This is a genomic window from Mycoplasma sp. 4044 (genome assembly GCF_053851695.1).
Genome location: NZ_JBSQBD010000001.1, coordinates 1 through 230,686, shown reverse-complemented (window position 1 = coordinate 230,686; position 230,686 = coordinate 1). Strand labels below are relative to the sequence as shown.

Sequence of the window (230,686 nt, the reverse complement as noted above, 5' to 3'; positions counted from 1 at the left end):
ACAAAAGTTACAATCATTCAAAACTTAGATAGAATTCTTTACAACTTAGACAAAGATGTTACTGATGAAGTTACAAAACGTCTAAAAAATGTTAATGGTGTTGAATTTATTTTCAATGCTAAAACTAAAGCTCTTGAAGGGGATTTTGTTGTTTACGAAATCGATGGTCAAGAATACAAAGTTGAAGCAGATGTTGTTTTAAGTGCTGTTGGACGTATTCCAAATTCATCTCACTTATCAAACACAGGAGTTGAACTAGGACAAAGACAAGAAGTTCTAATCAACTCAAAATGTGAAACTAACGTTTCAAACGTTTACGCAATTGGGGACCTTGTAGGACAAAACATGTTAGCTCATGTTGCTTACAAACATGCAGTTATTGCAGTTTACGATATTCTACGTAAAGAAGGAAAATCTGACCTAAGCATTAACTACGATCCTCTAACAGTTCCAGGATGTATCTACACTGACCCTGAAGTAGCTTCGGTTGGTCTAACTGAAAATGCAGCAAAAGACAAAGGTGTTGAATATGTTGCTGCTAAATATAGCTTTGGATTTGTAGGAAAAGCTATTGCTGCACACCGTGACTATGGATTTGCAAAATTAATTGTTGAAAAATCAACAGGAAAAATTTTGGGAGCTGAATTAGTTGGAGCTAACTCAACTGACATGATTTCAGAAATTGCTATGGCAATGGATCATAAAATGACAGTTTACGACCTAGCAAATGTAATTCATCCACACCCAACATTCTCAGAAATTTTATGAGAAACAGCACGTCAAGCAGTTCACAAATTAGGAAAATAGTTAATAATAAAAGCAGCGCAGGCTGCTTTTTTGTTTTTTTGTTTTACTTAATTTTCTCAGTCATCATCATCATCATCGAAATCATCATAGTCTTCATCGTCATCATCTCAATGATTTTTAGAAAATCCAAATTTAGCATGTTTTGCTAATTTCATTATTTCATCTTGATTGTCAATAAATGACATAAGCTCTCTATCTCTTTGTTTACTAAAGACCAGATCCATGTTATCTGTATTCATTAATTTTGCTTCCACATAAAGTGCTTCCAGGTAAGAGTAATTGCTTTTAATAGAGCTCAATTGTTTATGTTTGGATGAAATAAGTTTTTGGTATGTTTGTTCGTAAATAGAAATTTCATACACTAGTATATCCATCAATTTGCAAATCTTTTGACAAACCAATTCCCTATTTTTTTCATAATCTTTTGGGTTATTATCATCATAAATATTGTCAGAAACAACCTTAAAAATACCGGTTACACCTATTGAACCAAAAACTTTCATTAATCCGTGAATAAATCCAGTTGCCTCCATATCTACAAGTTGATATTTTTTGAATTCCGGATTACTTAAAATTGGATTATCTTTAGTAACAAAACTGTCGCCAGTTAGTATTCATGAAACATAATCTATTCCTAAGTAATCAGTCATTACACTATGTTCTTCATTACGTAAAATGTCATAACTAATAGGTTCTCCAGGAATTTGACCTAAAGTGTATTTAGATGAACCTGAATCATCTTTTATTGCTGTTGCATCAACATCTCAGTACCGAGCATTACTAATTGCGTGAGTACTCAAAACAGGTACATCTTTTCGAATAGAACATGCTGAACCAATATTGTAAACTACTGAGTATGTATTTGGATATAAACGTGCAATAGTTGAAGCAAGTGATGCGTTAACTTTTCCTACTCCTGAAAATAGAACATCAAATCTATGTCCCGATAGTTTGCTTTCATACTTGTAAATAGTATAATCATCATACATATCCATTTCAGTTTCTTGAATAAAGTTGAAATATTGATTGTATGGATCAAAATCATCATAATCAGCTATAACAAATAAAATATCAGCAGCAACCGATGCTTTGTCAAATGCAGCCTCTGGATCTTTTACGATTGTGTGTGTTTTGTTAAGTACTTTTTGTATTTTTGTATCATATTCATCAACAAACTTTTTGATTTTTTCTAATTTTTTAATTACTGTTGCGTTAGCCATTATCTTCCCTTTCATTCATCTAATAATTGTGTTTCATAGATACCTTGTGATTGATTGTGGAAAGGACTTAGTCCGTGTAGATAACTGCTCATTAAACTAGCATTTTGTAAGAAAACTATAAGATGTCCAAACGATTCGAAACTTTGATCTTCTACTATAAGTTCAATGTTTCTTATTTTCCCAATTCTGTAATTCGTTTTAATAATTGATTGATAAGATTGTTTTTTAAGTGAATTAGTTGTTAACGAAGAAAGTGACTTGATGTCTTCACTTTCATCTTGACCGACTGGAATTCTGTAATCCATGTTAGTTTTGTCGATACTTAAAAATGTTTGAAATAAATTATTGAATCCTTCTTGTATAAATTGAATTCGGGTTGAAATGTCCTTCGAAAATATCGCAGTATCCAGATAAAGTGATCTTTTTTGTTTGCTATCGGCTTCGCCAAAAAGATATTGTCAAAGTTTTGCCACCGATTTTAAATCTTCATCATAAGCAACAAACAGCTCGTGATTAATGTTGTGTTTTTGTAATGCAAAACGAGCTATAGCATAACAGTATGCTGCATTTTGGCTCAATTCACTGAAACTAAAGATTTCATGTGCTTTTTTAGCGCCCTTCAGTACTTTATCGATATCAATACCAGCCATTGTCATAACAAAAAGACCAACAGGAGTAAGAGCAGAGTAACTATCTGAGACGCTATCAAGAATAACAAAGGTTTTGTAATCATTTTTTCTTGCTAAATGATTTAATCTACCTGAGTTAGCATTTGTTGTAACGATTATGAATTTATTTGCATTTCTTGTTCCGATTTGTTGCTCTAAAATATCTTTAACAATTTTGAAATTAGCCAAAACTTCAATATCATTTCCGCTTTTTGAAATCAAATTAATGGCGAATTTTTTATTTCTCAAATACTCACTCAAAGATGCTGCTTCACGTCCACTCAAAATGTGGTCGATGTAGATGATTTCAACATCACCTACATTTCCTCAGTTTTGCTTACCGAAACAAAATTCGATAGCAGCTTTTGACTGTAAGGCAAGTGAATTAGGAGCAACAACTACTAAGGCTTGCACATCTTTTTTCAATGCTTTTGCGGTCTTGATAATATCTTTTGTGTCAATGATTTTAGTTCCATCTCTTTGTAAATCTAGAAAACCAAAAAATTCATTCCCTTCTGCAGTGCGAGTCTGAATTTTGTAATCAATTTCTTTTACTAAATCTTTATAAGTAAAATAGATTGTGTCTTTAAGAGCATTTTTGATATTTATTTTAATCTTTTCCGTCATTTTTTAACTCCTTCTTGCAAAACTTCATTAATTTTTCAAATGAAGCATTTTTTTCATCAAATACAAAACTAAATGGATTTCTTAAATACCGTGGTCTAATTGACTTAAAACTAACACTATATGTCTCTTTTTTGTCATCATAATTCAAAACTTGAACATCGACCATATCGCCAATTTTGAAGATATCCTCTAAATCAGCAATAAAAAAATCACTTACTTCTTTAAGGTTCAAACGACACGTATTTTTTTGTCTTGTTTCAAGCAAAACAAATGTTCGATAAATTTTTTTTACTTTAGCACTGACGATTAATCCTGCTTGCATGTCGACTCCTTGTTGAGTTTTTTGTTTCATATTATTAAAATTATATAATTACATTAATTAAATATATTAATAAACGGAGTAAGAAAGATGCCAATAAAGCTAAAAAAAACAATACCACTTGTTTTTCTTTTGACTGGAAGCAGTCTTTTTTGTCCTATGCTTGTATCTTGTGCGCAAAACGATAATGAAATAATTATTAACGTGCCACAAGCCTGGTCAAAAAGTTTCAATTTAGAAAAAATAACTTTTTTCAAACAAATTGAACAAAAATACAATGAGTTGAAAAAATTAAATGATAAAACTAAAGACTTGCCAGACATAAAAATCAAAGTTAACATCATAAGTGACGATAGAACATTGTTCGATAGTGCTCTGGTACACAAAAACAATATAAGTATAACTACTTCTAATTTTTTACTGCAAAGAGCATCTTTAACTGACTATCAAGTTAATTTGGTCAAGCCTTTTTTGCAAACTTTAACTCTTGCTCCTAAGTACGACAGTGAAGGATTTTTTTGAGTAGACAATGCTAAAGCGTTACAACAATCAGTAATGCAAAGAAATGAACTGCTGACAAAGAAACCTTTCAATGAATGAAAAAACGATGAATATCAGTATAAAAATGGAATTTATCAGTCTTTTTACGATTTAAAAACAAAAATACCATATTATCGCGGGGATATTTTAATAGTAGGTTCACCAGAAACTAGGTCAATGATCAAGACTGCCTGAAATGAAAAGGATTGACAAACGTTTCGCTCCTTTAACATTGCGTTGGGTGAAAGTTCATCTTCCTCAAAATATAAATTTGTTGAACTTTTATTTCAAAAGCACTTCAATTTGAAAAAAAATCAATTTGACTCTTTTGCTATTCAAAAACAAAAAGCAAGTTCTAATTTTTTCACCTACCCAAAAGGAAGTGGAGCAAAAGATATGAAATCAATGCCTGAAGTACACATTTTTTTAGCAGAAGAAGGTGAATGAGCATATCACAATTCACAAAAAGAACCAACCCTTTACACACCAGCAAAAACTGATGAACAAGTTGAAATTTTAACAACAACAGATCCCATACTTTTTAATGTTGTAGTTGCTAATAAATACATGAGTGATGATGTGATTAGTTTATTACAAAATGCAATTTTGAGTTCAAAAGATGACTGAGGTTACTGAGTAGGAATTAACGGTTATGAAAAAACAAATGCTGACAAGATTACCGAGTTTTACAAGAAGGCTTTATAATGAATAATAACTTTTTTAAAAGTCGCTATTTTAAACAAAAAAGTCTAAAATGACTGATTTTTTTACTGCTAATTGTTCTTTTTGTTTTATGTCTTGTCTATATGAAATTTAGTTTTTCATTAGGTGGGTCTGAATATTTTTGAAAGGGAATTAAAAATATTTTTACTCCTTATTTTCAATCATCATATCTTCAAAATGAATCTTTAATTTGACTAAGTTTCAAATTTTTACTATTGACTATTCAAATTACATTGCTAGGAACTATTCTAGGGGCATCTCTTGCACTTTTAACAGCATTAGTAACAAACTACAAAACAAACAACAAGTACTGAAGTTTTGTTGTTAAGGTGTTTATGTTATTACTCAGAAGCGTTCCAGAAATTATTTATATTTATTTATTTGTATTTAGTTTTCACAAGCAACTAGCAACAGCACTTTTGATTAGTTGATTTACTTGAATATGACTACATAAATTTATGAGTGAAGCAATTGAAAATTTAGATGTCAAAGCATACAACATTTGACTCAAAAAAGGTTTTTCAAAAACACACGTTATTGTTCGTTTTTTGTTGCCACAATTAGTCAACAAATTTGTCATTTATATTCTTTACTCTTTCGAATCAAATATGCGTTGAACTTCAGTGTTTAGTTTTTTAGGCTTGATTGGAATAGGTGAGTTATTGAATGAAGCATCATTGACAATGTATAAAATGCATGAGTTATTGATTCCTTTGCTATTTTTGGTTTCTTTTATTTTCGGTCTTGAGTGATTAAGTCACAGCGTCGTTAACAAAAATAATAAATCACTCAAATCACACAAAACACGCGTCAATAGTTTAAAAAAATTCAATCTTTATGAGTCTTTGAAGTGAATATTTTTGATTTTGATTTTGATTTTTGTTATTTGCTCATTTGTCACAATGCCAAGTTTTGGCATTAAAAAAAGCCATACAATTCTGAATGATTTATTCAATCCAAATTGAAAAATTTTGCAAACGAATGAGAATGTGCTTAAACTTATTTTTGACTTGTTAGTGCAGGTATTCGTAACAATTATTTTTTGTATTTTGTTCAGCTATGTAAACATTTTTCTAACCAACAATAAAACAAATAAGGCATATTTTGTTTGAATTAATCGCTTTATTTTTACTTTTATACGAATTATTCCGACTTTGACAATTTTCTATATTTTTTGATACGCATTTAGTAATGTTGTGTCAGGATTTGTGTTTGCTTTTGCTTTACACTCATCGACAGTTGTTTCTAAACAAATCAATGAAGCGATTAGTAAAATCGAAACTAATAGTATTGAAATATTGAAAAAACAAGGATGAAATAAGCTAAAAATATTTAATTCATTCATTTTAGCCAGTGTTAAAGTTTCAATATACACGTTTTTGTTTTTAGAAATCGAAAAGAACATTCGTAATTTTATTAACTATGGGACTTTTGGGGCTTCTGGTTTTGGATTAGCAATAAGTTATGGCGAAAAAAATAACTATCAGGATATAGCTCCATATGTATGAATAAGTTTACTACTGTTGTTAATGCTAAATTTGGTTTCGGAAACAGTTCGTTATTTTTATCTAAACCACTCAAAACCATTCTTTCTTTTTGGACTAAAAGGAACCCGAGTCTTTAAAGTAGCCAAATCTCAAAAAATGACATGATAAAATTTTAAGTAGAGAGAGGTATTCATGGAAAACAATCAATATTTGAATGAAAGTATTAAAAAAATTAAAGGTTTAGCAATCTCGAGCATTATTCTTCACTTTGCAATATGAATCACATTCATAGTTTTCATCATAAAAATTGTAATTAATGTTTCTAAAATTGCAACAACTAGTGAATCAAGCTCAGATAGCCTATCAGAAGTATCTAAAGCATTAAGTGATCTTATTACAAGCATTAGTGCACCAATAATAGTTTTATCAATTTTAGGAATCATTAATTTTGTCTTATCAATTATATTAACTGTTAAAGTAGACGAACTACAAAATAAACTTTCGCGTTCCGATTATTATTCACAAGAGCAAACAAATGCAGATCCTGCCTTAGCAAGACAAAACATGGAGAAAAAAATGGCTGCCGATGGATTATCGAACATAAAAATCCTATTAATTATCGGTTTCTTCATTCCATTAGTTAGTTTAATTGCTAAATTTATGACTATTTCAAAATTAAAAAACTTAGATTAATTCTTAGAATGTTATAAAATATTTAAAGTTTAAATTATTATAAATTCTAAGGAGAAAAATGATTTACTCAATGGAAGATTTGAAAAATAAGTCAGCCAAAGCTTTTAAATTGATTATTACAACATTAGTAATCAGTGTCGCTTGATTTGTATTCTGAATTGTTGGTGTAGCATTAAGTAGCAATCTCAGCACTTACATAGCACTAAAAGTAGTGTCTTTAATTGTTGCAATTGTTAATCTTGTAATGACTATATTAACAATAATTGCAATTCACTCAATCAGAAAATGTGCTCAAGCAATTAATGAAGGTTCTCAACCAAACCACGATGTAAAGCAAATTGAATCACTTTCACTAGTTGCTTTCATATTTTTACTTGTAGGATTATTTATCGGTGTTCTTTCACTAGTAGGTGCAGTTATAGCGCTTATTGTTGTAATTAAAGGTAAAAAATTACAAGCAACAATGAATAATAACATTGAAGATCAAAACCACAACAATTCAGATAACGACATCAAATCAGACTTATAAGTTCTACATGCAGAAGAATACCTTCTGCATTTATTTTTACTTTTGAAATCTCTAGACTAACAAGTGTGTAAAAATTGTTTATAATACTATTTATTGCCAAAAAGGAGTTAATATGAGTTTAAAAGCAGGTATAGTAGGATTGCCAAATGTCGGAAAAAGTACATTATTTAATGCTTTAACTTTGAATGAGGCTGAGGCACAAAACTATGCATTTACCACAATTGAACCCAACACAGCAATAGTTAAATTACATGATCCAAGATTGATCAAGTTAGCAGAATTAGCTAAAACAAAAACTATAATTCCAGCAACATTTACATTTGTTGATATAGCAGGATTGGTTAAAGGTGCTTCAAAAGGAGAAGGTTTAGGGAATAAGTTTTTAGCTAACATTCGTGAAGTTGATGCAATTGTTCATGTAGTGCGTTGTTTTGAGGACTCAAATATAATGCATGTTAATGGAAAAGTTGATCCATTAGATGACATAAACACAATTAATCTGGAACTAATCTTAGCCGACTTACAAACTGTTGAAAATGTGATTGCAAGAATTGGTAAAAGAGCTCAAAATTCTGGCGATAAAGATTTAAAATTAGAATATCAAACAGCACTTGACATTCGTAGCTTTTTAGAGCAAGAGAAAAATGTCCGTGAGTTAGATTTGAGTGATGAGCAAAAAACAATAATCAAATCTTGACAGCTTTTAACTGCTAAACCAATTATTTATGTTGCCAACCTAAAACAAGATGAAATAAGTGATTTAACACAAGCCAAACACTATCAAACACTGAAAAATCATCTTGCTAAAACTGAAGATTTATTAATTCCTATTTGTGTTTCTCTTGAATATGAACTTTCAAAATTTGAAGACGAAGAAGAAAAACTTGCATTTTTAAATGAATACAATCTTTCAGAAAGTGGACTTAATAATTTAATTCGCACAAGTTTTTACATGCTAGATCAAAAAACATATTTTACTGCAGGCGAAATAGAAGCAAGAGCTTGGGTATTTAAAAATGGACAAAATGCTGCTCAGTGTGCTGGAATTATTCATACTGACTTTGAAAAGAAATTCGTAAAGGCAGAAGTGATTTCATATGATGACTACGTTTCTCTAGGTGGAGAACAAGCGGCTAAAGAAGCTGGCAAAATGCGCTTAGAAGGAAAAAGTTACATAATGCAAGACGGTGATGTTTGTTATTTCAAAATAGCCAAATAATGTCAAGGGGCTTAGTTTAACGGCAGAACTAAGGACTCCAAACCCTTCGGTGCAGGTTCGAATCCTGTAGCCCCTGCCATGAGTTTATTCACCATAAAAATGTAAAAAAGCATAGCAACAAAACAGGCAACTGATTTTTTGTTTAAATATGCTTTATTTTTTTATTCTTTCAATTTACTTACATTAAAGTCAAGTTTAAAACTTGGTTTTTTTAATTTACCTCTTATTTTGAGTGCTTTTTCAGTCTTAAAGAGACAAAAAAAACTCTGACTTTTTCAGTCAGAGCAATTTTTAGTTTATATTGATACTATAAGTTTTTTGCTAATTCAGCTAGAGTCTTGATTGCAACACCTTGTGGCATTTCTGAAAGTTCATTTGTACCAGCGATATCAAAGTGCATGAAGTCTGCTTTTTCAGCGAATTCTTTTAAGAACATAGCAGCAGAAATACTTCCACCATTTCCTGATAAGTCAGTATTTTTTAAGTCAGCAACTTTTGAAGATCTAATGTTTTTAGCAAAGTCTTCATGTAGAGGCATTCTTCACATTAGTTCATTGGCAGTTTTAGCAGATTTTTCAATTGCTTTTCAATCTTTATCATTTGAAGCTCAAACACCAGTGTAGGTAGTTCCTAGTCCAACTAAGATTGCACCTGTTAGAGTAGCAATGGTAGCAACTTTTGTAGCTTTTAGATTTCTGATTGCATATGTCATACCATCAGCAAGAACTAAACGCCCTTCAGCATCAGTGTTGTTGATTTCAACTGTTTTACCATTCATTGATGTTCATACTGAGTCTGGTAATGATGCATCTCCATTGATACGGTTATCAGTTAAAGGCATAACAGCCACAACATTAGCTTTTGGTTTGTAGTAAGAAATAAGCATCATAGCAGCAGCAACAGCAGCACTACCTGACATATCATATTTCATTCCTAGCATGTATCTAGATGGTTTTAATGAGTATCCCCCTGAGTCAAAAGCAATACCTTTTCCAACTAATCCTAAAACTTGGTCACTGTCTGGATTTCCTTTGTATTCAACTACAACTAGACGAGGTTCATAAACACTTCCTCTGTTAACACTTAAAAATAGTCCCATTTTTTGATCTTCAATTTGTTTTCTGTTTAAAACTTTAACGTGAAGGTTTTTGTATTTTGACAATTCTTCGTCATAAGCTTTTGCTAAATATTCTGATGTAGCATAGTTTGGAGCCATTTGTTGTAGGTTTCTTGCTCATCTAACTACACTTGCGACTTTTGAACTTTCTTCAAATTCAGCACTTAAATCACGTTTTGATAATAAGTAGAAATCTAATTCATCTTTTTTATCATCTTTTTTAGTTTTTAGATTGTAAATAGGTTGATTGAATTCGTAAGCCTCAACTGCCAATTTAACAACTTCGCTTGCACTTAATTTTGCACTTGTGAATGTAGCAACATCTAATTGGTATGAACGTTTTAGATTTGCTGTAAACGCTTTAATAAACGACTCAAATTTTTCTGCACTAAATTCTTCTTTTTTTCCTAAATATACGTATGAAGTGTTTTTGTTGAATAAGTCAGTTACTACATTATCTTTTTTAAGAACAACTTCAGGTAATTTGCTTTCTTCGAATGCTGCTTTTAGAACTAAAGCATCATTTTTTTCATTAATTAACTTAATCATTTTTACTCCTTTAAAATTAATTATTTGCTAATTATGTTAAGTATAACACCCGGACGGTAAATAACTTTAACAATTTGTTTATTTTCTAAGTGTCTTTTTACACTTTCAACTTTTTGAGCTTCTTGCACAACTTTTTCTTCTGTTCAATCTTCCTCTATTGCAATTTCACCACGCACTTTTCCGTTAACTTGGACTGCTATTATAGTTTGTGGTTTTATGATTTTAGCCTCATCCAATAAAGGTCAAGTTTGCTCTTTAATTTGTTTTTCATTTAGCATTTCTAAAATTTCTTCTGCTAAGTGGGGAGCAAAAGGTGAAAGTAAAATAGCAAAGTCTCTCAAGATTTTTAGATCATGAATACTTTCACATTTTGCTAAAAAGTTAATAAAGACCATCATTTTTGAAATAGCAATATTGAATTTTACTTTTTCAATATTTTCACTTACTTCACGAATCAAAATATTTATTTCTGATTCTAGTTCAACATTAACTTCTTTACTCAAAGGTTGATTAATCAAACGAGTCACTTGATTTAGAATTCTATCCAGTCATTTTCTAATTCCATTTATTGGATCAACACTTCAAGGTTTTGTGTCAGTCAAAGGCCCCATAAACATTTCGTATACACGTAATGTGTCAGCCCCTAATTCTTCAACTATATCGTCTGGGTTTATAACATTACCTAATGATTTAGACATCTTTTGTCCATCAGTTCCCAATATCATTCCTTGGTTTACTAATTTCAAGAACGGTTCTTTGGTTGGAACTATACCAATATCAAATAAGAAACGATGTCAGAAGCGAGCATATAACAAGTGCCCGGCAGCATGTTCTTGTCCACCTACATATAGATCAACAGGTAATCATTTTTTAAATCTTCTTTTAGCTTCTTCGCTATCAATAGGTTCATAAGTTCCATCACTGTTTTTCAATATATAAGCCAAGAAATATCAGCTTGAACCTGCTCATTGTGGCATGGTGTTAGTATCGTGACGATATTTTTTGCCATCGATTTCAACATACAATCAGTCTTTTAAGTTTGCTAAAGGACTCTCTCCAGTTCCTGAAGGTTTAATATTTTTTGATTTTGGTAGCTCAACAATATCATCAACTAAAAGAATATTATCGTTTTCATCGAATAGGACTGGAAATGGCTCTCCTCAGTATCTTTGGCGTGAAAACACTCAGTCTCTTAAGCGATATTTTGTTTGGATTTTTCCTATTTTGTTATTAACTAGATACTCATTAATTTTTGTAGTTGCCTGACTATTATTAAGACCATCTAGGAATTGAGAATTAATATGAACGCCATCTTCAGTGTATGCTTTTTCACTTCATGAACCTTCAATGACTGGTTTAAATAATAAATTGTGTGCTTTAGCAAATTCTCAGTCTCTTTGGTCATGACAAGGAACAGCCATGACTACTCCTGTACCATAGCTATTTAATACATAATCTGATACAAAAATTGGAATCAATTCTTGTGTAATTGGGTGAATAGCATATGAACCACTGAATACTCCTTTTTTAGGACGTGAGTCATTTGATCTTTCGATTTGATTCATTGAAATCACTGCTTGTTGTAATTGTTCAACTGCTTGGCGGTTTTCTTCAGTCACTAATTTTGAAACTAAGTTGTGTTCTGGAGCAATTGACAAGTAACTAACTCCAAAAATCGTGTCAGGACGAGTGGTAAAAACAGTAAGGCTGAAATCTTTATTGTCAACCTTGAAATCAATTTCAGTACCAACACTCTTTCCGATTCAGTTTCTTTGTAATGTTTTGATTGAGTCATTTCAGTCTAGTTCATCTAAACCTTCAAGCAATTTTTCAGCATATGCAGTAATTTTTAAAACTCATTGACGCATTGGTTTTTTAACAACAGGATAGTTTCCTCTTTCTGAAACCATTTGTCCGTTTTGTTCCAAAATTTCTTCATTTGCTAGTACAGTACCTAATTCTTCACATCAGTTTACATCAACCATTTCAATACTTGCTAAACCATGTTTGTAAAGTTGTTTGAAAATTCATTGAGTAGTGATGTAAAACTTAGGATCAGATGTATTAACTTCTTTTGAAAAGTCATAGCTAAAACCTAGCATTTTTAGTTGACGGCGAAAATTATTAATATTATGTAGAGTGAATTCAGCTGGATCATTACCAGTTTTAAGAGCATATTGTTCCGCTGGTAAACCAAAAGCGTCCCATCCAATAGGATGTAAAACATCGTAACCATTTAAACGTTTATAACGACTCACTATGTCAGTAGCAATGTAACCTTCTGGGTGTCCAACGTGCAAGCCTGCTCCTGAAGGATACGGGAACATGTCTAATATGTAGGCTTTTTTGTTGCTTTTTTCTTCAGTTTTAAATGCGTTAGTTTTTTCTCAAACTGCCTGTCATTTTTTCTCTACACTACGGTGATCGTACATAAAAATTCCTTTGCTAAATTTGTCTTAAATTTTTATTATTTTAGTGGCTTAAAATAAATATAATATTAATATTATAAACAATTGCAAAAAACATTTTGTAATCGTTAAAATGCAAATAAAAATCAAGGAGATAATTACATGGCTAAAAACAGTTACAAGATTGCTGTCCAAGCAATCGAAGAAGCTAAAAATATTTTTATTTTTCACCACATTCGTCCTGACGGAGATTGTTTAGGTTCACAGTTTGCTTTAAAAGAAATGATTAAGCTAAACTACCCTGACAAAAACGTTTATGCAATTGGTGATACTATTGGATCATTTCCATTCATGAAATTAGAACATGACAAAATTGAAAACATTCCTGCTAAAAACTTCAAAAATTCTTTAGCAATTGTTGTTGATGCTAACTCTTCAAATAGAATACAAGACGTTAATTTAATACTTGAAAAAAGATTTACTAAAACTTTACGTATTGACCACCATCCAGTTGATCCAGATATTGACTACGACTATACATGAGAAGATAATGAATACGTTGCAGCTGGAGAACAAGTGGGTTACATTGCAATGAAGGCGAAATGAAAACTAAATAAAAGAGCTGCAGAATTATGTTATCTAGCAATCAATACTGATAGTGGTCGTTTCCAATTTGAAAGTGTTGTGAAACGTACATTCGATGTTGTGAGTTATTTACATAACGCTGAAGGATTTAAAGTTTACGATGTTAACTTACCGCTTTCACGTCGTGAAGAACAAAAAGTACGTTTCATGGCTTATGTTTTATTAAATTACAAAAAAGATGGGCAAGTTCTTTACTTCCACGTTACTAAAAGAATTCAAAAGAAATTCAAACTTGACGAAAACCAAGCAAATGATGTTAATGTTCTAGCAAACATTGGAGATTGCAAAATTTGAGTATTTTTCATTGATTCAGACAATGGAGACACAAGAGTAAGAATTAGATCAAATGGTGTGTGAATTAATCAAGTAGCTAACAAATGAAGAGGTGGAGGACACGAATGTGCTGCCGGAGCTACAGTTAAAAACAAGTCAGAAATGAAAAAATTATTAGCTGACTTGCAAGAGGTTTTGAAAAACGATGCTAGATAATCGCCAAAAAATGAAAGTTTTCAAAGCAATCGAAAAGAAAATTAAGAAAGCTGAAAACGTTGTTATTTTTCACCACATTCGTCCTGACGGTGATTGCTTAGGGTCACAATTTGGATTTAAAGAATTGATTAAAACCAATTTTCCAAACAAAAATGTTTACACAATTGGAGACTCAAAAGGCTTATTCAGTTATTTAGATTTTGAATTTGATAATTTAGAGCTAAAGAAACTACCAAATTCACTAGCAATTATTGTTGATGCTAACTTTAAAGAAAGAATTGAGTGTCGTCAATTCTTAGATGAAAATGTTTTTGATGAAGTTATTAGAGTAGACCACCACCCAAATGATGATGACTTGAATGCTTCATTAGTTTGAGTTGAATCAGAAGCGCCTGCTGCTGCTCAACAAGTTGCTGAGATAGCAATAAAATTAGGTTGAAAAATTTCACCAGAAGCAGCAACATACCTATTTTTAGGAATCTATACCGATAGCGTTAGATTAACAACAAACACAACTAATTCGCGCACATTGGACATAGTTTCAAAACTGTGAGCAAGTGGTGCTAAAAAAGATTTAATTTTCGTTAATATGGCGAAAAAATCTTCACAAGATATGAAAGTGGACGCTTTTATTCAATCTAATATGCAAATAAAAGATCAAGTTGTAAGTTTCTATTTTGATTTAGAAACACAAAGAAACTTCAATATCTTAGATCCGTTAAGAGCTAATCGACCTTATACGTTAGCTAACATTGATGACAACAAGATTTGAGTTTTTTTCACTCAAGAAAAAGCAAAAGGTACTGACGGAAGCACTCAAGATCAGATTCGTTGTGAATTTCGCTCTAATGGAGCATGTGTCAGAAATGTCGCAGTCAAATGAGGTGGTGGTGGACACCATCGTGCCTCAGGAGCACAAATTAACGATGCTTCGTTAATCCCACTGATAATTGCGGATTGTGAAAAAGAAGCACTTAATTTGGAAGGATACGACAACAAAAAATAGAGCCCTTTTCAAGCTCTATTTTTTTTTGTAACTTTTATTATTTTTTAGTGTATTTGATACCAAGTTGATTTTCTAGTAAACCACGCATCGCTTCGACTTGCTCTTCAATTTCTTGTTCGCTCATTCCTTCTTTAATTAGTGAGTCTTTATGATAGTCAAGAATTTGTTCTATGATTCCAATTTTGTTTGCAATGTCTTTAGCATTGGCATCCATATTTTCATGGACTGCGTTTGGTTTGCTTGCTTCAGGATTATTCATTAAATTTACAACACTTTCTAAGGCAATACGCTCAGTTAATTCTTCGAAACGTTTTGATCCTTCTTGTGTATAAACTTGATATGGGTTTTTTTGCGAGTATTGAACTAAGTTGGATGCTTGACGTAATTTATCCATTGTATTTATATGATCTTGTCAAGCTGCATCAAAAACTTTAAGAATAGTTGTTCTTTCAGTTGAAACAAGGGCAAACACTCCATATTTTTCAATCACATTTTCACGCATCATTGCATACTCTTGAATTAAACGATCGCTAATGAATTCAACAAGTTCTGGTTTTTCAAATTTTGATAATTCTTCTTTTGAAAAACGATAGTCGCTGTTATTTTCTAATCAATTTTTGTTTAAATATTCAGTAAATTTTTCAAAATCAATAGCATTGTTTTTTAAAGCGAAAAAACGGTTATTTACTGCTTGTTTAACAGTCGAAATAATCATTTTGTTAATAATAATACTTAAATCGTCCCGTTCTAAAATTCAGTCCCTTTGTTGATAAATAAGATCTCTTTGTTGACGAATAACATCATCATAGTTTAGGACGCTTTTACGATTGTCGTAATTGAAACCTTCGATTTTCTTTTGTGCTCTTAAAAAGGCAATCTGAATAGCTTTACCATCAATTGGTCTATCTTCATAACTTGCAAACATTTCTTTTCATTTATCTTGTAAACTAAAACGTAAAATTAATTGATCGTCTAAGCTTAAAAAGAATTTTGAGTATCCGACATCTCCTTGACGTCCAGAACGTCCTTTAAGTTGGTTATCGATCCGACGAGATTCAGCCTTATCAGTACCTAAAACATATAATCCCCCAACAGCTTTTGCTTCGTCAGAAGGTTTGATGTCAGTTCCCCGACCGGCCATATTAGTAGCAATTGTTACTGCACCTAGTTGTCCTGCTTTGGCAATAATATCTGCTTCTTCAGCATTTTGTTTTGCGTTTAAGACAGTGTGAGGAATGTTTGCTTTAACCAAGTACTCATGTAATCTTTCCGAGTCTTCTACTTGTGCTGTTCCGATTAATATCGGTTGTTTACGAGCATACACTTTTTTAACTTCTTCAACAATAGCCATATATTTTGAGTGCATATCAACAAATATTAAGTCTTGATCATCATATCTTTGCAACGGTTTGTTAGTTGGAATAACGTTTACACGCATGTTGTAAATGTCAATAAATTCTTTTTCTTCGGTCTTGGCAGTACCAGTCATACCACTCAATTTTTTGAATAAACGGAAAAAGTTTTGGTAGGTAATTGTAGCAAGTGTTTTGTTTTCTGGTTCAATCTCTAGTTGTTCTTTTGCCTGTAATGCTTGTTGCAATCCTTCTGAGTAAGCACGCCCTTCCATAATACGTCCCGTAAATGAGTCAACCAACTCAATTTTGTTGTCGCGAACAATGTACTCAACATCATTTTTCATTATTTTGTGTGCTCTCAAGGCATTTTGAATTCTATGAACTAGTTCAGAATTTTCAATGTCATAAAGGTTAGCTAAACCGAAATATAAGTTAGCTTTATCAATACCTTGCTCAGTTAAATAAACAGATTTTGTTTCTTCATCAATGTAATAATCTTCTTCATCTAAATTACGAACAAACAAGTCGGCTGTGTTGTATAAGTAACTTTCACCTGTATCTCCACCAGAAATGATTAACGGTGTCTTAGCTTCATCGATCAAAATTGAGTCAACTTCATCTAGAAGGATGTAGTTAAGTCCTCTTTGAACTTTTTCTTCTTTACGCATTACCATGTTGTCTCTTAGGTAGTCAAATCCCAGCTCTGAGTGAATTGAGTATGTAATGTCACAGTTGTAAGCTTCACGTTTTAGTTCCGGAGACATTTGTGCCTTGTTAATTCCAACACTCAAACCAAGTCAATTGAATACTTCACCCATTTCAGTAGCATCACGTTCTGCAAGATACTCGTTAACAGTTGAAACGATAACATTTTCTCCACTGAGTGCATTTAAATAAACAGGAGCAATCGAAGTAATGGTTTTACCTTCTCCTGTTTTCATTTCAGCTACTGATCCTAAGTCTAAAATAACTCCACCCAACATTTGTACGTCGAATGGTCGTTTTCCTAAAACCCTTTTTGTTGCTTCCCTACTTACTGCAAACGCTTCTGCTCTAATATCTTCTAATGTTTCACCTTTTGATAAACGATTTTTGAATTCAGCTGTTTTGTTCTTTAATTCATCATCACTTAACTTTTGAATTTCATTTTCTCAATTATTAATTTGATTTAGAGTGAGGTAGGCAATTCGCATTTCAGCAGTTCTAAATTTAGGTTTGTATCATTTATTTTTTTCTTCAGGTCTGCGAGGAATAACATATTCAGTAGAATCAACCTGTTGATCTTTTGTTTTAGTAATTTTGTTCAAAATTTTACTCATAATTACAATTTTACCCTTTTAATGCCTATTTTTTACTTAAAGTAAAAAACCCTTTACGTAAAGAAAAATTCGCCAATGGCGAATTTGTAATTATTGTTGTTTAGTTTTGTTTGTAAAAATATTGGCAAAATTATTTAAAACATCTTCAAATCTCTGTTTTTCAAGTGGTGAAGATTCCAATACCTTTTGGTAGTCTGTATTAACGAAAGATGTACGTACTATTTCTTTTAGATTGCTTACTTCTTTGTCTGTTAAATTTAAATCCAATGACATGTTTTCAAATTCTTTTTTCGCTTTTTCAATGTTTTCTTGATTTGATAAGTAGTCTACTGCTTCTTTATCGAATTTTACTTTTTCAAGTTTTTCACCCAAATCACTTTCAGGATTATTGACAATGGTTTTGATCACTGGTAAAGCTAAATCTGAATTTAAAATCGTTCTAACAGTATTGATTGTTTCTGGAGTAATAGGAACTGTTTGTTTTGTTTCGTTTCCAGATTCATTTGATGAATTTGCATCGGATTTAATGTCCTCTAAAGCATTAGCAATTTGTTCCAAATCTTTAGTTAATTCTTCTCTTTTTTCAGTATTTGTTGAATATTCAATAGCTTTTGTTATGACTGGTATTTCTGATGAAATTGACTCACCTTTTCCAAGTGTAATAGCTTTAATTGCTGGTTTTATAACAAGTCTATCTCATCAAGTTTCTTCGTAGTTTTTATTGGCTAAAGCAACCACTGAACCACCCAATATTCCAATAGGAGCAGTAATTGCCATTGTTAATAATCCACCCACAATTTTTGAAGCAATGTGTTTCTTTTCACAACCTTTGCTGTAACATCTTAAAATTCTTTTGCGTCTTACAAAATAGAACGCAATTGCAAAAACAATCAAAGAAAATAGTCAAATTACCAATAAAACTGCAAGTGCAACAATGGTAATGATGTAAGGTTTTGCAACTTCTGCGTAATCTTTGTATTTTTTAAATGCCTCGATTGTTGTAACAAGGTTAAATATTGGATCACTTACCAAAATAATTGAAAAAACAATAATAGCACTAATAACAAAAGTAATTAAAGATCACAATCAACGCTTGAAAAATCCAATTAAAAATCCGATAATGGCCAGTACAACAACAAGTCCAATTGATGCTCAAATCATATTATCCTAACAGCTCCATATTTTTGTCTTCTTTTCAAGGGTTATTTTTGTCAATGCGATCTAAGAATAATTTACCTTGCAAGTGATCTAATTCATGTTGCATAACAATTGCTTCATAACCAGAAACATCGTATGTTTTTTCTTTTTTTTCAAAATATGAGTATGCTTTTACTTTTATGCGACGGTATCTTGGAACGTATCCTTCTTGATGTGGTCATGTTTCAGAAACACTTAGACACCCTTCTCCTTCAGCAAGCGATTGTTTTAATTCTGAGTGGGCAATCACGCGTGGATTAACTAGTGCATCACGAAAAATCATATTACCTTCTTCATCCTGAATCATAATGTAAAAAATATTTTTCAAAATTCCATATTGAACAGCGGCCACTCCAACACCTGCTCTAAATTTTGATCCTTCTTTTTGACTATCATCAATGTGATAAATCATTTTTTGAATCAATAGATCATCTTCTTGAGTCAGGGGAATTGGAACGTCTTTCGACTTTTCTCTTAGTACCTTATTAGGTAACTTTACTAACTTTACTTCAAACATATTTGAAATTATAACAAAAAAGGCCTTATCAAACTCTTTAACTATGTTAAAAAATACTCAAAATGACTGAAAAATGCAAGTGTATTATAATTATTTGTATGTTAAGAATAGTAGCTGGAAAATATCGAAATACACGTTTAGAACAACCAGATAAAAAAATCACTCGAGCAAGTAGTGAAAAACTTCGTGAAGCATTGTTTTCATCTTTAAGTTTTGAGCTTGAAGACAAAATCTTTTTGGATTTGTTTGCAGGCAGTGGCGCTTTTGGTTTTGAAGCAATCAGTCGAGGAGTCAAAAAAAGCATTTTGATTGAGAAAAATCGCGAAGCATATAAGGTTATTGCAAAAAACGCCGAAAAATTCAAAAAGATTGAATTTGAGTTAAAAAACACTGATGCTTTAATCTTTTTGCAAAAAACGGAACAAAAATTCGACTTTATTTTTATCGACCCGCCATATGCAAATCAAACTCTTTATACTGAATCTTTAAGATTGATAAGCGAAAGAGATTTATTGACTGAAAATGGAAAAATTATTCTTGAAACAGCTCGAGAAGACTTTTCAACACCCCTTTTCGAAATTACAAAAGTCAAGAAATATTCAATCAGCTGAGTTTATTTTTTAGAAAAGCGTTAGTTTTACTGCTTTTTAGAATATAATTCTAAAATTAAGGAGTTTTATGTCAAAAGAATTTAATAAAAAAATCATTATTTTTACAGGGCCTTCTGGAGTTGGAAAAGGAACAATAGAAAAGCAACTTTTCAGGGATGTAGCATTAAAATTAAAGCTTTCAGTTTCAGCAACAACTCGTAAACCACGTGTTGGCGAAGAAGAAGGGGTACACTACTATTTTGAAACCAAAGAAGAATTTGAACAACACATAAAAAATGGTGATCTATTGGAGTACTCACAACACTTCGATAATTACTATGGAACTTTATACAGTGATCTAGAAAGAATTTCTTCTTCAGGATATATCCCATTTTTAGAAATTGAAACTAATGGCGCATTACAAATAATTAACAAATATGCTAAGAAAAATAATCTTGACAAGATTGTTTCTATTTTCGTTATGCCACCTTCATTTCAAGAATTAAAAAGAAGAATTGAAGAACGTGGTTCAGAAACTCCTGAAACTCTTAAAAAACGGATGGAAAAAGCATACGACGAAGTTCGTTACATAAGTCAATTTAATTATGTTGTTACAAATGATACTGTTGATGGAACCTACCAAGAAGTCAAAAGAATTATTGAAAAGGAATTTAATCTTTAGTCTATGTTCGACTGATGTTTTAAGTCAGACATAGGTGTTCGCAGTAATAATGAAGACAACGGTTGTTTTTTACAAAACGACATTGTTGCAATGGGTGTAGTTTGTGATGGACTAGGCGGCCATGAAAATGGTGAAGTTGCTTCACAAGTTGCAGTGGATGAATTTAGCAAGTATTTTAATGAAACGGATTTTAATTTTCTTGATGAAAATAATCATGAGGAAGTTCGCACATGATTGAATAAAGGAATTTTAAAAGCTGAAGCAAAAATGAAAGAGCTTGTTAAATTGAAAAAAGCAAGCAGTGATATGGGAACCACTATCACTATGTTTTTGTGTTTTAAAAAGACCAAAACAGTTTACATATTAAACATTGGTGACTCACGCACATACTTATATAATGGATTTTTACATCAAGTAACCAAAGATCACAATGTTTTAAACACTATGATTGATGAGCAGAAAATACTTCCTGAGATTGCAATGCAAGATAGAAATTATGCAAAACTAGTTTCTGCTTTGGGACCAAACAAACCTTCTAAAAGTGAAGTGTTTTTACTTAAAAAAGAAAACCATCCTAAACTTTTACTTTTAACTACTGATGGAATTCATGATTTTGCAAGTAAACCTGCAATAGAGCAAATCTTGCAAAGTTCTAATTCTACTCTTTCGCAAAAATGCCAGCAATTAATCAATACGGCAATGAAAAATAAATCAAATGACAATATGACCTGTTTACTAGTGGAGATTAAATAATGAACGTAAATACTCAAAAAATGGAAGAAAAATACGAAATTGTTTCCGAGATCGGGACAGGGGGAATGGGTAGCGTTTTCCTGTGTCGCAGTAGAGAAACCTTAAAACAAGTAGCAGTCAAAGTCATAAAATCAGACCATTCGACGATCGAAAAACAACGTTTCATTTCGGAAATTGAAACAATGAAACAAATTAAATCAAATTATGTTGTTCGTTATTATGATGCAGAAATCGATGACAATGTTTCTTGAATAGTTATGGAATATGTTGAAGGAACAGTTTTAAAAGACTTAATTAAAAAAACTGGTGGTCTCGAAACAGGTCTAGCAATCACACTAGCAAAATACATTGCTTTGGGTTTAGCTGATATTCACAGCGCAGGTATAATTCATCGTGATCTTAAATCAAGTAATATTATTCAAACAAAAACAGGAAGCGCGAAAATTATTGACTTCGGTATTGCCTTAAATGAAGCGAGTCCAAGATTAACTCAAGTCAACAAAGTGGTTGGTACTCCAGAGTATATAGCACCAGAACTGATTGAAAAAACACAAGGTCCTTCAGTACAAAGCGATATTTACTCATTTGGAATTTTGTTGTATGAAATGTTAGAAGGGCACAACCCATATAGCAATGTTGAAGGAATGAAAAATCAATTGCTAAGTCATGTAAATCAAGAAATTCCCAAACTTACAAACTTAAATCGTACAATACCAATGCCAGTGCAAAACATTATCAACAAGTGTTGTGCTAAAAAACCTGAAGATCGCTACGAAAGTTGTTTCGAGTTATACAATGATCTTAACACCTGTTTAGATCCATATCGTGCTTTTGAAAGCGAAATCTCATTTTCTAAAAACAAGAAAAAGACTAGTTTTGAGTGATTCCACAATAAAAAGTTCACTGTCTCTTTAATTGTTGTAACAGCAGTTCTATTTGCTATTTTTGTGGCTATTTTGATTTATCTAGCAGTTAAAGGTTAAGAAATGGAATACGGAAAAATAATAAAATCAGTTGCTGGATTTTACGATGTGAAAACTAAAAGCGGTCAAATTTTTAGAACTAGAGGAAGTGGTAAACTACGTCTTTTAGATATTAAACCCACTGTTGGAGATTGAGTGGATTTCATTCCCGATGGTTTGATTCATAAAATCTATGAACGTAAAAACATTTTTATTCGTCCCAAGATTGCTAATGTTGATCAAGCGATTGTAGTCATGTCGCTAGTCGAACCTGAATACTCATCGCTCCTAATTGATAAATTTTTGATTATTATTGAAAACAAAAATGTTGAACCAGTTATAGTTCTGACAAAAAAAGATTTAACAAGCGACTCAAAAATTTCATACTACAAAAAACAAGGTTACAAAGTTTTTGAAATTGATTACACACAACCACAAACATTAGAAGGTCTGAGTGCTGTTTTTAAAAATAAAACTAGTTTCTTTGTAGGGCAGACTGGAGTAGGCAAAACTACTTTGATTAATTATTTAGCAAAAACGAATTTTGAGACTCAAGCAATTTCTAAAGCTTTGAACAGAGGAAAACATACAACTCGGGAAGTTAGTTTGATTGAATTCAATGGCGGAGAAATCATTGACACTCCTGGTTTTAGTTCGATTGATTTTGATTTGACAATTGATGAACTTCCAACTGCCTTTAAAGTTTTTCGCGAAAATGCAGTCAAATGCAAATTTAGTTCTTGTAGACATGATCAAGAAACTCTTGATGACTGTGAAATTAAAAAAATGGTTCAAAGTGGTGAAATTAAGCATGAAAGATATCAGAACTATTTGACTTTTTTAAGAAAAATGAAAGAGGACAACTATGCATAAGCACACAATATCACCTTCGATTTTAGATGTACCTAAAGATAAGCAAGTTGAGTATGTAAAGCAGTTAATTGACTGAGGAATTGAGTATGTTCACTATGACGTTATGGATAATAAATTTGTACCAAACATTGCTTTAAGTACTGAAATAATCAAAGAAATTTCACAAAAATGTCCTAAACATATTATGGATATTCACTTGATGGTTGAAGATGTTGAGTCATATATTGAACAATTTAATTCTTTTGCCGATGTTATAACATTCCATGTTGAAGCGGTCGATACTCAGCGCTTAAGAAAAATTTATCAAAAATATTTTGCTGACAAAAAAGTTGGTTTAGGACTGGCAGTTAAACCTAAAACTGACATATTTTCAATCGATCCTGAAATCCTAAAAAATGTAAAAAGAATTTTAATTATGAGTGTTGAACCTGGTTTTGGTGGGCAAAAATTAATGCCTGAAACTCTTGCTAAAGCTAAAGAATTTAGTAAGTACATCAAAGAAAACAACCTTGATATAGAAATTCAAATGGATGGTGGTATCAATGGTTCTACTATTGAAAATGTTTTTAGTTCAGGAGTTAAATTAGCAGTAGTCGGTTCATACTTAGTTAAAAACTTTTCAAAAGAAACAATTGATAAACTGATTGGATAAAAATGCAAAAAAAGGTTTTCATCTTTGAACATAATCAATCACTAGAGCCACTGGCTTCTTATTTACTGTCTTTAAATGTTGAAGCGATTTTGATGAATGGTGAGTTAGGTGCAGGGAAGACCACTCTAACCAAATGTATTGCAAAAATGCTGAATATTGAAAAAGAAATTGTGTCACCAACATTCAATACTATCCTTGTTTATGAAGGATTAGTACACATCGATGCTTATAAACTAACAGGTTCATTGTCTGGGTTTGAAGATTATTTTGAGGATAACTTGGTGGTTGTTGAGTGGTCTGATAATATTAGTCACAATTTTAGTCACTACGCAAAAGTCAATGCTTATCTTAAGGATAGTCAACACATTTTTGAAGTAGAGGAAGTGTAATGAATTTATTTTTAGATGGTTGTTTAGAAGATTTGGCAATTGGTTTATATAACTCGAAATTAAAACTTATAGACAAAGTTATCATTGACAAACTTAATAAAAAAGTAGATGTTTTACCACATTTGGTCGAGAAAATTCTTACTCAAAATAGTGCAAAAGTTACTGATTTGAATGCTATTTATATCAATGTAGGACCAGGTTCTTTTACAGGTAGTAGAATCGCCCTTACTTTTGCTAGAACAATTTGCCAAATACACAAAAACACTCAACTATATGTTACTTCGACAATTCAACTACTGAAAAAACAACTGAAAAATGACATTTTATTCATCAAGGCTAATAAATATACTTCATACAAAATTGACACAAACAATGATGAAAAACACGAGTTAGTGAAAAACATTGTTGTTGATGAAATTGACTACAGTGAATTACTTATAAATTTTAAAGAGTATCAAAAATGTTTCACATTAGTAGAAGACTTAGAAAGCGTTGATGTTAAGTATTTTCATGACCCACAAATTGGAGGACTAGAATAATGCTTGTATTAGGAATCGAAACTAGTCATGATGATACGTCGCTAGCAATTGTTAGCAGTCGAAAAGGTGTTTTAAAAACAGTAACAATAAGTCAAATTGAAGTACACAAAAAATATGGCGGAACTGTTCCTGAAATTGCTTCACGTTTGCATGTTAAAAACATTTATCTAGCATTAGAGGAAATTAAAAAAGATTTTGATTTAAATAAAATTGACCTGATTGCATACACAGCAAAACCAGGTTTGATTGGCGCACTTCAAATTGGTTTTTTAGCAGCAAAGGCAATCGCTATGACACTGCAAAAACCTATAGTTCCTATTGATCACATAGAAGGTCACTTTTTTTCAGCTTCAATAGGTCAAAAAATCAAATATCCAGCTTTAGGATTGGTAGTTTCTGGTGGACACACACAAATAATTCTTGTTCAAAATAGTTTTAAAATGAGTGTTATAGGCTCAACAATTGATGATGCAGTTGGAGAATGTTATGACAAGATCGGACGCAAACTAGGTTTAGAACATCCAGGAGGTCCAAAAATCGACAAAATTGCTTCAACTCATAAAAGTAATATTAAGCATCATTTTTCTATCCCACACACTGAAAATGAGTATGATTTTTCACTCAGTGGAATAAAAACTCAATTCATTAACTTCATTAATAATTATCACAACCGAAATGAGCAAGTTCCAGTCGAGGATATAGCTGCCAAATTTCAAGAAACCATTGTTGAGTATTTAAAAGAAAAAATGACGAAAGCAATCGAAACTTTTCAACCAAAATCAATAGTTTTGTGTGGTGGTGTTAGTGCTAACAATGCGATTAGAAATATGTTCCTAACTATTCATCCAAATGCTTTAGTTCCACTTAAAGAATATGCCACTGATAATGGAGCAATGATTGCAAAAGCAGCAATTGAAATTTACAAAGATAGTTTTAAGAAGGCCAAAAAATAACTCTTAACAAATACTCATTTTGTTTCTCTACAAAGTAGAGAACAAACACCAATAAGAAAAAAAAGAGTTTTTTTTGCTAAAATTTAATAAGTATTTAACGCAATGGACAGGATATAGGTGAAAGACTATACTTAGGTTGGTTTAACGCGTTAAATTAAAATCGAAAAATAGTTTTATAAATTACAAACAAATTTCAGAAAGGAAATACAATGGCAAAATTAGATTTTGACCGTTCAAAAGCTCACGTTAACATTGGAACAATCGGACACGTTGACCACGGTAAAACAACATTAACAGCTGCTATTGCTACTGTTTTATCTAAAAAAGGTCTATCAGAAGCTCGTGATTATGCTTCTATCGATAATGCACCAGAAGAAAAAGAACGTGGAATTACAATTAACACAGCTCACATCGAATACAACACAGAAAAACGTCACTATGCACACGTTGACTGTCCAGGGCACGCTGACTATGTTAAAAACATGATTACTGGAGCTGCTCAAATGGATGGAGCTATCCTAGTAGTTGCTGCAACTGATGGAGCAATGCCTCAAACACGTGAACACATCCTACTTTCAAAACAAGTTGGAGTTCCAAAAATGGTTGTTTTCCTAAATAAAGTTGACATGCTAGAAGGTGAAGAAGAAATCATCGACCTAGTTGAAATGGATATTCGTGACCTATTATCATCATACGAATTCGACGGAGACAACACACCAGTTATTCGTGGATCAGCTCTTAAAGCTCTACAAGGAGATCCAAAATATGAAGCTGCTATCATGGAATTAATGGATGCAGTTGACACATGAATCGACGAACCTCCAAGAGAAACTGACAAACCATTCCTAATGGCAGTTGAAGACGTTTTCACAATTACAGGACGTGGAACTGTTGCAACAGGTAGAGTTGAACGTGGAAAACTACAACTAAACGAAGAAGTTGAAATCGTTGGACTAAAAGACACCAAAAAAACAGTTGTTACAGGAATTGAAATGTTCCGTAAAAACCTAAAAGAAGCTATGGCTGGAGACAACGCTGGACTATTACTACGTGGAATTGACCGTGATGATGTTCAACGTGGACAAGTTTTAGCAAAACCTAAAACAATTATCCCTCACACAGAATTCAAAGCTGCTATTTATGCACTTAAAAAAGAAGAAGGGGGACGTCACACACCATTCTTCGCTAACTATAAACCACAATTCTACTTCCGTACAACAGACGTTACAGGTGGAATTAAATTCACAGATGGACGTGAAATGGTTGTTCCAGGAGAAAACGTTGACTTAACAGTTACTCTAATCGCTCCTATCGCCGTTGAAAACGGAACAAAATTCTCAATCCGTGAAGGTGGAAGAACTGTTGGAGCTGGAACAGTTACAGAAGTTCTAAAATAATTATTTTCAAAGAAGCAACTTTCAAGTTGCTTTTTCTTTTTTGCTTTTTGTTAACAAAAACACAAAAAAAGCAGCTTTTAGCTGCCTATTTTTCATCGTTGTACATTTCAAATAATTCATAACCGTCAAGAGTTTTTCTTATTTGAAAATGTCTATTATTAGCTTTAAATGTACCGTTTAGTCCTTTTTCTCTTTGTGTTAAACTACTCATAATCATTAAATTATCATTAGTAGGCAGTTCATTTTTTTTGACAGGATACAGAACATCTATTTCTCAAGAAAATTCTGAATCTGTTTTATATTCATCACGAACTATTTTTCTCCCGGCAAAATCTTCTGCTTCTTGTTTGTTTCCATATACAGCATTTCATGCTTGTAAAGCCATCATTTTTTCTTGTTCAAAATCTGCGTTAGTCATTATTCTCCTTTTAAAATCAAAATCGGTTCAAAAAGTAGGTGTTGCATTTGATTGACTTCATCTAATATTATTTTTATTTTGAATGACATTTTTTCTACTTCTAGATCAGCTAGTTGTGGATTTTGGTGTTCATAATTTTTTAAAGCAACAAAAAGAGCTTTAATTGTTATAGCTGATGTTAGTTTAAATTTCGTAGTGCTGTCTTTGATATAACCATATGTAGCAGTAAAATCAAAGTGATCGATGTAGTCTAGCAATGTTTTAAATGTTAGTTTGCTATCCTTTTTCTCTTCATCGTTTGCATATCATTCCTTGAAAATGTTTGACACATTGAACTCCAATTCATCATTGCTTTTTACATTTTCATAGGTGAAACTTTCGTTTGAAAAATGTTTATCGTCTTTATATATTTCTTTTAAGTATTTTTCATAGTTTTCTTTAACTAGAGTACCAATTAATTGTTCGTTAATCTTAAATTTAAAGACGTTATTATTTTTAACTGAAAACTCTCTAATCATAGTTCCAGAAGCAAAAGCATTGACAAAATCATATTTTTGACTCTGAAGTTCTCATTTTTTTGATTCTGAGTTTTGAACTAGCTCTACTTTTGTTTCTTGCTCTTTATTTGCTCCAACATAACCTTCAAGAAGTGGTTTTTGTGTTTCATGTTTTTTAGCTTTGGTAACAATTGGAATAATAGCTATCAAACCAATAAAACAAAGTGCAAGCCCTGAAAATATTAGTGCAGAACGCAGCTTATGTTTTTTTGCTTTTGGTTTCTGAATAATTTCTTGATTTTGATTTTCCATAATTAAAAATTATACTAAACAAGACACTAAAGCATTGAAAAAGATGGCTATGCCATCTTTTCACTAGTGTTTGTTTCAGTCGTAAATCAGATCTTTAATTCTTTTAATATTAATCCGCGAGTGAAATTCATCATCAAGTTTTACTTTATTTGCTAAATAAGCAAGAAACTGAGCTATGACGCGGTATTTAATGAAATCTTGTGGACATTTGCGTCCATAAGTCTTTCAAAAGATTGCTTCCTGGTGTTCATTCAATCCCATGTTTTCAAACAAATTAGCAATATCAACCAATGGATCTCCTTTAGCAGCTTGATCTCATTGAGTAATATAAACACTTTGATTTTTTGAAAAAAAGATATTATCAATTGAAAGTGAATTGTGACAGTTAGCATTAAGGTTTAACTGAGATACTCACTTACGCATATTATGAATAAAGATTGAGTCAAAATCTTCCTTTAATGCTTCGATACCAATTTGGTTTAGAGAATTTTTAATCTTTTTATCTAAAACTGAAGGCGGAAATTCAATTTTCGAAGTATGCAAAATCTTAATAGCACGAGCAATCGAACGAATTTTCCTGTCAGTCAAAAAACCTGTTGTGTTTGCTTCCATTCAACGTCAAATGATAATTTTGTCATCTTGATACACATAGACTGGCACAAAATAAAATTCATTTAGTAAATCAATGTTTAAACGATCTCCAAAGCCATCCTTGACTTTTTGTACTATGAAATGAGACTGGTAGTTATAGAACTTGTTTTGGTAAGGATATAATGCTCTTGCTATTTTTGGCAACGGTGTTTCAAGGTGTGAATAAAATTGGCTAAAAGTTGCTTTTTCCCTTGTCTTAACTAAATAAATAAAATCTTCTAGTTGAGTTAAGGTAATATCGAATTCATCACATAACAATTGTTTTGAAATACCTAAATTAATATACATCATAGCAGCATCAGCAGCAGGGTAATTGTAAGAACAAGCACCAAAGTCAATCAATTTAATTTTTCCCAGGCTATTAACTATGACATTCGAACGCTTTATATTGTTATGACACAATACCAAGTCGTCATTGGCATATTTTTTTAGAAGCATATCATATTTTGTGTCATCAATTTTACAACTATATCAATTAAAAATTGGAGCCTTGAATTTTGTGTTGTGTAGTTTTTTTACTTCAACAATAAGATTGCGAATAATTGTTCGATTAATCTTGATTTTTGTCAAATCTTGGCCGTTATATCATTTCTTGATTAGGTATCCATCTTTGTAAAATAAATAGTCATCAAAATTCTTAGCAATGACTTTTTCAGTCATTTTTGAGTCTTCGTCAAACTTTGGGATTCTGATTTGCACCATTTCACCACGATATTTAGCACGGTAAGTCTTGTTCTTAAAGCCTTCATAGTAAAAGTAAATATCACTTATTTTTTCACTAATAACCGAGCCAAAAACTCCTCTTAACTCTTCGATAACAAGTTTAGACTCAGTTTTATTGAGTTTGTCTTGTAGCATTTTTAATTTCTTCTAGTTGATTCATATATTCATCAACTCTTTTAATGTAAAGACTGTCATCAAAAGGTTTAACAGGATGTTTGTTTATCCATAGCACAACTAAAGCATTAACCAAAATTTTGTGAATGTGAACATAGTAAGGTTCAAAGTCATCGCCATAACCTTCATATAATCACTGAGTTTGTTCTTCGGTAAGATTTTGTGATTCAATAAAGTAAGCAAGGTCAAAGTGAACATCTCCCATTGTGGCGTATTCTCAATCAGTAATGAAGAGATTTTTGTTTTCGTCCTCAATAAAATTGAATAGTCACAAGTCATTGTGGCAAGGAGCAGAGTTGTCGATATTTTTCAAGAAGAGATTAATTTTTTTGTAGTGTTTATCTAAAACGTCAATCTTGCGTCCTAGTTCACTAACTTTTTGGCGATATACTTTGAATCTTCTTGCTAAATTGTTAGCAGGAAAACGTAATTTTGAGTTGTGAATTGTAATCAGCATTTGACCAATTTTTATTAAGTTTTCTTTGTTTAATTCCGGTTGTTTACCTTCGATAAATTCTGTTACTAAAGTTTTTTCATCATCATATAAAACTTTAGGGCTGAAATCAAATTTGTTAAGGATTTGATAATCAATTTTGTGATTGAATTCATCATATTGTTTTTCTTTAATGAATGTGTTTTGTTCATCATCAAAATAAGTTTTATTGGTAAAACCTTGATTTTTTAATAGTTGTTTCATGAATTAAAAATCGATATTCGAAGCATATTTAGCATTTTCTTGTACGAAATCACGACGTGGTTCAACTTCTTCACCCATTAGAGTGGTAAAGATTGTGTCAGCTGCAGCTACATCTTCGATTTGTACTTGTAACATACGGCGATTTTCAGGATTCATTGTGGTTTCTCACAATTGTTCTGGATCCATTTCTCCCAACCCTTTGTAACGTTGGATGTTAACTTTTGATTTGTCAATAGATGCTAAAATTTCTTCTTTTTGCTTGTCATTGTAAGCATATTGTACATTTTTACCATAACTTATTTTGTATAGTGGCGGCTGCGCCAAGTAAACAAAACCATATTCAATTAAAGGACGCATATAACGATAGAAAAAGGTTAGCAATAAGGTTGTAATGTGAGCTCCATCGACATCGGCATCAGTCATAATAACGATTTTGTGGTATCTTAGTTTGTTAATATTGAATTCATCACGAATTCCGGTTCCAAGAGCGTGAATTAAAGTTCCAATTTCTTTATTTTCTAACACTGATTGAATATTGTTCTTTTCGGCGTTGATAACTTTTCCCCGCAATGGTAGAATTGCTTGAATTGAACGGTCACGACCCATTTTGGCACTACCACCAGCAGAGTTCCCTTCGACAATATAAAGTTCAGTTAATTCAGCATTTTTAGTTGAACAGTCAGCAAGCTTTCCTGGTAGGTTTCCAAACTCAAGTCCATCTTTTTTACGCGACGCTTCACTTGCTGCTTTAGCAGCTAAACGAGCTTGTTGAGTTTTGATACATTTTTCAACAATCAAACGAGCAATAGCAGGATTTTCTAACATGTAACGTTCTAGCGATTCACTTAAAACTTTGTTAGTTGCACTACGAGCATCTTTATTTTCTAGTTTCCCCTTAGTTTGACCTTCGAAAATAGGATCTGCGTGTTTTACTGAAATAATTGCCACTAATCCTTCACGAATATCATCTCTTGATAAACGGTTTTTTTCATCTTTGATTAGCTTATTTTCCTCACCTCAGTGATTAAAAATTCTTACTAAAGCATCACTAAAACCTTGCTCATGTGTTCCACCTTCATTTGTTGAAATGTTATTGGCATATGAAACAACATTATTTGAAAATCCTTCGTTATATTGCAAAGCAACTTCAACACTAACTTCTTTTGCGTCTTCACCCATTCTTGGGTCTTTGAAGCTTCCTTCAGCATATACAATCTCTGGATTGATAACTTTTTTACCTTTCCCTAACTCACGCACGTAGTCAACTATTCCACCTTCGAAACAAAATTGTTTTTCAACACTTTTAATTTTGTCGTTGATATTTAGTTTTAATCCTTTGTTAAGGTATGCTGTTTGTTTTGCGTGGTCTGCAATGATTGAAAAGTCAAAGTCATTTTTTTCCATTATTGTGAAATCAGGTTTGAATTTAACTCTAGTTCCGCTAATTCCTTCAGGAGCTTCAGAAATAACAGCCAACTCATTTACTTTTTGCCCTCCATTAGCAAACTTTTGATAGTAAACTTTTTGATCTCTAGTAACTCATACTTCAAATTCCTGGCTTAAGGCATTAACAACACTAGCTCCTACTCCGTGTAATCCCCCACTAACTTTATAGGCATCTGAGTTAAATTTACCACCAGCATGTAAAACCGTGAAAACTGTTTCGACTGTACTTAGTCCTGTTCCTGGGTGTTTGTCAACCGGTATTCCCCGACCATTGTCGATAACCTCAACTACATTATCAGGATATAAGTTAACTGTGATCTCATTACAAAAACCTGCCAAAGCTTCGTCGACTGAGTTATCAAGAATTTCTCAAATCATGTGGTGAAGACCTTTGAAACCGATGCTTCCAATGTACATTCCCGGTCTTTTACGAACTGGGTCTAGACCTTTTAAAACTTCAATGCTGCTTGAATCGTAATTATTATGATTTTTTTGCTCCATTGCTACCTCTTTTTTAATATATAAATATATTAAAATTTTACCTTATTTTAGGCATTTTGAAGCACCATGACTAGCAAAAAGCAAGAAAAAACCGCCCTTAGAGGCGATTTAAATTCTTATAATAAGCTTGAAGTATCTACATCTTTAATTTCTTCTTCAGTTGCTGTGAAGAATGCTAGGTTGTGTAGACCCATTTTTTCAGCTAAAACGATTCAAGGGAAAACATAAATTTCTTGGTTGAAACGTCTTACTCTCATATTGTAAACTCTACGTGCTGCATAGATTTCATCTTCTTGTAAAGCAACTTCAGTATTGAATTGCAAGTATAGACTTTCTGCCTTTAAATTTGGGTATTGCTCGAAAGTTAATGAAAGTCCACGAGTAACATTTTCTAGAATTGCTTGTTTTTCTTGTAAGTTGTTTGTTTTATCAACATCAGCGATTTTTGAACGTAATTCTGTCACTCTTTCTAGTAGTCCTGCTTCGTGATTTCTGTAGCTTTTTACTCCATCCATCATTTTAATCAATGTTGCTCTTCTTTTTGCTTGTGCAGCCTGAATTTGCGAACTAGCTTCTTGTGCTTCTACTTGCATAGTATTGAAAGAATTTTTCTTTTTGTATGCAAAAATCAAGAAGATGAATAAAGATATGATAATGAAAAAGATATACATAGCTTTTTGTGCACTAGTTGCTTTAGCTGGTTGAATGTGGTTGTCAACGTTTAATTTAACTTCCACTTGTTCATTTCTTGAATCAAATAACATTTTTTCTCCTTAGAATTTATGCTCTTTTAAATTATATCTTAATTTAAAGTTTCATTGCTGCAGCAATCTGATCGATAACACTTTTTTCCAATTTGTCTGGCTTGTCAATAAAGACAAATATTCCATGCTCATTGATTTCTAATTTGTATGTATCTTTATATTTATTGAATTGACGATTAAAATTATTGATTCATCTTGTTGTTGTAAATGCTTTTTCTTCATTTTTCACAAAATGATAGTTGAAATACATTCTATTATCATCAATTAGCTGTTGATCTATCTTAGTTGCATTATTTCTTGAAAAAGTTTTTTTAACAAGTCCGGAATTAATCATTTGCCCTTTTTCTAGACGTATTTTTGAGTTAAATAGAACGATTTTAGGCTCTTTGAACATGGTGTAGTCAGTGTAAGGAACTGGAACATTAACAGTACCGCAATCGTGGTCATAAACTCTAACATATTCAACTTTTTCAATTCCGTATCAGCTTGTTGCAATGATGTTAAAAATCGAAGTGTCAGAAGATTTATGTTGAGAATCAATTTCATAAATGATGGGTCTCAATCTTTCTTTACTATACATTTCTAAGTAAGTTTCTTTGTAAATTTTTGATTTAACTATTAAAGTATCATCTAATTTAGTATCTGCTGGATTTGACACAATTTGATCATCTTTGTAATCCATTTGATAACGTTGACCTGGTTTAGTATACTTTTCAGCCGCTAAATATTTATTTTGAAAAACAAAATTTATCGAAGCCAAAAGATTTGACATATTTGTGTAAAAGAATGGTCATAAAGCCTTCTTAACTCTATCAATATCTGATTCTTCAAATCTTATATTTTCAACTGCATTGTAGTTAAGTTCAGAATAAAATTTAGCATCATTTATGTTTCAGTTGTTGATTAAGAAAGCAGTTGGTTTTTTCTCAAAATCAGGAGTGAATAGATTTAATTTTTGACTATATATTTTTCAATCTATGTATCTTTGTTGTATTAACATTTGGAAAAAGTTTACAAATGCAACATCGTTGTTGTATTCAAGATTAAAATGTTGGTAAAAATCACGATTTTCCAGTAAAACTGTGCTCTTTTTCAGTGTTTTTCTTATTTTTCTTTCACTTTCAAGAGGTTGTGAAATGAAGCTTAATTCTGGTAAGTAATTACTTGGGTATAAGAATAAAGAACGGCTTTTTAAAAAAGGTGAAGTGTGTTGATAATAGGCCACAATAGTTTTGCTATAAGTTTTGTCGCCATTTCTATAGCTAACAACAATCGAACCTGTATACTCGATTGGTTCATACGTTAAAACACGATAAAAAATGTCGTAAAAATATGTGTTCCGGATGTCATATTTTTGTACTGCGTGAATGAAAACCGGGTTAGTTGTGTCTGCGAAAACCGGTTTTAGATCGCTTCAGTCAGTTACTTCAACTTTATTGATTCCTATTTTACTAAAGGCATATGATCTTAAGTCTTCTGGACTGAAAGTGTTGAAAACTGAACACAAAACTGCTTCTTTTTTAATTCTTAAATTATCAGCTTCTTTGTATGCTTTTTGTTTCTCATTTTCAAACGATTCAATTGCTTCACAATTTTTACGGTATATTCCCATTGCTAGAAATATAAAACCTATCAGAATGAAACAACTCAAAATGATCATGATGTTTCCAAAACGTTTACCACCAATGTTTAGATGTTGATAAAGCTTCTCGATTGAAACTTTTTTGTCTAATATCTCTTTTCTTAGTGATGTAACTTTGTTGGCAGCTTCTGGATCAAATTGTTTTATTCTTTCATTGATAAAATCATCAAAAATGTCGCCCAATTTGCTTTCATTAGTTTCAAAAAAAGTCTTTGTCGGGTTTATGAAAATGTCGTTTATTGCTAAGCTATCATCAATTCTTCTTTCCATAAATTAATCCAATCCTAAATCGTCGTCATCAACCAAACTATATTTTTTAGTAGTTTTCTGGCTTGATGCTTTTTCTTCTTTCTCAAATGGCTGAATATTGTTGTCTTCAAATATATCTTCTAGATTTTTATTTGAAATTGAATCTTCAGAACTAATTTCAGTAATTTCAGGTTCACTCAGATCATCTGTTTCTTGACTTGGTTGATAAAAAATGTTATTAAAATCGTTATCTCTTTGTGTATGTGATTCAGTGTTTTCGTGTGTATTTTCAGTGAATTGTTGTTCGCTTGGCGAATCAAAATCAATGTTTATTTCTCTTGTATCAAACGGATCAACATCAAAATCAATATTGCTTTGTGTTTGTATACTTTTTTGATGAATTTCATTGTTTTGAATTATCAATTCATCAGTTTGGTGTTCATTGTTAATGTCTGATAGTTCTTCAATATTTTCGTTATAAGAAACGCGTTGATTTTGATTGTAAACAATTTTGTTATTGTCAACTCGAGGCTTGTCTTCTTGTAAATTCAAGAAAGCAAGATTGTCTTCATTTTTATCATCAAATGTTTTGATTTGTGCTTGTGTAGCTTTATTTTGAGTATATTTGGTTGTTGTAGTTTTAAGTGATTCGAGCTTTGCCTTTTCACGTTTTGATTTAGAAAAAGCAAAACGGTTTAAAACGGTAGGTGAAACAATTAATAAAACTAAGCTAGTTAGCAACAAAACGATTGATAAAACGAGTGCCAAGACTGTTGAACCCATGCTTGCAAAAGCTGCATAAAAGAATGTTGGAACAATTCCCATTGTGTACTGATTTGGTAAGGCAGTATTACCATTATAAGCTTTGCTAAATTGTGAAAATCATATATTGAATATTGGTTTGAAAGCATTTTGTGGTGCATCAATTTTTCCAGAGATTTCGCCCAAGCTTTGTTTCATAGTGTAAAGAGTGGTTGTCAAAAAAACAACACTGATTACCAAGAAAATAGATTTGTTAATTGAAATATGAAAAGCTCTTCATGAAAATTTACTTTCAAATTTAAAAAGTGATTTTAGTGCAAATAAGATAACAAATAAGTAAATGAATGTCGAAAAAGCTCCAAATAATGCCCCCATTGTGTAACTGTGAATTGTGGTTATAACTGGCACAGGCAGGAATGAAAAAACTAAGAAAAAGACACTTAAAACAATTGTTAAAATTAGTCACAATCGTTTTGATCCAAAGTGTTTTTTGGTTTTATTGGTGTTATTTTCTTTTGATAATTTTAAAAAATTCAATTTACTAGATTTCATATAAAGTCACCACCACTAATGGTTCTTTGTAAAGCACTTTAAACATTTTTTTTCTAATTGTACGTCGTAATTTTTCTTGAATATCTTTTAAATTAATTTCTTCTGCTTCTTCAAATTCTTTATTAAACATTTTTTCAATCAATTGTGTAACTTCTTCTTTATTTTCTTTGGAAATAATTCCATAACTAGCAATATTTAATTGTCCAATTGGCTGTTTAGTTTTGTAGTCAATTAAGCTTGAAACTGCTATCACACCATCTCTTGCTAGTGTTTCTCTTTCTTTAATAACTTCGTGACTAATATCCCCGATTCCAAAACCATCAATTATTACATCACCATGATGTCTTAAAGTGTGTTTTTGTGAAAATAGTTTACCATCAACAAATTGAGCAACTTTACCATTATTCAAAATAATGCAATTGTTCTGATTCATAAAAGCATGTTTAACTACTTCACTGATTGCTAATGCAAAATAACGATATAGACCTTGAATTGGGATAAAGTATTCTGGACGGAAGAATTTCACAACATCAATAATGTCTTGTTTAGCTGGATTACATGAGTAATATTCGCTTGAGCTCAGTTCAATTAAGTCTGAACATGTACGAGCAATTTCATCCAGTGTAACTGCATAATTAACTTCTAAACCATTAACTGGTGGAGCAATCATAATAACTTTATCATTTCCTCTTAGTGTCAAGTAAACGTCATTTCCTGAAGCAATTCTTAAGAAACGATTGTGTAATCTTTCAATTGCTCCAGTGACTAAAATAACAGCATTGTGAACACTATTGGCATTGCGATAATCAATAACTTCCGGCATTTTCATGTTTGGATGCATTTTTTGCAACAAATCAATCAAAATTGAATAATTTCTACCATATGTGATGACTGGCCGATTGTATTTGATAGCTAGAAGCAAGATTTCATTAGCGGTAATCATGTCTTCATCGTATAGTCCGACAATGATTCTTTGGTCTTCTTTTGCTTCCATAAATTTGTATTCAATTTGATTAGTTACTCAAAGTTTATTGATAGTATTACCTGGTTGATTTGATTTTCCTGAGTCCATAATTAACATTTTGATCGGATCAGAACCAATTTTTTGCTGAATATCTTGCAATTTAGTTTGCCCATAAGGGCCAAGGTTACCGATAACGAAATTAGTCATAAATAAAATGTTTTGATTATCGGTATTGAAATTTAAACCTAATGTTCCTGGCAATCCCCCTGCTAAAGGTAGTGGAGTTATTTTTATTTTGCCAATGTTAAAAGGTTTGTTAATTGCTATAACTTCGTAGTCATTATGTTCGATACTGTATTTTGAAATTCTGTCTAAAACAACAAACTTATTGAATGTAGATGTATAGATTTTGACGTTTTTGATTTTCATTAACATTCAAGGAATAGCACTAAAGCTTTCGTTGTGAACATCAGTAATGAAAATCCCTTCGATTTTATTGGCATGTTTTTCTAAATAATCAAAATCAGCAATTAAAGTATCAATTCCATTATGTGAATTGATTGGTACTTTAGTTCCGGCATTGATAACAAAAATTTTGGAATCAATTTCTAAAACATAACAATTTTTACCATTTTCGTCTTGTCCTCCAAGAGCAAAAAAGTTAATCTTTGACATATTAATCCTTTCATATTATTGTTTGAAACTTGCAGTAAATTAATATTATTAATTTTATAACACTTTTTATCTTGCCATAACTTAAAAATTACATTTTTAAAAGTAAAAAAGCGAGTTATGCTCGCTCTTCTACCATATCCATTGTTTGTTTTAGCGCCTTTACGAAGTCTTGATAACTAAATTGCACTTGATTATCACGTGAAGCATAAGTAGTATTAAACAATCCTTTTAGCGTTCCTCTGAATTTATCACTGTTTTTATCAGCTGGTTCTTCGAAAGGAACTTGACCATCACCTTGCTCGGTTTTTTGTACTTGCTTGATGAAAATATCCAAAAAGGCATTGGTATTTAAATTTGGACTTTGTTCGATGAAATTTTTCGACGGAAACAAGTAGCCAGCGCGATAAGCAAAATATTCGACTGGGGTTAATTCAACACCTTCTTTTAAGTCACTTCAGCTTTGTTTAAAATCATCACTATATAGTCAATTGATAAATGCTAAAGTTGAAGCATTATTTTTTTGTCCAGCATCAATCGCAACAATTGAAGGACCTTGTAGAACATATGCTCCATTGTAGTTTGGGTCTTCATCATTGTTTTTTCGTGGTGGTGTAGTGATTAATGTATTCTTTAATGAAAGTTTGTTTCCTTGTGACTTAAAATCTTTTAACAATCATCAAGAATCTACTTGCTTTGGAAGACTTTTTTCAAGCTCGCTTATTTTTTCAAGTTTGTCCTTGACTGCTAAATTAGAAGCATAAGCAGTATTGATATCATCAATTGTTTTGTATACTGAGTTGTATTGCTCTTCAGTCATTGGGTTTGATGTGTCAAACACATAAAACTTAACAAAATCGTTCAAATTATTAATGATAAATTCCTTAGCTTCTGTTGAGTTATATAACACTTTTGCATTGTTTGCGTTTTCCATAAATTTATTTATAGAAATAAGATTTTCAGTCAAAATTTGTGTCTTTGAAGCAGTAGTAGGTTTGTTGTTTGAGTCAAAGTTCAGTAAACTCACAACTTTTTGTTTTTTGTCAATGTCAGTCGGTAACATATATTTTTTTGAACCAATTGTCATTTTTGTTGTTTCTTGATCTTTGATTAAATCCCCATTAGCTCAGTATGAAATATTTTGATTTTTGTAGAAGAAAGGATCTTGAGCAAAGCGTACATAATTATATGCTAATGTTGAACCAGATCCAAAAAGAACCTTGTGTGCTGTTTGAAGACGTGAAGAGTTAAAATCTCTTGACGAGTCTCTTTGAACATAAAATCTTTTTGTGTTAATTAAGTCAACAATTTGTTTAATTCTTGAGTAAAACTCTTTAGAATTTGTGTCGTTTTGATTACCATTCAAGACTTTTCAATAATCAATTAAATAATTTTTCTTTGTTCCTGGCTGTAAATAGTAATTTTTAAAATCACCTTTTGCTGCGTTGAACATTTGTAAGTGCAAGTAATTTACAACCGAGTCAACTCCAAGAACAAAAAACTCATTAGTGTTAGTTTCTAAAGAGTTTGCTAAGAAGTTAGCAAAAGAAATTTGATTGTCATATGTGTAAATAATCGAATCATCCAGTGTAAAGTTTTGTACTTTACTGAAATCAAAATTAGCTTTGTCAAGTTTTCAAAGCTCTTGAATTAAATTTCTTTCGTTTTCACTAATAGAATCTGATTTTCAAAGATTTATCGCTTTTTGTAAGGTTTCTGAATTTGTAGCTGAAATCAAGTTAGTTTTTAAATTGACTTTTTGTTCTTGAGTAAGATTCTTTAAATAAGAGTCATACTTTGTGTTTAATGTTGTTAATATGTAACCTAATAAAGGTAAGTCAACTGTCATTACTTCACTACTTTTTCCAAAAGGAAGCAGTCCCACTTGAATATTTTTTGGTCCAATTAGGTTACTATTAGCTTTTAAAAATTCATCTTTAATATCTGAAGTGTCAACATTTTTTAAGTCTAAAAGCTTGTTGTAACTAGATAACAGAACAGCAGTTGAAGGATAAGCGAGAACTGCATTTGGGATAGTGTTGACATCTTTGGCATTAAGTTTTAATTTTAAATTCAAGTACAAGTCATTTAGTGACCCAGCAAAATATTGTAATTCCACCGGTTTCAAAAGACTTTGCTTTGGATTGCTTGATTCTTTAATCTCTTTATTGGTTTTTTCCACATATTCGTTATATTTAGTGACTAAATCAACTAGTGCACTATATCTTTTTAAATCACTTTGCGGTGTATAAGTTGTTGCTAAAACTACTCGATTTCTTTCAGGAATTTCAAAATCACTCTTAGTTTTGTTACATGAAGCAGATGTTAAGGCCACGACTGGTGTAGTAACTGCCGCAAGTGCAAATAATATCGTTTTCGTCTTTTTTAATTTAAGCATGTATTTAATTATACTTTGTTTTGAGTGTTAAAAGAGTAACAAAAAAAGAGCACAACGCTCTTTTAAGGGTCAATTTCTTGAAATGGCGCGCCCGGCAGGAGTCGAACCCGCAACCTTTTGGGCCGTAACCAAACACTCTGTCCAATTGAGCTACGGGCGCATTTTGGAGCCACCAACCGGATTCGAACCGGTAATCGAGGTGTTGCAGACCTTTGCCTTGGCCGTTTGGCTATGGTGGCAACACATAGCTTCTAATGCTATTAAGCAAATTAAATTATAATACTTTTTTTATTTTTGTGATAAAAATTAAACTCATATCAAACAATAACCTGTTGTACACAACTTTAAAAATAAGGTTAATTTAAAATTTAGATTTTGCATACTGTCACCTTATTTTGTATATTACTTAATTTTAATCTTTAAAAATTTGAGTTTGAAAGGTTACTAAATAATAAATAGGGTAAAAAAATGAACCTTTTGAAATACAAAATAATATTCTTTCTAAAAACGGCTTTGCACATAAAAAAAGAAAGAGTTGCTAAACCTAGTAAATAAACAGACAAAAGCTAGTAGTAATTCTTAAGAACTAAAAAATATTCAAAAACTTTTAGTTAGAATAGTTTTTTGTGCATAACTAAAAATTGCATCATTACTTTAAAAAAACATTTACAAAACAGAATAAATTTTGAAAAATAGACAAATTATATCTGCAAATATGTGCTTTATCTGCAAAATTAGACAAAAAATAAAATAAAGAGAAATTAAAAACACAAATACCAAATTTTTGGATCTTGTCAAAAGAAATTTTAGAAAAAACAAATTAAATGCTATTTTTGCTAATGTAACTCATCTTCGTCAATAAAAGATGTTGCGCAAAATCAATTTTCTTGTTAATAGTATTACATCACAAAAATAAAAAAGTACTTAATTTGAACTTAAGCGTTTAAATGATGTTAACCTTGTTGCCAACTATATTAGAAATATTCATTTGATGGGAGAATGAGTTATTCATTCATGGATATTCACTAACGGAATATACTAATACAATAAAAAATGGCGCAAAAGCATCGCAATGGAAAAAGCATGAACAGTCTCAGATAGTGAAGAAACTAAATACTTTTTCTCTATTTTAAAATTGGAATGTTTATATTCGCAACCAACCCATAAAATGACTTCTTGCTAATTGAAAAAATTTGGTTAAAGATTATATCCAGTGATACAACAATGAAAAATTCAATGTTGTCCTGAATGAAAAACACCCCATCATTGATGGAGTGAAAACTTCATTATTATTTGAAAGTACGACCTTTTTATCCTATACTCTAGATCTAATTGAAAACACACGACCTTCCTGAGTAAAAGATAACTAATTATAAGTAATTTATCCTACTTTAAAATAAATTTATTTCACTTTATTAAATTTAATGATTAGTCGATGATATTGCATTCTGCTGTAATAACCTTCATTGTCTTTGTAATTTGGATTTTGTGACTTGGTAAAACCATTCAAGCATAATTCTACATCTATTTTCAAAATAGATTTCTTTTCGAGTTCCTCATTCAATCACTTGATGTCATTTATCACTTTTTTTAGAATGTCACTGTCTCAAAGAACAGAAAATTCAGTCATACCCTTTTCGTTTAAAAAATTTATGAACAACTTGCTGTCATCTTTATAAATAAAACGACATTTAAATTTCCCTTTAAGTAACGACAGTTTGTGATATTCTATTTTGTCAAAATTGTTTGGCGTTATTATTTGAATTAGTTTTCTTGTTTGTTGTTGTTCTGAAGGTTTCTGAACATCATTCAAAGCTTTATCATGATGGCTACCTTCTCTTTTGGAATTTTTATTTATATAAGAAGAGAAAAACGACAAAAGTTCATTTTCTTTGTAATTTTTATCAGCATTAATTACGCTTTTATTTTGTTCTTTTAAAAAAGGGCAAGAAATCTCGTGCTTACCACTTGTTTTAATTGGATAAGATCTAATTCATAAAGTTCCGTTTTCATTCGTTGCAAGAGTAAATCTCGCTCTTTTACAACAACCACAAAATAAATTTGAACTGATTTCACTCTTAGAATATTTATTTTTCTTAATCAATTCACATATTTCATCAATATTCAAACATAGGTTAATAGTTTTGAAAAAATATAATGTTCTATTGTTATTTTTATCATTCATATTTAAATTATATATTTGTATATTACTGTATTTTGACTTTTGATATGAACAACATCATTGAATACAAAGAAAAAAAGCGATTTTTGTGATATTTGAATGAACTATCTTAACTTATTTCGTCTAATTTTATCAAGAAATACATTGTGTAAAAAAAAGAGCAAAAACACTTGTTTTGCTCGAAAAATTATTATTTTGCATTAATTAGTTTTTTTAATATTTTAGAAACTCCGGCTTTTTTATAGTGCGCACCGATTTCTGTTGCAAGGTTTTTTAGCTGTGGGCTTGAATTTTTCATCGCAATTAAAGCACCCAAATACTGTTTTGCACTGGCATCATTCATACTATCGCCTAAATGCACGGCTTTTTGTGGGTCAATATTTTTTAAAGCACAAACATAGCTGTCAGCAAAGCCTTTTGAGGCTTCAATATCATTTATTTCTAGCGCTTTATTGTTTGCAGTCATTGCGACATTAATGTTTGGAACATATTTAAGTAATTTCTTTTGCAAAAGTGCCAATTTTTTTGTTGAGAAGCTTAAAACTAAAATTTTAGTAACATCATCTTGTTTTGGCATTTTGTTGTAAGTGGCAACATATATTTTCTTTTTGAAAACAGGAATCATTTTGGCAAACAGGTTATTTGAATAAATCGTTGAACTTGAATTTACAATAAACGAGAATTTATCTTCAATCAAAATCTTAATAATTTGATTGAATTTTTCATCGTTGATAGTAATTTTTCTAATTATTGTTCCTGTTTTGTCGAAAATTATTGCTCCATTTTGAGCTATTCCGTAGTCTAAACCAAGAGTATTTGTTATTTGCAACAGGTTTTCGTTAAAAGCACGACCAGTAGAAATAAAGCAAGGTACAGACTTGTTAATTTCTTTGATAGTTTCTATGTTCTCTTGTGAAATTGTTGATTTTTTATCAACCAATGTTCCATCAAGATCTAAAAATATAGCTTTTGGCTGGAAATTCATTAGAAACCTGCAATTTTTTCTAGTTTGTCAACTGTGTTGTATCCTACTCCACCAAATTTTTGAATGTTATCTTCAAAAACAAAGTAAGCAGGAATTGAGTTGATTGATCATTGTCTTGCTAAGTCTCTATTTTCATCAACATCCACTGTTAAAACATTAACTTCTGGGTGTTTTTCAGCAAATTTTTGAACTTCTGGTTTTAACATAACACACATTCCACATCAGTCAGCTGAAAATAGAATGAATGTTTTTCCTTTTAAGTTTTTGATGTCTAAATCATTAGTATTTTCGATTTTTTTGATCATGATTTTACTCTCCTTTTTAGGGTTATAAATAATATGTTAAATTATATTACACAAAAGCAAAAAAGTTATTTTTCAGTAAAAAAACGAGTGCTTTTGCATTTTTTTGTCTTTTAATATGCTTTAGCAAAAATTACATTACGTTTTGTTTCGCTTCCAGTAACAGGACAAGTGCAATTTTTATTTGTTGGGATAGGATCTTCAAATGGTATACAGCGTGCAGTGGCTCCTGTTTCTTCTTGAATTTTGGCTTCAGCTTCTTCACAACCACAAAATGGCATCATTACCCATTTGTTTTCGGCAATAAGTTTTTTAAATTCTGCGTAGTCTTCAGTGAATACAATATTTTCAATCATTCTATTGTAGGCTGAGTTGTAAAGGTTGTTATGAACATCTTCTAAAAGAGTCTTAACTGTTTTCTTAAGATTAGAATCAAATGCAACTTCAATCTTTTGTAATGTATCACGACGAACAAGAAGCATTTTTCTTTCTTTAGCTTCGTTTGAACCGATTTCAATTCTCAAAGGAGTACCATGGATCTCACTGTTTGCAGCCTTGAAACCAAGTCCTTTCTCGCTCGAGTCCACTTTTACTCTTCAGCTTTTAGCAAGAACTGAACGAACTTGTTCTACCATTTTTTTAACCTCAGGATCTTTATGTCCGAAAATTTCTAGAATATCAATTTGAGTCGGTGCCACTTTCGGTGGGATGATAATTCCATGATCATCTCCATGCGCCATTATTAATGCGCCCAATAATCTAGTTGTTACTCCTCAGCTAGTTCCATAAGCATGTTCCCTTTTATTTTCTTTATTTTTAAAGGTTATATCAAATGCTTTAGTAAAGTTTTGAGCAAGATAATGGCTTGTTCCTGCTTGTAATGCTCTACCATCTTTCATCATTGCTTCAATTGTGTATGTAGAACATGCTCCACTAAATTTTTCACGCGGAGTTTTCTTTCCTTGAATAACCGGAATTGCAAGATAATTTTTTAAGAACTTAGCATAAACTTTTAGCATTGTACGAGTCAATTTTCTTGCTTCAATTGCATTATTGTGAACTGTGTGTCCTTCTTGTCATAAGAATTCAGTGGTTCTTAAGAAAGGGTTAGTTGTTTTTTCTCATCTCACAACATTAGCTCACTGGTTATAAACTAAAGGCAAGTCATTATAACTTTCAACTTCATTTTTGAAATACTCATTGAATAAAACTTCACTAGTGGGACGGATGTAATAGTTTTCGCTTAATTTTTTGTCTCCAACATGAGTTACTGTGGCCAATTCAGGACTAAAACCTTCGACATGTTCTTTTTCGCGATTGATTAAACTTTCTGGAATAAGTAAAGGAAAGTACACATTTTGTACTCCTAGTTTTTTAAATTCATTGTCTAGATTTCTTTGAATGTTTTCTCAAATTCCGTAAGAAAGCGGTTTGAAAATGATGCTACCTCTAACTTGAGTGTAACTTATTAGATCTCCGTTTTTAATAACATCTAAATATCATTTTGAAAAATCTTCTTTTAATGGGGTAATTTTGTCTATTTTTTTTGCCATATTTATTACTTTCTATTTAATACTATTTGTATGGTTCATTGAATTAAATTATATTAGAAATTGGTCAAAAATCAAGTCTAAATGTAGTTTTGAAATACTGGTTGAATATGATTGCTTTATTCAAAAAGTGTGTTTTTGCTTTAAAATTTAGGTATAAATGTAATTTTTTGGAGGAAGTTATGGACAAAAAGAAAAGTGGTTATGAAACTTTAGTCGAAAAAAGACCAGAATTTGTTAAAGCATTCAGTGAACTTACAAAAGTGCTTTATTCTGCTAATTACTTAGATGAAAAGACTAAAGAACTAGTTGCTGTTGGAGTAGCAGTTTCAAAAAGATGCAAACCATGCATGAAAGCACACATCAAAAAAGCCTATATAGCTGGTGCTAATTACGAAGAAATTTTGGATGCAGCATTGGTTCCTGTTGGTTTCGGTGGAGGTCCTGTTTATAGTTCGGTAGCGAACGACGTAATGGAACTTTTGGAAGAGTTAGAAAAATAATTTTGTATCGAGCAAACACTGCTCGATTTTTTTTTTTTTTTTGTCTTGAAACACTACTAAATATACTAAAAAATAACTTGGAGATTAATTTACGTTACTTTTTTGAAAAAACTTAAAAAATAAAATAGACTCAATTTGTACAAAAAAACACAGCATTGCGCCGTGTTGTAAATAATAAGTACTGTTCAAATAAGCTTTTAAGCATTATGTTTTTTTGCCTTTGTTAATTAATTTGCGTAGAAATCTTTGAGAGTATCAATAAAATTGTCAAAGTCTTCCAATCATATTGAATGTCCTGCTTTTTGAAATTCGAAAACTTGAACATCTTTGTTAACACTGTGGTAATAATTTGCAATATTAGCAAAATCAATTATTCCATCATAAGCACCAATGAAAAGACCTACTGGCATTTTTGCGTTTTTAATTCCTTCGTCAATTCTATCCATATTTTCTAAACTTGGCAAGATTCTACCAAGGGCATAGATGTTTCTTAATTCTTCCTGGTGAGTTGCAAAATATTTATCCATTTGTTTTAATTTGTTTTCATCATTTAGTAATTTTGAAGGATCATAATAGCAAAGGTTAACTAGTTTCTTTCATTCTTCAGTATTCAATGGAAAGAAGCATTCGTCAAATTCTTTTACTCTTGTTAATCCAGAACGTGACATTGGCCCCACAAGAGCAATCTTTTTGATTTTTTTACTGTTTTTCAACACAGCTGACATTGAAATTCCTCCACCCATTGAGTGTCCGAATAGATAAAGATTGTCAACATTAATTTCTTTAATTCAAGCATCAAAAATATCACAAAAAGTTAGAAACTTCATGACTTCCGGTTTGTATTGACTTTTACCACTTGCTGGCATGTTTAAGCCTCAAATGTTGTACTCATTTGCAAATGAATTAAACAAAGGTTCAAAGAAAGCAAATTCCGAACCAAAACCATGAACAAAAATTAAGTTTTTATCCTTCTTGTTATCAATGTGCAAATATTCAAGTTCTAAATCATTTCATTTAAAAGTTTTAATCATTTTTACTCCTTAATTGTTATCAACTACTCTTGCTATTTGAATGGCTAAAAATTGATTTGTTATCAAGAAAATAAATAAATATAAAGTTGGAAAGACAATTTGCCACATATTCTTAGCGCGATCAGTTCAATTTTCTTTGAATAGTGAAGCAATATTTCAATTGATTGTAAAACCTAGAAAACTTATTGTTGCTAGCAGGAAAATAATATATCCCAATCTTCTTGCGAATAAAATGAGTATTCTTCCAAAAATCGCTCACAAAATGTGAACATAAACAATTCTTAAAACCGATGCATTCATTGCTATCAAAGCTTTTACATATTCTTTATTTCATTCTTCTTCAGCATAAGAAGCAGCTCAGTAAGTTAGTCTTACCGATCCAGTTACAATGATTGCTACAATTACTCCAGTAATTGAATTTCATATTACAAGCGAAATCAAAATATACATAATGTCAGGAATAGCAACAATTGAACCAAGTGATTTTTTGATAAATGATCTTAATTGACTCTGTTTTCTTGCTAAAAATATTCCACAGCTAAAACCAAAAAACATTTCTACAACAAAGCACAACATCGCACAACCAAAAGAATAGAAAAACAATTTTAAACTATGAACTAAAACGTCATAACCATTTCTATCAGTTCCTAGTAATGCATAACGGTAGTCATGTTTAGCTTGAGAACTAAAGAATTGATCTAAATTAAAAACTAAATACTCCCTTTGCAAATTGTTAGTTATAAAGGTGTGATAAATGTGATTATCTTCTTTACTTACTATTGAGTAAATAGTTTGATAAATATTGTCAGATTCTCTTTTTTCAATTGTGTAAAGTAAAGGATTTTCTTTTGACACGGTGATATGTGCCGTTATGTTTTTATCTAAGTTCAAATTAGCAAATTCCTCATATGGAGAAGAGTTAAAAAAGATATTTATGAAACTAATAAATATCATCAAAAGTCAAATTATCAATAAAAAGACTGCTATTTTATTGCTAAAAAATCTTTTAAAGTAACTTTGCTTCTTACCAACAATATCGAGATTTTGTTTGCGTTGCGATGCAAAGCGAAAAAGTGATTTTTCCATTCTAATCCTTTGCAAATGGGTTAATTGATAATTTGATAGTTTCTGTGATTAATAGTGAGCTTAAATATGTAACTGATAAAAAGGCGACTAAATAGCAAAGTGCTTCATTGTGATAGGTGGCGATAACTGAATATAAATATTTTCAAGTTCCTGGCACAGCATAATAACTTTCTAAAAAGATACTTGCAATGAAAAGTGACAATATTTCAAAAGGAATCAGTGTCAATACTGGACTAATTGAGTTTTTAATTACAACTTTTCAGTATTTTTGTCAACCATTCATTCCTAATGTTGTGGCATGTAAATAGTAACTTGAATTAAGAACTTTAATTGTTTCACTTCTTGTCACTTGCACAATTGAAGACATCGAAATAAGACTAAGACTGAGTATTGGCAACAAATAGGTTGAAAACTTGTGTACGTCAAAATCAATAATCATTGATGTCTCTGAAAACAATAAATTGATGATTGGAATTAATATCAATAAAGAAATCGAAATGAAAATGATAACTCCAAAATTTATTAAATAGTCAGTAGCTTTGTTTCTTTTGTATGCTGCAAGCGAACCTAAGCAATAACCAATTATTAGGCTTATTAATAAACTTATTAAACCAATTGTGTAGCTGTAACGATTTTGTGTGATTCAGTAGTTACTTAGTTGCAAATTTTCTTGGTCGAAGACACCAATTGATTGATCTAGAACCTGAAAATTAAGAAAATTAAAAGTAAAGAGCCTTCCAATATATTGGAAGACTTTTTGTGCCAAAGGTTTATCCAGTTGATAGATTTCTAACAGTCTTTCATACCCTGTTTGATCCGGCGCCATTGACATTTTTTCAATGTCTAAAGGTACTGGGTGAAAGGCAGTAGTTAGGGTATAGATGATGATGTTAATAAGAAATAGAATGATTAAACTTAAGGCTATTTTAGTGACAAAATTTCAAAAATAATGTTGTCTATTTTTCCTTTGTAGTATTGATTTTCATATCTTGTACATAATCTATATCATTAAATGCGATTGGAGCAGATAAGTATTTTTGACTATATCTGTAATCTAAGTTATTTAAACTTGGAATTCATTTTTCTAAGTTAATTTCTACCCCTCTTCAGGTATTTAGTTCTCTCAGTAGTTGCACAACTTGTTCGTTAGTTACAGTTTTTAAATAATCACGAGCAAGTTTAGCAGCCTCAGTAATATTGTCGATTGAGAAAATTCCTTTCGAAGCATCATATTTATATGCAGGCCCACCTAGTCCTCTATATGAATATGCTTTTAGATCATCTATTCAAATTCCTCTTAAATATAAGTTTCTTTCTTCATATGAGTTCATTTTGTCTAGATCATTTCAAGTTAGAGGTTTAAATTGCGCTTCTAGATTTTTATCTGCAGCATTCGGTTTGTAAATTTCGTTCATTTTGAAGTTTCCGTTGTCGAATTGTTTCTTCATAAATTTAGCGAAATTGGTTAGTTCTGGGAAGTTTTGAGCAAGTGGTGATTTGTTTCCTTTATCAGCATCAGCAAATAATTGGAATAATGGGAACATACTTTGTCCAATTGCGTGAGTAATTTTATCTAGGTATGAAGCTTGAGAGTCATCTTCATAGTTAAGAACTAAATGTTGTGAAATAGTGTTAGCTCCTGTACCATTGTCAGCTCCAAAAATTCTCACAATATCTTCGTTAGTGTTTAATTTCTTGAAAACTGGATCTAAACGACTGTCTAAGTCTTTAATTATTTGAATCATGTCATTGTATGCTTTTTCTTCCGCTGTGTTAACAACTGAGCTGTTGTAGATGTATCAAGTAATTTTTTGGTCGCTTGACAATGAATTTTCTTTGTAGAAATCATCTAGTAATTTTTTCATTGCTGGTTTAATTGAGCCAAAATATATTGATTTTGTGTCATTTTTGTATGCGTTGTTAGCTGTTAATGTTAATTTATTTCCCTGTGCATCAATAGCGATTAAATCATTGATGATATCTTTCGCATCACGAGGTGTTTTGTATTGCGATGTCTCTTGGTCTGTTCCACCAATTTTGGCATCAGGCGCTGCACCATTTAATCATAGATCCACATTTGCATCAGGGTTAAGTTTTGAAACAATTTGTTGTCAGTTGATTGCTTTGTTAATCATTGTTTTAAAACTTGCTGATAATGGGCTTAGAGCACCTTTAGTAATTGAACGAGTCACGTGATTTAAGTCTGTACCAACATATCCTTTTTGAATTTCATCAATAGAAGCACCATAAACAAGTTTTGCATAATTGTTGTTAAATGCAATACTTTCGTAGTTTACCTCTGCAACTTTTGTATCATCATATGCGACTCTTGGAGCAGGAGTAAAGTTAAACACGCTCTTGATTGTGGTTTTAGTCTTTAGGAAATGTTTGAAAGGTACAACTGAGTAGTTTGAAGAGTTTTTATTCAATGCATCTTTAGTACTTTGGTCTTGAACATCATACGTCATAAATGCATTTTGACCATTTTTAAAGTTACTGTAATTTCTTGAGTTGTCTGTACTTAAAGAATTGAAAACTATTTGTTTTACTGAATTTTTGCTCTTAGCTCAGTCTTGGTCTCAGTAATTTGGATTTTGTTTTAGAATGAATTTTGAAGTCGTTGAATCTTTTGATGGAATATATGCACCAGCATAAAGGTTATTTTCTCAATCTTTTACACCATAGAAATAAATACCTGATGCATGTACAATGTCGTAACCATATGTTTTAACTGTAACATCATATTTTTCTTTAGTTTTCGGATTTTCCATTGTTACTGTAGACATAGTGTTGTACTCTGGTTTTTGAGCCAATTCCTTAATGTATTGACTTGGGGCAGCCGCAAAAATGTTTGAGTTAATAAACATTAAGTTTCAGTAATTAAAAATATCTTTTTGTTGTTTGAAATCTTCGTCTATTTCTAGAACTAAACTATTGTCTTTAACAGCATTCACTGGAGCATATGTCGTTTTGTCGTATGCTCTAAATTTTTCGCTACTAATTCCATTTATTTCCATTAGTTGATTGTGAGTGAATAGTTGTTTTCCGAAACGTTCAATTGGGCTAACTCCTGTAACAGATTGAATATTTTTATCAACTGCTTTAGCTTGATCTGGAGTTCCATTATATCCAGCTTCTTGACGTTGGAAACGTCCTTGGAAGTATGAACGTAAGTATGAGTATCAGAAGTCTTCTGCTACCACTTTGTATTGTGTTTTGTTACCATCAGCATCTGTTCAATAAACATCGTCACGAACTTGAATAGAAATTTTGTTTGCGGCACGCATGTCTTGTATAAATTGTTCTGAGTTGATTGAACGTGAATCCGAAGATTTTTGATATTCATATGGGTTGGTGTCTGATGTTGATAGTTCATAGTCGTCTTTGTCGTAAACTTTTTGACTACCATCTTCTAAAGTAATAGTAATTGATTTTGCCAATTCAAATTTGTAGGCAACTTGTCCTGATTTTTTAAGTGCTTTAGTTGTTGTATCATATTCTGGTGAAGAAATAGTAATATTTCTAAATAATTGTCCTGAAACAGCTGTTTCTAAAACTGGATTATCTTGATAGTTGATGCTTAATTTTGCACTATAGTCTAAAAAGTATGCACCTTGTCTAAGGTTGTCTTTTAAATTAAAAACAACTTCTTTTGAAACTTCTTGTTGCTTGTCATCACAAGAAGCAGCAATAAAAGCAACTGATGAAATGGGCAAAGCCATAACTCCTAGCGCTAAAAAGTAACGCTTGGCTTTAGATTTTGATTTAAAAGATTTTTTCATTTTTTGTCCTTTTCTTTATAAAAATTGCTTAAAAATTATTTTTTATCCTAGAATACTACACAAAAAATTAAAAATTTAACAAAATAGTCCACTTTTTTAGCAAAAATGCAATATTTTTGGAAATTTAGTAATTGTTAAAACAAAAAAATAAAAGGGTTAAAATAGAAGCATATTAGTTGGGAGGAGTTGTATGCAATATTTTGATCAAGGTATTATTCAAGTTATTACTGGACCAATGTTTAGTGGTAAAAGTGAAGAATTATTAAAAAGAGTAAGAACGTTGGAATATGCCGGTTATAAGATGACAATAATTAAGCCAGCAATTGATACAAGATTTGGAAAGGATAACATTGTTTCAAGATCTGGTGTAAAACACGAGACACATTCACTACAAGATATAAAGGATATTTATCAATTAATAGAGGAAGATACAAATGCCATTATTATCGATGAAGCGCAATTCTTTGGTGATGAAATTGTTGAAATTGTTGACGATTTAGCAAACAAAGGATACTTGGTGATTGTTAGTGGTTTAGACCAAGATTATCGTCGTAAACCTTTTAAAAATATGGCGATGATAATGGCGATTGCTGAAAAAGTTACAAAATTATATGCCGTTTGTGTTGTATGTAAAAATCGTGCTTCTTGTTCTTATCGGACAGTAAATAGCAAAAAAACTATTCTAATTGATGATGAGTCTTCATACGAAGCACGTTGTCGTAATTGTCACATTCTAAAAAAATAGTAAAAGAAAAAAATGAGTTGTTGTTTATAATTCACTCCTTGTGGAGTGTTTTTATTTGCTTAAAAATTAAAAAATAAGTTTTTACTGATTTGCTTGCTTTGAAAATGACATTTTTAATAAAAAAGAGACAGAGTTCATATTACTCTGCCATAAATAGTTTGACGTTCCTTATTAAGAAATATTTTGAAAAAAGGTATAAAAAAAATGGGGCGAAAGACGGGGATCGAACCCGCGAATGCTGGAGCCACAACCCAGTGCGTTAGCCACTTCGCCACTTTCGCCATTTATTAAGCTATAAAATTATAGCACAACGCAAGCAAATTAACTCACATTTTTTAAATGGGCGTATTTATTGACTTTTTCTTTTTTAACTTCAGGGATATTAAAGACTAAAACGAATTCTCCTTTTGTATTATCTTGAAGCTGTTCTAAAACTTGTTTAGGGCTCCCTTGATAACTAGCTTCGAATTTCTTAGTCATTTCTTTTATTAAATATAGCTCGATATTGTCTCCAAAAACAACATCAAAATCATTCAGTGTGGCTATTAGTTTATGTGGTGATACATATGATATGTAAGTATTAGGAGATAATGTTTTGAAATAATTTATTCTTTGCTGACTTTTATCCTTTAAAAAACCAATAAAACTGAATGTCGAGCTGAAATTAGCTTTTATGAAAGCATGAATTAAAGCAGTAGGTCCTCCAATTACTTCTACATCTACGTCATTTTGTTTGCATAAGCGAACTATTTCGAATCCTGGATCGCTGACAGCCGGCATTCCAGCATCACTAATCAAAGCAACAGATTTGTTGTCTTGAATCATTTGCAAAACTTTTGGTGCAAAAGTTTTTTCATTGAAATTATGATAGGCTGAAGTAGGTGTATAAATTTCATAATGTTTCAGCAGTGGTTTTGATGTTCGAGTGTCTTCACACAATATTAGATCTACTTCTTTTAAAATTCTTACTGCCCGATAACTAATATCTTCTAGATTACCAATTGGAGTCCCTACTATATATAGTTTATTTTCCATACAAATCACTCATTTCAAGTATAAATTGTGCTTTTTGGGCATTGAAATTTACGTTGTTTTTTGACAATAGCAATTTATATTTTTTAGTCACTTCAATAGCCTGTTTTATATCTAGATTGCTTGATAAAACTTCACGATTTATCAATAAAACTTCACGATAAAAATTATTTTGTTGTAATAAAACTTCTGAATAGTAAGTGTGTAAAAATTGTAACAATATCCAACTGTTTTCTTTTGTCAAGTTTTGCACCAAAAGATTGATTAGTTGTGAATAGTTTTGTTCGTTACATGCTTGCAATAACAGTTCTAGACTATCTTCAATCTCTTGAGTATAAAAAGACTCAATAAATTGAGCGCTATCGGTTAAGAAAGCGAAAAAATGTTTAAATTTTGAATTTTCAAACAAAGTATTATTCAAAATGTTTGTTTCGTTTTTTGAGTTAATATCTACTACAACCGAGCGTGAAAAAATTGTTTTCAAAACCTTGTTTTTGTTATTAGTAGTCATTATTACAAAAACGTTTGGCTCTAGGTTTTCCAAGAATTTTAAAAGTAAGTTTAGCGAACTGGCATTACCATTTTCAATATTTTTAATAAGAATGATTTTGCTTTCTAAACTATTCATTGATTGAGTAGTTTTGCAAATAGCTTCATTGACTGCTTCTTTGGTAAGAGTTTTATCGCTTTCTAAAATCGAAAAATTCAAATGACTTTGCATTTGCGATATTGAATCAAATTTAATATCCTGAATATGATTTATAAAGTAAAGGACATAAGGTGATAAGTCGACTTTTTGATTTGTTGAAAATAAAATTGTTTGAATTTTTTTATTGTAATGTGTTGCGTTATCAATCAGTTGAAAAATATTTTCGCCACTTGCCATTATTTAACCAAGTGATTTTCTAAAATTTCAGTTACTGTTTTTAAAACTTCTTCGATTGGCAAAGAAGCATCAACAATCTTGAATTTGTCTGGTTCCTGACTGATAAGTTTATGGTATCCATCGTAAAGTTTTTGGTAATAGTCTAATTCATGATCTTCTAAGCGATCTAAATTCTGACGATTATTAGTAATTCTTGCTAGTGATTGTTCTGGTTTTAGGTCGAAATAAATCACTAAATCTGGCATGACTTGCTTATTGCTACCTAGCGATAAAGCAATTTTGTTTAATTGACGAACATCATCAATACCTAAATTACCCAACACTCCTTGATAAATTAGAGATGAGTGAAGGTAGCGATCACTAATTACAACTTTATTTTCTTGTAGCGCAGGTCAAATGCATTTTTCTAAATTTAGACGTCGACTTGTAACGAATAGAAGAGCGTCCACAGCAGGACTAAAATTATTTTTGTTATCGAGAATCATTTGACGAATTAGTTCAGCTTCACGAGAATTGCTGCTTCCTGGTTCTCTTGTGTAAATTACTTCAATGTTTGGATGTTTTGCTTTTAAGTACTCTTTGACATGCTTTAAAGCAGTAGTTTTTCCACCTCCATCCATACCCTCAAATGTGATAAATTTTGCTCTTTTATTCATAATGACTTCCTTACATCTTTACTTTGTACTCTAATGATTGTTTTAAGGTGATCGGATCAACAATGTCAATGGTTGCCCCAAAAGGAATTCCAGTACTTAATTGAAAAACTTCAATATTATTAGCACCCAAGATAGTTTTTAGTCTTTGCATGGTTATTTGACCGTTTAGATTAGTTGGCAAGGCTAAAATAACTTCTTGTATACCAGTGCAATACTGCAAAATTTCTTCAATAAGTTTTTGGTCAAAATTTTGTTTTTTAGTGCTTAGTAAATCACTTAAAACAAAGTATTTTCCTTTGTAAGTGCCAAGTTGTTCGAAAGATTTAATGTCCTGAGCTTTTTCTACAAAAACAACTTTTTTGGAGTTTTTGCGTTCTTTACAAATTTCACAAATCTCATTTTTGCCAAAATTATGACACAATTTGCACTCAATGATAGTGCTTTTTGTGTTTTTTATTACTTCTAAAAGACTATCAATTTCCTTGCTGCTAGCTTTTAGAATTTTGAAAACAACTTTTTCTGCCATTCCCTGTGACAATCCAAAGGTTTGTTTGATTGCTAGTTTTAGCAATTCTAGTTGCTCGTTATTCATTATTAGAATGGTAGTCCTGTTGTTGGAACTTGTTTACTTAATTCTTCATATTCATTTTCGATTTTTTCAAGTGCTTCATTAATAGTAATAATGATTAAATCTTCTAGTGTTTCTGTATCTTCTGGGTCAACTAGTAATTCATTTAATTTTAAAGAGGTAATGGTTCTTGAACCTTTCATTACTAGTTTGATTCCTTGTTTTTCAACAACAAAATCTTTTTTAGCGATTTCTTTTTCTTTTAATTCCATTTCAGCTTGTAATTTTTTAGCTTGTTTTAACATTTCATTAATATTCATATTTATCTCCTAACTTCAATCTGTTTTTAAGGCATCACCAAAAATGTCTTGTAGTTTTTCATAACTATCATCTTTTTTTAGTGTTGGTAACGGTGGCAAAGGACGAACTTGTCTTGATCTTATTAATTCAAAATTAGATTTGTAAAAATTCTTTGCTCTTTCCAGCTGTTGTCCTGTAGCAGCAAAAAGGTGTAAACTTTTGCCAAAAACACTTTGTACAAATCTTCAATAATCATCTTGTTTTTTTAGTTGATTAAATTTATCAACCACACTTTGATAATTACTTTGGAAAATAATGAATTGATCAGTACTAATAACAATTTTGAAATTTTCCAAAATGTTGATAAATGGAGTAAATTCATCATATTTGTTTAAGTCTTTAGCTTGTGCTATTTTTGAATCATAAATAGTTTTAGTTGCCCGCGGATTATTAGTTTTACTTTTATACATTGCTGACAACATCATTAAATTGATTAACTCATCCATTGTTAAGTCAGTGCTTTGGTTTTCAATCACATCATCTAAACCAAAAATATCTTTTGTGGCGATTGCATAATTTTCTTCAGTTTTATTATTTGTTAGAATATCTTCTTCAATCACACTGTATTCAGCAGTGACTTGATTTTGTTCAACTGCGAATTCTTGTGTTTTTTTCAAAACGTCTTCAACACTTGCGTTTGAACGAGGATAAAAACTATCGTTTGAGATATCGTCATAACTTAGCATTTGGTTTAGACGGTCATAATTTTTCTCATGTTTTTTAGCATGTTGTTGACTATACTCACCGCCATCTAAATCACTCAACTCATTTAGTGACTCTGTCAATTTTTGTACTGGATTTAGTGTTGCTTGGCTGACAATCGGTTCAGGGACGTGTGTTGTTGTGATAGCAGTTTGTTCATCAGCCTCAATTTCTTGCAACAAATCTTCATTGTCTAGTGTTTCTTCATTTTTTAAGTCGAAAAAGTCGTTATTTTGTTCTTTTAACTCTTGTTCATAACTTCCTTTAACATTGAATTTGTCAATAGATGGATTAATGAAAACATTGTCAATTTGAATTGTTTGTTTTTCTTGTCTCTGACTTTCATTTTGTTCAAAATAATCTTCAACAACACTATTAGTTTGTGGTTTTATTTGAGCTTCATCAACAATTGAATCAATTGTTTTTCTTTCTAAATTACCATATTGTTCGTCGACAATATTTTTTTCTTTTTCCAAGAAGCTATTTTGTAAATTAGCGATTTTTTGTTCCATTAGTACTTCTGGACTTTCAATATTTTCACCAGAAGGGCTTGCAAAATCACTAGTACAAATTTTTAATAGTGCCAATTCGAAAGTTTGTTGTACTGTGTCGCTATATTTAATGTCTTTTAGTGCGTCCACTAGTTGGTTCAAAATCACATAAGCACTTGCAATGTTTAGTTTCAATTGCTGAATTTGTTCGACTGAAAGAGATTTTAAAAATTTAGCCTTGTTAGTTTTATTTCAAACAACAAAATCTTTAACCGCCTCTACCATTGCTAAAAGCATTCTTTCAATGTCGGCTCCATTTTCAATGTAACTGGTGACAAGTTCTAAAACTTCATTAATGTTTTTAGCAGCAATAAGATTAATTAGGTTGATGATATTTTGTGTTGATGTCAAACCAAACATTTTTTCAACATCTTCAACTTTTACTTCATTTTCACCAGCAAATATTGACACTTGATCCGCCATACTCAAGGCATCACGCATTGCTCCATTTGCTAAGGTAGCAATCAATTTCAAAGCCTTATCTTCAAAACCAATATTTTCATGTTTATAAACATTTACCAATTGTTGGAAGATAACTTCATTATCAATTCTCTTGAAATTAAATCTTTGTACCCGACTTAAAACAGTAACCGGAATTTTTTGTGGATCAGTTGTTGCCAAAATGAAAATTACATGTTTAGGTGGTTCTTCAATAGTTTTCAGTAACGCATTTCAAGCATTTTTTGAAAGCATGTGAACTTCATCGATAATGTAGATTTTGTAAGGTGATGAAGATGGAAGGTTATCGATATTTTCTTTTAACATTCTGATGTCATCAACTCCAGTATTTGAAGCAGCATCGATTTCTAAAATATCAAGATTACGATCGATGTTTACTAAACACTCCTGGCAAGGTGAGTTTTCACTTTTTTCAGCATGTTGGCAATTTAAAATTGAAGCAAAAATTTTGGCAACTGATGTTTTACCAGTACCACGAGGTCCACAAAATAAATAAGCATGAGAAATTTTGTGTGTTTTTATCACATTTTTAAGTGTGTTAACAATATGATCTTGCCCTTTTACTTCGTCAAATGTGTGGGGACGGTATTGACGATATAAAGCAATATAACCATTATCAGCCATAAGACTCCTTTGAATGAAATTAAATAATACTAATTTAATTTATTTTATTTTATCACAGACTAAATTGCTACAAATTTAAAGTTTTACGAGATTGATTTTTAAACAAAAAAGCGCCGCTTGCGCTTTAATGTCTAACAATTCATTTCGATTGTTTAAAATCTGCATAAACTTGTGATTTTTGCACAAAAAATCTGATTTTGTTTTCTTCGTTTCTATATAAACCAATTTTTGAACCTAGAAAACAAATACCAAGTCCGATGAAATAGAAAATAATAAAAATTCCAATGTATAAAAATAAATGGTACGGCCAGTGAGTCGGTATACCCAAACTGTCTTTTTGGCTATTAGCTTGATCAATTCCCATATAAAACCAATTAGCATGTCAACGAACATCGGGAGTTATTTTTGTAGTTAAATAATTTAAACTAAAAACTAATATGGCAATCAAAATCATGGTAATAAGTGAGTCTTTTATCACTGTCTTGGTGACCTTTTGCTTGCCTAAAATTGTTATTAATGTCGACATAATTAACAAAAAAGCATGTGCAAAAAAGAAATCTCAAAAGGCAAATGAGTCTAATCCTCAATGGATTGGTATTCCGTGATTTGCTCTTTGCCAAAATTCGTTATTTGCCAAATCAGTTAGACTAAATGCTATTAAAGCTCCAATGTAAGCAAAAATGCAATAATATTTTGAATAATCAAAGCGATTGAAGATAATTGACAGAATTACTAAAAATATAAACAAACGACAATAGTGTAAAGGTATTATTTCTCAATAATTAGGAAACCCATTGGTAAATAAAATCAATAGTCTACCAAAAAAACAAATCAAAGATATAGTTCCAAACAAAGTTCAAAAGCTTGTCTTTTTTAAACCAAGAATTTGTGTTCTTTTTTCGTAACGTTGTCTAATCAGCGAACGAAACAATCACAACAAAATGCACGTTAGTGCAACTAACGCAACTAGTGAATAATAAAGTGGCTTGGATTGCTCAAAATTTCAGTGTCCGCCGGCTCAATGAAAAAATCCTTTTTCAAAGACTTTTAGAGTCGGAAGATCTAGAGGTGCAAGGCTAGTTCTAGTCATCTTGAGTAAAATTATAAAGTAAATAATTGTTAACAAAACACGATAAAAACAAGTTTTTTGTCTTATTTTTGCATCTAAAAAAGCAAAAAAATGCTTGGTAAAAGCACTATTCATAGATTGTTAAAAAATTATTTCTTTGTTTATTTGAGTGAGTTGCTTAAAGTTTTTAAATATGTGTCTTATTGTATAATTATGAGTGAGGCATAAGCCGAATAAAAATCAAATATTTTATAAGACACATTTGAGTGTCAAAAAATCAAGGAAAAAATGAAAGACTTTGTAAATGTTATAAGTCAACAAGGTATGTGGGGTGGAGTTCTTGCCACATGTGCCTTCGTTGCTATAGGTTTTATAGTTACAAAGATGGGTTTATTTACTAAAGAAGTAAATCAAAAGATTTCTAAATTCACCCTTCAATGAGCTCTTCCTTTTCTTTGCATTGTAGCTTTTATGCAACCAGCTACCGCTAATTTGGGTAAAGAAATAGGAACAATTATTGGAATAAGTGCAGCATTCTATATTCTTGCTGCAATTGTTTCAAAATTAGTAGTTAAATGTGGACCAAGAATGGTTCCAGGTTTAGTAAAACGTAAAGCATTAGTTTTATATGAAAAACAAAATGGTTCACAAGAAGCAAGCGAGCATGAAAAAGCAGCAGCAATCGCTTCTATTGAAGCCAAATTATTAACCGTTATGATGATGGTTTCATACGGTTCACTACAATTCTTTGCTTACCCTATGGTTATAGCAATGACTGGATCAATCTTCGATAGTAGTGCATTAGCACTAGCTCAAGTATGATGTATCCCATACATGATCGGAGCGTTCTCATACGTATTGATTCAATATTCAGGACAAAAAGTCTCAGCAAAAAACATTAAACCAATTCTAAAAGCAGTGTTCAGTCCAATGATGTGCTGTTTATACTTCTCACTATTTATGTGAGCAATACAATTTGCAGTGAAAACAGAATTCACAAGTGTTGGAAAAACACCTTTCACACCATATGATCCTATTTCTGAGCAAATAAAAGCTTTATCAGCAGGATCGAATGTAAGTACTGGTGCTATTTACTACAATAGTATAATAGCCGCTCCAAAAGCTAACTTGGAAAATATTTACAATGTTACTCTTGGTTCATTATCAGAATCACAAGTTAGCTTGTTAAAAGCTGAATTGTTACAAAATTACTTGAAAACTCCAAGAACTGAAGCAGAGCTTTTAGCATTTAAAGAAGCATTGAAAACTAACATAATTGCAGGTGGAACACTTGGAAATGCTGATGTAATACAAGGAGTCTTACAAATTGTAAAAACAAAAGATATTTCAAGTTTACCTATAACAATTAAACTAGGTGAAAATATTACTGCTGACAACTTGAACTGAATCCAGACTGTAGCAAGATCATCATTAGGAAAGAAAGTTCAATTTTGAGCTTCATTTAAAACAAACTTGCCAGCATTAGGAAAAATTCTAGATGCGGGTACCGCTATCATTTCTCCATTAGCTTGATTAGTAATTGGTGGAACTCTTGCTACATCTAACTTAAAAGCAGCAGCTAAAAACCCAACAGTTTGAATAGCGACATCATTAAAACTAATTTTAATGCCACTAATCATGTTAGTGATTGCTCTTCCATTAGTACACGCTGGAGTATTATCTCCAAGTACAGGAACCTTATTAGTTCTATTTGGTGCAACTCCACCAGCTGCCGTATGTATTATCTTTGCTGTTTCTGCAAAACACCCAGAAGTAGCATTAACTGCTGAAGTATCAGCATTATCTACATTACTATGTTTAATTGCAATGCCTGTGTGAGTAATTATTGCAAGTGTTGCAACAAATGCAGTAAAACCTGTAGCTACTCTAGGAGTATAGAAATATATATGACAAACTAAGAGCTAAATCATTAATATTGTTAATGGTTGGCTCTTTTCTTTCAAAAACTAAACTTTAATATTTTTAAGGATAAAAATGAAAAAAATTATTGTAGTAGGAATGGGAAACGTAGGATTCACATTCGTTAACATCGCTGTAAGTCGTGGATTACAAGCAAACTATGTGTTTGCAGACTTAAATGAAGAAGTGTGTGTAGCACATGCACGTGACTTCGAAGACCAAGTGGCTTTAATGCCAAGAAATAACTCAACTTTTAGAAGAGGAACTCTTTTAGAAGACGCAAAAGATGCAGATGTTGTGGTTATTACAGCATCAATCCCAATGAAAAAATTAGCAGACCGTCTACAGCTAGCAGCAGACAATGCTAAATTAATGAAATCATTTGGAGATGATCTTAAAAAAGCAGGGTTCCAAGGTACAGTTATTATTGCTGCTAACCCTTGTGATGTTATGGCAGCAGCAATTCACTATGCATCAGAACTACCATACAATAAAGTTATTTCAACAGGAACACTTCTAGACTCAGCAAGATTTAGAAAATTCATTGCTCAACGTCTATCAGTTTCAGCAGATTCAGTTCAAGCTGTTACTCTAGCAGAACACGGTGCTTCATTAATGGCTCCGTGATCAATGTTAAAAGTTGGAGAAGCAAAAATTGAAGATTTAATTAAAGCTGGAAAATTCACAGAAGCTGACAAAGAACAAATTCTAAAAGACACAGTAGCAGAAGGGCTTTACATTTATGCACGTAAAGGAAACACACAATTCGGAATTGGAACATCAATTTACGAAATTACAGATGCTATTATCAACAACAAACGTCAAGTTATGACCGTAGGGGTTAAACTTCCAGAAAACTACAAAAATGCCGGAATTTATTCATCAATTCCAGTTATTGTAGGAGAAAATGGATACGAATACTTACCTACAAAACCAAACATGACAAATGATGAATGAGCAGCATTTGAAAAATCAACTTCAGCTATTGCTAAAGTACATGAAGATGTTATGAACTTAATCGGAATCAAAAAATCATTCCAATAATATTTTTCAAAGCCAACCTTCGGGTTGGTTTTTTTTTTTTTTTTTGTAACCAAAAACCCTAGCTTTCAAAAGCCAGGGTTTCTAATTTCTCCTATATTTTATTTTTTGTTTGCGTTCATTTTTTTAAGTTCAGCTAAAATTAGTTCTTCTGTTGTAGGAACAGGTGCAACTGGTGCTGGAGCAGGTTTCTTAGAGTCTCTTCAGTTTTTAATTAAAAATACTAATAGAAGAGCTAAGAAAATAACGAATGTAACAACAATGAATGTAATTAAAGCACCAACAAAGTTTTGAATGTTCATTCCGTATACATTTGTTAATCCTTTTGTAGCATCTGGAAGCTTGGACTTCACAGCGTGGTTGATAGCTCCCATGATAATGTCTGTAGCTAAAGATGATACTACAGCACCAAATACTGTACCAAGTACCATTCCAATAGCCAACATGAACATGTTACCTCTTAGAACAACTTTTTTAGCGTCGTTATATGATTTTTTAAACATAAATACAATTGTAGCTTATTTTTCAGAAAATGCTACAACTTTTTGTTTGTTAAAAGTAACAAAAAAGCGAAAAATGCTTTATTATTCAGCACTTTCCTCGCTTTTTAGATTAGTATTCGTTTCAGTATTTTTAATCTTGTATAAGTCAAAAATGTTTTTATATCCATATGGTTGTGGTTTTCTTGGCAGTCTTTTTAGATTCTTTCCATAACGGTTTTCAAGATATTCTTTGTATTCTGAAAGAACGTTAGCATCCAAACCATTTCAATGAACTGAAATTAGTTTGTTTGTAAGGTTAGTAATTCAAGTTCGTTTGTATCTTGTTTTGAAATCGTCAATAACTAAAAAACCATCATATTTACTTTCTGAAAGTTTATTTATTGCTTCACGATATGTGATTTTTTTACCAAACATTCAGTATGTTAATGGGTTTAATATTTTATCTTTGTACGCTCCAAAAAGCAGTCACTTTTTGATTCAAATGCTTGCTATGGCGACATCCTGAAAATTGGCGTGTTTTTGATAACTTTTTCTTAGCAAGTTGTAAAAAGATAGAAATTTCTTTGCCTTTTTGACTGTTGTAGGTACAATAATGTTAATTTTTATGAAGAAATTGGTTTTGTAAAGACTTTCTTTTGAAACAACAAATTTGTTTTGAAAATCATAATACTCAGAATAATTTGTATTATCCAAAACATTGTCAGGAGCAATCATTTTTAATTTGTCATATGAATCTTGTTTCATCATTACTTCAAAAAAATCTAGTGATGTAGTTAGGTCTTTATTGGTTGTTGCTGAAACCAAACTTAAACCATCCAAACTGTATCAAAGATTGTATTTTTGACACAACTCAATAAAATATTTCAATAATTCTAATTTGTTATACATATTCTCATAATTATACTATTCATTAAATTTTCAACTAGTCTTTTGCCAAGGTAATTTTTGCCTTTTTGTTAAAATACCATTGCAAATTTCATTTGTTGGTATAATTCTTAATGATTTTATATTTAAAATATAAAAAACCTAAAAGGAGTATAAATGGCAAAGAACAATAGTTGAGCTAAAAAAATCGCTCGTTTCAACACCACCAAAGCAGAACAACGCAAAAAAGAAAAACTTCAAGAAGCAAACCACAATGAAGAAATGGTTGTTAAAAAGAAATGACCTAAAGTTGTATTGGGTTTAGCAATCGTTGGAGTTTTAGTAGCTGGATTTGCTATTCCATTGTCAGTGGCAGGCGCAAAATACAAAAAAGAAAAAACAAACTACAACGATGATGATGTGGTTTACACTGTTAAAGTCCCAAATAGTGATAAAACAGTTGAACTAAAATACAAAGACTTAAAAGCTATTAATGAAAGTGCTAGTGAAAATAGCACAATCTTTAATGCTACAAGCGCTCAAATTTATAAATATTTATATCAACAAGAATACGAAGCAAGTGCCAAATACAATGCAATTTATAATGCTGACAAAACTTTAAGTGAAAAGAAAAGCCTTTCATTAAAATCGCTAAAAACAATTCGTGAAGCTAAGCAAAAAGAAATTGAAACATTAAAAGAACGTTTCCAAAAACAATTTGGTTATGGAAAATGAGAATCAAAATTTAAAGAAGAATTAGCAAAAGAAAATTATGGAAAAAGCGAAACAGAGCAAGAAGCTGTTGATTATTTAGTTTCAAAAGAAATAAAAACTGATGCTTTAAGAAGATTTTCAACTGAAATTAATACTGACTTTACAATTGACGAAATTAAAAATGGTGTTAAAGCTAATGCTGATGTAACTTATCATTACTGAGATGAAGCTGCAAATAAAGAGCAAACTGTTACTTTAGCCAAAAAAGGTGAAATAATCGACTTAAAAGACTACTTCGCGTTAAGTGGTGATTATGTTAATACAGTCTTACCTACAAATAATCTAAATGTTTTAGATGAAACTAAAGCAAAAGCATACATTTTTGTAACCAAATCATTTGTTGCAAGCGCTCGTAATGCAACTAAATACATTGAAGATTGACTAAAAACAAAACCAGTAATTTATTCACAATTTACTTTAAACATTACCCAAAACCAAAAATCATCAGATCAATTATTCACTTTTGCAAAAAATGATTTGAAAAAACTACTTTCATTCGGCAGTTATGCAAATAGTGACAAAAATGTAATTGATTTAGCAATCAATCGTTTAGATTCTTTTGCAGGAATTACAAACATTGCTAGTGGTCAAAACTTGACTGATGAAGAAGTATTGCAAGCTAAAAATGACACTACCTTATTAGAAAATCTAGGACAAAATAATGCTTCAACATATGGTTCACAAGGATTTAGATCACTAAATGAAATTTATTCGAAAGAAAAAGCTGAATTCTATGTGCCATACACATCAATAGTTCAAAATAATGCCATTTTTACTCCCCACAAACTAGATGATTTCTTTACTAATTTCAAAAAATTAATTGTTGAAAAACTATTTGCTAACTCACAAGAATTACAAACCATTTTAAATGCAGATGCAATGGAATGAAGTAGCGAAAATGCGCAAAAAGCCGCAGAATACAACAAACGTATAGGTGATTATTTAGATTCACTTTCGAATTACGAAAGTTCAATTGATGAAATTATTAAACAAGCATTGCAAGTAAATGAACTAAATCAAGTGTCATCAGTTTACCAAATTGATGAAAATAAATTCGCTTTCTTTACTTCAAGCGGTTTAGTATTCATAAACACCAAAACAGTAACTGATAAAAGCAATGCTTTGGCTTTGATTCTTTCTGATTTACAAAGAAGTGCAAATAAAAACGACAACAATGCCTTAAAACCATTGTTTAACATGACTAATATTTTCAATTCATTATTTAATGAAAACTACGAAGTCTTGAATATGCTTGCAAATCCTGATTTTGTAACTTATTTAAAAACTCAACAATATGAAAAACAAACAAGTAGCGAAAAAGCAAACTTTGATGACGATACTATTGCCAAAGCAAAACAATACGTTACTTCACAACAATATGCAAGTCTAATTTCATTGTTAGTGGCCAAAAACAGTGAAATTAAAGAGTATGTAAATAATTTAATTACTAAAAACTTAAATGCTGATTATGAAAAAGTAAATAACAAGTGAGTAGTTAAAGACCACACAGACAAAGAATATAACCAATTTATTTTCTCTGTTATTCAAAAAAATCTACAAGGAGGAAACTAGTTATGACTAAAACAAAAAAAATATTATTTAGTTCAGCGGCACTTTTAGCCACAACATCGTTAGTTTCTGCTCCTTTAGTTGCATGTAAAAATACTGAAACTTCAGATCCAAGTGCTGGCACAATTCTAACATCAACAGCAACAAAGAATAAAGTTTTAACAACTTTAGCTAGTACACAATTACAAGTTTTATATGGTTCAGATGTTTCAAAAGGCTTAGAGGACACTAGCTCAAGTTTTTATAAAGACTACAAAACCCTTTTTGACATTTATGCATTCAAGCAAATTGAGTCTAACCCAATGTTTTTCGTGAATTTAGTACAAGAATTTAACAAAAAATCAGTTGACACTTCTTCTTTTAATCCACAAGGTTGACAAGTACCAACTGATGCTGAAATGAAATTTATTTATGATAATTCAGACAAATTAGATGACAACATTAAACTAAACATTTTGCAAAAAATGGTAGCCTACAACTATTTAATAAAAAATGATACTTTGTTATCACTAAGCGTTGCTAATTCTAAAGACAAAGTATTGTCATTAACTGACACAAGCAAAATGACAACTGATGAAAAAAATTCGTTTAATGGTTACGATCAAAGTGCTAAAAATTTATACTTAATGAAATATTTAGTAGAAAACAAATTAATTGAAACTTGAGAATATAGCCGTAACAGTGATTTAAGTTTATATCGTAATAATGCTTACGTAAATGATTTGGCAAGTTTTAATGCTTTAGCAAATCCAAATGATTTAACTTTAAAAACAGCCGCTAATAATCCACTTCTAGTCGGTTCAAACGATAACATCGATTTTAGTCAGTTATTAGGTTACAAAGGTGTTTCAAAATATTCTTCAACAGCTTCCGGAGACTTGAACTTCTCACTATGAGAACTAAAAAAAGATCAAGTAATCAGTGGTTTTGTTAACCCAACAAGCAATGTAGTTTATTCCCAAGATGACTTTTTATTCAGTAACATTTTATTAAAAGCAGTAAAAAACACTCCTGTTTTCAAAATTAGATCTACTGCTAACACAACAGCTAGCGTTAACCCAACCGATATTGAAGCTGAAGGTTATACAAATTCAAATTCAGTAGACTGATCTAAGACATTTAGCTATGATTCAAAAGACTACACAGTAACATTTAAGGTTGCTTCAGTTGAAAAAAGAAGCGATAATGTTTACAAACTAAACATCAGTGTGTCAATACCTGCTTTAAAAACTCGTTTAACATACGATTTTGATACTGAATTAACAAAAGATTCACAAACCCAATCAAAAAAATTTAACCAAAACGCTTTACCAACAGCAATCAATTTCTACAATCCTACTTCAAAAACGATTGAGGCTAAATATTTAATTAAATTGGTACCAATTTTAACTTCTTCAATTGTTGATAACAAGGTTGTTTATAAATGAAGTTTAGATGTTACTCCTTGAAAAGATGAAGCAAAACAAAAACAAATTGCTTACAATATTCTTTTCTTAGATAAAGACATTTATAAAACTGCAACTAAATATCTTTCAGATTTAGGAATTTCTATTGATAAAAGTAAAACTGACACAAAAATCATTGACTACCTGAAAAGCGAAAATCTTATTTAATTTTTAGCCAGAAGTACAATTTCTGGCTTTTATTTTGCTTTCTTTTACCCGAATCCTTCACTTTTGGCAGTATAACATCGACTATGTAATGTTTAGGCTAAATGTTATAATCTTGATATGGAAACAATACACCAGGGAATAGTTATCAACAAAATTGACTATGATGAATATGATGAAATTGTTACAATCTTGACAATGAATAAACCAATTACATTTTTGGCTAAAGGAACAAGAAAAATACAATCTAAAAACAGGTCAAGATTACAGCTTTTAAATGTTGTCGAATGTGAAATTTTTCAAGCCCGTCTTGAAGGTAAAATGAGTAAACTCAAACGTGCTGATTTGATTGCCCAATTTGACATTAATACCAACATTAATGTAACCAATAAATTATTATTAATGGCACAAAACATTGACTCAAATCCTTATGAATTTGTTAGTGATTTTTTCTTTTTAGTCAATAAATTCGGTAAGGGCGATGATAATCTTTACTTGCTAATTTTGATTTTCGATTTTTTAACTTGTACTGGTTTAAAAGTCAAAACTGATGGTTGTGTGATATGCAAAACGAAAAACAATATTGTTGATTTCATACCCCATGAAGGTGGTTTCTTGTGTAATCGACATGCAAAAAATTCTAAACACGCTGACTATTTACAAACCGTGTATTTAACCACTGGTAATATTGAAAACTATATTGACAATGCCAACCGTTATGCAGTTTTGAAAATAATTGAAGATTTATGAATTTATATTAAGGAAAATACTTTCCTTTAGTAACAAAACTTAAAGAAATTAAAATCACTCCCATAAAGTTGTAGGAGTGATTTTTTGTTTTTATTTTAAGTATTGTTTTAAGGTATCTACTTTATCCAATTTTTCTCAATTGAATTCAATGTCGTCACGCCCAAAATGACCAAATGTTGCAGTTGGCTGATACTTAACATTTTTTAAATCCAAGGTTTTAAAAATTCCGTTTGTTGATAAGTCAAAATTGGCATTAATTATATCTATAAACTCTCGATCGCTTAATTTTGATGTTCCAAACGAGTTAACAAAAATTGACTGTGGATAGGGTAAACCGATAGCAAATGAAAGTTGTACTTCAAATTCGCTTGCTAAGCCAGCGGCAACAATGTTTTTTGCTACATAACGCGCCATGTAAGCAGCTGAACGATCGATTTTTGTGTAGTCTTTACCACTGAATGCCCCACCACCATGGTGTGCATGCCCACCATATGTATCAACAATAATTTTTCTTCCGGTTAAACCTGTGTCACCGATTGGTCCTCCAACAACAAAACGTCCTGTTGGATTGAATAGAAATTCAAAATCGGAATTTAAATTATATTTTTTTACAACAGGATCAACTACTTTTGTTTTAATAGTTTGTTTAAAACGATTTAAGTCTGTGCTTTCCAAGTGCTGAATTGACATAAGAATTTTGTCAATTTTAATTTTGTTATCTTCATAAACAACTGTAACTTGACTTTTCATATCACTTTTAGCATGTGGTAGCTGCTTTTTGAGTCTTAGTTCTTCAGCTTTTTTGACTAACTCATGTGCTAAAGTAATGCTTAATGGCATAAAGTCCTTAGTTTCATTGCAAGCATACCCAAAGATAATTCCTTGATCTCCTGCTCCAATTAATTCGCTATCTTTTCTGTCGACTCCCATTGCAATATCTGGACTTTGTGAATTGATAGCACTAATAATAGTAAAGTCATTTTCTTTGTATCCTAATTTTTTTACTACTTTTCAAGCAATAGAAACCAAGTCCACATAGGCAGTTGTAGTGATTTCTCCACCAATAACAATTAAACGATTTGTTGCAAATGTTTCACATGCAACTCTTGCGTTTTTATCTTTTGCTAAAATTGCGTCTAACACAGCATCAGAAATTTGGTCGCAAATTTTGTCTGGATGTCCTGCTCCAACACTTTCTGAAGTAAAATACTTTTTCATAAATAAAACCCCTTTCAAATGAAAGGAGTAGGAGGATTCTATTATCTTATATGAAATAAAGCAACATGTTAGGTTATTAACCCCTCGCTTACCACCTTACTTATTAGCAGGTTGGTGACTTCATAGCAGCTACGCTCCGTACTCCTTATGTAACGCTAAACATTATAACAAAGCAACAAAAAATTCTGTAAAAATTCATGTCAACATTTGAAAAAATAGGAATACAATTTTTGATTATGAAACATTGAAACAAGCGAAAAAATAACTCGCAACAAGGCCAAGAAAGAGCTGTTGAGCTTTTTGAAAAGACTCCTATTAAAAAAGCTATATGAATGGTAGCAATACCAGGTCTTTTAACCATGCTGATGATGGGTTTATATTCATTTTTTAATCAAGTTTTTATTTTAAATTTTGTGCCAAAAACATTAGCAATGCTAGATGGCGATATTGCCAACACTTCGGGTCTAATTTACAATTATTTAGATCCTTCTTTTGCAGCCAATCATGTCACAAGAGAGCAATTTAATACCATTTTTAACACATATAAACAAATAAGTGGAGCAAATATTAGTAACTTAACTAGTGATGTTATTGCTTCTTTGAGTGTTAACGCAACTATTTTCTTCGTTGTTTTCTGTAACGCGGTTGTTATTTTAGTACCTATGGGAACAAGTGTTTATTACACAAAATGCATCTCAAAAGGTGTTAAAATGACTGCTAAAGACTTATGAGCAACTGCTTTTTGAACAACTTCAGGATTAGCTATTTTTGCAATGTTAGTTGTTTTCATTGCCATTTGAGCAGGACTTGTAGATAAAGTAGCAAGCCGCACTCACCTTGATGTAACTAAGTTTAGTGAACTAAATGAAAAATTGTCGAATCCTAATGCTGGTGCTATATTAAGTCAATATTTTGATGCCGGTCACAAAATAGCAGTTAAATGAGCACAACAATACATTTATGTTTATGCTGCTGGAACTTTATTGCAAGGATTTTACTTATTACTTTCTTACTTAATTCGGGCAGAAGGTAAAAACTCTTATGTAATGATATGAGCTATCATTGCTAACATTGTAGGATTAATTTTTGATGCAATTTTTATTATTGTTCTAAAGTGAGGAATTTTGGGTGGAGCAGCAGCAACAATCGTAGGTTGAATTGTTAATGTGCTAGCCTACTTTGCTTATGTCATTGTTAGTGATAAGAAAAATGACACTTGAATTGATCTAAAACACTTATTTAAATTTAGATTTCGTTACCGTTTGATAGCACCAATATCTTTATTGGGATTAAGTGCTTTTGTACGTACTTTTGGAGTAGCAGTTACCAACTTAATGATCACTTTACTATTCAATTACTTACCATATAGTGATGGATTTGTCAACGTTTATAACTGAGCCAAGGCAGCCCCTTCAATTACACTATTTTTCCTAGCTCTATTTGGAATAGCAGATGGATCTAGTTCATTATTAAGTTACAACTACACAAAACGCAATGTGCAAAGGGTAAGACAAACGTACTGATATGCTCTAATGATTGCAGTCATTTATGCCGTTTTTGTTTATTCAATAGTGGCAATCTTAGCACCATATTTCATCAAAATTTTAAATGTACCAAATGAACGCCTGGAAGAAGTTTCAACATTCTTAAGAATAAACATGGTAAGAATGGTTTTCTACTCATTCGCGGTTGGGGGAATATTGTTATTTAGAGCAACTAATAACATTAAAATGGCGATTTTAGTTGTTGCTTTAGAATCATTTATCACTTTCTGATTTGTTATGGGTACTTTTGTTGGAATAGGTTTCGGTTTATACAATTCAGGACACAGCAAAGAAACTTGTTCATACATGGTTAGTGTTGGTTTTGTTGTTAACGCCCTGGTTGTTGGTATTATCATTACCATCTTTTCAGTACACTGACTGTATAAACGTTTACCACACATTGATAAACAAAAACAAACTTGAAGTTTGAAGATTGAAAATGCCTTTTTCAATCGTGCCATTGAATATGAAAAAACACACCAATATAAATAGTAAGAAGCATGTTGTCAATTGAAGGTAAAACTTTTGACAACTATGCTTTTTTTTATATAATTAGAGTGTAAAAGATTAAGTATGAAAACACAAAATGAAGTAACAAGAAAACTGAGAAAAGTGCGGGTTTAAGTACCCGCTTGATATGTTTTCTTGTTTTTTCTTATAAAGAACAATTTAGGAGAAAGAAAATGACAAAAAAAGCTAAATTTTTAACAGCTTTAGCTGCTATTGCAGTTCCAATAGCAGGGGTAGCAGGATTAGTTTCTTGTGGTAATAATACAACAAAAGACGAAAGGGGTCCTGCTTCATTTGAACAAAATAATGATGGATTGCTAAGAATTTACTCGCCTTGATCTGCAACTAACTACCAAGGACTTGCTTTACAAGCGCTTGTAGATTTTTACAATAAATCACACTTTTCTGAATTAGAAATTGAAAACAACAGTAAGGTGAAAAAAGCAGTATTGAAAGAAGATTACAAAGGTAAAGATATTCTACCAGTTGTAATTGTTATTGCGCCTTCAGGATATTCAGATAGTTCATACATTAGCAAACTAAAAGTAAAAGCTAAAAATGACTTCTACAACTTGATTATTCAATACCCTACTGTTGCTTCAGTATTGCAACAATACCAAATGGGGTTAAATTTCGATTCTCTTAAAACAGAAATCAACAATTTATACTCAAGTTCTTTCTTGGAAGTAAATAAATTAATAGCAGGAAATAAAAACAATAGTATCCTTACAATTCCTGCTTCAAAATCTGGTGAAATGCTATCAATCAACAAACCAGTAACAGGTATGCTAATTTCAGAATTAGTTGCTGCCGGAGCAAAAATCGATACTCAAAACTCAAAAGTTGTAAATGAATTGAAAACATACTGAGAAGGTCTTTCAGATGATGAAAAATCTGACAAGAAAGCAGTAAAAGCAGCTTGAGACAGTGGAAAATACACTAGTGCACAAAAAGATGAATTACAAAAGGCTTTAGCAAATTACACAATGAATGATAATATCTTCACAGATTACGAAGACTTATTAAAATTCACCGCCTTGGCTAAAAGAGTTTTCCCTAACAACAGAAACTATGTTTTAGGAATGGACTCATACCCTAATGCTGTTTACACAATTGCGGCATCACTAGCAGGACAAAATGAAGATTCATTAATCAACAAAGATGCTTCACAAGTAAGAGATGGAGGATTCAACTATAAGAATCTTCTTAATCAAAACACTCCACAAGGTAAACGTTTAAAAGCTGCATATGATTTAATGCAAGATGCTTTCCAATATAAAGGTTTATGAATTGGTGGAGAAGGAGCATATGGTTCAAATGAACTAGTTATCCACAACCTTGCTATTTCTCTAGGTTCAACAGCAGGTTGAAGTAAAACATTTGCTGAAGGATCTTCAAAACTTCTTGTATTTGGATCTAAAGCAGGCTCATTGTTGCAAGGTTCTTCAGCTGAAGGACTTGTAAATAAACTTTCTGCCTCAACAGATGAATCAAAAAGTATAGTTAACTTTGGTAAATATAAAAATAAAATTTTACCTACAGTAGCAGAAGATGTGTCGAAAAATGGATATGACTATTCTCCTAAGACAGCTGAAGATGCAGCTAAATTGAAAGAAGCTGTTAAAGATTTAACTAATGGTTACTTGATATTTAGCAGCACAGATCCTGAATTAAAAGTGCTTTCTGTTCAAAGTGACGGAGAAATCAAATTTTCAAGAAATGGAAGAGAAGGAACACTAGAAGGTGCTAAATTCTTAAATGGAACTGTTGTTGATAAAAATGGAAAATATTTTGAAGTATATTGAGTTCCAAGTGATTTATTTGAAGAAAAATCAGGTTCTGCAAACTCAGCACAAAAAGAAGATATTATGTGATTAGGTGCTCCATCTAAAGCAAAAGCTTCTTCACAAAAAACCTTCACATTATTACAAGGTCCTTCAATTATCGGAGTACACTCAAACGATACAGAAGATAAAGCAACATTAGAATTTGTTAAATGAATGTTAACAGTGAACCCAGATTCAGATAAAATAACATTCAAAACCAAATCTGGACTAAAAATCTCAGCTAAAGATCAAGCTCCAGTTGAATCACTAGCTGAATTGGCTGACTACTTAGCTCCAACAAAATCTAAATTAAGCATGTCAATTGAACAAGTAAATAGCTCTAATGCAAATGAGGCTATCAAAATAATTTCAAAAGAGTTAATTGAAATTGAACATGACTCAAAAGATAATAAGATCGTAGAAGACGTTGCTGCCCCTAAATCACAACGTTTAAGAAGTGCCATAACAGGTGCAGGAAAAGGTTTAGCAAACAAAGCAGCAAATGGAAGTGCAATTGATTTTAATACATATGTTAATGCAATTAAAGAATCATTGAGCTTAGAATAATTTCATGCGAAAAAACAAAAAAATTTTGTTAAGCACATTAGCAGTTACATCGTTAACTGCTTTTGCTTGCCTTCCAGTTGTTTCTTGTGTGAATGTTAATGGTGGTAGTGATAACAGAGGCGGATCAAATCGTGGCAACAATGAAGAAGCATCTAAAGTTGATAACTGAAAAAAATCATCGCAAACAGTTTATGATGCTATTGAAAATTTAGTCAATGTTGATTTTTCAAAGCTTCTATCGATAAAGAAAGAAGAGAAAAACTTTGATTCAAGTACAGGAGAAATCACTACTTCTTACAAAACTTATTGAGATAAATTTGTTGTATATGATGCAACTGTTGTAAGAGTAAGCGACGGAGATACTTATACTGTTAAATATATAAAAGATGGCAAAGAAATGCAAGCAAGAATCCGTTCTTGAGCACTAGACACTCCTGAGGCACCAGGACCGACAACATATGTTGATGGTGATCCAAAACACACTGAAGAACAATTTGCTAGCGATCAAGATACAAAATTTGCTAAATCAATTTTGACCCCAGGAAGAAAAATAAAAATACTTGTAAGTAGTATGTCATATGATCGTTTTGTAGGAATATCACTATATTCAGACAAACCAAATCCAACAGAGTTATCAGATTTCACTAAATGTTACGAATTTGAAGTTCTGAAAAATGGTTTTTCCACTCCAAGGGTAGGAGAATCTGAATTGCTACAATTCATTTCACAAGTATCTGATCATTTTCTTTCTTTCCAAACTCTATTCATGCCTTACTTCTGGGCCGCTACAAATTACGGAATAATTCACAAGCAAGGTTTTTATAAATTGTTCAGTGCTAATAAACCTTATGATTTTGTTCCAAGAGTATATGTGACACACGGAGATCCAACGACTCAATTTATGTTACTACCCGAATTTACTCCGGGTGGCTGAATAACTACTGAAAGAGATAACAATTTTTCTAGATTCTTGAGTGAAAGAGAAGGCGGATTTGAACAATTTTTAGTCAATTCCGACGGTAGTCTAAAGTCTGAAACACAAAATAATAAATAACAAAGAAAGGAGTGCAAATGAGTGAACTAAATATTGAAAAAGAACAAGAAAAAGTTTATCAATATGCTAAAGAAAGATATGAACTAAAAAAACAAATTCCAGCTATTGAAATTAAAAATTTAGTTATTGACTTCGGTGATGCAGTTGCTGTAAACAATGTTACTTTTGATATTCACGAAGGTGAACTTGTTACTCTATTAGGTCCATCAGGAAGTGGTAAATCAACAACTCTGAATGCCATTTCAGGATTACTAAAACCTACAAGCGGAAAAATTTTCTTCCGTGGTATAGATGTAACTAAATATTCACCACAACAACGTGAATTAGGGTTAGTTTTCCAAAACTATGCTCTTTATCCACACATGACTGTGTATGACAATATTGCCTTCCCATTAAGTAATGATCAACACTGAAAAGAAGAAACAATTGAAAATTCGCGTAGCGCACAACACAAAATTTACGAATTGATTCTAAAAGAAAATAATGTTTCTGAAGACGAAATTAAAGAACTAAGAAAAACTTTCTACATGACAATCGACAACCCTAAAGAAAGTAGAAAATACATTTTAGGGCTAAAATCAGAAAAAAACAATATTTATGAACATTCTTCAAATGAAGTAGGTCGTTTAGAATCTAAATCAGTTGCTGAATTAAATAAATTAACAAAAGATGTTTTGAAAAAATCAAAAGATCTACACCAAAATGTACGTGAAACTAAAAACGCACTTAACTTAAAAATCGATTCGAGATATGTAGATATTCAACCTAAAATTCAAAAAGAAGCACAAAAATTGGTTGCTTCAATTACACAATTCAAGCAAATTGAAAAAAAATTACGTTCAGAAGAAAGAAAACAATTGCACTACATTGCTCCTGAACTAATGGAAGCTAAAACAGTTAATACTAAAGCCGAAATGGATTCAGTAAAACCTGTTTTAATTCATCAAAATAACAAACTAGTAAACAAAATCTTAGAATGTAAGCTTGAAAAAGCTACTTTTGATCAATTGAAATCAGTGTCAAAACTAAGAATTCTTGATGATCAAGTACGTAGAATCAATGATTACAAACGAACTGTTGAAAACTTTGAAAAATGACGTGCTGACGTTGTTAAAAACGCATTTGCTGGTGAAAATAAAATTGATCCACAAGATATCATCGAAAAATCAATTGCTAAAATCATCATTAATGCTTACTCACAAATTTATAAATTTGAGTATAAAACAACAAAAGTAAGAAATGCTATCCTATACAGACAAGCAAAAAGAATTTTCAAAAAAGATAAAGCAATTGCAAACCACCACATTATCAATGTAAAAATTAAAGAAAATGTTGCAAAAGCTAAAAAATTAAGAAACGAAATCAACAAAAAATACAAACAAGACTTGTATACAATTTTCGACCCAATTTTTGAAAAACAAGGTCAAGGTTGAAAATATAACAGAAAACTTTACTCACTAAACGAAAAAGTTCATGCTTTAGTTGAACAATCAAGACCTGAAGTAAGAGCTCAAATTGTTGAGCTGTCAAAAGATGTTTTAACAATCAGTGAAGCAATTAACCGTGATGTTATGGAAGTTGCTAACAAAGTTGAAATTACTAAAAACTTATGAAAAAGACCTACACAACTAAGTGGGGGGCAACAACAACGGGTAGCTATTGCTCGGGCAATTGTTAAAAAACCAAAAATTCTTCTATTGGACGAACCACTATCAAACTTGGATGCTAAATTACGTATCTCAACACGTAAATGAATTAGAAAATTGCAACAAGAAAGTGGAATCACAACAGTCTTTGTTACTCATGACCAGGAAGAAGCTATGTCAATTAGTGACAGAGTTGTATGTATGTCAACTGCTTTAGTACAACAAATGGGTTCTCCAATGGAACTATATGAAAAACCAGCTAACGAATTCGTTGCTAAATTCCTTGGAATGCCTGAAATGACTATTATTAATGCCGACGTTGTTGATAATTACGTTGTTGTTAACAATCACAGACTTGTTAAAGTAGATAACTACAACAAAAACAAAATTCGTGTAGGATTCAGAGCGGAATCACTAACCGAATCAGCAAATGGATTTATTGATGCTGATATTAAAGTTGTTGAGTATCTAGGAAAAGAAATTCAATCACAAGTTTACTTACAAAACATTGACACCATTGCTAACGTTTACTTGACTGCAAAAGATCGTTATGAAGTTGGTGACACAATTAAATTAGGTGTAAAAAACATTGATAAATTACACTTATTCGACATAGAAACTGGTGAAAGAGTAAACAAATAATGTTTTCTTTTAAATCTTTCTTCTTGAAGAAATTTCGCATTAAAAAACATTTAACCAGTTTAAGCATTTTAAACAGAAAAGAGAAATTTTACAAACCTCTTATTCTGATTTTGCCTTCATTATTACTTATTACTTTATTTATTATTATTCCTTTCATAATAACAATTACTGACGCCTTCAAAGTGCAAACAGGTTTTCTAGTTTCAGACGTAAGTCCTGGTATTGATAACTTTAAAACTCTATTAAGAAGTCAACAATTCCAAATCGGACTAAGAAACTCAATTATTTATTCTTTGATGGCCTTGCCATTATCTCTAACTTGCTCTATTTTAATTTCTAGTGCAATCGCCCACGTGGTTAAAAAATGAGCAAGAGGATTTTGACAAACACTATTCTTCTTACCATATGTAACCAGCTCAATTGCTGTTGCTGTTACATTTTCATACTTATTCGCATCAGATGCCGGAATTTTAAATGCCATTATTGGTAAAAGGGTTCCTTGATTAACATCAGCGTCTACCAATTCTTGAACAGCATTCTTTGCTATTCTAATCAACGGAATTTGAGGAAGCTTAGCATTCCAAATTCTTATCTTGACAACTGCTATGTTATCAGTTAGTCCAGTATTATACAAATCAGCTTCAATCGATGGAGCCTACAAATTAAAACAATTCTTCTCAGTTACATTACCTTCTATTCGTAAAACTATTTCATTCTTAATTACAATCGGAATAATTGGGGGAATTAAAGTTTTTCCACTTGCTTTATTCAACAACAGCCCAACAGATGCTGTTAATAATGGTGGAGCAACCATTATGTTATTCGTTTATAAAGCAGTAGCAGAAGGAAACTTCTACTTAGCTGGAGCAGCATCACTTATCTTGTTTGTTCTGGGAGTATTTGTTTCATTCTCAGTACGTAAATTAGTAGCCGTATCATTTAGATTGAGTACAACATTAGGAGTAAAACGTGTATCACGTAAAATTAATAGCAAGACACCATTTACAAAAAAAGTCTTTAAATTCTAAAGTTGAGAATTTAACTAAAGGAGTTGAAAACAATAAAGTTGTTGGACAACTTCTTGCCTTCATCTTTAAATTCTTAATTCTGACATTTTTTGGTCTACTAATTTTATTCCCTTTCTACTTCATGATTTCTCAATCACTGATTTCATCAGATGCTGCTAACCGTAAAGACATAATCATTTGATATCCACGTAATGGAGAATCAGCACAATTCAAAGCTCATTGAGATAACTTCGCTAAAGCATACCAAGAAGGATACTGAAGCGCTGTTGTATTCACTGCGGCGATAACTGCCTTCAGTGTTACTTGTCGTATTTTCTTTGCTATGACATTTGGATATGCCTTTAGTTTAAGAAAATGAAGATTCAAAAACTTCTCTTGAGGATTTTTCTTAGCATTACTAGTTCTACCTGAAACAGCCTTAATGGCCGGTCAGTACAAAGTTATTGTTACGATGGGACTAAATGCTAACCAGGGAACATTTGTTGCTTTAACAATTCCTTTTGCAGCTAGTGTTTTCTCTGGATTTATGTTCAGAAATGCTTTCGAAGCAATTCCTGATTCAGTACGTGAATCATCAATGATCGATGGGGCAAACGAGCTAAAATTCTTTGTTCGTGTTGCTGTCCCAATGGTTAAATCAACTATTTGAACTGTTGTTATTCTAACTGCACTTGCTTCTTGAAACTCATTCATGTGACCACAATTAATTTTGGGAGCAAAAGGACAAGGAAGCTACACAGTTATGAACGTGTGATTATTTACTACTGGTAAAGATGACTCAAGTGAACAATCAATTATTTACAGAAATATTCGGATGGCTGCCAACGTTCTTGTTATTCTACCTATGCTTGTTGTTTACTTCTTATTTAGAGGAAGAATTATGAGAGCAATTTCAAGACAAGGAAGCGGTCAAAAAGGATAATTATGCAAAGCAAAAGTGTTTTCAAAAAAATATTTACCTCAATCAAGGAATTTGCTCGTAAATACTGAAATCTAACCTTCATAGTAATTTCAGCAATTGCGGGACTATCTCTTACTGGAGTAGCTATTTGATGTCTAATCTTCTTACCAATTAACTGGCGTTAATGAATAATCAACAATATACAAACAAGAACCGTTAATGCCAGCGGTTCTTGTTTTTTTATTAACTATAAAAAAGCAAATAAAAAAACACAACTACTCAAAAGTTGTGTCTTTCAAAAAGTTGAACTTATTAATTAATCTTGCGAACCTTTAGTTTCTAATGTGTGTAAACGTAATTCGTGTCTGCCACCTTCGAAATCTGTATTGTGTCAAATTTTAAACATTTCCAATGCTTCTTCTGGACTTGTTTGGCGTCCGCCAAAAACAATAACATTGGCATTATTGTGTAGTTTAGCAAGTTTAGCATCTTCATTGCTTGTAATTCTTGCCGCACGAATGAAGCTGAAACGATTTAGAGCGTAACTTATTCCTAGTCCTGTTCCACAAATTCCTATTCCTTCAACATCAGGATGGTCTTTCATGTACTCAGCTAGTTTGAAACCATAATCGGCATAATTAACACTTTCTGTACCGCTTTTGGTTCCTAAGTCAATAACTTTGTAACCTTGTTTACCTAATGAATTAACAAGTTCACTTTTTAACTCATAGCCAGCATGATCTGAAGCAATGGCTACTGTCTTTTTATCCATATTTTCTCCAATCTATTCCCTTATAATTTTACCATTATCCAAGTCTATTATCTTGCTTGGTTGCCCTGAAAGTTCACCAAAATCGTAAAATTTGGTTAATTGAGGAAAGATTTTTTTTGCTTCTTCTAAATTTTTGGCTACTTGTTGATTGCTGATGTTACAACTTGTAACATAACAAGGACCATTTTTGCGTAAAAATTCCAAAAGTTTTGGCTGATTCGGCATTCTAAAACCTTGCCCTTTAACAATTAAACTCACTGCACCAGGTCAATATTTTTCTGCCACTTGTTCAGCTTTTTGGTTTCATTCCACGATTTGTTTTGCTTGCTCTATATCGGCAACTAAAATTATTATTTTTTTAGTCAAATCACGTTGTTTCAATTCATAAAGCAAGTCTAAATTATTATCTTTTAATCTTACTCCTAGACCTAAAACCGTGTCAGTTGTGGTAACAAAAACATCATCATATTTATTAGTCATAATAAATATTATAAGCCTTAGGACTATACTGATTTGATAAAATTAAGTTATATGCCAGAATTACCAGAAGTTCGAGTTGTTGTAAAAAAACTCAAAGAATGTGTTTTGAATAAAACTATCGATTCAGTCATTGTTAACAAAACAAAAATGATCAAAGATGTTGATAGTGAAGCGTTTCAAAATGAACTAAAAAATCAAAAAATCATTGATATTAGCAATGTTGCAAAGCACATTGTGTTCTTTTTGACTAACAACTTAGTCATGATTTCTCATTTGCGTATGGAAGGTAAATATCGTTATTATGACCAAAAACACGAATTCGAAAAACATGCCCATGTAGTTTTTAATTTTAGCGATAATTCACAATTACAATATGTGGACTCTAGGGCGTTTGGTACTTTTCATTTACGCAATAAAAACAATTACTTGACAAGTCAACCGCTAGCTTCAGTGGCCCTGACACCTGACAAAGTGGATATTGATTCACTTTATGCTAAAACTAGCAAATCTTCAACTGCTATTAAAACAATGATTTTAAATCAAAAGTTGGTTTCAGGAATAGGTAATATTTATGCTGATGAAAGCTTATTTGCAGCCAAAATTCACCCACAAACACCTTCAAAACTCGTAAGCAAACAAGAATTGAAGCTTTTGATGCAAAAAGCTTCAGAAATTATGCACAAAAGTGAAGAACTTGGTGGCTCAACGATTGATTCTTATGAATCACTCAACAAGCAAGAAGGTCAGTATCAACATTTTCTTAAAGTTCATACTAAAGTAAATAAACCTTGTACAATTTGTCAAACTATCATTCAAAAAACGAAAACTAATGGAAGGGGGACATATTTCTGCCCAAAATGCCAGAAATTAAGAAAGCAAAATGACTAGAAAAATAGACTTACATGGTTTAGATATTAATCGTGCAGCAGCGGTAGTGATTAATAGTCTAAGAAGTTTTGACTACAATTCTTATGAAGATGAATTATTAATCGTTACTGGCAACGGAACAGGAAGTTTAAAGAATTTAGTTGAAGATATTTTAAATGAAGAGTGTTATGACTGAAGTTATGACAACAGTCAACAGTCTGCTTTTCGAGTTTATAAATAGGAGTTAATATGACAACAGCAGCAATTTTAGGAATAGTATTCGGATTTTTAGCTCTTTTAGTAATTGTTTTATTATGTCTTTCAATCAAAATAGTGCCAGAAACATATTTTTGAATTGTACAAAGATTAGGTAAGTATCACAGAACATTGGAAAAAGGAGTTAACTTCATTTTTCCAATCATTGACCGGGTAGTAGTAAAAGAAAATATTAAAGAAAAAGTGTTTGACTTCCCTGCTCAAAGTGTTATTACAAAAGATAATGCCACAATTAAAGTAGACACAGTAGTTTACTTGAAGATTTTTGATGCCAAACTATATTCATATGGGGCAGAAAATCCTTTCAAGGCAATCGAAAACTTGGTAGCAACCACCTTGAGAAATCTAATTGGAGAACTAGAATTAGACCAGTCGTTGACATCGAGAGAAATAATTAATGCGAAACTAACAAAAACATTAGACGAAGCATCAGATGCGTGGGGGATTAGAGTAAATAGAGTTGAAATTCAAAACATCATTCCGCCAAAAGAAGTAGAGCAAGCAATGATTCGCCAAATGCAAGCTGAAAGGGATAAAAGAGCAAGAATTTTAGAATCAGAAGGAATCAAACAATCACTTATTCTTAATGCTCAAGGGAATAGAGAAAGCGTAATCCTAAATGCTGAAGCTGCTAAAGAAAAAATCATTTTACAAGCTGAGGCTGAAAAACAAAGAATTTTGTTAGAAGCACAAGCTAAGAAACAATCAATAGAATTATTGAATGAAGCTAAAATCAGTAAAGAAGTTTTACAGTACAAAGCTTTAGATGAAATTAAAACATTAGCTAATGGAACAGCAACAAAAATAATCATTCCACCTAACCTTTCAGAAGTAGCTAAAATCATGGCAGTTGGTAAAGAAGTCTTTCAGGATAACGAAAAAAGTAAAAAGTAATATTATATACTCAGAGTAAGATTGATTCTTGCTCTTTTTTATTATTTTAGTGTTTCATAATTTGTATAAAAAACCTAAAAAAAGTCACATCATTTGTGACTCTAAAATAGGTTTAATTTCATTAGTGGATAACTGGACTGAACAGTGAAAACATTAGCATTGCAAAACTAAAGAATATCAATGTCGAAGTGGCATCAGTAACAGTAGCAAGAATAGGGCTTGACATAACTGCCGGATCCTTTTTTAGTTTTGTGGCCAATAAAGGAACAACTGAACCTACAAATTTAGCAAAAATAACTGCTACAAACATTGCTAAACTTGAAACTAAACACATTATCAATACTCCGGCAGTAGTAACTTCCACATGTCCATCTGCTCCAATTTTTCCCATGATATCGCGAGTAGCAGTAAAGTACAATGTTAAACGTGCAAAATTGACAATGAATAAGACAGTGGCAATCAATAGTCCCGATCGCATTTCTATTCCAACAACGCGTCAAGGTTTTTTCTTCACTTCACCAAGTGATATAGCTCGAATAACAGTTGTTGCTGATTGTGAACCTGCATTACCAGCTGTTCCAGAAATAACTGGAACCATAGAAACTATAATGGCTGAAGAAATTGCACTTTGGAACAATATACTATTGTCAACCTTATCCTGGAATACTTGAATGATTAATTGCGAAAATGTTGAACCAACCATCAAAATTATTAGTCAGAAAATCCGAGATTTAAAGATTTTGCGAACAATGTTTTTGTCGTTATATGAAATTTCGACTTCAGCATTAATCCCGGCCATTTTATAAATATCTTCGGTTGCTTCTTCTTCTAAAACGTCAATAACGTCATCGGAAGTAATAATTCCAATAACATGATTTTTTTCGTTTACAACTGGAAGAACTGACATATCTTGCTCAGCGAAAATCCGAGCAGCTTTTTCTTTTTTGTCATTAACTGAAACGCTTGCAATTGCTTCCGTGACTTCAAATATTTTTGTATTTCTTCTTGAATCAACAAAGACAATATTTTCAAGAGTGGTTACTCCTTGAAGACGTTGTTCATGATCTAAAACAACATAGTAGTGAACCAGTTCAGAATCTTCTCTTAGTTTCCGAATTTCTTCAATTGCTTTGGAGCAACTAATATCATCCTGTAAAGCAATGAATTCCACACTCATAACTGAACCAATCGAATCATCATCATATTTTAAAAGACGATTAATTTTGTTGCGATCATCACTATTTTTAACGTGACTTAAAATCTTTTGTGCAATGTTGTCTGGCATTTCTTCAATCAAGTCAACAATGTCGTCTAAATATAAGTCATCCAAAATAGCTTCGAGTTCTTCGTCAGTAAATGCTTTAATTATTTCTTCTTGAATATCATTTTCAAGGTATGAAAAAATTTCCCCGCTATCCTTTGGTTTGATGATACGGAAAAAGAAAATTCTTTCATAAGGTGTTAATTCTTCAATTTTGTCAGCAATTGTAGCATTAGGAGTCTCATCAACGAAAGTACGAATAAGGTGTACGTTTTTGAATTGTAAGGCGTTTTTTAGCTGCTTTAAGGTTAAAACGTCTTTCATCTTTACCTCCTTATTAAATTAGTAATCTTTGAAAATGTTAACTAAAGACTCTTGCAACTGGTCGATAGCAATTAAATTCAGCGAACCATTTCTAGCAAGAGTGATATTTCCGTTTTCTTCACTGACAACCAGTGTTACGGAATCGGAGATTTCGCTAATTCCTAAAGCAGCACGGTGTCTTGCTCCATATTTGTTGTCAATTGATTTTTTTGTAATTTTGTAGTATGTGGCAGCATAAACAATTTTATTATCACGAATAATGATTGCCCCATCGTGTAAAGGAGTGTGTTTATTGAAAATACTAATAATTAATGAAGAAGAAATATTAGCATCGATGATAACTCCATCAGTACGTAAGTTATCAAGTCTTTCTTTCATTTCAATAGTAATAATAGCTCCCGTTTTGTGTTTTGATAAAAATTCTAAACTCTCTTTTAGTTGGTGGATTAATCTAATTTTCGAACTTTTACTTACCTTCTGTTTCAAGCTTTTGAATTTTGATAAAAACTTCAAAATTTGATGAAAAGCCAAAATAACCATAATGAGAAAAATTAGGACAACAAAAATTAAAATGATGATTAAAAATGCATTTTCCATAAATAACCTCTACTTAGTTGGAGCTCACACTGTTACAGTTAAAATTAATAGAACAACAACAATTAGAGCAATTGCAAAACCTCCAATTGCAACTACTCTAGGTCATTTTGTTGATGTTTCTTCAATTTTTTGTGCTCGCGAGTCTTGGCTTCATTTTGCATATTCATATTCAACAGCATTTTTGTTATTTTTTAAAGCATGTTGTTTACGAAATTCTTGTTGTTTTTTAGCAAGTTTTCTATCTATTTGTGACATTCAGGTAATGCCTTCGAATATCTCAATTAATGCTTGCTCATTATATTTTTTTAAACGCGGTTGTTTTGCGAAGTTCACAAACTCATTTAAGTAGTTAGACACACTGGTTTTTACAATGTCATCATTTTGGCGATTGTCGCGCATTTTTTGAGCCATAATTCCTCCTTGAAATGGTAAATATTAATAATTATAAACTTAATAAAAATTAAATTTATAAACTTTGTTTATAAGCTAGCTGCTAGTATAATATTAATAGCATGAAAGGAAAGACATGAAAAAGACATTATATGATGTTAATTTAAAAGACAAGATAGTTTTAGCAAGAGTTGATTTCAATTTGCCACTTGCAAAAAACGATAATAATCAATACTATGTAACTGATGCTAACAGAATCAAAAAGGCACTGAAAACTATTAACTTTATTACTCAACAGGGTGCTAAATTAATTTTATTAAGTCATTTAGGAAGAGTAAAAACCGAAGAGGACTTAGTTTCCAAATCGCTAAAACCAGTTGTTGAAGAGTTCAAAAAATATGTTGATAATGATGTATTTTTTGTCCCTAAAACGAGAGGAAGTGAAGTTGAAGAAGCAATAAAAAATCTAAAAAGTGGACAAATTTTATTTTTAGAAAACACTCGTTTTGAAGATTTAAACAACAAAGCTGAGTCAAAAAATGATCCTGAATTGGCAAAATATTGAGCTTCTTTAGGCGATGTTTTTGTTAATGATGCATTCGCTACTGCTCACCGTAGTCATGCATCAAATGTTGGAATTGCTTCAAACATAAAAGAAAGTGCTTTAGGATTTTTAATGCAAGAAGAAATCGAAAATCTTGCTAAATTAAAAAATAATCCAGCAAGACCTTATGTAGCCATCATCGGTGGGGCTAAAATAAGCGATAAAATTCAAGTTTTAGAACAGCTTATTAAAGAATGTGACAAGGTTTTAATTGGTGGAGCAATGGCTTATACCTTCTTAAAGGCAAAAGGTGTCGAAATAGGTATTTCACTAGTTGAAGATGATTACTTAGAACTAGCAAAAAATCTTTATGAAAACAATAAAACAAAGATTTTATTGCCAATTGATAATGCTTATGCTAAAGAATTTGCAGATATCCAACCACAATACTCAAGCCCCGAAAATAAAAATATACCTGCTGACTGCACTTCAATGGACATTGGTCCTGAAACTGTGAAATTATTTGCTAATGAAATCCAAAAAGCAAAAACTATTTTTTGAAATGGTCCCTTGGGAGTTACTGAATTTAGTAATTATGAAGTAGGAACAAAATCGATAGCCATAGCCATTTCCCAAAATACAGACTGTTTTTCAGTAGTTGGTGGGGGAGATTCAGTCGCTGCTATTAATAAATTAAACTATCAAGACCGTTTTAGCTTCATTTCAACTGGTGGTGGAGCAAGCCTAGAATATGTCCAAGGCAAATTGCTACCAGGATATAAAAGCATTGAAGACAAATAAAAAAGACAAAGAAAAAGAGAGTGACCAGCTCTCTTTTTTTAAATTTATATTTGTGTAACGGCACTAGAATGCAAATGCATGATTAAGGAATATAAATCCCTAGTGCTACTTATAATTATAAACTTTTTTATTCTTTAAAGTAGTTTTTTATTCATTACTTGTGTTTTTGACGTCTTGATTTGCGTCAGTAACGTCAGTATTTTCTTCATCATCATTTAAACTGTTGATCTTAGCAATGGCAACAATGTGATCGTTGTTGTTTTTTAGAGTAATTAATTTAACACCTTTAGAATTTCTTCCAGTGGTTGACACTTGTCTTAAATTAAAACGAATAGCAATACCTTCTTTGGTCATAATAATTAGGTCTTCGTCTCCTTTAACAGCAGCAGCGTAAACTAATTCACCCGACTTAGCTGCATTCAGAGCAATAACTCCTTTAGCATTACGTGAAGTTTTTCTAAAGTCTTCAACGTCACTCATTTTTCCATAACCTTCAGAACCCATTGAGAAAATCAATTTTCCTTGGTTTGAAGATGACACCGATACTACACGACTACCTTCGTCTAGTTTAATACCGATTACCCCAGTGGCAATTCTTGATTGCGCCCTGATTTCACTTGCATCAAAACGAGTTAGTCTGTTGTTTGAAGCAGCAACAAAAATTTCTTCGTTTTCTTCTATTATCATTGCTGCAATAAGTTGGTCATCTTCTCTTAGGCCTAGGGCACGTTTTCCGCTTCTATTAATCAAACGATATTCACTTAATCTTGTTTTTTTCAAAATACCATTTCTTGAAGCTGTTAGTAAGTATTTGTTTGAATCATAGTCATTGGTTGAAATAATTTCACGGATATTTTCATCTTTATCCATGTTAGGAAGAATATTGATTATTGGAGTTCCTTTTGCATTTTTGGATGTAGCAGGAATTTCATGTCCTCTTAGCCGGAAGACTTTACCACTTGAAGTAAAAATTAAAAGATCGGTGTGAGTTGAAGTAACGATAATATTTTCAACTTTGTCATCGGCATATGTTTTGGCTGCATTCGAACCAATTCCACCTCTTCTTTGTTCACGATATTCGTCTAAATCAGTACGACGAATATAGTTATTAGCTGAGTAAGTTATAACAATGTCTTTAACTGGGATTAAATCTTCATCTTCTATTGATGATTGTAAATCTCAACGAATTTCACTGCGACGTTTGTCTGTATATTGTTCTTTGATTTCTCTCAATTCTTCAATGATTAGTTGAATTAATTTTTCTTCTGAGTTCAAGATTTCTTTGTATTCGGCAATACGTTTTTCTAACATCGCAATTTCTTCATTCATTTTTTCAATTGCTAAACCTGTTAGCCGTCCTAAACGCATTTCGACAATAGCTTTTGTTTGTGCTTCTGATAATGAAAATCTTTGTGCTAATCTAGATTGGGCTTCAGCATCAGTTTTTGATTTTTTGATAATTTCAATAACTTCATCAATATTTTCGACAGCAATTTTTAAACCATGTAAAATGTGTGCTCTTTGTTCATCTTTTTCTAGGTCAAATTTTAAACGACGTGTAACTACATCTTTTTGGTGGTCGATGTAAACTTGCAATGCATCCTTTAGATTCAATAGTTTAGGCTCATTATTAACTAAAGCAATAGTGTTGATTGAAAATTTAGATTGCAATTGAGTAAGTTTGTAAAGAGTATTTAGAATAACTTCTGGATGGAATGTTTTTTTAATATCAATAACAATTCTAATACCTTCACGGTTAGATTCGTCTCTAAAATCTCCAATTCCTTCAATTCTTTTTTCTTTAACTAATTGACTTATTTTTTCAATGATGTCAGTCTTTTTGATTGCATAAGGTATTTCACTTACAACAATTCTACTTTTACCATTTGCGAATCTTTCAATATGTGCTTTTGAACGAATAGTTACACTACCTCTACCGGTTTTGTAAGCATTAACAACACTTGCTTTGTCAAATAGAATACCACCAGTTGGAAAATCGGGAGCTTGAACTATTTCAATTAATTCATCAATACTTATGTTACTATTTGCTGCTAATGCAATTGCAGCATTGATAACATCTCCTAGATTATGTGGCGGAATGCTTGTTGCCATACCAACGGCAATTCCGCTTGTTCCAGAAACTAATAAGTTTGGAAATCTTGCTGGTAGAACAACAGGTTCTTTTTCAGTGGCGTCGTAGTTATCAATAAAATCAACTGTTTCTTTTTTAATACTATCTACTAGTAGCGAAGCCATTTTAGACATTCTTGCTTCAGTATAACGCATTGCAGCAGCTTCGTCACCGTCGATTGATCCAAAGTTACCATGACCATCGATTAAAGGATAACGAAGTGAGAAATCTTGCGCCATACGCACCATTGCTTCATAAACTGATGAGTCACCATGTGGGTGGTATTTCCCTAAAACTTCCCCGACAATTCTGGCTGATTTCTTGTGTGGCTGGTTAAAAAACATCCCCATTTCACTCATGGCGTAAAAAATTCTACGGTGAACTGGCTTTAGTCCATCTTTAGCATCAGGAAGAGCCCGTGAAACAATAACACTCATTGCATATTCAATAAATGCAGATTTCATTTCCGCAACAAGACTAACAGGTGCAAGTCCATCTTTTTCTTCTTCTAAGATAGCAGATTTAACTTGGTAACCTTCTTTTTCTTGCGGTGGAATTTCTTCTTCATCTTCTTCGACTATTACTTCTTCTTCGAAGACTTTTTTAATCTCTTCATCTTCAGTTAAGTACTTATCGTCGTTAGTTAGTTCATCATTAAGTTTGTCATCATCAAAAGACATAAAAAACTCCTAAATTAATAATTAAATATAATTATTAATATTATACCATAAAGCATCAGAGCTGCTTTTGGGCATAAAAATCTGCAATTTTCGAGAAAAAAGTTACTTTTTAAAGAAAAAAAACACTGAAAATTCAGCGTTTTAGTCAAATTCTAATTCCAAGTAATTAATGTTTTTTCCGCGTGATGACCATTTTTGTTCATATTCTGTCGTAATGTTGTCCTTATTTTTATCGCTATTGTGCAAGTCGCGAGTCATATAAGTCATTTTTGCATTAATGGCTTGAATTTCTTCAATTGCAAAATCAAACAAGCTGTCGCTGTCAGTTTTGAAAATTATTTTTGCTCCTGGTTTTAGAATGTTTTTGAATTTTAATAAGAAATTGCGATGTAATAATCTTCTTTTAGCATGACGTTTTTTAGGTCACGGATCTGAAAAAGTTAGATAAATGCGATCGATTTTATTTGCGAATAACTCATCAATTTTGTTAGCGTCTTCAATTAACAACATCATATTTTTTAGTTCCATTTGCTCAATCTTTTTCAAAGCATGAAGAGCAACTGTCGGATATTTTTCACATCCAATGTAGTTGATATTAGGATTTTGTGCTGCCAATTGCGTAATCATTTGACCTTTACCCATTCCTATTTCTAAATATGTAGTTTTGTCCACTCGAATAGGGAATTCCTTGATTTGAAAAGCTGATTGAAAAATAATGTCAGCTGCATCTTTATTATATTTAAGTCTCATATTTAACTATTTTACTAATTTTGTTTTGCTAATGTAATAACATTTAAATATGTTTACAATGAAGAATCAAAATCCCAAAAAATCTAAATCTATCTTAGCTAGCATAATAGCTTTTGCAATTGTAGTTTTCTCAGTAGTAGTTGGAGTGACTTTATTTTTTGCTTTAAGTGGCAAATTGAGTCAAAAAAGTCCAATTTATACACCAGATTATAAGGATAGAATAACTTTTAATGCAAAGTATGACAAAGATGGCAAAATAAATGAAAATTATGATCCTCGCTATTTAACTATTAACGAATGACCATACACCGAAGTTGTTGATAGCACAAATGGTGTAGTTGAGAAGAAATACTTTTTTAACCAAGAAGGAATGAAGGTTTTGGCACAACAATTTTATCAAAGAGGTGGTTTCAGTGGAGAAATGCGCGAATTAAATAATGTCAACATTAATATCCCTGAAGTTAAAAATCTATCAAATACATCAAATGCTAACGGTTTTTTCGTTCCTGTTTATGAAAATATTTATCTAAGTATTAGTAATTTTATTTATGATTCAAACAATCAAGTGCGTAAATTGAGATATCCTTGAACTGATGTCCCAGTTAAAACTAAGGTCGAATTAGTGTTGCCAACTTTAGTACATGAATATATGCACCATGTCGCCAATATTTATGCAATGTCAGCCAGAGAAAAAGACACATTATCAAACAATGATGTGTATGAAAATAGCAGTGGCGATAATTATCACGGGCACTCAGCAAGTCTAAAAACAACTAATAAAAAGTTTTACACAGATTTTTATGATTCATTATTCAAGTTAGATAAAATACTAAGACCACGTTTTTGAGACTATCTATCTTCTTCATTCAAACCTATTTATTCTTCATATTCAGCGCACGAGCTTTTCGAAATTGCTAATTCAAAACAAGACAATGAGTCGCTTAACTGAAATTATTTAAATAAGTTTAAAAATAATACATTTAACAACTCGATGGACTCAGCATTCCAATATGCCGACAGCGTTAGCGGCTCAACACTAAATTATTACTTTTCGTTTGATGAATTGTTTGCAAGGGAGTTTTTAAAACTAAGTTTTGCTCCTAAGACCGCTTTGAATGTTGCTTACAATAATGGGTTAAATCCTGGTTTCTATGCCTATGTCAATGGCGCAAATAACGTTTTCATTTCATCGCTGGGAGATGATTTAATGCGTCTTATGTCAATAAATAAATTAGAACAATATAGTTTTCAAGATAATTTTGCATATCAAGCCCTAGATGAAAGTAGTGCAAGAATTTATGGTTCAAACTGAGTATTTCCAACACCTTATGCTTGATGGGTTTCAAGAGATGTTGATTCGACTGAGTATCAACTGAAACGCCAAAAATTACTTTACAAGGCTTATCTTGACTTAGTTGGTTATGGGCTTCCAATTTGTCAAATGTCAATTGACACAACTGCTCTAGATGTTGCTTCACAAAGTGATAATTATGATTTATCAGTTTCTAGAAATTTAAAGGATAATGAATTATATTTCAATGGATTTTTAAAATTAAAAAGCACTGATCTAGAAAATAAAAACATTGATACTTATATTCAACAATTTAATGCTCAAAACAATAATTACCTTGTTTTTAAAGATGCTAACAGTGATAGTGTAACTAAATTACCTATTGTTCTTAACAAGGGTAACTATCGAACTAAAAAAGACTGGGACTCAATTACTCAAGACTACGGCCCTGAGTGAGTATTGGGTAATGATTATAAAGATTATGTAAGTTATTACACAACAAAACCTTACTTAATAGATAAATGAAATCCGAACAAAAAATTGGAAGCATTCTTCTGAAGAGATGCGAATAATGATAATGTAATTCAGGAAAACGAAAAAACTTATTTTGATTACAAACTAGCTAAACAAAGAAATGAAGCAATACAAAGAAGAATAAGCACATACCGTCAATTCTTATGAAAAGAATCAAGATATCAAACATATCAATTAACATACTCAAACGCATTCAATGGTTTAGAATTAAGTAAATATGAATAATAGAGAAGATTTCAACTTTGACTCACAAACTACTCCAGCACCAAGAAGACATCGCTTAAAAAGAGGCGAATTTGTTAACATTCAGTGCTTTAAATACGATGGGCATTTGTATCGTGAGTACAACGGAGTCAAAATAATTGATTTTAACCAGGATTATGTTGCTTGTTTGATGTTGAAAACTAAGGTTGCTGAAGCAACAATTAATTGAGTAGTTAGTGAGCCCACAATATTCATTTTCAGTAAGGAACATTTCTTTAATGCAACTATTTTGTTAAGAGATGAAAAAAAATATGTTTATGTAAATTTAGCAACGCCTTTCTTCATAGAAGATAAAACAATTAAGTATATCGATTTCGATTTAGACATTAAAACGCACTTAGACCATGATTTCAACGTTATTGACTGACCTGATTTCAAAAATAATGTTAGTCAATATAATTATCCAAAAGAATTAATTTATAAAATTTATGATGAACTAGATTATCTATTTTTATTATTTAATTCACGTAAAGAAATTTTTGGTGAAGATTTCATCGATCAATATATTGAAATATTAAAAAAGCAGAAGGACATTTAAGCCTTTCTGCTTTTATTTTAATTTTATTAATTAACCAATAATTTCTAAATCTTCATAATCGAATTCAGTTGGTGTTTTACGTCCAAAGATTTCAATTTCCACGAATGCTCTTTGTGCGACATCATCATTTTTAAGGATAACTCCGTTTTGATCTGTATAAGGACCGTTAACAATTCTAACAATTGTTGACTCTTTAAAAGCTGTTTCAATATTTCCTTTTTCAAATTCTTCACGTAATGATTTTTCTTTTTGTTCCATTTCACGAATTTTACGATTTGAAATAGGAGTAGGCTTTGCTCCTTTACCACTCGATCCAACTAATCCAGTAACATATTGAGTATTACGCACTAAGTATCAAGCTGGGTCACTCATAATCATTTGTACGAAAATGTATCCTTTATATAAATTGATATATTTTGGTGTGTATGCCTCACCTTTAGTTTTTTTCTCTAATTCACGGTTTGTTAAGTGTGGAACAGTGAAAATACGAATGTCATTGAAATAGTGGCTCATGTTTTCTGTTTCAATTTTGTTTCATAATGTTTCAATAACTTTTTCTTCTTTTCCTGACACTGTTGAGACCATGTATCATTTGTATGAATTTTCTGAACTATCCATATTGACTCCTATAACTTAATTCCAACTGCATTTCATAAGTTTGTAAATAACAAGGTAACAACAAAAAAGAAAATAGCGAAAACAACAACGAACGCAACTGTTAAACCAAATCAAACTCAAGATTTTTTACCACTTGGTCAAATAATTCTTTTGATATCTTTTCTAAAAGCACGAAAGCGTCTTTCTTTTTCTGGTTTTGGTGCTTTAGGTTTTAGTGCTTCAGTGTCTTTAAAATTTTGATTTTTTAGTGGATCTAACATTATTTTTCCTCTTTATGAAGAGTTTTAGCATTGCAATAACGACAATACTTGTTTAATTGCATGCGTTCAATTATTGATTTATTCGTGACATAATTTTTTCTTTTGCAAACATCACATGCTAAATTTATTTTGTTACTTGCTTTTTTCATGGTTTTAATTATAACATAATTAACTAAAAACCACTTATAACTACATCACCAAGTCCTTTATTGAAGCAATTAGCCTGTCTTTTGTTTTTTGAATTAAATATGGTGATATTTTTAGCTCTTGTGACATTATGCGATTGTTGTAATTTTGGTTACAAATGTTTTCAAAAATAGCCTTTTCCTTTTCACTCATATTCAATAACATTGTGAGCTCAAGTTTAAGATTTTTGAGTGAAAAATCTTTTTCTTCGTCGCAAACATCACTGAAATTTTCTTCAAAATCACTCATCGTTATTTCAAAGTTGCGTTTTTTGCCTATTGCCTTTTTTGCTCAATTCATAAACAAAAATTTGATTCCATTAATTAAATAAACATCAAGATACTTGTCATTAGTGTTGCTTAATATTTTTTCAATATCTACTCAACAATTGTGAATTAAGTCTTGTTCGTCAATACCTAATTTGTAAATTTCAATAATCTGTCTTGCGACAAAATTTATCCTTTTTTCTAGCTCTAAAAATTTCTTTATTACTTTCATTTTCTTCTTCATACTTTTATTATGAGAAAAAAGAAAAAAAGTGAGTCCCGATTTTTTCTCACTTTTTTATCATTATTCATTTGGATTATTAGTTAGACAGAAAAGGGCAATCCCTGTTGCTACAGAAGCATTCAGTGACTGAACTGTACCTTTTTGTGGGATATAAATTAGTTGATCACTAGCTTTGATAATTGTATTTGACACACCTTTTTGTTCGTTACCGATTACCAAAACGCTTGGACGATTGAACTTAGTTTTATTAATATCGCTAGCATTCTGGTTAAGTGCAGTTGCGTAAATTCAGTAGCCATTTTGTTTCAATTTTTCAATTGCATTAAACAAAGAAGGAACTTTGATGATATTCATATTAACAAATCCACCAGAAGAAATTTTTAAAGCAACAGGTGTAACGCTAGCTGCTCGATCTGTTGGTATCAAAATTCAATTTACACCAAAAACATTTGCGCTTCTTATAATTGCACCTAAATTTTGTACATCTTGAATGTGATCTAAAATTAATACATTGTCAGGCTTGTTACGTAACAATTTCTCGAAATCAGCATATTCAAAATCTTTAATAAAAGCAATAACACCTTGGTGATTTTGTTCTGTAATCTTATCTAGTTTTACTTTTGATACTTTTTTAACATTTTTGAATTTGATATCTAGTTTAATATTTTCTTGAATTCAAATTTCAGTAATCGGAAAGTTTTCATTGATAGCATCAATAACGGAGTTACGACCAAAAATAAAGTTTTTCATTAGATTAATTTTCTTTCTTTTAGCACTTCGCGAAGTATGTCGGCTTTGTGGTAATCTTTGTTTTCAACCAATTGTTTTCAGTCTTGATACATTTTTTTATCATCTTCACTGACTAAAACATTGGCTACATTGAAACCTAAAAGCTCTAAAACTCTTTTTAGAGTGGCACTGTTTTTTGACTTCATCAGTTCATGTACTATTTTCATTGCAGGAGCGAAATTTAGTTCAGCAACATTGTCAATAACTTCTTTAACCAAAACTTCATCAATTTGCATTGACTCATCTTCTAATTGCATTTTTTTTAGTGATAAATCTATTTTAGAAATCATTTTTTCGTTTGACATCAGTAATTCATCAGTAATGTTAATAGGTTTTGAGTAAGCAGAAGATAGAAAAATCATTCTCAATGTGTCTGCGCTTCAATCTTTTAAAAAGTCTTTAGCAAGAACAATATTTCCTATTGATTTAGACATTTTTTCATTGTTTAGATTAACCGTTCCAAAGTGAATTCATTGTTTAGCTAGTGGGTTATTTGTTAAGGCTCTAAATTGGATATTTTCATTTTCGTGGTGTGGGAATGTTAAGTCAACTCCCCCTGCGTGTATGTCAATAGTTTCATTGCCGAAATATTGATTAATCATAGCAACACACTCTGTATGTCACCCTGGTCTTCCCTTGCCAAAAGGTGAATCATATTTGATGCCAACATTAGTATCTTTTCACAGGGCAAAGTCGACTGAATTTAGTTTATTTTCATCATTATTTTCCGCTTCTAAATTCTCTACAACTTGCCCACTCACTTCACCATAATTTTGACGATTCTTCATAACATCAAAATAAACATTTACTCCACGTTGATAGGCTGATTTTTTGTTGATTAGCTGTTTAATAAAATCAAAAATTATGTCCAGATGGTCTGTGACTTTAGCAATAATATTTGGTTTTTGAATGTTATAAACTTCGAGCATTTTTAAGTATTGGTCTGTGTAATACTCACTAATTTGAGTCTCAGTTTTGTTTTCAAAAATTGCTTTGTTGATTATTTTGTCATCGATATCAGTGATATTGTGTAAAAACTGAATGTTTTGTCCTTGCGCTCTTTGCGCTCTAATCATTAGATCAAAAGTCAAAATTGGTCGCATGTTTCCGATGTGAACGTAGTTATATACAGTTGGTCCACATAGATAATATTTCTTTATATTTTCTTTATTCATAACAAAAATTATATTGTTTTCAATCCAAAAAATATAAAACAAAAATCAATTATTTTTGACCTTTTTTGTTATATTTTTTAGCATGACTTTAGAAAACATAAAAAATAACAAGTATTTCACAAGTTACAAAAACTGAGAACGAAAAAGAAAATTGATTTTTTGAGGAGGGATTTTAGCTTTTGTTTTTCTTGTTTTGGCTGCTATATTAAGTTGAAAAGCAGAAACTTTCTTATACATTGAAAACATTGAAAAATTCAGTGCCAAATACAATGGAGACATAGTAAAAGAAGCAATTCATAGTCGTGTTGCGCAGGGTTTAATGAGTCAATTTTGATCTAGCACATACACTTTTACTTACATTTCAAACTTTGCTTTGGCAATTATTTTGATTGCATACGCAATTATTTGAGATAAATCTAAAATTCAAAAAGCATTATTTTTGTCAGTATTAAACATCACTATTACATTCATTATTTTTTGAAGTTTAATATTTTTCCAAGTGATTTTGAAATTCAAAGCAAATAACACAGATAAAACTGTTTTATCAATGTCACTTGTTTCACAGACATTAACTCACTTTGTAAATCCACTGATTGGTATGGTTGCCTTAGTGTTAAGAAGAAAAAGCATTATTTTAACTAAAAAATTACTGTGATTTTCTAATTTAGCTGTGATTATTTACTACATTTTTGCTTTAGGAATGTTCTACATGGGACAAAATGTCGCTTCTTATGTAAGTCAAAAAATGCCAGAATTGGATGATGTTAATGGTCGTTTAGAATTGGTAATATACGGATTTTTAAATTTTGAAAATCCAATGTTTTACTCAGGAACAAACAAGGGTGTAGTTTTTGCTTTAAATCTAGTGATTATTTTAATGGCATTTTTTGTACCAGTAGGTATCGGTTGAATGTGAAAATTTGCACTTAGAATCAAGTTGCAGCAAAGCTCAAAAACCACAACTAGCAAGCAGTAAAAGCTTGCTTTTGTTTTATTTATAATCTTTTTTTAACTTTTGTGGTGGTGGTATAATTAAAAGCATGACTAGTGCTAAAGAAAAAATTATCGCTTCTATAGAAGAAGCGTTGCAAAAATTAAATATTTCAAAGAAAGTTATTCTTACTGAAGCTAAAGATCATGGGGATTTTGCTTCAAATATAGCTTTAACTTTACAAAAAGAATTAGGAAAAAGTGCAATGGAGGTTGCACAAGAAATCGTAAATAACATTGACAAGAAAAAATACTCAATTAAAGAAATCGAAATTGCTGCTCCAGGATTTATGAATTTCTATGTTGAAAATGAAGTGTTTGCTGATGTTGTTGACATTATTAACAAATTAGGTGAAGAATACGGAAAAGGTACACCTGATTCACTTAACAAAATTAATGTTGAGTTTGTTAGTGCAAACCCAACTGGATTTTTACACATCGGACATGCTCGTAACGCAGCAATCGGAGCAACATTATGTAACGTTTTACAAGCAGCTGGACACCCGGTTGTAAGAGAATACTATGTTAATGATGCTGGAAATCAAATGAACAACTTAGCAGCATCACTATTTGCTCGTTACCAACAAATTTTTGATAAATCATATCCAATGCCTGCAGATGCATATAATGGTGGAGATATTGTTTATTTTGCAGAAGAATTTCATAAAGAATATGGTGACAAATACAAAGGTGCAGAGTATGAACCTAATAGAGCTTTCTTTAGAGAATATGGACGCCAAATAGCACTACGCGAAATTAAAAAAACAATGGCAGAATTCGGAACTTGATTCGATGTTTGATCAAGTGAACAAGAACTATATGACAAAGATATGGTATTTGATGCCATCGGACGTTTAAAAAATGTTTATGAAAAAGACGGTGCTACTTGACTAGCAACTACTGTTGGTGGAAAAGATGATAAAGACCGGGTAATTATTAAAAGCGATAAAACATTCACATACATGTGTGCTGATATCGCTTACCATGAAGACAAACTAAAACGTTTAAACGATCCTAATGGAGTAATCATTGATATTTGAGGAGCAGACCACTCAGGTTATGTAGAAAGAATTAAATATTCAATGCAAGACTTAGGATACCGCGACGATCAAACAATCATAGTTTTATTCCAACTATTACGTGTTGTTAAAGACGGAAAAGAAGTAAAAATGTCAAAACGTTTAGGAACTTCGCTAACTCTAAGAGAATTAATGGACTTAGTTGGAAAAGATCCTATTCGTTTCTTCCTAATCAACCGTTCATACAATTCAAAAATTGATTTTGATATTAACAAGGTAAACGAAAAATCAGAATCAAATCCAATGTACATTATTAAATATGCTCATGCAAGAGCAAATCAATTAATTAAAAATTCAAAATATGCAGATTTTGCTAAAGCTGGAGAATACAGTGAAGATAGTGAAATCAAATTAATAAACGAATTAAAAGAATACCCAGAATTGATTAAAACAATGGCTAAAACATACAAAGTTAACTTGTTGCCTCCATACTTGTTAAACTTAGCTGGGGCCTTCAATTCATTCTATTCAAACGTTAAAATTATTGGTTCAGAAAATGAAGAAAGTCTAATTGCTTTGGCAAAAGCAGCTAAAGTGGTTCTAGCAAATGGTCTAAAACTAATGGACTTAGACATCCCTGAAGAAATGTAATTAAAATAAACCTTCGGGTTTATTTCTTTATAACCGTGAAAAAGGCAAAACTTTTATTAAGCTCTTTAGCAGCATTAACTGCATTAGTTTCAGTTCCATTAGTAACCCTTTCATGTATCAATCGACCATATCAAACTAATCCTAAAAATGATTTATCAAAATCGGAAGTAGTTTGAGAATTGCAAAAAAATGCAACCGAAAACAAAAATATGTATCTAGACTTGTCTAAGTACCAAAAAGAAGCAGAACAAAGCAATAAAAATTTACCAAATGATAAAAAATTAAAAAATGTTGACTTTTATAGCAGTCATTTAAAACAATATGTAACTATTCCAGAAATCAGTAAATACGGAAAAAACTATTCATATAAGTGATATGTTGTTGACACTGCTGATCCATTCAGAGCAAAATTAGAAATTTATTATGTACCAGTTGAAGCTATTGCGGTGCAAGATCCGTCATTTATAAAAGCGGAGAATGAAGTTAATGGTGATTGAAGTAAAATGAAAAATTCATCAAATCGTCCATTAGCTAAATTCGTAGTTGAACTAAAATTTGGTAAAAGGTAGGTAAAAATGAAAAAAATTCGTACACGTTATGCTCCTAGCCCCACTGGATATTTACATATCGGTGGTGCACGAACGGCATTATTCAATTATTTATTTGCCAAACATTTTGGTGGCGATTTTATTATTCGTATAGAAGATACAGACGTTGCTAGAAACGTTGAAAATGGTGAACGTAGTCAATTGGAGAATCTAGCTTGATTAGGTATTATTCCAGACGAAAGCCCAATCAATCCTAAAGCAGAGTATGGCAAATATCGTCAAAGTGAAAAATTAGATATTTATGATGAATTAATTGAAAAATTATTAGCTAACGGACATGCTTACAAAGCTTATGACACAACAGAAGAGTTAACAAAACAAAAAGAAGAAAGTGAAGCTGCTGGTATTCCATCTTTCCGTTACGATCGAAATTGACTAAAAATTAGTGACCAGGAAAAACAAAAACGTGATCAAAATGGTGAATACTCAGTGCGTTTAGCCTTACCTAAAAATCACGTGTATCAATGAGAAGATATAGTACGTGGAACCATTAGTGTAAATAGCGATGATATTGGAGATTTTGTTATCAGAAAAAGTGACGGTTATCCAACATACAACTTTGCTGTAGTAGTAGACGATCATCAAATGGAAATTAGTCATATTTTAAGAGGTGAAGAACACATCACTAACACACCAAAACAATTAGCAGTCTATGAAGCATTTGGTTGAGACACTCCACAATTCGGACACTTAACAATCATCACAAATATGGAAGGTAAAAAACTTTCAAAACGTGATTCAAGTCTAAAGCAATTCATAGAAGACTATAAAAATGAAGGATATAACAATCAAGCAATTTTTAACTTCTTAGCTCTTTTAGGTTGAAGTAGTGAAGATGCTCAAGAAATCATGACACACAATGAATTAATAAGTAAATTTGATTTTCACCGCCTTTCAAAATCACCATCAAAATTTGATATTCAAAAGATGGAATGATTCAGTAAAAATTACTGAAAAAACACTGAAAATGAGTACTTTTTCAATGTTTTAGAATTCCACGATTCCAAAGAGTGAATGAATATTTTCATCGAAACCTACAAACAAAATATTGTAACTCTTAATGATTTAAAAAATGCTTTGAAAATGTACACTCATCCAGATAAAAAGTTAACTATTGATTACCAAACAAATGATGTAATTAAAGAATTTTGACACAACCTAAAAGATAAAGAATTTAGCATTCAAAATATTCAGCAGGCCATCGATTTAACAAAACAAAACTTAAAGGTTACAGGTAAAAACTTATTTATGCCAATTAGAATTGCTACCACATACCGTGAACACGGTCCTGAATTAGCAAAAGCCATTTTCTTGTTCGGTGAAAACATTGTAAAAGAACGTATTAAAGAGTGAATTTAAAATTTCGTTCAGTTGTAACACAAAATGACAATGAACTTGTTACTGAGTACGAGTCACCGTATAGTGAAACAACTCGGGATGAGTTCATTGTTTTTAATTTTTTAGATCCTCAAAAAGTAGAACAAGAAATAGCAGTTTCAAGCCAGCAAGTTCAAATTAAAAGCGCAGATAACTTTACTTGAGATTTGTATATGCACAAATATAGTAAGCACTGATATAAAACAGACCATGGAGACATTCCATTGTATTGATATTTGACTGGTGTAATAATTAACACTGAAATAGTTTCTTTTACATACGATTTGCTAGACAACATTGGCGAAAAGAAAAACATTATTGGTTCAGTTAAGGTAAGTCTTGAAACAAAATAATAAAAGAAAAGAAAAAACACCTCGTAAGGCAACTTTTTGAAATGTTTTTCTTTTTTCTTTAATGTGTACTTTCATTGGTTTTGGTGGTGGGAATGCTATTTTACCAGTGATTAATAAAATTGCGGTAAAACAAAACAAATGAATAACTGAGTCAGAATTCGACGATGCAGTCATTACTTCAAATATGATTCCTGGAGCTTCAGTTATCCAAACCTTGTCTTTTGTTTCAATCAAGGCTATAGGTTTTTGAAAAGGTAGTTTAGCACTTATTTTAGCTGCCTTGCCACATTTACTATTTGCTTTGGTAGTGTTTATATTGTTACGTAAATATGCCAATAATTACTTGTATGCAATAGCGGCAGGAGTAATGCCAATTATTATCGGAGTCATTTTAACATTTGGCTGAAGATATTTAAAGGCTCAACGTGGACCATTTAGTCTATGGCTGTGAATTAGTCTTTTTGTTATTTCATTTGCTTATTGTTTATTCATTCCATCGCCGTACAACATTCCTGCTATACCAATGATAGCAATAATACTAGTTTTTGCTTTTTATGCATTATGGCAAACTATTAAGCAACATAAAATGAACAAAAAAAGACTCAAATAAGGACACAAAATAATGCAATTTGTTTCTTTTTTAGCAGCATGCGGATTGGTATTAGCAAGTGCATTCATTGTTTTTGGTGGCGGACAAGTATTTATGCCAATATACAAGTGAATTTATGAATTTCTAAGCCAACACTTTTCTTCAGTTACTATTAATTCTGAAACAATTGATCAAGTTTTTGCAGTTGCCAACGCTACTCCTGGAGTTATTGGAACCAAATTAGCTTTATTCACTGGTTATTTAATTAGTATTGACGATAGTGGGAACGCACAATGATGAGGCTACATTGCAATGTTAGTAACCTATCTAATTATTGTTGTTCCTGCTATAGTAATAATGCATTATAGTGTTAAAGCCTTAGCAAAATCAAAAAGTAGCAAGTACTTTAAAAATCTTAATATCATCTTAAAACCAGTTTTGGCAGGAGTCATGTTTTCTCTTGCTGTTCAACTTTTTATCGGTACTACTTTCCCAATGATTAAGTTTAATGATTCAACTTCATACATTGTCAATGTGTCTTCATCTTCAATGCATTCTAAATTAAACATTTTCAAAGGTTGAAGACTAATTGTGTTGTTTATTTATTCACCAATTGCAATTGTGGCAACAATTTATTTACAAAAGAGAAAAGTACCTTTGTTATTTTTAATTCTTTCATCAATTGTGCTTGGACTTCTTTTATTCCAGCCATGACTTCTAAAATAGGAGGCAATATGTCAAAAACAATAACTTTGGAATTCAAAAACTGTTTGGTGTATTTAAACGATTTAACTTTAGTTAGTCAAGATATTATTAAAAAGCAAGAAACTACATCACTTTCTTCATTCATTTTGGCAAAAGCAGTAAGTTTGTTTGCTCCTTTACCACGAATTTTAACTAAAAATGGAAGAACTACTACTTTGATTCGTTCCGAAGGAAACATTAAAAACTTGATTGTCGATAGTAATGAAAAAAATCATGTTAAAGCGCTAATAAGTAATCCAGAAATAATTTGAGAAGGTGATTTAAATGAAGCAATAACATTCTTTGGCTTTCGTAATGCATTCTTAAGAATTAAAGTGATGCAAGACAAAATGGTTCCTTATGAATCCGAAGTAAGCATGCAAAGCGAAACTTTGGTCGACGATTTAGCCTATTTTTTCAATCAGTCACAGCAAATTAGATCAGCAGTTTTATCATGTACTAAATTTAAAGATAACGAAGACCTAGAAGAGTCATCAAGCGCAATTTTCACAGCCTTACCTTCAGTAACTGACTCTGATATAGACTGAATTTATGACTTTATAGAAAAAAATCCTTTCCATGAAAAAGGACTGAAATTCTACAAAGAATACCTGCTAGAACAAGGGGCCAAATTGATTGATGAAACTCCTTGAATTTCACAATGTGATTGTTCTAGTGAAAAATATTTAGCCGCCATCAAATTGTTATCTAAACAAGAAACAGAATCACTATTAGAAGAAAAAGGCAACATTGAAGCACAGTGTCATTATTGCCATAAAAAATATTATTTTACTAAAGAAGATTTAGCAAACACTTGCGAGCTTCAATAAATTTTAGAGTGAGATTCGTCTTGCTCTTTTTTTATAACAAAAGGTTTTTGTTCAATTCTTTTGGGTAAAATATTAATAATGCTAGGAGAAGGATGAATTACATAGGATCTAAACACTCATTACTAAGTTTTATAGACAACGCTATTAGCGACTTTGTCAAAGAACAAAATAATATTGTTTTCTGCGATCTTTTTGCAGGAACTTCATCAGTATCGAAGTTTTTTAAAATCAAGGGATATACAATAATTTCAAATGATTTACAAACATATAGCTACATAAATGCAAAACATTTTATTGAAAATAATACTGAATTAACTTTTTCAGGATTAAAAAAGAAAAACATTGAACCTTTTTCGTTTCTAAATTCATTAAAGGGTTCCAAAGGGTTTATTTATAATAATTATTCTCTTGCAGGGACTAGTTCAGACATTCATCAGCGTCTGTATTTTACTGATGAAAATGCTATGAAAGTAGATGCAATCCGAAAAGAAATAGAGTATTGAAAAAACAGAAAATTAATAACAAGTAATGAATATTATTTTCTAATTTCTTGTTTGATAGAATCTGCAGATAAAGTAGCAAATACTGCCTCAGTATATGAATCTTATCTAAAAACAATAAAAAAGAGTGCCTCTAAACCATTGATTCTAAAACCACTTGAAACAATAAAGTCAGACAATAAAAATCACAGAGTCTATAACCTAGATGCGAACAATTTAATACGAAAAATAGAAGGTGATATTTTATACTTAGATCCCCCTTACAATACAAGAAAATATAATACAAATTATCATTTGCTAGAAACTATTGCCAAATATGACAATCCAAAAATTAAAGGAAAGGCAGGAATAAGAGACGAAGACAACAAGAAATCTCTATATTCAACAAAAAAATACGCTCGTGATGCCTTAGAGGATTTAGTTAAAAATGCCAAGTTCAAATATATAGTATTAAGTTATAATGACGAGGGTATTATAGCGATGGAAGAAATTCGAAATATAATGTCTAAATTTGGTAAATATACATATTACAAACAAGAGTATAAGAGGTTCAAAGCAGACAAAGATACTAATAGAACTCACAAAAAAACCACTGTGTTTGAGTATCTTCATTGCCTAGAAAAAGAAAATTTCTAGTTATTTTTCTCTTCTAAAATTTTCAGTAGCTTTTTCATATTAAACCTAAACTTAAAACAATCTCTGTTACTATGAACTTGGAATTCTCCAATTGAAACATTTTCGTATTTAACAGTGTTGCTTTCATTTCAATTTTCAATGTTTTGGTAAAGCTGAAATTTTCTTCATTTCATTCTGGTGAAGAAAATTTTTTTAAAACAAGAAACTTGATTTCCCCATTCAAGTTACCTTCTTTATTTAAGAATTCATATATATAAATCAAATAGTCGCAGTGAAATAAGTTATCTCAATATCTTTCAATAATTTTAGATATGTTAGTCAATGTAAATTCTTTAAACAACTTTACTTTTGAAGCATATTCAGCAGGAATAGGCTTGTCTAACAAGTCTCCAAAATATTCGAAATATGTTTTAGATGTTGCCTGTCCAACATTTTGTGGTGCTACTTTTCCTAAAGTTTTCTTATTCGTTTTTACTGAAAGCGTTTGTCCATTCTGTAAAATGAAATCAATACTATTTTTGTTTTGAGAAACTAATGAAATGGGTCTAGGTATATTGGATTTTTCAAATATAATACCCACATATTTATGTATTAAGTTTATGATCCGCTCATTTGCTCTTTTTTTGTAACTGCTTTCAACATTTAAGTCAAAATATTGTGCTATAGCTATTTCCGCCGAAACACCAATGATTTCAGTTTTATATTCATCTAAATTCATTTTTTACCTTTTAATAATTATAACATTGCGTTTTTACTGAATGTTTTTACTGAAGATATTAAAAAAGGCGAGTAATGTCGCCTTTTTTCGTTATTCAATGACTATTTTGTGATTTTGAAGAGTTATTTTTGCTTTATCGTCCGCTTGTAATTCTTTTGCCACAATTTTGTATGCTAATAAGTTTTCAAGATTTGTTTGCAAGAATCTTTTGATAGGTCTGGCTCCATACTCAGGATCATATGCTTCTTTAGCCACATAATCCACAACATTTTCGTCATAGTTTAGATTGATTTTTACTTGCTCTTTAACTCTTTTGACGATTTTATCCATTTCTAAACGAACAATGTTTTTGATTGTTTTTTCATCTAGTTTATTGAATGTTACAATTTCATCAATTCTATTTAAAAATTCAGGTCTAAACACACTCAAAAGTTCTTTTCTTATATCTTCTTGAGTGTAATTTCCTTTTGAAATTAGCGAAGCTGCTAGGTTCGTTGTAAGAATAATAATTGTGTTTCTAAAATTAATGTTTTTCCCTCTTGAGTCAGTTACAAAACCATTATCTAAAATTTGTAAAAGAATGTTTCACACATCAGGGTGGGCTTTTTCTACTTCATCAAATAAAACAATTGAGTAAGGGTTTTGACGAATTTTTTCAGTCAACTGTCCACCTTGTTCATATCCAATATAACCTGGAGGCGAACCAATTAGTTTCGATACTGAGTGTTTTTCCATATACTCAGACATGTCAAGACGAATCAACTGATTTTCATTATCAAACAAAGCATAAGCCAATGCTTTTGCTAGCTCAGTTTTCCCTACTCCAGTAGTCCCTAAGAAAATGAAGCTTCCTAGAGGACGATTAGGGTCGTTGATTCCTGCTTTAGAACGTAAAATGGCTTCACTTACAACGTCACAAGCCTTATCTTGACCCTTAATTCTTTGTTTTAAAGTTTTGTCTAGGTTTAAAACTTTGTTAATTTGTGTTTCAATCAATTTTGCAACTGGAATTTTGGTTCATTTTGAAACAATTTCAGCAACTTCTTCTTCGTCAACTACTTCTTTTAGCAAGCGATTTTTTTCATTTTTGATGTAATTTTCAGCTTCTTGCAATTTTTTGTTGATTTCAGGAATTTGAACATACAAGATTTTACTTGCTTCAACATAATCACCATTTCCTTGCAAAACATTTTGACGATTTTTTAAGTAGTCAAGGTCTTTTTTGTATTTACTAATTGCTTCGATAGTTTCTTTTTCTTTAGTTCATTTATCGTTTAGTTCTTTTGCTTTTTGGTTTAAAGACTGCAATTGTGTCTTGATTTCAGTAATTTTTTCGTCATTAGCAGTATTTTTTTCACTTTTTAAAGCGGCTTTTTCCATTTCTAAACGAGCTATTTTTTGGTTAACTTTTTCTAATTCTTCAGGTTGTGAATTCATTTCAGTTCTGATAGTTGCAGCAGCTTCATCAATTAGATCAATTGCTTTATCTGGTAAAAAACGATCCGAAATGTACCGAGCACTTAAGTTAGCAGCAGCCACAAGAGCTTTATCTTCAATTTTTACACCGTGATATGTTTCATACCTTTCTTTAATTCCCCTTAGAATTGTAATTGTGTCAGCGATCGATGGTTCGTTAACACTAACTTTTTGCATTCTTCTTTCTAAAGCAGGATCAGTTTCAATATATTGACGATATTCATCAAGAGTTGTTGCACCTATTAAGTGCAATTGTCCCCTTGCCATTAAAGGTTTGAAAATGTTAGCAGCATCCATAGCACTTTGACCATTTCTTCCTGTTCCAACTAACATATGAATTTCATCGATGAAAAGAATAATGTTACCTTCTGATTTTTCAACAGCTTTCATCAAGTTTTTTAGTCTTTCTTCGAATTGTCCTTGATATGATGCTCCTGCAAACATAGCTGGAAGATCAATTTCATACAATTGTTTATTTTTAAGATTTTCAGGAACTTGATTTTCAACAATTTTGCGTGCCAGTCCTTCAACTATCGCAGTTTTTCCGACTCCTGGTTCTCCAACTAAAACAGGATTATTTTTTGTTTTACGACTTAAGATCCGAATTAAGCGACGAATTTCGTCATCACGGTTTACCACCGGCTCCAATTTATTATTTTTAGCAGCTTCGATTAAGTTGCGTCCATATTCTTTTAATGGATCTTTGGTATTTTCATTTGGTTGTCAATTTGCTTCCATATCTTTACCTCCATTTGTTTTCTAAGAATATTATAGCACATTTTTAGCACTCTTAACATTTGAGTGCTAAATTATTGACAAAAGAAAAGTGATACTTGTATCACTAGTCCTTAATCTCAAATCTTAAATCAAAATTAATATTCATTTTTTCAATTTCGACACCCATGCTTTTTAGAATAAATTCACTAATTTCAAACTCTTCACTTTCAGGTCGATATGCCTCTGCATAAATTACTTTTTTAATTTTTGATTGTACAATTAAGCGCGCGCATTTAAAACATGGCGAGTGTGTAATATACATTATTGAACCATTTTCAATTTTTGAATTAGTAATATTAGCATTAATTATGGCATTTTCTTCCGCATGCACTACATAAGCATATTTAGAATCCTTGACATTGCCATTTTCTTGTGGTCTTTCTCAAGGGAAAATTTTGTCGTTGTCAACTATTGTTGCATCACCTTGAAAATTAGTTGGCATTCCATTGTATCCCAGTGAAACAACATATTTTTGCTGATTAACAATGCAAGCTCCAACACGAGTAGTAGGATCTTTTGAGCGCAAAGCACTAAGTTTGGCAAGGGACATAAAATAGTAATCTCATTTTAAGTCACCTTTTTCATTTAACATTTTTTTATTTTCAATTTTCATAAAGAAATTGTACCATAAAAGTCAAAAACAGCCTCCGCAGACACTGCTTTCTATTATTCAATGAAATAAGGCATGAACCTCGGTAAGACATTTATTAAATAAATCCAGTTAGCTTTTTAACCGAATCGATATTATTATAGCATATTTTCTGTAACTAAACTGAAACAAAAAAAATTAAAAATTTATATACTTTAGCAAGCAAAAATCTTAAAATTATTATGTAAAGATAAAAAAGAGTTCGGCTTAGTTTTGAGAGCCCCGGGCTAGGCCGAAAAAGTAGGGGCTCTTATTCACTCTTATATATCTATTTTATTTTTATTTATTTTTCTCTATTTTATATAATTTTCAAATTTTTATAAAAATCGTCAAAAGTTCGAAATTTAAACCTAAACTCCTTAAATTTCGTAATACAAAAAGTTTCAATTTTTCGTTTATTTCAATTCATGTTTTTAAATATCCTAACCTTATAATATTAATTTTCATTGAATTGTATATTTTATTTATTTTTTATATCTCTTATCATTAAATATTTCACTTTTAAAATAATCGTCTAATATTTTTATATTTTTTATTCTTCAGGTTAATATAATTTTTAAGTTATATTTCATGTTTAATACTCCTACACATGATTGTCTCTTTTTTAAATTTGTTATAGGTGATATTATTTTTAATGTTGTCTTAGCGAATAATATTTTTCGTGACATAACCTCCTTTCTATTAGATTAAGTGTCTATAAAAGATGATAAAAAAAGCATCGTCGAGGCGGTGCTTTTACTTTTTCTTATTCAACTATTTGAGCGCTTATTCTCGCTCTTTTTACATCAACATCAAGAATTTTGATTCTAACTTTTTGACCCACTGAAACAATGTCACGTGGATTTTTAACAAATTTTTGCGACAGATTCGAAACGTGGACAAAGGCACTTTGTTTTATTCCGATGTAAACAAAGATTCCAAAGTCAGTAATATTCAGTACGTTTCCTTCAAAAATTTGCCCTTGCTCTATATTTTCAATGTCTAAAACATCTTTTCTTAAGACAAATCCATCTTTTTGGTCGCGAATGTCTTTGGTTGGATTTATCAGCGCTTCTAGAATCAAGTCGATATCATATTTGTTTGAATTTAACTTGTTTACTAGTTCTTCTTTATTTGCTTGTTTTAATTTTGCAGTATCAATGTTATTTAGATCAATTTTTAGTTCTTTAATTAATTGATTGGCAAGAGTGTAGCTTTCAGGGTGGATTTGAGTGCGGTCGTAAAAATTATCAGAATTATAAATTCTTAAAAATCCAATCGCTTGCTCGTAACTTTTTGTTCCAAGTCCTTTAACTTTCAGAATTTCTTTACGATTTTTAAAGGCTCCATTTTCATTACGGTAATCAACAATATTGGCTGCTGTTTTAGCACTAAGTCCAGAAATGTAAGTCAAAATTTCTTTTGTAGCAGTATTAGCATCGACTCCAACCTGGTTTACTACCTTATTAACTTTAAAAGTAAGACTTTCAGCCAGTTCTTTTTGATTAACATCATGTTGATATTGACCTACACCAATAGATTTAGGATCAATTTTGACTAATTCATTAAGTGGATCTTGGAATTTTCTTCCTATGTTGATTGCGCTTCTTTGCTCGACACTAAGGTCAGGAAATTCTTCAATAGCAGTCTTTGAAGCTGAGTAAACACTGGCACCAATTTCACTCACGATTGCATAGAAAATGTGGCTAAAATCTTTTTCTGAATTTATCACTTTTGCAACAAATTCTTCAGTTTCTCTTGAAGCTGTTCCGTTACCAATAACAACAATGTCAACGTTGTATTGACGAAGTAATTTTGTCAGTGTTGCTTTGGATCCTACGAAATCATTTTTCGGCGGTGTGGGATAAATAATGTCAATTTTCAAAACGGCTCCAGTTTTTGAAATAACAGCAATTTTACATCCATTGATGTAAGCTGGATCAATTGCTAAAATAGTCTTATCTTTAACTGCCGGAGCAAGCAACATTTGTTCTAAATTTTGCGCAAAAAGTTCGATAGCTGCTTTTTGTGCTTTGTCGAATAATTCACTCTCAATTTCTCTTTCAATTGAAGGGAAAATTAATCTTTGCAAACTATCTTCTAAAGCAAGAAGATTAATTTGACTGGTAGAAGTATTTTTGCAATATTTATTTTTTAATTGTTCAATGATTGCTCTTTCATCAAAGACTCAAGACACATTGATAATTTTTAATTCTTGTGCTCTTGCTAAGGCTAAAATTCTATGATTCGCTGTTTTATTTATTTTGTGTTCGGAATCATAAAAATCTTTGAAAACTTCCTTTTCGTCAATAGCATTTTTCTTTAGTTTAGTTTTTCAAAGCCCATTTCACAAGATTTGACGTTTAACATAATCACGCACTCCTAGATCCTGACTCATTCACTGACTGATAATGAATGAAGCTTGTTCAATGGCAAAGTCGACATCTTTAACTTTTTCATTGACGTATTTAGCTGCTTCTTTTTTAGGATCAAAATTGGTGTTACGAGTACTAAAAATGATTTTAGCCAAAGGTTCTAGTCCTAGAGCTATAGCTTCAGTAGCTTTTGTTTTCTTTCCAACTTTGAAAGGCTCATAGATATTTTCGACTTCTGCTTTAGTTTCTGAAAGTTTAATTTTTTGTTTAATTTCTTCAGTCAAAAGGCCTTTTTCAGTCAAAATTTCGATGATTGCTTCTTTACGTTTGTTTAATTCTGTGTTGTATTTGTATAGTTTATCAATTTCACCGATTGTTTCTTCATCTAGTCCGCCAGTCTCGCTTTTCCGATAACGACTAATAAAAGGGACAGTCGCCCCTTGTGATAAAAGATTCAATACAACACTAACTTGTTCTTCTTTTAAATTTAATTTTTTAGCTACAAAACTTAAACTTAAATCCATAAATTACTCCTATTTTTTAAATACGTATCCAAATTGTTTTAGTGTTTCTATTTCATCTTTAGCAATAGTTAGGTATGAAAAAGCAATTGCGCCTTTACCAGTATGAATGGCAATAGTAGGACACAATGGAAACACAAAAGCACGACTCAAATTATTTTCTTCTAAAATTTTGCTTACTAGCATTTGAATTTCTACATTATCAGCATTGTTAAACAAGAAATATTTGTCTTCAGCATTTGTATTGTTTTCGTAAAGTTCTCTTGCATATTTAGTTAAAGTTTTTTCAAAAATTCTTCCTTTGGCATATTTGTCTAGTAAACCATCACGAAATTCAATAACTGGCACTATTTTTAATAATTTTGCAATGCTTGCAGCAGCAGGAGATAGTCTGCCACCTCTTACTAATGCTTCGTTTTCTTGCGGGATTAGTAAAGTTTTGTCCTGCGGTTTAGCAAATATCTCAATAGCTTTTTCAAAACTTGCACCATCTTTAATCGCTTTTTGAAAACGTAAAATATCTAGCACAATCGCGTGTGAGATTTTTTTTGATTCAACAACGTATGCTTTATTTTCACTTTCTCAGTCTTCAAACATGATTTTTAAAGACTGGTATTGACGTGATAATTCAGTACTAATTGGATAAATTAGTACTTTATCATACTCAGCAACTTGACTTTTGATTGCTTCGATATCACGTGGTAAAGAAGCAGAAGTTGAAACATTTTTAGCACCATTTTGTTTTGCTCAAATAGTTTTAGCATCAACTTCAACTCCGTCTGAATAACTTTTGTCGTCAATGGTTATTTGAATTGGTAAATAAAATCAACCTAATTTTTCAACTTGAACTTTAGTAAGCCCACAACTGGAATCAACCACAATGGCAATTTTCATTACTCCTCCAATAATTTAAAAAATACTTATAATTAAAAGATATATTTTGTTAGTCTTATAATTTAAATATTAATTATATTAGATTACTAAGAAGCCAAGCACAAATTGTTAGGAGATAAGATGCAAAAATTAATTGAAGATTTAAAAAAACGTCAGATTATTAAAGATATTTCTAAAGAAGATAAAATTAATCTTTTTGATCACACAACTGGAGTTTATACTGGATTTGATCCAACCGCTACTTCTTTACACTTAGGAAACTACATTCATATTGTTAACTTGCTAAGATTTCAAAGAGCAGGTTTTAATGCTATTGCCGTTTTGGGTGGAGCAACTGGCATGGTAGGAGATCCTTCTTTTCGTGAAAGTGAAAGAGAGGAAATGGATCTATCAACTCTAGAATTTAACAAAGCCAAAATTAAAAAACAATTAGAAAGCTTTGGTTTAAAAGTAATTGATAATTATGAATTTTATAAAGATTTGAAGTTTCTAGATTTTCTTAAATATAACGGAAAATTAGTTAATGTAAGTTATATGTTAGCTAAGGATTCAGTAAAACAAAGATTAAAAAATGGAATGACATTTACTGAATTTAGTTATCAATTAATTCAAGGATTCGACTTTAACTTACTGTACGAAAAACACAATGTTTGCATTCAACTTGGTGGTTCAGATCAATGAGGTAATATCACAACCGGTCTAGAAATTATCAAAACATTGCATGGCGAAGATCATAAAGCAATCGGTATCACTTGCAATTTATTAACAGACTCGAATGGTAACAAAATCGGTAAGTCGTTTGGTGGGGGAAGCTTGTGATTAGACCGTGAGCAAACTTCGCCATATAGTATGTATCAATACTTAGTCAACCAACGCGATGAAGACGTTGAAAAACTTTTAAAATGATTAACTTTTGTTTCTTTAGAAGAAATTGAACAAATTATGAAAAAATCAAATGCTGATAAAAGACAACGTTATGCTCAAAAAGTTTTAGCATTTGAAACAATTAAAATTGTTCACGGGGAAAAAACGGCCAAACAATGTGAAGAAATTAGTCAAAAACTTTTTGCAAACGACATTCTAAACTTAAGCGACGATGATTTTGAACTTCTAAAAGGATTTTTACCAGTTTTCGAATATCAAGATGAAAGTGTCATTGATTTTGTTGTAAACAATTCGATTTTAAGTTCTCGTCGTGAATTCAATGAATTTTTAAATAATAAGGCTTTAAGTTTTAATGCTGAGGTTATAACAGATTCACAAAGCAAATTAGACTTTGACAAGTTTGATGGTAAAAAGGGTCTTTTAAAAAGAGGAAAACGTGATTTTTATATCGTTTTCAAAAAATAATACGTGATTCAAAATCAGGAATACCTGATTTTTTCTTTTATTTTTGAACTTGCAAAACGCTTAATCAAAATTTAATTTATATTCGAATGTCAAAATTGTCAATAACTACAAACTTGATGATCAGTTGGAAATCTAAATAAACAAAATTCGATCGAAAACATTTTAATTTTTGGTACTAATACCATTTTTTTGTCTTTTTAGCGCGAAAATAAAAATATTTTTTTCTCGAAATTAATGTCAAAAACTTGTCTATAATTACGTCAATAACTTTAATTTCGAAGGAGCAATTTTATGAAACTATCTAAAAAACTTTTATCATTTTCACTTTTTACTTTAGTTCCGATAGTGGGGGCAGTGTCAGCTATTTCATGTCAAACAACAGTCAAAAAAGATGACCAAAACACTAAAACTTCAAATAACAAAACTGAAACCAATACAACCACTAACAACACAACAAATATCGAAACAAACACAGAGTCTGATACAACCAATAACACAACAAACACTGAAAACAAAACTGAAACAAACACTACTACCAACACTGAAACAAATAAAGAAAGTACACCTAGTGTAAATCCATTAACTCAAGTAAACCCAGATGTTAAATACTCGACAAACACTTTACTACTTCAATGAGCTAATTCAATTGATAATAATTTAGTTTACGCAAATGACAATAGTAAAGATTTGTTAATAAAAGCTTTAAAAAACAATTGAACATTTTTCTATGATTACCACAACTCAACAGTTATCGCATATGAAACAAATGATTGACAAAAAGCTAAAGAAGCAAATAATGTAATTTTCAAATGAAGTGACAGTGTGGTGCGTCCAGATGATGGAAATAGATCAAAATACTTCCAAATAACAAGCAATTCAACTCCTTTAGTTGATAACAGCTACAACGGGACCACAACAAAATCTTCAAACAACGTTTTAAATGTAGTCGTAGATGGAAACAATGTTACAGTTTACTATCTAGCTTCAAAATTCGTTGCTTACCATGATGCAATTGTTGCAGGAAAATTATTGAAAACAACCTTTGAAATCGACAATCTACAAGATCAACTAAAATAATTCGACATTAATTTGCCCTAGAAGGCAAATTTTTGTTTGCCTTGCTTTCGAAAAGCAAGAAGGCGATTTGTTAAAATTAAAGTATCGGAGAAAAGATGAAAAAGTTCAAGAAGAAAAAACTATTAATAACAAGTTTTGCGCTTGCTGGTGTTTTAATTAGTCCCACTGCGATAGCAAGTTGCAAAAATACTGCCACAGATCCAAAACAACCTGAAAAAGATTACAATCTTGACTTAACAAAAGTCAATGACAGTTTAGATTTCAATTTAGTCGATGAAAATCAAGATAATGAAATACTGTGAGAAGAATTAAGTAAACAAAAAATATTGCTTTTTGACTCAACATCTAATTGTTTAGTAGATGCTGAAAGTAAACAAAAAATATTGCAACTAAACAATAATGAATATCAATTAGCAACTCTCGAAAAAGACACTTTGTCAAATCAAGGTTTGGATTCAAACAATGTAAATAATGACATAAAATATTCATTTGATCCAATAAACGGAATTCTACGAATCAAATACTGATTGGTTAAAAAAAGTTTTGTTAATAATCGACATCGTTTTGACAAGAGACCTTTCGAGAAACATTTTAATTTATCTCGTCACTTTAAAAGATTTAATGATTTTTTTGCTTCAAAAATTCAGAATCATGTTTTGTTAAATAAAAATAACATTTCTTTATTAGTTAACTTGATAAAAAATCAAAATTCATTGATTTTTGACACTCAAAATAAAACAATTAATACTGAAAATAACCCACTTTTTGTCTTTGATGATGAAATAAAATCATTATGAAAACAAGATTGAATTTTAGTTAACAAGTTATCAGAACAATGAAAAAAACCTAATTTTTTACTAGATTACAAAGTTGAAAACAATACTTTCCAAATATTTTTCAAAGCGGCAATTTACAAAGATAATCAAGTAATTTTTTTAACAAATCAAGATCTAAATTTAAGTGTTGAAATTGACAATTTAGCTAACGTAATTGACACACAAAAACATGACGATCTTAAACCAATAGATAACAGTAAAAATGAAAATCAAAATACTGACGAAAACACTCCAAAAGATAAACCTGTCGACAATAACGAACAAGATATAAAACAAGTTGATGACCAAGAAAACAAAAAAGAATATAATCCGACTTCTCCTGACGATAATAAACAGCAAGATGTCAGCAAATTTGATGCAGTTTATAACAAAATTAAAGATTCTAAACCACAAGTTATAAACAACAAAGATGGTAAATTGCAATCACGTCTTCAAGATAGAAGATGTAGACTATTTTTTAGTGATGAATTAAGAACAATATCTTGAACTTTCAGTCGTTCTCAAACTCCAAGTACTTCCACTTTAGAAAACAATGTCTTTATAAATCTTTCTGAAATATTGCCTAAAGATTTTGCTCTAAGCAATGTGTCTAATTCAGAATCTACACAAATTGATTTTGCTTTCAATAATAAGTCAAACAATTTAACCTTGAATTTCAAAATTTTAGAATTCAAAGATGAAGGTAATGTAGAAAGTCCAAAGCAATACTCATTAACCATTAATATTGACAATAAAGAAGTTTCTAATAACGGGTCAGTAAACAGTCAAAACTCCGACAATAAAACAGAAAATCCCATACCACCAAAAGTAGAACCTATTGATAACGAAAATACACAATTAGACACAAAAACTTCATTCTTGTCGTGAGACAAGTACGAAATTTTAAACATAATGCACTGAAATATAAAAAACTATGGTAATTCTTGAATAAGTGAAAATTCCTTCAAAGTGCAAGCGATTGCTAAAATAATTTCTCAACAAAAACCAGACATTTTCGGTTTGACCGAAATCAATGATGGTAGAAGTGACCAAGTCCAATACATTGTTGATGTTTTAAACAAACTAACCAACAAAAACTACAAATACATTGCTCAACCTGAAAATGAAAGTGTTTCAACCGATCCACGTTACGAAAAAAGCAGAGAATCTATTGCAATAATTTACGATAGCAACAAAGTTGAACCAATTCCATTTTCGACAAATAAAATAGGTTTTTCATTTTTAGAACAAATCGCAAATAAGCGTTACTATGTTCGTCCACCATTTGCCTTGCAATTTAAATTGAAAGCTAATCCAAAAAGAAGCATATCGACCATTTTTGCTCATTTTGATTCACCAGGAGCAGGAAGAAGAGAAATTGAAAAACCTTCACAATTTTATAAAGGACAAGGAGAGCAAGAAGTTGCTGAAGCACTTTTTATTCCATATTTATTAAATATAGTAAAAAGAATTTCCAACCCAGATTCAGCTATTATTTTTGGTGCTGACACAAATATTATTGAAGATACTATTTTTCAAAAAATCGATCGTGACAATAATGGAGTAAAAGTGTACAATTTCAGAACGGACAATTCCGATTTGACGACTTTAAAAAATAGTGAAAGAGCATGGTCATCTAAATATGATCGTTTCTTATTTATTGAAAGTAAAGATATAGATGTCATAGATAAAAAAGAAAAACATAGTTTAGAAGATAAATACCTTCCTTTTGCATATCCTTATCGTTACAACATGTGAGATCTTTTTAAAAAGGATTTTGACTACAAAAATGTAAAAACTTGAATTGCAAATGAGAATCCAAACAAATTAAAAGAAGACATTACAAGAATTTATGCTGTTAATTATGTAAGTGATCATGCACCAGTTCAAATCAGTGCTGTAATTAATTTAAGTTAGTCTTATGACTAGCTTTTTTATATTTCCAACTAAAAGTACTTTTTTAACCTATTTAACCCTTTTTGCTATAAACTTTATACATTATGAGTAAATTACTAATTGTTGAGTCACCTAATAAAGAAAAAACTATTCAAAAATATCTAGGTTCTGATTACAAAGTACTTGCTTCAAAAGGACATATTTTAGAATTAAAAACAACAGGAAAAGATCAATTAGGAATTGATTTAGACAACTGAGAACCACTATATGCCGAAGAAAAAGGTAAAAAAGAAATAATCAAAAAGTTAAGAGCTGAAGCAAAAAACGCTTCGGTTGTTTATATTGCAACTGACCCTGACCGTGAAGGTGAAGCGATTGCTCAAAATTTAGTTGATTATTTAGGTGTAGAAGATAAATATCGTCGTGTAAGATATAACGAAATTACTGCTCGTGCTATCAAAGAAGCAATTGAAAATAGTCATGACATTGACAAAAACTTAGTTTCAGCCCAAAAAGCAAGAAGAATGCTGGACCGGATTATTGGTTTTAAATTGTCAAAACTAATGAAGAAAACAACAAAAAACACTCCAACTTTACCATCGGCCGGAAGAGTGCAATCAATTGCTTTAAAACTAGTTTGTGATCGTGAAAAAGAAATTAGTGATTTTGTTCCGGTTAAATACGAAACAATTCAAGCAAAACTTGAAAATGGAGTTGTTGCTGATTTATACTTAAAACCAAGTATTTTTGACAAAAACACTTGATTAAGTCCAGAAATCGCTGCTCAAGCGCTCAAAACAAAAACCCACTACCTAGAAGTAGTTGATTTCAAAGTTAGTCAACGAAAAGACACAGATGTTACCCCTTATAAACAAGCAGTTTTGTATCGTGAAGCCAAATATGACTCAAAAGTTGTACAAAATGCAGCACAAAAATTATTTGAACTCGGACTTATTACTTATCCAAGAACTGATTCAACTAGAATGTCAGATCGGTTTGTTGTTGAAGCTAAAGAATTTGTTGCTAAAAAATACGGTCAAGATTATGTAACAGAAACAGTTAAAGGCTTCAGTGGAGAACAAGATGCCCATGAAGCAATTCGTCCTACATCACTTGATTTAGATCCAGCAAGTGCTAAGAAAATTAATAATTTATCACCTCAGCAAGCATACATTTACAAATTAATCTATGACAAAACTTTGATGTCTTTAATGAAGGCACCAGTTCGCGAATTCTATCAATATGACTTAAGAGATGGTTCTTTTAGCTACAAAACATCATTTTCGAAAATAATTTTTCCTGGTTATAGCTTAGTTAAAAAAGATGATGAGGAAAAAAGCATTGACATTCCAAGTTTTGAAGTTGGTCAAAAACTAAAAGTTAGTGAATATATTCATGAATTAAAACAAACTAATCCACCTGCAAGATACACCGAAGGTTCATTAATTCAAATGCTGGATGATATTAAAGTTGGACGTCCCTCAACTTTTGCAACTACTATTAGTGTTATTAAGAAAAGAATGTTTGTTGAAAGACAAGCAACTAGTCTAGTACCAACCAATTTTGGACAAGTAATCAATGAAAAACTAGTTAATAATTTCAGCACTATTATCAATGAAGAATATACATCTCAAGTTGAAGAACAATTAGATAGAATCGCCGAAGGTCAAGAGCAACTAAAAGAAGTAATGGATAATTTTTGAACAAGTTTTAACAAGGTTTATGATAGTGCTTCACAAATAATGGAAGTCAGTCAACTAGAGCGAGAGTATGTTGGTGAAAAATGTCCTCTATGTGATCATGAATTGGTTTATCGTTATAACAAGTCAAATCGTCAACGTTTCATCGGATGCGAACAATTTCCTAAATGTAAATTTACTAAACCAGATCCAAATGCTAAACCAAGATTTTTCAAACGTAAGGTAGCAAATGAAGAAGAAAATTAGTATTTCACCACGCATTTTATGACCAATTATTGGAGTTTTTTCAGTTCTTTCACTAGCAGGTATTATTTATTTTGTGTACTACAACTCACAAACAGTGCATGAAAAAAAATATACTAAAGAACAATATGAAAAAGATGCCAATTCTATTAAATTAACACAAATGGATAAAATTGGTTTAGATAATGCTAAAGAAATTTATCAAAGATATTTAGCTAATGTTGATCCAGATTTAGCGCCTAAATTTACACCGCAAGAAATTAGAGCACAAAAAGAAACACAATCCGAAATTGCTAATGATGCAACAACAGAAGAAAAAGCTCAACCAATTGTTGAAGATGTAACTAAGCAGAGTCCAAATGAATTTATTCGCACAATAATTTCTTTTAATGCTAATTTCACTCAAAATAAAAACATAGATGTAACTTTCACTGCGCTCAACTGGGATGAAAATGAACCTGATTATTTAAAAATTTCTTATTGAGTAAGTGCAAGTCAGGATAAATACTCAAATTTTCCTACATACAAATTCCAAGATGTAAAAGTTAAAATTTTGCAAACTAAAATTAACATCCAGTCTTCCGATTTCATTCTGGCCTTTAACAAAAAATTACCAAGTTTAAAAGCAATCATCAATGATCCAAGTAGTTCAGATTCAACTTACTTTGAGTCACAAGAATTTAAACAACGAATTTTTGATTGATTTAAAGAGTTAATTGATAGTCAAAGACCAAATGTATATCCAGTGAGTGACTATGATTTCAGTAAGCTAGGCAACACAAATTTTGTTACTTATGATGCCAAAAAGGCTAAAAATAATTTGACTGTAAGTTTTTATTTTCGGTCAAAAACTGACCCGAAATTTAATTCGGAAGGTCAAAAGATTGCCTTTTACATTGAATAATCGTTTTCAAGCAAGAACTGTAAGTTTCTTGCTTTTTTATATTTGATTCAAAGCGAAAAACGCCTTTTATATAGTGCTAAAAAACTCACATAGGCCTTTTTGTAGTACAATTTAGAATATTTAAAAAGAAAAAAGGAGTAATATGAAAAAAACTACCAAATTGAGCGCTTTGTTAGTTCTTTTAACAGCGGTAGCAACAGGTATGTCTATTTCTTATTTGGCGCAAAGCAATCTGGCTAAGAAACAAGAACCAAAAGCAGACCAAGGCGAAATAAGAAAAACTCTTGATGAAATTAAGAGTCTTTTGGAACAGAATAAAGAAAATGAAGCATTCAAAGATGCATTCAATAGTATCAACGAAATAATTGCTAAAACAGAAGAAAGTCTAAATTCATCAACTCAGGATCAACTAGATAAAAATAATGAGAATTTAAAAAGTCTTCTACAAAGATTAAAAGAAGAAATTGAGAAATATAAACAATTAGCTAATCAAAAGGCTATTTTTGATTCAAAAACAAACGACAATAAGAATTTAATAGAAGAAATAAATCAGTGAATTCAAACAAACAAAGTAGATATTGCAAACGACAATAATTATGAAACTTTGAATGCTTCACTTTCTAAAAATAATGAATTAATTACCCAAGCGACAAATGATAATGATTTAGTTAAAATTTCTTCTCAAAATGATGAGCTTAAAACAAATTTTGATAATGCTAAAAACACATACAATCAAATTAACGAACAACTTAAAAAAGAAAATTCAGACTTAATAAATAGAGCAAATGAATTATTAACAAAAACGAGTGAAAATGTTGATAAATATAGTCAAGAAATCACTCAAAATACTCAAGCTTTAGAAGATAAAAATAGCGATTTGGTTGCTAAAAATGATTCATTGAAAACATTAATTAGTGATTTAGAAAATCAAATTACCAAAGAAACACAAGATGCAGAAAACAACAACCAAAACAATCAAAACACTGATTTAGTGACAAAATTAACTGAACTAAAAAAAGCATTAGACTCAGTAAACACTGAAAGTTCACTGAAAGCTTCACAAGATGCCCAAAATGCCTTGGATAAAAATGCAACAGATTTTAAAGAGAATCTACCAATTGAACAAAAACAAGAAATCAATAAGAATCTTGAAACAGCTATAGAAAAAGCGCAAGAAGCTCTTGCTTGAGAACAATATAATCTAGCAGTTCAAAAAGCTAGTGAACTAATGCAAAAACTAAATAATTCAGTTGATGATGTTACCGAATATAAACAACAATTGCAAAAAGTACTAAACGACAATGCAAAAAACACTTTAAGCACAACCAGTCAAATTACAAGAGCAACAAACAATATTAATCAAGTTGTTGAAAATATTACCATATTACGTAGAAATGAACTTATTAAAATTAAAAATGAATACTATGCTCTACAAGTTAGTTCAAATGATTTAGTTTTAGAATTTAATGAAATTCAAAAGCGTGAAGACAAAAACGAAAAACAGCAACAAATTGACACAATTGCTAAAAACTTGTTAGCAACAAACGTTGTGATTTCAGAAGATGTGACACCTTATAAACAAGCAATTCAAACAATTAATGAAACTAATTCAATGATTGAAGAACTTAACTTGTATTTTAAAAATAAAGATGCAAAAGCTTGATATGATCAAAATAAAGGTGAACAACCAAGCCAAACAATGATTGAATTAAATAATCAAATCACTGCTGTTACAAATGCGTTGGAAACTAACGAAAATCTTGATGTTAAAACCTTGTATGATTCGCTAGTAAAAGCATGAAATAATGCAATGTTAGAACAGATAGTTCAAAAGAGTGATGAATTAATTGCTAATAATACAAAACGTCAAAGCTACATATATACAGATGAATATAAAGCAAGAGAAAAAATTAATGAAATAACAGAAAACACAAAGGCAACGAAACAAGAAGCAGTTGAATTGCAAAGCGAAAACTCAGTTCAAGACTTTGAAAAAATCCAAGAAATGTGAAAAGATGCCAGCAGTGGCGACAGTGACGAGTTATCACAAAAATGACTAGTCTTTTGATTGATATATTACTACTACAATAAGCTAGTCGATTTTAATAATGATAACTTTAAATATGACTGAAAAACAAATGCAACAAGCGACCTTTTTGATGATCCAAATCAGAAAATAACCGATTATTTTATGGGTGGATTAGATTGGTACCTACAACAATTACTTGAGCTAAAAGATAAATTTTTTACTGAAAAGGGATTGTTTAAAAAATTAGAATACAAATACATGGGCTTTGAACCACTTGGATCTTATTATTTTGAAGTGTATATGTATCTTCATTACTTTACTCAATGATTGATAAAAGTGGCGCCAGAAAATGTAAAACAAAGTCAAGAATACAAGGAATTTTTACCTGATGATAAAGCAGAATTTGCATTTTTATATGAATCTTTGGATTGACAGACAACAAAATATTTTGATGACGGCACATATCTAGATAAAGCAAAAAGTGATGATGAAGTAATAAGCAGAGCATTCCAATACATTGATAAACTTACAAAAATGCTTGCAGAAAATGGAATAGTTGCAAGTCCAGGTGAAGAAATGCCACACTATGAAAGAGTAACAGACAAGTCTTTCTTTGCTTAAAATATAGAATAAATAAAAGTCGCAAACCTAATTGCGACTTTTTTCTTGCACAAAAAAAGATAAGTTTTACCTATCTTTGACAAATTATTCTTCATTCGGGAATTTTGCATTGTGGTAAACTTCTTGTACATCTTCGTCGTCTTCTAGTGTGTCTAAAAAGTTTTCAAATTTTTCAACTTTATCAGCAGGAATTTCTACTTCCATGTTCGGAATATAACTGATTTCTGCTGTCAAGAAGTTTTCAATGTTAAATTGTTGTTCTATGTTTTTCTTTAATTCACTAAAATCTTCAGGATTTGAATAAATTACATATTGTTCGTCTTCAGTAATGAAATCAATTGCTCCACCATCTAAAGCAGCCATCATTAAATCTTCTTCATTTAAGTTGTCAGCCTTAGCAATTACTAAAACTCCTCTTTCATCGAAGGTGTAAGGCACTTTACCATTACCCATTTGCCCATTTACTTTGTTGAAGTAGTGTTGAATGTTTGAAGCTAAACGGTTGAAATTATCAGTTAGACAACTTACGATGAAATTGGTTCCACCAAAAGCTGTGGCGGTATAAATATATGATTTAAAGTTAGATCCTTCTCTTGAACCACCTGAACCTTTTTGAACAGCTTTTTCAATATTTGACTTAGGCATTGAACGTGCTTTAGCCTTAGCAATAGCCATTCTTAAAGCAGGGTTAGCATCTGGATCAGGTCCTCCCAATGCAGCAGCAACCATAATTTCTTTTGAGAATTTTTGAAACATTTTACTTCTTTTAGCATCTTGAGCAGCTTTATGGTGTTTTGTTGTTGCTCATTTTGAGTGTCCTGACATTATTTCTCCTTTAAATTAAGCATAAATATAAAAATAATTATAAGTCTTTTTGATTAAAATTAGAGCATGAAAATTCAAGAAAAAACATTAAAAGAGATACAACAAAGCAATTCTTATTCACAATTAGTTGACTCAATTGATAAATTGCAAGAATGATTAGTCCAAAATTTAAAACATTCAAATCAAAAAGGCTATGTTTTAGGACTTAGTGGTGGTATAGATTCAAGCACTTTAGCAATGATTTTAGACAACAAGCCTGAGCTAAAAAACAATCATTTTTATTCGATCACAATCAACGATTCTTTAAGTGATAAACCAAATTTAAGTGACGTTAAACAATTAGAAAATCAGTTGTGTACCAAAGTTGAATATGTCGATCTTACTCAGGCATATTTAGATTTCAAAAAGAGTCTTAACACAGAAGATAAACTAGTTTTAGCAAACTTAAAAGCACGGATGAGAATGGTGTTTTTGTATGCTAAAGCACAAGAGAATAATGCACTAGTTTTAGGAACTGATAATGCTAATGAATATCATTTAGGTTATTTCACTAAATACGGTGATGGTGCTTGTGATTTATTGCCACTAAGCAATTTTTTAAAGAGTGAAATTTATCAAATTGCAATGATATTAGGAGTTCCTGACTCTATTGTTCACAAAAAACCTAGTGCTGACTTGTGAGAAGGTCAAAATGATGAAGACGAAATGGGATTTAGTTATGATGAATTCGAAGAAATTGCTTTAGGCAACGGTAATGGAAGTAATTTTGAAACAATTGTAAAAAGAATCAAAATCAATCGTCACAAAGTCGAACCAATCAAACAATTTACACAAACACCAAATTACAAATCTATCAATAAGAATATTGAAAAGGTAATTGCATGAGACTTGAAAAATTCTTAAGTGATGCAACAAACTTAAGTCGCTCTGAAATCAAAAAATTAATTGCTTCAAAACGAGTTCTAGTCAATTCTCAAATAGTAACAAAGACACAGCAAGTTACTGAAAATGACACTATTTGCATTGATAATGAGATTATAAAATACCGAAAATTTTTCTACTATATGTTAAATAAACCGCAAGGTTATGTGTGTGCTAATGAAGATAATTTTCAATCTACAATTTTTGATCTAACAAGTTTAGATAACAAAAAATTCTTTAGTTATGGAAGACTGGATAAAGACACAGAAGGACTAATAATTATTTCGAATGATGGACAGCTAGGACACAATTTATTGTCTCCTAAGAAACATGTAAATAAAAAATATTTTGTACGGACTGAAAAACAAGTTAGTCAGGAATATATTTCAGTTTTTGAAAATGGGGTCACGATCGAAGAAAAATTCAAAGCAAAGCCAGCAAAGCTTGAAATTATTAACGAAAATGAGTGTCTTTTGACAATAAGTGAAGGAAAATTTCATCAAGTTAAAAGAATGTTTGAAGCAGTGGGTAACAAGGTAACTTATTTGAAAAGACTCAGTTTTGGTAATCTTCAACTAGACAAAAATTTAGAACTAGGTCAGTGAAGAGAATTGACCGAAAATGAAATAAATATCTTGAAAAACAGTTAATATCTTTTTTGAACTTGATTTTAGCAAACACAAAAGAGATTGATATTTTTACTCAAATACCAGTAGTAAAACTAAATTTTGACACAAAGAAAGACTGAAGGCCAAAAACCTTTCAGTCTTCTTTTAAATTATTTCTTTCAGTATTTGTTAACTAAATTTGTTAGTCTTTGCTTTCAAGCTTCAATATCAATAGGCATTTGGTCCAATGAATAAGCCCAAATAACAATAAAGTAAGCAACCACTATTTTAAAGCGATTGTAAGCCTCAAGATCATAATCTTGATATGCTTGAAGTAGTCATTGTTCTTGTTCTTCATTGAATAAAGTTGCCACAACAACAAAAGCAAGATCTCAGTTTTTATTACCCATTGTGGCATATTCTCAGTCAACAAAATATATCTTGTTGTCAACACCAGTCATAACATTTGAACCATACAAGTCGTTATGAACTGGTCAAGAATCGGGATACATTTCTAAAATTTCATTAACCACATCTTTATAATTATTAACTTCCAAAATGTCCAGATTTTTATTTTTTATTATTTTTCTGTAATTATCATATCTTGCCGCTAAATTTTTCGGCGGTAACGAGATTTTTGAATCGTGTAATTTTTTAAAATTGATTGCGATTTGACTAATTGTGTATTGATCTCAAATATTTTTTTTATTTTCAATGTATTCTCAAACTACTTCTTTTTCGGTGTTTGAAATTAGTTTAGGAATAAAGTCTAAGTCTTTAAAAATTGTGTAGTCAATATTGTGATTTCAACCGTTTAACTTTTTAACTTGAACAAATCTATCATTATCGCGAAATGATGTATTTGTATATCCTTCTTTAATTTTTTGCATCTTATTTGTATGCTAATTTAGCATCAAAACTTTCACTATTAACTTCTTGCACAAACTGCGCTAAAAGTTGACCTGCCGCCATTAAATCATTGATATCACAAACTCCAATTGGTGAGTGTAGGTAACGTTGTGGCAATGAAACCGTCATTGTTGCTACTCCACCTTTTCCGTATTGCAATTCGCCCGCATCAGTTCCTCCACCTGCAGCCACAAATTTATAAGCTCTAATATCATTTTCGCGAGCAACGCTAGCCATTCATTCAACTAAATTTGGATCCATCATAGTTCCACGATCATAAACTCGTAATGCAGCACCGTGGCTTAGTTTTGTTGTTCCTGGAATTGTGCCAATAGTATCATGGCTTGAAGTAGTATCTAAGGCAATTGCAATATTAGGTTCAACTAAACTTACAGAACTTTTTGCTCCCCGTGTTCCAACTTCTTCTTGTACTGTTCCAACTAAATATAAATCACAGTCTAATTCTTTTTTGTCAACCAGGTGGGCTAAGTATTCTAAAGTTGTAACTCCTGCCCGGTTATCCATTGCTTTACCACCGATTAAGTCTTCATTAGCAAAGTGAATAGTTTCTCCAGACATGTAGACTCTGTCACCTACTTCTACACCATTTTGGCGAGCTTCTTCATCATCTTTGAAACCAAAATCGGCATAAATTTCATTATTAGTCATGGCATTTTTAATTTGTTCGTTACTCATAATGTGAATTGAAGTATGCCCAAATAGTCCAGTGAACCTTTTGTTGTCTTTATTGGTTACTAATGTTGCTTTTGTTCCAATTGCAACAGAAGGTCAAATTCCACCAACAGGAGTTAAAAGCATTTGCCCTTTTTTATCGATTAAACGAACTAAATAACCAACTTCATCCATGTGAGCGGTAATCATAACTTTTGGTGCGCTCGATTTTTTTGATTTTTTAAGCATAATTAGTGATCCAAAACCATCACGACTGAAGGTGAATGAAGAATCTTTTAGATTTTCTTTTAGCATTTGCACAACTGGCTCTTCATAACGACTCATTGCTTCTAATTCCATGTAAGAAATTAACTTATTTTTAAATGTCTTTTTGTCCATATGTTTCTCCTTTTAAAAAATCAGTACGTTAATGTACTGATTAGTGATTAAAGATATTTTTCAGGATGTTCTTTTTTCATTTTTTCAATGAAATCATCTTTATCCATTGATCCGTATTTATTCATTAATTCAACACATTCGTGGTATTCTTTTTTAGCTCACTCAACATTTTCAAATCCAGTAACTTGAGTAATTCCTTCACGTTTAAAGTTTTTGTAAGTACTGAAGAAGTTTGACACACTTTGTAGTCACATTTGATCTAAGTCAGCTAGTGATTGAATGTGATCTAAACGATAGTCATCAGCATGTACTGCGATTAATTTAGTATCAGTTTCACCATCATCAATCATTTTCATTGCTCCAACTACTCTTGCTTCTAGACTTACTCCAGGCATGAATGTTTCAGATGAGTAAACTAAAACATCTAGTTCGTCTCCATCTCAATCTAATGCTTCAGCAATATAACCGTAGTTTGCAGGATATTTAAAATCTCCTCTCAAAATTCTGTCAACAGCTATCTTTCCTGTTTTACGATTGTATTCATATTTGATTGAGCTTCCTTTTGAAATCTCAATATTTACAGTAATTTTTTTCATAAATTTAATTTTAGTTAAAAACTAATCAAAATAATAAAAAAAGAACCAAAAGGTTCTCTGAATACAATTAAGCTTGTGCTTTAGCTTTAGCAACAAAAGCATCTAAACGAGCAGCTTTACGTGCACCATTATTTTTGTGTAGTACACCTTTTGAAACGGCTTTGTCAATTTCGTGGTGAGCTTTTGAAAGTAATTCACTAACATTTTCTGCATTATTCATTGCAGCAAGTTTAGTTTTCTTGATAGCTGTACGAACTCTTGATTTAATTGCAGCGTTTCTAACTCTTGCTTTTTCGTTTGATACGATAGCTTTCATTTTTGATTTAATATTTGCCATTTATTTGTCTCCTCGATTAGTTGATAAAAGCATTATAACCAAAAAAATAAAACTTAAACATAAATCATATAAAATTTATGTCATGCTTGAAACTGGACTGAGTAATAATATTGTATTACAAATTGGCGAAAAAACCTTTAAATTTGTAATTGTACCAACTAATAATAGTCGCACAATCTTAAGGCCGCGTGATGATTGTTTTGAAATTAGTCTTTCAATCTACCACCAACAAATCGACTGAAACTGAGTAAGAAGATTGATTGCTAAAAAATATTATGATTACAATTTTGCAACTCAAGCAATTAATATTGAAAAACAGTATTTTTTTTACTTCGGACAACAAATATTTTTTTCAATAACTGATAAACACGTCATTTTTGAAATTAACGAAAAAGTTTGAAAATTGAAATTAACTAAAGATGATAAAGGTGAGATAAGTAAAAAAATCAGTCTTTTTTTAAAAAAAGAGTTAGAAAAATTTATTTTTTTAGCACACAAGTGATGCGAAAACTTAATGCAAATATCGAATTTAGAAAAAAATATCAAAATTGTCAAAGTAACTTTGTTTTGAGGTAAATACATTCTTAAAAATAATGAAAAAACATTCAAATATAATTTAAGATTGATACATTTCGATCCAAACATAATTTACTCAGTCATAATTCATGAATTGGTTCATATTACTCATCACAATCACGGACCAGAATTTAAAAAAACACTGAAAGAATATGTTCCTAATTACAAACAACTCAACAAATATTTAAGCAACAATCAATTTAGTTTAATCGGAGGAAATAGCAATGAATAATTTACTGACTGTACTAAAAGAAGAAATTCAAAATACAACTGTAGAAACTAATAATGCTGCGTCTGTTGCTAATCCAACAATAATAAAAAATGGTTTAATAGCAGCTATGGTTATTTTAATCTTGCTAGCTGTGGCAGGATTTGTAATTTTTCTATTTTATCGTTTAAAAATTAAGAAAAAATTGGGACGGGGAAGAGATTTTGAAAAAGAATTTGCCAAAAAAATTCAACAATGATCTTCTAGCCAAGATTTCTTTTTTATTCCTAGTTCATTACTAAAATATGAAAAGAAACTTTTTGAAGTGGATGGTATATTAATTTCTAATCGTGGGGTTATTGTTATTGAAATGAAGTCGTTTAATGCTGATATAGAAGGTGATTACAACAATAATGTTTGATGAAAAGTAAAACCAAAAGTTCGTTATGAAATTAAAAATCATTTAAAACAAAACGACAAACACATTGAACACTTACAAAACATCATTGGAAAAGATATAAATGTTTATTCTTTTTTAATTTATGAAAATTTTGGAACAAACAAAATAAATATTGCTTCAGTTCCTGACTGAGCTTTGGTATTTAAGGACAATGAATTCGAGTCAAAAATGCAATATTATAAAGAAGCAATTGAATCAAGTTATGATCGTCAAGATGTTGTAGAAACATACAATAAGATTGAAAAAGCTATTACTCATTCAGCAAAAGATAAAGCTAAATTTGCTACTTTCTTTAAATAATTATTAGACACCAGTCTCCCTGTGTGTCTTTTTTTGTGTCAAAATGTGTCAAAATGTGTACTTTTTGAGTAAAAAAATTTTTATTGTGATAAACTTAGTACATATTTTTAAAAATATGAATTAATATAGCATTATAAAATTCGAAAGGAATAAAATGGCAGTAAGAACAAGATTCTACATCATTGAAAAACGTGATGAAGAAAATAACCTAACATGACATTTAAAACGTGCTAAACAAGATAATTACTTTACATTCGACAATTTCCAAGACAGTTTAAATAAATTTATCGAAATTGCTAAAGGATTAGAAGGTGACTCACGTGTTTGATTCCACCAAAATGGTGCTTTCCGTGGAAGCATGGGAATGGAATCAGCTCTAAAAAGTATTGAAGAACTACAAGCAAATAATGTTTCTTCACAAGAAGCAACAGATTACTTGGTTTCAAAAAACCTAATTGAATCTTCATCTAAAAAAGAAGACGAAGAAGAAAAAGAAGAACAACAACAACCAGTAGAAGAAGCAAAACCAGTTTCATATGAAGAACAAAGTCAAACAACAACTGTTGTAACATATGAAAAAGTTCCTAAAGGATACTATGTTCTAGTTTCATTGCTACTCATTTTAGTTCTTGTATGCATTATCTTAGTTGCTGTAGCTTTTGCTAAAAAATAATTAGAAAAATTTAGAATAGTCCGGTTAAGCCGGTCTATTTTTATTGCCTTTCTTATAGAAAGTGTTTAGAAATTACTAAGTAATTAATATAAAATTTATAAATATATGAATTTAGCAAGTTTACGTCGCCCAAAAAATCTCGAAGATTTCATTTGTGAAGACTTACAAAGAGATTTTTTTGCAAGAATTATTCAAGTTAAAGATGATCGTTCATTTTTATTTTTTGGTCCCCCAGGAAGTGGTAAAACAACAATCAGTTTAATTCTTGCTAATGAAATGCAAAAGAGTTTTGCTTATTTCAATGCTGCTATCGATAACAAGCAAACATTAGTCAATTTAATTGAAGAAAACGAAATTTTGATTGTTGATGAAATTCATAGACTAAACAAAGACAAACAAGATATCTTGTTGCCACATCTTGAAAATCAAAGCATCACTGTATACGCAACAACTACTGAAAATCCTTTTTTCAAGGTTAATCCTGCCTTAAGAAGCCGTATGAATATTTTTGAATTCAAAAAGCCGACTGACAAATTGATGCTTGAATATGCAAAAAATATTAATCAAAAATTGGAATTATTCACAGTGGAAAATGAAGATGTTTATCGAGTTTTAGTAAAGCATGCTAATCGAGATTTTCGTATCTTACTAAGTGACTTAGAACTATTGTCTAAATTGTATAGAAAAGAAACAATAGATCTAAATAAAGTAAAACTAATTTTTTCAGTTATCAATTTTGGAATTGATCAAGATGGTAATGAATTTTACAATCATTTGAGTGCTTTTCACAAATCATTAAGAGGGAGTGATCCTGATGGAGCTTTGTATTGAGGATATTTGTTGTATAAAAGCAAAAACTTTGATGATATGTTTAGAAGAATGATTTGCGCCAGTTATGAAGATGTCGGACTAGCTAATCCAAGTTGTGGTTCGCAAACACTCCAAGCCATTGAAGCATTTGAAAGATTAGGTGAAGCTGAAGGTTATCTACCTATCGCTTTTGCAATTCTAAATATTGCCTTAAGTCCTAAAAGTAACAGTGTCATTGAAGCCTGGTCAAACACTTCAGTAAATGTCGAAAATCGTGGTGCATATGATGTTCCTACTCACTTAAAGGACTCGCATTATAAATCGGCAAAAAAATTAGGACATGGTGTTGAATATAAATACCCACATAACTATCAAAATCATTGAGTAAAACAACAATATTTACCAGATGAATTAACAGGTCAAAAATTTTACACTGCTAGTGAAAATAGCTATGAGCAAAAAATTTATAACTACTGAAAGAAAATAAAAGGAGAATAAGATGAAATTTGACTTATCGGAAATCAAAAATTTAGAAGATTTAAAGCAATTAAAAGCAAAATTCAATGCTCCAGATAGTGAAATTGGACTTTTAATGCAACAATTAAAAGAAGCTAGTCCGGATCAAAAAGCTGCTATTGGTAAAAAAATTAAAGTTTTAAAAGAAGAAGCTGAAACGTTTTTTGAAAAAGCAAAAGAACACATTTTACAACTTGAAATTGAACAATCTATCGCTAAAGACTGAATTGATGTTAATGAACCAGTTACTAAGAAAGGTGGAATTCATCCAATCAATTTGATTATCACAAGAATGCAAGACTGATTTAATTCAAACGGATATTTTGAAACTAGAGCTAGTGAAATCGAAACAGACGAATACAACTTCGAACGTTTAAATATTTTAAAATCACATCCAGCACGTGACATGCAAGACTCACTATTTATCGATGAAAACACATTGTTGCGTACTCATAACACAGGAATTAGTGCAAGAGCATTGCAAAAATATGCGAATCAATCATTTAGTCAATATGCTATTGGTAAAGTTTATCGTAATGATGAAGAAGATCAAACACACTCACATCAATTTACTCAGTTAGATTTTGTATCGGTTGGATATACAAATTTTGGTAATTTAATGTGAACTTTAAAAAGTTTATTGTCATATGTTTTGGAAGAAGAAGTAGAAATTCGCTTGCGTCCTTCATATTTCCCATTCACTGAACCTAGCGTTGAAGTTGATGTATTTTACAAGAATCGTTGAATCGAAGTTTTAGGAGCAGGAATGTTACATGAAAACGTGTTAAAAATGGCAGGTTACACAAATGACATGAATGGTTTTGCAGCAGGAATAGGAATCGAAAGAATAGCTATGATTAAATACGGAATCAATGACATTCGTGAATTCTACACAAACGATGAAAGATTTTTAAAACAATTTAGATAGGAGAAAACAAGATGTTATTTTCATTTTTAGAATTAAAACGTTTAGCAAATTTAGATGAAAGCATCACAATAGAAGAAGTTGCTAAGGCAATCAATTCAATTGGTTTTGAAGTTGAAGAATATTGACGCTTTACTGATGTTGAAGGTATCAAATTTGGCCATGTTTTAAAGACTTATCCTAATCCTAATTCAGATCGTTTAACTGTTTGTGAAATTGAATTTAATGACAAAATCAGAACTATTCAAACTAATGCTACCAATGTAAAAGAAGGTCACTACTTAATGGCTTTTGTACCTGGTTCAAGAAGCAAAAAAGATGTTTTTCAGGCTCGTGAAATGCGTTCGATTATTAGTGAAGGAATGTTGGTTGGACTTGAAGAAATTGGTTTTAAACCTGATTCTATTAGCGAAAAAAATATGTGAAATGATGGTATATTCGTCTTTGAAAACAAAGTAGATTTAAACCTAGATCCAATTGAATATTTTGCCTTAGATGACTATATCATCGATATCAGCATTTTGTCTAACCGAGCAGACGCTAATTCATATTTAATAATGGCAAAAGAATTAGCTGCTTATTTTGGTACAACTCCTTTATCTTTAAACAAATTGCTAACAAAAGAGTTTCATTCAGATTTCAGTATCAAATCACTGCAAGAAACCAATCACTTTACACTTAGAGAAATTAAAGTTGAAGATATTAAAATTTCTTTACAAGATGAACTATTTTTAATGAAAAATGAGATAAAGTCAATCTCTAAAGCAGTTGATTTATCAAATTTAGTACTGCTATACGCAGGTCTACCCACTCATGCTTATGATGTAAGAAAATTAAATTCAAAAGATTTTGAAGTGAAAAAATATACAGGCCAAGCAGTAGTTTTTGGTAATAAAGAAGTTGAACTTGACCAAAGCTTATGTGTTTTAAACAACAACAAAGTTGTTTCAGTGGCAGCTGTTATAGGTTGTGAAAATAGTGGTTGCGATAGTCAAACAACATCAGCTTTATTTGAAATTGCTTCTTTTGATTTAAAAGAAGTAAGAAATTCAAAAAAACAAGTCAAAATAGAAACAAATTCAGCTAACCGTGCTTCAAAAGAAATTAGCATGGGATCAATTTTGTTAGCACATGAATATCTAGAATCAAAAGTAAAACAGGCTAGCCAAATTATTGGTTATGAAGATGCCGAACAACACACTTTTGATTATGATGCAGCTTATTTAGATTTTTATGCTGGTTTTGAGATTACAGCAACTGATAAATTTAAACAAACCTTACAAAAATTAAATACTCTTGGCATTGAGATTAAAGACGAAAAAGTAATGGCGCCTGCCTATCGTTATGATTTAAAAACAATGCAAGATTTAACTGAAGAAGTGTTCCGCTTCTATGGTTATGAAAATTTTGCCATTATTCAACCAGAAATTAAGCAAGTTGAAAATGTTACATACAAAGATTACAATAACATTTTAAAAGCAATGAAATATCAAAATGTGCGTACTTTCACCCTGACTAGTGCTAAAGCCAACATTTTAAATCCTTTTGATTTCAATTCAACAATCGATTTAGCAACTTATGTTTCTAGTGATCGAAATCAGTTGCGTCACTCACTTGCTCTTTCACTAGCTGAAGTGTTAGACTACAATCAAAAACGAAGCATTAAAAAAATGTCAATCTTCGAAATTGGAATGATTCAGGACAAAAGCAATGTTTTAGGACTAGCTTCAAACGAAAAAAGTTTCAACGAAATGAAACAAGATATTGTTGACTTACTTGATTGTCAAGTTGAATTTATAAAACAAGAAAACAAATATTTGCACCCGAATTATTCAGCCTTAATTTTCAAAAACGGTAAAATGATTGGATATTTAGGTAAGTTGAATCCACAGGTATATCAAAGTGAAGCAATTTATGCTGAAATCTTTTTAGATGAAGATAAAGCTAAAGCACCAATCTTTGCAAATTACAAGCATGATCCTTTAAAAACTAGAGATTTTACAATCAATTTACAAAATCATGAAAGTGTTCAAACTGTTTTAGATAAAATTGCAAAACTTAAGGGTATCTATCAAGTTAGTGTTATTGACAAATATCAAAAAGATGACGGTAGTGTCAATGTAACATTTAGCTTTTTAGTCGAAGATTGAGCAATTAAAAAATTAGAAAGTGTTTTGGGTTAAACCAACACTTTTTATTTTGATTTAAAAACTGTGCTAATTTCTTACTTTAATAAGTAGGAGGAAAAAGTGGAAAAAGAACAAATAAGAAGTATGCTAGAAACAACCTTGAAAGAGATAGAAAAAAGATTTGGTAAAGAATCAATCATGTTTTTAGGTAACAAACCAGATCAAAACTGCGAAACTTTTTCAAGTGGCTCTATAGCAATTGATGGTGCGCTGGGTATAGGCGGATGACCAAAGGGAAGAATTATTGAAATATACGGACCCGAAAGTAGTGGTAAAACAACAATAAGTTTGCATGCAATTGCTGAAGTCCAAAAAAATGGCGGAATAGCAGCATTTATTGACGCCGAACACTCAATCGATACAACTTATGCTAAGTCTTTAGGTGTTGATATTTCGAATTTAATATTGTCACAGCCAGATAGTGGAGAGCAAGCTCTAGAAATTGCTGATATTTTAATTAAAACAGGACAAATTGACTTGATTGTTGTTGACTCCGTTGCCGCTTTGGTTCCTGAGGCTGAATTAAATGGTGAAATGCGCGACCAAGTTATTGGTGCTCAAGCAAGATTAATGTCAAAAGCACTTAGAAAAATTACCGCTTCACTAGCTAAAAATAAAACAACAATTATTTTTATCAATCAAATTAGAGAAAAAGTTGGAATCATTTTTGGTAATCCCGAAACTACTCCTGGTGGTAAAGCACTAAAATTCTATTCTTCAATTAGAGCTGAAGTAAGAAAGACGCAAAACATTAGTGAAAATAACGAAATAAACGGAAATGGGATAAAAGTAAAAATTGTTAAAAACAAACTGGCTGCCCCATATAAAATTGCTAATGTGGAAATAGTTTTTGGTCACGGATTTGACAAAACTGGCGAACTTGTTTCTTTAGCAGAAGAATTCAAAATTATTGAGAAGAAAGGCTCTTGATACTCGTATAACAATGAAAATATAGCTCAAGGAAAACAAAAAGTTCGTGAATATCTACTTCTTAATAAAGATAAATATGATGAAATAGAGCAAAAAGTCCAACAAAAAATTAAAGAGCAAAATTAAGCAATCAAGATTGTGTTGACAATCTTTTTGCTTTTATCTTAGGATTTTTTTGAATTAGTATAAAATTAAAATTAATTATGATAACTAAAAGTAATGAAGACATAAATGTACTATTTTTTGGTGATATTTTTGGTGAACCAGGAATAGAAATAGTTGAAAAATATTTACTTAAACTAAAAACTGAAAATAGCATAGATTTTGTTATAGCACAGGCTGAAAATGTTTCTGGTAGAAAAGGTTTTGTACCTCAAGATTATGAAAAATTAAAACAAATTGGAATAGATGTTTTTACGCTTGGAAATCATGTTTGAGCTAAAGCTGAAATTAGCGAAATCATTGAAAACAAAGACGTAATCAGACCAGCGAACATAGACTATGCATATCCAGGTCATGGTTTCGGAATTTTTGAAGTCAAAAATCAAAAAGTTTTAGTAACTTCAATGATGGGAAGACAGTTCAACCCGTTATTGTCACCTTGAAATAAAGAACAAGCAGACTGCTTTTTTGACAAATTCGACGAAATTTATTCACAAAACCAATTTGACTATATGATAGTAGATTTTCATGGTGAAACGACAAGTGAAAAAAATGTCTTCGGAATTTACGTTGATGGTAAAGCAAGCGCAGTTTTAGGTACTCATACTCACGTACAAACTAATGATGCAAGAATATTACCAAATGGAACTTATTATTGTACTGATGTAGGGATGTGTGGTCCTTACAATAGTGCTATTGGTGCTAACTATGATGAGGTTTATGACAAAATGCGCCACAATGGACGAAGTGCTTTTAAAGTCAGTCCTAATAAGTGTCAGGTAAACGCAATAGTTTTTACTCTGTCAAAAAATAAAGATAATCAAAAAATAAAATTAATTAATATCTATGACTAATTTAGGAAAAAAATATGGAAACAGACAAGCAATTAAATGAAATAGCGAAAAAGGTCGCTTTTAATGAGTTGATGATTAAAAAGAGAATGGTTTTCATTACACTTATTTATCAGTCACAACTTTTTAATAAACCACTAAACAGTGAATATATTTTTGAAAACTCAGCATTTAGTGACTCGCAAATGAAAGTTATTGAATTGTTAGAAAAAAATATCCCAACAATTCAAAAAATTATTCAATTCTATCTTTTAGACAATTGGACTTGAGATAGAATTCCAGCCTTAGCAAGAGCGATTTTAATTTACGGTGTTTTTGAAATGCGTAAAAATGATCCTAAAATTGTCATAGATACAATGATTAACATTGCTAAGATTTACAATGTTAATTACAAATTTGTAAACGCTATTTTGGATAAAATTAATAAAGATGATAAAAAGTAACTATATTAAACAAACTGTTGCAAAAATAAACTTGATTTTGGTAAAAAATCAGGTTATTTTAAAATATCGTCAAAGATTTAGAAACAAACAAATGCGCTTCCTGATTTCAAAAATTTTGATTTTATTCGGTACTAACTATTCAATTAATAGGCTGGCCGAAGTAGAAATAGAATTAATGAATAGTAATTTCCAAAAGAACGTGTTTTTAACTATTTTACTTAATCATGTCAACTCAATCGATGAAAAATTTCAGTCGTGTGATTGAAAATCTTTTGGAAAGTTTCTTTACTACATTTTCAAAACATCAACTTACTATTATGATGTTAAACATCAAGTACCCAACATTTTTGAAATCCATGGAATAACTAGTTCAAATGCTCGAAAAAGAGACTTGTTCAATGATTTTTGTATGTCATTGGAAAAGGTAACTCCTGACTTTAATTATTATGTGAGGTTAATTTTAAAATGAGTAAAATAACCAAACAACGATTAGATATATTGATTAGCAACAAATTTGAATTAGAATTAAGTGAAGCTGATTTTCAAATTCGAATTGGCAATGTTTTGGTTAATGGAAATAAAGAAATTCTTCCTTCATTAAAATTCCGCCCTGATATAAAGCTGGACTTAATTAATCAAAAAGAATTTGTTTCTCGTGGAGCATATAAATTAAAAAAAGCTATCGAAGAATTCAAGATAATACCTAAAGATTTTGTGTGTGTTGATATTGGGTCGAGTACTGGTGGTTTTGTGCAAATTTTATTGCTCAACGGAGCAAAAAAAGTCTATGCAGTTGACGTAGGTTTCGATCAGCTGCACTACACATTAAAAAATGATAATCGAGTCATAAATATGGAAAAGACCAATCTTAAGACTCTAACTAAAACTTCATTTGCTGAAAATATTGACTTAGTTGTGACTGATGTTAGTTTCATTTCGCTTAAACACGTGTTTGAAGTTTGTAAAGATTTTTTAGCTTCGAAAAAGCAAATAGTTGCTTTGATTAAACCGCAATTCGAAGCAAGCTCAAAATACGTTTCTGAAGGTGGATATGTTGAAGAACAACATCACGAGTTTTTAATTAATCGAGTAATTGAATATGCAAAAGAGTGCAGTTTCAAGTTCCTGGCAATTGAAAAAAGTCCTATTTTGGGTAATAAATCGAAAAATATTGAGTATATTTCACTATTTGAAAAGGAGTAAAAAATGGATTATAAGAAATTTTTTCCAATGCTGCAAAATAATGACATTGCTTATTTAGATAATGGTGCATTAGGTTTGAAACCGGAAGTAGTTTGTCAAGCTGGTAATGATTTTTATACTAAATTTTCGATTTCAACTCGAACAAAAGACTCAAGACTAGGAATGGAAGTTAGCGACATAGTTAATCAAACTCGTCAAAAAGTCGCTTCATTTTTTGAAGCTGATTGAAAAAAGACAATTTTTTACTCAGGAGCAAGTGAAGCACTCAACCAAGTTGCTATGATGTTAGCAGATTTAGTCAATGAAGGTGATGAAATTTTACTTTCTTTATACAATCATGCAAGCAATGTTTTGCCATATTTTTATTTCTTAAAAGACAAAAATGTTAATTTTGTATATTTCACCACACAACAAGATTTAATGCAAAAAATTAATAAAAAAACTAAAATTGTTGCTCTTAGCCAACAAACAAATAATCTTAACGAAAAATACGAATTAGACTCAATTTATCAAGCATGTTTAAAAAATGATGTGTATTTGGTTAACGATGCTGCACAAGCCGCGCCACACACTAAAGTAACTATCAAAAATTGTGATTTTATCGCTGTTTCTGCAAACAAAATGTATGGTCCAACAGGTCTTGGAGTTTTATGTATAAGTGATCGTGTTTTTTCATTTGTAATGCCTAAAAAATTTGGTGGTGGAGCTGCAAAATCGTTCAGTAATCCAAATTATGATATGGACTACAGTGCATATGAAGTAGGAACCTTAAATCTTGCTGGGATTTATCAGTTCAACAAAGCTATTGATTTTATTAATGAAATTGGTTTCGATAAAATGAATGAAAAAATGTATTCTTTATCTACAAAACTGCATGAAAAGCTAACTAAAGTGCCAAATATTATTTTGTATTCTAAGCCTGGTGATAATATTTGTTTATTTAACATCCAAAATGTTAGTTCACAAGATGTTGCTTCGTACTTAGGACACCGTGACATCTACGTTCGCAGTGGAACTTTTTGTGCTTATTTACTTGAAATTGATCCTAATTTTCATGGCACAATGGTGAGAGCCTCACTTGCCTTTTACAATGATGAAAAAGATATTGAAAGACTGATAGAAGCTTTAATCAACGGAGGTGATTTTCTTGACTTCATTTAGTGATCAACAAAAAAGGGATTTAATTTATCAACACTATTTGACCCCAAACAATAAAAGTGAAACACTTAGTGGTTTGCAAGGACAAGCTTACTCAAGAAGTGGGTGTGCTGATAATCTTGAAATTGGTTTAGTGGTGAAAAATAACGTTATTAAAAATGCTCAATTTAATGGTAGCGGTTGTTCTATTTTTATTTCTTCAACTGATTTGGTTTTAGATTTAATAAAAAACAAAAGTACTGAAGAAGTTAAAGAAATTTTGGAAAACTATGAGTCGATGATTAACCAAAATCACACGGAAAACAAGGAATTATTAAATAACTTAGTAGTTTTTGAAAATGTTAAAAAACACTTAAATCGTGTTGAGTGCGCTTCACTTATTATCAGAGCAATCAAAAAGGCATTAAACCTTGAATAGTAAAATTTATTTCCATATTGATATGGATAGTTTTTTTGTATCTTGTGAAAGAGCAATCAGACCAGATATAAAAAATGTACCGATTGCAATTTCTAAAAATACTAAACGTTCAATTGCTACTGCTTTAAGTTCTGATGCCAAAAAATTAGGTGCTAAAGTAGGTGAGCCAATCTACGTTACCAAACAAAAAATTCCTAACCTTTTGGTTTTAGAACCAAGACTAGATTATTATCGTTCTGTGAGTGCTAGAATTTTTGAACTAATAGCAACAAAATTCAGTAAAAACATTGAAGTTTATTCAATTGATGAGTGCTATCTTGATGTTAGTGATGTGATACAAAATTATTCTTCTCCTATCGAATATGCCAAAATCATTCAAGACACAATTTGGAATCAACTTAACATACCTTGTTCAATAGGAATTAGTTACAACAAATTTTTAGCAAAAATGTCTACTAATCTTGCTAAGCCACACGGAATAGTTTTTACTCAAAAAGAAGACATTGCTAACAATTTTTACTCACTAGATATTGGTGATTTTTTCATGATCGGTAGAAAAAGTACACAAAAACTCAAAGCAGTAAATATCAATACAATCGGCGATTTTGTATATTGCCAGAATACTACTTTATTACGTTCAATACTGGGTGTTAACTTTTATAGCTTTCAGCAAATGGCAAAAGGGATAACAGTTAAATCACAAGAAGCAAAACCAATTGAACTAAAAGGAATAGGTCAATCTACAACCTTTATGCAAGATGATATTTTTGATGAAGAACATCTCAAAAATATTCTTTTGTCCTTAACTAAAAAAGTTGTAAATCGTTTGAAAATAAGAAATTATCTATGTTCCGTAGTTTCTATTCAAGTTCGTAATCAAGATAAAAGTTGAAATATTTTTCAACGCAATATCAAGGTACCAACAAACAATCTCGAAGATATTTTTAAAGCTTGTTTTAAACTTCTAAAAGAAAATTGAGATGGTGAACCACTAAGAGGAATAGGATTAAGAGTTCACAATTTAATTTCTTCACAAGACAATGAAACACCTTTTTCGCTTTTCGAACAAGAAAAAGAAAATGATAGCAAAGCCATTATCGATAAAATTAATTTTTCACTTGGCTCAAAAACGCTTTTTACTGGCCAAGAACATGAAAATATGCAAAACGTTCGTGCTGACCAAATCAAATTCAGCATCAATGACTATGACAATAATGATTTAATTGATATTGACCAATCAATTTTGAAAAAATAACTGTGACTATACTTGCAAGTGTAGTCTTTTATTTTTTAGGCTTGAAATTTTTTATAGTTGTGTAAAATGATAAAAGATATATTTGCCCAACAAACAAATATTGATGTCACATAATAATTACAACTGCACAAAATAAGAAAGGAAACAAGATGAAAATAGGTTTATTTGGCGGAACTTTTGATCCCATCCACAAAGGACACATTTTGATTGCTCAACATGCTTGTAAAACACTAAATTTAGACAAGATTATTCTTATTCCTGCTAATCAAAATCCCGATAAAAAAAATCAACCTTCTGCTTCTAATCAAGACCGTTACAACATGGTTAAAATCGCCATTCAGGATTTTGATAATTTTGAAGTTAGTGATTTTGAAATCAAAAGAACAGGACCTTCATACACATTCGAAACACTGAAATACTTTAAACAAAAATATTCACAAGATGAATTGTTTTTCATTCTAGGTTCTGACAATTTAAGTTCTTTAAACAAGTGACAAGGTGTTAATGATTTCAGTAAGTGAGTGAAACTTGTGTGTTTTCGTCGTACTAAGAATTTTTCTAAAATTAATGCAAAAAAGTATAACGTTTTGATTTTGGATAACCCACTATGAGATTTTGCAGCTACTGAATATCGTCAAGGTAATATCAAAATTGTTGATTCAAGGGTTCAATCATACATTGGAAAAAACTTTTTATACGCTCGTGATTTAATTCTTAACACTCTTTCAATTTCAAGAAATAGTCACTGCTTTTCAACTGGAGAATATGCAGCTCAACTTGCTAAACAGTTAAATTATGATGTTAAGACTGCTTATTATGCTGGCTTGCTGCATGATATTACTAAAGAATGAACTAACGAACAACACGAGCAAATGATTCAAAAATATGGACTAAATGTTAAGGATTATCATCCTTATCAATACCACCAATTAACTGCCTACTTGTTTCTTAAAAATGAATACAAAATCACTAACAAAAGCATTCTTCATGCAATCAAACATCACACTACTTTAAGTATAAAACCAACAACTTTAGAAAAAATTGTTTATGTCAGCGACAAAATTGGTCCAGGTAGAAGATGGCCTGGCATTCAAAAATTACGTCAGGATGTAGAACAAAACTTTGATTTAGGTTTTGCAAATTTGGTTGCTTCAATTTGAGAATTCTTAACTTCTGAAGGACAACTTATTGATGCAAAACAACAAAAAATTTATGCTACAAATAGCAAGTTTACGTTGTAAAGTTTTTTAGTAACAAAATAACAAAATAATTTATAATTAAAAACGTTACTTGTTGTAACCGTTCCAAACAGGTTTTAAGCATAGCACCTTAAGGGCGAGCCATCAAATAAGGAGGACATCTATGTTCGCTATTATTGAAACTGGTGGAAAACAACTAATTGTTAAACCAGGAGATACAATTTTCATCGAAAAAATCGATGGAGAAGCTGGTAGCAAAGTAACTTTTGACAAAGTAGTTGCTCTAGAATCAAAAATCGGAGCACCATATGTTGAAGGAGCTAGTGTTACTGGAGTTATTGAAAAACAAGGAAAAGCTAAAAAAATCGTTGTGTATCGTCACAATGCTAAATCTACTCACAAACGTAAATTAGGACACCGTCAACCTTACACAAGAGTAAAAATTGAAGAGATCAAGGGGTAATTAGAACATGGCAAAGACAAAAGCAGGTGGAAGTACCCATAACGGTCGTGACTCGGCCGGAAGAAGACTTGGTGCTAAGTTAGCAGACGGACAATTTACATTAGCAGGTGGAATCATCTACCGTCAAAGAGGAACAAAAATTTTCCCAGGAAAAAACGTTGGTAGAGGAAATGATGACACCTTATACGCTCTTGTTGATGGTATTGTAAAATACGAAACAAGAAGAAACCGTAAATATGCTTCAGTTTACGAAGTAGAAGCTGAATAATTTTCAATAACCATTTAAGAGTGCCCATTGTGGCACTTTTTATTTTAAAAAATAAAAATTAATTAAAAAAATGCTTGAAATCAGCATTTTTCAATGTCCAAAAATACCATTTTTTATTAAAGTGGGTTATAATTAGAAACGTAAAACAAGAAAATGATAGTTTTACATAGTAAAACGTTGCTAAGTAAGGTACAAAAAAGTTGTGCCAATTTACTATTATTTTGGGAGTTTTAAATGTTATTAATAATTTGACTTTGAAACTATGTTTTACACTTTTAAAAAATAAAACAGTTTTATTATCGAAATGTTTTTCGAAAAACAAATACGTACAAAATACAAAATAAGGAGACTTTGTATGACAAAAAGTAAAAAAGTCGCAGTCATTACTGGACTTCTTTCTACTACAGCTGTTGGTATCTCGCTAGCATTTTTATCAGCAAGTTGTGGTGCAAGTCAAGAGTTAAAAGACTTAGGTACTAAGTTATTTGAAGCTCAAAAGTTATACGATGACAATTCAGCATTTGCTGAAGACTTGAAAGACTTTAAAAAAGCTATTGATGACGCAAAATCAATCAGCAACAAAGCTTCAAGTGAAGAATTAGTAGCAAAAACAAAAGAGTTAGAAGCTGCAATTGAAAAAGCTAAAGCCATTATTGCTCAAAAAACAAGCGAAGCAAGTGCAATGGTTCAAGAATACAAAAAATTGGTTGACTCATCAAAAGAACTATTAAATAATCTAAAAGCTAAAAGCTTAAGTGCAACCGATTTTGAAAAAGCAATTACAGACTCAGTTGCTAAAACCCAAGATCAAGATGAAAATGGAAAAACTAAAGACAAGGTTGAAACAGATTCAGCTTGAAGAGAACAATATGCTGCCTTGACCGAAGCTAAAGCTAAAGCAAACAAACTATACCAAGTTGCTGTTTATAAAGAATTAGATAAAGAAGTTAAAGGTTACTTAGAAGGTTTAAATAAATCTTCATATGAAAACATCAAATCAACTTTACAAGCTGTTAAAGACGAACAAGGTAAAGTTGTTGAAGGTGCAAAAGAAAGTGAAGATGCAAAAGTTGTTGAAGCATACAACAAATTAAGTGAAGCATACAACAAAGCAAAAGAAGATCAAAAAATTATCGACAAACAAGATGAAATTCTTGCTAAAAAAGATGCTATTACATCACTTGCAACAACTGCTGACACTCAAGCACAAACATTTAAAAACGCCAAAGAAAGTCCTCGTTACGACAAAATTGCTGAAACATTGAGCCAAGCAGTTACAACAGCTACAAGTTATGTAGAATCAATCGGTGATGTAAGAACACTAGTTGATAATACTACTTTAGATGCTAAATTGCAAGAAGTATCAAATCAATACGACACACTAGCAGCTGCTCTAAATAATGCCAAATTAGATGCAGTTAAAGCTGACTATAAAGTTGCTCAAACAGCTGCAAATGACTTATTATCAACAAAACTAAACGATGTTGATACAGATGAAAACATTCTTGATTCAAAGAGAGCATTAGTAAGCTCATACAAGCAACAACTACAATCAAAACTAAGTGAAACTGATGCTACTGTTTCAACAGCACAAGCAAACCAATCAGGTTTTGATGCTGTTAGAAAAGCTGCTATTGAATTGCAAAAACTAGTTGATTCAGTAGATAAAAACTATACTCTACAAGAATTCCTAAAAACAAGAAAAGACGTTGAAGACAGAAAAGCTCAACTAACTGAAGAAGCTTCGAAAGTTATTGTTGACCAAGCAGTTAACCAAGCAAACTACACAGTTTGAGAAGAAAAAGGATTACCTGCTGATGTTGATAGAGATACAACAATTGACAGAGTTAACAGAAACCAAATTCAATCACAAATCGACTACCTAAGTTGAAGAATGAAAGAAGCTGTTGCAACAGATGAACTAAAAGCTTACAATGACTTGAAAAAAGTTGTTGAACAATGACTTGCTCAAGATAAAAGTGAAAATAATAACACTATAACAGACTATTCACAAGATTTAACAGACAAAAAAGCTGTTTTAGACGGAAGAGTTAATGAAATTTACGAAGCAATTAAAGCTTCAAAAGATGTAGAACAATCAACTGACAAACCAAACACAATTAAAGATGCTACTGACGCTCTACAAAAAGCATTAGATGATGCTAAAGTTGCTAAAAATCTATATCCATACACACAAGCAGTTAAAGCTGCAAATGCATTCATGGATGAAAACAAAGATTACCCAACAGCATTAGATGGTCTAAAGAAAGCTTTAGTTTCAGCTAAATCAAAACTTTACGACAAAAATGACAAACTAAAAAACAGTTACGAATCACAAGTTATCCCTGCTGCTGGTGAAATTCTAGCTGCTATTGAAAAAGCTAAAATTGAAGTAGCTAAAGCAAAATGACAAAAAGCTCTAAGAGAACTTTTTGCTTTAAGAATTCTAATTGAAACTTGAAATACTGAAAACGGACAAGACAATAATGCAACAAATAATGAAACAAACATTAACTATGATGTGCAAGAAGCCTTGAAAACTGCTTTTGAATCAAACAAAGATGCAGCCAATCCTGAAACAGTAGCAGATTACGACGCTAAAGCAAAAGAAATCAATGATGCAATCAGTGAGCAAGAACCTATTTTCATCATGAATGTAAATAACTCTTTATTGACAAAGGCTAGAAAATACTACGCTAAAAAAGAAAATATTGCAACTACAAGTCTGACTAGATTCAATGAAGAAGACAAAAAAACAGTACAAGAAAGAATTGATTTATATCGTAAATATGTTGATGAAAAATCAGTTGCTTCAAAAGATGAAAATGGACAAGTAACAAAATTAAAACTTTACTCTTCAATCAAAGAAGCAAAAGATGTTGCTGATGAAATTAAATCACTTGGAGATGATTTAGAAGTCTTTGTATTTGCTCACAAATTGCAAGCACAAATGAACGATCTAAAAGCCCTAGTAAACAATGCTTACATTTGATCAAATAAATCAATCAATGTACAATCAGATGTTGCCGATGACTACAAATCGAACTTAACTATCGTTGAAAATGATGCTCTTAAAACTAATGAACCTGTAACATCTAACTCAGAATATGTTCTAGAAAACCTAGACGCTGAAGAATTGTTTAAACGTATTTCAGAAAACGTTGATGGATACTCAGTAATTAAACAAGAATTAGAAACAAGAATCAATAGTTTCTTAAATGTTCTATCTAACAGTTTGGAAAAACCTGTAGATCCTTCAGTTGCAAATACTGAACAAGAAGGAACAGCGTACACAAGTGAAAAAGATAAAGTTCTTGACCTAGTACGTAGTTCAGCAAATGCTTTAAGAAACATTAAAGAATCATTTGAAAAAGCAAGAAAAGATAAAGCTTTAATTGATTACAAAAACTTAATTGCTGAAACAAAAGCAATTTACGCTGAAAACCAATATGTTGCTGACTTTGTATTTACTCCATACTGAAAAATTTCAATTAAAGAATCAGTGGACCTTGAAGAAAGCTACATCACTGATGAATCTTACAAAACATGATCATGAAACCAATGAAAACAAAGATTATTGTCAATGTATTCAACAAGAAACGTTGCTCAAAGAGCAGTTCCATTTGTTGAATTGAAGAAAATTTATGACAAATGAACAGCTAACAATGGTAAATTCTTCAATGATACACTTTCAAATGATGACAGTGTTAAAGCTAAAGTTATGACATGAGGAACTGAAAAATATCAAGAAGTTCAAAAACACATGTTCCACACTGACTTATTAAAAAATGGTGTTGACCAAACACTTGCTGACATCCTAGCTAAAGTTAAAGCAATGGATAACTCACTAGTTAACTACCAATCAATGTACGATGTAATGATGGGAATTGTTAAAGCTAGAAAAACTGATGCAAGATTATCAAGATACCCTGAAGCAATTGCTATTTTAGATAAAGCTATTACTGATGCAAAAGCATTAGCAGAACCAGAACAACCAATCGTTGAAGATAAATTAAATGACAAAAACATTCAAGATGCTATTATTGTTCTAAGAAAAGCTATTGATGATGCTGAAGAAGTTGCAGCTCTAGCAGAAGCTAAAGAAAAATACTTCGCAGATAAAGAAGATGTATTTAACTTGATTAACTCATTACCAGATGATCAAAATATAAAACTAATCAAAATTAAATACCAAGCTGAATTCAATGAAATTGTTAAAGATGACCAATTATTTACAACATCACAACAATTCAAAGAACACGACGACATGCTACTTGCTCTACAAGTTAAAGCAAGCCAAAACATCGTTGTTAAAGCTTCAGAAGCCCTAAAAGAAATCAAATCAATTATTGACGACAAACTACTAGATTCAACTAACGGATACCAACAAGATATGCAATTTACTCCTTTCTATGGAAAAACATTAAAAGCATTCGTAACAAATACTCTAGAACCAGAATTTGTTAAAAATGCTTCATACCAAGCACAAGCAGATGTTGATCCAGTTAGAGAACTAATTAGCACAGGTGTTCTAAACTCAGTAGTTGACATGTATGTAAACCTATATGCATGAGGACAATCATCAGAATACAATTACTGATTAGCTAAAACTGACAAAGTTGAACTTTTAAACAACTCAGTTGTTCTATAAGGTGGGCAAAAAGGTGTTCTATCAGCATTTATTGAAAATTACTACAAACCAACAGAAGATAAATCAAGAATTTTTGCTAAATTGTCTTCAGATATCGCTAAATACTTCTCAAATCAACAATTCTACAAAGCTACAAAATACTGACTATTAGATAGAAATATAGAAAGAACAAAAACAACTTCTGCAACAAGAATTCAATATTCAATGATTTCTCAAGGATACATTAAATTGTTACAAATTAAATATGACATCATGGATAAATTCATGGCATATGGAGATGCAACAAGACATGTAAACCTATCTCTAAAACAAACTCTAACAGATGAACAAATTAGAGATATTGCTGCTTACCGTGCACTATCTGCTGACTTTGTTGCTAGATCAAAAACTGAAGCTAACTTTGATATTTCTTCATTAGAAAATATTGAAAAAATGTATGATTTCTTGAACGGAAAACAGGTTCCACAAATCAACCAAGATGCTTCACAATCTAACCCAAGCGAAGAAAGCGTACAAAACTAATTTTCATTAGTGAAAACATGCCAATAAACCGGCATGTTTTTTTAATTTTGCATTTTCATTTCTCAATTAATGGTGCTATAATTCAATTAACCCAAAATGAGACAAGTTATGAAATATTTTGATAAAAGATTTTTAAATTACTTAGGAAGAATTTTATTTTTATTTCACAGCTTTTTGCTTGTTAGTCTATTGGTTTTAGCCTTTGTTAAGACTCAAACCTATACATATTTGTGGGGTTATTTGGTAGGACTAACAAATTCTTTAGCAATATTAGTTGTGGATTATTGAATCTATAACAAGTTTGCAAATAAAAAATATAGTAAATTACAAGCAATCGGAATGGTTTATGTCAATATTATCTTGACAGCCTGTATCTTGCTTGGACTTTTTTTGTTTAATCGCTATGTCACAAACAAAATCGGTTTTAGCCATTTACATGGTGGTTTATATCCAATCAATATTGTTTTTTATTGCCTTGCAATCACCGTTTTACCACTTTCGTTTTGCCTTGCATTTACTATCAGTAAAAAAATTAAGAGAAAGGAGATAAATGGACAAGATTTTTAATCATGGGCAACTATCTAATCCTCAAGCATGAGGACCAAAAGTATTATCTTTAAACCAATTATTTAGTTTAGCCGTTGTTTTCATCATGATTGTTTTAGCAAGCATAACACTTTACTTCATGATTCGTAAAACAAAAGAAAACGAAGTACCTTCGAAAATTGTTGTTGTAGTTGAAAGTTACATTTATTTTATTGAAGATTTAACTGACAATATGACAGATTCAAAACTAAATAAGTTTTCGCCATATTTCTTTGGTTTATTCATCTTTTTAGCCTTAGGTAACCTAGTCGGAGTCGCCGGACTCGCACCAGTCGGAACATCACTTACTTTCGTCTTGGCAATCACTTCCGTTACTTGAATTATGACTTTTGTTATTGGTATAAGTTGCCAAAAAATAAGATATTTTAAAGAATGATTAAATCCAATCAGTTGACCAGGTATTTTTTCACCTATTCTTTCACTTAGTTTCCGTATGTTCGGAAACATCACTGGTGGTGTTTTATTAATGCTTTTATTGCATGGTTTATTTACTTACTTATGACGTTTTGTTGTAGGAAATAATGAATCAGCTTTGACATTTAACGTTATAGCATTAATTATCATGCCATTTGCAAGTTTGTATTTTGACATGTTTGACTCGCTTCTTCAAGCATTTGTCTTCACGGTTCTGACAATGAGTTATTGAGCAACAGCCGTGGGTGAAGAAGTGAAAAAAGAAAAACGAAAAAAAATCAACCAACAAATGGAAACAATGGTTGTTAATCAAACCGCATAAAGGAGAATTTTATGAATACAGAATTAGTTACAAATTTATTTAACATTTCACAAATCAAAGACAATGGAACTGCTAGCGAAGCAGCAGGTCTAGCTTATGGTCTAGCTTTAGTTGGTGCTGGTATCGCAATGGTCGGTGCTGGTGGAGCCGGAATGGGACAAGGTTATTTAGTTGGTAAAACTGTTGAAGCAATCGGAAGAAACCCAGAAGCAAGATCAAAACTAACCAGCTTAATGCTTATCGGTCTATCATTCGTTGAAACTTCAGCTATTTACTGTTTAGTTATCTCATTCTTACTAATTTTCGTTTAATTTTATGCAAAACACAGCTTTAGTAGTTATGAAAGAAGAAACAGTTTCACAAAAACTAAGAGATATTTTCGAAACTTTTTCTTTCTCATGACCTTATTTTCTTTTTACTTTAACATTCTTTCTTTTAGCAGTCACAATTCTAGTTTTATTAGCTTATCGTCCTGCTAAAAAAATGCTAAAAAGAAGACAAAACTATATTCAACAAAACATTGATGACGCTGTAAAAGCTAAAGAAGATGCTTTAAAAATTAAAAATGAAGCAAATGAATCGCTTTTAGACACATACAAAAGAATTGACAAAATGATTAATGATGCCAAAATCGACAGTGAAAAAATCATAGATGACAAAACTGAAGAAGCAAAAAACAAGGCACACTCAATCATCGAACAAGCTAACAATTCAATCACTAAAAGCTGAAGAGATTTTGAAAGTCAACAAAAGAAAATTATTGTTGAAAATGCAATCGAAATCAGCCAGAAAATTTTAGGAAGAGAAATCAAAGATGAAGAAAACAAGAAAATGATCCAACAATTGCTAGAAGAGGCAAACAATGAACTATAGTGAACAAATTGCTAACTATGCATTGGCCATTTATGAACTAGCAGATGAGGATAATAATCTTGAAAATATCTTCAATGATTTTCAAGCTATTGATATAGCAATTAACGAAAATAAAGAAATTTTAAAAATTTTAAAATCTTATTCACTTGAAGATGAGCAAAAATTCAAATTAATTGATGACATTATGCACAATGGGCAACCAATCTTAATTGATTTTTTGAAAGTCTTAGTGCGTAATCGTACAATCGGTTTAACATGTGACATTTTTGCTAAATTCCAACAAATGTATTACGAAAAGAAAAATATCGAACAAGGAATTATTTATTCAACAATCAAATTAAGTGAACAAGAAATAAAAGATTTTGAACAAAAAATGACAGCCAAATTTAACAAAAACATCATTCTCGTTAATAAACTTGAGCCAAATCTTATTGGTGGTATCAAAATCGTTATCGGGGATAATGTTGTTGACAATTCAATCCTGGCTCAGTTGAAAAAAATGAAGCAAACTATTTTAAATTAAAAGGAGGTAACCATGGCTTTAAAACCAACAAGCTTAAGTGCAATTATTAAAAATCAAGTCAAAAATTTTGCAAAGCAAATTGAAACAGCTGAAATTGGTGAGGTTGTTACCGTTGGAGATGGTATTGCTCTTATTAGTGGTTTAGATAACGCTAAACTAGGAGAACTAATTGCCTTTGAAAATGATGTTTATGGAATGGTTCTAAACTTAGAAGAAGAACTAGCTGGAGTTGTTATCTTAGGAAATGATGAAAAAATTACCGAAGGAAGCGAAGTTAAAAGAACTAATAAAGTTATTTCAACACCAGTTGGAGATGGACTTTTAGGGCGTGTAGTGGATGCTCTTGCTAACCCAATCGACGGAAAAGGCCCAATTTCTGCTTCTTATTATTCAGAAATTTTCAAAGTTGCTCCTGGTATTATGACTCGTGAAGAAGTTAATCAACCACTAGAAACTGGAATCCTAGCCATTGATGCCTTAGTTCCAATTGGAAAAGGACAACGTGAACTAATCATCGGTGACCGTCAAACAGGAAAAACCGCCATTGCTATTGATACAATATTGAACCAAAAAGGTAAAAATGTTTTATGTATTTATGTTGCAATCGGACAAAAAAATTCAACTGTTAGCCAAATTGTAGAAACTTTAAAAGCTAATGATGCTTTAAGTTACACAACAATCATTAATGCTGGAGCTAGTGAAGCTTCACCATTGCAATATATTGCTCCATACACTGGAATCACTATTGCTGAAGAGTGAATGGAACACGGTAAAGAAGTTTTAATTGTTTATGATGACTTATCAAAACACGCTGTTGCTTACCGGACACTATCATTGTTATTACGTCGTCCTCCTGGACGTGAAGCATACCCTGGAGATGTTTTCTATCTACACTCACAACTTTTAGAGCGTAGTGCACGTTTAAACAAAGAAAATGGTGGTGGTTCATGTACTGCCTTACCAATTGTTGAGACTCAAGCGGGAGATATTTCTGCTTATATTCCAACTAACGTAATTTCAATCACTGACGGACAAATTTTTACTAAAGAAAGTTTATTCAATTCAGGACAAAGACCAGCTGTTGACGTTGGATTTAGTGTTAGTCGGGTAGGGGGTAGTGCACAAATTAAAGCTATTAAACAAGTTTCAGGTTCACTAAAACTTGAATTAGCACAATACAACGAAATGCAAGCATTTGCTCAATTTGGTTCAGATCTTGATGAAAATACTCGTATGATCTTAGAACATGGAGCTAAAGTTTACGAATTTCTAAAACAAGCACAATACTCACCTTTAGACCAATATGACCAAGCATTATTGCTATTTTGTATCAAATATCGTTTAACTAACCCTATTCCAGTTGAGTATATTGCTTTATTTAAAAATGAAGTACTATCATTTTTCAAACAAGACAAAAAAGCAATGTCACTAAAAATGAAATTACAACAAGACAAACAATTTGATAATGAATTAGTAGCAAATCTAAAAGAATTATTAACTGATTTCATTCTTAATACATTCTTAAAGACTATTCCTAACTACGATAGTAGTCAATACAACGCTATTCCTGCATAATGGCTGATTTATTAGGAATCAAACACAGAATTGAATCAGTAACAACCACTAAGAAAATTACTAAAGCAATGGAATTAGTGGCCACTGCCAAAATTGCCAAAATCAAAACCGATTTCAATAAAATAAATGTTTACTATGATCGGGTAATGGCTGTTTTTGACAACATTCTCTTACATGCTGAGGATATTAACAAAATCCTTAACTCACAATCTCCTAAAGATACAAAACCACAAAAACTTTATATAGTAATTGGTTCTGATTTAGGTCTTTGTGGTGCATACAATGCTAATTTATACAAAATGATTCGTGATTTAAACGATGAAAAACCATTATTTATTGTTTTAGGAAGTAAAATTCTTAACTTTTTAAACGAAAAATATGGTGATCAAGTTATTCAGTCATTTATTCACGTTGGAGATAGTTTAGACTATTCTTTGACACAAATCATTAGTCAAAAAATCTACGATGTGATTCAAAAAGTTCACATTTCAGAGGTAAATATCATTTACACTCAGTACATTAACTCAATCACTACTGAACCAAAAATTAAACAAATTTTTCCATTGCAGCACACTGGAAGAACACAAGAAATTAATCGCACCGATTTATCAATTTATGAACCAAGTGCAACTAAGATTTTGGCTTCTTCATTCATTATCTATTTTGAAGCAAGTATTTATTTGGCTTTAGCACATGCGAAATTGAGTGAAACTAGTGCAAGAAGAACTGCGATGGAAAATGCAACTGATAATGCAAATGAATTAATTGGCGAATTGCAATTAAATTACAACCGTTCAAGACAAGCAAAAATTACTCAAGAAATCACTGAAATCATCAGTGGTTCAAATTCTTAAGAAAGGAGTTATATGTCAGAAAATAAAAAAACGAACGTTGGAAAAATTGTTCAAATTTTAGGACCTGTTGTCGACGTTCAATTTAGTGAAGGACACGTTCCTTTTATCAACAATGCTTTAGTGCTAAATTTTGAAAATAAAAAGTATGTTTTCGAAGTAGCACAACAAATTGGAAATGACACAGTACGGACAATTTCAATGGACTTAACATTCGGTTTGCGCCGTGGACTAGAAGTTATTGACACTGGAGCACCAATTAGTGTACCAGTTGGAGCACAAGTGCTTTCAAGAATGTTTAACGTTTTAGGGGATGCTATTGATGGCAAAAATTTCGACTATAGCAATGTTAAATATGAACCTATTTACCGCCCTGCACCTGCTTTTGAAGACCAAAAATCAACAATTGAAATTCTAGAAACAGGAATTAAAGTTGTCGACCTATTAATGCCTTACGTTAAAGGAGGGAAAATTGGTCTTTTTGGTGGGGCTGGAGTTGGTAAAACTGTTCTAATTCAAGAATTAATTAATAACATCGCTACTCAACACGGGGGAATAAGTGTTTTCGCCGGAGTAGGAGAAAGAACACGTGAAGGAAATGACCTTTACCACGAAATGGAAGCAAGTGGAGTTTTAGATAAAACTGCTTTAGTATTCGGACAAATGAATGAGCCTCCTGGAGCTCGGATGAGAGTTGCTTTTACAGCTCTAACAATGGCCGAACACTTCCGTGATCGTGAAAATCAAGATGTGCTTTTATTCATTGACAACATCTTCCGTTTCACTCAAGCTGGTAGTGAAGTTAGTGCTCTGTTAGGGCGTATGCCTTCAGCCGTTGGATATCAACCAACACTAGCAACTGAAATGGGTTCATTGCAAGAAAGAATTACTTCAACCAAACAAGGATCAATTACTTCGGTTCAAGCTGTTTATGTGCCAGCCGATGACTTAACTGACCCTGCTCCTGCTACAACCTTTACTCACCTTGATGCTAAAACAGTTCTTGACCGTAACATTGCAGCTTTAGGAATTTATCCTGCTATTGACCCACTTGCTTCAGGATCACGTCTACTAGATCCACAAGTAATTGGAACAGAACACTACAATGTTGCTCGTGGAGTTCAAAATATTTTACAAAGATTCAAAGAACTACAAGACATTATTGCAATTTTGGGAATGGACGAATTGAGTGAAGAAGATAAAAAAGTTGTTGCTCGTGCTCGTCGTATTCGGAACTTTTTATCACAACCATTCTTCGTTGCTGAAAAATTCTCAGGTTACCAAGGTAAATACATTAAATTAAAAGATACAGTTCGTTCATTCGGAGAAATCTTGGCAGGTAAATACGATGACTTACCTGAAGAAGCTTTCTTATATGTTGGAACAATTGAAGAAGTAGTGCAAAAAGCACAAAAACTAGCAAATGGCAAGTAGTTTAATTTCAGTCACAATAACCACTCCTTATGGAAGTTTTTTAGAAACTAAAACAGATATTGTTACTCTAAAAACAACTGAAGGATACATTGGTTTACAAGCAAATTGTTTAGAATTTACCGCAGCTATTGTAACCAGTCAATTATTTGTTGGTGGTTCAGGAATTGATGCTTCAGAAAGAAAAGTTTTTTATGTTAATAAAGGTATCGTGCACTCACGTGCTGATAGAATTGACATCATTGTAAATAACATTTCAACAGAACCTTTAAACTTAAAAACTACTTATACTGAAGACAAAGACTCAAAAAAATACTCTTTTATCGAAGAAATCAATATCAAAAAAGCCTTGAACAATTCAAGATAATAGTAATTATCAAGGCACAACATATACTTAAATTTTGATTATAATAAAGTAAAGTCGCAACTTTGGTTTGCGACTTTTTTGCTATTTTTTTAGCTTCAGCAAAGACAACAAAAATATCAAATTTTGTTTCAAAAATGATCGGTTTTTTTACTTTAATAGGTAGGAGAGACAAAATGAATGAAATTGTAAAATATTTTTCAATTAAATACAATGGCGATTGAGACAAAATTTACCATGCTTTAGAACAACAAGAACCTATTAAAGATGAAGAACTAGAAAATATTGAAGATAAATTTAGCAATTGCTTATCACTTTTTAATAGAAATTATCCCGATGAATTTTTACGTTTAGCTAAACCGCCTTTTACTCTGTTTTATCAAGGCAAAATACAAAATTTACATAATAAGAACAAATTAGCATTTACAGGAGCATATTTAGACACTAAGATAGAAGCCTTGATTGATATGGTGTTTGAAAAATTAAAAAATATTGATTGTAGCCTAGTGACCACAGTTCATAATGAAGTAGAACGCTACATATTTTGAAAATTTTATGATGCAAACAAGCCAGTAATTTTAATTTCAACACTCGATACTCAAAGTACACTAGATAAACTAAAAATATCAGCTATAAATGACAATTTGGTGATTATCAGTGAATTATACAAACCAGTTAAGAAATTAGAAAAGAAACATTTTGAAGCAACCAAGCGATTATGTTCTTCGTTAGCAAGTAAGTTAGTTATTTTTTCTTCTTTAAAAGAGGATAAAAATATTGATAAATTGATCGACCATTTCATTGATAGAAATAAAGATGTATATGCATTTCCAAGCACTGAAAATGATGAAAAAAACAACAATAACGAACTTATAAATGAAGGAGCAAAAATGATTACCTCTTTTGAAATTTAGCCTTGTCATACCACCAAGCCGATTGTGTCTTTGTGATAAAATTAATATGGTAGAAAATACCTGAAATTTACAACTATTAGGAGACAAAATGACACCACACATTAATGCCAAAAAAGGCGACATTGCTAAACTAGTTTTGATGCCAGGAGATCCTCTAAGAGCAAAATTCATTGCTGAAAAATACTTAGAAAATCCTCGTTTAGTATCAAATGTTAGAAATGTTTTAATGTATACAGGTAAATACCACGGACACGAAGTTAGTGTTTGTGCCTCAGGTATGGGTATCCCTTCAATCGGGATTTACGCATATGAATTATTTAACTTTTATGATGTAGAATCAATTGTTAGAATTGGTTCAAGTGGAGCCTTCGTTGAAGATTTAGCTCTATATGATATTGTTTTAACAAAAAGCTGTTTTGGAGAAAACACTTCATTCAGAAAAGCTTTTTTAGGAACTGAAGAAAATATTGTTTATCCTTCAGAAGAATTAAATAATCAAATTTTAAAAAATGCTAAGCAATTAAACATTCCAGTTCGTTTAGAACACGTTTATTCAGAAGATGCTTTTTACACAGATGTAGCAGTTGATACAAGAATTAAAAATTCACAAGGTGCTGTGTGTGTTGAAATGGAAAGTTATGGACTATTCACTGTAGCTGAAAAACTAAACAAAAAAGCAGCATGTATTTTAACAATTAGTGATAATCTTGTAACTCACCAATATACATCATCAGAAGAGCGTGAAAAAGCATTCAACAAAATGATGGAATTAGCATTATCATTGGCAGGTTAATTATGCGAATGGTAGACTTAATTGATAAAAAAGTAAACAAAATTACTTTAACTAAAGAAGAAATTAACTGAATAATAAATTCTTATACTCAAAATTTAATTCCTGATTATCAAATGTCAGCTTTCTTAATGGCTATTCGTTTGAACTCGATGACCGATAAAGAAACTGCCTATATGACCGAAGCTATGATGAATTCTGGAAAAGTTCTAGATTGATCATATTTAAACACTGATATTGTCGATAAACATTCAACAGGTGGTGTCGGTGACAAAACAAGCCTAGTGTTGATGCCTCTTTTAGCTAGTCTAGGATTAAAAGTAGCAAAGATGTCGGGACGTGGACTTGCACAAACTGGTGGAACTATTGATAAATTGGAATCTATCGAAGGTTTTAAAGTAAGTTTAAGCGACCAAGAATTCAAACAGGCAGTTGAAGAATTAAACATTGCTTTAGTAGGACAAGACGAAAAACTGGTTCCGGCTGATAAGAAAATCTATGCTTTAAGAGATGTTACCGGAACAGTACAATCAATACCTTTAATTGCTTCAAGTATCATGTCTAAGAAACTAGCAACTGGTTCAAATGTTATTTTGTTAGACGTCAAATGTGGTTCAGGGGCTTTTATGAAAAATATTGAGCAGGCTACTGAATTGGGTCAACAAATGATTGATATTGGAAAAAATTTAGGTAGAAAAGTAATGGTTGAAATAACCAATATGCAACAACCTTTAGGTCGTGCTATTGGTAATAAAATTGAAGTTTTGGAAGCAATTGAAACATTAAAAGGGCATGGTCCTGAAGATTTCAAGCAACTAATTTATTCTTCAGCATCAGCATTTTTATTAGAAACTAAAAAAGTTAGTTCAGAAAAACAAGCATACGATCTAATTAAGCAATATCTTGAAAATGGTACTGCTTATAAAATGTTTTTAGCTTGAATTAAAAACCAAGGTGGAAACACTGAAGTTCTTGAATCAAAAGATTGATTTAAGCCACAATATACTTATGAATTAAAGAGTGAAAACGAAGGTTATTTAGAAATTACTAGTGCTCTTGATTTTGGTCTAGCAGCAATGAAACTAGGTGCAGGAAGACAAACAAAAGAAGATATGCTAGATTTCGAAGCAGGAATTTATTTAAACAAAGTAACAAATGAGTATGTTAAAAAAGGTGAAACATTGTTTACTTTTTATTCATCAAAACCAATTAATAATGAGGTTATTGAAGAAATAGAAAAATCATACAAATTCAATCAAAAACCTATTGATAATCCAATTATTTTTAAAAAGATGCGTTAGGAGCAAAATGCAATACAACAGAATGGTGGATCACACCTTACTAAAACCAGAAGCTACTCAAAAAGAAATTGATAAATTAATCAATGAAGCAATCCAATACGATTTCAAAAGTGTGTGTATAAATCCAACTTGAATTAAACATGCCAAAGAAAAATTAACCAATTCAAATACTATAGTTTGTACAGTAGTAGGTTTTCCATTAGGAGCTATGGTAACACAGGCTAAAGTTCATGAAACAAAATTAGCCTTAGCACACGGAGCCGATGAAATCGATATGGTAATTAATATTGGTCGTTTCAAACAAGGACAATATGATTTTGTTTTAAATGAAATCAAAGAAATTAAAAAAGAATGTAAAGACAAAATTCTAAAAGTAATCATTGAGACTGCTTTATTAACTAACGAAGAAATAAGAAAAGCAACTGAAATAGTTTTAGCTTCAGGAGCGGATTTTGTCAAAACATCAACTGGATTTTCATACCGTGGAGCAAGTTTTGAAGACATCGAAATTATGAAAGATGTTGTAGGCAACAAAATCGAAATTAAAGCAGCCGGTGGAATTAAAACTTGAGAAGATATGGAAAAAATGTACCAGTTGGGTGCAACAAGATTCGGTATGTCAAAATCAGTTGAAATCTTTAAAAAGGACTAATCTTATGGTAAAGATTTTTGATCACCCGCTTATTAAAACGAAATTGACGACAATGCGTCAAAAAGATACACCGCATGAAGAATTTCGTAAAAATCTTAATGAAATTGCTTCATTAATGGTTTTTGAAATAATGCGTGATTACGAACCTAAACAAATATCGATCATTACGCCGACAGAAACGCAAACAACTGGATACATTTTAGATAAAGAAATTGTTATTGTTCCAATTTTAAGAGCAGGACTAGGGATGGTAGATGGAATTTTAAATCTAATTCCACAGGCAAGAGTAGGTCATATTGGCTTATATCGTGATGAAAAAACATTTCAAGTTCATAAATATTTCTACAAAATTCCAGATGTTGCTAAAGACAGTGTTGTAATGGTTGTTGATCCGATGTTAGCAACCGGAACAAGTGCTTACGATGCTATCAATGAGCTAAAAAAAGATGGTTTTAGCAACATTAAACTAGTTTGTTTGGTTGGTGTTGAGCAAGGAATTAAAAAGATTACTTCTTCATTTAGCGATGTTGATATCTTCTTAGCATGTCAAGATTCACACCTAAATGATAAAAAGTACATAATTCCAGGTTTAGGAGATGCAGGTGATCGTATTTTTGGAACCAAGGATTTAAAATTTTAAGCCCAATTTGGGCTTTTTGTATTTTTAGCACATTACATTGTTGAGTGCTAATTTATGCTATAATTAGGACAACTTAGAAAGGAGCAAGAATGCAATACCCATTTATCGGACTAAGAAATGATTTTGTTGCAGTGGGCGAAACTAAAAAAATTAAAGTTGGCAAGACTCGTAGCCTATCAATTTGAAAACATGCTGAAGATCATAATGCCAATGTGATGGCGCTTTTCCCAATTAAACCAAGCAGCCTAAATAAAACTGGCGAATTAACTTTTGATGATTATTTAGAATACGGAACAGTAGTAACTTGAGAACCAGTCAACGGTCAATCAAAAGTAAAAGATATAAACTTCAAAGCACTTAAAAAAGTAAAACTTTTAGAACTAAAGGATTTAACTGTTTTATCAAATGAAGACAGTCCTGAACTAATGTCTAATGCAAGTGCTGTTGTTGAAGAAGTAAGAGAATATGTTTCTGACTTAAATTTAGCTAAAGCATTATTATCAAAACTTGCAAAAGCATTGCAAAAAGTTATCAATAGTGAAAGTTCAGAAGCTTTTACAGCGCCAATTGAAACAATTTATACAGCTGAAGATTTAATGCCTTTTGCTGATATTTTGTTAGGTTCAGTTTCAAAACTGGATTTTGAAGATAGATATAAAATTTTTGAACAAAACGATTATGTTGAAAAACTTTCGTTAGCAATTTCAGGATTTATTAAACTAAGACAATTAAATGTTATTGATGAAGAAATTGATGCTGCTCTAAGAAATGAATTAGACTCACAACAAAAAGAATACTTACTACGTGAAAGAATGAGAATAATTCAAGATTCACTAGGCGGTAATGAAGAAGAAACACAATACGAAAAAACAATCAAAAATAGTGAATTAAATCTACTTTATCCAGATGTTGTTAAAACAACAATTGCCAAAGAAAAAGCACGTATCAAAGAGATGATGCCGTCAAGCCCTGAGGCAAATATTGCTAAAAATTATATTGAATTATTACAAGTTTTGCCTTGAAGAAAAGTAAAAGCAGAAAATTTAGACATTGAGAATGTAAAAAAAGTTTTAGACTCACAACACTATGGTTTAAAGAAACCAAAAGAAAGAATTTTGGAATTTATTGCTGTAATGAATCACAATAAAGCACAAAATCAACACAAAAATGAATATGTAAAGATTCCTAACGATAAAGATCACCTAATTGACAAAAACTTATTTGTTTCAAAAGAAGGAAGTCTTGTAAATGAAGCAGTAAGACCAATGCCAATCTTGACACTAATTGGTCCTCCAGGGGTAGGAAAAACTACTTTAGTTCGTTCAATTGCTAATGCTCTAGAAAGACCATACATCAAAGTAAGTTTAGGTGGTGTAAAAGATGAATCTGAAATTCGTGGACACCGTCGAACTTATGTAGGGGCAATGCCTGGAAAAATCATTAATGCCATCAAAAAAGCAGGTGTTTCAAACCCAGTTGTTTTATTAGACGAAATTGATAAAATGTCGGCTGATTATCGTGGAGATCCTACTTCAGCACTTTTAGAGGTTTTAGATCCAGAACAAAACGTAAACTTCCAAGATCACTATTTGGACGTTGAATATGATCTTTCGAAAGTGTTGTTTATTGCGACAGCAAACTACTATGATTCAATTCCTGAGGCATTGATCGATAGGGTTGAATTGATTGAATTAAGTTCATACACATCAATTGAAAAACTACAAATTGCTAAGCGTCACTTGCTTCCAAAAGTTCTTGAATTTAACTCATTAACTGAAAAACAATACCAAATTAGCGATGATGTGATTAACTATATCATTAAGTACTACACACTAGAAAGCGGAGTTCGTGAACTAAGTCGTTTACTAGATAAAATCGGTCGTAAAATAGTTGTTAAAATTTTAGACAAAGAAGTAAAAGACGAATTTGTTGTAGATTTAAGTGCAGTTGATGAATTTTTAGGACCAATCAAATATGATGAGTCTAAAAATGATAAAGAACCACAAATCGGAACAGTTAATGGACTTGCTTGAACTCCATACGGTGGTTCAACACTCCCAATAGAAGTAACAACTTTTGAAGGAAAAGAAGGAATCAAATTGACTGGTTCACTGAAAGAAGTTATGCAAGAATCGGCGCAAATTGCTCTAGGATATGTTAAAGCTAATGCAGAAAAATTTGGCATTGATTTTAAATTTGATGACAACACCATTCACATTCACGTACCTGCAGGGGCAGTTCCTAAAGATGGGCCAAGTGCTGGAGTAACATTTACAACATCGATTATCTCAGCATTGTCGAAACGTCCAGTACCACACACAATTGCCATGACAGGAGAAATTACACTGCGTGGAAAAGTTTTAGCAATTGGTGGATTGAAAGAAAAGTCAGTAGCAGCTTCAAAATTTGGTATCGACACTGTCTTTATTCCACAATCAAACGAAAAAGATTTAGTAAATGTTCCTGATGAAGTTAAAAAAGTAATCAAATTTATTCCAGTCGAACATTACGAACAAATTTTTGACTACATTTTTAAATAATCACTAATCTAGCTTCGGCTAGATTTTTTCTTGCCGGTTTTTGTTATCGAGGCTTTTATGCTAAAATATTTAAGTACTAACCTAGTTGGTACCTATTTTATTAATTTCATCAAGCACCAAAATGGATTTTGATGGTTGTGTCGTATATGATTCCATCATTTCGAAATTTTGGGAAGACAAACAAAGGAAAATTTATGGAAAACAAAAATCAAGAAACAAAAGCTCCAGTACAAGCTGAAGCACAAAAAGAAATCGTTTCAAGAAGTAAACTACTTGAAGCAGGAACATATTTTGGACACCGTGCAAGTGCATGAAATCCAAAAATGAAACCATACCTATACCAAAAAAGACAAGGTATTCACGTTATTGACATCGCTAAAACTCAAAAATCATTAGAATATGCATACAAAATGATTCAAAGAGCAGCACAAAAAGGTGCTTCATTCATTTTTGTTGGAACTAAAAAACAAGCTAAACAAGCAGTTGAAGAACAAGCAAAAAGAGTTAACTCGCCATATGTTGCTGAACGTTGATTAGGTGGAACCTTAACAAACTCAGATACAATCTTCAAAAGTGTTAACTTACTATCAGAACTAGAAGCTAAACAAGCTGGTGGGTATGTAGGATACACCAAAAAAGAAGGATTAAACTTTGACAAAAAAATCGCTAAGTTACAAAGAAACCTAAGCGGTATTCGTCACATGAAAAAAATCCCTAATGTTATGATCGTTGCTTCTCCACTAGCAGATGAAATCGCTATTAAAGAAGCACACAAAAAAGGTGTAAAAGTTTTTGGAATTCTAGACTCAAATGCCGATCCAGATGCAGTTGATTTCGGAATCCCAGCTAACGATGACTCAGTAAAATCAATCACCTTAATCCTAACAATCCTAGCTGATGCTATTGCAACAGGAAGAGGACAAAATGCATTATTTGCTTACCAAAATGATGATGCTATTGTTTTACCTGAAGATCCTAAAAAAGAAGCAGCAAACGACCAACCAAAAAGAAATTTCCGTCGTCCTAACAATTCAAAAGGAGAATAATCATGGCCGCAGAACCAAAATTAATTAAAGAACTAAGAGACCGTACCAATACTGGTTTCCTAGACTGTAAAAAAGCTTTAGAAGAAACAAACAATGACATTGAAAAAGCAATTGTTTGACTACAAGAAAAAGGTGTAGCTAAAGCCGCTAAAAAAGCAGGAAGAGTTGCTGCTGAAGGTATTGTACGTGCAGCTAAAAACGACAAATATGCTGTTTTATTTGAATTAAACTCTGAAACAGACTTCGTTGCTAAAAATGAATTATTCCAATCTCTAGTAAGTGAAATTGAAAACGTTTTACTATCAAATGATTTCGAAACTCTAGAAGACGTAATGAAATTAAAAATTGGATCAGAAACTGTTGAACAAAAAGTTACTGATGCAACAGCAAAAATTGGAGAAAAAATTACTCTACGTCGTGTAGTTAAAATTACTCCTGCTGCAGGTGAAGTAGTTGCTGCTTATACACACGCTAACAATCGTATTGCATCAGCTGTTTTAGTTAAAGGATCAAATGCTGAATCAGCTCGTAATGTTGCAATGCACGTTGCTGCTTTAAATCCAAACTACGATACAGAAAATGATTTACCAGCTGAATTAAAAGCTCAAATTGAAGAAGAAGCTTTAGCAGATGTTAAATCAAATCCAAAATGAGATAAATTGCCAGAAAAAGTGCAAAAAAGTATGCTTGAAGGTAAATTACGTAAAGCTTACGATGAAAAAGGAATTTTATTATTCCAAGCATTTGTTATGGAAGACTCAAAAACTGTTGCTCAATATTTAAATGACAACCAACTATCACTAGTTGAATCATTCCGTATTGAAGTTGGAGAAGGTATCGAAGTTAAAGTAGTTGACTTTGCTGCTGAAGTTGCAGAACAAATGAAAGCTGCGTAATAAAAAAAAGATATTTTTGAAGGTAGAATCGTTTGATTCTATCTTTTTTTGTTTTTTATGTGCTTAACTTGGACAAGTGAAAAATACTATACAATTAATAATTATGAGAAGTAGTTGAAAAGAAAATAATTTAGGTTATCAAGATGGTTTAAAAATAATGCAGGATAAGGAGATGTTTTCATACTCAGTTGACACTATTTTGCTAGGAAATTTTTGTACTTTAAATCGCTCAGTAACAAATATCCTAGAAGTAGGAACTAACAATGCAGCCTTGAGTATTTTTGTTGCTCAAAGAAGTGAAAAAATCAAAATTGATGCCATCGAAATACAACCAAGAGCAGTAGAAATTGCCAATTTTAATGTAACAAAGAATAATCTTGAAAACAAAATTGCCATAATTGAAGCAGATTTTAATGACTATGCACAAGAATATGCTTATAGAGTGGGCAATAAATTAGCAAAAAAATATGATCTTATAATTTGTAATCCCCCTTACTATAAAGTTGATGCAAACATCAAAAGAAAATCCTCTACTTCTTTTCAAGAAATTGCTACTCATGAGATTTATCTAAATTTAGATCAATTATGTGCTGGTTCAAGAAAAATAATTGAACAAAATGGATATTTATCTGTAGTTTTGCCTATTAATCGTTTTGTAGACTGCCTTGAAGCAATGAAAAAACATGGTTTTGAACCAAAAAGAATTCAATTAGTCTTTCCACGTGTTAGTGCTACTCCTAAATTTTGCTTAATAGAAGCAATGTTTACAAAAAATGTAGGGACTGAATTTTTACCTAACATTTACTTGCATCCCGAAGATAAAAAACAACACGTTTACACTGATGAAGTTAAAAAACTTTACGTTCCGATTAAAACTAAAAAATAACAAAAAAAGAACAGGAGATAAAAGTCTCTTGTTCTTTTCATTATGCTTGTTGTTTATCCTGTTTTGCTAAATATTTAGCTACTTGTGCATCTTTGTGTTCTATGTAAGAAAGTGCGAATTGCTTTGAAACACGAACCAAAAGGCAAGGAGGGGTTTTTAAAGCAAAACTAAATCTTGCAACTTCATCATTTTCTACTTCGCTGGTTATATAAGCAACTTTTTCATCATTGTATTCTTGCTTGCTAAAATCAGTATCTAAAGCAATGAAATCAATATATTTATTAGTTTCGGGGTCGATAAATTCTTTTTTTAGTGCTGGATTACTGATATAAATAATTGCTTGAGTAGTAAAATCAGTGTTTTTAACAAAGTCTTCCATCGAAGCTAAGATGGTAACTTCTTGATTGTTGTTAGTATTATTTGAAGAATTTTGTGTATTTTCAACTTTTGTATCCTCACTAACATAATCTTCATCATCAATCACTTTGTTATCCAAAAAGACCATACTGTCATCATACATTTTAGAAGCAGATAAATTAATATCAAAACCACCATAAATTACTTGATTATTTATCGCAAGTGATTTTAGTTCTAAAATGTTGCTATTTTTTGTAACATTAAGTATTGTTGGATTTTGTATTTCTATTTCATTTGGTTTATCTAAACCAGGATAGCTAACAATATATTTACCATTCTCAATCTTAACCATATTTTGTGGAAGATTTATGTATTCATTGTTAGCATCGAAAGCAAAGAGTGTTTTAGTTTTATTTTCTGCAGGATATGTAATTACTTGAAGTTTATTTTTGTTAGTTAGAAATTTGATTGTGTCATCTAAGTTTTTGTGTTGTTCAATCAAGATTTCGTCACCTATTTTCACCAAATTTCAAGGATCCTCAGATAGTGCAATAGATACTTTGTTTGCTTTGGCTTTTTGAACGCTTATTCAATTTGTTGTATCTTCATCCTTTTGTTCAAAAGGGTTCAAAATATGAGTAATGAACTTACTAAAAAATGTTTGTGTTCAGTCAACGAATAAAAATTTGATTAGTTTTGAGTTACTAGACAGCTCACCGAGTGCCATTCCCTTCATATATAGTTTTAGTTGTTCAGAGTTGAATGGTAATGTTTGTAATGAACTAGATGTTAAATTTATATCGGCAATTAAACGTTGTTTTTCGATTGGATTGATTCAAAGAGATTTGTTAATGTCTTCTTTCATTTCATTGATTCAAGCGAAATTTTTATCTGTAATTTTTATATCTTCAGATGCTTCAACTGTTTTATCAACTAAATCACTTTCTGGTTGAATTCATTTTTCTTCTTTAACAGGATCTTTTTCATTTGTACTGTTACAACTTATTGCTACTAGTGGCAAAGAAGTAGTTGCAACTGTAATTAAAGGCAGTAAGAATTTAAATTGTTTTTTCATGTTAATGTTTAACCTACTTTAATAGTTGTTGGTCAAATTGCATTTGGTACTAATTCTTCAAGTTTGAATTTCATTACTTCTTTTGTGTCATTTGAATAACAATATACTAAACTATCAGGTTTCATAAATTCACACATTACTTGACGACATCCAGCGCATGGAAATACTGGTTTTTCAGAAGATGAAATAATGTGAATTTCTTTGAATGTTCCTACTTTGGCACCTTGTACTGGCGCTGAGAATAGTGCACTTCTTTCAGCACATAATCCAGATGGAAAAGCAATGTTTTCACAATTAACTCCTCAGTATTGATTATCATTTTCATCAATTGCTAAAGCAGACACATGAAATTTTGAGTATGGAGCATAAGCTTTGTCAAGATTTTGACGTAATTTTTGTAAATCTATTTTCATACTTTAAATTTTAGCAAATGGTTAATCTAGATTAGGCTAATTAATAATTTTTTTGGACTCGGACGGCGATATATTTTTACAAATTTTTATACTAAAATGTGGTATTATTTATAAGCATTCAAAGCAAAAAGAAGATTCATTTCTCACCTAGGTTTTATTAAATCGGGTTGCTACTATATGTTTTTTTATGTAGTGGAGAAGTGGATTAGTACCACTTTTTTATTTTTAAAGGAGATAGTTATTCAATCTAACGACAATAAAGACAAAAGACCAAAATCAGAACACGTTTTAAACGAACAAATTCCTTACAAGAAGGTGTTTGTTCTAGATAGTGACGGAGAAAAAATTGGTGTTATGTCACGTGATGAAGCAATCGAAAGAGCAAAAAGCGAAAAGAAAGACTTAGTTTTAATTTCAATTGCTGACAACAAACCAATTACAAAAATTCTTGATTACGGAAAATTTAAATACGACCGTAAGAAAAAAGCTAAACAAGCTAAAGAAAAACAATCAGTCACAGTTAATCGTGAGGTTCGTCTAACTGCTATGATTGGTGATCATGACTTGCAAACTAAAGCACGTAAGTCTCGTGAATTTCTACTAAATGGTGATCGGGTAAAAGTTTCTCTAAAGTTTAGAGGTAGAGAAATGCAAAGACCAGAAATTGGTCAAGAAGTTTTAATGAAGTTTTACCAAGCAGTCGAAGATATTGCTAAAATCACTAAAGAACCTACTCTAACCAATGAAAAATTTCTAGATATGTATTTAGAAAAAGATAAGAAAAAAGTGAAACCAAATTCAAACAAAGGAGAAAACAGCGATGCCAAAAATGAAGACTAAAAAAGCGTTAGCTAAACGTATCAAAATCACTGGTAGCGGAAAAGTTAAACGTGGAAAAGCTTATCGTTCACACCTAGCTCAAAATAAATCAACAAAACAAAAAAGACAATCTCGTAAATCTGGAATGATTTCAAAATCAGATTACAAAAGAATTAAAGAATTAATCTAGAAAGGAACTTATTATGCGTGTAAAAGGCGGAACAGTTACAAGAGCTAGAAGACAAAAATGAATTAAATTAGCTAAAGGATACTGAGGACACAAATCAATCGGTTACAAAGTTGCAAAACAAGCGGTTGTTAAATCATGAACATATGCATTTAGAGACCGTAAACAAGTAAAAAGAGAATTCAGAAAACTATGAATCGCTCGTATTAATGCAGCTTCAAGACCTTTAGGATTAACATATTCACGTTTAATCGATGGACTTAAAAAAGCTAACGTGGTTATCAATAGAAAAATGCTTTCTGAACTAGCAATTAATCACCCAAAAACTTTTGAACAAATCGTTGAAAAAGCTAAAGCAGCTTTATACTAATATTCACTTTGAAAGTAGCAATGTGCTACTTTTTTAATTATAATTTTTACAAAAAAGGAACAACATGCGCTTTATTGTTAATAAAAAAGAAAATAATTACTTCATTTTAGACCAGGAAACTATTCATCACTTAAGAGTTGCTAGACAATTTAACAAAACATTTATTTGCGTTTATGAAAATGAATTTTATCAGTGCCGCTATGAAAACCAAAAAGCTTATATTATCGAAAAATTAGACTTAAACCATGAGTTCAGTAAGCCTGTTGGTTTAGCAGTTAGTTTAATAAATTGAAAAAACTTTGAATTAATTTTACAAAAAGCAACAGAATTAGGTGTCAGTCATATTTATCCGTTCAAAAGTCGCTACAGCGAAATGAAGGTTGATGATTTTGAAAACAAAAGAAAACGCTTTGAGAAAATTATTTTTGAAGCCTGCCAACAATCATTTCGTAACAAAATACCTTCATTAAGTTCAGTGTTAAATTTTGAAGATGTATTAGCAATTAAAGATTTTGACCACCGTTATATTGCTCATGAAAAAAATCAAAGCGAAGGACATAAATTTTTCTTACCATCTTCATTGTTTTTAATTGGACCTGAAGGTGGTTTTAGTGATGAAGAAGTAAATAAAGCCATTCATGCCGGTTTTAAATCAATTAAATTAACTAAAACAATTCTTCGTGCTGAGACTGCTGCTCTTTATGTAATTGCAAAAGTACATGATGAATAGATAAAAAGTGTGATTTTTTGGTAAAATTAAATCACTAGATTTTGCAAAATTCTAGCTCACGAAATGCGCACAAAAGCTCTAATAGTTCCGAGTAAAAAGCTTTTGTTAGTCCCGAAATGAATAAATCATTTATGCGCTATATTTATTTTTTAAATTAGCACCATTTTGAGTGTTAAACAAGTTTACAAAATTTTAACAAAATTACCTTTTTTTGTTATAATGTTAAAGCATTTATTTTTTTAAATTAAATTACATAAGGAAAGCACATGCGTCAAACTACAATCGTTAAACACTTAGAAGTTGAAAAAAAATGATACCTAATTGACGCTAAAGACTTAGTTTTAGGACGTCTAAGCGCGCAAGTGGCATCAATTCTAAGAGGAAAAAATAAACCTTCATTCACACCAAATGTGGATATGGGAGATAATGTAATCATTATCAACGCTGACAAAGTTAAATTAACAGCAAAAAAAGAAGAAGATAAAATTTACTACAGCTACTCAGGATACCCTGGAGGGCTAAAGAAAATTAATGCTAAAAACCTAAGAGCTAAAAAACCTATTGCTTTAATTGAAAAAGCAGTTAAAGGAATGCTACCACACACCAAATTAGGACACAAACAATTCAATAACTTATATGTTTATGCAGGAAGTGAACACCCACACCAAGCACAACAACCAGAAGTTTTAGAGGTTAAATAATGGCAGATGTAAGATACTACGGTCTAGGACGTCGTAAAAGCTCAGTAGCAAGAGTTTACTTAGTTCCTGGAAATGGAAAATTCACAATCAATGGAAAAGAAGCAAGAGAATACTTAAATAGTGATATACTATTAAAAGATGCTTCTCAACCATTTGGATTAACAGAAACAACTGCTAAATATGATGTTATTGCTAATGTTAACGGTGGTGGACTAAGTGGACAGGCTGGAGCTGTTAGACTAGGGATTGCGAGAGCATTATTAGAAGTAAATAAAGATTTTCGTCCAGCATTAAAACAAGCAGGAATGTTAACACGTGACGCTAGAGTTAAAGAACGTAAAAAATTCGGATTACGTAAAGCGCGTCGTGCAAGACAATTCTCAAAACGTTAATACAAATTGGCGATGTTTCGCCAATTACATGCGAGCGTAGCTCAGCTGGTTAGAGCACACGACTGATAATCGTGAGGTCGATGGTTCAAGTCCATTCGTTCGCACCATTTCATTAAGTTGACCTAAACAGCCAAACGGCTGTTTTCTTTTACAAAGTGCCACTTTAGTTTAACAGGCAAAACGGGTATCTCGTAAGTATCTATCACAAGTTCGAGTCTTGTAAGTGGCACCATATGTCAAAAGGCAAAATAAAAAATCACTCTTTCAGTAAAAAGTACTGTATATGAGTGATTTTTTTAATATTTATTGTGTGCTCTTTGATGATTAATTTGATTCTTTCTGGCAAAACTGGCTAATATTTCTTCTTCACTAATATTAGCAACTTTAGCAAGTCCTAAGTATAGTCTATAGCAATATGTTAAATTTTTACTATTTAATTCATCTAGCAGTTTAGTACTTGCTTTATACACTTCTGCCAGTTGACAACTGAATGTCTTAGCTAATACTAAAGGTTCAATAATAGGACTAATATGCATAGATGCGCTTAAAGAACTCAGAAAGTGAATTCCGTCTGCATACTCTTCTAAAAGTGCTTGACGGTTAATATTTTTGTGAACTTTTCAGTATTTAAATTCTTGAAACTCGTTAGCAAATTCACCAATTTCGACAATTAAAGCTATTACACATTTCAATTTTAAATCTTGCTCACCTGGAGCAATATTTTTACTAAATTCTTCATCTAAATCTTTTTGAGCAGCGAAAATATGTTCTAAATTCATGTATTTTATTATATATGATATACGTATTTTTGCTATATAATATTAGTTATGCCCGTGTGGCGAAATGGTAGACGCAGTTGACTCAAAATCAACCGAAGAGATTCATGCTGGTTCGAGTCCAGTCACGGGCACCAAAGCGCAGTAAAGCGACCAAACTTTTTTATTTTTTATAAAATAAAAAATTATATTTGTGTATAATATTAAAGCAATCTAAGCAGAGTTGCCCAGGTGGCGGAATAGGTAGACGCAAGGGACTTAAAATCCCTCGGTGGCAACACCGTGCTGGTTCAAGTCCAGTTCTGGGCACCATGATATGCGCCCTTAGCTCAGCAGGTAGAGCAAATGGCTTTTAACCATTGGGTCAGAGGTTCGAATCCTCTAGGGCGTACCATTTCAAGAAATTGACCAAAATAGCCTTCACGGCTATTTTTTTGTATCTTTCTCACATTTTTCTCATTTTTTCCCATTTAACAATCCGTGTTGTTTTTGTGTTGTTTAATTAGGTTGAGGTAAACGAAAATGATAATTTATAAATATGGAAAAATTGTTCACACTAATAAAAATTACATTATTTTAGAAAACAACCGAGTTGGAGAACTAATTTATGTTCCAATGGTTGAGAGATTTAAAAAAGACGAAAATATGAAAGTTTTTGTCCATGAGTACGAGACAGAACACTTTAAAACAACGTATGGATTTGAAAACTTCAAGGAATTAGTAGTCTTTGAAGATCTGCTTTCAATACAAGGAATTGGACCTAAAACTGCATTATCAGTACTAAATATAGGTTGAGAAAAAGTAGTTGAATATGTTGCTAGTGCAAACATTAACAAATTGAATTCAATTCCTTATCTAAGTAACCGCTCAGCAAGACAACTGATCTTTGAATATCAACCTAAATATGAAAAATTCTTGCAAAAGAAAACTCCTGAAGATGAAACAGAAAACAATGAGTTTGAAGCAACTAAAGGAGAAAATAAGACTATTGTTTCAGAAAATGCTCATAACATCGAAAAAAGTTTGCGTATCTTAGGGTTTAGAAATAGTCAGATAAAAGAAGCTATGCAAGAAATAAATGTTGATCAAGAACTTGATAAAGCTGTTGAAGAAGCAATTAAAGTAATTTCATCAAAACACGCCAATAATGCAATTATTCAAAATTAGTACTTTCGATGAATTTATCGGGCAAGATAAAATTAAAGAAACTTTGAAAGTTATGATCGATTCAGCAGATAAACAGCACAAGCTAATTGATCATTTACTTTTTTATGGTCCGCCAGGATTAGGAAAAACGTCCTTAGCAACAATTATCGCTAACGAAACTAAGAGAAATATAGTTTTCGTTCAAGGACCTTTACTAGAAAAACGCAGTGATTTAATCACTATGTTTTCATCTATTCAAGAAAACGACATCATTTTTATTGATGAAATTCATTCTGTCAACAAAACCTTGCACGAATTGTTGTATTCTGCAATGGAAGAAGGTAAAATTGACATTGTTTTAGGTGTAGATGGTGACAAAAAAATCATGCGTTTAAAACTTAATAATTTTAGTCTAATTGCTGCAACAACTAAGTTTGAATTACTCACTCAACCACTTAAAGATAGGTTTGGATACATTGCTAGACTCAAAAATTACAGTAACGCTGAAATATGCAAAATAATTGAAAATTCTGCTTTGAAAACCAATATGAAAATAGACCCAGAAGCCATTAATTTTATTGCAAAAAATTCTCGTTTCACGCCGAGAATTGCTAACAATTTATTAAAGAGATGTCATGATTTTACACTATATGAAAACCATGATGTAATAACAAAATCAATGGTTCAAAAGACTTTTGATTATTTAGGGGTTTTTAGTCTAGGTTTTAGTGATTTACAGATACAATATTTAAAAACGTTAGTTACTATTTTTGACCAAAAACCTGCTTCTTTGGATGCTATATGTAGTCTTTTACGTGAAAGTAGGCAAACAATATTGCACGATGTTGAACCACATTTATTAGCTAACAAGTTTATTATCAAAACTTTCAGAGGACGAATGATTACATCAAAAGGAGTTGATTACATAAGTCAATACATCTAATTTTTATTATTCTAGCAAGGTTTAATCATAGATTAAAAACCTGGCTTTCTAGTATAATTTAAAAATATGAATTACGAAAACAATAAAAATCCAAAAAACAAGCTAAGATGACTGATTACTTACGTTGGAGTGTTGTTAATTTCGATTGCATTAATAATTGCAGTATCATTAGGTTTTAAAAGTAGTAATTCAAATGCTAATTCAACCGTTAAGCAAGCTAATGTAGTTCTTAAAATTGACACTTCTGACAATGAAAACTTGAGTGAAAACACTTCCTTTTCTAACCAGGAAGTTTTTGGTGGTATTGAAAAGTTGCTTTCATACGGAAACCTTAATGAAAATTATCGTTTGTATGACGGTAATGGAGTTTTAAAATTAGAAACAAATATTAACAATGACTACGATTTAAATGAACTTGTTAATAAATTAGCGAATAAATCATACATTGTTGTAACCGATTCAACAGGAACTCCTTTATTTTACAAAAACCAATATTTCAAACCAGGTTCAAATGACAATGTAAGTTTGGATAAATTGCTTGAGGGTAATGAAGCAGACTTTGCATTGCCTTTAGAAAATAATCCAGCAAATTGAAATACCAAGCAAGCTTCTAATCGAGTATCTTTACTTCTAAGTGACAAAGGTAATCACCAATTAGATTTATTAAAACAGGACTACCAAAATCAAAGAATTTATTTCTGGATTAATCTTAAAAAGTTTGTTAATTTAGCAGAAAATCAATTTGCTTCTGATTGAGCTGCGGCAAATAAAAATCCAGTTAACTTTGCATACGAAAATAATAATGCAATTGGTTCATATGATCAAACTACTAAAAAAGTTAAAGAGCCAGTATTAAAAAATGATTCACTTAATGCAAGTAAATATTTAGTATCAGTTTCTTCTCCGTCGGTGATGACTTATGCAAAACCAGGAGATAAAATCATCTACTTATTCAACAATTATCAAGCATACTCAAACAAAGAATTAAGCGCAATCATTAATTATGCCTATTCACCATATCAATTAAAAGTTTTAGCAACTAATTACGCAACAAAAACCTTTAATTACCAAGCGATTAAGTATGTTTTAATTATTGTTTTCGCAATTATTGGTTTCTATCTAATTTTCAATTACAGAATATTAGGGTTGATTTCTTCTTTAGCTTTTGGATTAAATGGATTAGTAATTTATTTAGTGCTAACAAGTTTTGGAATTTCTTTAAGTCCATTATTAATTGCAGGTCTAATAACAACACTACTAATTGCATTTGGACTAATGAATAATTCTTTAGCTAGATTTAAACGTGAAATAGTCAAAAAAATGACACCTTCTAAAGCAATTCAAAAATCACAAAAAACAACTTTGTTTGCCTCGTTTGATACTCTGCTTTGTTTAGTTGTAGCATCAATCATGGCTTTATACCTAAGCATCAATGTTGTTTCTGTCTTTGCTTCAATAGTGATAGTTGCTTCTATTTTTACAACTATAATCATTATTGGGTTAAATAACATTATCATTTATAACTTAACAAATGTTGATCATTTTGCTTACTATCCTTGATTATTATCTTTAACAAAAGAGTTTAGATTTAAATCAAAAATTGCATTAAATTTTGTATCTAAATACAACACAATCTTTTTCGCTTTAGTTTTACCAATTGCTTTCATCATTCTATTTTCACATGGAACTAGTTTTGAAAGATCATTAGATTTATCACCATTATTGCAGACAACAAATAACTATGCAATTACAACCCTTGATGGAATCACACAAAGCACTGCTTTAGCGGTTCAAAAACAGTTAAGTGCATTGAATATCGAAAATGTGCAAATAATGCAAAATTCATTAGATAACAACACATACACAATGTTAGTTTCTTCTTCACAAGCGTTAGATTTAGCAACAGCATTGAATTCGACTGATTTAGCAAACAATTTTATTCTTGAAAATTGAACTTGATCAACTAAAGGATTTTTAAGACAATTAGGATTTTCTTGAATACCACTAATTGTGTCTCTTCTTTTAGTAGGTATCTATATCTGAATTCGTTATTCATTGATAACAACTCTAATTTATTTCATCAAAGAATATAATGTTTTCCTATTAACTATTGCTTTAATGATTATTTTCAAAATTAAATTTGATTACAATCTTGCTCTAATCTTCTTTATTGCACATGTTTTTGTTATTTACTCACATTTAATGAGTGCTAATAAAATTAAAATTCTTACTCACCAAGATACAAATCTAAAAAATTACATTTATTCTCCAGAACAAATCAAAACAATTGTCAAAAAATTGATCAATCAATCATTTAGAACATCTGTTTGATTCTTGATTTTAGTGTCGATAATTTCATTGTCATTAGCATTTACAACCAGTGAAATGCAAAATGTGTTTTTAGCAATTTTATTAATCAATCTATCAATTTTTAGTTTTGATTTCTTGCTTGCGCCACTTCTATGACAATGAATGTTAATAAACAAGTTTGCTCGCAAACAAAAACGTATTGATACTTTCTATTGATCTACTTCAAAAGTTGAAGAACAAGAATTTAGTACAATCAATGATTTCAATAAGTAAGGAGAAAATATGTATCAAAAAGTAAAAGGAACAAAAGATATTTTTGGTCAGGAAGCAAATTTATATTTACAGATAGTCGATACATTTAAGAATATTTGTCAAAAATATTCTTTTTCTTATATAGAGACACCTGTCATCGAACACACTGAATTATTTGTTCGCTCTGCTGGTGAATTCAGCGACATTGTAAATAAAGAAATGTATTCTTTCCAAACACGCGGAGAAAAAATGATTAGTCTTCGTCCTGAAGGTACTGCTCCAGTAATTCGCAGTGTTGTTGAAAACAAGTTAGCAACAAATAATTACTACTTAAAAGTTTTTTATTATGGCAATATGTACCGTTATGAGCGTCCACAAAAAGGTCGTTATCGCGAATTTAGACAAGGCGGGGTAGAATTTCTTGCTCCCAAAAGTGTTGACACTAATTTTGAAATAATTAAGTTGGCAAGTGATTTTCTAAACCAAATTAACATCAAAGATTTTGTTTTAGAAATTAATTCATTAGGTTCTGATGCTTCGCGTAAAACATACACTCAACATTTACAGAAATATTTTGCTAAGTATCAAGACAAATTGTCTGAAATCAATAAAAAGAGATTAGAAAATAATGTTTTAAGAATATTAGATGATAAAGAACAAAATGATTTGGATTTTGTCAAAAATGCACCACAATTATGAGATTTTCTTTCACAACATGAAAAAGATGACTTTAATTCATTATGTAAATTATTGGAAAAGCACAACATCAACTATTCTGTTAATAAATCTTTAGTTCGAGGACTGGATTATTACAATGACATAGTTTTTGAATTTGTATCCACTTCACAAGCGCTGGGAACAAAATCTACTATTTTAGCTGGTGGACGTTACGATGGGATGTTAAAACAGTTAGGTGGACCTGATGTTGATTCAATTGGTTTTGCCTTTGGAATGGAAAGATTAGTTGAAATCTTGACACATAACAATTCAAACAAAAACTATTCGCAATACAAAAAAGTTTTAGTGGCTTATTTAAATGAAGACGAAAAAGAGGAAATGACAAATTTAGTTAGTCAACTAAGAAGCAGTAATGCCAAATTGAGTATTGAAATTTTCTATGAGCCTCTTTCAATTAAAAAAATGTTTAAAAAAGCAGAGCAAATTGAAGCAGACATCATCATTTTCAAAGAGTTAAATCAAGCTAAAAATCACTATAAGATTAAATATGTTGACAAAGGAAAAACCTTACTGTCTGAAAAAACAATTGAGCTAAAAAATATCGAACAATTTATTGAGGAAATTTAATATGAAAACAATATTTAACACAAGTTTGACCATTAAAAACGAAGGACAAAAAGTCACTCTTTATGGTTGAATAGCAAACAAAAGAAAATTTAAAAAACAACTGTTCGTTGACTTGAGAGATAGAAGTGGAATTATTCAAGTAATTTTTACTGATGTTTCAGATCCTTTATTAACTAAAGAAAGTGCAATTGAAGTAACGGGAACTGTAACAAAAAGACTGGAAGCTAATCCAAATTTAGCAACTGGAGAGATTGAAGTTCAAGTTGAATCATACAAAATCCTTAACAGTGCGAGTCAAATTCCTTTTGAAATCAATGACAACGAAAAAAATACTGAAGCTAATGAAGACCTTCGTTTAGAATATCGTTTCTTAGATTTACGTCGTGAAAAAATGCAACAAAACATTGCTTTAAGACATAAAGTTTCACTAGAAACCCGTAAATTTTTCGATGCCAATGGATTTTTGGAAATTGAAACTCCTATTCTATGTAAATCAACACCGGAAGGAGCACGTGACTTTTTAGTTCCAACAAGAAAAAAGGGTAAATTTTTTGCACTACCACAATCTCCACAATTGTATAAACAACTTTTAATGGCTTCAGGGTTTGAAAAATACTTCCAAATAGCAAGAGTTTTCAGAGATGAAGACTCACGTAAAGACCGCCAACCTGAATTTACTCAAATTGACTTCGAAATGTCTTTTTCAACAGAAGAAGAATTGTTTAAACTTGTAGAAAATTACTATCAACACATTTTTAACTCATTAGGTTTAAAATTGAACATTCCATTTAGAAGAATGGATTTCTTTGAATCAATGGATAAATATGGAAATGATAAACCAGACACAAGATACGGATATCTTCTAACTGATTATTCAGAACTACTAGCAAGCGAAGATGCTTTAAAATTTATTGCTTTTGATAAAGATAGTTCAAACGATTGAAAATACATAACCGAAATAGCAACAAAAAATAATGCTAAAAATTTTGCTATTTACAAAATTGAATCTAACAAAATAACAGACCAAATGACAATAGGGAATAGTCTAGACAATAACCAACTTGAAAAACTACTATCGAAAGCAAACATTAGTGATGGTTCGCTATTTGTATGCTTTGGTAAATATAGTGACATAACAAAATCTTTAGGAGCTGTTCGTGTTGTTTTAAATGATTTATATCTTCTTGCTGATCCAAATCGTTATGATTTCTTATGAATCGTAAATTGACCAATGTTTGAATTTAATGAAGATAGTCAAACTTATGAACCAGCTCACCATGCTTTTACTATGATTGATGAAAAAACTATGTCTTATTTTGAAAACAATGAATATGACAAAGTTCGCGCTCGTTCATATGACTTAGTTTTAAATGGATATGAACTAGGTTCAGGTTCAGTTCGTATTAATGATCCAAAACTTCAATCATTAATGTTTGAAAAATTAAATATGTCACCAAAAGAATATGAATCAAAATTTGGATTCTTCTTAAAAGCATTCAAATATGGTCTTCCGCCGCACTGTGGAATGGCTTTCGGACTTGAAAGAATCTTGATGATCCTAACTAATTCGCAATCAATTCGTGACGTTATTGCCTTTCCAAAAAATGCAAAACAAATTGATTTATTATCAAACTCTCCTTCAATGGTTACAAAAGACCAACTAGATGAGTACTTTTTAGCAATGAAAGGAGAAAAATAGTTAATGACTATTTGATTAGTTTTAATTGCTATAGTGGCAATCATAATCATCATTATTTCTTTTTTAATGTCACCAGATTCAAATGGTTTCAGTGGTGCCCTTGTAGGTAGTGGAGACCTTGACTTATTTAAAGTTTCAAAAGAAAGAGGTTTCAAAAAATTTCTTAAATATTCAATGATGATTTTCGTTTTTTTATTAATAATTATTGCTATTGTCCTGAGAGTTGTAATTCAAAATGGCAAATAGTTATAAACGTTTTAATTTACAAACTAAAGACATTGTTGACTTACTAAAAAAAGAAAAAAAACCACTTCAATTTATTGAAATAGCAAAGCAACTAAAAGTTGCTAAATTTCATAATAAAGAACTGTCCGAATTGATTTTTGAATGCGAAAAGCTAAGGCTAGTAGAAAAAAACCGTGAAGGTCAATATTTTGCTCTTGACTATGTAACAGGTGGTTTTTTTGAAATTTCAATAACTAACAAAAGATTAGGTTTTATTGATTTTGAAGAAGATAAAAGTGCTCTGGCTTTACCATTCCAACTAAACAATGTTTTAGACAAAGATATTGTCCATGCTGATATTTACGGCTATGAACAAGAAGAAAAAACATTTTATCGTGCTTTTGTTACTCACGTTAAGGAACATCAAAAGAAAGTTGTAGTTGGTAAATTTGTAAAAGGTTTTAATGTGCCGACATTCTTTTTTGAAGCTTTTGATGATCGCGACAGAGCCAAATATTTTGTGCAAAAATTGCCAGATGATTTTGTTTACGAAACCGAGCAATTGGCAAAAATGGAAGTCTTAAGTCCTAAAGCAGGTGGGTCACGAGTAGATGTTAAGTTTATTGAATACATAGGTAACATCAATAATCCACGTGTAATAGAAAAGAAGATCATAGCTCAAAATAATATTGAAATAGATTTTGAAACTGAAGTTGAACAGCTTTCAAAATCATTACCAAAAGAAGTTTTAGCTTCTGATTATCAAAATCGTAAAGACTTAACCCAATTATTTACTGTTACCATTGATGGCGATGACACAAAAGATTTTGATGATGCAATTAGTTGTCAAAAAAGATCTGACGGAACTTTCGATTTGTGAGTTCACATAGCTGACGTTTCACATTATGTCAAAGAAAATGATGCAATTGACAGAGAAGCATTGGAAAGAGGAACATCAATCTATCTTCCCGACAAAGTTATTCCTATGCTTCCTTTTGAATTGTCAAATGGAATTTGTTCACTGAATCCACAACAAAAAAGATGTGCAATGACATTGCAAATGCACATTGATGAAAATGGTAAAAATATTTCGTATGAAATTTATCCATCAATAATTGAAAGTAATTATCGTTTAACTTATTCAAGAGTTAACGATTATTATGCTCAAAAACCTCACAATTTTGATTTCGAGACAACTTATTTACTTGACACAGCATTAGATATAAGTAAACTAATTCGGAAAATAAAAAATGACGAAGGGTATGTTGATTTCGAAATAGAAGAGCCAAAAATTATTATGGATGGTGACAAGGTAGTAGACATCGTAATAAAAAGATCAGGCATCAGTGAAATGATGATTGAAGATTTTATGGTTCGTGCCAACGAAACAGTTGCGACCATGATGGCGGACAAGAAAATACCTTCAATTTATCGTATTCATGCCGAGCCGGAACCGGAAAAAATCTTTAACTTGCAAGAAGTTCTAAACTTTTTAAATTTAAATGTTAAAGTTCCTGACACTGGGCTTTCAAAAGATTTTGCCAAAATGATTGACAAAATAAAAGAAAAAGATCATTTTGATGATTTTCTTAAGGCTCACTTACTAAGAACCTTATCAAAAGCAAAATATTCAGAAATAAATATTGGTCATTTTGGGCTAGCAAGCAGTTGTTATGCTCACTTTACAAGCCCAATTAGACGTTATCCTGATTTATTATTGCATCGTCTAATAAGAGATTATATTTTTAACAGTCAGCCATTAAATGATGAAACAAAGGAATTATTAGAAAATAAAATCAGTGACATCGCCCAAAAGAACACTGATTCAGAAGTTGTGGCAATGTCAATTGAAAGAGATGTAGTTGATCTTAAAAAAGCAGAATTTTTTGAAGCTTTTGTTTCGCAAAAATATAAAGCTAAAGTGATCAGTTGTGAAAAATTCGGAGTATTTTTCGAATTGCCAAACTATAAAACCTCTATTCTTCTTAGGTTCGAAGATATTCAAAGAGAAATGGTTTCACAAATCTCACCACTTCTTGCTAAGGGACCAACTTTAGAATTCAAAGCTGACAAAGATTATGAAATTGTAATTGCAAGCGTTGATAAAGCAAAGGGTCAAATCAACGCCTTATTACCAGAGGATTATTATGAAGCAAATAGTAAAAAATAAATATCCTCGTTATGAATATGAAATCAAAGAAACATATGAATGTGGTATTTCTTTACAAGGATGAGAAGTAAAATCATTACGAGCTCAAAATGCCAATTTAAATAATGCTTTTTGCACCATTAAAGGTAATGAAATGTGAATCAATAATTTTTACATTTCACAGTATATGAATGTTAAAGGTGATTTAGAAAGAACTAAAAAGCTTTTACTTCATAAGAATGAAATTATTAGAATTCAATCAAAAGTAGAGAGATTGGGACTGCAAATCATTCCGACTCTAGTTTATTGAAAAAATAATCACATAAAAGTAGAGATTGCTCTTGCTAAGCATTTGAAAGTACATGACAAAAGACAAAAAATAATTCAAGAAGAAAATGATAAAAAATTGCAAAAAATCTTGAAACAATACTAACCATAGCTTATAATTGCTATTGTTATTAATGGGGGTGTAATGGCTTCGACAGGCACAAGCTCCTTAAAAGCGCAGTAGTGTGGCAGACTATAATTGCTTCTAGGCTTTCAATGACCGGAAAAACTAGCAAAAACGAAGAACTATCAGTTTCACCTGTATTCTTCAATCGTCAATCAAATCTATTATTCGCTTAATGAATTTTAGTCAACTTTTCTATGCCCGCTAGAAAAAGTTGTCGTTAGGGCTTAGGTTTCAAAAGTGCAACTATTTTGAAACTGAAAAATGAGTTGCCATTAACAAATTGATTTTGTTGTCTTATTGATTTGTTAATGTATTTCAAAGACAACTAAACTGTAGTACTTGCAAGTAAGTTTGTGTGTGGACCGGGGTTCAATTCCCCGCATCTCCACCATTTTTTTATATCTTTTTTGCTAAAAAGACTGAAAAAGTAACAAAAAACTAGGAAAAAATTATCTTTTTCCTAGTTGTGAGTGTGTTTATTTTATTTGTTTTGTAATTTAAGGTCTCAAATTTCTTCGATTTCTTTAGTATTCATGTTGTATCTAGATGCACTTAGAATCGAGGCTTCATAGTATGAATATGCTTTTTTATCTGGAGCTAGTTTTGTAAAGTAATCTTCCAATTCTTTACTATATCTTTTAGCTTCGATATCTAATGAATCAATGTCATATTTACCTTCAAAAACCCTATTTAGTTTAGGTTTAACACTAACTTCTTCATCAGGATATCCAAGTGCTAAACCGATGACTGGAAATGCCTGACCTTTAATGTTTAATAGTTGTCTTAGTTCTGGAATCATTGTTCTTACTAAACCTAAAAAGCAAGTACCTAAACCATTCGAAATGGCAACGTCTTGTAACATAGTAGCTTGAATGTAAGCGTCTCCAGCAGCAACTAAAAATCCTTCTGTTGTGTGTAAATCATATTTAATTTCTGGGTAGTGCTTTTGAGCTAAATTCATGCGATTGAAATCAGCCACAAAAACAACAAACATTGCACAGCTTTCAACAGCTCGAGCAAATTTATTTGCCTGCCCGATTGCTTTTAGTTGTTCTTTATCGGTGATTATTATTGCACTTGAAGAATGTCAATTAGAAGAGTTAGGTGCCAATTTGATAGCATCGACTAATTTCTTTTTTAATTCATCGTCAATTGCTTTATCTTTAAATTTTCTAATATTTGTACGTTTTAAAATTGCTTGGTATAAATCCATATTTTTCTCCTTTTTTGTTATATTTTAGTCCAAAAAGGTTATTTTTGTCAAAATCTTAGTACCCTAAAGCAAGACAAATTATTGTATAATAATTTAATTATGGAAAAGACAATGCTTTCAAGCCTAAGTGCTATCAAAACTAAATATTTGGATATTCAAGAAGATTTATTAAAACCAGAAATTTACAATGACACCAAAAAATATGCAAAATTGCAAAAAGAACAAAATGCAATTCGTGACATTTATGAAAGCTTCGTAAAATGAGAAAAAAGTAATGATGCTTTTATTCAAGCTAAAGAAGTATTAAAAAACGAAAAAGATGCTGAATTGTTAGAATTAGCAAAAATGGAAATTGAATCGCTTGAAGAAGAAATGACCACTCTTGAAGAAGAACTAAAAATTCTTTTATTACCTAAAGATGAAAATGACGAAAGAGACGTTATCATCGAAATTAGAGGAGCAGCCGGTGGAGATGAAGCTAACATTTTTGCTGGTGACTTGTTTAGAATGTATCAAAAATATGCTGATCTAAATGATATGAAAGTCCAAATGATCGATTCAACATTTGGAGCAGCTGGTGGATTTAGTCAAGTTGTCTTTTCAGTGAGTGGAGATAAAGTCTTTTCAAAATTAAAATTTGAAAGAGGAGTTCACCGTGTACAAAGAATTCCTGCTACCGAAACAAAAGGTAGAGTCCATACCTCAACTGTTACTGTAACAGTTCTTCCTGCTGTCGATGATGATGTCGAAATTGAAATCAGACCACAAGATTTAAAAGTGGACACTTTCCGTTCTTCAGGAGCAGGTGGACAAAGTGTTAATACAACCGATAGTGCTGTCCGTATTACTCACATTCCAACAGGTTTAGTAGTTACATCGCAAGATGAACGTTCACAAATTGCTAACCGTCAACAAGCAATGAAATTAATGAAATCTAAACTATATGAAATGGAAGTAAGAAAAAGAGAAGAGGAGGAAGGAACTATTCGTAAACTTGCTGGTTCAGGTGATAGAAGTGAAAAAATTCGAACTTATAACTATCCACAAGACAGAGTTACAGATCATAGAATAGGATTTTCAACTTCGCTTAAAAATGTTATGGATGGAAACATGACTTCGCTAATTGAATCATTATTAGCTGAAGAAAGAGCAGAAAAAATTGCTCAAATTGGAGAACAATAATTAACATGCCTACACAAGAAGAACTTTTGCGTGAAAAACACCGAAACAATTTAGAACTAAAAGTTTCAAAAAAAGAGCAAAAGCTTCTTAAAAAAGGTTATCCAGTACAAAGAATAATCGGCTTTTGCGAAATGCAAAATGTCCGAATTTTTTTAAATCGATTTGTGCTAATTCCTCGTTATGAAACGGAAGAACTTATTTTAGAAGCTTATAACCACATTAACAAAGACTCAACAGTTTTAGATCTTGGAACAGGCAGTGGTTTCATAGCAATAGCGATACAAAAAAACAAAAAATGCTGTGTTGACGCAGTAGAAAAGAACTTTTTTGCACTAAAACAAGCCGAAAAAAACTCTTTTTTTAATGAAACTAAAATCAATTTTATTCGTTCTGATTGATTCAAAAAAGTTACAAAAAAATATGATGTCATCATTTCTAATCCGCCTTATCTGAACTATCAAGAAGTCATTAACAAACCAAAATTTGATCCTAAATATGCCTTGTATGCTAAAGATTCAGGCCTTAGAGATTATTTAAAAATTCTTAAAAAAGCACATTTATTTTTAAATAAAAACGGTGTTTTAATATTTGAAATCGATGATTTTGTAGCACCATTTTTCGAAAAAAATTATCCTGAAAGCAACATTATTAAAGACATTAATGGCAAGAAAAGAATAGTAGTCATAACAAAGCAAGAATTGGAAAATTTAGCACTCTAGTCCTTTTTGTGCTAAAATATATTTATTATGGCAAATAAAAAACGTGATTACTATGAAGTATTGGAAATTTCTAAGACAGCAACTGAAAAAGAAATTAAATCAGCATATCGTAAACTAGCGATGCAATATCACCCGGACAGAAATAAAGAACCAGGAGCAGAAGAAAAATTTAAAGAAGTTTCGGAAGCATACGAAGTTTTAAGTGATCCAGAGAAAAGAGCTAAATACGATAAATTTGGACATGCTGCTTTTGACCAAATGGGTGGAGCTTCAGGATTCTCGAACGCATCTGATATCTTCAAACAATTTTTTGGTGGATTTTCAAAAGCATTTAGCTTTGATGAATTCGATGGCTTTGGTGATTTCTTTGGTGGTGCCTTTGGACGTTCAAAACCCAATGGTCCAACAAAAGGAGCTGATTTAGAACAAAGAATAACAATAACATTTCTTGAATCAGTGTTCGGAGTCAAAAAAACCTTAAAACTTCAAAAAATCGAGATTTGTGATTTATGTAAAGGCAAAGGAGCTGAAAAAGACGAAGACTTTAAGAAGTGTTCTACTTGTGATGGCGGGGGTAAAGTTGCTTCTTCAATGTTTGGTTTATTTCAAAGTGTAACAACTTGTCCTGATTGTTCTGGTACTGGAAAAATAATTGTCAAAAAATGTTCAAAATGTAAAGGTAATGGTTCAATTAGAACTAATGTTGAACAAGAAGTTGATATTCCAGCAGGGATAATGAGTGGTCAAGTTCTTTTGCTAAAAGGGTTCGGAATTCCATCAAAAAATGGTGGACAAACCGGAGATATGCGACTTGTTATTGAAGTTAAGCGTCATGACTACTACCGTAGAATTGATAATGATATTATTTTAGAAGTTCCTGTATCAGTTAAATCAATAATAGCTGAAGAAACTATTTATGTGCCAACGCCATATGGTGAAAAACCAATAAAACTTGACAAAAAAAATCAAGATGGTGACACATTCATAATCAAAGATTGTGGATTTAAGTTCTTAAACCAAAACAAATACGGAAAAATGATTGTAAGAATTAAAACATTTATTCCTACTTTATCAGATTCAGAGCGAAAAATCGTTGTTCAAGCTCTTGAAAATAATAAAGATAATACCTATGAAAAATGAGTTAAAGAAGTTAGTAAAAAATAGCTAACTTTTTTATTTTTTTAAAGCATTATGTGGCTATAATTCTTTTATGAATTTGCCTAGTAGAAAGCAGCATTTTAAAAATTATCGTGAAGAGCTGAAAAAGACTAGTTCTTTAGTAAAAACTATTAAAAAAACCCGTAAAGAATATTTGAAATTAAGAGATAAGCTAACGGGTTATTTTGAAGATTTTGAAAAAGAATTTAACGATTTCAAAACTTATGTTGAAAATGAGACGATCATTAAAGAAAAAGTGAATTCTGCTAAACCAAAATCTAGTAATGATGATTTCATTACAAAACAAATTGCAAATCTTGAAACCGTTAAACAAAAAAATAAGTTGGATGGTGAAATGATTTATGAGCAAAAATTCTTGCCATTGTTGCATGATGCAAAAATCGATGCAATTCAAAATATCGTTGAAACAGAATTAAGCAAACTAAGAGGAGAATAATTATGGAAAAGCGCATTAACATAGCAATTGATGGTCCAAGCGGTGTTGGTAAATCTAGTGTCGCCAAGCTTCTAGCCAAAGAATTGGGCTATTTCTTTATCTCAAGCGGTTCAATTTATCGACTAATTGCCCTAAACGCAATTGAGCAAAAATTGGACTTAACAAATGAAAGCCAAGTGAATAGTCAATGAAATTTCGAAGACATCAAAATTGATGAAAAAGAACAAGTGTATTTTAAAGGTCGTAATGTTACTCATGATTTAAGAAAAGATGAAGTTTCCAAAGCAGCAAGTGACATTGCAGTTTATCCTTCTGTTCGTAAAAAAGTAGTTGACTTTTTACAATGATATTCTGTTTCTTATAAAGGAATTATCATTGATGGTCGTGATGCAACTTACCGTATTCTTCCTACTGCTGAACTTAAAATTTTCTTATGAGCTGATGCTGACATTAGAGCAAAACGTAGAGTTTTACAAAATGCTGAATTAGGTTTCGATAGTGACTATGACAAAACATTGCAAGAAATTATTGCAAGGGATGAACAAGATATGAATCGCAAAGAAGATCCATTAATATGTTCACCAGGTTCGATTAGAATTGATTCATCGAAAAAAAGTCTTCTAGAGGTTTATGCAGAAATACATGCTTTAGCCTTAGAAAAAATTAAGGAGTAAAAGCATGAAAGAATTAGTAGCAATTGTTGGAAAGCCGAATGTTGGTAAAAGCACTCTTTTTAATAAATTAATCAATAAAAGAAAAGCAATAGTTCATGATCAACCAGGAGTTACAAGAGATCGTTTATACGATGAAGTGACTTGAACTGGAACAACTTTTAAAGTTGTGGATACTGGTGGAATCACGGTGAGTGATGACCAAATGCAAGACCAAATTTCAATTCAGGCGCAAATAGCAATTGAAGAAGCAAATATTATTGTCTTTATGCTTGATGGACGCCAAGATTTAACTAATGAAGATTATTATGTAGCTAATTTGTTGCGTAAATCAGGAAAACAAATTATTCTTGCCATTAACAAGTGTGAAGGCGAGCGTGGTGAATTTAATCCTATTTTTTACTCGCTAGGCTTTGATGAAATTTTTGCTCTTAGTGCCATTCATGGAGAAGGTTTAGGTTCGTTGCTAGATGCGATTGTTGAAAAAATTGCCAAAAATGATGAAGATTCTGAAAAGCATTTCAAATTAAGCATAATTGGAAAACCGAATGTTGGGAAATCTTCACTATTAAATGCTCTTAGCGGTTCGTATCGTTCTATTGTTAGTGACGTTAGTGGAACAACTCGTGATAGCGTTAGTGATTTAGTAAAAATAGAAGACCAAACATTTGAAATTATTGACACAGCCGGAATCAAGAAAAAATCTAAGCTTATTGACAGTGTTGAACATTATGCACTAATGCGTGCAATGAATAGTTTGGAAGAAAGTGATTTAACTCTTTTAGTACTAGATGCAACTGAAGACATTAGTCACTTTCACTTACGTATTTCAGGTTTTGCTTTTGAACAAAGAAAACCAATTATTATAGTTGTTAACAAGTGAGACTTAATCGAAAAAGAAACTAATACAATGATTCGTCATGAAGAAATGTTGCGAGAAAAATTTAAGTTTATAGATTGGGCTCCGATAGTTTTTATAAGTGCTAAAAGTCACAAGAGGCTAGATAAGTTGAAAAAACTAATAATTACAGTAAGAGAGAATCTTGAGAGAAAAATACCTACATCAAAACTAAATGAAGCAATAATGCAAATGCAATTGTTCAAGCCAGCACCATCATTAAAAGGTAAACGTTTAACAATAAATTTTGCCCAACAAATAGAAGGAAGAATACCAACATTTGTGTTGTTTGTTAATAATCGTGAGTATGCCCACTTTTCATATTTGCGTTATATCGAAAATCAAATACGTGAGTATTTTGACTTTGAGGGAACTCCGATTAATATTCTGTTAAGAAACAAAAATGAAGGAAGAAATTATGAGTAATAAAATCACTGTTATCGGTTCAGGTTCAATGGGAACAGCTTGTGCAAAAATTTTGCACAAAAACGGTCACGATGTTACTATTTATGGTGTTGATACAACTGAATTAGAACAATTAAAACAAGGCAAAAATTTAAAGTACTTTCCAGAATCAATATATTTACCAAATTTTAAAACAACTAACAATCTCAAAGAAGCACTAGATAAAACTAATTATGTTTTATTAGCAGTGCCATCTAAATTTATGGATCAAGTATTTAATGATGTTTTGGCAAATTTAAATTCTGAAGTTATGTTTATCAATGTTGCTAAGGGTTTTTATCCAGGAACAATTATCCCTTTACACACTGCTATGAAACAAAAAACAGCTAACAATGCAAATGTGAAAGGTGTTGTTAGTTTAATAGGTCCTTCACACGCTGAAGAAATTGTTAAAGACTCAATAACTGTTGTTGACTCAGTAGATTGCGATGAAAATAAAGCAAAATTGGTACAACAACTGTTTTCAAATGATTATTTCCGTGTTTATACTCAAACAGACGAAATTGGAGCTGAAATCGGTTCGATTTATAAAAACGTTTTAGCTATTGCATCAGGCATTCTGGATGCAAAAGGTTATGGAATTAACACTCGAGCAGCACTAATTACTCGAGGACTTGTTGAAATGCGCAAATATGCAGAAGCTAACGGTGGAAAATTAGAAACCTTGTTTGGATTGACAGGAATAGGTGATTTAATCGTTACTGCATTTAGTGAGTTTTCTCGTAATTTTAGTTTTGGTAAGCTTTACGGTCAAAAAGGTAAAGAAGCCCTTGATACAAAAATGACTGTAGAAGGTTTAACTGCTTTAAAAGCGATTTATGATAATGTTATAAGTAAAAAACAAATGGAATTACCGATAACTGAAGGTTTATATAAAGTAATTTATGAAGATTATGATTTAGAACTAATGTTGAAAAATTTGATTAAAAGAGATCTTAAAGGAGAATAGTTATGAACAAAAAAGAATTAATTAGCGAAATTGCTCAAAAATTAGACAAGTCAATTAGCGAAGTTGAACAATTTTACAATGCTCTTGAAGATGTAATTGTTGAACAATTATTACAAGGAGAAAAAGTTGCTATTTCAGGTTTTGGAACATTCAGCACAGTACACAAAGACGAAAAAGTAACTATCAACACTTTTACAAAAGAACAACTTATTGTTCCTGCTAAGGTAGAACCTAAATTCAAATTTTCAAAAGTTCTAAAAAGTAAAATTAATAAATAAAATCTAAATAATTTAATACCCCAGGAAATATCAATTCTAGCTTGTTTCCTATCTTGTCGAGATCACTCATTTTCAGTGATCTCTTTTTTTCAAAAAACGTGTGTAAATGAGTACTTTTTACTCAATAAAAGACATCATATTTTTTGAAAAAAATTATGTAGAAACCACACCCTTGATGCCGATTAATTAAGTCCAAATATTCGATTTGATGCTTACGTATATTTTGATAGGAAAAAGTGTCACCTTCACATTCTTTTGCTTCGAAAGCAATGAATTTACCTCTATAAATTCCATAGTAGTCGACCGTCGATTTTTGCACTATTTTAGCATCTTCAATCAGTAATTTTTTGTCCTTTTTTACTACTTGTTTGAATTTAATATCAAGATTCTTTTTGTGAATTAATGCAAGATTAAGTAGGGCATAACGTTCATTAGTTTGATTAATTATTTTTTCCAAAAGCATACCTTTATTTTTATTCATATTGCCTCCTACTTATTAAAGTAAGAAATCATAGCCAGAAAAAATAATTTTTATATTTATTTTAAATATAAACCACAGGTATAATTATAAACATGTATAAGATAGGAATTGATTTGGTAAACATTAATCGGTTTAAAGAAGTAAAAGAACATTTTATTAAACGTTTTCTGTCAGACATTGAATATGTTGACTATCAAAAAAGCGAAAACAAAGATATATTTTTAGCGACAAGATGAGCACTTAAAGAGGCGATTTATAAAGCTGACAATAGTGAATATTCTTTTAAAGATATTTCAATTTCAAAAGATATAACCTATCGTTACAAAAATTTCTCACTTTCAACATCTAGCGAGGGTGAGTTTGTTATTGCTATGGCAATCAAAAATTAAGGAGCAAAAATGAACATTAAGACAAAGATGATTTTGTGTAGCCCATGACTAGGATTAAGAATTCTAGGAATTTTGAGAACGGCTAGAAATTCAAAAAATAATCCAAGCGTCTTTACACTGCAAAAAAGAGTAGATTACTTAGTTAAAAGAGCTAAATGATTATTGAAATTTTTAAAAATCGAATTAGTTGTTAAAGGGTATGATAAATTGCCAAAACATGGCGCAATTTTGTATCCTAACCATGTGTCAAATATTGACGCTATTGCAATAATGGCAGCAATGGACAAACAAACTAAAGATGTTAACGTTGACAATTTAAGACCAACATTTTTAGCAAAACAGGAACTACAAGACAAATATTTAACTCGTAAAACACTTTCAATCATTGATACATTCTACCTAAATCGTGAAAACATTCGTGAAAGCGTTAAAACATTGGAATCCTTTGGTCATTTTGTTCGTGATCAAAGAACTTTGGGGGTAATTTTTCCTGAAGGAACAAGATCACGTGATGACAAATTATTAGAATTTAAAGCAGGAGCATTTAAAGTAGTTAAATCTAATTCTTTTGCAGTTGTGCCAGTGACTATTAATGGAAGTGGGATTGCTTTAGATCCAAAACGAAGAAAAAAAATCACTATTGAAGTAATTTTTCATGATGCTATTGACACTTTGAAAATCAACCAAGCTGAAACAAGTCAAATTGCTAACTTAGTAAAACAAAAAGTACAATCAGAATATCAAAATCAAGAAGTTTACAATTCAAAAAAACAACCTAAAAAACGTAATCCTAAAAAACTAACATACAGCCAAAAACAAGCTAAAAAAGAAGCAAAATTGCAAGAAAAAGCACGTAAACTTGAGGACTTTTAATTTTTATGGAACCAAATGAATCATTAGAACCTTCTTACTTAGACATTAAGCTTTCATCATTCGCAGGTCCTTTGGACTTACTTGTTACTTTAATTAGAGATAAAAATATTGATATTTGAGAAATTGATCTTAACGAAATTGCTGATCAATATCTAGCAATTATTCACAATCTTAATGAAAATGATTTTGATACCGCTTCTGAATACTTAGTAATGGCTGCAACTTTAATTAATCTAAAAGCTAAAATGATTTTGCAAGATCCAGAAGAACAAGAAGAAGCAAACAAAGAAAAAATTCGTTTGTTGAGTCAAATTGCTGAATATGAACGCTTCAAAGACTTGAGTGTTGTTTTAAAACAGCACGAAGAACAAAGAAAAGATTTATACAACAAAACCATTAGTGATTTACGTCCTTTTGTGCGAAAAGGTGATCCTAATGAACTAGCAGGACACTCATCAGGTTCAAGACTTGCTTTAGTATTAAGAAAAATGTTTGAAAGAACTTATGCTGAAACATTAAAAAATATTTCGCTTTCAACTAAAGCAGTTTCGCCAGAAGAACAAAAACAAAGAATTTTGCAATTATTTGAAACTAAAAACACTGATACTCTAAATTTTGAAGATGTTTTCAGTGTTCCGACATACGGGCATTTTGTAATTAGTTTAATTGCTTTACTAGATCTAGCACGTCAACAAGTAGTTGTTATCAGTGAAAATGAAGAATTAGAAATTGTTGCAATCAAAAAAGGAGAAAAATATGGTCAACAATAAAATTATTGAAGCACTTTTATATGTTCAAGGCGACCAAGGTCTTTCAGTTGAACAAATGAAAGAAGTATTCAATCTAAATAATGAAAATGAAGCTTACACACTTTTACAAGATTTTCAAAAATACTTTAATTCTTTGTCAAGAGGAATTGAAGTTCATGAATTTAACAAAGTTTTCAAATTTTTAACTGCTCCTTTAGCAAAAGAAGCAATCAGCAATTTAGTTAGTGTCACAAAGAAACAAACTTTGAGTCAAGCAGCGGTCGAAGTTGCAGGAATTATTGCTTTCAAACAACCTATCACACGTTCAATGATCAATAACATCCGGGGAGTAATCAGTGATCATATTGTGATAACTTTACTAGCTAAAGGATTGATTGAAGAAGTAGGAGTAGCTTCTACACCAGGACAACCTATTTTGTACGGAATTACCAACAAGTTCTATGATTATTTCAAAATTAAGTCACTTTCAGAGTTACCAATTTTTGAAGAATTTGATAAATACGAAGAAGATGAGCAAAAAGTTGAGGCAGAACGTTACGACTTATTTAATTCACAACGTCGTGATGACGAAGATGCAATAGTTCAGGATTGAGAATATAATGATTAAACTAAAAGCAACAGCAAATGATGAAGGTAGAACTTTATACAAGTTTTTAATCAAGAATTGTAACAATGTTCCAATTTCAAAAATTGAAAAAACATTTCGTCAAAAAGATGTTCGACTAAATGGTAAAAAAATTAACGATAAATCCTTAAAACTAAGCAATGGTGATGAAGTCACAGTTTATGGAATTGACAATGCAAACATTGAAAAAAGAGTGCAAAAAACCAATGTAACTTTCAAAAAAGTGTATGAAGATGACAATATTTTAATCGTCGACAAAAAAGCAGGTGTGACAATGGTTGGTGAAGAAGACTCGCTACAAAATCAAGTTTTAACATACCTAAAATATGAAAAATTTGCTTCTTTTGTTCCTGATTCAATTGGTCGCTTGGATAGAGTAACATCAGGACTGATAATTTATGCCAAAAACTATAAAACATTAGTTGAACTAAAAGCAAGACATAAAGATTTTGAAAAAACATATCAATTCATTAGCGATTTTGAAGGTGATGAATTAGTAAGTGTTAGATTAAAAAAAGACATTGAAAAAGAAAAGATGGTAGTAGATCGCGATAACAAGTTTGGAGTAAAAGCAACAACTCATTTTTTCACACAAAACGGTAAAAAATTTGCTACTTTAAAAACTGGTAAAAAACACCAAATTAGAGCAACTTTAGCACACATGCAAGTGCCGATTCTAGGGGACACAAAATATGGTGGCAAAAAATCGCATCGTGTCTTTTTACATGCTTATCGCATTGTTATCAGAAATTTACAACTTCCTGAACTTGATTATTTAAACGACATGGAATTTGTTTCATATCCAAAATGATAGGAGGCTAATGTGGAAAAAGCAAAAATGATTAAACTAGCTAATGACTTATTGTTTGAACCAAAAGAAGAAGTTTTTTTATTGCTAAATGAAGAACATGAAAACATCAAAAAACAACTTGAATTGTTGAATAGTTTTGATTTAGACCATCTTGAGCCCATGACACACATTAACGAAAAAGCTATTGATTTTGATATGTTGCGTGAAGATGAACCTAAACCAGGTATAAGCAAACAAGAATTATTAACCAATGCATACGACAAAGATGACACTTTTGTTAAGGTAAGAAAGGTTATAAATGATTAACAAAGGAAATTTGCAAAAAGCACTCATAGAAGCAGCAAATGACACAAATAATGCAGTCAGTTATGTGTATCAAGATGCTAAGTTAAATAATGAAGGGACTCTTGCTAATTGTGTTTACTCGCTAAAAAGTAACTACGCAACCAAAGACAGTATTTCACATGCTTCAAGTCATATTCTTGAAAATTTCATTCCTTACTATGATGCAACAATTGTTAAATTATTACAACAAGCAGGTGCTACTTTGGCTTTTAAAACTCATCTAGACGAATTTGGTTTAGGTGGAACCGGACAATTTTCTTATTTTGGCTTAGTTCGCAATCCTTTAAACAAAGATTACTTGGCAGGAGGAAGTTCTTCAGGAGCGGCCGCTTCATTTACTGAAAATGTAGGTTTTGCAATAGGTTCAGATACTGGAGATAGTGTGCGTTTACCAGCTTCATACGTAGGTAGAGTAGGATTCAAACCCACATATGGAGCAGTCAGTCGATATGGTCTTTTTGCCTTTGCTTCTTCACTTGATACTGTTGCTTGATTTAGTCACAATGTCAACGATAGTTTTGAAATTGCGCAAGTGTTATTCAAACAAGATTTTTCAAATGACAACACATCTCTAGATTTAAGTTTTAGCAAAGAAGAAATAAAAACTAAAAAACCGCAAAAGATAGCCTACCTGGATTGCTTTGACTATTTAAGTAAGAGTGTAAAAGATAGTTATCAAAAATTATTGAATAAATTGTCACAAGAAGGAGTTTCATTACAGCCTGTAAAAGTTGATGAAAAATTACTAAAATCAGTGTCTGTTGTGTATCAAATCATTGCTTTTACGGAAGCAAGCAGTAATCTTGCTAATTTAAATGGAACAGCTTTCGGACTAAGACAAGAGCAAGATAATTGAATGCAAACATATATTAAAACTCGTCAATTAGGATTAGGGCCAATGGTTCAAAGACGTTTAATTTTAGGTTCATATTATTTAGAACAAGAAAATCAAGAACGTTACTTGAAAAAAGCTCAGAAAATGCGTCGTTTGCTTGCTAACTATTTCGCTAATATTCACCAAAATTGTGATATTTTCATATACCCAGCAGCTAAAGATGTTGCGCCACGTTTTGATGCCCAATCTGATGAATCATTCATGGATTACATTTTAACTTATGCTAACCTAGTAGGTAATCCTTCTTTAACTTTACCGCTTGGTAAAAATGAAAATAGTATGCCTTACTCGCTTGCGATTGACAGTGCTAAATATCAAGATGTTAAAATGTTGCAGCATGCTTTATGAATTGAAGATATTATCAAAGGAGAAAAATAATGGAATTTGAAGCAGTTATAGGGATTGAAATTCACTTAGAACTAAACACAAAAACCAAAATGTTTTCTTATGCCGCTAATGATTTCAATCTTCAACCAAATGAAGCAGTAAGTGTCATTGATTTAGCATACCCAGGAACACTGCCATTACTTAATAAACAAGCAGTCATAAGTGCAATCAAACTAGCTAAAGCGCTAGATATGCAAATTGATAATGAGCTTCACTTTGATAGAAAGAATTACTTTTATCCTGACTTGCCAAAAGGTTTTCAAATTACTCAACAATTTCGTCCAATCGGACGAGATGGAAAATTGCCAATTCAAATAAATAATGAAACAAAGTATATAGCAATAGAACGTATTCACATGGAAGAAGACACTGCTAAGCAACTTCACGAAAACGGGTCAACTTTTATAAATTACAACCGTGCGGGTGTACCTTTAATTGAAATAGTTTCGCGTCCAGTCATGCACTCAGCTCAAGAAGCGGTTGAATATATTAATATGATTCGTTTGATTGCTTTGAGTTTAAATATCAGTGATGCAAAAATGTCAGAAGGTTCTTTACGCGCTGATGTCAATATTTCGATTCGTCCTCAAGGATCAAATTCATATGGAACAAGAGTTGAAATCAAAAACTTAAATTCTTTAAATAATGTTGCCAAAGCAATAGAGTGGGAAATTGAGTGACAAAAAGCTAAATATTTAGCAAATGAAACCTTTGAACAGCAAACAAAACGTTTCGATGAACAAACTCAGACAAATAAAACTATGCGTAGCAAATCAGGAGCAGTTGACTACAAATATTTTTCTGAACCTAATATTCCATTCGTTCACTTATCAAATGAATTAATTTCAAGCATAAAAATCAATGAACTGCCTTGACAAAGAAGACAACGTTACTTAGATAATAAGTTAAATGACGTGCAAATTGGACAATTAATTGAAAATATTGAATATGCTAATTTTTTAGATGCAATCGCTTCTAATGACTTTAAAAAAACAACCAACATTTTCTTCAGTGATATTGTTTCATTTTTAAATGAAAAAAACATCGCACTAAAAGATTTAAAAATTTCAACTTCAGATTTAAAGCAGTTGATTTTGTTACTTGAAGAAAATAAAATACTGAAAAATTCAGTAAAAATTGTGTTAGAGCAAAAACAATCGTCAGATTCGAGTCTAAATGAAATTCTTAATATAAATAACTTATATGCAAAAGATTTAAGTTTCGAAATTGATTCAATTATTGACAATGTTTTACAACAATATCCTGATTTAAAAACAGAATACACACAACGTCCTGAAAGAGTTAACAAATTTGTCATAGGGCAAGTAATGAAGCAAACAAAAGGACAAGCCGACGCACAAAAAGCACAAGAAATATTAGCTAAAAAACTTTCATAACATGAGTCAAAGAAATCGCAGAATTAGATCTCGATCAATACGAAATTCACGCTTTAGCAATCTTATTGAACTAATTATGAAGCGTTTCATTCTTTTGATTGCTAAAGTTGTTGTTCCTTCATCTAAGCTTTCAAAAGATAAATTGAATAAAATTACTGACGAAACTTATACAAGAATAAGAAGTAAAGAATTTGCTTACATTCCAGCTGGAACCGCTCTTTATTTGTTCGTTTCATTTATTCCGATTTTGGTAATCATTAGTACAATCGGACTAATTCCTAGCCCTTATATTAATCAAGTCAATGGCGAGTCAATCACATATGCTAATGTTTTGAGTGAAGACATTCTTGCTCGTTTGATTCCAGGAATTAATAAGGTTATGCCTAACTTGACTGGTTTATTTGCTAAAAACCAATCAGGCGGAAGCTTAATTGCAATACTATTAATTGTCAGTGCAGTGTGAATTTCAAGTCGAGGTTATACTCGCTTTATTGAGTCTATTTCGATTTTTTATAATCACGATAGACCATCAAATTTCTTCAAAACCAAAATTAAAGCCTTGTGAATAGTAATTTGTTTGACTGCATTTTTATATGTTGTGATCTTGCTTTTTACCTTGTTCTTAGCTTATTTACGTTCTGAAGGCTATGATCACAAAGGATGACAATTTTTACTAATTTATTACATATTGATGACCTTTTTTGTTGTTGTCTTCTTTATAATTGGTTACCTACTTTTATTTAAATTTGCAGCCAATTTTAGACTTAAATTTTCTGATATTGCAATTGGTGCTTTTATTAGTGCTATTCCTTCGTCAATTTTTAGTATTACCTTTGGTTTCATTTCTTCGATTGCAAAATATGAAAAATGAGGATCTGTTTCTTCATTTATGTATGTGCAATTGTTTATTTTGTTTATGTCTTATTTCACTTACATCGGAATATTGTTTAATGCAAGTTATTACAAGACCTTTATTTCTAGTGTTACAATTGACAAAAATCTAAAATTATCACGTTACTAATACTTTATGTATTAAAATTATTGAGAAAGGAGAAAATATGGATAAATTGCCAGGTGGAATTCGTCACTATCTAAGTTGACTAAGAGCACAAACTGACATCAATTTTAGTAAATGAAATTCTAAAAAAATTGCCTTTGTTGGAGTTTTAATTGCAATTAGTGTTGTGTTTTTTATCATTAGTGTGCGAATTGTACCAATAAGTGCTTTACCAAGTTTTAAATTCTCTTTCATAGGTTTACCAGTGAAAATTACTGGATTTTTGTTTGGACCTTTCATCGGAGCAATTACTGGTGTTTTGGCTGACTTAATATCTTTTGCGCTAATTCCCACTTACTACAATGTTTTATACACAATTGCAGTTGCAGTAGCGGGAATTGTGCCTGGAATTACTGCTTGATATTACTTTAATGTGGGAGGACTACTTTTCTCTAATCGTTATCGTATTTATCGCTTAAAGCAAATTATTGATTACTTTAATCTTCGTCAACAAGAAGCAATCAATAAAGAAGATTTAGATCAAGCACAATATTTTTCCGAAAAAGTCGCTTATTATGAAGTAAAACTAATTTTAGTTGAATCTAAATCTAAACCATATGGATTAATTAATTTTGCTTATTTTTCAACAATGATTATTCTAGCAGTGCAAATCTTGATCATTTTTGCAATCTTCGCTAGTTTATCTGACACAATTTTTGCTAACAACCGTTGAATTAAAAGTAAATGATTCTATATTTTAATAACTACTGCTGGATTCGCCACTATGATGGTAGGTGTAACAATATATCGTTTAGTGTTACGAAGAAAATATCAACGTTTCATTGATATGATGGCCATTGTTTCTTTCTGTGCTATCTTAGAATTTTTGAACGTTTTATTACTTTCTTGAGGGGACACAATGTCTCTAAAAGTTGATTTTTGAGTCAACTTAACTTCTCATACTCTATTGAGTCCTGTCAAAATTTGATTTAATCTTTCTGTCATTTATGCAACTTATACTATCGTTTCACCTTTAATCCAAAAAAGGGAAGTAACTGGTTTCTAACATGGAAAGTTATTCAAAAAAGAAAACTTTCTTACAAGCAATAAGATTAGGTCAAATTTCGCAAAATAAACAATCAATTGATGTTAACGACATCAATTTTTCTCTTTATCCTAATCAAATTCTTTCTATCATTAACACTAACAAAAATACACAAAATGCAATTTTCGATATGTTAATTGCATCACGCAAAAGTAAAAATAACAATTTAGGTTTTTTAGTGTTTAATGATAATTTCATATTCAGTAAAACATCACTGAAACAACAATGAAAAAATTATCGTCATTTTTTAGGTTGGGGCTTCCGAGACACTTGAAATAATACTGACACAAAAACTAAACTAATTGATTACCTTTATCAATATTTTATTGACAGCGACACTCACAAATTTAATTCCGAAGATTTTCTAAAAGACTGAAAAAACGTTCTTGTTGAGTACCAAACAGCTTTATCTATTAACAGAAAACAAATAGAAGTTGAATACTACAATGATTTAGAAGAGTTATTTAATAGCTTCTTTTCTACACTTAATACTTCGACTGCACAATTGAAACAAAACAGTACTGAATATTTGACTGAGTTTTTTAATCTTGCAAATAATTTTCTAATTCAGCACTTAAATTTAATTACTAAGACTGAAAAAAATATTATTGAAACTTATGTTAGTTATCAAGAACGTTATCGTGAAGGAAAATTATTTCTCAATTACCAAGAAATAAATAATTTACGGCAAGAAAGAAATGATTTCATCAGCGAGCATACAAGTAATGATGATTCGGATAATTACAAAACTAATGTCGATCAACTACTCAAGTTAGTAAAAACGAAGAAAACAAATAACAAACAAGCAAAACATGTTGTTTTAAAATTTATTAGTGATTTAAAAATAAAAGTTAAATTTTATAAAAATAAGTATTTGGAAACAACTAAAAATCTAGAAGCATTTATTTATTTTTATAAAAAATATTATGCTAATAAACTGATGCTAAAAATTTTGCTATTTCACTATCGTTTAATTACTCGTTTGAGTCCGCAAAATTTAGAATTGTTGTTACTAGAAATTAATGCTAAATTAAATGCAGCAGGTGCTTTAGTTCTTTTCTATCGAAACAATTCACAAAGAAAAGACTTAATTAAAAATATCAAAAAACAAGTTGAAGATGTCGTAAGTTTAAGCTTTAAATCTTTCAAGAGCGATTACAAATCACAACAAAAAGATTATTATGCTAATTTTTTTAGTCGTTTAAGCAATCTTTTCAATATTAGTGGTTTGATTAGTAGTAGCGAGAAAGTGAATTTTTCAACTAAAGATCGCTTAAAACTAAGACGTTACGACTTTTTATTAAATGAACTAAACTTAAATAACCGCTGAAATCGTGAAACTACTCTCAAAGAAATTTCATTCAAAGAAAAACAGATTGAAAATCAGTTGTTTTTAGTTAAAAATAATGTTCGTAAGCAAGCTAATCAATTTAATAATTTAATTAAAAACTTCAATAGTGAAATTTTGAAAATCAATCGTTTGCAACCAAGTTTACCTTGACTTTTAGATATCAAACCGAAAGCCAAATATTTAAATTATTTAGATGATAAATTAAAACAATACCATCTTGATTTAAACAAGTTATTAAATGTTATTACTTATAAATCAGAAGTTAGTTCATCTTCAGTTTTATTATTTTTATTCAAACAGTATCTATACAATGTTTTGTCAGTCTATGATTTAAAAGCAAACATTTTAGAGCGCAGTGTGGCGAATTTAGATGAAACGACAATTGCAAAAATTAGAGTTGCAAACATTTTTAGTAAAAATCCTAAAGTTATCATCATCGGTAGTGAAATAAATAAGTTTAGTGCTGAAACAAAAGATTGAATTTTAAAAGAAATAAATAAATATGTGTTTGAAAAATCAGCCATGGCAATCTATTTTCTCAATGATATGAATATCGCAGCTAATTTTTCAACCCATTTATTCATAATGCATGACAATATGGTTGTGGAATCTGGTAAAACTTCTTCACTCACACAAAATCCAGTTCACGCCATCACCAAACAATTAATTAACAACCAAAAAGTAATTTTTCAAAATGAACCTAACAAGCAAGTTCAATTATTCAAAATAGACGAAAATCATTCAGTTTATTGCTCGATTAACGAATTTGTAGCTTGAACTAGTCAAAATAGTGAAATTAAAGTCACAAAAAAATTAAAAACTAAAAACATCGTCGATAATAGCATATTAAAAGATACATTAATAATCGATTTAGCAAATAGTAAATATGAAAGGAAAGAAATGGATAAGAATTTTGATCACAAAATCGTTGAAAAAAATCGTTACCAAAAATGACTTGATAAAAAGACATTTCAAAAACACGATGAAGCTAAAAGACCATTTACAATCATTTTGCCACCTCCTAATGTAACGGGACAACTTCACATTGGACATGCTCTTGATACATATATCCAAGACACAATCATTCGTTACAAAAAATTACAAGGATACGATACATTATTTTTACCAGGTACTGATCATGCTGGTATTTCAACACAAGCAAAAGTTGAAGCCATGTTACAAGAACAAGGCAAAAATAAGCACGAAATGGGTAGAGAAGAATTTCTGAAAGTTGTTTGAGAATGAAAAGATAAATATTCAAATATCATTCACGAACAATGAGCAAAATTAGGTTTAGCTTTAGACTATTCTTCAGAGCGTTTTACACTTGACAAAGAAGCTAACGAAGCAGTTCTTAAAGTTTTTATTGACTTATACAACAAAGGAATAATTTATCGTGGTACAAGAGCAATAAGTTGAGATCCAGTTCAAATGACAGCACTTTCTAATGTTGAAGTTTTAAGTGAACCAATTGAACAAAAAATGTATTACATTAAATACCCGTTGCAAGATTCTAATGAATATTTAGAAGTTGCAACAACAAGAATTGAGACATTGCCAAGTGATGTTGCTGTAGCATTTAACCCAACTGATGTTCGTTATCAGAAATTCTTAGGTAAAAACATCTTGCATCCTTTAACTAAAAAACTAATTCCAATAATTTCTGATGACTATATTGATCCTAGTTTTGGTTCAGGAGTAATGAAAGTTAGTGCCCATGCTACAAACGATATTGATATCATTAACAAGAATGGTCTTGAAATCAATGAGTGTATCAATAAACAAGGAAAAATGACTGAACTGGCAGGTGAATTTGCTGGCCTAGATCGTTTTGAAGCAAGGGACAAAATTGCACAAAAACTTGCCGACGAAGGTTATTTAATCAAAGTTGAAAAAACAATTTCTAATGTTGGTTTAAGCGAACGTTCAAAAGCACCAATTGAAATTTTAGTGCAACCACAATGATTCTTAAAAATGAACAAAATGTCACAAAACATTTTAGAAAACATTGAAAAAGAAGATGGAGTAAAATTCTATCCTGAAAGATTTAAAGATGTAATTAAACAATGAATGGAAAATGTTTATGACTGAACTATTTCTCGTCAATTATGATGAGGACACAGGATCCCAGCATGATATAAAGGTGAAGAAATTAAAGTCAGCTTGACTAAGCCAGGAGAAGGTTGAGTGCAAGACGAAGATGTTTTAGACACATGATTTAGTTCGGGATTAGCACCTTTCGTTTTTCTAGGGTGACCACAAAAGACTGAAAAAGTACAACGTTATTTCCCTACTCAAGTTTTAGTAACTGCTTATGATATTATCTTCTTCTGAGTAGCTAGAATGTATTTTATGTCACTAGAATTTATGAATAACATACCTTTTGAACATGTTTTAATTCACGGTCTTTTAAGAGATGAACAAGGACGCAAAATGTCCAAATCATTAGGAAATGGTATAAATCCAATTGAAGTAATTGAACAACATGGTTCAGATGTTTTAAGAATTGCTTTATTATTTAATTCAACTCCAGGTCAGGATATAAATTTTGGTAACTCAAAACTTGACACAGCGAAACTATTTGTTAACAAGTTCTGGAATATTGCTCGTTTGGTTAACAATTTTGAAATCAATAAGTCGACAAACTCAAAATTAGATGCCTATGATGCCTATATTGTTGATAGATTAAATAAATTTGAAGAACAAATCAACATCAACATGGATAAATATGAATTCACTGTTGTTTACAAAGAAATTCAAAAGTTTATAGTAAATGAATTTAGTGGTTGATACTTAGAGTTTGCAAAATTTAAAAACAAATCAACTGTTATCCACAAAATCTTTAAAAAAATCTTGATTTTGATGCAACCATTCTTACCTTTCACAACTGATTATTTATTCGAACAAATGTATAATGAAGACTTATACGAAGCTAAAGTTCCAGTTTTTGATGCAGTAAAAGACACAGCAAAAGCGGAAAAAATGATTGAAATAATCACTGAGTTACGTAAATACCGTGAACAAAAAAATATCTCGAAAGCTAAAACATTATATTTTGCAATTGACTTAAAAATATTGCAAGAAGAAGATTTAAACATAATTTCCAAACTAGCCAATTTTGAATATCAAGCAAATGAAGACACATTAATTCAAGCAAGTGATTTCAAAATATTTGTAGTAATGGATGAAGAAACAAAACAAGCTGAAATTCAACGTCTAGAAAAAATGATTGAACAAAATCAAGTTGATATTGACCATGCCTCAAAAATGTTAAATAATCCAAACTTTATGCAAAGAGCAAAACCTGAAAAAATCGCTCAAGAACAAGAAAAATTAGCAATGTTTGAAGCTAAAAAAACATCATACGAACAAGAGTTAGATAAACTGAAAAACAAATAATGAATAAAAGCGGGGCGATTCCCGCTTTTTTTGATAACCGCATTGAAACTTTTAAGTTTATTTTTTAAGAAAAAAGTCGCATTTCTGCAACTTTAATATGTTATTTTTTCTTTTGACCAATATTTAATTCAAAAATATGATTAGAATCTACTTATAACATTTTTGTTACTTATTGTGAAATATATTGCTGTTCCCAGAGTGATAGCAAATAGTCCTAAAGACAATAAATTTATTGAAAATATTGCATTATTGTATATAGAAGAATGGGAGCTATTTCTTCTAACAAAGACGAAAAACTTTAAATGTTAAGTAAAAAGCAAAAGATTATTAGTTCCTTTTGCTTGAGTGGATAATGAGAATGTGTGTTATTGAACAATGAAATTTTTACCAAAAACCCAAAACAATAGTTTTGGTCGCAATTTTATGCTATATCAGTGTTAGCATTGATTGCGTTTTTGGTATTAATATTTGTGTTGTTAAAAACCAATTACAAAAAATTTCAAATCCATCTTTTGCCACAATAACGCTTCAACAAAGGACAATATTAGCGCTTTTACATCTTTAGTTTTTCTATATGTTAAAAATGACATTTTATAAAGTGGAGAAATTACATTAAGAGCACTTTTTAATGTAAATTAAATTTTTTAAGATTGTGTGTCTTAACATTAGGTTCAGCAATTCAATTTAATTTAAAATTTAGTAAGTAAACAAGAATGGCTAAAGTAAGAACTTCGGTTCTTGCTTTTTAGTATAATTTTTTTGATAACTTACACGTGAAATACTAATATCAATATAAAACTCAGTAAAGGAGTGAAAAAATGGCTGAAGTAGTAAAAAAAGAAGCGTCAACAGTTTACTATGTTGTCAACCATACTGATTCTTTAGGCAACAAAGGTTGAGGTGTCAAGGTTCGTGGTGGAAGAATTCTGAAGCACACTAAGACTCAAAAAGAAGCAATAGACTATGCAAAATCAATAAAAAACTGCGAAACTATTATGCTTCAATCTAAAGAAGGATCATTCAGAAAATTATAATGTCCACAATACTAGATGGTCGAATTATTCGTGACAAGATTAAACAAGATATTCTTGACTTAGCGAAGCAGTATATGGGTAAAATGCCTTCAATGGCCATAATTCAAGTAGGAAACTTATTTGAATCAACTATTTATGTTAATAATAAGATTAACTTTGCCAATCAGTTAGGATTTAAGGCAAAGTTATTTAATTATCCAGATTCTATTCAGGAAAATGAACTAATTGCAGAAATTAGAAAAATTCAAGTAAATTGTGATGGCCTTATTGTTCAATTACCGTTGCCTAAACATATAAATAAGCAGAATGTTTTAGATGCTGTCGACATTGAAAAAGATATTGATGGCTTAAACTCAAAAACTCTTAGCTATTTGGAAAAAAATAACGATGTTTTTTTACCTGCCACTGCACTTGGAGTTGTGTTGCTGATGAAATATTATAATATTGATTTTTACACTCAAGAACTGGGCATAATTGGTCAGTCAAATTTGGTTGGTTATCCATTATATTTGGCACTTAGAAAACATAATTCAAATATCAGTGTTTATACCAAAGAAACACTCAAAAAAGACTGAAATAGACACAAAATTTTAATCGTCGCCACTGGTGTAAAACATTTAATTGATGTGAGTCAAACTAACAGTGAGGCAACAATCATTGACGTTGGTATTCATCGGGATGAAAACAACAAAATAACTGGTGATTGTGACTTTAATTCATTGAATGGTTTTGTTAAAAATATCACTCCTGTTCCAGGCGGTGTAGGACCGATGACAATACTTGCACTTATAATTAATTTAATGAAAGCGTTCGGCTTAAAAAACAAGGAATTTTATAATCATTTCAAACAAATAATTGACTTGGCGAAATTGTAGTTTTTGCCATTTTTTAGTATCCAAAGATAAAATTGGTATAATAATAAAATAATTTATTTTATTAGATTTTTTAATTGGGGTTGTGATGGAGAATAATAAGAAAAATATTGCTGAAATAATTAATCACTTAAAAATCAATGGGTTCGTTTACCAAAACTCGGAAATCTATGGTGGACTTGTTAACACATGAGATTACGGACCATTAGCGACAGCAATGATGAATGTAATCAAGAACAAGTGAATTGATTTTTTCATTAATGAAGAATCAAATAATTTTCAAATTGACTCAAAAATTTTAATGAATCCACTAGTTTGAAAAGCAAGTGGACACTTGGATAACTTTAGCGATTTTTTAATTGAAAACAAAGTAAATCAAAAACGTTATCGTGCAGATCACATTATTAAAGATTTGTTTCCTGAAGTTGATGTTGAAAAGATGTCGAGAGAAGAAATGGAAACATTTATTAAAGAAAAGGTTTCCGTTTATGACAACACTAAGTGTGAATGAAATAATATTCGTTCATTCAATTTAATGTTTAAAACCCAGGCCGGAGTAGTAGAAGGCAGTGCAAGTGATATTTATCTACGTCCTGAAACAGCACAAGGAATTTTTGTTAACTTTAAAAATGTTCTAAGAACAATGCGTCCTAAACTACCTTTTGGAATTGGACAAATTGGTAAAAGTTTTCGTAACGAAATCACACCGCGTGACTTCATCTTCAGAACAAGAGAATTCGAACAAATGGAACTTGAATTTTTCTGCTCAGAAGATCAAAGTATGAACTTTTACGAATATTACATTCAAAAATGTTTTAATTTCGTACTAAAAATGGGTATTAACAAAAATTCTATTCGCATTCGTCCACATGAAGCAGAAGAATTAAGCCACTATTCAAAAGGAACAAGTGATATTGAATTTATGTTTCCATTCGGTTGAGGTGAATTGATGGGAATCGCTAATCGTGGTAACTACGATTTAACTCAACACATTAATTTATCAAAAGAAAATTTGTACTATGTAGATGAAAACGGACAAAAGTCAATACCATATGTTATTGAACCTTCAATTGGTTTAGATCGTTTACTATTAGCAATTTTAGTTGAAGCATATGAAGTAGAAAAAGTTGATACCGATGAAGACAGAGTTATTTTAAAAACTTCATACGATCTTTCTCCATATCAAGTTTGTGTTATGCCATTAGTTAAGAAATTAAATAATGAAGCTGACAAAATTTATCAAATGTTGAGAAAAAATAAAATTAGAGTATCGTGAGAAGAAAGTGGTTCAATAGGAAAAAGATATCGTCGTCAAGATGCAATCGGAACCTATTTTGCAATTACTTTTGATTATGATTCTTTAAACGATAATAAAGTAACTATCAGAAACCGTGACACAATGCAACAAGATCGTATTGATATTGACAAGATTTTAGATTACTTGAATCAATATGCAAGCAAATAATCAAAGTATTTGAAAAGATGTAGTCGATAAAACAAATATTGTCGATGTCATTGGTGAGTATGTAGCATTAACAAAAAAAGGAACTAATTACACTGGTCTTTGTCCCTTCCATGGTGAAAAAACACCGTCATTTGTAGTTAGTGAGAAAAAACAATTTTTCAAATGTTTCGGATGTTCTAAATCCGGAAACGTCATTAAATTTATTGAATACATTGAAAACATTAAACCTTTTGAAGCACTAACAAAATTAGCTAAAAAAGTTAATGTCGATGTATCACAATTCCAAAAATACGAGTATGTAGAAAATTTAACAGATGCTGAATTACTAGCGATAAATAATGATGCATTGAACTTTTTTCAGCGTAATTACCTAAAAGAAAAAAAGAAAAATAACATTTCTTTGGTACAAGCAATCAAAAACCGCCATCTAGAAGATTTAACTTTTGCAAATTTAGAAATTATTAACCATTTCAAAGTGGGTTTTGCTCCCAGTGATATTTCTATTTATGATGAATTAATAAATCGAGGTTATGATGAGCAAAAAATTGTTGAAGCAAGTTTAATTTCATCCCACAACGTAAAGCAAAATTTTTTCAATAATCGAATCATTTTTCCTATTTTTAACGATCAATTGCAATGTGTTGGTTTCAGCGGGAGAACCATTGATGCACATGATGATGTTAAGTATTTAAATACATCAGAAAATAGCATTTTTCACAAAAACAGTTTGTTTTTTAACTGACAAAATGTTAAAAATAACTTGATTCGTGATAAAAAAGTTTATCTAGTTGAAGGACAATTCGATGTCATTGCTTTGTACCGTGTCAAAATAATTAATGCCTTAGCAGTAATGGGTACTGCTTTAAGTTCAAAGCACTTGCAAATGCTAAGAAATTGCCACATTGTTTTGTTTTTTGATGGTGACAAAGCAGGACAAAATGCAACCATTAAGAATTTGAAAATTATTTTACAAAACAAAGAGAAATTCAAACTTAACATTGGCATAATCGAGAATATCACTAAAAAAGATCCTGATGAGCTTTATTTTTCTTTGCCAGGCGGTAAAAATCTTATATCAGTAATTGAAAAAGAAATTTCTTATTTAGATTACATTTACGCTGTAAGTTTTGGCCAAATTGATGCCACTTCTTCATTGGAACAAAAGCAAGAAGCAATCAGTAAATACCAAGATTTTTATCCATTTCTATCTGAAATTGATCGTGAATATATTAGCCAAAAAGCCAAAAATCAATTTCAGGAATTAACTAAAGTTATTGACTTAGCAGAACAAGAAGCACTCAGTCATCAAACTAATTTGGTGACACAAGATGATAATACATACCAATCAAACACTCCACCAGTTATTAGTGATGATTTAATTGAACAAATCAACCGCGAAAACCAATACAATCGATATGAAAATAATAATTCTTTTAGACAATATACGAGAACAAAAGCAAACTCAATTCCGCTGCAACGTGAGACAAAAAAACTAAATCGTTTTTACTCAAATCGAGAAATCACGGAAGCAAAAGTTTTATATCATTGCCTTAAATATCCAGATAAACTGAAATGATTAGTAAAACTTTTTTCTGAAGAACAAAATTTACTTTTAATCATTAATCCTCCTTTTTCAAAGGCAGTCAAAAATCAAATTTTAAGCTTTGCAATTGAATTAATAGAAGTAAAAAAAGAATTAACTTTTGAACAAATTTATTCAGCTATTGAAAATTATTCTTACTGAAACCTAGAAACTAAGCAAGAAATGCTAATTGAAATTGATAAATGTAAAAATATTTATCAAGATTATCACGGTTTTGCAGGTGATGATGAATTTGTTACTACATTTCAACGGGTTGTAAATGACACCAAACAGCGTTCAAAATCGAAAGGATTACGTTATGTCAACAAATAAAGATGAAAAACAAAGTTTAAATAATTTAGTAAAAGGTCTTAAGACTCACTTAGAAAAATTACAAACTAAAAACAAGAAAAAAACCGCCCTTAGTCAAGCGGAAATATTTGAGTTTTTTGATAAAAAGAAAGTCTTTTTAGATGAAGATGTTACAGTTGAGTTATTTGACTTACTAGCAGACGAAGGTTTATTAGAAGATGAGCTAAGTGAAGAAGATTTAGCAGAAGTAACTGAAAATGATTTGCTAAATGATATTAAAAGTGACAAAAAAAATAAAAATAAAAAACAAAGCAAAAAATCACTTGATGACGATGATGAAGAAATAATGAGTGATGATCTAGATGAAGACGGTTTAGATTTTGAAGATGGTGACGATCTAGATGATGAAGACTTTGACGATAGTGATGAATTAAATCTAGACGAATATCACGATGATTCGACTACTCGTGATGAAGATGAAGACAGCGACGAAGATCAAGAAGAAGATGACACAGAAAAATATGCTGATGTTGATTCACACGGTATTTCTTATCTGGATGATGATGAAGAAAATGTTGAAGATCTTTTAAAAGACTATGACGATTATTATGATGAAAGTGAGAGTGATGAGGACACATTATCTAATAATCTAAGTGAAACTAACGATATTGTTAAATGATACATGCGTTGAATTGGAAAATACGGTAAGTTGCTAACTCCAAGTGAAGAAAGAGAATTAGCCGAAACTATGGCTAAAGCAAAGGAAAGTGGTAACAGACGTAAATTCAAAAAAGCGCGTGATACACTGGTTAATCGTAATCTTCGTTTAGTAATCAACAATGCCAAAAAATACAAAAATAGGGGATTATCATTTATCGATTTAATTAGTGAAGGAAATGCCGGAATCTTAAAAGCTGTTGATAAATACGACTACACTAAAGGATTCAAGTTTTCAACATATGCGACTTGATGAATTCGTCAAGCAATCACTCGGGCAGTAGCAGATCAAGCAAGAACTATTCGTGTGCCAGTCCACATGGTTGAAACAATCAACAAAATTATCAAAATTGAAAGAGAATTGCAACAAGAAACCGGAAATGCGCCAACAGATGATGAAATTGCTCGTCGTTATGGTGGCGATATGGATGCTGACAAAGTTCGTTACATTCGTAAAATCAATATCGATCCAATTTCATTAGATAAATCAATTGGTAAAGAAGAAAACTCAAATTTCAGTGACTTTGTTAAAGATGAAAATGTTATTAATCCAGTTGATTTTTCAGCAAAAGAAGAACTTTCAGGAATCATTGATGACATGTTAAGAAAGCATTTAGATGATGATGAAAGAGTCTTAATTCAAAAACGTTATGGTGTGGGAACAGACGAAAATGGTATCCCATATCACGTTCATACACTTGAAGAGTTAGCACGTGAGAAAAATATTTCAAAAGAAAGAGTTCGCCAGCTTGAAACTAAAATTCTTCGTAAACTAAAACACCCACAAAAACGTAAAAAATTAAAAGAGTTTTACCAATCTGAAAGCGAATAAGATGTTAGTTAAAGATTTTGTTTTAAATCTAGCTAAAGAATTGAAAATTGCTGAAGCAGAACCTTGAGATCCTGTTGGTTTTTCAATCTCACCACGAGGAAGAAAGAAATTAACTAATGTTTTAATCACTTTAGACATTGACCAAAATGCCATCGATATAGCAATCAAAAATAACGTTAATTTAATTATTAGTCATCACCCATTCATTTTTTATACAAAAGAAAAAGAATTTGCTTTTTCTCAAGCAAAACAAAAACAGTATGAATTACTAAAACAGCACAAAATTTGCACTTATTCATTTCATACGGCTTTTGATAAAACAAGACAATTGACTGCTAAATCAATAGCTTTAGGACTTGGTTTTGAAGAAAAACAATTTATCAAAAAAACACAAGAAGAATTCGGTGAATTTGTGTTGTTTGTTAAAGCAAATATTGACACAAAAGAATTGATTCAGAAAATAAAAAGACTGAAAATAACACATATTCAAGCCAATTTTGACACTGAAAATCAACAAATCAAAACACTCGCAATCTTCCCGGGTTCTGGTCCTTATTTTGAACTAATTAAAGCAGCTAAGAAAGCTCAAGTTATTGTTTCTTCAGATGCTAAATGAAGCGATTTAGTAGCTTACAAGAATGAAGGTGTAAGACTAATTAATGTTAGTCATAGTCTCGAAGCACAATTTATTAATTCAATGTTACCATTTGTGCAAAAAGTTATAAATAATGAAGGTCAAGTGTTAGTTTCTTGACCGCAAGACTTGCTAAAAAACATTTAGCAAGTTTTTTCTTTAAGAACAAAAAAGCATTCATTTGTAGTATTATTTTTGTATGAATTTAGCAACCAATATTAACACTAAAATGCACAAAACTAATCAGCCCAGAATCACATTTTTGACTGAATGTTTAAGAATTATTGTGTGAAGTGAAGCTAAAATCGCTACTCACTTGAGTGAGTACAAGACGAGAATTAGGATATTACGCTTCATTTATGCACTTTTAATTAGCTTTTCTTGTTTGGTATCGGCCTTATCATTGATTAATCCGTCACCAAGTTTTCGCAATACATATTTAGAAATTGTCAAGTTTTCGCAAATATTTACTTTTTTTGTTTTTATTATTGACTTTGTTTTACACTTTATCACTTATCGTTACCGCAAGTCGATGATAGGTGCTAATTTATGAAAAGCTAAATATGGTTTTGCTATAACATTTTTAGGAATAATTTTATTGATTTGCATTCTAGGTTCAGTACACGTTGTGCAATATTTTGGAGCCGACACTGAATCAATAAAAGGTTTTAATTTCTTCCGTTCACTGAATGTCGCAAGATTTGTGAGATTGTTTTTTATTCTTTCTTTATTTTCACCCTTTGGAATTATTTTGAATGTTTTTCAAAAACAAAAGAGAATTTTGATTGTTGCTTTTGTGATGATAATCATTCTAATTTTGATATTTTCACTAGTTGTCTGAAATAATGAATCTGCTTATCTGAGTCAAAAGCAATACGAATTCTTGCTTCCTGAAATTCGTAAACTATATACCGAAGCACCTTTAACAGTAGTAAGAAATAACTCCAGTCCAGAAACGTTGCAATCAATTGTTTCCACTTGATTCAACAGTAACATTGACACATTCATAAACAGCTTAAAAACTAAAAATGATATCTTGACCTATATGCCACTTTGGTATGAAAAAATTAGTCAAAATGATGATTTCCAAGCCTTAGGAAATGGAGTAATTCAAACATTTTATGATGCATTCTATTTTATGACTATCACTTTAACAACAATTGGGTACGGAGATTTTGCGCCTCACGCTTTTGAGTCTCGAGCAATAGTGATTGTTGTTGCTTTACTAGGAGTTGCAATCATTGCTATTCCTTCTGGAATTGTAGCGGGAGCATTCTTGTCAAATATGCAACAATATTACACAAAAGAACCAGATAACACTGAAAAAGACTCACATAACACTGAATCTAACACACAAAAGGAGACAAGCAATGATTAAATTAGGTAGCCATATTTCCTTTAAATCGCCAGATTATTTAGTTTCTGCTTGTGAAGAATCAATTGCTAATAAAGCAAACACCATGATGATTTATTTAGGTGCACCACAAACCACAAAAAGAGTCGATGTACAGCTATACAATCTAAAAAAATACCAAGAAAAATATTCATCACAAATTAAAGCTGAAGACATCGTAGTTCATGCACCTTACATTGTCAATATTTCAAATCCCGAAAAAGCTTTATTTGGAATTAATTTTCTAGTTCAAGAGATTAATCGGATGAATTATATTGGTGCTAAATACTTAGTTTTACACCCAGGAGCGTCAACAACATTTACTCGTCAAGAATCTTTGGAATGCTTAATTGAGTCATTAAAGAAAATCTTGTCACTAACTAAAGATGTTGTTATATGTTTAGAAACAATGTCAGGTAAAGGAACTGAAGTCTTTATTAATTTTGAAGAAATGAAATATGTTATCAAAACATTGAATGAGTCAAGGATCCAAATGTGTTTAGATACTTGCCACATTTGAGATGCTGGTTATGATATTAAAAATTATGATGATTTCAAAAAACAATTAAAAGACTGAGATTTGTTACAACATATCAAAGTAATCCATCTAAATGACAGTCTAAATGATTTAAATTCCCACAAAGATCGCCATGCTAACATCGACAAAGGATACATTGGACTACAAACACTGCAAAAATTTGTTTTTGACCCAGATTTTGACAACATTCCAATTATTCTTGAAACACCGTGAGTTGACAATAAACCAATTTATGATGAAGAAATTAGTATGCTTCTAAATAAAAAATAGCACTATCAAAATACCTTATTAGGTTATAATATTAAATATTTCAATTACCAAATATCGATATTTTAGTAAAGGAGTAAAAATGCCAAGAGATGGAATCACTTTAAGATGTGAAGAATGTAAAATGGAAAATTACATTACCAAAAAGAACAAAAAGTTACATCCAGAAAAAATGGAAGTTAAAAAACACTGCCACAAATGTAACTCACACACAACTCACAAAGAAAAAAAATAATTAGTAAGTAAAAAAAGGACGCAAAATGCTAAAAAACGAATTATTAAAAACCTTTGATAACCTAAAATTAGATGCCATTATTTCAGAAGCGCCTGAAACAAGACTATGAATTGCAGAAGTACAAACAACAGATGGTGTTTTAGTTATTGAAAGAAATAATGCTTACCTATTTGTTGATGGACGTTACATTGAATATTGTCAATCAAAAGCCCGTAATGTCGAAGTTAGATTATTACAAGCAAATTCATTAAAAGAATTTTTAAGCCAAAAAAATTACCAAAACGTTGGAGTTGAAAAAGACTATCTAAAGTTAGATATGTTCAATCGTTTTAAAGCAATGATGCCAACAGCTAATTTCCATGAAGTTGTTGGACAACAATACCGGATTAAAAAAGATAGTCGTGAAGTTTCAATCATTGAAGAAGCATGTAGAATTTCTTTAGAAGCTTTATACGAAGTTAAAAAATACCTAAAAGTAGGAGTTTCTGAAAGAGAAATCGCTAACAAATTAGACTACTTAATGCGTTTATTTGGAGCTGAAAAAGAAAGCTTTGAATCAATCGTTGCTTTTGGTAAAAATGCAGCTGAACCACACCATCACCCAACTGAAGCTACTCTAAAAAGTGGTGACATTGTTAAAATCGACTTTGGAGCTCAATATGCAGGTTATGCAAGTGATATTACAAGAACATTCTTCTTTGGAAATGCTAGCGATGAAAAATTAAAAGAAGTTTTAGATGTTGTTGTTGAAGCACAAAGATTGGGTCGTGAAGCCGTTAAACCAGGAATGAAAACCAAAGATATTGACAAAATTTGCCGTGACTACATTGAACAAAAAGGATATGGTGAATATTTCACTCACTCAACAGGACACGGAGTTGGAATTAATGTGCACGAATTACCAAATGTAAGTGCTTTGAGTGATTTTGTTCTTGAAGAAGGAATGATCATCACTGTTGAACCAGGAATTTACATTGAAGGTTTAGGTGGGGCTAGAATTGAAGATACAATTTTAGTAACTGCAGATTCACACAAAGTTTTAAGCCGTCCAGAAGATTACAAGTAAGAGAAATCACTTCGGTGATTTTTTCTTTTGCCTTAAAGGGTTAAAATCGAATTTATGGTATTATTTTTATTATGAAATTTATAGATGATGCAAAAATTATTGTAAAAGCCGGAAAAGGTGGAAATGGACTAATCAGCTTTCGTCGTGAAGCCCATGTTGATCGTGGAGGTCCTGATGGTGGTGATGGCGGTAAGGGTGGAGACATTTATTTTGTTGGTGATGCCGGAGTCAATACCCTTCTAAATTTTCACTACCAAAACAAAATCACTGCCGAAGATGGTGAAAATGGTAAACGCAAAAACGCTTACGGACGAAATGGAAAAGATACTTATGTAAAAGTACCATTAGGAACATTAGTTTTTCACAAAAAAGAATTAATTGCTGATATTGTTGAACAAAAACCTTATTTAATAGCTAAAGGCGGAAGAGGCGGAAGAGGGAATGTTAAGTTCAAAACTTCTTCTAACACTGCTCCACGGCTATCGGAAAACGGTGAAGAAACTAAAAACATTGAATTATATTTAAGTCTTAAAGTTTTAGCTGATGTCGGATTAATTGGAAAACCTAGTGCAGGGAAAAGTACATTACTTTCTTCCCTTTCTAATGCTCGTCCAAAAATTGCCGACTACGATTTTACTACCTTAGTACCGCAATTGGGATTAGTTAAATATCATGAAAATAGCTTTGTAATCACCGATTTACCTGGACTAATTAAAGGTGCAAGTGAAGGAAAAGGATTGGGACATCAGTTTTTAAAACACATTGAAAGATGCCGAGTACTTTGCCATGTTATTGATTTTGGTAGTGCTACTAAAGATCCAATCAAGGACTATGAAGAAATTAATAATGAGTTAAGCAAGTACAACCTTCAACTTGAAAAAAGAACTCAAATAGTGATTGCAAACAAAAGTGACTTAGAAGATTTTGATGCTAAATATCAACAATTTAAACAAAAATATTCAGATTTAAAGATTATCAAACATACCTTTTTAGATGAGAAAAAATCATTGGATGAGATAAAAAACAGTCTATGAAATGCAATTAAAGAAGCAGAAGATTTAATTTTTGCAGAAACTAAACAAAAAGAAGTCACAATAACATTACCGGAAGATAATTTCAAAGTAAGAAGAATTAACATTGACCACTTTGAAGTAACAGGTGACAAGGTTGTTGAAATTTATCAAAGAATTCCGTTAAATTCACACGATAATTTGTTAAGATTTAATAGCAAACTTAAAAATTTAGGGGTTTGAGAAGAATTAATGCGAATGGGTATCAATGAAGGTGATACTGTTCGGATTGAAGGTTATGAATTTACCTGAAATAATGAAGATTAGGTCAAAAAATTCATAAAAATAAATTACAAAAAATTTAAAATTGTGTATAATAATATAGCAATTATTAAATGAAGTAATTAGCAATGTTGTGGAGAAGTAGCTCAGCTTGGTAGAGCACTTGACTTGGGCTCAAGCGGTCGCAGGTTCGAATCCTGTCTTCTTCACCATTTGTTATGGGGGGGTAGCTCACCTGGCTAGAGCGCCTGCCTTGCACGCAGGAGGTAGAGGGTTCGACTCCCTTCCTCTCCACCATTATGGCTCTGTAGCTCAGTTGGTTAGAGCGTCCGGTTCATACCCGGAAGGTCAAGAGTTCGACTCTCTTCGGAGCCACCAAACGGATATACTCAATAGGATTTGGACCCATAGCTCAATTGGTTAGAGCAACCGGCTCATAACCGGTCGGTCGCAGGTTCGAGTCCTGCTGGGTCCACCAATGGGCAATTACCCAAGAGGCTGAAGGGAGCAGTCTTGAAAACTGCCAGGGGCTTCACGGCCCGCGGGGGTTCAAATCCCTCATTGCCCGCCATATATTTACAGAGGGTCAAAGCCCAATGTAAATTCCTCATATAGCGGAGTGGAGCAGTCGGCAGCTCGTTGGGCTCATAACCCAAAGGTCGCAGGTTCAAGTCCTGCCTCCGCAACCAAATACGGTCCAGTGGTAAAGTGGTTAATACGTCTCCCTGTCACGGAGAAGATCGCGGGTTCGATTCCCGTCTGGACCGCCATTATGGCTCTGTAGCTCAGTTGGTAGAGCAACGGACTGAAGCTCCGTGTGTCGCTGGTTCGATTCCTGCCGGAGCCACCATATCAAGCTGATCAAAAATATTAACACCGCAAGGTGTTTTTTTTCTTACTTTTTTGCTCATTTTTTCCTAAAACGCAAAATATTAATAATTTGAAGGTAATAAGTGAAATAAAATAAAAATAGAGTTGATATTCGTTGTAAAAGACTCAGTCATTAAAATTAAATTTGAAAAGGGGAATAGAATCAAATTCACACCCAAGTGAATTATCACTATCAGAACATCGCAAACAAATTCGTGAATATTGTGCCTTTCTGAAACTTAAGTACCATGATGAAATAGTAAAAAATCGTCGTAATTTTATAGAAAGTGCAAAAAACAAAGCTAGTTTGAAAACGAGATATAAAACGTATGTAGCCATAATAGATTATTTCAGCCAAACACTATCTGAAATTGATAGGCTAATATTTTTCAATGAGTTCTGAGAAGTGAATGAAGATCAATTTTGATTCCTTGACTATTTTTCAAAGAGTACATATTATCGTCGTATCAAATCGGTTATAAATTCATCTTGAAGGTATTTTGGACACAGTAACCTATAATCAAAATTATCAGCAACGCGAATTTTTAGATAGTTTGATTGCCAAACATTTTTTAATTAAGATTAAAAGCGAAAAATTGAGCCAAGATTTATCCGATCATAACAAACTAAAAATTCGTCTTAACCGTGAATTACCAAGCGATATATTACACTTTGATTTTGAGTACCAAAACACAACCGGTAGGCAAATTTTTATAGTTGTTCAAATTAACAACGATATTCTTCCAGTTTTTGATTCATGAAGTGTCGAAAACAAATTTAGCTTCTATTCAGGCAAAGAATTAGATAAAAAAACCAAGATTAAAAACTACAAATTCCAAGACATAAGGCATATAAACGTTGATATTTATCAGCAAAATGGTTCACAACGTAAGCTAATGTGAGCAAATCATATTGAAATCAATCATCTCAGTCAAGCAAATAGTGCTCCTAATACAACAGGAAAATATAATGTTAGTTTTCCAAAGATGCTAGATTTTGATATCAATCCCGGTTCTTATCAAGAAGAAAATGATAGCCGTATGATTGATTTTGAATATGTTGATTTGTATTTTAAGGCCAAAAAATTACTCCAAAACATTAATAACAAAGATATTTATGACATCAGTGGAGCAATAAAGAATGGTAACAGAACAATTCGACCAGTTTATTTTGGTGAACTAAAAAACTTCAAAGTAAAACAATTCATAGTTAATGGAGAGGTTTTTAAAGACGTTAATATTAGCCTAAATATTCAAAATTCACAACAATTGCCAACTGGTGAATTTGTGATTGGTCAAATTGAAATCTTGAGTCCATTTTACTATGATTACCAGAAACGCAAAACAGTGTCAGGGTTCAATCTAAATAGTGATTTTGGTTATATGATACCTTTGGATTTCAGTGGTATTTTGTCACACACGATGGCATTTTCTATTTTCGACGAAAAGTCAATTTTCATTGTCGGCTACCAACAAGAAATCAAACGTCCTTTACTCAATATCCGTTCTGGATTGGTGAAATTAAAGATTGAAAAAGATGTTGCAACTGCTAACCACATGTACTGGCTAAAAATAAAGAATGCTGATTTTTACCAAATCTATCAAAATGAACTAACTTTAGACAATTTAATAGACATAAGTAGAAATAATGCCAATGCGAAAGCTCTCAATTAAGAAAAAATACATCTTTATCTTTATTTCCTTACTTTTAGCCTCTGCTGGAGCAACATTGTTATATTATTTTTGACCTTTTAGTCTCAAAACTACTCAAGATAAACCTAAAAAACCGATTGACGATAAAGTGAATAATGATGAACCTAAAATAGAATCTAAGGATAATAAGAGTCCTGAAACCGATAACAAGCCTAAGGTTATTAAAAAAGAAACAATTGACAAAAATGCCTTGCAAGCCGAAAATATTTTTCCCGATATTTCCATTTCTGATTATTATGATTTAATTCGCATTGAAAAAGGTATGCCAGTTATTACTGATGACATGATTGCTTATATTATTCAAGATGTGATTAAAAAATTATCAGTCAATTATGGTGATGTTGAAGCCGGATATTTCCAACCTACTAGGCAACAACTCCACCTTGATTTTGTATGGAAATATAAAAATCAAGAGGTCAACAGAAAGTATTTATTTACAGTTGGATATGAAGTATAATTAAAGACATGAAAAACATTGAAAACACTGTTATTGAAGAACTAAAAACCATGACCCGCAAACCTATTTCACGTGATTCTGAAATTAAAAGTTTAGGTATAGATTCACTAGATTTAGTGCAAGCGGTCACTGAATTGGAAGAAAAATTAAACATTTCTATAAGTGATGAAGAGCTTTTATCAATCAAAAAAGTGTCGGACATCATTCATTTAATTAATAAAAAGCAGGCTAAATAATGTATAATATTTTAGCATGCTTATTTAGGGGTATAGTTCAATGGTAGAACAACAGGCTTCAACCCTGTGTGTTGTGAGTTCGAGTCTTGCTACCCCTGCCATTATTGATAGATTTAGAATCGGCTAAAAGCCGGTTTTTTGTTTGTTTTTTAGCCAAAAAAGCACAAAAAAAGTAGCTCTGGCTACCTCGGACAATTTCTTGAAATGGTGCCGTCAACTGGATTTGAACCAGCGACCCCTTCCTTACCATGGAAGTGCTCTGCCCCTGAGCTATGACGGCAACTAATTAATAAATTAATTATACTTGAAAAGTCTAAAAAAATTAGTTTTTAACTATAATTATTATCTAAAGAGGAGCTATGCAAAATAATCAAAGTGAAAAGTTACAGAAATTTATTTCAGCATCAGGGTTGATGTCAAGAAGAAAAGCCGAAGAAGAAATTCAAAGAGGAATGTTTAAAATCAATGGCAATGTGGCAAAATTAGGTGACAGAGTAACGAAATATGATGCAGTTTTCTACAAAAATAAAAAGCTAGTAATTGATAAAAAAAGAGTTTATGTTTTACTGAATAAACCTAAATACGTTATTACTTCCGTTAGCGATCCGCAAAACCGAAAAACAGTTAAAGACATTGTCAATCTTAAAGAATATATTTACCCAGTAGGAAGACTGGATTTTGATACGTCCGGAATCATTTTGTTAACTAATGATGGTGAGTTAACTAATAATTTATTGCATCCGAGCAAAGAAGTTGAGCGTGAATATATTGCTACCTTACAAAAACCTTTATCTGATTCAGAACTTAATTTTCTTAATTCAAAAGATGTTTTCATTGAAGGAAAACGTTCACTTCAAAATGTAACTCATATTCAAAACAATGATTATTCAGTAGTTTTAAAAGAAGGACGTTACCATCACGTTAAAAACTTGTTTTTAGAAGTTAATAATAAAGTTACTTCACTACATCGTCAAAAATTTGCTACTTTAACCGATAAAGGTTTGAGAGTTGGAAAATGAAGATTTCTAACTGATCAGGAAGTCAATAATCTCAAAAAAATGATAGTAAAAAAATAAGTCCCAGCCGGAGAAACGGTGGGACTTTTTTCTATCTTTAAGCTTTGTTAACTATTTTTTGTATTTTAGACCTAAAGCGTGTAGCATTGGAACTAAGAAGAAGTTGAATGGTTTGTTGAAGTGTGGCAAGAAGTAAACGTCTGTTAGAGCGATTTCTGGAAGTGTTAATCCTTTTTGTAGTGCTAAAGCAAACATGTAAATTACTTCAGTGTGGATTGCTTTACCTCAAGAACCAATTTGAACTCCTAAAAGTTTAAAGTTTTTAGGGTTGTAAACGATTTTACATGAAACTTTTTCATAGTTTGACATAAATTCTGGTCTGTCGTTGTCTGTTCATGATGATTCAGCAACTTCGTCTTCTTTAAATCCTAGTTTCAGAGCCATTTGTTTTGTCAGTCCAGTTGATGCATAGTGACAATCAAATACGTTAATAGCATTTGTTCCTGCAACTCCTGGGAATGGAACGTTTAGTCCTGCTAGGTGTAAAGCAGCAACTAGTCCTGATTTAACTGCGTTTGTTGCAAGTGCTGTGTGTGCGTAGTTGTGTAGAACAACATTTTGCATTGCAGCTGAATCTCCGATTGCATAAATATCTTGATCTGAAATTGATCTTTGGAATTCATCAACTTTGATTGCTCCGTTTGGTAATTTTTCAACTCCGTCAATAGCATCTGTACGTGGTTTAAATCCGATACATAGAATTACTAAATCAGCTTTGTATTCACCTTTGTCAGTAACAACACTTGAAACGTGTTCTCCATCTTTTGATTTAAATTCTTTAACTGATTCACCAAGATGTAATTTAACTCCAGAAGCTTTCATGTTGTTTTCCATTACATCTGTAAATTCTTTATCAAAGTAGTTAGGTGTTACTCTGTCTTGTAGGTCAATTAGAGTTACATTTTTACCTTTTTGGTGGAATGCTTCTACTAATTCAACTCCAATGTATCCTGCTCCTACAACAACAACATCTTTAATTTTTTCATCGTTAGCTTTTTCAACGATTTCTTCAGCGTGTTGGAATAGTTTTGAAAGTAAAATGTTTTTGTATTGACGTCCTGGGAATGGAGGTTCGATTGGTCATGTTCCTCCAGCAAAAACTAGTTTGTCATAACTATCTTCGAACTCTTCACCAGTTAAAACATTTTTAACAACTACTTTTTTGTTTGCACGGTCAATTTTAATTACTTCATGGTTGATTTTTAGATCAACTCCGTACTCATTTCTTAGAATATCTGGTGATGAGTAGAATAATCCAGCAGGATCAGTAAATTCTCCCCCAACTCAGATTGCGATTCCACATCCTAAAAATGATGTGTTATTGTTACGGTCATAAGCAACTACATGAGCATCAGGATTAACAGTTTTTAAAGTTCTTAAAAATGATGTTCCAGCGTGGTTTGCTCCAACTACTAAAATTTTCATAGTTAGTTTCCTTTCTCTTTAAAAATTATTTATACATATTTGTAACCTAATTTTATTACAAATGTAAATTGATATTATCAATTTTTTATATGTAAAAGACTCAACTAATGCATTGTTTTAGCGGTCTTTGTCCTGATTAATATTGATAAAAAATTAAAAAGTGGTTTTTTCAGTGTTTTTTTACACAAAAAACCGCTTTTTTAAAAATATTAAAGCTGTTTGATAGTGCAACAAAAAATTAAAAAGACTGAAAAAAATGAATTGTTTTAAAAATAGAAATTGTTTTGTTTTTAGTGGCTAAATAGTCAAATTTCGAAGCATTTAAAGGCTGTAAGTAATGTATAATTAAAGATATTAAAAATTACATTTTTATTTATGTTTACAAAACATTAATTTATTTAGGAGTAAAACAATGAGTAAAAGCAAAAAAGTTTTATTGAGTAGCTCTGCTGTTGTTTCAACAATTGCCCTATCAGGAGCAATGTTGTCTGCAACAACTTCAGAAGACAATGCAACTTTAGAAGCGGCAAGACAACGTGTTCTTGATTATTTACCTAATGCAGGATTAGGAGATAAAGAAGAGACATTTGCAGCTAAAATTCGTGAAGACAAAGTTGAAAATTTCACAAACGGTGGAAAAAAATGATTTGACGCCGTTAACGCTTATGCTTCACTAGCAAACGAAGCACAACAATTAATTAACAAAATTGATGATGCTACAACTACACAAACAAACATTAAAAGCAATTCAGAAGTTAGTGCAATTTTTGATGGTAGTGCAGATGTTAAATTATTAGAAGCATTAAACAAAAAATTTGCTAGTGAAAATGCTAAAACATCATTTAGTGCAAAAACAAGTGAAATCAAGCAATCATTACAAACTTTAGCACCAGAATTTAATACTGACGATCAAGGGAATGTTTCATATTCTAACAATGATGCAAACCAACAACTTGTATCAAAAGCTCAAAACGATTATCAATCAGCATCATTAACCTTAGATGGTCTAAGCACTTTAAAATCAGCTCTTGAAGTTGTTAAGAACTCAGACTTGTCAGATGATATTAAAGGATTTTTAAACTTAGTTTTAGCAAATGCTCAAAACTTAGAAACTTTAAATTCAAGTCTAGAAACTGCAAAACTTTACATTACTGCTTTAGACAATGCTAATCAAGCATATCAAGACTATGCAAAAGTTCGTAGTGAAGATAAATACAAAACATTACGTGACTCTTCAACTCAAGATAAGTACTCAGCATTCAATGGTTTATTGAGTCAATTAGGTTCTTTAGCAACTGCAGATCAAACTTTCAATGCACGTAGTTATCCAAGTCAATCAATCGAGCAAGTAAATTCTGAAGTTGACAAATTATCAGCTAAAACTAGCGCTGTTGTGAAAGCATTTGCTACTTTGGATGGAGACAAACAAAAAGCTAAAAATGACATTAATGCTTTAGATCTAGAACAAAGTAAAAAAGATGAATACTTACAAAAAGTTCAACAAATTGCTACCAACACTCTTTTAACATATGATGCAAATCAAGAAACATTAAATTCAATTGTTAAAGAAGCAACTGAATTTTCACAGTCATATTTAAATTCACTAAAACAAGAATTACAAAAACAAATTGACAATATTAGATCACTAACAAGCGAAAAAGAAGAATTCTTAAAACCTTATGTTGAAAAACTAGCAAGCCAAACAGTAAGTGGCAGCGATTTAAAAATTGCAGTTGATGAATTAACAAAAGTATTCTATGAAACAAAACTACAACAAGCATTAGATAAAGCAAGCAAAGTAGAAAATCAAAGTGCTTCACTTTCACAAGCAGTAGCTAGTGTTCAAGCAACTCTTCAAAATTTAAATGATGTTTACAAAACTGAAGGCGCAGTTGACCAAGTTTTAGCTAATTTTGAACAAGCATACAACAAAAACAACTTAGAATTAGCAGTTGAAAAAGCAGAAGCAAGTGCAAAATTAGCAGATCAAAAAGTTGATACTTTAGAAGAAAATAGTGACGTTAAAGCAAAACTTTCTACCGCTTTAGAAACATTTAAACAAAATATTACTGAAGCAAAAGAAGCATTAAGCCAAGAAGGTGCTACTGAAGAACAACTTAACCAAAAAGCTGACCAACTAAATCTAGCAAATGCTGTTTATGGAGCAAAACAAGATATTGAATTAGTAGTTAAACAAACTAATCTATCTCAAGATCCAGTTTCAAGCCAAGTAAGTCAAGGATTAGCAAATCTAGAACAACTACTTTCATCTTCAAATTCAGTTCAAGAAATCGAAAAAGCAGACCAGGATTTAGTACTTTTAAGTGAAAAGAACCTATTACTATACGCTGTAGAATCAATTGAAAAAGTTCAAACTAGAAACACTACTCTTGAAGAAGCATTAGGTTTTGCAAAACAAAGACTAAACGAGCAAACAAGAGTTCTAAGTCAATGAAGAGCTTGAGGTAAAGAAGCATTAAACACATTAAATACATACAACTCACAAGTCAATAAATCAAAACAAAGACTATTAAACTTAATTTCAGTTGCTCAAGATACTGTTAATAGTGACAAGTCTAAAGAATTTTTAACTGCTAAAATCACTGAAGCAAATGAAGTTGCTAACAAAGAAAATCAAAGTCCTGAAGACTATCAAAATGCTTACTTCAGTCTATTTGTTGCTATTGCTAAAGATGCTTTAGTACAAAAAGTTTATGAGGCAAATCAAGTTGCTGATTTACAAGCAGAAACTAAAGAAGCTATTAATGAAGCAAGCCAAGTTATCGAAGTTGCTGATAGTGAAATCAGTCCAAAAATGGTTTCAGATGCTATTGCTAAAATTGACAGTGCACTAGTTAAAAATGCTTTATATGTTCTAATCCATGCAAGTCATGACAAAACAAACCCATATCTAGAAAGAGAATTGTACTTTGCAAGAGAATTGGCTAAAAAAGATGCTGTTACAGAAGCAGAAATTCTTGTAATTACAGCAAGAATTACAGATGCCGAAGCAAAACAACCACTATATGATGCTTTAGAAGATGCTTATGATGTAGTTAACAAGTCAAACAATTTAAAACAAAACATCACAAATGCTACTGATTACTTAGCAAATCCACAAAGAGCAACCCGTTCAGCCGAAGATTATCAAAATGCTGCTAAAAGTTTACAAAGAGCAATTAAACTAAACGAAGCATACTTAGAATTAGCAAACAAACAAAACTCAGAACACTTTGGTCTACATCTATACAAAGCAGTAACAGAAGCTCAAAACAAACTTGCTGATTTAACTAACACTGATGAAAACTTAGCAAACGATGTTATTGCAAGCTTAGTTTTAGCTGAAAACCAAGACATTATTAGCAATGGAATTGATAGAGTTAACCAGGATCAATTGGCAGCTAAAGCATTGCAAAATGAATTACAACAAGCAAATGAAGCTTTAGAAGATACAAACCTTGACAATCAGAAAGCAACTGAAATTGCTTCAATGTTACAAAATGCTTTAACTAACTATGCACTATCAAGATCTTCAGCTTATAAACAACTACAAGATACTTACTTAGCAAATGTTCAATATCAATGAAATTCAGCTGCTAAATTAGTTTTAGATGAAGCTAAGAAAATGTTAGACGACAGCAATAGTTATGAAGCAAGTGACTTTGAAAAAGCAACTCAAGCAATTGAACAAGTAGTAATCAAAATTAAATTACAACAAGCAATTACTAATGCTAACAATCAAGCCACTTTAGATAAAGGACTAAGCTCACAACTTTCACAAGTTATGGCTTCAGCTGCTAATAGTACTGATGAAAGTGTTGAAAATCTAAACAACATCATTAGCCAAATTCAAACAGCAACTGCTAAAAACAGTTTAAATCTAGCTTTAGATAAAGCACTAGCAATAGAAAATAAAAACCCACTACTAGTACAAGAAATTGCTACTTCACAAGCACTTTTAGCAAAAGATGGACAAAACTACAGCAAACAAGCGCTAGCACTTGAATTACAAATAAGCAGAACTAACTTAGTAAACGCTATTAATCTAGCAAGTATCTGAGTAATTGAAAATAACGACCAAAATTACTATGCTAATTCAGATCTAAAATCAGTTATTGACTTTGCATACAATGAACAATACGAACTATTCTTAGAAAATGTAAAAAGATACACTGCTCCTTCGCGTGAAACAATTCAATATTATGATCAATTAACAACTAATGTAAAATTAGCTGTACTCAAAGCTAAATTACAAACTGCTTTAAAAGTAGCTTCAACTGCATACGGACTAAACCACTTAGACGAAGTTAAACAAAATGCTAAAAACTTACTAACAACATTCAATTCAGAAATGTTAGAAGATAGTCAAAAAGCAGCTCAAATTCAAAAGGCTACTGACGACATTTTCAAAGTTTTAGCTACTCAAGAACTACAACAACTTTCAGATACAATTGATAAAGAAGAAAATAGTCTTCCTGAAAACGTAACAAGCTTAAATAATGAAGCAAAACAACTCCTAAATAATGTTTTAGAAGACTCAACCAAAACACAAGATTTCTTGTCAAAAGCAAAAGAATTGCTAACAGCCTACACAAACTTCTTAAAAGAAAATAATTTATTAAAAGACAAAAAAGCTGTTACAATCAACTACTTCAACACTTTAATTTACAAACATTCAGCAAGTGATTTAACCAAATTAGTAAATGAAATTAATGCTAGCCAGGATGCTAAGAGTGATAAATTAAATACCGAACTACAAAATGCTCAACAATTATTAACAAAACAAGATGCTACAATTGAAGAAATCGCAACTCAATATAATAATTTACAAAAAGCACTACTAAGAAATGAAGTAAACAACATAATCAAAGACGGACAAGAACACAATGCTTGAATTCACAAAACACCTACTTCATTAAAAGACCGTGCACAAACAATTGTTAATGACGAAAACGCTTCAGTTTCTGATTTAACTAAAGCTCTTGCATATACAAAATACTACCTAGAAGATAATAAAGTTAATGTTTTGGACAAAAGTTTAGACCAAGTTGAAAAAATTAGTCCTGCTTCTTCAGAACTAAAAACTTGACAAACAAAAGCAAGTGAATTACTATACTCAATTCCTTACTATGCAATGGCAAAAAGCCTAAACTCAAGTTCTGATTTATTAATTACTCGTGCTTTATATGAAGCAATTAATGATGCAGCACCAAGCCTAAAATTAAACGATTTACAAATTCAACTTGATGCTTATAACCAAGAACTAAAATCTCAAGCAATTAACTCGACATTGACTGATTTATTCAACTCATTAGTTACCAAAGCTAATGAATATGTTGCAAATCCAAACCAACCAAGTGTTGAAGAAGTGCAAACATTAGCAAACCAAATCAAATCAGCTCTATTAGTTAATGAATTAGCAAACTCAGTTTCACAAGCCAACATCTTAGTAATCTCAGATGCTTTACAAACTGCAATTGATGCAAGTACACAATTAGTAAACAGCCAAAAAGAAGCAATTCTAAACAATCAAGATTTTGCTGCTAGCGATACAAAAGTTGAAAACCAAACAACTGAATTAAAATATGCAATTGCTTCGAATAGATTGGCATTAGTATTACAAAAAGTTGCTACTTTACCAAAACTAGCTACTGCTCTAGATGCTGAAAATAAAAAAGCACAAACAACATACGAAAACAAAGCACTTACTCAAAACGATTACACAGTTGCTTCTGAAGAATTACTATCAGCTTACAATGCTGAATTAGAAGCAAAATCTGAGGCAATGGAACAACTTCAAAGTTTAATCAGCGAAGCAGATCCATTAGCAAACAAAACTGATGAACTAAGCAAACAATTACAAAGTGCTAAAGAATTATCTAAAGACGCAACAAGTGAAGAAGTTAATACTCAAATCAGTGATCTTGAAAAAGCAATTCTACGTTCAAAAATGACAAACAATGTTACTGTTGCAAACCAATTAAGCGCACAATCATCAAACTTAAGAAAAGCTGTTACAGAAGCACAAAACGCATTACAAAATGCTGAATCTAACACAACAGCATTACAAGAAGCACACAAAACATTAGTGCAAGAATTACAGCAAAACAAACTAAAAACCGCAATCGAAAAAGCACAGCATGCTCAATCACAAATTACTAAAGATTTAGCAAGAGATATTCAAAGAGCACAAAATGTATTGCAAAGCTCGCAAGTAATTAATGATTGAAATAAAGCAGCTGACAACTTGAATTTAGTTGTTGACAAAGAATTGTTACGTAATTTAGTAACTAAAGCAAATGAAATCGCTAACCCAACTCCTAAATTACAACTTCAAATTGATTTAGCCACTCTATATCTATATGAAGTTCCAACAAAAGCAACACACGTTAGCGAAGCATTAAAAGATTTAGATAAAGCAATGCTTGCTGAAGACTTACAAAAAGCTATTAATAAAGCAAAACTATATTTATCAGTAGACGCTAAAAATGATGAAGAACAAGCTAAGAAAGACAGTGTTGCTAAAGAATTAACTCTAGCTGAAGCGATCTACAATAACGAACAAACTCTAAGTGCTGCTTGATACAACTACGAAGCACAAAAACTAAATAATCTTCTAGATGGAAAAGAAGAACAAACCAATTTAGCTTCAGAACTACAAACTATTGTTGATAATGCTAAGAAATACATTGAAAACCCTACTCAAGAACAACAACAAGCAATCCAGGATATTCAACAAGCAATCACAAACAATCAAATTACTAGTGAAATCGTTGCTAAAGCAAATGATTTACAAAGACAAACAAATATTGCAAGAATGGCAAAATTATTAACACAATTGCAAGGATATGAAGACTATCTACCTAATGCTTTACCTAAACTAGAAAGTGACTTCAATGCTTATGCAAATGGTTACACAGATGACTATCAAACAACATATAACCAATTGCAAAATGCAATTAACTTGCTAGACTACATCAGCAAATGAAACAACTACAAAAATAACATTGTTGTTCCAAATCCAAGTGTTGACAGTGTATTTAACGCTTCAAAAGGTATCGATTCAATCAGTGGAGACAAATTAGTTCTAAATTCTAGCGATGAACTAACAAATGAAACAATAAGCAAGTGAACTAGCGCACTTGAAAATCAAGCACAAGCTGCTCTACTACAACTAGCAGTTGATCAAGTACAAACAATTGCTAAAAAATCAAACGATTTACAAACTGCTTTAAACGAAGTAAACAATGTTTTAGATCAATACAAACATGCTTCAGACTCAGAACACAATCTAGATGCACAAATGCCGGCAACAGTACAAGAATTGCAAGATTTAGAAGCAAAACTAAGTACAAAAGCTGAAAATAACGCATACATGACCAATGTAGAATTATTGCAATCAGTAAAACCTTACATTGATGAAGCTATTGATGCAAAAGCAAAAGAACTAGAAACTAAGGTTAACACAAATCTAGATAAAGCATTGAAACAAGTAAGTGGACAAAAAGTTGAAAATGCTCCGAGTGCTGATGATCTATACAATTTAGCAAATGAAGTTGTCACAATGATTTCTTCACAAAAAGAAGAACTTAAAACTCTAGTAGTTTCAGCAAATGAAATTCAATCAAAATCAATGGACTTAACTCCTGCTATTAACAGAGCTCGTTTAGTATTGAATGATATTAATGCAACCAGTGCTGAAATTACAAAAGCACAATCACAATTACAAGATGCTGTTAATAAAAATGTTCTAACTGAAACAATTAACATTGCAATGGAATTAGAAGATCGCTCAGACTTCTTAGAATCAAAACTAAATGAAGCATTAGACGTTTACAAAAACTCAAGTGCTACTCCAGAACAAATCAAAGTTGCCTTAGAAAATCTTCTAAAAGCGCTAAGCGGCCAAACAGTGGGAGATAAATTTGCTAAACTAAGCTTCAACCATCTAAATAAGGGTCAAAAAGCTGCATTAATAAATGAAGCTTACCAAGGTGAAAAATCATTTGATGATTTAAATAAAGAAGCTACTGATTTAAATCAAGCAATGAGTAAATTAAAAGACACTATTGCTAATAAACAAATCGACAAAGACAACCTAAAACACTTATCTGCTAAGAGTTTAGCTGAATACAAACAAAACTTAGCTGATTCACAAGAATTAGTAAAAGCCGATTCAGAAACAAATGCAACTTTAGATGATGTTAAAGCTAAAGCAGAAGCATTCGATAAATTCAATGATGAAGCAAGCAAAAACAAAGCTAAAGCAATCAAAAATAGAAAATACATGATCTGAACTCTAGCAACATTACCATTCATCGTATTAGGAGCTGCAATTTACTCACTAGGACTAGTTAGAGCTAAAAACAAAAGAAACAAATAATAATTTCTAGTTAAAGTGCCTGTCGGGCACTTTTTCTTTGTCCTGACACAAAAGCAACAAAAATTAACCTAAAAAGGCATAAAAATTGTGCTTTTCTTTTAAACTTCACTTTTTTAGCAATGCAGCAAAATACTATTCCATTGGTTTAAAATAAGAAAAAAGCACCAACAAACAAAAAATGACTCTAAATTAATATATGTTTTAGAAGCTTTTTAAAGCAGGAAATGCCTCAAAAATAATCAGATAAATGTTGGTTTTTTGACTTCCTATATTCAGATTTCATGAAGTTTATTTTAGTTAATATTTCTTTGACTACTCTTGTTACTTTATTTTGTAAATACGAGAGGATTTACATGTTTTTTAAATTTAAAATCAGGAGAAAAAATGATAAAAGTTAAAAAAACTGGAACATAAGAAAAACTAGGGGTAAGGGTAAGACAGTCGCATTTGCGGCTGTTTTTTTGTTGAAGGGAATTTTAGTATGGCGAATAAAAGTTTTCACGACGACCCTAGAGTTATTACCAAAATAAATTTTACTCCTTGAAAAAATTTAGATAAGGGAGTGGTGCACGATACTAAGTTTTACAAATTAGGGGGTTGAGCGGATTATGTTGGACGCAAAAGTGCAATTATAAGCGAACCTGAAGATATTGACTTGATAGAACAATGAAAAGCAAGTGAGTTAGACTTACAAGCATTTATGAGAACTCAGACGCAAAAAATGAGTAAGCGAAATACCAAGGATTTTAATAGACTTTTTGAACCTGGTAAATTTTCAAAGGAAGAAGTCAAGGAAGAAATGCGAAAAATTGATAACGAACAAATTGTTTATGAAATGTTTGTCAACTTAGGACAGTTAGGAATTGACACTAAATTTATTACCACGGACAAATGAAAGAAAGTTTTGGAACCTAGTTTAAAAGGGTTGTTAAAAGGGAGTAGTATTGATTGACAAAATATAACAGGTTATTGAGTGCTACACGGTAATACTAGTTGACCCCACGCACATATTGCTTTTTGAGAAAAAGAAAAAGTTTATGAGAATGGTAAGTCTTGACGGAAGCGGGGTTTCATTGATAAAGCAAGTAATAATAAGTTTAAAAGAGTTTTATATCAAAGAATAGCACAAAGTCAAGAATATGAAAACATTAATGCTAGCA

The 230,686-nt window shown here is 31.1% G+C and carries 208 protein-coding genes, 19 tRNA genes, 1 other RNA gene and 1 pseudogene (1 of these 229 cut by a window edge); 160 read left to right on the top strand and 69 right to left on the bottom strand.

The window, feature by feature from the left end:
- Positions 1–807 carry the 3' portion of a dihydrolipoyl dehydrogenase gene (gene lpdA, locus ACWXVN_RS01145; RefSeq protein WP_455978833.1) on the top strand. It extends 621 nt beyond the left edge of the window, so the window shows 807 of its 1,428 coding nt (coding positions 622–1,428); the start codon falls outside the window, past its left edge; its stop codon occupies positions 805–807.
- Between the two features lie 47 nt (positions 808–854).
- Here the strand turns inward: lpdA and ACWXVN_RS01140 are convergent, their stop codons facing one another.
- The 3 genes from ACWXVN_RS01140 to ACWXVN_RS01130 are packed head-to-tail and all read right to left on the bottom strand — an operon-like array spanning position 855 to position 3,644.
- Entirely contained in the window at positions 855–2,027 is a 1,173-nt protein-coding gene (locus ACWXVN_RS01140; protein ID WP_455978832.1) for a 5'-methylthioadenosine/S-adenosylhomocysteine nucleosidase family protein, read from the bottom strand.
- Positions 2,027–3,322: a hypothetical protein gene (locus ACWXVN_RS01135; RefSeq protein WP_455978831.1), complete on the bottom strand. Its 1,296-nt coding sequence runs from the start codon at positions 3,320–3,322 to the stop codon at positions 2,027–2,029. Before ACWXVN_RS01135 ends, ACWXVN_RS01140 begins: the two co-directional genes overlap by 1 nt.
- Complete coding sequence (locus ACWXVN_RS01130) at positions 3,306–3,644, bottom strand: S1 RNA-binding domain-containing protein (protein ID WP_455967621.1); 339 nt, start codon at positions 3,642–3,644, stop codon at positions 3,306–3,308. Before ACWXVN_RS01130 ends, ACWXVN_RS01135 begins: the two co-directional genes overlap by 17 nt.
- A gap of 156 nt (positions 3,645–3,800) precedes the next feature.
- Here ACWXVN_RS01130 and cypl point away from each other — a divergent pair, with 156 nt between their 5' ends.
- The 6 genes from cypl to ACWXVN_RS01100 all read left to right on the top strand — a co-directional run bounded on the left by cypl (position 3,801) and on the right by ACWXVN_RS01100 (position 8,911).
- A complete protein-coding gene (gene cypl / locus ACWXVN_RS01125) occupies positions 3,801–4,886 on the top strand; it encodes an ABC transporter thiamine pyrophosphate-binding lipoprotein p37/Cypl (protein ID WP_438341546.1) in 1,086 nt (361 codons plus the stop codon).
- Positions 4,887–4,987: 101 nt separating this feature from the next.
- Positions 4,988–6,559 carry a hypothetical protein gene (locus tag ACWXVN_RS01120; RefSeq protein WP_455978830.1) on the top strand — a complete coding sequence of 524 codons (1,572 nt, stop codon included), beginning with the start codon at positions 4,988–4,990 and terminating at the stop codon, positions 6,557–6,559.
- Positions 6,560–6,583: 24 nt separating this feature from the next.
- Positions 6,584–7,084, top strand: coding sequence for a hypothetical protein (locus ACWXVN_RS01115; RefSeq protein ID WP_438341548.1), 501 nt, complete (start codon positions 6,584–6,586; stop codon positions 7,082–7,084).
- 58 nt (positions 7,085–7,142) lie between these two features.
- Entirely contained in the window at positions 7,143–7,613 is a 471-nt protein-coding gene (locus ACWXVN_RS01110; RefSeq protein ID WP_455978829.1) for a hypothetical protein, read from the top strand.
- A gap of 112 nt (positions 7,614–7,725) precedes the next feature.
- Positions 7,726–8,832, top strand: coding sequence for a redox-regulated ATPase YchF (gene ychF / locus ACWXVN_RS01105; RefSeq protein WP_455978828.1), 1,107 nt, complete (start codon positions 7,726–7,728; stop codon positions 8,830–8,832).
- 5 nt (positions 8,833–8,837) lie between these two features.
- A tRNA-Trp gene (locus ACWXVN_RS01100) sits at positions 8,838–8,911 on the top strand.
- A gap of 228 nt (positions 8,912–9,139) precedes the next feature.
- On the opposite strand, the gene ACWXVN_RS01095 is transcribed toward ACWXVN_RS01100, so the two are convergent.
- Positions 9,140–10,498, bottom strand: coding sequence for a M17 family metallopeptidase (locus ACWXVN_RS01095; protein WP_455978827.1), 1,359 nt, complete (start codon positions 10,496–10,498; stop codon positions 9,140–9,142).
- Positions 10,499–10,518: 20 nt separating this feature from the next.
- Entirely contained in the window at positions 10,519–12,930 is a 2,412-nt protein-coding gene (leuS, locus tag ACWXVN_RS01090; RefSeq protein WP_438341552.1) for a leucine--tRNA ligase, read from the bottom strand.
- A 138-nt stretch (positions 12,931–13,068) separates the two neighbouring features.
- Here leuS and ACWXVN_RS01085 point away from each other — a divergent pair, with 138 nt between their 5' ends.
- On the top strand, positions 13,069–14,040 hold the full coding sequence (locus tag ACWXVN_RS01085) for a DHHA1 domain-containing protein (RefSeq protein ID WP_438341553.1): 972 nt from the start codon (positions 13,069–13,071) through the stop codon (positions 14,038–14,040).
- Entirely contained in the window at positions 14,030–15,046 is a 1,017-nt protein-coding gene (locus ACWXVN_RS01080) for a DHH family phosphoesterase (protein WP_455978826.1), read from the top strand. The genes ACWXVN_RS01085 and ACWXVN_RS01080 overlap by 11 nt, the downstream gene beginning before the upstream one ends.
- Before the next feature lie 37 nt (positions 15,047–15,083).
- On the opposite strand, the gene secA is transcribed toward ACWXVN_RS01080, so the two are convergent.
- The 3 genes from secA to def form a co-directional block, all read right to left on the bottom strand.
- On the bottom strand, positions 15,084–17,720 hold the full coding sequence (gene secA, locus ACWXVN_RS01075; protein WP_455978825.1) for a preprotein translocase subunit SecA: 2,637 nt from the start codon (positions 17,718–17,720) through the stop codon (positions 15,084–15,086).
- 90 nt (positions 17,721–17,810) lie between these two features.
- Positions 17,811–18,881, bottom strand: a complete 1,071-nt coding sequence (locus ACWXVN_RS01070; protein ID WP_455978824.1) for a hypothetical protein — start codon at positions 18,879–18,881, stop codon at positions 17,811–17,813.
- Between the two features lies 1 nt (position 18,882).
- A complete protein-coding gene (gene def / locus ACWXVN_RS01065) occupies positions 18,883–19,434 on the bottom strand; it encodes a peptide deformylase (protein WP_438341558.1) in 552 nt (183 codons plus the stop codon).
- A gap of 98 nt (positions 19,435–19,532) precedes the next feature.
- Between def and rsmD the strand changes: the two genes are divergently transcribed.
- The 10 genes from rsmD (at position 19,533) to tuf (ending at position 27,224) form a co-directional block, all read left to right on the top strand.
- Complete coding sequence (gene rsmD / locus ACWXVN_RS01060; RefSeq protein ID WP_455978823.1) at positions 19,533–20,069, top strand: 16S rRNA (guanine(966)-N(2))-methyltransferase RsmD; 537 nt, start codon at positions 19,533–19,535, stop codon at positions 20,067–20,069.
- A gap of 43 nt (positions 20,070–20,112) precedes the next feature.
- Positions 20,113–20,706 carry a guanylate kinase gene (gene gmk / locus ACWXVN_RS01055; RefSeq protein WP_438341560.1) on the top strand — a complete coding sequence of 198 codons (594 nt, stop codon included), beginning with the start codon at positions 20,113–20,115 and terminating at the stop codon, positions 20,704–20,706.
- 3 nt (positions 20,707–20,709) lie between these two features.
- Positions 20,710–21,459 (top strand): PP2C family protein-serine/threonine phosphatase, encoded by a 750-nt coding sequence (locus ACWXVN_RS01050; protein WP_455967611.1) that lies wholly within the window; start codon positions 20,710–20,712, stop codon positions 21,457–21,459.
- The gene (locus ACWXVN_RS01045) at positions 21,459–22,442 is read left to right on the top strand and encodes a protein kinase domain-containing protein (RefSeq protein WP_438341562.1); all 984 of its coding nucleotides are present in this window, start codon (positions 21,459–21,461) and stop codon (positions 22,440–22,442) included. Before ACWXVN_RS01050 ends, ACWXVN_RS01045 begins: the two co-directional genes overlap by 1 nt.
- Before the next feature lie 3 nt (positions 22,443–22,445).
- A complete protein-coding gene (gene rsgA, locus ACWXVN_RS01040; RefSeq protein WP_438341563.1) occupies positions 22,446–23,294 on the top strand; it encodes a ribosome small subunit-dependent GTPase A in 849 nt (282 codons plus the stop codon).
- Entirely contained in the window at positions 23,287–23,946 is a 660-nt protein-coding gene (locus tag ACWXVN_RS01035; RefSeq protein WP_455967610.1) for a ribulose-phosphate 3-epimerase, read from the top strand. The genes rsgA and ACWXVN_RS01035 overlap by 8 nt, the downstream gene beginning before the upstream one ends.
- A 2-nt stretch (positions 23,947–23,948) precedes the next feature.
- On the top strand, positions 23,949–24,335 hold the full coding sequence (tsaE, locus tag ACWXVN_RS01030; RefSeq protein WP_438341565.1) for a tRNA (adenosine(37)-N6)-threonylcarbamoyltransferase complex ATPase subunit type 1 TsaE: 387 nt from the start codon (positions 23,949–23,951) through the stop codon (positions 24,333–24,335).
- On the top strand, positions 24,335–24,874 hold the full coding sequence (locus tag ACWXVN_RS01025; RefSeq protein ID WP_455978822.1) for a hypothetical protein: 540 nt from the start codon (positions 24,335–24,337) through the stop codon (positions 24,872–24,874). Before tsaE ends, ACWXVN_RS01025 begins: the two co-directional genes overlap by 1 nt.
- Positions 24,874–25,827 carry a tRNA (adenosine(37)-N6)-threonylcarbamoyltransferase complex transferase subunit TsaD gene (gene tsaD / locus ACWXVN_RS01020; RefSeq protein ID WP_455978821.1) on the top strand — a complete coding sequence of 318 codons (954 nt, stop codon included), beginning with the start codon at positions 24,874–24,876 and terminating at the stop codon, positions 25,825–25,827. Before ACWXVN_RS01025 ends, tsaD begins: the two co-directional genes overlap by 1 nt.
- Positions 25,828–26,036: 209 nt before the next feature.
- Positions 26,037–27,224 carry an elongation factor Tu gene (gene tuf / locus ACWXVN_RS01015; protein WP_438341568.1) on the top strand — a complete coding sequence of 396 codons (1,188 nt, stop codon included), beginning with the start codon at positions 26,037–26,039 and terminating at the stop codon, positions 27,222–27,224.
- An 85-nt stretch (positions 27,225–27,309) separates the two neighbouring features.
- Here the strand turns inward: tuf and ACWXVN_RS01010 are convergent, their stop codons facing one another.
- From ACWXVN_RS01010 to proS, 16 genes are all read right to left on the bottom strand, one after another.
- On the bottom strand, positions 27,310–27,642 hold the full coding sequence (locus ACWXVN_RS01010) for a hypothetical protein (RefSeq protein ID WP_438341569.1): 333 nt from the start codon (positions 27,640–27,642) through the stop codon (positions 27,310–27,312).
- On the bottom strand, positions 27,642–28,451 hold the full coding sequence (locus tag ACWXVN_RS01005) for a hypothetical protein (RefSeq protein ID WP_438341570.1): 810 nt from the start codon (positions 28,449–28,451) through the stop codon (positions 27,642–27,644). The genes ACWXVN_RS01010 and ACWXVN_RS01005 overlap by 1 nt, the downstream gene beginning before the upstream one ends.
- Before the next feature lie 63 nt (positions 28,452–28,514).
- On the bottom strand, positions 28,515–29,960 hold the full coding sequence (locus tag ACWXVN_RS01000; protein WP_455978820.1) for a phosphotransferase: 1,446 nt from the start codon (positions 29,958–29,960) through the stop codon (positions 28,515–28,517).
- Positions 29,938–30,696, bottom strand: coding sequence for a phosphotransferase (locus tag ACWXVN_RS00995; RefSeq protein ID WP_455978819.1), 759 nt, complete (start codon positions 30,694–30,696; stop codon positions 29,938–29,940). The genes ACWXVN_RS01000 and ACWXVN_RS00995 overlap by 23 nt, the downstream gene beginning before the upstream one ends.
- A 3-nt stretch (positions 30,697–30,699) precedes the next feature.
- Positions 30,700–32,643: a DNA topoisomerase (ATP-hydrolyzing) subunit B gene (gyrB, locus tag ACWXVN_RS00990; protein WP_455967607.1), complete on the bottom strand. Its 1,944-nt coding sequence runs from the start codon at positions 32,641–32,643 to the stop codon at positions 30,700–30,702.
- Between the two features lie 116 nt (positions 32,644–32,759).
- Positions 32,760–33,407: a LemA family protein gene (locus ACWXVN_RS00985; protein ID WP_455967606.1), complete on the bottom strand. Its 648-nt coding sequence runs from the start codon at positions 33,405–33,407 to the stop codon at positions 32,760–32,762.
- 43 nt (positions 33,408–33,450) lie between these two features.
- Positions 33,451–35,319, bottom strand: coding sequence for a hypothetical protein (locus tag ACWXVN_RS00980; RefSeq protein WP_455978818.1), 1,869 nt, complete (start codon positions 35,317–35,319; stop codon positions 33,451–33,453).
- A 3-nt stretch (positions 35,320–35,322) separates the two neighbouring features.
- Positions 35,323–36,612, bottom strand: a complete 1,290-nt coding sequence (locus tag ACWXVN_RS00975; protein WP_455978817.1) for a hypothetical protein — start codon at positions 36,610–36,612, stop codon at positions 35,323–35,325.
- A complete protein-coding gene (locus ACWXVN_RS00970) occupies positions 36,602–38,251 on the bottom strand; it encodes a ribonuclease J (protein WP_455978816.1) in 1,650 nt (549 codons plus the stop codon). Before ACWXVN_RS00970 ends, ACWXVN_RS00975 begins: the two co-directional genes overlap by 11 nt.
- 115 nt (positions 38,252–38,366) lie before the next feature.
- On the bottom strand, positions 38,367–40,646 hold the full coding sequence (locus ACWXVN_RS00965) for a P68 family surface lipoprotein (protein WP_455978815.1): 2,280 nt from the start codon (positions 40,644–40,646) through the stop codon (positions 38,367–38,369).
- Positions 40,647–40,729: 83 nt separating this feature from the next.
- Positions 40,730–40,806: transfer RNA gene (locus ACWXVN_RS00960), tRNA-Arg, on the bottom strand.
- A 4-nt stretch (positions 40,807–40,810) separates the two neighbouring features.
- Positions 40,811–40,885 (bottom strand) — tRNA-Cys (locus tag ACWXVN_RS00955).
- A 1,163-nt stretch (positions 40,886–42,048) separates the two neighbouring features.
- On the bottom strand, positions 42,049–42,831 hold the full coding sequence (locus ACWXVN_RS00950) for a hypothetical protein (RefSeq protein WP_455978814.1): 783 nt from the start codon (positions 42,829–42,831) through the stop codon (positions 42,049–42,051).
- A gap of 187 nt (positions 42,832–43,018) precedes the next feature.
- Positions 43,019–43,813, bottom strand: coding sequence for a Cof-type HAD-IIB family hydrolase (locus ACWXVN_RS00945; RefSeq protein ID WP_438341581.1), 795 nt, complete (start codon positions 43,811–43,813; stop codon positions 43,019–43,021).
- Positions 43,813–44,118, bottom strand: a complete 306-nt coding sequence (locus tag ACWXVN_RS00940) for a thioredoxin family protein (RefSeq protein ID WP_455978813.1) — start codon at positions 44,116–44,118, stop codon at positions 43,813–43,815. Before ACWXVN_RS00940 ends, ACWXVN_RS00945 begins: the two co-directional genes overlap by 1 nt.
- 110 nt (positions 44,119–44,228) lie before the next feature.
- Positions 44,229–45,668 carry a proline--tRNA ligase gene (gene proS / locus ACWXVN_RS00935; RefSeq protein WP_455978812.1) on the bottom strand — a complete coding sequence of 480 codons (1,440 nt, stop codon included), beginning with the start codon at positions 45,666–45,668 and terminating at the stop codon, positions 44,229–44,231.
- 179 nt (positions 45,669–45,847) lie between these two features.
- Here proS and ACWXVN_RS00930 point away from each other — a divergent pair, with 179 nt between their 5' ends.
- Positions 45,848–46,168, top strand: a complete 321-nt coding sequence (locus tag ACWXVN_RS00930) for a carboxymuconolactone decarboxylase family protein (RefSeq protein ID WP_455978811.1) — start codon at positions 45,848–45,850, stop codon at positions 46,166–46,168.
- Between the two features lie 227 nt (positions 46,169–46,395).
- On the opposite strand, the gene ACWXVN_RS00925 is transcribed toward ACWXVN_RS00930, so the two are convergent.
- From ACWXVN_RS00925 to ACWXVN_RS00910, 4 genes are read right to left on the bottom strand one after another with little or no spacing between them, the layout of a single operon-like run.
- On the bottom strand, positions 46,396–47,199 hold the full coding sequence (locus ACWXVN_RS00925; protein ID WP_455978810.1) for an alpha/beta fold hydrolase: 804 nt from the start codon (positions 47,197–47,199) through the stop codon (positions 46,396–46,398).
- A 9-nt stretch (positions 47,200–47,208) separates the two neighbouring features.
- Entirely contained in the window at positions 47,209–48,285 is a 1,077-nt protein-coding gene (locus ACWXVN_RS00920; protein WP_455978809.1) for a hypothetical protein, read from the bottom strand.
- Between the two features lies 1 nt (position 48,286).
- A complete protein-coding gene (locus ACWXVN_RS00915; RefSeq protein WP_455978808.1) occupies positions 48,287–49,282 on the bottom strand; it encodes an ABC transporter permease subunit in 996 nt (331 codons plus the stop codon).
- On the bottom strand, positions 49,242–52,067 hold the full coding sequence (locus ACWXVN_RS00910) for an OppA family ABC transporter substrate-binding lipoprotein (protein ID WP_455978807.1): 2,826 nt from the start codon (positions 52,065–52,067) through the stop codon (positions 49,242–49,244). The genes ACWXVN_RS00915 and ACWXVN_RS00910 overlap by 41 nt, the downstream gene beginning before the upstream one ends.
- A gap of 190 nt (positions 52,068–52,257) precedes the next feature.
- Between ACWXVN_RS00910 and ACWXVN_RS00905 the strand changes: the two genes are divergently transcribed.
- Positions 52,258–52,812 carry a thymidine kinase gene (locus ACWXVN_RS00905; protein ID WP_455978806.1) on the top strand — a complete coding sequence of 185 codons (555 nt, stop codon included), beginning with the start codon at positions 52,258–52,260 and terminating at the stop codon, positions 52,810–52,812.
- A gap of 205 nt (positions 52,813–53,017) precedes the next feature.
- Here ACWXVN_RS00905 and ACWXVN_RS00900 read toward each other — a convergent pair.
- From ACWXVN_RS00900 to ACWXVN_RS00865, 8 genes are all read right to left on the bottom strand, one after another.
- Positions 53,018–53,093, bottom strand: a tRNA-His gene (locus ACWXVN_RS00900).
- 40 nt (positions 53,094–53,133) lie between these two features.
- Positions 53,134–53,847, bottom strand: a complete 714-nt coding sequence (gene rsmI, locus ACWXVN_RS00895) for a 16S rRNA (cytidine(1402)-2'-O)-methyltransferase (protein ID WP_455978805.1) — start codon at positions 53,845–53,847, stop codon at positions 53,134–53,136.
- Complete coding sequence (locus ACWXVN_RS00890; protein ID WP_438341591.1) at positions 53,837–54,730, bottom strand: hypothetical protein; 894 nt, start codon at positions 54,728–54,730, stop codon at positions 53,837–53,839. Before ACWXVN_RS00890 ends, rsmI begins: the two co-directional genes overlap by 11 nt.
- Positions 54,730–55,386 (bottom strand): dTMP kinase, encoded by a 657-nt coding sequence (tmk, locus tag ACWXVN_RS00885; protein WP_438341592.1) that lies wholly within the window; start codon positions 55,384–55,386, stop codon positions 54,730–54,732. Before tmk ends, ACWXVN_RS00890 begins: the two co-directional genes overlap by 1 nt.
- A gap of 10 nt (positions 55,387–55,396) precedes the next feature.
- A complete protein-coding gene (locus ACWXVN_RS00880; protein ID WP_455978804.1) occupies positions 55,397–55,978 on the bottom strand; it encodes a toprim domain-containing protein in 582 nt (193 codons plus the stop codon).
- Between the two features lie 2 nt (positions 55,979–55,980).
- Positions 55,981–56,274: a YbaB/EbfC family nucleoid-associated protein gene (locus ACWXVN_RS00875; RefSeq protein ID WP_455967597.1), complete on the bottom strand. Its 294-nt coding sequence runs from the start codon at positions 56,272–56,274 to the stop codon at positions 55,981–55,983.
- A gap of 9 nt (positions 56,275–56,283) precedes the next feature.
- Entirely contained in the window at positions 56,284–58,650 is a 2,367-nt protein-coding gene (gene dnaX / locus ACWXVN_RS00870; protein ID WP_455978803.1) for a DNA polymerase III subunit gamma/tau, read from the bottom strand.
- 124 nt (positions 58,651–58,774) lie between these two features.
- Positions 58,775–59,740 carry a YwaF family protein gene (locus ACWXVN_RS00865; RefSeq protein WP_455978802.1) on the bottom strand — a complete coding sequence of 322 codons (966 nt, stop codon included), beginning with the start codon at positions 59,738–59,740 and terminating at the stop codon, positions 58,775–58,777.
- Between the two features lie 267 nt (positions 59,741–60,007).
- Between ACWXVN_RS00865 and ACWXVN_RS00860 the strand changes: the two genes are divergently transcribed.
- Both ACWXVN_RS00860 and ACWXVN_RS00855 read left to right on the top strand, forming a co-directional pair.
- Positions 60,008–61,618: an AEC family transporter gene (locus ACWXVN_RS00860; protein WP_455978801.1), complete on the top strand. Its 1,611-nt coding sequence runs from the start codon at positions 60,008–60,010 to the stop codon at positions 61,616–61,618.
- A gap of 96 nt (positions 61,619–61,714) precedes the next feature.
- Positions 61,715–62,683: a lactate/malate family dehydrogenase gene (locus ACWXVN_RS00855; protein ID WP_438341598.1), complete on the top strand. Its 969-nt coding sequence runs from the start codon at positions 61,715–61,717 to the stop codon at positions 62,681–62,683.
- Positions 62,684–62,781: 98 nt separating this feature from the next.
- Here ACWXVN_RS00855 and ACWXVN_RS00850 read toward each other — a convergent pair whose 3' ends face one another.
- Both ACWXVN_RS00850 and ACWXVN_RS00845 read right to left on the bottom strand, forming a co-directional pair.
- Complete coding sequence (locus ACWXVN_RS00850) at positions 62,782–63,183, bottom strand: large conductance mechanosensitive channel protein MscL (RefSeq protein ID WP_455978800.1); 402 nt, start codon at positions 63,181–63,183, stop codon at positions 62,782–62,784.
- Positions 63,184–63,264: 81 nt separating this feature from the next.
- Positions 63,265–64,071, bottom strand: a complete 807-nt coding sequence (locus tag ACWXVN_RS00845) for a LicD family protein (RefSeq protein WP_455978799.1) — start codon at positions 64,069–64,071, stop codon at positions 63,265–63,267.
- Positions 64,072–64,224: 153 nt separating this feature from the next.
- Between ACWXVN_RS00845 and ACWXVN_RS00840 the strand changes: the two genes are divergently transcribed.
- The 3 genes from ACWXVN_RS00840 (at position 64,225) to recO (ending at position 68,780) form a co-directional block, all read left to right on the top strand.
- Positions 64,225–66,393 (top strand): HinT-interacting membrane complex protein P80, encoded by a 2,169-nt coding sequence (locus ACWXVN_RS00840; protein ID WP_455978798.1) that lies wholly within the window; start codon positions 64,225–64,227, stop codon positions 66,391–66,393.
- Between the two features lie 2 nt (positions 66,394–66,395).
- Positions 66,396–68,003 (top strand): HinT-interacting membrane complex lipoprotein P60, encoded by a 1,608-nt coding sequence (locus tag ACWXVN_RS00835; RefSeq protein ID WP_455978797.1) that lies wholly within the window; start codon positions 66,396–66,398, stop codon positions 68,001–68,003.
- 117 nt (positions 68,004–68,120) lie between these two features.
- Complete coding sequence (recO, locus tag ACWXVN_RS00830; protein WP_455978796.1) at positions 68,121–68,780, top strand: DNA repair protein RecO; 660 nt, start codon at positions 68,121–68,123, stop codon at positions 68,778–68,780.
- Positions 68,781–68,840: 60 nt separating this feature from the next.
- Here the strand turns inward: recO and metK are convergent, their stop codons facing one another.
- Entirely contained in the window at positions 68,841–69,968 is a 1,128-nt protein-coding gene (metK, locus tag ACWXVN_RS00825) for a methionine adenosyltransferase (RefSeq protein WP_455978795.1), read from the bottom strand.
- Positions 69,969–70,204: 236 nt separating this feature from the next.
- Between metK and ACWXVN_RS00820 the strand changes: the two genes are divergently transcribed.
- From ACWXVN_RS00820 to ACWXVN_RS00785, 8 genes and pseudogenes are all read left to right on the top strand, one after another.
- Positions 70,205–72,004 (top strand): MATE family efflux transporter, encoded by a 1,800-nt coding sequence (locus ACWXVN_RS00820; protein WP_455978794.1) that lies wholly within the window; start codon positions 70,205–70,207, stop codon positions 72,002–72,004.
- A gap of 191 nt (positions 72,005–72,195) precedes the next feature.
- On the top strand, positions 72,196–74,415 hold the full coding sequence (locus ACWXVN_RS00815; RefSeq protein ID WP_455978793.1) for a P68 family surface lipoprotein: 2,220 nt from the start codon (positions 72,196–72,198) through the stop codon (positions 74,413–74,415).
- Positions 74,416–74,419: 4 nt separating this feature from the next.
- Complete coding sequence (locus tag ACWXVN_RS00810) at positions 74,420–75,469, top strand: hypothetical protein (RefSeq protein ID WP_455978792.1); 1,050 nt, start codon at positions 74,420–74,422, stop codon at positions 75,467–75,469.
- 17 nt (positions 75,470–75,486) lie between these two features.
- Positions 75,487–75,885, top strand: a pseudogene (locus ACWXVN_RS00805) (ATP-binding cassette domain-containing protein); the annotation flags it as partial.
- Between the two features lie 111 nt (positions 75,886–75,996).
- Positions 75,997–77,757, top strand: a complete 1,761-nt coding sequence (locus ACWXVN_RS00800; RefSeq protein WP_455978965.1) for an ABC transporter ATP-binding protein — start codon at positions 75,997–75,999, stop codon at positions 77,755–77,757.
- 182 nt (positions 77,758–77,939) lie between these two features.
- Entirely contained in the window at positions 77,940–78,785 is an 846-nt protein-coding gene (locus ACWXVN_RS00795; protein WP_455968053.1) for a carbohydrate ABC transporter permease, read from the top strand.
- The gene (locus ACWXVN_RS00790; protein ID WP_438341609.1) at positions 78,727–79,707 is read left to right on the top strand and encodes an ABC transporter permease subunit; all 981 of its coding nucleotides are present in this window, start codon (positions 78,727–78,729) and stop codon (positions 79,705–79,707) included. Before ACWXVN_RS00795 ends, ACWXVN_RS00790 begins: the two co-directional genes overlap by 59 nt.
- A gap of 2 nt (positions 79,708–79,709) precedes the next feature.
- A complete protein-coding gene (locus ACWXVN_RS00785) occupies positions 79,710–79,871 on the top strand; it encodes a hypothetical protein (RefSeq protein ID WP_438341610.1) in 162 nt (53 codons plus the stop codon).
- A gap of 131 nt (positions 79,872–80,002) precedes the next feature.
- Here ACWXVN_RS00785 and ACWXVN_RS00780 read toward each other — a convergent pair whose 3' ends face one another.
- Positions 80,003–80,458 (bottom strand): RpiB/LacA/LacB family sugar-phosphate isomerase, encoded by a 456-nt coding sequence (locus tag ACWXVN_RS00780; protein ID WP_455978791.1) that lies wholly within the window; start codon positions 80,456–80,458, stop codon positions 80,003–80,005.
- A gap of 12 nt (positions 80,459–80,470) precedes the next feature.
- Complete coding sequence (locus ACWXVN_RS00775) at positions 80,471–80,938, bottom strand: L-threonylcarbamoyladenylate synthase (protein WP_455978790.1); 468 nt, start codon at positions 80,936–80,938, stop codon at positions 80,471–80,473.
- Positions 80,939–80,989: 51 nt separating this feature from the next.
- On the opposite strand from ACWXVN_RS00775, the gene mutM reads away from it, so the two are divergent.
- From mutM to ACWXVN_RS00760, 3 genes are read left to right on the top strand one after another with little or no spacing between them, the layout of a single operon-like run.
- Positions 80,990–81,826: a DNA-formamidopyrimidine glycosylase gene (gene mutM, locus ACWXVN_RS00770; RefSeq protein WP_455978789.1), complete on the top strand. Its 837-nt coding sequence runs from the start codon at positions 80,990–80,992 to the stop codon at positions 81,824–81,826.
- Positions 81,819–82,046, top strand: a complete 228-nt coding sequence (locus ACWXVN_RS00765; protein WP_438341614.1) for a Smr/MutS family protein — start codon at positions 81,819–81,821, stop codon at positions 82,044–82,046. The genes mutM and ACWXVN_RS00765 overlap by 8 nt, the downstream gene beginning before the upstream one ends.
- A gap of 8 nt (positions 82,047–82,054) precedes the next feature.
- A complete protein-coding gene (locus tag ACWXVN_RS00760) occupies positions 82,055–82,975 on the top strand; it encodes an SPFH domain-containing protein (RefSeq protein ID WP_455978788.1) in 921 nt (306 codons plus the stop codon).
- Positions 82,976–83,096: 121 nt separating this feature from the next.
- Here the strand turns inward: ACWXVN_RS00760 and mgtE are convergent, their stop codons facing one another.
- From mgtE to ACWXVN_RS00745, 3 genes are read right to left on the bottom strand one after another with little or no spacing between them, the layout of a single operon-like run.
- Positions 83,097–84,560, bottom strand: coding sequence for a magnesium transporter (gene mgtE / locus ACWXVN_RS00755; protein WP_455968048.1), 1,464 nt, complete (start codon positions 84,558–84,560; stop codon positions 83,097–83,099).
- An 18-nt stretch (positions 84,561–84,578) separates the two neighbouring features.
- Positions 84,579–85,157: a diadenylate cyclase gene (locus ACWXVN_RS00750; RefSeq protein ID WP_438341617.1), complete on the bottom strand. Its 579-nt coding sequence runs from the start codon at positions 85,155–85,157 to the stop codon at positions 84,579–84,581.
- Positions 85,158–85,166: 9 nt separating this feature from the next.
- Entirely contained in the window at positions 85,167–85,568 is a 402-nt protein-coding gene (locus tag ACWXVN_RS00745) for a hypothetical protein (protein WP_438341618.1), read from the bottom strand.
- Between the two features lie 115 nt (positions 85,569–85,683).
- Here ACWXVN_RS00745 and ACWXVN_RS00740 point away from each other — a divergent pair, with 115 nt between their 5' ends.
- Complete coding sequence (locus tag ACWXVN_RS00740) at positions 85,684–86,892, top strand: phosphoglycerate kinase (protein ID WP_455978787.1); 1,209 nt, start codon at positions 85,684–85,686, stop codon at positions 86,890–86,892.
- Positions 86,893–87,039: 147 nt separating this feature from the next.
- On the opposite strand, the gene gyrA is transcribed toward ACWXVN_RS00740, so the two are convergent.
- Entirely contained in the window at positions 87,040–89,703 is a 2,664-nt protein-coding gene (gene gyrA / locus ACWXVN_RS00735; RefSeq protein ID WP_455978786.1) for a DNA gyrase subunit A, read from the bottom strand.
- Between the two features lie 141 nt (positions 89,704–89,844).
- Positions 89,845–90,453 (bottom strand): tRNA (guanosine(46)-N7)-methyltransferase TrmB, encoded by a 609-nt coding sequence (gene trmB / locus ACWXVN_RS00730; RefSeq protein WP_455978785.1) that lies wholly within the window; start codon positions 90,451–90,453, stop codon positions 89,845–89,847.
- A 58-nt stretch (positions 90,454–90,511) separates the two neighbouring features.
- Here trmB and ACWXVN_RS00725 point away from each other — a divergent pair, with 58 nt between their 5' ends.
- Positions 90,512–92,503: an MYPU_1760 family metalloprotease gene (locus tag ACWXVN_RS00725; protein WP_455978784.1), complete on the top strand. Its 1,992-nt coding sequence runs from the start codon at positions 90,512–90,514 to the stop codon at positions 92,501–92,503.
- Positions 92,496–93,080, top strand: coding sequence for a DUF402 domain-containing protein (locus tag ACWXVN_RS00720; protein WP_455978783.1), 585 nt, complete (start codon positions 92,496–92,498; stop codon positions 93,078–93,080). Before ACWXVN_RS00725 ends, ACWXVN_RS00720 begins: the two co-directional genes overlap by 8 nt.
- 30 nt (positions 93,081–93,110) lie before the next feature.
- Here ACWXVN_RS00720 and nusG read toward each other — a convergent pair whose 3' ends face one another.
- The 6 genes from nusG to cysS are packed head-to-tail and all read right to left on the bottom strand — an operon-like array spanning position 93,111 to position 96,618.
- Positions 93,111–93,698 (bottom strand): transcription termination/antitermination protein NusG, encoded by a 588-nt coding sequence (nusG, locus tag ACWXVN_RS00715; RefSeq protein ID WP_438341624.1) that lies wholly within the window; start codon positions 93,696–93,698, stop codon positions 93,111–93,113.
- 8 nt (positions 93,699–93,706) lie between these two features.
- Entirely contained in the window at positions 93,707–93,958 is a 252-nt protein-coding gene (gene secE, locus ACWXVN_RS00710; RefSeq protein WP_438341625.1) for a preprotein translocase subunit SecE, read from the bottom strand.
- The gene (gene rpmG, locus ACWXVN_RS00705; protein WP_438341626.1) at positions 93,958–94,107 is read right to left on the bottom strand and encodes a 50S ribosomal protein L33; all 150 of its coding nucleotides are present in this window, start codon (positions 94,105–94,107) and stop codon (positions 93,958–93,960) included. The genes secE and rpmG (ACWXVN_RS00705) overlap by 1 nt, the downstream gene beginning before the upstream one ends.
- 40 nt (positions 94,108–94,147) lie before the next feature.
- Complete coding sequence (locus ACWXVN_RS00700; protein WP_438341627.1) at positions 94,148–94,654, bottom strand: hypothetical protein; 507 nt, start codon at positions 94,652–94,654, stop codon at positions 94,148–94,150.
- A 60-nt stretch (positions 94,655–94,714) separates the two neighbouring features.
- The gene (gene rlmB, locus ACWXVN_RS00695; RefSeq protein ID WP_455978782.1) at positions 94,715–95,404 is read right to left on the bottom strand and encodes a 23S rRNA (guanosine(2251)-2'-O)-methyltransferase RlmB; all 690 of its coding nucleotides are present in this window, start codon (positions 95,402–95,404) and stop codon (positions 94,715–94,717) included.
- Positions 95,404–96,618, bottom strand: coding sequence for a cysteine--tRNA ligase (cysS, locus tag ACWXVN_RS00690; protein ID WP_438341629.1), 1,215 nt, complete (start codon positions 96,616–96,618; stop codon positions 95,404–95,406). The genes rlmB and cysS overlap by 1 nt, the downstream gene beginning before the upstream one ends.
- A gap of 82 nt (positions 96,619–96,700) precedes the next feature.
- Here cysS and ACWXVN_RS00685 point away from each other — a divergent pair, with 82 nt between their 5' ends.
- The 9 genes from ACWXVN_RS00685 (at position 96,701) to ACWXVN_RS00645 (ending at position 104,915) form a co-directional block, all read left to right on the top strand.
- Positions 96,701–97,594, top strand: coding sequence for an MAGa3780 family membrane protein (locus ACWXVN_RS00685; RefSeq protein ID WP_455978781.1), 894 nt, complete (start codon positions 96,701–96,703; stop codon positions 97,592–97,594).
- A gap of 64 nt (positions 97,595–97,658) precedes the next feature.
- Positions 97,659–99,278, top strand: a complete 1,620-nt coding sequence (argS, locus tag ACWXVN_RS00680; protein WP_455978780.1) for an arginine--tRNA ligase — start codon at positions 97,659–97,661, stop codon at positions 99,276–99,278.
- A gap of 35 nt (positions 99,279–99,313) precedes the next feature.
- On the top strand, positions 99,314–99,847 hold the full coding sequence (locus tag ACWXVN_RS00675) for a hypothetical protein (protein ID WP_455978779.1): 534 nt from the start codon (positions 99,314–99,316) through the stop codon (positions 99,845–99,847).
- A 6-nt stretch (positions 99,848–99,853) separates the two neighbouring features.
- Positions 99,854–101,245 (top strand): glutamate--tRNA ligase, encoded by a 1,392-nt coding sequence (gene gltX / locus ACWXVN_RS00670; protein WP_455978778.1) that lies wholly within the window; start codon positions 99,854–99,856, stop codon positions 101,243–101,245.
- Positions 101,236–101,616, top strand: a complete 381-nt coding sequence (locus ACWXVN_RS00665) for a hypothetical protein (RefSeq protein WP_455978777.1) — start codon at positions 101,236–101,238, stop codon at positions 101,614–101,616. Before gltX ends, ACWXVN_RS00665 begins: the two co-directional genes overlap by 10 nt.
- Positions 101,603–102,226 carry a chromate transporter gene (locus ACWXVN_RS00660; RefSeq protein ID WP_455978776.1) on the top strand — a complete coding sequence of 208 codons (624 nt, stop codon included), beginning with the start codon at positions 101,603–101,605 and terminating at the stop codon, positions 102,224–102,226. The genes ACWXVN_RS00665 and ACWXVN_RS00660 overlap by 14 nt, the downstream gene beginning before the upstream one ends.
- Before the next feature lie 12 nt (positions 102,227–102,238).
- Positions 102,239–102,931, top strand: coding sequence for a chromate transporter (locus tag ACWXVN_RS00655; RefSeq protein ID WP_455978775.1), 693 nt, complete (start codon positions 102,239–102,241; stop codon positions 102,929–102,931).
- A gap of 8 nt (positions 102,932–102,939) precedes the next feature.
- Complete coding sequence (locus ACWXVN_RS00650) at positions 102,940–103,779, top strand: Hsp33 family molecular chaperone HslO (RefSeq protein WP_455978774.1); 840 nt, start codon at positions 102,940–102,942, stop codon at positions 103,777–103,779.
- 92 nt (positions 103,780–103,871) lie between these two features.
- Positions 103,872–104,915 carry a DNA adenine methylase gene (locus ACWXVN_RS00645; protein WP_455978773.1) on the top strand — a complete coding sequence of 348 codons (1,044 nt, stop codon included), beginning with the start codon at positions 103,872–103,874 and terminating at the stop codon, positions 104,913–104,915.
- Between the two features lie 13 nt (positions 104,916–104,928).
- Here ACWXVN_RS00645 and ACWXVN_RS00640 read toward each other — a convergent pair whose 3' ends face one another.
- The 5 genes from ACWXVN_RS00640 to ACWXVN_RS00620 form a co-directional block, all read right to left on the bottom strand.
- On the bottom strand, positions 104,929–105,633 hold the full coding sequence (locus ACWXVN_RS00640; protein WP_455978772.1) for a hypothetical protein: 705 nt from the start codon (positions 105,631–105,633) through the stop codon (positions 104,929–104,931).
- A 90-nt stretch (positions 105,634–105,723) separates the two neighbouring features.
- Complete coding sequence (locus ACWXVN_RS00635) at positions 105,724–107,847, bottom strand: ATP-dependent Clp protease ATP-binding subunit (RefSeq protein ID WP_455978771.1); 2,124 nt, start codon at positions 107,845–107,847, stop codon at positions 105,724–105,726.
- 103 nt (positions 107,848–107,950) lie between these two features.
- Positions 107,951–108,499, bottom strand: coding sequence for a dCMP deaminase family protein (locus ACWXVN_RS00630; protein ID WP_455978770.1), 549 nt, complete (start codon positions 108,497–108,499; stop codon positions 107,951–107,953).
- A gap of 781 nt (positions 108,500–109,280) precedes the next feature.
- Complete coding sequence (locus ACWXVN_RS00625) at positions 109,281–111,413, bottom strand: Tex-like N-terminal domain-containing protein (protein ID WP_455978769.1); 2,133 nt, start codon at positions 111,411–111,413, stop codon at positions 109,281–109,283.
- A gap of 9 nt (positions 111,414–111,422) precedes the next feature.
- Complete coding sequence (locus ACWXVN_RS00620) at positions 111,423–112,304, bottom strand: DegV family protein (RefSeq protein WP_455978768.1); 882 nt, start codon at positions 112,302–112,304, stop codon at positions 111,423–111,425.
- A gap of 120 nt (positions 112,305–112,424) precedes the next feature.
- Between ACWXVN_RS00620 and tyrS the strand changes: the two genes are divergently transcribed.
- From tyrS to ACWXVN_RS00590, 6 genes are all read left to right on the top strand, one after another.
- A complete protein-coding gene (gene tyrS / locus ACWXVN_RS00615; protein ID WP_455978767.1) occupies positions 112,425–113,654 on the top strand; it encodes a tyrosine--tRNA ligase in 1,230 nt (409 codons plus the stop codon).
- 291 nt (positions 113,655–113,945) lie between these two features.
- On the top strand, positions 113,946–114,731 hold the full coding sequence (locus ACWXVN_RS00610) for a hypothetical protein (protein ID WP_455978766.1): 786 nt from the start codon (positions 113,946–113,948) through the stop codon (positions 114,729–114,731).
- Between the two features lie 95 nt (positions 114,732–114,826).
- The gene (locus tag ACWXVN_RS00605; protein ID WP_455978765.1) at positions 114,827–117,463 is read left to right on the top strand and encodes an MnuA family membrane nuclease; all 2,637 of its coding nucleotides are present in this window, start codon (positions 114,827–114,829) and stop codon (positions 117,461–117,463) included.
- Positions 117,464–117,546: 83 nt separating this feature from the next.
- Entirely contained in the window at positions 117,547–119,388 is a 1,842-nt protein-coding gene (gene topA, locus ACWXVN_RS00600; protein WP_455978764.1) for a type I DNA topoisomerase, read from the top strand.
- Positions 119,372–120,289, top strand: a complete 918-nt coding sequence (locus ACWXVN_RS00595) for a hypothetical protein (protein WP_455978763.1) — start codon at positions 119,372–119,374, stop codon at positions 120,287–120,289. The genes topA and ACWXVN_RS00595 overlap by 17 nt, the downstream gene beginning before the upstream one ends.
- A gap of 142 nt (positions 120,290–120,431) precedes the next feature.
- Positions 120,432–122,939, top strand: a complete 2,508-nt coding sequence (locus ACWXVN_RS00590; protein WP_455978762.1) for a hypothetical protein — start codon at positions 120,432–120,434, stop codon at positions 122,937–122,939.
- An 84-nt stretch (positions 122,940–123,023) separates the two neighbouring features.
- Here the strand turns inward: ACWXVN_RS00590 and ACWXVN_RS00585 are convergent, their stop codons facing one another.
- Positions 123,024–123,764, bottom strand: coding sequence for a YebC/PmpR family DNA-binding transcriptional regulator (locus ACWXVN_RS00585; protein ID WP_438341650.1), 741 nt, complete (start codon positions 123,762–123,764; stop codon positions 123,024–123,026).
- 66 nt (positions 123,765–123,830) lie between these two features.
- Between ACWXVN_RS00585 and nadE the strand changes: the two genes are divergently transcribed.
- Positions 123,831–124,667, top strand: coding sequence for an NAD(+) synthase (gene nadE, locus ACWXVN_RS00580; protein WP_455978761.1), 837 nt, complete (start codon positions 123,831–123,833; stop codon positions 124,665–124,667).
- The gene (locus ACWXVN_RS00575; protein ID WP_455978760.1) at positions 124,646–125,335 is read left to right on the top strand and encodes a pseudouridine synthase; all 690 of its coding nucleotides are present in this window, start codon (positions 124,646–124,648) and stop codon (positions 125,333–125,335) included. Before nadE ends, ACWXVN_RS00575 begins: the two co-directional genes overlap by 22 nt.
- Before the next feature lie 128 nt (positions 125,336–125,463).
- Here the strand turns inward: ACWXVN_RS00575 and ACWXVN_RS00570 are convergent, their stop codons facing one another.
- From ACWXVN_RS00570 to rpsT, 4 genes are all read right to left on the bottom strand, one after another.
- Positions 125,464–126,183 (bottom strand): phosphotransferase family protein, encoded by a 720-nt coding sequence (locus ACWXVN_RS00570; RefSeq protein ID WP_455968017.1) that lies wholly within the window; start codon positions 126,181–126,183, stop codon positions 125,464–125,466.
- A 1-nt stretch (position 126,184) separates the two neighbouring features.
- Positions 126,185–127,273, bottom strand: a complete 1,089-nt coding sequence (locus ACWXVN_RS00565) for a M20/M25/M40 family metallo-hydrolase (RefSeq protein WP_438341654.1) — start codon at positions 127,271–127,273, stop codon at positions 126,185–126,187.
- Between the two features lie 47 nt (positions 127,274–127,320).
- A complete protein-coding gene (locus tag ACWXVN_RS00560; protein ID WP_455978759.1) occupies positions 127,321–127,869 on the bottom strand; it encodes an inorganic diphosphatase in 549 nt (182 codons plus the stop codon).
- 67 nt (positions 127,870–127,936) lie between these two features.
- Positions 127,937–128,206, bottom strand: a complete 270-nt coding sequence (gene rpsT, locus ACWXVN_RS00555) for a 30S ribosomal protein S20 (protein ID WP_438341656.1) — start codon at positions 128,204–128,206, stop codon at positions 127,937–127,939.
- 82 nt (positions 128,207–128,288) lie between these two features.
- On the opposite strand from rpsT, the gene ACWXVN_RS00550 reads away from it, so the two are divergent.
- The 37 genes from ACWXVN_RS00550 to ACWXVN_RS00370 all read left to right on the top strand — a co-directional run bounded on the left by ACWXVN_RS00550 (position 128,289) and on the right by ACWXVN_RS00370 (position 165,010).
- Positions 128,289–129,014 carry a YgjP-like metallopeptidase domain-containing protein gene (locus ACWXVN_RS00550; protein ID WP_455978758.1) on the top strand — a complete coding sequence of 242 codons (726 nt, stop codon included), beginning with the start codon at positions 128,289–128,291 and terminating at the stop codon, positions 129,012–129,014.
- Complete coding sequence (locus tag ACWXVN_RS00545) at positions 129,007–129,750, top strand: NERD domain-containing protein (RefSeq protein WP_438341658.1); 744 nt, start codon at positions 129,007–129,009, stop codon at positions 129,748–129,750. Before ACWXVN_RS00550 ends, ACWXVN_RS00545 begins: the two co-directional genes overlap by 8 nt.
- Before the next feature lie 154 nt (positions 129,751–129,904).
- Positions 129,905–130,423: a hypothetical protein gene (locus tag ACWXVN_RS00540; RefSeq protein ID WP_438341659.1), complete on the top strand. Its 519-nt coding sequence runs from the start codon at positions 129,905–129,907 to the stop codon at positions 130,421–130,423.
- Between the two features lie 105 nt (positions 130,424–130,528).
- Positions 130,529–131,731: a replication-associated recombination protein A gene (locus ACWXVN_RS00535; protein ID WP_455978757.1), complete on the top strand. Its 1,203-nt coding sequence runs from the start codon at positions 130,529–130,531 to the stop codon at positions 131,729–131,731.
- A gap of 1 nt (position 131,732) precedes the next feature.
- Positions 131,733–132,677: a phenylalanine--tRNA ligase subunit alpha gene (gene pheS / locus ACWXVN_RS00530; protein ID WP_438341661.1), complete on the top strand. Its 945-nt coding sequence runs from the start codon at positions 131,733–131,735 to the stop codon at positions 132,675–132,677.
- Between the two features lie 11 nt (positions 132,678–132,688).
- The gene (locus ACWXVN_RS00525) at positions 132,689–134,857 is read left to right on the top strand and encodes a phenylalanine--tRNA ligase subunit beta (protein WP_455978756.1); all 2,169 of its coding nucleotides are present in this window, start codon (positions 132,689–132,691) and stop codon (positions 134,855–134,857) included.
- Positions 134,858–134,947: 90 nt separating this feature from the next.
- Entirely contained in the window at positions 134,948–135,919 is a 972-nt protein-coding gene (gene recA, locus ACWXVN_RS00520; protein WP_455978964.1) for a recombinase RecA, read from the top strand.
- 77 nt (positions 135,920–135,996) lie between these two features.
- Positions 135,997–136,809 (top strand): TIGR00282 family metallophosphoesterase, encoded by an 813-nt coding sequence (locus ACWXVN_RS00515; protein ID WP_455978755.1) that lies wholly within the window; start codon positions 135,997–135,999, stop codon positions 136,807–136,809.
- A gap of 14 nt (positions 136,810–136,823) precedes the next feature.
- The gene (locus ACWXVN_RS00510; protein ID WP_438341664.1) at positions 136,824–137,249 is read left to right on the top strand and encodes a transcription antitermination factor NusB; all 426 of its coding nucleotides are present in this window, start codon (positions 136,824–136,826) and stop codon (positions 137,247–137,249) included.
- Positions 137,236–137,727 (top strand): hypothetical protein, encoded by a 492-nt coding sequence (locus ACWXVN_RS00505; protein ID WP_455978754.1) that lies wholly within the window; start codon positions 137,236–137,238, stop codon positions 137,725–137,727. The genes ACWXVN_RS00510 and ACWXVN_RS00505 overlap by 14 nt, the downstream gene beginning before the upstream one ends.
- The gene (locus ACWXVN_RS00500) at positions 137,715–138,452 is read left to right on the top strand and encodes a TlyA family RNA methyltransferase (RefSeq protein ID WP_455978752.1); all 738 of its coding nucleotides are present in this window, start codon (positions 137,715–137,717) and stop codon (positions 138,450–138,452) included. The genes ACWXVN_RS00505 and ACWXVN_RS00500 overlap by 13 nt, the downstream gene beginning before the upstream one ends.
- A gap of 3 nt (positions 138,453–138,455) precedes the next feature.
- On the top strand, positions 138,456–139,613 hold the full coding sequence (locus ACWXVN_RS00495; RefSeq protein WP_455978751.1) for an aminotransferase class V-fold PLP-dependent enzyme: 1,158 nt from the start codon (positions 138,456–138,458) through the stop codon (positions 139,611–139,613).
- Complete coding sequence (locus ACWXVN_RS00490; protein WP_455978750.1) at positions 139,600–140,028, top strand: iron-sulfur cluster assembly scaffold protein; 429 nt, start codon at positions 139,600–139,602, stop codon at positions 140,026–140,028. Before ACWXVN_RS00495 ends, ACWXVN_RS00490 begins: the two co-directional genes overlap by 14 nt.
- Positions 140,029–140,050: 22 nt before the next feature.
- Positions 140,051–141,283 carry a Y-family DNA polymerase gene (locus ACWXVN_RS00485; RefSeq protein WP_455978749.1) on the top strand — a complete coding sequence of 411 codons (1,233 nt, stop codon included), beginning with the start codon at positions 140,051–140,053 and terminating at the stop codon, positions 141,281–141,283.
- 149 nt (positions 141,284–141,432) lie between these two features.
- Entirely contained in the window at positions 141,433–142,524 is a 1,092-nt protein-coding gene (locus ACWXVN_RS00480) for a nicotinate-nucleotide adenylyltransferase (protein ID WP_438341670.1), read from the top strand.
- A gap of 121 nt (positions 142,525–142,645) precedes the next feature.
- Positions 142,646–142,945, top strand: coding sequence for a 50S ribosomal protein L21 (rplU, locus tag ACWXVN_RS00475; RefSeq protein WP_438341671.1), 300 nt, complete (start codon positions 142,646–142,648; stop codon positions 142,943–142,945).
- Positions 142,946–142,952: 7 nt separating this feature from the next.
- Positions 142,953–143,213 carry a 50S ribosomal protein L27 gene (gene rpmA / locus ACWXVN_RS00470; protein ID WP_438341672.1) on the top strand — a complete coding sequence of 87 codons (261 nt, stop codon included), beginning with the start codon at positions 142,953–142,955 and terminating at the stop codon, positions 143,211–143,213.
- 355 nt (positions 143,214–143,568) lie between these two features.
- On the top strand, positions 143,569–147,864 hold the full coding sequence (locus ACWXVN_RS00465) for a hypothetical protein (protein WP_455978747.1): 4,296 nt from the start codon (positions 143,569–143,571) through the stop codon (positions 147,862–147,864).
- Positions 147,865–147,945: 81 nt separating this feature from the next.
- Positions 147,946–148,386, top strand: a complete 441-nt coding sequence (locus tag ACWXVN_RS00460; RefSeq protein WP_455978746.1) for a hypothetical protein — start codon at positions 147,946–147,948, stop codon at positions 148,384–148,386.
- Between the two features lie 108 nt (positions 148,387–148,494).
- Complete coding sequence (locus ACWXVN_RS00455; protein ID WP_455968007.1) at positions 148,495–148,953, top strand: hypothetical protein; 459 nt, start codon at positions 148,495–148,497, stop codon at positions 148,951–148,953.
- The gene (locus ACWXVN_RS00450) at positions 148,937–149,728 is read left to right on the top strand and encodes a F0F1 ATP synthase subunit A (RefSeq protein ID WP_455978745.1); all 792 of its coding nucleotides are present in this window, start codon (positions 148,937–148,939) and stop codon (positions 149,726–149,728) included. The genes ACWXVN_RS00455 and ACWXVN_RS00450 overlap by 17 nt, the downstream gene beginning before the upstream one ends.
- 11 nt (positions 149,729–149,739) lie before the next feature.
- Positions 149,740–150,039, top strand: coding sequence for an ATP synthase F0 subunit C (atpE, locus tag ACWXVN_RS00445; RefSeq protein WP_438341676.1), 300 nt, complete (start codon positions 149,740–149,742; stop codon positions 150,037–150,039).
- 28 nt (positions 150,040–150,067) lie between these two features.
- On the top strand, positions 150,068–150,601 hold the full coding sequence (locus ACWXVN_RS00440; RefSeq protein WP_455968004.1) for a F0F1 ATP synthase subunit B family protein: 534 nt from the start codon (positions 150,068–150,070) through the stop codon (positions 150,599–150,601).
- A complete protein-coding gene (locus ACWXVN_RS00435) occupies positions 150,591–151,124 on the top strand; it encodes a F0F1 ATP synthase subunit delta (RefSeq protein ID WP_455968002.1) in 534 nt (177 codons plus the stop codon). The genes ACWXVN_RS00440 and ACWXVN_RS00435 overlap by 11 nt, the downstream gene beginning before the upstream one ends.
- A gap of 12 nt (positions 151,125–151,136) precedes the next feature.
- On the top strand, positions 151,137–152,699 hold the full coding sequence (gene atpA / locus ACWXVN_RS00430; RefSeq protein WP_455978744.1) for a F0F1 ATP synthase subunit alpha: 1,563 nt from the start codon (positions 151,137–151,139) through the stop codon (positions 152,697–152,699).
- Positions 152,699–153,553 carry an ATP synthase F1 subunit gamma gene (atpG, locus tag ACWXVN_RS00425; protein ID WP_438341680.1) on the top strand — a complete coding sequence of 285 codons (855 nt, stop codon included), beginning with the start codon at positions 152,699–152,701 and terminating at the stop codon, positions 153,551–153,553. The genes atpA and atpG overlap by 1 nt, the downstream gene beginning before the upstream one ends.
- A gap of 12 nt (positions 153,554–153,565) precedes the next feature.
- Entirely contained in the window at positions 153,566–154,984 is a 1,419-nt protein-coding gene (gene atpD / locus ACWXVN_RS00420) for a F0F1 ATP synthase subunit beta (protein WP_438341681.1), read from the top strand.
- Positions 154,974–155,348 (top strand): hypothetical protein, encoded by a 375-nt coding sequence (locus ACWXVN_RS00415; RefSeq protein WP_438341682.1) that lies wholly within the window; start codon positions 154,974–154,976, stop codon positions 155,346–155,348. Before atpD ends, ACWXVN_RS00415 begins: the two co-directional genes overlap by 11 nt.
- Positions 155,349–155,521: 173 nt before the next feature.
- Entirely contained in the window at positions 155,522–156,259 is a 738-nt protein-coding gene (locus ACWXVN_RS00410; RefSeq protein ID WP_438341683.1) for a DNA-processing protein DprA, read from the top strand.
- Positions 156,260–156,305: 46 nt separating this feature from the next.
- Positions 156,306–157,052: a purine-nucleoside phosphorylase gene (gene deoD / locus ACWXVN_RS00405; protein ID WP_455967998.1), complete on the top strand. Its 747-nt coding sequence runs from the start codon at positions 156,306–156,308 to the stop codon at positions 157,050–157,052.
- Between the two features lie 8 nt (positions 157,053–157,060).
- A complete protein-coding gene (locus ACWXVN_RS00400) occupies positions 157,061–158,350 on the top strand; it encodes a thymidine phosphorylase (protein WP_455978743.1) in 1,290 nt (429 codons plus the stop codon).
- Positions 158,351–158,357: 7 nt separating this feature from the next.
- Complete coding sequence (gene deoC / locus ACWXVN_RS00395) at positions 158,358–159,002, top strand: deoxyribose-phosphate aldolase (protein ID WP_455978742.1); 645 nt, start codon at positions 158,358–158,360, stop codon at positions 159,000–159,002.
- 4 nt (positions 159,003–159,006) lie between these two features.
- Positions 159,007–159,642: a uracil phosphoribosyltransferase gene (upp, locus tag ACWXVN_RS00390; protein ID WP_455978741.1), complete on the top strand. Its 636-nt coding sequence runs from the start codon at positions 159,007–159,009 to the stop codon at positions 159,640–159,642.
- An 89-nt stretch (positions 159,643–159,731) separates the two neighbouring features.
- Entirely contained in the window at positions 159,732–162,182 is a 2,451-nt protein-coding gene (gene lon / locus ACWXVN_RS00385) for an endopeptidase La (RefSeq protein WP_455978740.1), read from the top strand.
- 194 nt (positions 162,183–162,376) lie between these two features.
- Positions 162,377–163,228, top strand: a complete 852-nt coding sequence (rpsB, locus tag ACWXVN_RS00380; protein WP_455967992.1) for a 30S ribosomal protein S2 — start codon at positions 162,377–162,379, stop codon at positions 163,226–163,228.
- Between the two features lie 2 nt (positions 163,229–163,230).
- A complete protein-coding gene (gene tsf, locus ACWXVN_RS00375) occupies positions 163,231–164,124 on the top strand; it encodes a translation elongation factor Ts (protein WP_455978739.1) in 894 nt (297 codons plus the stop codon).
- A gap of 103 nt (positions 164,125–164,227) precedes the next feature.
- The gene (locus tag ACWXVN_RS00370) at positions 164,228–165,010 is read left to right on the top strand and encodes a methyltransferase (RefSeq protein WP_438341690.1); all 783 of its coding nucleotides are present in this window, start codon (positions 164,228–164,230) and stop codon (positions 165,008–165,010) included.
- A gap of 40 nt (positions 165,011–165,050) precedes the next feature.
- Here the strand turns inward: ACWXVN_RS00370 and ACWXVN_RS00365 are convergent, their stop codons facing one another.
- Both ACWXVN_RS00365 and cdd read right to left on the bottom strand, forming a co-directional pair.
- Positions 165,051–166,442, bottom strand: coding sequence for a hypothetical protein (locus ACWXVN_RS00365; protein ID WP_455978738.1), 1,392 nt, complete (start codon positions 166,440–166,442; stop codon positions 165,051–165,053).
- A gap of 8 nt (positions 166,443–166,450) precedes the next feature.
- Positions 166,451–166,855: a cytidine deaminase gene (gene cdd / locus ACWXVN_RS00360; protein WP_455967986.1), complete on the bottom strand. Its 405-nt coding sequence runs from the start codon at positions 166,853–166,855 to the stop codon at positions 166,451–166,453.
- 192 nt (positions 166,856–167,047) lie between these two features.
- On the opposite strand from cdd, the gene infC reads away from it, so the two are divergent.
- From infC to ACWXVN_RS00320, 8 genes are all read left to right on the top strand, one after another.
- The gene (infC, locus tag ACWXVN_RS00355; protein ID WP_455978737.1) at positions 167,048–167,695 is read left to right on the top strand and encodes a translation initiation factor IF-3; all 648 of its coding nucleotides are present in this window, start codon (positions 167,048–167,050) and stop codon (positions 167,693–167,695) included.
- A complete protein-coding gene (gene rpmI / locus ACWXVN_RS00350) occupies positions 167,676–167,864 on the top strand; it encodes a 50S ribosomal protein L35 (RefSeq protein ID WP_438341694.1) in 189 nt (62 codons plus the stop codon). Before infC ends, rpmI begins: the two co-directional genes overlap by 20 nt.
- Before the next feature lie 10 nt (positions 167,865–167,874).
- On the top strand, positions 167,875–168,231 hold the full coding sequence (gene rplT, locus ACWXVN_RS00345) for a 50S ribosomal protein L20 (RefSeq protein ID WP_438341806.1): 357 nt from the start codon (positions 167,875–167,877) through the stop codon (positions 168,229–168,231).
- Positions 168,232–168,295: 64 nt separating this feature from the next.
- The gene (locus ACWXVN_RS00340; protein ID WP_455978736.1) at positions 168,296–168,961 is read left to right on the top strand and encodes a 16S rRNA (uracil(1498)-N(3))-methyltransferase; all 666 of its coding nucleotides are present in this window, start codon (positions 168,296–168,298) and stop codon (positions 168,959–168,961) included.
- Positions 168,962–169,227: 266 nt separating this feature from the next.
- Positions 169,228–169,662 carry a 50S ribosomal protein L13 gene (rplM, locus tag ACWXVN_RS00335; protein ID WP_438341696.1) on the top strand — a complete coding sequence of 145 codons (435 nt, stop codon included), beginning with the start codon at positions 169,228–169,230 and terminating at the stop codon, positions 169,660–169,662.
- Positions 169,662–170,054: a 30S ribosomal protein S9 gene (gene rpsI, locus ACWXVN_RS00330; protein WP_438341697.1), complete on the top strand. Its 393-nt coding sequence runs from the start codon at positions 169,662–169,664 to the stop codon at positions 170,052–170,054. Before rplM ends, rpsI begins: the two co-directional genes overlap by 1 nt.
- A gap of 30 nt (positions 170,055–170,084) precedes the next feature.
- A tRNA-Ile gene (locus ACWXVN_RS00325) sits at positions 170,085–170,161 on the top strand.
- A 50-nt stretch (positions 170,162–170,211) separates the two neighbouring features.
- Positions 170,212–170,286, top strand: a tRNA-Thr gene (locus tag ACWXVN_RS00320).
- A gap of 64 nt (positions 170,287–170,350) precedes the next feature.
- Here the strand turns inward: ACWXVN_RS00320 and ACWXVN_RS00315 are convergent.
- Positions 170,351–170,833 (bottom strand): dUTP diphosphatase, encoded by a 483-nt coding sequence (locus ACWXVN_RS00315; RefSeq protein ID WP_455978735.1) that lies wholly within the window; start codon positions 170,831–170,833, stop codon positions 170,351–170,353.
- Positions 170,834–170,883: 50 nt separating this feature from the next.
- Between ACWXVN_RS00315 and ACWXVN_RS00310 the strand changes: the two genes are divergently transcribed.
- The 12 genes from ACWXVN_RS00310 (at position 170,884) to ssrA (ending at position 181,704) form a co-directional block, all read left to right on the top strand.
- Positions 170,884–170,967: transfer RNA gene (locus ACWXVN_RS00310), tRNA-Leu, on the top strand.
- 88 nt (positions 170,968–171,055) lie between these two features.
- Positions 171,056–171,142, top strand: a tRNA-Leu gene (locus ACWXVN_RS00305).
- Between the two features lie 6 nt (positions 171,143–171,148).
- A tRNA-Lys gene (locus ACWXVN_RS00300) sits at positions 171,149–171,224 on the top strand.
- A gap of 128 nt (positions 171,225–171,352) precedes the next feature.
- Positions 171,353–171,997 carry a Holliday junction branch migration protein RuvA gene (gene ruvA, locus ACWXVN_RS00295; RefSeq protein ID WP_438341699.1) on the top strand — a complete coding sequence of 215 codons (645 nt, stop codon included), beginning with the start codon at positions 171,353–171,355 and terminating at the stop codon, positions 171,995–171,997.
- The gene (ruvB, locus tag ACWXVN_RS00290) at positions 171,978–172,919 is read left to right on the top strand and encodes a Holliday junction branch migration DNA helicase RuvB (protein ID WP_438341700.1); all 942 of its coding nucleotides are present in this window, start codon (positions 171,978–171,980) and stop codon (positions 172,917–172,919) included. The genes ruvA and ruvB overlap by 20 nt, the downstream gene beginning before the upstream one ends.
- A 66-nt stretch (positions 172,920–172,985) precedes the next feature.
- Positions 172,986–175,502, top strand: coding sequence for a protein translocase subunit SecDF (secDF, locus tag ACWXVN_RS00285; RefSeq protein ID WP_455978734.1), 2,517 nt, complete (start codon positions 172,986–172,988; stop codon positions 175,500–175,502).
- A gap of 9 nt (positions 175,503–175,511) precedes the next feature.
- On the top strand, positions 175,512–176,786 hold the full coding sequence (hisS, locus tag ACWXVN_RS00280) for a histidine--tRNA ligase (protein ID WP_455978733.1): 1,275 nt from the start codon (positions 175,512–175,514) through the stop codon (positions 176,784–176,786).
- A 1-nt stretch (position 176,787) separates the two neighbouring features.
- Positions 176,788–178,485 carry an aspartate--tRNA ligase gene (aspS, locus tag ACWXVN_RS00275; protein WP_438341703.1) on the top strand — a complete coding sequence of 566 codons (1,698 nt, stop codon included), beginning with the start codon at positions 176,788–176,790 and terminating at the stop codon, positions 178,483–178,485.
- A 3-nt stretch (positions 178,486–178,488) separates the two neighbouring features.
- Positions 178,489–178,731: a preprotein translocase subunit SecG gene (secG, locus tag ACWXVN_RS00270; protein WP_455978732.1), complete on the top strand. Its 243-nt coding sequence runs from the start codon at positions 178,489–178,491 to the stop codon at positions 178,729–178,731.
- Entirely contained in the window at positions 178,721–180,880 is a 2,160-nt protein-coding gene (gene rnr / locus ACWXVN_RS00265) for a ribonuclease R (RefSeq protein ID WP_455978731.1), read from the top strand. Before secG ends, rnr begins: the two co-directional genes overlap by 11 nt.
- Complete coding sequence (gene smpB / locus ACWXVN_RS00260; protein WP_438341706.1) at positions 180,858–181,292, top strand: SsrA-binding protein; 435 nt, start codon at positions 180,858–180,860, stop codon at positions 181,290–181,292. Before rnr ends, smpB begins: the two co-directional genes overlap by 23 nt.
- Positions 181,293–181,322: 30 nt before the next feature.
- Positions 181,323–181,704, top strand: a transfer-messenger RNA (tmRNA) gene (gene ssrA / locus ACWXVN_RS00255).
- Between the two features lie 90 nt (positions 181,705–181,794).
- Here the strand turns inward: ssrA and ACWXVN_RS00250 are convergent.
- Positions 181,795–182,526 (bottom strand): nitroreductase family protein, encoded by a 732-nt coding sequence (locus tag ACWXVN_RS00250; protein WP_455978730.1) that lies wholly within the window; start codon positions 182,524–182,526, stop codon positions 181,795–181,797.
- A gap of 99 nt (positions 182,527–182,625) precedes the next feature.
- Between ACWXVN_RS00250 and prfA the strand changes: the two genes are divergently transcribed.
- From prfA to ACWXVN_RS00210, 8 genes are read left to right on the top strand one after another with little or no spacing between them, the layout of a single operon-like run.
- Positions 182,626–183,708 carry a peptide chain release factor 1 gene (gene prfA / locus ACWXVN_RS00245; RefSeq protein ID WP_455967970.1) on the top strand — a complete coding sequence of 361 codons (1,083 nt, stop codon included), beginning with the start codon at positions 182,626–182,628 and terminating at the stop codon, positions 183,706–183,708.
- A 5-nt stretch (positions 183,709–183,713) separates the two neighbouring features.
- Positions 183,714–184,427: a peptide chain release factor N(5)-glutamine methyltransferase gene (locus ACWXVN_RS00240; RefSeq protein ID WP_455978729.1), complete on the top strand. Its 714-nt coding sequence runs from the start codon at positions 183,714–183,716 to the stop codon at positions 184,425–184,427.
- A gap of 27 nt (positions 184,428–184,454) precedes the next feature.
- Positions 184,455–185,591: a molecular chaperone DnaJ gene (dnaJ, locus tag ACWXVN_RS00235; protein WP_455978728.1), complete on the top strand. Its 1,137-nt coding sequence runs from the start codon at positions 184,455–184,457 to the stop codon at positions 185,589–185,591.
- 46 nt (positions 185,592–185,637) lie between these two features.
- Complete coding sequence (locus tag ACWXVN_RS00230; RefSeq protein WP_438341711.1) at positions 185,638–186,042, top strand: hypothetical protein; 405 nt, start codon at positions 185,638–185,640, stop codon at positions 186,040–186,042.
- Between the two features lie 2 nt (positions 186,043–186,044).
- Entirely contained in the window at positions 186,045–186,716 is a 672-nt protein-coding gene (cmk, locus tag ACWXVN_RS00225; RefSeq protein ID WP_455967963.1) for a (d)CMP kinase, read from the top strand.
- A gap of 4 nt (positions 186,717–186,720) precedes the next feature.
- Positions 186,721–188,037, top strand: a complete 1,317-nt coding sequence (gene der / locus ACWXVN_RS00220; protein WP_455978727.1) for a ribosome biogenesis GTPase Der — start codon at positions 186,721–186,723, stop codon at positions 188,035–188,037.
- Entirely contained in the window at positions 188,030–189,025 is a 996-nt protein-coding gene (locus tag ACWXVN_RS00215) for an NAD(P)H-dependent glycerol-3-phosphate dehydrogenase (RefSeq protein ID WP_455978726.1), read from the top strand. Before der ends, ACWXVN_RS00215 begins: the two co-directional genes overlap by 8 nt.
- 2 nt (positions 189,026–189,027) lie before the next feature.
- The gene (locus ACWXVN_RS00210) at positions 189,028–189,303 is read left to right on the top strand and encodes an HU family DNA-binding protein (protein ID WP_455967959.1); all 276 of its coding nucleotides are present in this window, start codon (positions 189,028–189,030) and stop codon (positions 189,301–189,303) included.
- On the opposite strand, the gene recU is transcribed toward ACWXVN_RS00210, so the two are convergent.
- A complete protein-coding gene (gene recU, locus ACWXVN_RS00205; RefSeq protein WP_455978725.1) occupies positions 189,293–189,784 on the bottom strand; it encodes a Holliday junction resolvase RecU in 492 nt (163 codons plus the stop codon). The genes ACWXVN_RS00210 and recU overlap by 11 nt on opposite strands.
- Positions 189,785–189,876: 92 nt before the next feature.
- Here recU and ACWXVN_RS00200 point away from each other — a divergent pair, with 92 nt between their 5' ends.
- From ACWXVN_RS00200 to ACWXVN_RS00030, 35 genes are all read left to right on the top strand, one after another.
- The gene (locus tag ACWXVN_RS00200) at positions 189,877–190,173 is read left to right on the top strand and encodes a 4'-phosphopantetheinyl transferase superfamily protein (protein ID WP_438341717.1); all 297 of its coding nucleotides are present in this window, start codon (positions 189,877–189,879) and stop codon (positions 190,171–190,173) included.
- A 9-nt stretch (positions 190,174–190,182) separates the two neighbouring features.
- A complete protein-coding gene (locus tag ACWXVN_RS00195) occupies positions 190,183–191,046 on the top strand; it encodes a lysophospholipid acyltransferase family protein (protein WP_455967958.1) in 864 nt (287 codons plus the stop codon).
- A gap of 5 nt (positions 191,047–191,051) precedes the next feature.
- On the top strand, positions 191,052–191,816 hold the full coding sequence (locus ACWXVN_RS00190; protein WP_455967957.1) for a segregation/condensation protein A: 765 nt from the start codon (positions 191,052–191,054) through the stop codon (positions 191,814–191,816).
- Complete coding sequence (gene scpB, locus ACWXVN_RS00185; protein WP_438341720.1) at positions 191,803–192,423, top strand: SMC-Scp complex subunit ScpB; 621 nt, start codon at positions 191,803–191,805, stop codon at positions 192,421–192,423. Before ACWXVN_RS00190 ends, scpB begins: the two co-directional genes overlap by 14 nt.
- The gene (locus tag ACWXVN_RS00180; RefSeq protein ID WP_455978724.1) at positions 192,416–193,255 is read left to right on the top strand and encodes a pseudouridine synthase; all 840 of its coding nucleotides are present in this window, start codon (positions 192,416–192,418) and stop codon (positions 193,253–193,255) included. The genes scpB and ACWXVN_RS00180 overlap by 8 nt, the downstream gene beginning before the upstream one ends.
- Positions 193,256–193,264: 9 nt before the next feature.
- A complete protein-coding gene (locus tag ACWXVN_RS00175) occupies positions 193,265–193,558 on the top strand; it encodes an Asp-tRNA(Asn)/Glu-tRNA(Gln) amidotransferase subunit GatC (protein ID WP_455967951.1) in 294 nt (97 codons plus the stop codon).
- A complete protein-coding gene (locus ACWXVN_RS00170) occupies positions 193,551–194,870 on the top strand; it encodes an amidase family protein (protein WP_455967950.1) in 1,320 nt (439 codons plus the stop codon). Before ACWXVN_RS00175 ends, ACWXVN_RS00170 begins: the two co-directional genes overlap by 8 nt.
- Positions 194,870–196,276 carry an Asp-tRNA(Asn)/Glu-tRNA(Gln) amidotransferase subunit GatB gene (gatB, locus tag ACWXVN_RS00165; protein WP_455978723.1) on the top strand — a complete coding sequence of 469 codons (1,407 nt, stop codon included), beginning with the start codon at positions 194,870–194,872 and terminating at the stop codon, positions 196,274–196,276. Before ACWXVN_RS00170 ends, gatB begins: the two co-directional genes overlap by 1 nt.
- A 76-nt stretch (positions 196,277–196,352) precedes the next feature.
- Positions 196,353–197,297 carry a YhjD/YihY/BrkB family envelope integrity protein gene (locus ACWXVN_RS00160; protein WP_438341725.1) on the top strand — a complete coding sequence of 315 codons (945 nt, stop codon included), beginning with the start codon at positions 196,353–196,355 and terminating at the stop codon, positions 197,295–197,297.
- Positions 197,298–197,334: 37 nt separating this feature from the next.
- Positions 197,335–198,339 carry an ECF transporter S component gene (locus ACWXVN_RS00155; protein ID WP_438341726.1) on the top strand — a complete coding sequence of 335 codons (1,005 nt, stop codon included), beginning with the start codon at positions 197,335–197,337 and terminating at the stop codon, positions 198,337–198,339.
- Between the two features lie 2,290 nt (positions 198,340–200,629).
- A complete protein-coding gene (locus ACWXVN_RS00150; RefSeq protein WP_455978963.1) occupies positions 200,630–203,128 on the top strand; it encodes a valine--tRNA ligase in 2,499 nt (832 codons plus the stop codon).
- A gap of 818 nt (positions 203,129–203,946) precedes the next feature.
- Entirely contained in the window at positions 203,947–204,162 is a 216-nt protein-coding gene (locus ACWXVN_RS00145) for a DUF2188 domain-containing protein (RefSeq protein WP_455978722.1), read from the top strand.
- Positions 204,162–205,037, top strand: a complete 876-nt coding sequence (locus tag ACWXVN_RS00140; protein WP_455978721.1) for a bifunctional 5,10-methylenetetrahydrofolate dehydrogenase/5,10-methenyltetrahydrofolate cyclohydrolase — start codon at positions 204,162–204,164, stop codon at positions 205,035–205,037. The genes ACWXVN_RS00145 and ACWXVN_RS00140 overlap by 1 nt, the downstream gene beginning before the upstream one ends.
- Before the next feature lie 85 nt (positions 205,038–205,122).
- Positions 205,123–206,499: a glycine--tRNA ligase gene (locus tag ACWXVN_RS00135; protein ID WP_455978720.1), complete on the top strand. Its 1,377-nt coding sequence runs from the start codon at positions 205,123–205,125 to the stop codon at positions 206,497–206,499.
- Positions 206,486–208,414 carry a DNA primase gene (gene dnaG, locus ACWXVN_RS00130; protein WP_455978719.1) on the top strand — a complete coding sequence of 643 codons (1,929 nt, stop codon included), beginning with the start codon at positions 206,486–206,488 and terminating at the stop codon, positions 208,412–208,414. The genes ACWXVN_RS00135 and dnaG overlap by 14 nt, the downstream gene beginning before the upstream one ends.
- Positions 208,401–209,942 carry an RNA polymerase sigma factor gene (locus ACWXVN_RS00125; RefSeq protein ID WP_455978718.1) on the top strand — a complete coding sequence of 514 codons (1,542 nt, stop codon included), beginning with the start codon at positions 208,401–208,403 and terminating at the stop codon, positions 209,940–209,942. Before dnaG ends, ACWXVN_RS00125 begins: the two co-directional genes overlap by 14 nt.
- Before the next feature lies 1 nt (position 209,943).
- Complete coding sequence (locus ACWXVN_RS00120) at positions 209,944–210,723, top strand: Nif3-like dinuclear metal center hexameric protein (RefSeq protein WP_455978717.1); 780 nt, start codon at positions 209,944–209,946, stop codon at positions 210,721–210,723.
- A gap of 52 nt (positions 210,724–210,775) precedes the next feature.
- A complete protein-coding gene (locus ACWXVN_RS00115; protein WP_455978716.1) occupies positions 210,776–211,954 on the top strand; it encodes a potassium channel family protein in 1,179 nt (392 codons plus the stop codon).
- The gene (locus ACWXVN_RS00110; protein ID WP_438341735.1) at positions 211,947–212,777 is read left to right on the top strand and encodes a deoxyribonuclease IV; all 831 of its coding nucleotides are present in this window, start codon (positions 211,947–211,949) and stop codon (positions 212,775–212,777) included. The genes ACWXVN_RS00115 and ACWXVN_RS00110 overlap by 8 nt, the downstream gene beginning before the upstream one ends.
- A 79-nt stretch (positions 212,778–212,856) precedes the next feature.
- The gene (rpmG, locus tag ACWXVN_RS00105) at positions 212,857–213,009 is read left to right on the top strand and encodes a 50S ribosomal protein L33 (protein ID WP_438341736.1); all 153 of its coding nucleotides are present in this window, start codon (positions 212,857–212,859) and stop codon (positions 213,007–213,009) included.
- A 25-nt stretch (positions 213,010–213,034) separates the two neighbouring features.
- Positions 213,035–214,075, top strand: a complete 1,041-nt coding sequence (locus ACWXVN_RS00100) for a M24 family metallopeptidase (protein ID WP_455978715.1) — start codon at positions 213,035–213,037, stop codon at positions 214,073–214,075.
- 71 nt (positions 214,076–214,146) lie between these two features.
- A complete protein-coding gene (gene obgE / locus ACWXVN_RS00095) occupies positions 214,147–215,412 on the top strand; it encodes a GTPase ObgE (protein WP_438341738.1) in 1,266 nt (421 codons plus the stop codon).
- A 90-nt stretch (positions 215,413–215,502) separates the two neighbouring features.
- A tRNA-Pro gene (locus ACWXVN_RS00090) sits at positions 215,503–215,579 on the top strand.
- Positions 215,580–215,587: 8 nt separating this feature from the next.
- Positions 215,588–215,664: transfer RNA gene (locus ACWXVN_RS00085), tRNA-Ala, on the top strand.
- Positions 215,665–215,668: 4 nt separating this feature from the next.
- A tRNA-Met gene (locus ACWXVN_RS00080) sits at positions 215,669–215,745 on the top strand.
- Positions 215,746–215,768: 23 nt separating this feature from the next.
- Positions 215,769–215,845 (top strand) — tRNA-Ile (locus tag ACWXVN_RS00075).
- A 2-nt stretch (positions 215,846–215,847) separates the two neighbouring features.
- A tRNA-Ser gene (locus ACWXVN_RS00070) sits at positions 215,848–215,938 on the top strand.
- A 42-nt stretch (positions 215,939–215,980) separates the two neighbouring features.
- Positions 215,981–216,056 (top strand) — tRNA-Met (locus ACWXVN_RS00065).
- A 5-nt stretch (positions 216,057–216,061) separates the two neighbouring features.
- A tRNA-Asp gene (locus ACWXVN_RS00060) sits at positions 216,062–216,137 on the top strand.
- A gap of 4 nt (positions 216,138–216,141) precedes the next feature.
- Positions 216,142–216,217: transfer RNA gene (locus ACWXVN_RS00055), tRNA-Phe, on the top strand.
- Positions 216,218–216,382: 165 nt separating this feature from the next.
- Complete coding sequence (locus ACWXVN_RS00050) at positions 216,383–216,757, top strand: MG284/MPN403 family protein (protein WP_455978714.1); 375 nt, start codon at positions 216,383–216,385, stop codon at positions 216,755–216,757.
- Positions 216,738–217,910, top strand: coding sequence for an MHO_1580 family protein (locus ACWXVN_RS00045; RefSeq protein WP_455978713.1), 1,173 nt, complete (start codon positions 216,738–216,740; stop codon positions 217,908–217,910). The genes ACWXVN_RS00050 and ACWXVN_RS00045 overlap by 20 nt, the downstream gene beginning before the upstream one ends.
- Entirely contained in the window at positions 217,885–218,406 is a 522-nt protein-coding gene (locus ACWXVN_RS00040) for an MHO_1590 family protein (RefSeq protein WP_438341740.1), read from the top strand. The genes ACWXVN_RS00045 and ACWXVN_RS00040 overlap by 26 nt, the downstream gene beginning before the upstream one ends.
- A gap of 8 nt (positions 218,407–218,414) precedes the next feature.
- Positions 218,415–218,642: a phosphopantetheine-binding protein gene (locus ACWXVN_RS00035; RefSeq protein ID WP_455978712.1), complete on the top strand. Its 228-nt coding sequence runs from the start codon at positions 218,415–218,417 to the stop codon at positions 218,640–218,642.
- A 26-nt stretch (positions 218,643–218,668) separates the two neighbouring features.
- Positions 218,669–218,743 (top strand) — tRNA-Trp (locus ACWXVN_RS00030).
- 104 nt (positions 218,744–218,847) lie between these two features.
- Here the strand turns inward: ACWXVN_RS00030 and ACWXVN_RS00025 are convergent.
- A tRNA-Thr gene (locus ACWXVN_RS00025) sits at positions 218,848–218,922 on the bottom strand.
- Positions 218,923–219,001: 79 nt separating this feature from the next.
- On the opposite strand from ACWXVN_RS00025, the gene ACWXVN_RS00020 reads away from it, so the two are divergent.
- A complete protein-coding gene (locus ACWXVN_RS00020; RefSeq protein WP_455978711.1) occupies positions 219,002–219,718 on the top strand; it encodes a pseudouridine synthase in 717 nt (238 codons plus the stop codon).
- A gap of 51 nt (positions 219,719–219,769) precedes the next feature.
- On the opposite strand, the gene ACWXVN_RS00015 is transcribed toward ACWXVN_RS00020, so the two are convergent.
- Entirely contained in the window at positions 219,770–221,143 is a 1,374-nt protein-coding gene (locus tag ACWXVN_RS00015; RefSeq protein ID WP_438341743.1) for an FAD-dependent oxidoreductase, read from the bottom strand.
- A gap of 412 nt (positions 221,144–221,555) precedes the next feature.
- Here ACWXVN_RS00015 and ACWXVN_RS00010 point away from each other — a divergent pair, with 412 nt between their 5' ends.
- A complete protein-coding gene (locus ACWXVN_RS00010; protein ID WP_455978710.1) occupies positions 221,556–229,526 on the top strand; it encodes a hypothetical protein in 7,971 nt (2,656 codons plus the stop codon).
- A gap of 481 nt (positions 229,527–230,007) precedes the next feature.
- The coding region (gene mobL / locus ACWXVN_RS00005; RefSeq protein ID WP_455978709.1) for a relaxase MobL at positions 230,008–230,686 on the top strand (679 nt) is incomplete at its 3' end.